Annotated in this window: 220 protein-coding genes, 5 tRNA genes, 1 other RNA gene and 1 pseudogene (2 of these 227 cut by a window edge); 116 read left to right on the top strand and 111 right to left on the bottom strand. The window is 66.2% G+C overall.

Annotated features, from left to right (window positions below):
• Positions 1–1,454 carry the 3' portion of a valine--tRNA ligase gene (locus EG799_RS10450; RefSeq protein ID WP_123880947.1) on the top strand. It extends 1,258 nt beyond the left edge of the window, so the window shows 1,454 of its 2,712 coding nt (coding positions 1,259–2,712); its start codon lies beyond the left edge, outside the window; it ends in the stop codon at positions 1,452–1,454.
• Positions 1,455–1,717: 263 nt separating this feature from the next.
• On the top strand, positions 1,718–2,452 hold the full coding sequence (locus EG799_RS10445; protein ID WP_123880945.1) for a 7-carboxy-7-deazaguanine synthase QueE: 735 nt from the start codon (positions 1,718–1,720) through the stop codon (positions 2,450–2,452).
• A 287-nt stretch (positions 2,453–2,739) separates the two neighbouring features.
• Here the strand turns inward: EG799_RS10445 and EG799_RS10440 are convergent, their stop codons facing one another.
• The 5 genes from EG799_RS10440 to EG799_RS10420 form a co-directional block, all read right to left on the bottom strand.
• Positions 2,740–4,440: an ATP-binding protein gene (locus EG799_RS10440; protein ID WP_181950896.1), complete on the bottom strand. Its 1,701-nt coding sequence runs from the start codon at positions 4,438–4,440 to the stop codon at positions 2,740–2,742.
• Positions 4,441–4,527: 87 nt separating this feature from the next.
• Complete coding sequence (locus tag EG799_RS10435; protein WP_325051113.1) at positions 4,528–5,301, bottom strand: TIGR02186 family protein; 774 nt, start codon at positions 5,299–5,301, stop codon at positions 4,528–4,530.
• Positions 5,298–6,212, bottom strand: coding sequence for a sulfite exporter TauE/SafE family protein (locus EG799_RS10430; RefSeq protein WP_123880943.1), 915 nt, complete (start codon positions 6,210–6,212; stop codon positions 5,298–5,300). Before EG799_RS10430 ends, EG799_RS10435 begins: the two co-directional genes overlap by 4 nt.
• A 54-nt stretch (positions 6,213–6,266) precedes the next feature.
• Positions 6,267–6,980 carry a hypothetical protein gene (locus EG799_RS10425; RefSeq protein ID WP_123880941.1) on the bottom strand — a complete coding sequence of 238 codons (714 nt, stop codon included), beginning with the start codon at positions 6,978–6,980 and terminating at the stop codon, positions 6,267–6,269.
• 422 nt (positions 6,981–7,402) lie between these two features.
• Positions 7,403–8,809 (bottom strand): glycosyl transferase family protein, encoded by a 1,407-nt coding sequence (locus EG799_RS10420; protein ID WP_123880939.1) that lies wholly within the window; start codon positions 8,807–8,809, stop codon positions 7,403–7,405.
• Between the two features lie 138 nt (positions 8,810–8,947).
• Between EG799_RS10420 and nhaA the strand changes: the two genes are divergently transcribed.
• Entirely contained in the window at positions 8,948–10,156 is a 1,209-nt protein-coding gene (nhaA, locus tag EG799_RS10415) for a Na+/H+ antiporter NhaA (RefSeq protein ID WP_123880937.1), read from the top strand.
• 21 nt (positions 10,157–10,177) lie between these two features.
• Here nhaA and EG799_RS10410 read toward each other — a convergent pair whose 3' ends face one another.
• Both EG799_RS10410 and EG799_RS10405 read right to left on the bottom strand, forming a co-directional pair.
• Positions 10,178–10,462, bottom strand: coding sequence for a DUF3297 family protein (locus tag EG799_RS10410; protein WP_123880935.1), 285 nt, complete (start codon positions 10,460–10,462; stop codon positions 10,178–10,180).
• 44 nt (positions 10,463–10,506) lie between these two features.
• The gene (locus EG799_RS10405) at positions 10,507–10,845 is read right to left on the bottom strand and encodes a hypothetical protein (protein ID WP_123880933.1); all 339 of its coding nucleotides are present in this window, start codon (positions 10,843–10,845) and stop codon (positions 10,507–10,509) included.
• Between the two features lie 159 nt (positions 10,846–11,004).
• Here EG799_RS10405 and EG799_RS10400 point away from each other — a divergent pair.
• Both EG799_RS10400 and tig read left to right on the top strand, forming a co-directional pair.
• Positions 11,005–11,089: transfer RNA gene (locus EG799_RS10400), tRNA-Leu, on the top strand.
• 62 nt (positions 11,090–11,151) lie between these two features.
• On the top strand, positions 11,152–12,834 hold the full coding sequence (tig, locus tag EG799_RS10395; RefSeq protein WP_123883046.1) for a trigger factor: 1,683 nt from the start codon (positions 11,152–11,154) through the stop codon (positions 12,832–12,834).
• Between the two features lie 74 nt (positions 12,835–12,908).
• Here the strand turns inward: tig and EG799_RS10390 are convergent, their stop codons facing one another.
• Both EG799_RS10390 and EG799_RS10385 read right to left on the bottom strand, forming a co-directional pair.
• Positions 12,909–14,513, bottom strand: a complete 1,605-nt coding sequence (locus EG799_RS10390; protein WP_123880931.1) for an amidase — start codon at positions 14,511–14,513, stop codon at positions 12,909–12,911.
• Between the two features lie 40 nt (positions 14,514–14,553).
• Positions 14,554–16,611 (bottom strand): TonB-dependent receptor plug domain-containing protein, encoded by a 2,058-nt coding sequence (locus tag EG799_RS10385; protein WP_234029123.1) that lies wholly within the window; start codon positions 16,609–16,611, stop codon positions 14,554–14,556.
• Positions 16,612–16,882: 271 nt separating this feature from the next.
• Between EG799_RS10385 and EG799_RS10380 the strand changes: the two genes are divergently transcribed.
• The 3 genes from EG799_RS10380 (at position 16,883) to EG799_RS10370 (ending at position 19,418) form a co-directional block, all read left to right on the top strand.
• Positions 16,883–17,569: an ATP-dependent Clp protease proteolytic subunit gene (locus EG799_RS10380; RefSeq protein WP_123880926.1), complete on the top strand. Its 687-nt coding sequence runs from the start codon at positions 16,883–16,885 to the stop codon at positions 17,567–17,569.
• A gap of 225 nt (positions 17,570–17,794) precedes the next feature.
• Complete coding sequence (gene clpX, locus EG799_RS10375; RefSeq protein ID WP_123880924.1) at positions 17,795–19,069, top strand: ATP-dependent Clp protease ATP-binding subunit ClpX; 1,275 nt, start codon at positions 17,795–17,797, stop codon at positions 19,067–19,069.
• Positions 19,070–19,217: 148 nt separating this feature from the next.
• Positions 19,218–19,418 carry a hypothetical protein gene (locus EG799_RS10370; RefSeq protein WP_123880922.1) on the top strand — a complete coding sequence of 67 codons (201 nt, stop codon included), beginning with the start codon at positions 19,218–19,220 and terminating at the stop codon, positions 19,416–19,418.
• A 44-nt stretch (positions 19,419–19,462) separates the two neighbouring features.
• Here EG799_RS10370 and EG799_RS10365 read toward each other — a convergent pair whose 3' ends face one another.
• Positions 19,463–19,750, bottom strand: a complete 288-nt coding sequence (locus EG799_RS10365) for a hypothetical protein (protein ID WP_123880920.1) — start codon at positions 19,748–19,750, stop codon at positions 19,463–19,465.
• Between the two features lie 83 nt (positions 19,751–19,833).
• Between EG799_RS10365 and EG799_RS10360 the strand changes: the two genes are divergently transcribed.
• A complete protein-coding gene (locus EG799_RS10360; RefSeq protein ID WP_123880918.1) occupies positions 19,834–20,379 on the top strand; it encodes a DUF2939 domain-containing protein in 546 nt (181 codons plus the stop codon).
• On the opposite strand, the gene EG799_RS10355 is transcribed toward EG799_RS10360, so the two are convergent.
• Together EG799_RS10355 and mtgA are read right to left on the bottom strand one after the other, a co-directional pair.
• Positions 20,376–21,296, bottom strand: a complete 921-nt coding sequence (locus tag EG799_RS10355) for a cation diffusion facilitator family transporter (RefSeq protein ID WP_123880916.1) — start codon at positions 21,294–21,296, stop codon at positions 20,376–20,378. The genes EG799_RS10360 and EG799_RS10355 overlap by 4 nt on opposite strands.
• A 4-nt stretch (positions 21,297–21,300) precedes the next feature.
• Positions 21,301–21,972: a monofunctional biosynthetic peptidoglycan transglycosylase gene (gene mtgA, locus EG799_RS10350; protein ID WP_123880914.1), complete on the bottom strand. Its 672-nt coding sequence runs from the start codon at positions 21,970–21,972 to the stop codon at positions 21,301–21,303.
• Positions 21,973–22,057: 85 nt separating this feature from the next.
• Between mtgA and EG799_RS10345 the strand changes: the two genes are divergently transcribed.
• Positions 22,058–22,777: a hypothetical protein gene (locus EG799_RS10345; RefSeq protein WP_123880912.1), complete on the top strand. Its 720-nt coding sequence runs from the start codon at positions 22,058–22,060 to the stop codon at positions 22,775–22,777.
• Here the strand turns inward: EG799_RS10345 and rpoH are convergent.
• Positions 22,774–23,676 carry an RNA polymerase sigma factor RpoH gene (gene rpoH / locus EG799_RS10340; protein WP_123880910.1) on the bottom strand — a complete coding sequence of 301 codons (903 nt, stop codon included), beginning with the start codon at positions 23,674–23,676 and terminating at the stop codon, positions 22,774–22,776. The two genes, EG799_RS10345 and rpoH, sit on opposite strands and share 4 nt — an antisense overlap.
• Before the next feature lie 121 nt (positions 23,677–23,797).
• Positions 23,798–24,760, bottom strand: coding sequence for an RluA family pseudouridine synthase (locus tag EG799_RS10335; RefSeq protein WP_123880907.1), 963 nt, complete (start codon positions 24,758–24,760; stop codon positions 23,798–23,800).
• A 106-nt stretch (positions 24,761–24,866) separates the two neighbouring features.
• On the opposite strand from EG799_RS10335, the gene EG799_RS10330 reads away from it, so the two are divergent.
• From EG799_RS10330 to rnpB, 4 genes are all read left to right on the top strand, one after another.
• A complete protein-coding gene (locus EG799_RS10330; protein WP_123880906.1) occupies positions 24,867–25,271 on the top strand; it encodes a M67 family metallopeptidase in 405 nt (134 codons plus the stop codon).
• Positions 25,272–25,409: 138 nt separating this feature from the next.
• Positions 25,410–26,063 carry a histidine phosphotransferase family protein gene (locus tag EG799_RS10325; RefSeq protein WP_123880904.1) on the top strand — a complete coding sequence of 218 codons (654 nt, stop codon included), beginning with the start codon at positions 25,410–25,412 and terminating at the stop codon, positions 26,061–26,063.
• Positions 26,064–26,170: 107 nt separating this feature from the next.
• Positions 26,171–26,809 carry an N-acetylmuramoyl-L-alanine amidase gene (locus EG799_RS10320; RefSeq protein ID WP_123883045.1) on the top strand — a complete coding sequence of 213 codons (639 nt, stop codon included), beginning with the start codon at positions 26,171–26,173 and terminating at the stop codon, positions 26,807–26,809.
• Positions 26,810–26,818: 9 nt separating this feature from the next.
• An RNA gene (rnpB, locus tag EG799_RS10315) (RNase P RNA component class A) lies at positions 26,819–27,226 on the top strand.
• A gap of 16 nt (positions 27,227–27,242) precedes the next feature.
• Here rnpB and EG799_RS10310 read toward each other — a convergent pair.
• Positions 27,243–28,076, bottom strand: a complete 834-nt coding sequence (locus EG799_RS10310) for a metallophosphoesterase family protein (RefSeq protein WP_123880902.1) — start codon at positions 28,074–28,076, stop codon at positions 27,243–27,245.
• 284 nt (positions 28,077–28,360) lie between these two features.
• On the opposite strand from EG799_RS10310, the gene EG799_RS10305 reads away from it, so the two are divergent.
• From EG799_RS10305 to EG799_RS10285, 5 genes are all read left to right on the top strand, one after another.
• On the top strand, positions 28,361–29,128 hold the full coding sequence (locus EG799_RS10305; protein ID WP_123880900.1) for a TorF family putative porin: 768 nt from the start codon (positions 28,361–28,363) through the stop codon (positions 29,126–29,128).
• A 112-nt stretch (positions 29,129–29,240) separates the two neighbouring features.
• Entirely contained in the window at positions 29,241–29,681 is a 441-nt protein-coding gene (locus tag EG799_RS10300) for a VOC family protein (RefSeq protein WP_123880898.1), read from the top strand.
• A 65-nt stretch (positions 29,682–29,746) separates the two neighbouring features.
• Positions 29,747–31,141 (top strand): ribosome biogenesis GTPase Der, encoded by a 1,395-nt coding sequence (gene der, locus EG799_RS10295; protein ID WP_123880896.1) that lies wholly within the window; start codon positions 29,747–29,749, stop codon positions 31,139–31,141.
• Between the two features lie 9 nt (positions 31,142–31,150).
• Positions 31,151–31,687, top strand: a complete 537-nt coding sequence (locus tag EG799_RS10290) for a DUF2721 domain-containing protein (RefSeq protein ID WP_123880893.1) — start codon at positions 31,151–31,153, stop codon at positions 31,685–31,687.
• Positions 31,688–31,798: 111 nt separating this feature from the next.
• Positions 31,799–32,014 carry a hypothetical protein gene (locus tag EG799_RS10285; protein ID WP_123880891.1) on the top strand — a complete coding sequence of 72 codons (216 nt, stop codon included), beginning with the start codon at positions 31,799–31,801 and terminating at the stop codon, positions 32,012–32,014.
• Between the two features lie 11 nt (positions 32,015–32,025).
• On the opposite strand, the gene EG799_RS10280 is transcribed toward EG799_RS10285, so the two are convergent.
• Together EG799_RS10280 and EG799_RS10275 are read right to left on the bottom strand one after the other, a co-directional pair.
• Positions 32,026–33,210: a DUF418 domain-containing protein gene (locus EG799_RS10280; protein ID WP_123880889.1), complete on the bottom strand. Its 1,185-nt coding sequence runs from the start codon at positions 33,208–33,210 to the stop codon at positions 32,026–32,028.
• Positions 33,211–33,350: 140 nt separating this feature from the next.
• Entirely contained in the window at positions 33,351–34,514 is a 1,164-nt protein-coding gene (locus EG799_RS10275) for an SPOR domain-containing protein (protein WP_234029121.1), read from the bottom strand.
• 246 nt (positions 34,515–34,760) lie between these two features.
• Here EG799_RS10275 and EG799_RS10270 point away from each other — a divergent pair, with 246 nt between their 5' ends.
• The 3 genes from EG799_RS10270 (at position 34,761) to EG799_RS10260 (ending at position 37,401) form a co-directional block, all read left to right on the top strand.
• The gene (locus tag EG799_RS10270; protein WP_123880886.1) at positions 34,761–35,480 is read left to right on the top strand and encodes a ParA family protein; all 720 of its coding nucleotides are present in this window, start codon (positions 34,761–34,763) and stop codon (positions 35,478–35,480) included.
• An 80-nt stretch (positions 35,481–35,560) separates the two neighbouring features.
• Positions 35,561–35,938, top strand: a complete 378-nt coding sequence (locus EG799_RS10265; protein WP_234029120.1) for a hypothetical protein — start codon at positions 35,561–35,563, stop codon at positions 35,936–35,938.
• 14 nt (positions 35,939–35,952) lie between these two features.
• Positions 35,953–37,401 (top strand): SPOR domain-containing protein, encoded by a 1,449-nt coding sequence (locus tag EG799_RS10260; RefSeq protein ID WP_123880884.1) that lies wholly within the window; start codon positions 35,953–35,955, stop codon positions 37,399–37,401.
• Positions 37,402–37,439: 38 nt separating this feature from the next.
• Here EG799_RS10260 and EG799_RS14235 read toward each other — a convergent pair.
• The 4 genes and pseudogenes from EG799_RS14235 to EG799_RS10245 all read right to left on the bottom strand — a co-directional run.
• A pseudogene (locus EG799_RS14235) lies at positions 37,440–37,877 on the bottom strand (SDR family oxidoreductase); the annotation flags it as partial.
• 18 nt (positions 37,878–37,895) lie between these two features.
• Positions 37,896–38,192 (bottom strand): SDR family oxidoreductase, encoded by a 297-nt coding sequence (locus EG799_RS14230; RefSeq protein WP_234029118.1) that lies wholly within the window; start codon positions 38,190–38,192, stop codon positions 37,896–37,898.
• Positions 38,189–39,430 carry a dihydroorotase gene (locus tag EG799_RS10250; protein ID WP_181950895.1) on the bottom strand — a complete coding sequence of 414 codons (1,242 nt, stop codon included), beginning with the start codon at positions 39,428–39,430 and terminating at the stop codon, positions 38,189–38,191. The genes EG799_RS14230 and EG799_RS10250 overlap by 4 nt, the downstream gene beginning before the upstream one ends.
• Positions 39,421–40,452 carry an aspartate carbamoyltransferase catalytic subunit gene (locus EG799_RS10245; RefSeq protein WP_123880882.1) on the bottom strand — a complete coding sequence of 344 codons (1,032 nt, stop codon included), beginning with the start codon at positions 40,450–40,452 and terminating at the stop codon, positions 39,421–39,423. The genes EG799_RS10250 and EG799_RS10245 overlap by 10 nt, the downstream gene beginning before the upstream one ends.
• Positions 40,453–40,565: 113 nt before the next feature.
• Between EG799_RS10245 and sppA the strand changes: the two genes are divergently transcribed.
• From sppA to EG799_RS10225, 4 genes are all read left to right on the top strand, one after another.
• On the top strand, positions 40,566–42,467 hold the full coding sequence (sppA, locus tag EG799_RS10240; protein WP_123880880.1) for a signal peptide peptidase SppA: 1,902 nt from the start codon (positions 40,566–40,568) through the stop codon (positions 42,465–42,467).
• Positions 42,468–42,557: 90 nt separating this feature from the next.
• Positions 42,558–42,632: transfer RNA gene (locus EG799_RS10235), tRNA-Val, on the top strand.
• 75 nt (positions 42,633–42,707) lie between these two features.
• Complete coding sequence (locus tag EG799_RS10230; RefSeq protein ID WP_123880878.1) at positions 42,708–43,544, top strand: S1/P1 nuclease; 837 nt, start codon at positions 42,708–42,710, stop codon at positions 43,542–43,544.
• A 54-nt stretch (positions 43,545–43,598) separates the two neighbouring features.
• Positions 43,599–45,053 (top strand): AMP nucleosidase, encoded by a 1,455-nt coding sequence (locus EG799_RS10225; RefSeq protein ID WP_123880876.1) that lies wholly within the window; start codon positions 43,599–43,601, stop codon positions 45,051–45,053.
• Here the strand turns inward: EG799_RS10225 and EG799_RS10220 are convergent.
• The 4 genes from EG799_RS10220 to EG799_RS10205 form a co-directional block, all read right to left on the bottom strand.
• A complete protein-coding gene (locus tag EG799_RS10220; RefSeq protein WP_123880874.1) occupies positions 45,050–46,750 on the bottom strand; it encodes a bifunctional metallophosphatase/5'-nucleotidase in 1,701 nt (566 codons plus the stop codon). The two genes, EG799_RS10225 and EG799_RS10220, sit on opposite strands and share 4 nt — an antisense overlap.
• 69 nt (positions 46,751–46,819) lie before the next feature.
• Entirely contained in the window at positions 46,820–49,300 is a 2,481-nt protein-coding gene (locus EG799_RS10215; RefSeq protein ID WP_123880872.1) for a TonB-dependent receptor, read from the bottom strand.
• A 236-nt stretch (positions 49,301–49,536) separates the two neighbouring features.
• Positions 49,537–50,460 carry an isopenicillin N synthase family dioxygenase gene (locus EG799_RS10210; RefSeq protein WP_123880870.1) on the bottom strand — a complete coding sequence of 308 codons (924 nt, stop codon included), beginning with the start codon at positions 50,458–50,460 and terminating at the stop codon, positions 49,537–49,539.
• An 11-nt stretch (positions 50,461–50,471) separates the two neighbouring features.
• Positions 50,472–51,794: a NupC/NupG family nucleoside CNT transporter gene (locus EG799_RS10205; protein ID WP_123880868.1), complete on the bottom strand. Its 1,323-nt coding sequence runs from the start codon at positions 51,792–51,794 to the stop codon at positions 50,472–50,474.
• Positions 51,795–51,925: 131 nt separating this feature from the next.
• Between EG799_RS10205 and EG799_RS14020 the strand changes: the two genes are divergently transcribed.
• Positions 51,926–52,591, top strand: a complete 666-nt coding sequence (locus tag EG799_RS14020) for a queuosine precursor transporter (RefSeq protein ID WP_158611061.1) — start codon at positions 51,926–51,928, stop codon at positions 52,589–52,591.
• A complete protein-coding gene (locus EG799_RS14015) occupies positions 52,588–53,010 on the top strand; it encodes a cytidine deaminase (protein ID WP_158611060.1) in 423 nt (140 codons plus the stop codon). The genes EG799_RS14020 and EG799_RS14015 overlap by 4 nt, the downstream gene beginning before the upstream one ends.
• Here EG799_RS14015 and EG799_RS10195 read toward each other — a convergent pair.
• Positions 53,007–54,299 (bottom strand): sulfotransferase family protein, encoded by a 1,293-nt coding sequence (locus tag EG799_RS10195; RefSeq protein WP_234029117.1) that lies wholly within the window; start codon positions 54,297–54,299, stop codon positions 53,007–53,009. The genes EG799_RS14015 and EG799_RS10195 overlap by 4 nt on opposite strands.
• Positions 54,300–54,413: 114 nt before the next feature.
• Between EG799_RS10195 and serS the strand changes: the two genes are divergently transcribed.
• Genes serS through EG799_RS10180 form a run of 3 tightly spaced genes read left to right on the top strand, consistent with a single transcriptional unit; the run spans position 54,414 to position 57,559 of the window.
• Complete coding sequence (gene serS, locus EG799_RS10190; RefSeq protein ID WP_123880866.1) at positions 54,414–55,697, top strand: serine--tRNA ligase; 1,284 nt, start codon at positions 54,414–54,416, stop codon at positions 55,695–55,697.
• Positions 55,697–56,452 (top strand): 5'/3'-nucleotidase SurE, encoded by a 756-nt coding sequence (gene surE, locus EG799_RS10185; protein ID WP_123880863.1) that lies wholly within the window; start codon positions 55,697–55,699, stop codon positions 56,450–56,452. The genes serS and surE overlap by 1 nt, the downstream gene beginning before the upstream one ends.
• 15 nt (positions 56,453–56,467) lie before the next feature.
• Positions 56,468–57,559 (top strand): potassium channel family protein, encoded by a 1,092-nt coding sequence (locus EG799_RS10180; RefSeq protein ID WP_123880861.1) that lies wholly within the window; start codon positions 56,468–56,470, stop codon positions 57,557–57,559.
• A 15-nt stretch (positions 57,560–57,574) separates the two neighbouring features.
• On the opposite strand, the gene EG799_RS10175 is transcribed toward EG799_RS10180, so the two are convergent.
• Positions 57,575–57,946: a DUF1761 domain-containing protein gene (locus tag EG799_RS10175; protein ID WP_407641226.1), complete on the bottom strand. Its 372-nt coding sequence runs from the start codon at positions 57,944–57,946 to the stop codon at positions 57,575–57,577.
• Positions 57,947–57,996: 50 nt separating this feature from the next.
• Between EG799_RS10175 and rimO the strand changes: the two genes are divergently transcribed.
• The 4 genes from rimO to EG799_RS10155 all read left to right on the top strand — a co-directional run bounded on the left by rimO (position 57,997) and on the right by EG799_RS10155 (position 62,915).
• A complete protein-coding gene (rimO, locus tag EG799_RS10170; protein ID WP_123880857.1) occupies positions 57,997–59,370 on the top strand; it encodes a 30S ribosomal protein S12 methylthiotransferase RimO in 1,374 nt (457 codons plus the stop codon).
• Positions 59,371–60,058: 688 nt separating this feature from the next.
• Complete coding sequence (locus EG799_RS10165) at positions 60,059–61,672, top strand: pilus assembly protein (RefSeq protein ID WP_123880855.1); 1,614 nt, start codon at positions 60,059–60,061, stop codon at positions 61,670–61,672.
• Entirely contained in the window at positions 61,669–62,280 is a 612-nt protein-coding gene (locus EG799_RS10160; protein ID WP_123880853.1) for a TadE/TadG family type IV pilus assembly protein, read from the top strand. Before EG799_RS10165 ends, EG799_RS10160 begins: the two co-directional genes overlap by 4 nt.
• On the top strand, positions 62,277–62,915 hold the full coding sequence (locus EG799_RS10155) for a TadE/TadG family type IV pilus assembly protein (RefSeq protein ID WP_123880851.1): 639 nt from the start codon (positions 62,277–62,279) through the stop codon (positions 62,913–62,915). The genes EG799_RS10160 and EG799_RS10155 overlap by 4 nt, the downstream gene beginning before the upstream one ends.
• 43 nt (positions 62,916–62,958) lie before the next feature.
• Here EG799_RS10155 and EG799_RS10150 read toward each other — a convergent pair whose 3' ends face one another.
• Positions 62,959–63,552: an alpha-ketoglutarate-dependent dioxygenase AlkB gene (locus EG799_RS10150; protein WP_234029116.1), complete on the bottom strand. Its 594-nt coding sequence runs from the start codon at positions 63,550–63,552 to the stop codon at positions 62,959–62,961.
• Between EG799_RS10150 and EG799_RS10145 the strand changes: the two genes are divergently transcribed.
• The 8 genes from EG799_RS10145 to EG799_RS10110 all read left to right on the top strand — a co-directional run bounded on the left by EG799_RS10145 (position 63,551) and on the right by EG799_RS10110 (position 73,378).
• Positions 63,551–63,967 carry a secondary thiamine-phosphate synthase enzyme YjbQ gene (locus EG799_RS10145; protein WP_123880849.1) on the top strand — a complete coding sequence of 139 codons (417 nt, stop codon included), beginning with the start codon at positions 63,551–63,553 and terminating at the stop codon, positions 63,965–63,967. The two genes, EG799_RS10150 and EG799_RS10145, sit on opposite strands and share 2 nt — an antisense overlap.
• A 36-nt stretch (positions 63,968–64,003) precedes the next feature.
• Complete coding sequence (locus tag EG799_RS10140) at positions 64,004–64,804, top strand: transglutaminase-like domain-containing protein (protein ID WP_123880847.1); 801 nt, start codon at positions 64,004–64,006, stop codon at positions 64,802–64,804.
• Between the two features lie 105 nt (positions 64,805–64,909).
• Positions 64,910–66,340: a glucose-6-phosphate dehydrogenase gene (gene zwf / locus EG799_RS10135; RefSeq protein ID WP_123880845.1), complete on the top strand. Its 1,431-nt coding sequence runs from the start codon at positions 64,910–64,912 to the stop codon at positions 66,338–66,340.
• A gap of 27 nt (positions 66,341–66,367) precedes the next feature.
• On the top strand, positions 66,368–68,182 hold the full coding sequence (gene edd, locus EG799_RS10130; protein WP_123880843.1) for a phosphogluconate dehydratase: 1,815 nt from the start codon (positions 66,368–66,370) through the stop codon (positions 68,180–68,182).
• A gap of 16 nt (positions 68,183–68,198) precedes the next feature.
• Positions 68,199–69,188, top strand: a complete 990-nt coding sequence (locus EG799_RS10125) for a glucokinase (protein ID WP_123880841.1) — start codon at positions 68,199–68,201, stop codon at positions 69,186–69,188.
• 5 nt (positions 69,189–69,193) lie between these two features.
• A complete protein-coding gene (gene eda / locus EG799_RS10120) occupies positions 69,194–69,805 on the top strand; it encodes a bifunctional 4-hydroxy-2-oxoglutarate aldolase/2-dehydro-3-deoxy-phosphogluconate aldolase (RefSeq protein ID WP_123880839.1) in 612 nt (203 codons plus the stop codon).
• Positions 69,802–72,576: a phosphoenolpyruvate carboxylase gene (locus tag EG799_RS10115; RefSeq protein ID WP_123880837.1), complete on the top strand. Its 2,775-nt coding sequence runs from the start codon at positions 69,802–69,804 to the stop codon at positions 72,574–72,576. The genes eda and EG799_RS10115 overlap by 4 nt, the downstream gene beginning before the upstream one ends.
• 70 nt (positions 72,577–72,646) lie before the next feature.
• Complete coding sequence (locus tag EG799_RS10110; RefSeq protein WP_234029115.1) at positions 72,647–73,378, top strand: L,D-transpeptidase family protein; 732 nt, start codon at positions 72,647–72,649, stop codon at positions 73,376–73,378.
• On the opposite strand, the gene tilS is transcribed toward EG799_RS10110, so the two are convergent.
• From tilS to EG799_RS10085, 5 genes are all read right to left on the bottom strand, one after another.
• A complete protein-coding gene (gene tilS, locus EG799_RS10105) occupies positions 73,375–74,385 on the bottom strand; it encodes a tRNA lysidine(34) synthetase TilS (RefSeq protein ID WP_234029114.1) in 1,011 nt (336 codons plus the stop codon). The genes EG799_RS10110 and tilS overlap by 4 nt on opposite strands.
• Complete coding sequence (locus EG799_RS10100) at positions 74,360–75,382, bottom strand: tetratricopeptide repeat protein (RefSeq protein WP_234029113.1); 1,023 nt, start codon at positions 75,380–75,382, stop codon at positions 74,360–74,362. The genes tilS and EG799_RS10100 overlap by 26 nt, the downstream gene beginning before the upstream one ends.
• Positions 75,383–75,481: 99 nt before the next feature.
• Entirely contained in the window at positions 75,482–76,405 is a 924-nt protein-coding gene (locus EG799_RS10095) for a helix-turn-helix domain-containing protein (protein ID WP_234029112.1), read from the bottom strand.
• Between the two features lie 104 nt (positions 76,406–76,509).
• Positions 76,510–78,783 (bottom strand): phosphoenolpyruvate--protein phosphotransferase, encoded by a 2,274-nt coding sequence (gene ptsP, locus EG799_RS10090; RefSeq protein ID WP_123880833.1) that lies wholly within the window; start codon positions 78,781–78,783, stop codon positions 76,510–76,512.
• Positions 78,784–78,880: 97 nt separating this feature from the next.
• A complete protein-coding gene (locus tag EG799_RS10085; RefSeq protein WP_123880831.1) occupies positions 78,881–79,036 on the bottom strand; it encodes a YdcH family protein in 156 nt (51 codons plus the stop codon).
• A gap of 175 nt (positions 79,037–79,211) precedes the next feature.
• On the opposite strand from EG799_RS10085, the gene EG799_RS10080 reads away from it, so the two are divergent.
• Positions 79,212–79,409, top strand: a complete 198-nt coding sequence (locus EG799_RS10080) for a YdcH family protein (protein WP_123880829.1) — start codon at positions 79,212–79,214, stop codon at positions 79,407–79,409.
• 128 nt (positions 79,410–79,537) lie between these two features.
• On the top strand, positions 79,538–80,014 hold the full coding sequence (locus EG799_RS10075) for a DUF1465 family protein (protein WP_123880827.1): 477 nt from the start codon (positions 79,538–79,540) through the stop codon (positions 80,012–80,014).
• A 7-nt stretch (positions 80,015–80,021) separates the two neighbouring features.
• Here the strand turns inward: EG799_RS10075 and EG799_RS10070 are convergent, their stop codons facing one another.
• Positions 80,022–81,485 (bottom strand): glycerol kinase, encoded by a 1,464-nt coding sequence (locus tag EG799_RS10070; RefSeq protein WP_123880825.1) that lies wholly within the window; start codon positions 81,483–81,485, stop codon positions 80,022–80,024.
• 59 nt (positions 81,486–81,544) lie between these two features.
• Here EG799_RS10070 and EG799_RS10065 point away from each other — a divergent pair, with 59 nt between their 5' ends.
• On the top strand, positions 81,545–82,429 hold the full coding sequence (locus tag EG799_RS10065; RefSeq protein WP_123880823.1) for an MBL fold metallo-hydrolase: 885 nt from the start codon (positions 81,545–81,547) through the stop codon (positions 82,427–82,429).
• Here EG799_RS10065 and EG799_RS10060 read toward each other — a convergent pair.
• Positions 82,426–83,673 carry an MFS transporter gene (locus EG799_RS10060; RefSeq protein WP_123880821.1) on the bottom strand — a complete coding sequence of 416 codons (1,248 nt, stop codon included), beginning with the start codon at positions 83,671–83,673 and terminating at the stop codon, positions 82,426–82,428. The two genes, EG799_RS10065 and EG799_RS10060, sit on opposite strands and share 4 nt — an antisense overlap.
• Before the next feature lie 227 nt (positions 83,674–83,900).
• Between EG799_RS10060 and EG799_RS10055 the strand changes: the two genes are divergently transcribed.
• From EG799_RS10055 to EG799_RS10040, 4 genes are all read left to right on the top strand, one after another.
• Positions 83,901–84,674, top strand: a complete 774-nt coding sequence (locus tag EG799_RS10055; protein ID WP_123880819.1) for a hypothetical protein — start codon at positions 83,901–83,903, stop codon at positions 84,672–84,674.
• Between the two features lie 77 nt (positions 84,675–84,751).
• On the top strand, positions 84,752–85,738 hold the full coding sequence (gene nadA, locus EG799_RS10050; RefSeq protein WP_123880817.1) for a quinolinate synthase NadA: 987 nt from the start codon (positions 84,752–84,754) through the stop codon (positions 85,736–85,738).
• Between the two features lie 65 nt (positions 85,739–85,803).
• Entirely contained in the window at positions 85,804–87,117 is a 1,314-nt protein-coding gene (locus EG799_RS10045; protein ID WP_158611059.1) for a DUF2254 family protein, read from the top strand.
• Entirely contained in the window at positions 87,114–88,475 is a 1,362-nt protein-coding gene (locus EG799_RS10040) for a DUF2254 domain-containing protein (protein ID WP_123880813.1), read from the top strand. Before EG799_RS10045 ends, EG799_RS10040 begins: the two co-directional genes overlap by 4 nt.
• Here the strand turns inward: EG799_RS10040 and EG799_RS10035 are convergent, their stop codons facing one another.
• Positions 88,476–88,763 carry a hypothetical protein gene (locus EG799_RS10035; RefSeq protein ID WP_123880811.1) on the bottom strand — a complete coding sequence of 96 codons (288 nt, stop codon included), beginning with the start codon at positions 88,761–88,763 and terminating at the stop codon, positions 88,476–88,478.
• Between the two features lie 6 nt (positions 88,764–88,769).
• Positions 88,770–89,429, bottom strand: a complete 660-nt coding sequence (lipB, locus tag EG799_RS10030; RefSeq protein ID WP_123880809.1) for a lipoyl(octanoyl) transferase LipB — start codon at positions 89,427–89,429, stop codon at positions 88,770–88,772.
• Positions 89,430–89,505: 76 nt separating this feature from the next.
• Between lipB and EG799_RS10025 the strand changes: the two genes are divergently transcribed.
• Complete coding sequence (locus EG799_RS10025; RefSeq protein ID WP_158611058.1) at positions 89,506–90,354, top strand: glycerophosphoryl diester phosphodiesterase membrane domain-containing protein; 849 nt, start codon at positions 89,506–89,508, stop codon at positions 90,352–90,354.
• Positions 90,355–90,363: 9 nt separating this feature from the next.
• Here the strand turns inward: EG799_RS10025 and EG799_RS10020 are convergent, their stop codons facing one another.
• Together EG799_RS10020 and arsC are read right to left on the bottom strand one after the other, a co-directional pair.
• The gene (locus tag EG799_RS10020) at positions 90,364–91,002 is read right to left on the bottom strand and encodes a class I SAM-dependent methyltransferase (protein ID WP_123880805.1); all 639 of its coding nucleotides are present in this window, start codon (positions 91,000–91,002) and stop codon (positions 90,364–90,366) included.
• Positions 91,003–91,121: 119 nt separating this feature from the next.
• Positions 91,122–91,466 (bottom strand): arsenate reductase (glutaredoxin), encoded by a 345-nt coding sequence (gene arsC, locus EG799_RS10015; protein ID WP_123880803.1) that lies wholly within the window; start codon positions 91,464–91,466, stop codon positions 91,122–91,124.
• Positions 91,467–91,628: 162 nt separating this feature from the next.
• On the opposite strand from arsC, the gene EG799_RS10010 reads away from it, so the two are divergent.
• Positions 91,629–93,725, top strand: coding sequence for a TonB-dependent receptor (locus EG799_RS10010; RefSeq protein WP_123880801.1), 2,097 nt, complete (start codon positions 91,629–91,631; stop codon positions 93,723–93,725).
• Between the two features lie 22 nt (positions 93,726–93,747).
• Here the strand turns inward: EG799_RS10010 and EG799_RS10005 are convergent, their stop codons facing one another.
• A complete protein-coding gene (locus tag EG799_RS10005; protein ID WP_123880799.1) occupies positions 93,748–94,311 on the bottom strand; it encodes a (2Fe-2S)-binding protein in 564 nt (187 codons plus the stop codon).
• 135 nt (positions 94,312–94,446) lie between these two features.
• On the opposite strand from EG799_RS10005, the gene EG799_RS10000 reads away from it, so the two are divergent.
• Positions 94,447–95,862 (top strand): MATE family efflux transporter, encoded by a 1,416-nt coding sequence (locus tag EG799_RS10000; RefSeq protein WP_123880797.1) that lies wholly within the window; start codon positions 94,447–94,449, stop codon positions 95,860–95,862.
• Positions 95,863–95,868: 6 nt separating this feature from the next.
• Here EG799_RS10000 and EG799_RS09995 read toward each other — a convergent pair whose 3' ends face one another.
• The 3 genes from EG799_RS09995 to EG799_RS09985 form a co-directional block, all read right to left on the bottom strand.
• The gene (locus EG799_RS09995) at positions 95,869–96,663 is read right to left on the bottom strand and encodes a response regulator (RefSeq protein WP_123880794.1); all 795 of its coding nucleotides are present in this window, start codon (positions 96,661–96,663) and stop codon (positions 95,869–95,871) included.
• A 395-nt stretch (positions 96,664–97,058) separates the two neighbouring features.
• Positions 97,059–97,511: a response regulator gene (locus EG799_RS09990; RefSeq protein WP_123880792.1), complete on the bottom strand. Its 453-nt coding sequence runs from the start codon at positions 97,509–97,511 to the stop codon at positions 97,059–97,061.
• A 77-nt stretch (positions 97,512–97,588) separates the two neighbouring features.
• On the bottom strand, positions 97,589–98,743 hold the full coding sequence (locus EG799_RS09985) for a GNAT family N-acetyltransferase (protein WP_123880790.1): 1,155 nt from the start codon (positions 98,741–98,743) through the stop codon (positions 97,589–97,591).
• 110 nt (positions 98,744–98,853) lie between these two features.
• Here EG799_RS09985 and EG799_RS09980 point away from each other — a divergent pair, with 110 nt between their 5' ends.
• Positions 98,854–99,969, top strand: coding sequence for a fatty acid desaturase family protein (locus EG799_RS09980; protein ID WP_407641225.1), 1,116 nt, complete (start codon positions 98,854–98,856; stop codon positions 99,967–99,969).
• A gap of 3 nt (positions 99,970–99,972) precedes the next feature.
• On the opposite strand, the gene lptG is transcribed toward EG799_RS09980, so the two are convergent.
• The 5 genes from lptG to EG799_RS09955 form a co-directional block, all read right to left on the bottom strand.
• On the bottom strand, positions 99,973–101,070 hold the full coding sequence (lptG, locus tag EG799_RS09975; RefSeq protein WP_123880788.1) for an LPS export ABC transporter permease LptG: 1,098 nt from the start codon (positions 101,068–101,070) through the stop codon (positions 99,973–99,975).
• Positions 101,067–102,329, bottom strand: coding sequence for an LptF/LptG family permease (locus EG799_RS09970; protein WP_267900634.1), 1,263 nt, complete (start codon positions 102,327–102,329; stop codon positions 101,067–101,069). The genes lptG and EG799_RS09970 overlap by 4 nt, the downstream gene beginning before the upstream one ends.
• A 94-nt stretch (positions 102,330–102,423) precedes the next feature.
• On the bottom strand, positions 102,424–102,813 hold the full coding sequence (gene clpS / locus EG799_RS09965; protein WP_123880786.1) for an ATP-dependent Clp protease adapter ClpS: 390 nt from the start codon (positions 102,811–102,813) through the stop codon (positions 102,424–102,426).
• 186 nt (positions 102,814–102,999) lie between these two features.
• Positions 103,000–103,869 (bottom strand): phasin family protein, encoded by an 870-nt coding sequence (locus EG799_RS09960; protein WP_123880784.1) that lies wholly within the window; start codon positions 103,867–103,869, stop codon positions 103,000–103,002.
• A gap of 150 nt (positions 103,870–104,019) precedes the next feature.
• Entirely contained in the window at positions 104,020–105,927 is a 1,908-nt protein-coding gene (locus EG799_RS09955; protein WP_234029111.1) for a PHA/PHB synthase family protein, read from the bottom strand.
• A gap of 166 nt (positions 105,928–106,093) precedes the next feature.
• On the opposite strand from EG799_RS09955, the gene EG799_RS09950 reads away from it, so the two are divergent.
• Positions 106,094–107,293, top strand: coding sequence for an LL-diaminopimelate aminotransferase (locus EG799_RS09950; RefSeq protein WP_123880782.1), 1,200 nt, complete (start codon positions 106,094–106,096; stop codon positions 107,291–107,293).
• Positions 107,294–107,346: 53 nt separating this feature from the next.
• Here the strand turns inward: EG799_RS09950 and EG799_RS09945 are convergent, their stop codons facing one another.
• Together EG799_RS09945 and EG799_RS09940 are read right to left on the bottom strand one after the other, a co-directional pair.
• Positions 107,347–107,634 carry a PilZ domain-containing protein gene (locus tag EG799_RS09945; protein WP_123880780.1) on the bottom strand — a complete coding sequence of 96 codons (288 nt, stop codon included), beginning with the start codon at positions 107,632–107,634 and terminating at the stop codon, positions 107,347–107,349.
• 100 nt (positions 107,635–107,734) lie between these two features.
• Entirely contained in the window at positions 107,735–109,435 is a 1,701-nt protein-coding gene (locus EG799_RS09940) for a SulP family inorganic anion transporter (protein ID WP_123880778.1), read from the bottom strand.
• A gap of 200 nt (positions 109,436–109,635) precedes the next feature.
• On the opposite strand from EG799_RS09940, the gene EG799_RS09935 reads away from it, so the two are divergent.
• Together EG799_RS09935 and EG799_RS09930 are read left to right on the top strand one after the other, a co-directional pair.
• Positions 109,636–109,709: transfer RNA gene (locus EG799_RS09935), tRNA-Cys, on the top strand.
• 61 nt (positions 109,710–109,770) lie between these two features.
• Positions 109,771–109,846: transfer RNA gene (locus EG799_RS09930), tRNA-Thr, on the top strand.
• A 12-nt stretch (positions 109,847–109,858) separates the two neighbouring features.
• Here EG799_RS09930 and paoC read toward each other — a convergent pair.
• The 7 genes from paoC to EG799_RS09895 all read right to left on the bottom strand — a co-directional run bounded on the left by paoC (position 109,859) and on the right by EG799_RS09895 (position 117,605).
• Positions 109,859–112,051 (bottom strand): aldehyde oxidoreductase molybdenum-binding subunit PaoC, encoded by a 2,193-nt coding sequence (paoC, locus tag EG799_RS09925; RefSeq protein ID WP_123880776.1) that lies wholly within the window; start codon positions 112,049–112,051, stop codon positions 109,859–109,861.
• A 5-nt stretch (positions 112,052–112,056) separates the two neighbouring features.
• Positions 112,057–113,007, bottom strand: coding sequence for an FAD binding domain-containing protein (locus EG799_RS09920; RefSeq protein WP_123880774.1), 951 nt, complete (start codon positions 113,005–113,007; stop codon positions 112,057–112,059).
• Positions 113,008–113,010: 3 nt separating this feature from the next.
• On the bottom strand, positions 113,011–113,661 hold the full coding sequence (gene paoA / locus EG799_RS09915; protein ID WP_123880772.1) for an aldehyde dehydrogenase iron-sulfur subunit PaoA: 651 nt from the start codon (positions 113,659–113,661) through the stop codon (positions 113,011–113,013).
• A 101-nt stretch (positions 113,662–113,762) separates the two neighbouring features.
• Positions 113,763–114,386: an ATP-binding cassette domain-containing protein gene (locus tag EG799_RS09910; protein ID WP_123880770.1), complete on the bottom strand. Its 624-nt coding sequence runs from the start codon at positions 114,384–114,386 to the stop codon at positions 113,763–113,765.
• Positions 114,376–115,086: a molybdate ABC transporter permease subunit gene (gene modB, locus EG799_RS09905; protein WP_123880768.1), complete on the bottom strand. Its 711-nt coding sequence runs from the start codon at positions 115,084–115,086 to the stop codon at positions 114,376–114,378. The genes EG799_RS09910 and modB overlap by 11 nt, the downstream gene beginning before the upstream one ends.
• Positions 115,087–115,089: 3 nt before the next feature.
• A complete protein-coding gene (modA, locus tag EG799_RS09900; protein ID WP_234029110.1) occupies positions 115,090–115,908 on the bottom strand; it encodes a molybdate ABC transporter substrate-binding protein in 819 nt (272 codons plus the stop codon).
• An 8-nt stretch (positions 115,909–115,916) separates the two neighbouring features.
• Complete coding sequence (locus EG799_RS09895; RefSeq protein WP_234029109.1) at positions 115,917–117,605, bottom strand: CHASE domain-containing protein; 1,689 nt, start codon at positions 117,603–117,605, stop codon at positions 115,917–115,919.
• Between the two features lie 203 nt (positions 117,606–117,808).
• Here EG799_RS09895 and EG799_RS09890 point away from each other — a divergent pair, with 203 nt between their 5' ends.
• The 3 genes from EG799_RS09890 to EG799_RS09880 all read left to right on the top strand — a co-directional run bounded on the left by EG799_RS09890 (position 117,809) and on the right by EG799_RS09880 (position 119,935).
• Positions 117,809–118,030: a NepR family anti-sigma factor gene (locus EG799_RS09890; protein ID WP_234029108.1), complete on the top strand. Its 222-nt coding sequence runs from the start codon at positions 117,809–117,811 to the stop codon at positions 118,028–118,030.
• Positions 118,027–118,659, top strand: a complete 633-nt coding sequence (locus EG799_RS09885; protein ID WP_123880764.1) for a sigma-70 family RNA polymerase sigma factor — start codon at positions 118,027–118,029, stop codon at positions 118,657–118,659. The genes EG799_RS09890 and EG799_RS09885 overlap by 4 nt, the downstream gene beginning before the upstream one ends.
• Positions 118,660–118,720: 61 nt before the next feature.
• Positions 118,721–119,935 carry an AI-2E family transporter gene (locus tag EG799_RS09880; protein WP_234029107.1) on the top strand — a complete coding sequence of 405 codons (1,215 nt, stop codon included), beginning with the start codon at positions 118,721–118,723 and terminating at the stop codon, positions 119,933–119,935.
• A gap of 60 nt (positions 119,936–119,995) precedes the next feature.
• On the opposite strand, the gene EG799_RS09875 is transcribed toward EG799_RS09880, so the two are convergent.
• Positions 119,996–120,607 (bottom strand): superoxide dismutase, encoded by a 612-nt coding sequence (locus EG799_RS09875; RefSeq protein ID WP_123880760.1) that lies wholly within the window; start codon positions 120,605–120,607, stop codon positions 119,996–119,998.
• A 184-nt stretch (positions 120,608–120,791) separates the two neighbouring features.
• On the opposite strand from EG799_RS09875, the gene glmM reads away from it, so the two are divergent.
• The gene (glmM, locus tag EG799_RS09870) at positions 120,792–122,129 is read left to right on the top strand and encodes a phosphoglucosamine mutase (RefSeq protein ID WP_123880758.1); all 1,338 of its coding nucleotides are present in this window, start codon (positions 120,792–120,794) and stop codon (positions 122,127–122,129) included.
• Between the two features lie 18 nt (positions 122,130–122,147).
• Positions 122,148–122,900, top strand: coding sequence for a bifunctional hydroxymethylpyrimidine kinase/phosphomethylpyrimidine kinase (gene thiD / locus EG799_RS09865; protein ID WP_123880756.1), 753 nt, complete (start codon positions 122,148–122,150; stop codon positions 122,898–122,900).
• On the opposite strand, the gene EG799_RS09860 is transcribed toward thiD, so the two are convergent.
• The 6 genes from EG799_RS09860 to EG799_RS09835 form a co-directional block, all read right to left on the bottom strand.
• Positions 122,897–124,051: an AI-2E family transporter gene (locus EG799_RS09860; RefSeq protein ID WP_123880754.1), complete on the bottom strand. Its 1,155-nt coding sequence runs from the start codon at positions 124,049–124,051 to the stop codon at positions 122,897–122,899. The two genes, thiD and EG799_RS09860, sit on opposite strands and share 4 nt — an antisense overlap.
• 77 nt (positions 124,052–124,128) lie before the next feature.
• Complete coding sequence (locus EG799_RS09855; protein ID WP_123880752.1) at positions 124,129–124,983, bottom strand: LOG family protein; 855 nt, start codon at positions 124,981–124,983, stop codon at positions 124,129–124,131.
• Between the two features lie 159 nt (positions 124,984–125,142).
• Positions 125,143–125,216 (bottom strand) — tRNA-Gln (locus tag EG799_RS09850).
• Between the two features lie 49 nt (positions 125,217–125,265).
• Positions 125,266–125,700, bottom strand: coding sequence for a DUF2147 domain-containing protein (locus EG799_RS09845; RefSeq protein WP_123880750.1), 435 nt, complete (start codon positions 125,698–125,700; stop codon positions 125,266–125,268).
• A 37-nt stretch (positions 125,701–125,737) separates the two neighbouring features.
• Positions 125,738–126,730 carry a radical SAM protein gene (locus EG799_RS09840; RefSeq protein WP_123880748.1) on the bottom strand — a complete coding sequence of 331 codons (993 nt, stop codon included), beginning with the start codon at positions 126,728–126,730 and terminating at the stop codon, positions 125,738–125,740.
• Positions 126,730–128,145 carry a dihydrolipoyl dehydrogenase family protein gene (locus EG799_RS09835; RefSeq protein ID WP_123880746.1) on the bottom strand — a complete coding sequence of 472 codons (1,416 nt, stop codon included), beginning with the start codon at positions 128,143–128,145 and terminating at the stop codon, positions 126,730–126,732. The genes EG799_RS09840 and EG799_RS09835 overlap by 1 nt, the downstream gene beginning before the upstream one ends.
• Positions 128,146–128,238: 93 nt before the next feature.
• Here EG799_RS09835 and EG799_RS09830 point away from each other — a divergent pair, with 93 nt between their 5' ends.
• Positions 128,239–129,294 carry a methyltransferase domain-containing protein gene (locus EG799_RS09830; RefSeq protein ID WP_123880744.1) on the top strand — a complete coding sequence of 352 codons (1,056 nt, stop codon included), beginning with the start codon at positions 128,239–128,241 and terminating at the stop codon, positions 129,292–129,294.
• Positions 129,288–130,289 (top strand): SDR family oxidoreductase, encoded by a 1,002-nt coding sequence (locus EG799_RS09825; protein ID WP_123880742.1) that lies wholly within the window; start codon positions 129,288–129,290, stop codon positions 130,287–130,289. The genes EG799_RS09830 and EG799_RS09825 overlap by 7 nt, the downstream gene beginning before the upstream one ends.
• Here EG799_RS09825 and EG799_RS09820 read toward each other — a convergent pair.
• A complete protein-coding gene (locus EG799_RS09820) occupies positions 130,286–131,011 on the bottom strand; it encodes a glycosyltransferase (protein WP_234029106.1) in 726 nt (241 codons plus the stop codon). The two genes, EG799_RS09825 and EG799_RS09820, sit on opposite strands and share 4 nt — an antisense overlap.
• Entirely contained in the window at positions 131,008–131,586 is a 579-nt protein-coding gene (locus EG799_RS09815) for a TIGR04282 family arsenosugar biosynthesis glycosyltransferase (RefSeq protein ID WP_123880740.1), read from the bottom strand. The genes EG799_RS09820 and EG799_RS09815 overlap by 4 nt, the downstream gene beginning before the upstream one ends.
• 54 nt (positions 131,587–131,640) lie before the next feature.
• Here EG799_RS09815 and EG799_RS09810 point away from each other — a divergent pair, with 54 nt between their 5' ends.
• From EG799_RS09810 to EG799_RS09800, 3 genes are all read left to right on the top strand, one after another.
• Entirely contained in the window at positions 131,641–132,435 is a 795-nt protein-coding gene (locus tag EG799_RS09810) for a sterol desaturase family protein (RefSeq protein WP_234029105.1), read from the top strand.
• A gap of 111 nt (positions 132,436–132,546) precedes the next feature.
• Entirely contained in the window at positions 132,547–133,767 is a 1,221-nt protein-coding gene (locus tag EG799_RS09805; RefSeq protein ID WP_123880736.1) for a Ppx/GppA phosphatase family protein, read from the top strand.
• The gene (locus EG799_RS09800; protein WP_123880734.1) at positions 133,767–134,456 is read left to right on the top strand and encodes an RlmE family RNA methyltransferase; all 690 of its coding nucleotides are present in this window, start codon (positions 133,767–133,769) and stop codon (positions 134,454–134,456) included. The genes EG799_RS09805 and EG799_RS09800 overlap by 1 nt, the downstream gene beginning before the upstream one ends.
• A gap of 36 nt (positions 134,457–134,492) precedes the next feature.
• Here the strand turns inward: EG799_RS09800 and EG799_RS09795 are convergent, their stop codons facing one another.
• The gene (locus EG799_RS09795; protein ID WP_234029104.1) at positions 134,493–135,158 is read right to left on the bottom strand and encodes a c-type cytochrome; all 666 of its coding nucleotides are present in this window, start codon (positions 135,156–135,158) and stop codon (positions 134,493–134,495) included.
• 158 nt (positions 135,159–135,316) lie between these two features.
• Here EG799_RS09795 and EG799_RS09790 point away from each other — a divergent pair, with 158 nt between their 5' ends.
• The 10 genes from EG799_RS09790 to EG799_RS09745 all read left to right on the top strand — a co-directional run bounded on the left by EG799_RS09790 (position 135,317) and on the right by EG799_RS09745 (position 145,761).
• A complete protein-coding gene (locus EG799_RS09790) occupies positions 135,317–136,225 on the top strand; it encodes a prephenate dehydratase (protein WP_123880730.1) in 909 nt (302 codons plus the stop codon).
• Positions 136,226–136,271: 46 nt separating this feature from the next.
• Positions 136,272–136,931: a hypothetical protein gene (locus tag EG799_RS09785; protein WP_123880728.1), complete on the top strand. Its 660-nt coding sequence runs from the start codon at positions 136,272–136,274 to the stop codon at positions 136,929–136,931.
• Positions 136,928–138,172 (top strand): DUF4350 domain-containing protein, encoded by a 1,245-nt coding sequence (locus tag EG799_RS09780; RefSeq protein WP_123880726.1) that lies wholly within the window; start codon positions 136,928–136,930, stop codon positions 138,170–138,172. Before EG799_RS09785 ends, EG799_RS09780 begins: the two co-directional genes overlap by 4 nt.
• Complete coding sequence (locus EG799_RS09775; protein WP_123880724.1) at positions 138,169–139,131, top strand: AAA family ATPase; 963 nt, start codon at positions 138,169–138,171, stop codon at positions 139,129–139,131. Before EG799_RS09780 ends, EG799_RS09775 begins: the two co-directional genes overlap by 4 nt.
• Before the next feature lie 34 nt (positions 139,132–139,165).
• Complete coding sequence (locus EG799_RS09770; RefSeq protein ID WP_234029103.1) at positions 139,166–140,515, top strand: DUF58 domain-containing protein; 1,350 nt, start codon at positions 139,166–139,168, stop codon at positions 140,513–140,515.
• Positions 140,512–141,564: a stage II sporulation protein M gene (locus tag EG799_RS09765; RefSeq protein ID WP_123880722.1), complete on the top strand. Its 1,053-nt coding sequence runs from the start codon at positions 140,512–140,514 to the stop codon at positions 141,562–141,564. Before EG799_RS09770 ends, EG799_RS09765 begins: the two co-directional genes overlap by 4 nt.
• Positions 141,561–142,451 carry an RDD family protein gene (locus EG799_RS09760; RefSeq protein WP_123880720.1) on the top strand — a complete coding sequence of 297 codons (891 nt, stop codon included), beginning with the start codon at positions 141,561–141,563 and terminating at the stop codon, positions 142,449–142,451. Before EG799_RS09765 ends, EG799_RS09760 begins: the two co-directional genes overlap by 4 nt.
• 111 nt (positions 142,452–142,562) lie before the next feature.
• Entirely contained in the window at positions 142,563–143,819 is a 1,257-nt protein-coding gene (locus tag EG799_RS09755; RefSeq protein WP_123880718.1) for a mechanosensitive ion channel, read from the top strand.
• 109 nt (positions 143,820–143,928) lie between these two features.
• Positions 143,929–144,447: a GNAT family N-acetyltransferase gene (locus EG799_RS09750; protein ID WP_123880716.1), complete on the top strand. Its 519-nt coding sequence runs from the start codon at positions 143,929–143,931 to the stop codon at positions 144,445–144,447.
• A 60-nt stretch (positions 144,448–144,507) separates the two neighbouring features.
• Positions 144,508–145,761 (top strand): sensor domain-containing phosphodiesterase, encoded by a 1,254-nt coding sequence (locus EG799_RS09745; RefSeq protein ID WP_158611057.1) that lies wholly within the window; start codon positions 144,508–144,510, stop codon positions 145,759–145,761.
• 7 nt (positions 145,762–145,768) lie between these two features.
• On the opposite strand, the gene EG799_RS09740 is transcribed toward EG799_RS09745, so the two are convergent.
• Genes EG799_RS09740 through EG799_RS09730 form a run of 3 tightly spaced genes read right to left on the bottom strand, consistent with a single transcriptional unit; the run spans position 145,769 to position 149,703 of the window.
• On the bottom strand, positions 145,769–147,529 hold the full coding sequence (locus EG799_RS09740) for a cation:proton antiporter domain-containing protein (protein WP_123880712.1): 1,761 nt from the start codon (positions 147,527–147,529) through the stop codon (positions 145,769–145,771).
• A gap of 38 nt (positions 147,530–147,567) precedes the next feature.
• Positions 147,568–148,566 (bottom strand): zinc transporter ZntB, encoded by a 999-nt coding sequence (locus tag EG799_RS09735; RefSeq protein ID WP_123880710.1) that lies wholly within the window; start codon positions 148,564–148,566, stop codon positions 147,568–147,570.
• A gap of 54 nt (positions 148,567–148,620) precedes the next feature.
• The gene (locus EG799_RS09730) at positions 148,621–149,703 is read right to left on the bottom strand and encodes a S41 family peptidase (RefSeq protein ID WP_158611056.1); all 1,083 of its coding nucleotides are present in this window, start codon (positions 149,701–149,703) and stop codon (positions 148,621–148,623) included.
• 158 nt (positions 149,704–149,861) lie between these two features.
• Here EG799_RS09730 and ispG point away from each other — a divergent pair, with 158 nt between their 5' ends.
• From ispG to EG799_RS09700, 6 genes are all read left to right on the top strand, one after another.
• Complete coding sequence (gene ispG / locus EG799_RS09725) at positions 149,862–151,001, top strand: flavodoxin-dependent (E)-4-hydroxy-3-methylbut-2-enyl-diphosphate synthase (protein WP_123883014.1); 1,140 nt, start codon at positions 149,862–149,864, stop codon at positions 150,999–151,001.
• Positions 151,002–151,063: 62 nt separating this feature from the next.
• A complete protein-coding gene (locus EG799_RS09720; RefSeq protein ID WP_123880706.1) occupies positions 151,064–151,609 on the top strand; it encodes an inorganic diphosphatase in 546 nt (181 codons plus the stop codon).
• Between the two features lie 6 nt (positions 151,610–151,615).
• Positions 151,616–152,539 carry a histone deacetylase family protein gene (locus EG799_RS09715; protein WP_123880704.1) on the top strand — a complete coding sequence of 308 codons (924 nt, stop codon included), beginning with the start codon at positions 151,616–151,618 and terminating at the stop codon, positions 152,537–152,539.
• An 11-nt stretch (positions 152,540–152,550) separates the two neighbouring features.
• A complete protein-coding gene (locus EG799_RS09710) occupies positions 152,551–153,090 on the top strand; it encodes a retropepsin-like aspartic protease family protein (protein WP_123880702.1) in 540 nt (179 codons plus the stop codon).
• 11 nt (positions 153,091–153,101) lie between these two features.
• Complete coding sequence (locus tag EG799_RS09705) at positions 153,102–154,025, top strand: hypothetical protein (RefSeq protein ID WP_148085432.1); 924 nt, start codon at positions 153,102–153,104, stop codon at positions 154,023–154,025.
• A complete protein-coding gene (locus tag EG799_RS09700; protein WP_234029102.1) occupies positions 154,022–154,840 on the top strand; it encodes a murein L,D-transpeptidase catalytic domain-containing protein in 819 nt (272 codons plus the stop codon). Before EG799_RS09705 ends, EG799_RS09700 begins: the two co-directional genes overlap by 4 nt.
• Positions 154,841–154,862: 22 nt before the next feature.
• On the opposite strand, the gene EG799_RS14010 is transcribed toward EG799_RS09700, so the two are convergent.
• Together EG799_RS14010 and EG799_RS09695 are read right to left on the bottom strand one after the other, a co-directional pair.
• Positions 154,863–155,006 (bottom strand): hypothetical protein, encoded by a 144-nt coding sequence (locus tag EG799_RS14010; RefSeq protein ID WP_158611055.1) that lies wholly within the window; start codon positions 155,004–155,006, stop codon positions 154,863–154,865.
• A 123-nt stretch (positions 155,007–155,129) separates the two neighbouring features.
• The gene (locus EG799_RS09695) at positions 155,130–156,485 is read right to left on the bottom strand and encodes a L,D-transpeptidase family protein (RefSeq protein ID WP_123880696.1); all 1,356 of its coding nucleotides are present in this window, start codon (positions 156,483–156,485) and stop codon (positions 155,130–155,132) included.
• Between EG799_RS09695 and EG799_RS09690 the strand changes: the two genes are divergently transcribed.
• On the top strand, positions 156,484–157,533 hold the full coding sequence (locus tag EG799_RS09690) for a DMT family transporter (RefSeq protein WP_234029101.1): 1,050 nt from the start codon (positions 156,484–156,486) through the stop codon (positions 157,531–157,533). The genes EG799_RS09695 and EG799_RS09690 overlap by 2 nt on opposite strands.
• On the opposite strand, the gene EG799_RS14005 is transcribed toward EG799_RS09690, so the two are convergent.
• Positions 157,508–157,684 carry a hypothetical protein gene (locus tag EG799_RS14005; RefSeq protein WP_158611054.1) on the bottom strand — a complete coding sequence of 59 codons (177 nt, stop codon included), beginning with the start codon at positions 157,682–157,684 and terminating at the stop codon, positions 157,508–157,510. The two genes, EG799_RS09690 and EG799_RS14005, sit on opposite strands and share 26 nt — an antisense overlap.
• A gap of 186 nt (positions 157,685–157,870) precedes the next feature.
• Between EG799_RS14005 and acnA the strand changes: the two genes are divergently transcribed.
• Positions 157,871–160,543, top strand: coding sequence for an aconitate hydratase AcnA (gene acnA / locus EG799_RS09685; protein WP_123880694.1), 2,673 nt, complete (start codon positions 157,871–157,873; stop codon positions 160,541–160,543).
• Between the two features lie 121 nt (positions 160,544–160,664).
• On the opposite strand, the gene EG799_RS09680 is transcribed toward acnA, so the two are convergent.
• From EG799_RS09680 to ruvA, 4 genes are all read right to left on the bottom strand, one after another.
• On the bottom strand, positions 160,665–161,699 hold the full coding sequence (locus EG799_RS09680; RefSeq protein ID WP_123880692.1) for a PEP-CTERM sorting domain-containing protein: 1,035 nt from the start codon (positions 161,697–161,699) through the stop codon (positions 160,665–160,667).
• 217 nt (positions 161,700–161,916) lie between these two features.
• Positions 161,917–162,954: a Holliday junction branch migration DNA helicase RuvB gene (gene ruvB, locus EG799_RS09675; protein WP_123880690.1), complete on the bottom strand. Its 1,038-nt coding sequence runs from the start codon at positions 162,952–162,954 to the stop codon at positions 161,917–161,919.
• Positions 162,951–163,484, bottom strand: coding sequence for a DsrE family protein (locus tag EG799_RS09670; RefSeq protein WP_123880688.1), 534 nt, complete (start codon positions 163,482–163,484; stop codon positions 162,951–162,953). Before EG799_RS09670 ends, ruvB begins: the two co-directional genes overlap by 4 nt.
• Positions 163,481–164,086, bottom strand: a complete 606-nt coding sequence (ruvA, locus tag EG799_RS09665; protein WP_123880686.1) for a Holliday junction branch migration protein RuvA — start codon at positions 164,084–164,086, stop codon at positions 163,481–163,483. The genes EG799_RS09670 and ruvA overlap by 4 nt, the downstream gene beginning before the upstream one ends.
• A 384-nt stretch (positions 164,087–164,470) precedes the next feature.
• Between ruvA and aroC the strand changes: the two genes are divergently transcribed.
• The 7 genes from aroC to EG799_RS09630 all read left to right on the top strand — a co-directional run bounded on the left by aroC (position 164,471) and on the right by EG799_RS09630 (position 174,908).
• Complete coding sequence (gene aroC, locus EG799_RS09660) at positions 164,471–165,556, top strand: chorismate synthase (protein WP_123880684.1); 1,086 nt, start codon at positions 164,471–164,473, stop codon at positions 165,554–165,556.
• Entirely contained in the window at positions 165,553–166,170 is a 618-nt protein-coding gene (locus EG799_RS09655) for a flavin reductase family protein (RefSeq protein WP_123880682.1), read from the top strand. The genes aroC and EG799_RS09655 overlap by 4 nt, the downstream gene beginning before the upstream one ends.
• Before the next feature lie 169 nt (positions 166,171–166,339).
• On the top strand, positions 166,340–166,906 hold the full coding sequence (ahpC, locus tag EG799_RS09650) for an alkyl hydroperoxide reductase subunit C (RefSeq protein ID WP_123880680.1): 567 nt from the start codon (positions 166,340–166,342) through the stop codon (positions 166,904–166,906).
• 155 nt (positions 166,907–167,061) lie between these two features.
• Complete coding sequence (ahpF, locus tag EG799_RS09645; protein WP_123880678.1) at positions 167,062–168,651, top strand: alkyl hydroperoxide reductase subunit F; 1,590 nt, start codon at positions 167,062–167,064, stop codon at positions 168,649–168,651.
• A gap of 210 nt (positions 168,652–168,861) precedes the next feature.
• Positions 168,862–171,075 carry a catalase/peroxidase HPI gene (katG, locus tag EG799_RS09640; protein WP_123880676.1) on the top strand — a complete coding sequence of 738 codons (2,214 nt, stop codon included), beginning with the start codon at positions 168,862–168,864 and terminating at the stop codon, positions 171,073–171,075.
• A 172-nt stretch (positions 171,076–171,247) separates the two neighbouring features.
• Positions 171,248–173,341: a catalase gene (locus EG799_RS09635; RefSeq protein ID WP_123880674.1), complete on the top strand. Its 2,094-nt coding sequence runs from the start codon at positions 171,248–171,250 to the stop codon at positions 173,339–173,341.
• 88 nt (positions 173,342–173,429) lie between these two features.
• Positions 173,430–174,908 carry an aldehyde dehydrogenase family protein gene (locus EG799_RS09630; RefSeq protein ID WP_123880672.1) on the top strand — a complete coding sequence of 493 codons (1,479 nt, stop codon included), beginning with the start codon at positions 173,430–173,432 and terminating at the stop codon, positions 174,906–174,908.
• Positions 174,909–174,915: 7 nt separating this feature from the next.
• On the opposite strand, the gene EG799_RS09625 is transcribed toward EG799_RS09630, so the two are convergent.
• The 3 genes from EG799_RS09625 to EG799_RS09615 are packed head-to-tail and all read right to left on the bottom strand — an operon-like array spanning position 174,916 to position 177,351.
• Positions 174,916–175,479, bottom strand: coding sequence for a Smr/MutS family protein (locus EG799_RS09625; RefSeq protein ID WP_123880670.1), 564 nt, complete (start codon positions 175,477–175,479; stop codon positions 174,916–174,918).
• Positions 175,476–176,675 carry a murein transglycosylase A gene (mltA, locus tag EG799_RS09620; protein ID WP_234029100.1) on the bottom strand — a complete coding sequence of 400 codons (1,200 nt, stop codon included), beginning with the start codon at positions 176,673–176,675 and terminating at the stop codon, positions 175,476–175,478. The genes EG799_RS09625 and mltA overlap by 4 nt, the downstream gene beginning before the upstream one ends.
• Positions 176,676–176,688: 13 nt before the next feature.
• On the bottom strand, positions 176,689–177,351 hold the full coding sequence (locus tag EG799_RS09615) for a Tim44/TimA family putative adaptor protein (RefSeq protein ID WP_123880666.1): 663 nt from the start codon (positions 177,349–177,351) through the stop codon (positions 176,689–176,691).
• A 295-nt stretch (positions 177,352–177,646) separates the two neighbouring features.
• Here EG799_RS09615 and secB point away from each other — a divergent pair, with 295 nt between their 5' ends.
• From secB to EG799_RS09595, 4 genes are all read left to right on the top strand, one after another.
• The gene (gene secB, locus EG799_RS09610) at positions 177,647–178,219 is read left to right on the top strand and encodes a protein-export chaperone SecB (RefSeq protein WP_123883010.1); all 573 of its coding nucleotides are present in this window, start codon (positions 177,647–177,649) and stop codon (positions 178,217–178,219) included.
• A 65-nt stretch (positions 178,220–178,284) separates the two neighbouring features.
• Positions 178,285–179,868, top strand: a complete 1,584-nt coding sequence (gene murJ, locus EG799_RS09605) for a murein biosynthesis integral membrane protein MurJ (RefSeq protein WP_123880664.1) — start codon at positions 178,285–178,287, stop codon at positions 179,866–179,868.
• A 4-nt stretch (positions 179,869–179,872) separates the two neighbouring features.
• Positions 179,873–180,892, top strand: a complete 1,020-nt coding sequence (gene trpS / locus EG799_RS09600) for a tryptophan--tRNA ligase (RefSeq protein ID WP_123880662.1) — start codon at positions 179,873–179,875, stop codon at positions 180,890–180,892.
• Positions 180,893–181,066: 174 nt separating this feature from the next.
• The gene (locus EG799_RS09595; protein WP_123880660.1) at positions 181,067–181,792 is read left to right on the top strand and encodes a DUF4136 domain-containing protein; all 726 of its coding nucleotides are present in this window, start codon (positions 181,067–181,069) and stop codon (positions 181,790–181,792) included.
• A gap of 131 nt (positions 181,793–181,923) precedes the next feature.
• On the opposite strand, the gene dut is transcribed toward EG799_RS09595, so the two are convergent.
• The 6 genes from dut to EG799_RS09565 form a co-directional block, all read right to left on the bottom strand.
• On the bottom strand, positions 181,924–182,382 hold the full coding sequence (gene dut / locus EG799_RS09590) for a dUTP diphosphatase (RefSeq protein WP_123880658.1): 459 nt from the start codon (positions 182,380–182,382) through the stop codon (positions 181,924–181,926).
• Positions 182,375–184,105, bottom strand: a complete 1,731-nt coding sequence (locus EG799_RS09585) for a bifunctional phosphopantothenoylcysteine decarboxylase/phosphopantothenate synthase (protein ID WP_123883008.1) — start codon at positions 184,103–184,105, stop codon at positions 182,375–182,377. Before EG799_RS09585 ends, dut begins: the two co-directional genes overlap by 8 nt.
• Before the next feature lie 63 nt (positions 184,106–184,168).
• Positions 184,169–185,326 carry a hypothetical protein gene (locus EG799_RS09580; RefSeq protein ID WP_123880656.1) on the bottom strand — a complete coding sequence of 386 codons (1,158 nt, stop codon included), beginning with the start codon at positions 185,324–185,326 and terminating at the stop codon, positions 184,169–184,171.
• Positions 185,286–186,446 (bottom strand): hypothetical protein, encoded by a 1,161-nt coding sequence (locus EG799_RS09575; RefSeq protein WP_123880654.1) that lies wholly within the window; start codon positions 186,444–186,446, stop codon positions 185,286–185,288. Before EG799_RS09575 ends, EG799_RS09580 begins: the two co-directional genes overlap by 41 nt.
• Positions 186,434–187,990: a 2-polyprenylphenol 6-hydroxylase gene (gene ubiB / locus EG799_RS09570; RefSeq protein ID WP_123880652.1), complete on the bottom strand. Its 1,557-nt coding sequence runs from the start codon at positions 187,988–187,990 to the stop codon at positions 186,434–186,436. Before ubiB ends, EG799_RS09575 begins: the two co-directional genes overlap by 13 nt.
• Before the next feature lie 16 nt (positions 187,991–188,006).
• The gene (locus EG799_RS09565) at positions 188,007–188,741 is read right to left on the bottom strand and encodes a class I SAM-dependent methyltransferase (RefSeq protein WP_123880650.1); all 735 of its coding nucleotides are present in this window, start codon (positions 188,739–188,741) and stop codon (positions 188,007–188,009) included.
• 58 nt (positions 188,742–188,799) lie between these two features.
• On the opposite strand from EG799_RS09565, the gene mutM reads away from it, so the two are divergent.
• The 5 genes from mutM to EG799_RS09540 all read left to right on the top strand — a co-directional run bounded on the left by mutM (position 188,800) and on the right by EG799_RS09540 (position 193,291).
• Positions 188,800–189,615 carry a bifunctional DNA-formamidopyrimidine glycosylase/DNA-(apurinic or apyrimidinic site) lyase gene (gene mutM, locus EG799_RS09560; RefSeq protein WP_123880648.1) on the top strand — a complete coding sequence of 272 codons (816 nt, stop codon included), beginning with the start codon at positions 188,800–188,802 and terminating at the stop codon, positions 189,613–189,615.
• A gap of 122 nt (positions 189,616–189,737) precedes the next feature.
• The gene (gene rpsT / locus EG799_RS09555; RefSeq protein WP_123880646.1) at positions 189,738–189,998 is read left to right on the top strand and encodes a 30S ribosomal protein S20; all 261 of its coding nucleotides are present in this window, start codon (positions 189,738–189,740) and stop codon (positions 189,996–189,998) included.
• A gap of 524 nt (positions 189,999–190,522) precedes the next feature.
• Positions 190,523–191,929 (top strand): chromosomal replication initiator protein DnaA, encoded by a 1,407-nt coding sequence (dnaA, locus tag EG799_RS09550; RefSeq protein WP_234029192.1) that lies wholly within the window; start codon positions 190,523–190,525, stop codon positions 191,927–191,929.
• Between the two features lie 80 nt (positions 191,930–192,009).
• Positions 192,010–192,447, top strand: coding sequence for a DUF1330 domain-containing protein (locus EG799_RS09545; protein WP_123880642.1), 438 nt, complete (start codon positions 192,010–192,012; stop codon positions 192,445–192,447).
• A 55-nt stretch (positions 192,448–192,502) separates the two neighbouring features.
• Positions 192,503–193,291: a HesA/MoeB/ThiF family protein gene (locus EG799_RS09540; protein ID WP_123880640.1), complete on the top strand. Its 789-nt coding sequence runs from the start codon at positions 192,503–192,505 to the stop codon at positions 193,289–193,291.
• A gap of 66 nt (positions 193,292–193,357) precedes the next feature.
• On the opposite strand, the gene EG799_RS09535 is transcribed toward EG799_RS09540, so the two are convergent.
• On the bottom strand, positions 193,358–194,206 hold the full coding sequence (locus EG799_RS09535; RefSeq protein ID WP_123880638.1) for a hypothetical protein: 849 nt from the start codon (positions 194,204–194,206) through the stop codon (positions 193,358–193,360).
• Between the two features lie 43 nt (positions 194,207–194,249).
• On the bottom strand, positions 194,250–194,954 hold the full coding sequence (locus tag EG799_RS09530) for an NAD-dependent deacylase (protein WP_123880635.1): 705 nt from the start codon (positions 194,952–194,954) through the stop codon (positions 194,250–194,252).
• Positions 194,955–194,998: 44 nt separating this feature from the next.
• Between EG799_RS09530 and dapB the strand changes: the two genes are divergently transcribed.
• A complete protein-coding gene (gene dapB / locus EG799_RS09525; RefSeq protein WP_123880633.1) occupies positions 194,999–195,745 on the top strand; it encodes a 4-hydroxy-tetrahydrodipicolinate reductase in 747 nt (248 codons plus the stop codon).
• On the top strand, positions 195,742–196,392 hold the full coding sequence (nth, locus tag EG799_RS09520) for an endonuclease III (RefSeq protein WP_123880631.1): 651 nt from the start codon (positions 195,742–195,744) through the stop codon (positions 196,390–196,392). The genes dapB and nth overlap by 4 nt, the downstream gene beginning before the upstream one ends.
• On the opposite strand, the gene EG799_RS09515 is transcribed toward nth, so the two are convergent.
• The 6 genes from EG799_RS09515 to EG799_RS09490 form a co-directional block, all read right to left on the bottom strand.
• Positions 196,389–197,381: a phosphatase PAP2 family protein gene (locus tag EG799_RS09515; RefSeq protein ID WP_123880629.1), complete on the bottom strand. Its 993-nt coding sequence runs from the start codon at positions 197,379–197,381 to the stop codon at positions 196,389–196,391. The two genes, nth and EG799_RS09515, sit on opposite strands and share 4 nt — an antisense overlap.
• Before the next feature lie 66 nt (positions 197,382–197,447).
• On the bottom strand, positions 197,448–197,783 hold the full coding sequence (locus tag EG799_RS09510) for a hypothetical protein (protein ID WP_123880627.1): 336 nt from the start codon (positions 197,781–197,783) through the stop codon (positions 197,448–197,450).
• 81 nt (positions 197,784–197,864) lie between these two features.
• A complete protein-coding gene (locus EG799_RS09505; RefSeq protein WP_123880625.1) occupies positions 197,865–198,101 on the bottom strand; it encodes a hypothetical protein in 237 nt (78 codons plus the stop codon).
• Positions 198,094–199,329 (bottom strand): dicarboxylate/amino acid:cation symporter, encoded by a 1,236-nt coding sequence (locus EG799_RS09500; protein WP_123880623.1) that lies wholly within the window; start codon positions 199,327–199,329, stop codon positions 198,094–198,096. Before EG799_RS09500 ends, EG799_RS09505 begins: the two co-directional genes overlap by 8 nt.
• A gap of 58 nt (positions 199,330–199,387) precedes the next feature.
• A complete protein-coding gene (gene dapE, locus EG799_RS09495; RefSeq protein WP_267900632.1) occupies positions 199,388–200,542 on the bottom strand; it encodes a succinyl-diaminopimelate desuccinylase in 1,155 nt (384 codons plus the stop codon).
• Entirely contained in the window at positions 200,539–201,204 is a 666-nt protein-coding gene (locus tag EG799_RS09490) for a glutathione S-transferase family protein (protein ID WP_123880620.1), read from the bottom strand. The genes dapE and EG799_RS09490 overlap by 4 nt, the downstream gene beginning before the upstream one ends.
• Before the next feature lie 303 nt (positions 201,205–201,507).
• Here EG799_RS09490 and EG799_RS09485 point away from each other — a divergent pair, with 303 nt between their 5' ends.
• A complete protein-coding gene (locus EG799_RS09485) occupies positions 201,508–203,709 on the top strand; it encodes an EAL domain-containing protein (protein WP_158611053.1) in 2,202 nt (733 codons plus the stop codon).
• A gap of 195 nt (positions 203,710–203,904) precedes the next feature.
• Here the strand turns inward: EG799_RS09485 and yihA are convergent, their stop codons facing one another.
• From yihA to EG799_RS09455, 6 genes are all read right to left on the bottom strand, one after another.
• Positions 203,905–204,552 carry a ribosome biogenesis GTP-binding protein YihA/YsxC gene (gene yihA, locus EG799_RS09480; RefSeq protein ID WP_123880616.1) on the bottom strand — a complete coding sequence of 216 codons (648 nt, stop codon included), beginning with the start codon at positions 204,550–204,552 and terminating at the stop codon, positions 203,905–203,907.
• Positions 204,549–206,354 (bottom strand): membrane protein insertase YidC, encoded by a 1,806-nt coding sequence (yidC, locus tag EG799_RS09475; RefSeq protein WP_123880614.1) that lies wholly within the window; start codon positions 206,352–206,354, stop codon positions 204,549–204,551. Before yidC ends, yihA begins: the two co-directional genes overlap by 4 nt.
• 35 nt (positions 206,355–206,389) lie before the next feature.
• A complete protein-coding gene (gene yidD, locus EG799_RS09470) occupies positions 206,390–206,599 on the bottom strand; it encodes a membrane protein insertion efficiency factor YidD (RefSeq protein WP_123880611.1) in 210 nt (69 codons plus the stop codon).
• On the bottom strand, positions 206,596–206,982 hold the full coding sequence (gene rnpA, locus EG799_RS09465; RefSeq protein ID WP_123880609.1) for a ribonuclease P protein component: 387 nt from the start codon (positions 206,980–206,982) through the stop codon (positions 206,596–206,598). The genes yidD and rnpA overlap by 4 nt, the downstream gene beginning before the upstream one ends.
• Positions 206,983–207,139: 157 nt before the next feature.
• Entirely contained in the window at positions 207,140–207,274 is a 135-nt protein-coding gene (gene rpmH, locus EG799_RS09460; protein ID WP_123880607.1) for a 50S ribosomal protein L34, read from the bottom strand.
• Between the two features lie 72 nt (positions 207,275–207,346).
• A complete protein-coding gene (locus EG799_RS09455; RefSeq protein WP_181950894.1) occupies positions 207,347–208,087 on the bottom strand; it encodes an alpha/beta hydrolase in 741 nt (246 codons plus the stop codon).
• Between the two features lie 140 nt (positions 208,088–208,227).
• Between EG799_RS09455 and EG799_RS09450 the strand changes: the two genes are divergently transcribed.
• Positions 208,228–209,724: a YifB family Mg chelatase-like AAA ATPase gene (locus tag EG799_RS09450; protein WP_123880605.1), complete on the top strand. Its 1,497-nt coding sequence runs from the start codon at positions 208,228–208,230 to the stop codon at positions 209,722–209,724.
• Positions 209,725–209,731: 7 nt separating this feature from the next.
• The gene (locus EG799_RS09445; RefSeq protein WP_123880604.1) at positions 209,732–210,613 is read left to right on the top strand and encodes an EamA family transporter; all 882 of its coding nucleotides are present in this window, start codon (positions 209,732–209,734) and stop codon (positions 210,611–210,613) included.
• On the opposite strand, the gene EG799_RS09440 is transcribed toward EG799_RS09445, so the two are convergent.
• The 5 genes from EG799_RS09440 to galE form a co-directional block, all read right to left on the bottom strand.
• Positions 210,610–210,882, bottom strand: coding sequence for a hypothetical protein (locus EG799_RS09440; protein WP_325051112.1), 273 nt, complete (start codon positions 210,880–210,882; stop codon positions 210,610–210,612). The genes EG799_RS09445 and EG799_RS09440 overlap by 4 nt on opposite strands.
• Before the next feature lie 53 nt (positions 210,883–210,935).
• A complete protein-coding gene (locus EG799_RS09435) occupies positions 210,936–211,409 on the bottom strand; it encodes a winged helix-turn-helix transcriptional regulator (protein WP_123880600.1) in 474 nt (157 codons plus the stop codon).
• A 106-nt stretch (positions 211,410–211,515) separates the two neighbouring features.
• Complete coding sequence (locus tag EG799_RS09430) at positions 211,516–212,145, bottom strand: HAD family hydrolase (protein WP_123880598.1); 630 nt, start codon at positions 212,143–212,145, stop codon at positions 211,516–211,518.
• A gap of 71 nt (positions 212,146–212,216) precedes the next feature.
• Entirely contained in the window at positions 212,217–212,342 is a 126-nt protein-coding gene (gene ykgO, locus EG799_RS09425; RefSeq protein WP_011415100.1) for a type B 50S ribosomal protein L36, read from the bottom strand.
• 96 nt (positions 212,343–212,438) lie between these two features.
• Positions 212,439–213,446 (bottom strand): UDP-glucose 4-epimerase GalE, encoded by a 1,008-nt coding sequence (gene galE / locus EG799_RS09420; protein ID WP_123880596.1) that lies wholly within the window; start codon positions 213,444–213,446, stop codon positions 212,439–212,441.
• A 94-nt stretch (positions 213,447–213,540) separates the two neighbouring features.
• Here galE and EG799_RS09415 point away from each other — a divergent pair, with 94 nt between their 5' ends.
• The gene (locus EG799_RS09415) at positions 213,541–214,134 is read left to right on the top strand and encodes a DUF4136 domain-containing protein (protein WP_123880594.1); all 594 of its coding nucleotides are present in this window, start codon (positions 213,541–213,543) and stop codon (positions 214,132–214,134) included.
• The gene (locus EG799_RS09410; RefSeq protein ID WP_123880592.1) at positions 214,131–215,288 is read left to right on the top strand and encodes a M14 family metallopeptidase; all 1,158 of its coding nucleotides are present in this window, start codon (positions 214,131–214,133) and stop codon (positions 215,286–215,288) included. The genes EG799_RS09415 and EG799_RS09410 overlap by 4 nt, the downstream gene beginning before the upstream one ends.
• A gap of 16 nt (positions 215,289–215,304) precedes the next feature.
• On the opposite strand, the gene EG799_RS09405 is transcribed toward EG799_RS09410, so the two are convergent.
• Complete coding sequence (locus EG799_RS09405) at positions 215,305–216,003, bottom strand: glycoside hydrolase family 25 protein (RefSeq protein WP_123880590.1); 699 nt, start codon at positions 216,001–216,003, stop codon at positions 215,305–215,307.
• An 11-nt stretch (positions 216,004–216,014) separates the two neighbouring features.
• Entirely contained in the window at positions 216,015–216,506 is a 492-nt protein-coding gene (locus EG799_RS09400; RefSeq protein WP_123880588.1) for a UPF0262 family protein, read from the bottom strand.
• A 149-nt stretch (positions 216,507–216,655) separates the two neighbouring features.
• Here EG799_RS09400 and EG799_RS09395 point away from each other — a divergent pair, with 149 nt between their 5' ends.
• The gene (locus EG799_RS09395) at positions 216,656–218,191 is read left to right on the top strand and encodes a replicative DNA helicase (RefSeq protein ID WP_123880586.1); all 1,536 of its coding nucleotides are present in this window, start codon (positions 216,656–216,658) and stop codon (positions 218,189–218,191) included.
• Positions 218,192–218,207: 16 nt separating this feature from the next.
• On the opposite strand, the gene EG799_RS09390 is transcribed toward EG799_RS09395, so the two are convergent.
• On the bottom strand, positions 218,208–219,395 hold the full coding sequence (locus EG799_RS09390) for a phospholipase D-like domain-containing protein (RefSeq protein ID WP_158611052.1): 1,188 nt from the start codon (positions 219,393–219,395) through the stop codon (positions 218,208–218,210).
• 115 nt (positions 219,396–219,510) lie between these two features.
• On the opposite strand from EG799_RS09390, the gene rpoZ reads away from it, so the two are divergent.
• Positions 219,511–219,855, top strand: a complete 345-nt coding sequence (rpoZ, locus tag EG799_RS09385; RefSeq protein WP_123880582.1) for a DNA-directed RNA polymerase subunit omega — start codon at positions 219,511–219,513, stop codon at positions 219,853–219,855.
• A 71-nt stretch (positions 219,856–219,926) separates the two neighbouring features.
• Here rpoZ and EG799_RS09380 read toward each other — a convergent pair whose 3' ends face one another.
• Positions 219,927–220,160: a DUF3072 domain-containing protein gene (locus EG799_RS09380; RefSeq protein ID WP_123880580.1), complete on the bottom strand. Its 234-nt coding sequence runs from the start codon at positions 220,158–220,160 to the stop codon at positions 219,927–219,929.
• Between the two features lie 98 nt (positions 220,161–220,258).
• Here EG799_RS09380 and EG799_RS09375 point away from each other — a divergent pair, with 98 nt between their 5' ends.
• Complete coding sequence (locus EG799_RS09375) at positions 220,259–221,026, top strand: DUF3667 domain-containing protein (protein ID WP_325051111.1); 768 nt, start codon at positions 220,259–220,261, stop codon at positions 221,024–221,026.
• Positions 221,027–221,098: 72 nt separating this feature from the next.
• Positions 221,099–221,326: a hypothetical protein gene (locus EG799_RS14330; RefSeq protein WP_325051110.1), complete on the top strand. Its 228-nt coding sequence runs from the start codon at positions 221,099–221,101 to the stop codon at positions 221,324–221,326.
• Positions 221,327–221,350: 24 nt separating this feature from the next.
• On the opposite strand, the gene EG799_RS09370 is transcribed toward EG799_RS14330, so the two are convergent.
• A complete protein-coding gene (locus EG799_RS09370; protein WP_181950893.1) occupies positions 221,351–221,644 on the bottom strand; it encodes a hypothetical protein in 294 nt (97 codons plus the stop codon).
• 35 nt (positions 221,645–221,679) lie between these two features.
• Positions 221,680–223,623, bottom strand: a complete 1,944-nt coding sequence (gene ftsH, locus EG799_RS09365; RefSeq protein WP_123880578.1) for an ATP-dependent zinc metalloprotease FtsH — start codon at positions 223,621–223,623, stop codon at positions 221,680–221,682.
• Positions 223,624–224,037: 414 nt separating this feature from the next.
• On the opposite strand from ftsH, the gene EG799_RS09360 reads away from it, so the two are divergent.
• The 4 genes from EG799_RS09360 to EG799_RS09345 form a co-directional block, all read left to right on the top strand.
• Positions 224,038–224,220 carry a hypothetical protein gene (locus EG799_RS09360; protein WP_123880576.1) on the top strand — a complete coding sequence of 61 codons (183 nt, stop codon included), beginning with the start codon at positions 224,038–224,040 and terminating at the stop codon, positions 224,218–224,220.
• A 2-nt stretch (positions 224,221–224,222) separates the two neighbouring features.
• Entirely contained in the window at positions 224,223–224,807 is a 585-nt protein-coding gene (locus EG799_RS09355) for a hypothetical protein (RefSeq protein ID WP_123880574.1), read from the top strand.
• Positions 224,804–224,995 (top strand): helix-turn-helix transcriptional regulator, encoded by a 192-nt coding sequence (locus tag EG799_RS09350; protein ID WP_123880572.1) that lies wholly within the window; start codon positions 224,804–224,806, stop codon positions 224,993–224,995. The genes EG799_RS09355 and EG799_RS09350 overlap by 4 nt, the downstream gene beginning before the upstream one ends.
• 451 nt (positions 224,996–225,446) lie before the next feature.
• On the top strand, positions 225,447–225,836 hold the beginning of the coding sequence (locus tag EG799_RS09345; protein WP_123883004.1) for a glycosyltransferase family 4 protein. It continues 1,857 nt past the right edge of the window; the window shows 390 of its 2,247 coding nt (coding positions 1–390); its start codon is at positions 225,447–225,449; the stop codon falls past the right edge of the window.

Raw genomic sequence — 225,836 nt, 5'->3', positions numbered from 1 at the left:
AGAACATCCAGCCCTGGTGCGTCAGCCGCCAGCTATGGTGGGGGCACCGTATTCCGGCCTGGTATGACGGGAACGGCAATGTCTATGTCGCCGAGACCGAGGAAGATGCCCGGGCCCAGGCCGGCGAGGGTATCCCGCTCACCCGCGACGAGGACGTCCTCGACACCTGGTTCTCCTCCGCCCTGTGGCCCTTCGCCACGCTCGGCTGGCCCGAGAGCACCGATCTGCTGGAAAAACACTATCCCAACGACCTGCTCGTCTCGGGCTTCGACATCCTGTTCTTCTGGGATGCGCGGATGATGATGATGGGGCAGGCGCTGACGGGCCGGAATCCCTGGCCGCGCCTCTATCTCCACGGCCTCGTGCGCGCGCCCGACGGGGCGAAGATGTCGAAATCCAAGGGAAACGTGGTCGATCCGCTCGGCCTCATCGATCGCTACGGCGCCGATGCGCTGCGCTTCTTCATGGCGGCGATGGAAAGCCAGGGCCGCGACATCAAGATGGATGAAAGCCGGGTGGAAGGGTATCGCAACTTCGCCACCAAGCTGTGGAACGCAGCGCGCTTCTGCCAGGCGAACGGCATCGGCGCGTCCGGCACCATCGCCGCCCCGCCCGCGCGGCTGGCGGCGAACCAGTGGATTGTGGGCGAGGTGATGCAGACGGTCGAGGCGCTGGACGCCGCGCTTGCCGATCTGCGCTTCGACGCGGCGGCGAACACGATCTACCATTTCGTCTGGGACCGGTTCTGCGACTGGTATCTGGAGCTCATCAAGCCCGTCTTCGCAAACGGCGCGGGCGAGGATGCCGCCGCCGAGACGCGCCTCGTGGCCGGCTGGGCGCTCGACCAGATCCTCGTGATGCTGCATCCCTTCATGCCCTTCGTGACCGAGGAATTGTGGCACGCGATGGCGGCCGGGGACGATCCGCGCCCCTACGACCTGATCCTGGCGCGCTGGCCCGAGCCACAGGCGGAAATCAGCCAGCAGGCGGTGGCTGCGATCGACTGGGTGATCGCGCTCACCACCGCGACGCGCGCGGCGCGCAGCGAACTGGGCATCGCGCCGGGGGCGAAGCTGCCCGCCTTCTGCCCCGACCCATCCGACACCGCGCGGCGCGTGGTGGATCGCAGCGCGGCGGCCATAGAACGGCTCGCGCGCCTGACCCCGGTTCAGCTGGGCGAAGCGCCCGGCGGGGCGGCCATGCAGATCGCGGCGGGGGAGGACGTGTTCGTCGTGCCGCTGGAAGGGGTGATCGACCTCGACGCCGAACGCGCCCGCCTGACAAAGGCCCGCGACGCGTCGGAAAAGGAGGCGTTCAATCTCGCCCGCCGGCTCGACAATCCCAACTTCGTGGAAAAGGCCAGGCCCGAAGCGGTCGAGAAGGCGCGCGCCGACCATGCCCACCACGCGGCGGAGGTCGAGCGGCTGGACGCGGCGCTGGCGCGGCTCGGGTAAGTGCGGGCCGCCCCCGGGCGGGGCGGCCCGAAGGCGGCAGGCGGGCCCGCCGGCGATACGGGTTCACGGCCCGATCACGCTTGCCGCTTCCCTACAAGGGCGGCGCTGTGGCAGGGGGCGGGCATGGATCCGATCAACCGTCCCGCATTTCCGTCCGCAGCAGTGTCAACTTCGCTGATCGCGCCTAACTGCCTGGTTTTCAAAGGTTCATTCCGTCAGATCCCGGCTGACACGGTGTCAACTTCGTCAGCTTCGCAAACCGCATGACCCTGGTTCTCGCCACCGACGATACCGGCGGGCCGGAAATCTTCGCCTCTGTCCAGGGAGAGGGGCCGAGCGCGGGAATGCCGGTCGCCTTCCTGCGCCTGTCGCGCTGCAACCTCGCCTGCGTGTGGTGCGATACCGCCTACACCTGGCATTTCGACGGGGACGAGCGACCGCACCGGTCGGGCGCGACGTTCGACCGTCGCGCCAATCAGGTGAGGATGTCGGAGGCCGAGGCCGCGCGGGCGGTGACGGCGACGGGTGCGGAACGGCTCGTCGTCACCGGCGGGGAACCTCTGCTCCAGGCGAGCGCGCTCGCCGCGATGCTGGGTCATCTTCCCGGCGTCGCGGTTGAGGTGGAGACCAACGGCACCATCATGCCGCCGCCCGCGCTCGACGCGCGCGTGGCGCAGTACAATGTCAGTCCCAAGCTTTCCCATTCGGGCAATCCGGCCGAGCTGGCGCTGAAGCCCGCGATGCTCGCGCACTGGGCGGGCGAGGAGCGCGCGTATGTCAAGTTCGTGATCGCCTCGCCGAGCGATGTGGAGGAGGTGCTGGCACTGGTGCGCACGCACGAAATCGCGCCGCGCCGCGTCTTCCTGATGCCCGAAGGGACCGACAGCGCCACCCTGCGCGCCCGCATGGAATGGCTCGTCCCGCTCTGCATCCGCCACTCTTTCCGCCTCAGCGACCGCCTGCACATCCACCTGTTCGGCGACACGCGGGGGACGTGATCAGCGTGTTACGCTCACCCATCCGGGCGAGCATCCCCGGCGCTGTTCCCTTCGCTCCGCTGCGGGGCACCTGGGGGCGCACGGTCGTGCTTGCGGCGCGCTTGCGTCGCGCCCCGAACCATTCCGGGCAGCTCCGGGGTTGCACGAAACCGGTCGGCGACCAGCCGACCGCTAGGGCGACTGCCCGCCCGGACCGGCCCCGCAGCGAAGGCGAAGCCGAGCAAAGGGAACAGCCGGGAGGACGGACCCGCGGATGCGGGTTCTCGAACAAAAAACGCAAGGAAGTGTCAGCTTCCCTGCGCCCGCCAGCGCTGCACGGTGCGGAAGACGACTTCCTCCTCGCCCCCGCTCTGGTTCCACAGGTCGACGAAGCTGGGGTCTTCCGAGGCCGGGCGCTTGGCTTCCTCCAGATTGTCGAACGCCACGCGGATGGGGATCGACACGCCCTCGCCGCAGATGATGCATTCGCGGTTGCGCAGCGCCGGGATCGAATCGAGGAAGCCGCGCGCGCCTTCGGGCATGGCCGCCTTCACGAAGGCCTGGTCCCGGTCGTTGTTGAGGCGCATCGAGATGATCGTGCCGCATTGCGACAGCACGCCCTCGGCAAGGTCCGACGGACGCTGCGTGATGAGGCCCAGGCTGATGCCGTACTTGCGCCCTTCCTTGGCGATGCGCGAGAGGATGGTGCCGACCGAATTGCCGTCCGAATTCTTCTCGTTCGGCACGTAGCGGTGGGCTTCCTCGCACACCAGCAGGATGGGGTTGGTCTTCTCCCCCCGGCCCCAGATGGCGAAATCGAAGGTCAGCCGGCTGAGCACCGCGACAACGGTGGAGGTGATGTCGGAGGGAACGCCCGAGACGTCGACGATGGAAATGGGCTTGCCGGAGCTGGGCATGCGGAAGATCTTGCCGAGAAATTCCGCCATGGTGTCGCCCACCAGCATGCCGGAGAACATGAACTGGTAGCGCGGATCGGCCTTCAGCTCCTCGATCTTGGTCTTGATCCGCATGTAGGGCGCGGTGTTGGTGGCCTTGTCGAGCTTGCCCATCTCGTCCTGGATCAGGTTGGTGAGGTCGGACAGGAGATAGGGGATCGGCGAATCGACGGTGATCTTGCCCATCTGCTGCGCCAGCCGGTTCTTCGCCCGCGCCGCCAGCAGGCACTTGGCGAGGATGTCCCGGTCGTTCTGCAGGTCGTTGCCGGAGGATTTCAGCAGCACCTCGCAGTGCTCCTCGAAATTCATCAGCCAGTACGGCATCTGCAGGTTCGTGACGTCGAAGATCATCCCGGTGTTGCGGAACGCCGCCGAATATTCGCCGTGCGGGTCGATCATCAGGATGTGGCCCTCGGGCGCGGCCTGGCAGATGCGGTGAAGGATCAGCGCCGCGCTGGTCGATTTGCCCGTACCGGTCGAGCCGAGCAGGGCGAAATGCTTGCCCAGCATGGCGTCGATATACATGCCGGCGCGGATGTCCTTGGTCGGATAGACGGTGCCGATCTGGATCGAACTGCGCCCGTCGGACGCATAGATCTGCCGCAGGTCTTCCGTGGTCGACGGGTAGATGAGCGCGCCGGGCACCGGGTAGCGGGTCACGCCGCGGCGGAAGCTGTGGATCTTGCCCGTCAGCTTCTCCTCCATGCCCTCGCCCAGGAAGTCGATATTGGCGACGACCGAATTGCCCTCGCCGCGCCGGTCCTGCTTCTGGTTGCGGACCGAGGCGAGCAGCCAGCCGTCATTGGTCTTGATCTTGATCTGGCTGCCGACCTGCCCGGCCAGCCCGATCGAGGGATCGTCGTGATCCATGCACTCGTTCAGCCGTTGCAGGTCGAGCGCGATCTGCGAGCCCGAGCCGGCGATGTCGAGGACCACGCCGATCGGCTGGCGCGCGCAATCGTCGTCGGCGCCGCATTCCGCCCGCGGGGGCGCCGCCACCGGGCTGTTCGCCGGGTTGGCGGGATCGAAGGTCTGCCTCGGCATGTCGTTCATGGTCGTCGCAAGCTCGCATTGTTCTGGACGCACTGGGATTTACGGCGAACGCGGTTAAGAACGCGTCAATGGCCGGCCGCCGCCGGTTCACACCAGCGAGAACAGGCGGCCGGCCCCCCAGCCCATGAACACCGACAGGCCTACCGCAAACAGGCCGTAGAAGAAGGCGTTGTCGCGCGATTCCTCCTCGACGGTCAGTTCGAAACCTTCCTTGCGCACTGCGATGACCGAAGTCGCCGAGGTGATGACCCGGCCATCGGCGATGGCGAAGGTTTCCGCGACATATTCGCCGGCGATGACGTTGGAGGGGATGAACAGCCGGGCACGATACAGCACGTCCTCGGTCAGGCGAACGCCGTGCTCGTCCTGGGTGTAGAGGTTCTGCCGCCGGCGCAGATCGACCAGCCCGGTGGAAAAGCGCGCCTGCTCTTCGGGATTGATCTGCCCGGTCGGCGAAAGCTGCAGGTAGTCGAGCCCCAGTTCGTAGATCGCCGCGGTCCGCTCGTCGACCATGTCGAGCACCGGCCGCGAACTGGCCATGGCGTAGAAGCTGGGGACCGAACGATATTCGGTGGAATCGGCGTTGACCCAGATGCCGAGCCAGCTCAGCCGCTGCTTCTCGCGAATGCGGATCGGTTCGGTCGGCCCCTTGAGGACGATGACGACGCCGTATTCCGTATCGCTGCGCACCCCGTCGGGGGGCAGGATCGCCCCGAACAGCAGCACGTCGGAACCGGTGAAGCCCTGACGCAGCACGATGGTGTGTTCCGATATGTCGGGCACGAGAATCGGTTCGCGCTGCTGTGCCGCCGCCGGCATCGCGAGCGCTGCGGCGAGGACGAGGAGCAGCCAGCGTATCACAGCGGCACCACCGTATAGACCTCGTCCGGCGTGACGCCGAGGCCGTAGGCCATCCGCAGGGCGACGGCGAGAACGATCATGGCGAGCGCGAGACGCAGGTGCTCGGGCTTCGCGAACCCGGCGATGCGCGTGCCGATCTGCGCCCCGGTGACGGAGCCGACCAGCAGCAGACCGGCCAGCACGATGTCCACCGCGCGGGTGGTGAAGGCATGAACCATCGTCACCAGCATGGTGATGAACAGGATGTTGAACAGGCTCGTCCCGACCACGACCTTGGCGCTCATTCCGAGGATGTAGAGCATGGCGGGAACCATGATGAAGCCCCCGCCCACGCCCATCAGCATGGTCAGCATTCCCACCACCAGGCCCAGGATGAGCGGCGCGATGGGAGAGATGTAGAGGCCCGAGCGATAGAAGCGCCAACGATAGGGCAGCGCCGCGATCATCGGGTGGTGCCGCCGTTTCGCCGCGCGGCCCGTGCCCTGCCCCTCCCTGTCGAACAGCACGGTCAGCGCCTCGCGCCCCATCAGCGTGCCGATCGTTCCCAGCAGCACGACGTAGAGAATGTTGATGACCGTATCGATCTGGCCGAGCGAGCGCAGGAGGGTGAACAGGCCGGCGCCCACCAGCGCGCCCATCATGCCGCCAGCCACGATCACGCCGCCGATCTGGTAGTCGACGCCCTGGTTGCGGCTGTGGGCGAAGACGCCCGAAACGCTCGCGCCCGTCACCTGCGTCGCGGCGGAGGCTGCGGCAACGGTGGGGGGGATACCGTAGAAGATCAGCAGCGGCGTCGTCAGGAAGCCGCCGCCCACGCCGAATACCCCCGACAACATGCCCGTCACCGCGCCCAGCGCCACGATGACCAGTCCGTTGACCGCCAGATTGGCAATGGGGAGGTAGACGTCCATCGCCCGCGCCTAACCCATGCTGGCGGTCGATCAAAGGCGTATGGTGGCGGTCGGCTAAAATCCGGCGGAAAGTGTGAGCGCCGGGCCACTCGCGGGCGTGGCATCGCCCGCAACGCGCAGGCGATAGTCCATTGCGAGGCGAGCCCTTACCTGCCCGATGCTCAGCCGCGCCACCGCCGTTGGACCGATATCGAGGCGCGCGGCATCCTCCTGCGCCCCGCCCCATGCCCCGCCCCCGACTTCGAGCGCGGCGCCCTCGAACGAAACGATCGCACGCGTCACTCGCGCCTGCCCGTCGACAAAGGCGGTGGCGAAATCGCCGCTGACATAGCCTGCCTGCAGATAGGCCTCGCCAACCGCCCCGGCGGGCAGGGCCAGGGGCGCAAGCTCGCTGACCGCATAGAAGGCGGCCCGCGGTCGCAAGCCGCGACCATCGGCCGTTGCACGCATTTCGGCAGCGACGCGCACGGGCACCGTCGCGATCGGGCGCGCCGAAAGACCGAGCGCGACCTCGCTCTCCCGTTCGCCCACCAAGGCTTGCGATCCGCGCAGATGGATCTGCGGCGCGTGCCGACTGGATGGGGAGAGCCGGTAACGCAGCACCGCACCGAGCTGGCTGCCGCCATATCCGGGGGTGCCAGCCGCGAAGGAGCGCGCCTCGCTGCGGCGCAGCAGCGCCCACCCATCCATGCTCCAGCGGCTTCCCGGGGGCGCGGGGGACAGGCGCAGCGCACCGCCGCCGCCCTCGACGCCCACGGGACGAGCCACGCTGGCGAAGGGCGGTTGGCGGGGGCTGGCCGCCACCCGCGGCCGCGCCTCGATTCTTTCCCCGCTGTCCGACCGCATTGTCGGTGGTGTCGGCGCGGCGGAACGGACCGCCCCGGGGGGCAGCGCTTCTTGATGTCGCGCGCCGCGCGGTGAAGCGAAAGGCCAACCGTCGGCGGCGATAACCCTGTTTGACCGCGTTCCCGCCGCGCCGCCGGGCGCCGAGGCGGCAGGCGGCCTCGCTCCGCCGCGCCGCGATGCGTTGGCGGAGGCCGGCGACGGGGAGAGCGATATTATAGGCGCATCCTCGGCGATCGCGAAGGGCGCTTCCCAGACGAGAGTGCGCACCGCGACCCACGCGCCCAGCACGAGAAGCAGCGAGGACAGGGGGCCGCCCCTGTTTGGCAGGAGGCGTTTCGCTCCCGTCATGGTCGCGCGGGCGCGCAAAGCCCTGCGTCCGCGGGATGCAGGTCATGCGCCGTCTTCTCCCATGGCGGGATCTCCCCGCGCAGGCTGCGGACATAGGAGGACAGCGCGCGGCGACCGGCCATGATCGAGATGACGTTGGTCACAGGAATACGCAGGATGGCACGCACGCCTTCCCGCCAACCGAACTCCCGTGCCGCGAAAGCGAAGCGCACGAACGATCGCCAGGCGAAGCTGATAAGGGTGATGACGATCATCGCCCGCACCAGCGGCGACAGTCGCAGCGCAGGTTCGTGTCCGAAGATCTGCCACGCGAAAAGAGCGGTGGAGAGGGCGAGCAGGCTGTATCCTGTCGCCAGCACGACCGCGGCGAGCGGTCCGCGCCGGTCGCGCAGCCGCATCCACCATTCCGCCGGTCCCGCGGTCCAGCCCATGCGGTTCCAGCCCTGGAACGCGATGCCGTGAATCCAGCGCGACTTCTGGCGCACCGCCCCGGCCAGTGTCTCCGGGAAATAGGCACGGGTCGCCACGAGCCTGCCGTCGTTTCCGCGCACCCGCAGGAAACGCGAGCGGCCACCCTCGGCAGACACCCTGAGACCGAGCTCGTAATCCTCCGTCAGCGTATCCGTAGAGAAGGGACCGCCACCGTCAGCATGCCGTTCGAAACGGGCGAGCATGCCGCGCGAGAACGCGCAGCCGACCCCCGCGGCCGGCAGCGCCGCCCCCAGCGCGGCGCGCACCACCATGGTGCGTCCATGCGCATCGCAGAACTCGTCCAGGTAGTGGCTTCCCACCCATTTCGACCGGGCCTGCGGCATGGGCAGGACGGGAATCTGGACGAAATCCGCACCGTCCATCGCACCGTCGATCAGCGCCAGCGCGGCGGCGTCGACCATGTCCTCCGCATCGTGCAGCAGGACCAGACGAAACCGCTTCCCCTCGGACGTCTCGTCCGCCTTCATCTGCCGGTAGAGATGGTTGAGGCAGTCCGCCTTGGTCGTCGGGCCCGGTACATCGAGCCTGACGATCCGCAGACGGTCGTCGCCGCAGGCCCCCGCCCGGGCAGCCTCGCAGGTGTTCGCATCGTTGGCGTAGCAGCCGACATAGATTCTGAGGTCCGGCTGGGGCCAGGCGCGCAGGGCATGGGATACGGTCTGGCCGATCACGCTTGCTTCCTGCCAGGCCGGTATGAACACGGCGGCCGCCCCGGACAGGCGGCAGCTTGCGAGCCGGTTCCTGTCCACGCGGGGCGTCGATGCCTTCCCCGTGATCCTGAGCCATGCCCAGCATAGGTCCACCGCGAACTCGTCGAGAGCGCCCAGCAGAAAGAACGCACCGGCGAAAAGCAGCATTTCGTTTTCCACCAGCGCCAGCCATTGCAGCGCGGTCCAGCCCCCCGAACCCATGATGCGACCCCCGACCCAAGTACTTGACCTTAATCGTTATAGCCTGGGCGGGAAAAGGCAACGCCAATCCAGAACAGCTTCGATGCGGGACGCGCGGCGGGGTTGCATCTTGGGCGCTATTCGCAAATAGGCAGCGCCATGTCCGAACCGATCATCGCCAAGGCCGTTCGCAACTTCAAGACGCTGTTCAAGGCGGATGCCTTTGCCGGCCTGCTGCTGATCTTCGTCGCCGCCATCGCCATGATCGTGGCCAATTCGGCGGTACACGACGCCTATCGCGAACTGTTCTACGGCCCGCTGTGGGACAAGGACGTGTTCTACCTCAACACGCTGCACCTGTGGGTGAACGATGGGTTGATGGTGATTTTCTTCTTCGTCGTCGGGCTGGAGGTGAAGCGCGAGATCATCAGCGGAAACCTGTCCGATCCCAACGCGCGCACCCTGCCGATCATGGCTGCGGCGGCGGGCATGGCGGCCCCTGCGCTGGTCTATCTGCTGGTGTCGAGCGGCGAATCCGGCCTGTCGCACGGATGGGCAATTCCCGCCGCGACCGACATCGCCTTCGCCATGGGGGTCGTCGGCCTGCTGGGAACGCGCGTCCCCTCGTCCCTGCGGCTGCTGCTGCTGACGGTCGCCATCGTCGACGACATCGGCGCGGTCGCCATCATCGCGCTCGCCTACACGGCGTCGATCAAGATGCAGTTCCTGATCGCCGCGGTCGTCGTGCTGGGGGTGATGCTGGCGATGAACCGGATGCGGGTGAAGTCGATGATCCCGTTCGTTCTCGCCACCGCGCTGCTGTGGTACTGCGTGCTGTATTCCGGCGTCCACGCGACCATTGCCGGCGTGCTGGCGGCGCTGACCATCCCGATGCACAGCAGGGACGGCAATTCCATGCTCGAGAAGATGGAGCACGGGCTGGTCGGCTGGAATGCCTATGTCGTGGTGCCGATATTCGGCTTCGCCAATGCCGGGGTCAACCTGTCCGGGCTGGGCCTGTCGAACCTGTTCGACCCGCTGCCGCTCGCCGTTGCCGCCGGTCTCGTCATCGGCAAGCAGCTGGGGATCTTCTCCTGCATCGTGGCGGCGGTGAAGCTGAAGATCGTGCCCAAGCCGCCGGGCTGCACCTGGCCGGAGATCTGGGGCGTATCCATCCTGTGCGGCATCGGGTTCACCATGAGCCTGTTCATCGGCGAACTCGCGTTCAGCAACGAATTGCTGCGCGAGGAAGCGAAGATCGGCATTCTTACCGGCTCGGCGATTTCCGCGGTAATCGGCTATGTCGTTCTGCGGTTGACGACGACGCATCCGGACGAGCAGGACGATCCGAACAGCCCGGTGGTCTGAGGGGCGACGCCCCCCGGTCGGCTAGCCGGCCTTCGCCACCGGCGCGTTCTCGCCCAGATCCTCGAACCAGGCCTCGACCGGGCCGTTCAGCCTGATCGTCAGCGGGCGACCCTTGCGGTCCACCGTCTTGCCCGCCTGCACCCTGACCCAGCCTTCGGGTATCGAGTATTCCTCGATGTCCGTGCGGACGCGATCCTTGAAGCGAATGCCGACGCCGCGTTGCAGCACGTCCGCGTCGAAATGCTCGCTACGCGGGTCGATGGAAAGACGCTCGGGCGGCGTATCCTGGTTATCGTTGTCGCTCATGGCCAAGGGCCCCTAGCGCCGCGCCGGCGAATTGCAATCGCGCATCAATCGGGCGGGGTGGTGATTTCCGGCGGGATCTCGGCGGGAGCGCGGCCGGGATTGTCGATGTCCCCGCCGCGGTCGGGCCGGTCGAGGCCGCCATCCTTCCCAGGCCGGTCGACGTCTCCGCCGCGCCCGGGATGGTCGGTGTCGCCGCCCTTTCCCGGGTGATCGGTATCGCCGCCGCGCTCTATGTCGATTTCCGCCACCTCGGATCTTCCCTCCGCCATGCGCCCGGGGTCGCGGGCATCGCTGGCGGTGAAGGGTTCGTCCGTTCCGGCATCCTGCGCAAGTTCCCCGGCTCGCAGGGGCGTTGCTTGGGGATCGATCTGCACGCTCGTCATGGCGCTTTCCTTTCGTGACATGGAGGGAAAACCATCCACGCCGCGGGCCCGTTCCGGCCCGCCGCATCGCCTTGCCGCACGGCTTGCCCTTTTGGCCCCGCCCCTCTAAGGGCGGCGCTTCGTTTTCGCAGGCATCGCCTGCAAAGGGTTCGTCGGGCCGCGGGCGTGGCGGAATTGGTAGACGCGCCTGGTTTAGGTCCAGGTATCGCAAGATGTGGGGGTTCGAGTCCCTTCGCCCGCACCAGTTTCGCCGCGATGCGAGCGCCGCTCGCGGCGAGCCTTCGTTAGACCATGAAAAGGCTTGAAATGCAGATCGTCGAAAACACCAATGAAGGCCTCAAGCGCGCCTACACGCTGACCATTCCGGCTTCCGACATCGAGGCGAAGATCGACAGCGAGGTGAAGCGCGTTGCGCCGCAGGTCCGCATGCCCGGCTTCCGGCCCGGCAAGGTGCCCGCCAACCTGGTTCGCAAGATGCACGGCGAGGCGCTGCACGCCGACATTCTCAATGCGACGGTACGCGAATCGGTGGACGAGCTGATCCGCGAGAAGAAGCTGCGCCCCGCCCTCCAGCCGCAGGTCGCGATGGGCGAGGGGTACGAGCAGGGCAAGGATGCGAAGGTCGATGTCGAGCTGGAGATCCTGCCCGACATCGAGGCGCCGTCCGTCGAGGGGCTCAAGCTGGAAAAGCTGACCGTTCCCGTATCGGACGAACAGATGGACGAGGCGCTCGGTCGCATCGCCGAGAGCCAGAAGAGCTACAAGGACGCGCCGAAGACGAAGAAGGCCGCCGATGGCGACCAGCTCATCATCGATTTCGTCGGCCGCGTCGACGGCGAGGAGTTCGAGGGCGGCAAGGCCGAGGACGCGCCGCTGGTGCTGGGTTCCGGCCAGTTCATTCCCGGCTTCGAGGACCAGCTCGCGGGCGCGAAAACCGGCGATGAAAAGACCATCACCGTCACCTTTCCCGAAGATTACCCGGCCGAACACCTGGCCGGCAAGCAGGCCGAATTCGACGTCACCGTGAAGCAGGTGAAGGTCGAAGGCGAAACGAAGATCGACGACGAGTTCGCCAAGGGTCTCGGTCTCGAGAGCCTCGACAAGCTCAAGGAACTGATGCGCGGCCAGATCGAGCAGGAATCGGCTGGTCTTACCCGTACGCAGATGAAGCGGCAGCTGCTCGACAAGCTGGCGGCTGATCACGACTTCCCCGTACCCCCCTCGATGGTCGATGCCGAGTTCGAGCAGATCTGGCGGCAGCTGGAGGCCGAAGCGGCGAAGGAAGAGGATTCCGAAGCTGCCCTCAAGGAGATCGAGGGCGAGAAGGACGACTATCGCCGCATCGCCGAACGCCGCGTTCGGCTCGGACTGCTGCTGAGTGAGATCGGTCAGGCGAACGGTGTCGAGATCAGCGCACAGGAAATGCAGATGCTGATCCAGCAGGCGGCCCAGCAGTACCGCCCCGAGGACCGTGAGCGGTTCGTCGAATACGTTCGCAACGAACCCATGGCGCAGGCCCAGCTTCGCGCTCCGCTGTACGAGGACAAGGTCGTCGACTTCCTGTTCGACAAGGCCGAAGTGACCGAGCGCGAAGTCACGCGCGAGGAACTGGAAGCCGCGATCGAGGCGGACGAGGAAGCCGAGGCCGAGGCCGCCAAGAAGGCGCCCGCCAAGAAGAAGGCTCCGGCGAAGAAGAAGCCTGCCGCCGGGACGGCCGGCAAGAAGGCGAATGCCGACGAGGCAAAGGCCGCACCCAAGACGAAGGCTCCCGCCAAGAAGACCGCCGCGAAGCCGGACGAAGCCAAGCCGGACGACGCCAAGCCGGACGAATCCAAGCCGGCGGCGAAGAAGCCCGCGGCGAAGAAAGCGCCGGCGAAGAAGACTGCCGCCAAGGAAGACGGCGAAAAGGCTACGGCCAGGAAAACGGCTGCCAGGAAGCCGGCCGCCAAGAAGGCTCCGGCCAAGAAGTCCGCGGCGAAGAAGGACTGATCATCGGCTGACCGATCGAACGAAAAGGCCGGGCCGTTTGGTCCGGCCTTTTCATATGCGCGGCGCGGTCCGGCCTAGCGGGTCGCGGGTTTCCAGGCTTCGAGGCTGGGCTCGGGCAGTTCCACGCTGCGCGCGCGTTCATAGGCGGCGCCCGCTTCCAGCACCGCGTGATCGTTCCATTTCGCGCCGATGAAGGACAGACCCACCGGCAGTCCTTCAACGTGCCCCATGGGAACGGTCAGGTGCGGATAGCCGGCAATGGCCGCGAGCGATCCCGCGCCCACGCCGCCGGTGATGTGATCTCCCAGCACGAGGTCGGTGGTCCAGGCCGGTCCCTGCGTCGGCGCGATCAGGAAAGCCACGTCGTTTTCGGCCAGCAAACGATCGATGCCTTGGTCGCCGGCCAGGCGCAGGGCGTTCTCCCGAGCGGCGAGATAGGCGTGCTCGTCGGTCGTCTGCATGGCCTGTTCGAAGATGTCCTGTCCGAACCAGCGCAGTTCGCTCAACGCGTGGACGGCGTTGAAGTCGATCAGGTCGGCGAGCGAGCGCACCGGGATGTCCGCGGGCGAACCGGTCAGGTACTCGTCCAGCCCCTCGCGCGTTTCGTAGAGCAGCACGGTGAATTCGTCGCGGTACATCTCCCCTTGCGGATCGTATTCGATATCGACCAGCACCGCGCCCGCTTCCGCCAGATCGACCAGGGCCTGCTCGAAAATCTGTGCGGTTGCGGCCTGGCTGCCGATCTGGTTGCGCAGAACACCGATCCGCACCCCGTCGAGCGATGCGGTATCGAGACCGCTCATGTAGTCGCCCTTGTGCGCATCGGCGTCGGCGGTCGCCGGATCGAGGGGATCGCTGCCGGCAATGGCGGAAAGCAGCAGCGCGGCGTCGGCGACGCTCCTCGCCATCGGTCCCGCGGTATCCTGGCTGACGCTGATCGGAACGACGTGGGTGCGGCTGACGAGGCCGACCGTCGGCTTGAAGCCGACCACACCGTTGACGCTGGCCGGGCAGGTGATCGAACCGTCCGTCTCGGTGCCGATCGCGGCCCACGCGAAGCCCGCCGCAACCGCCGCGCCGCTGCCCGACGACGATCCGCAGGTATTGCGGTCGATCGCGTGCGGATTGCGCGTCTGCCCGCCCACCGCGCTCCATCCGCTGGTGGAGTTCGAGCTGCGGATATTGGCCCATTCGGAAAGGTTTGTCTTGCCCAGCACGACGCCACCATTGGCGCGCAGCCGGGCGATGAGAGGCGCGTCGCGGCCGGTGCGGTTGTCTTCCAGCGCCAGGCTGCCCGCGGTGGTCGGCCATTCGCGCGTCTCGATATTGTCCTTCACCAGCACCGTGCGGCCGGCCAGCAGGGATCCGCCATCGGCCCGGGCGCCGGCCTCGGCGAAGGCGTTGCCGTTCACCGCGATCACGGCGTTGAGCATCGGGCCGGCATCGTCGTAGGCGGCGATCCGGTCGAGCTGCTCCATCGCCTCTGTCATGCGAGCCTGCGCCGCCGGCGAGGCCGACGACGCCGCCACCGCCTCTCTGGAGGTCTGTTCGCGCACCTCGTCGGCGAGGATTTCCGGCGCGGGCACCGGCTCCTCGCCCTGACCGCGTTCCCGCGCGAGCGCGTGACCGGCTAGGGCGAGTTGGGCGGCGGTGAGGATGAGCGCGAGGCGGGTTTTCATGCCCCCCTGATGCCGTCCGCAGGGCACGCTGGCAACCTGTTCAGAAGTCTCCGCTCAACTCGAACATGAAGATCGGCCCGACCGCCTGGTTGCGCACCTCGCGCAGCAGCAGCCCGGTGCGGTCGCGATAGCCGCCGTAGATCAGCCGTTCGGAGCGCGCCCTGCCGTCCGTCAGGTTGAACACGGTCAGCTTGGCGGTCATGCCGAACACGTCCTTGTTCTCGATCGAGGCGAAGGTGTAGGTCGGCCCCTCGTACTCGCGCCCGAATTCGCCGAGCCGGTAATAGGGCAGCGTGTGGTTGTACTGGAAACCTGCGGTCCACGCCCAGTCGCTGCCCGGAATGTCGTGCCGCAAGGTCACGTCCAGCTCGCGGTCCTCGATGCTGCTGAACGCGCGCGGCAGCCCGGTCAGCGGATCGTCGAGCGAGCTTTCCTCCGCCTGGGCGAGAATGTCGAGCTTGGCGCCCGCAAACCCCAGCGGATCGAGGTTGAGCGTCGTGTTCCAGCGCAGGCCGTAAAGCGTAGCCCTGTCGATGTTGCCGCGCGTTTCCAGCCCGCCCTCGACGGGGATCAGTTCGATGTAGTCCTCGATCAACCGGGCATAGAGTCGCAGGTTCGTGCTGCCCCAGCGCCCCAGATCCCGGGCCGCCTCCACCTGGGCCTCCCAGCTCTGCTGCGGCACGAGTTCGACATTGCCCGCATTCTGCTGACCCTGCTGAAGCGAAACGCTGGCGAGGAAATCGCCGAACGACAACTGCCCGACGCGCCGCGCGATCTCCAGCGACAGGTCGAGGCGATCGTTCACCTTCCAGGCAAGGTTGACCGAACCCTTGGGGCGCAGGAAACTGCGAGTGAGGCCCTGCGGCCCCGATTGCGACAGCGTGGAATGTTCGAGACCGGCACCGATCTGGAGGGTGAGGTTGCCTGCCAGCGAGCGGTTGTGGGTGAGGATCGTCTCGTACCGGTCCTCCGTCACGCCGCCCGATGCGCCGGGAAAGGGCACGTCCACATAGTCGCCGCCCGCATCGAGATCGAACAGCTGCGCCTTGCGCGAATAGCGGTTGAAGGCGGCTTCGGCGTCGATCTGCCAGCCGCCGCCGAGCATGTCCCAGCGATATTCCGCGCGTCCGATCCGCTCTCCCGTTTCGGCGCGCGTGACGAAGCGATTGCCGGTATCGGGCGACCCGTCATCGAAATCGAGCGTCGAATCGTTGGTGGAGCGGCCGCGCGTGTAGCGTTCCAGCCCGATCAGCTTGAGCCGACCGCCGGCCAGCGCGAAATCGATGTCGCCGCCCAGTTCGTAACTCCAGGCGCGATAGCGGTTGTGGAACAGGCGCAGCCGGTCGATGCCGGTTACCAGATCGCGGTATTCCTCCTCGGTGAAGTCGGAATATTCCCGGTCGTAACTGGCGTTGGCGTTGATGAGCGTTCCGCCGCCCGTCGTGTATTTCGCCGTCCCGGACACCCGTGGAAAATTGCCCTTGTACAGACTTTCCGGATAGCGCTGCTCCAGCAGGACGCCGTCGCCGTCGTAGAGGAAGGCCTCGCCCCCGCCCGCTCCGCCGGTGCCGGTTCCGTTGCCTGCCGCGACCGTCCATTCGAAACGGTCGTTCGATCCGGTGAGCGAGACCTCGGCGCCGAGGAATGTCGGTTCGCCGTATTCCGGCCGGGCGCTGGCGTGATATTCGAAGCGACCGCTGATATCGCCGGCGCGGGTGATGACGTTGGCGACCTGGCCAGACAGGCCGGGTATGCCGAGGCTCGCCCCGTCGACGATCTCGATCCGCACGACCCGGTCGGTGGGAATGCGCTGCAACTGGGCGAACACGCCGTCGGACTTGCTGGCGATCCGCTCCCCGTCGATGACGACGTTCGCGCTCGCCTGTCCCAGTCCGCGCTGACCGTCCTCGCCGCGCAGCGTGAAGCCCGGCACCCGGTTCAGCATGTCCAGCGCGTTGCGGGGTGCGAAGCGCTCGAAGTCCGCGGGCGTGAAGACGCGGGCGCCGCTCGCCGCCCGCGTCGCTACCGGCGCGGCCTCGTCTGCACCCGGATCGACGGACGCTTCCTGCGCCCGGGCGGGGACGGACATTGCGAACATCAGGGCGAGAGCCGCCGAGCCCGCGAAGAATTGCGATCTCATATTGCGTGGTTCGTCCCTGCGACATCTTATCGGTTCCCGGGCCGGTATCGGCCGAAACCATATTCGTGCGCGCCCCTATCGACCGCAGTTGCCCGTTCGTCGATCCCCATCGACCAACCGCCGTCGCCCACCGACGAACCGCAATCCCCCGGTTCGGGCGTACCGGCCCCTTGAACATGCACCGCCGAGGCGCGACATAGGCGCTCTCATTCAGACGAGAGGACCATCCATGTTCGACCTGTTCGGCGACAGCAAAGACCGTTTTACCACCGACCCCGTCACCGGCGCCCTGGTGCCCGTCGTCGTCGAATCGACCAGCCGCGGAGAGCGCAGCTTCGACATCTTCTCGCGCCTGCTGCGCGAACGGATCGTGTTCGTGACCGGCCAGGTGGAAGACAACATGGCCTCGCTGATCGTCGCCCAGCTGCTGTTTTTGGAAAGCGAGAACTCGCAGGACATCTCGATGTACATCAACTCGCCCGGCGGCGTGGTGACGGCGGGCATGGCGATCCACGACACGATGCAGTACATCAAGCCCAAGGTGCGCACCGTGGTCGTCGGGCAGGCGGCCAGCATGGGCTCTTTCCTGCTGGCGGCGGGCGAGCCGGGCATGCGTGTCGCGCTCCCCAATGCGCGGATCATGGTCCACCAGCCCAGCGGCGGTGCGCGCGGCATGGCCTCCGATATCGAGATTCAGGCCAAGGAAATCCTGCGCATTCGCAAGCGCATGAACGATCTTTATGCCGAATATACCGGACAGAGCCTGACCGACATCGAAAGGGCGATGGATCGCGACACCTTCCTCGAAGCGGAAGAGGCGCAGAAATTCGGCATCGTCGACAAGGTTTTCGCCCATCGCCCCAAGGACGACGAGGCTGGCGAAGCCACCGGTTCTGGCGGAGCGCCCGAGGAATAGGTCGCCATTCGCACCTGCAAGCGGCGGTGCGGAGCCGCCTGGTTCGGCGGCTTCTCCGCTTCACCCTGGCGCAAGGCCCGGACGCTATGGTGCGTTGCGATTGATATTGTCGCCACGATCCTTAGATTGGCGAGACGATTCTGGCGCCAGCGACCACGCCCCTCGCACGCCGCGGGGGGCATCCCGGACAGGGAATTGGCAAGATTTGGCGCCTAGGAAAGGACTATGACGAAGTTGAGCGGATCCGATAGCAAGAGCACCCTGTATTGCAGCTTCTGCGGCAAGAGCCAGCACGAGGTCCGCAAGCTGATCGCCGGTCCCACCGTGTTCATCTGCGACGAATGCGTGGAACTGTGCAACGACATCATCCGGGAAGAAGCCAAGAGCGGTCTTGGCGGACGCAAGGACGGTGGCGTTCCGACGCCGCAGGACATCTGCGGCACGCTCAACGATTACGTGATCGGGCAGGACCGCGCCAAGCGCGTGCTCAGCGTCGCGGTGCACAATCACTACAAGCGGCTGAAGCATTCGGGCAAGTCGGGCGACGTCGAACTGGCGAAGTCCAACATCCTTCTGGTCGGCCCGACCGGCAGCGGCAAGACCCTGCTGGCGCAGACGCTTGCGCGCACCTTCGACGTGCCCTTCACCATGGCCGACGCCACCACGCTGACGGAGGCGGGCTATGTCGGCGAGGACGTCGAGAACATCATCCTCAAGCTGCTGCAATCGTCCGACTACAATGTCGAGAAGGCGCAGCACGGCATCGTCTATATCGACGAGATCGACAAGATCACGCGCAAGGCGGAGAACCCTTCGATCACGCGCGACGTGTCGGGCGAAGGCGTGCAGCAGGCGCTGCTCAAGCTGATGGAAGGCACCACGGCTTCCGTTCCGCCACAGGGCGGGCGCAAGCATCCGCAGCAGGAATTCCTGCAGGTCGACACCACCAATATCCTGTTCATCTGCGGCGGAGCCTTTGCCGGTCTGGACAAGATCATCGGCGACCGCCTGCAGAAGCGTTCCATCGGTTTCGGTGCGAACGTCGCCGATCCGAGCAAGGCCCGCATCGGCGAGATGCTGGAGAAGTGCGAGCCGGAAGACCTCCTGAAGTTCGGGCTGATCCCCGAATTCGTCGGGCGTCTGCCGGTCATCGCGACGCTGCACGATCTCGATGCCGACGCGCTGGTGACGATCCTCAGGGAGCCGCGGAACGCGCTGGTCAAGCAGTATGCCAAGCTGTTCGAGCTAGAGGATGTGGAACTGACCTTCACCGACGATGCGCTCACGGCGATCGCCCGGAAGGCGATCAAGCGCAAGACCGGTGCGCGCGGTCTGCGCTCGATCGTGGAAGGCCTGCTGCTCGACACGATGTTCGATCTGCCGAGCATGGATAACGTCACCGAAGTCGTCGTCGATGCAGACGTGGTGGAGGGTCGCAAGGAACCGATCCGCGTGCTCGCCAACGACAACGGCAAGACCAAGAAGGAAGCGGCGGCGTAATCGCCTGCCGCTCCGCCTTCCCCCCGGCTCCCCATCGTCGGACTTTCATCGTGCCGCGCCAGGCACCCTTTCCGCGCGCCCGTTCCTGACGCCGGCGCGCGTCCATTGTCGCGCGCTGTGCGCACGCGACGTCAACAGGAGAAACCCCATGGCCAGGACCAACGAACTCGCCGCCAAGCTGCTTCGCGACGCGGGCATGTTCTTCCGCAATGTCGGCGAACAGAATCCCGACGTGAAGGACCAGATGGACCAGAACGCGCAGGTTTACGACCAGGTCGCGGGGATGGTCGAATCCGATCCGCTGGCCGAGTTGCCCACGCAGGACGGCGCGGACCAGAACGCGGGCTGAGGACGTTCCCGCACTGCGGCGCAAATGCGGGCGCAGCCTTGCGGCTAGTCGTCGCCGGACGGTGGTAGCGGCTTCGCGGGCGGGTCGGGAAAGTCCGGCGGCTGGATGATCTCGCTCAGATCGCGCCGCCTTTCCCGGCAATCCCCGTCGCCGGCGCGCCCTGCCTTCAGGCACCCTTCGCGCTGCTCGCGCGCGATGGTTTCGCCCAGCGTTTCTGGAAGCGGCGATTGTAGCAGATCGCCCCGCTCCGCCACCCGGTGTTCAGGCGCCGCGCAGGCTGACAGGGCCAGCGCGGCGATGGTCGCCATTGTCGCTGTCGCCGTCTTTCTCATCCGCCCCTCCCGTCATTCCCCACGCCTGCCGCATTGCCAGCGGTCCGCAGGCTTTCTAGGTTGCTAGCACGAGGGGGGTGAGAATGTCGAAAAGGATTGTGCTCGCGGTGATTGCCGTGTCGCTGGCGCTGGTCGCCGGGTGGTACTGGGCCAGTCCCTACTTCGCCCTGCGGGACTTGCGCGACGCGGCGAGAAGCGGCGACGTCGCGGCCCTGGAGGAGCGAGTGGACTTTCCCGCGCTGCGGGAGAACTTCAAGCGGGATTTGCGTGCCCGCATGGCGAGCGAGATGGCCGCGCCCGAGGATGGCGAGGGTCTCGGCGTCTTCGGGGCGGCGCTCGGCATGGCGATGATCGATCCGATGATCGACGGCTTCCTGACATCCGAATTCATCGGACGGGCGATCCGGCGCGGCAAGGTGGAGCGAACCGGCGATGCCGAGCGGCGAGACGACGCGCCCGATCTCGACTGGGACATCGCGCGAAGCGGTCTCGACACCTTCAGTGCGACCCCCGACGACGAGGGTCTGGGCAATCCGCCGTCGCTCGTGTTCGCCCGCGACGGCCTGGGTTGGCGCCTGGTCGCCATTCACATCCCCGGCCCGGACAACGCCTCTGGCCAGTCGCTCTAGGCGCAGGCCTCGCAATCCTCGCGGGTGACTTCCACCTGCACCGTCACGTGACCGATGGCGTGATGGTGTTCCAGCTCTTCCTGCACCTCGCGCAGGAACGCATCGCCGGGATGGCCGCCGGGCATGACCAGATGCGCGGTAAGCGCGGTTTCGGTCGTGCTCATCGGCCAGATATGCAGGTCGTGGACCGCCGCGACGCCGTCCAGACCCTCCAGAAAGCCGCGGACTTCCGCCTCCTCGATGCCTTCGGGAACCGCCAGCAGGCTCATCTTCACGCTATCCTTGAGAAGGCCCCAAGTGCCCCAGGCGATGACGGCCACGATCACGAGGCTGACGACCGGATCGATCAGCAGCGCGCCCGTCATCAGGATGGCGATGCCGGCGATGACGACGCCGACCGAAACCAGCGCGTCCGCCGCCATGTGCAGGAACGCACCGCGAATGTTGATGTCGTTCTTGCGCCCGCGCATGAACAGCAACGCGGTGGCGGTGTTGATGAGAATGCCGATGCCCGCCACCCAGATCATCGTCCAGCCCTCCGGCTGGACCGGCTCGATCAGGCGGTGGATCGTCTCGTAGAGGATCGCTCCGATCGCAACAAGCAACAGCATCGCGTTCGCGAGCGCCGCCAGGATGGTGCTGCTTTTCAGACCATAGGTGAACCGCGCGCTGGCGGGCTTCTTCGCCGCCACGCTGGCGCCCCAGGCGATCAGCAGTCCGAGCACGTCTGACAGATTGTGTCCGGCATCGGCGACCAGCGCCATCGAGCCGGAAATGTAGCCGAACGCCGCCTCCACCGCGACGAAGCCCGTGTTGAGCAGGACGCCGATGGCGAATGCGCCGCCGAAATCGGCGGGCGCATGGTCATGACCGTGCCCCTCGCCGCGTGCCTGAGAATGAGAATGCCCCGCGCCCATCGCCCTACTCGTAGACGCAATCATCCAGTCCGTCACGCCTGACCTGACCGATGCGGGCCTCGATGGTGTTGCCGTAACGGCGCGTGAAGCCGGTCGGGTTTACCGCTTCGCGCGTTTTCGGGCTGGGCAGCACGGCGGCGATGCGACTGGCCTCATCGGGAGAAAGGCGTGCGGCGGAATGGCCGAAATAGCGCTGGGCCCCGGCCTGCGCGCCATAGGTGCCCAGCCCCGTTTCCGCGACGTTGAGATAGACTTCCATGATCCGCCGCTTGGTCCACAAATTCTCGATGAGGAAGGTGAACCACGCTTCCAGTCCCTTGCGAAAGAAGCCGCCCCCCTGCCAAAGAAAGGCGTTCTTGGCGGTCTGCTGGCTGATGGTGGAGGCACCGCGTTCGCGCTTTCCGGCCTGCCGTTCCTCTATCGCCTGCTCGATCGCCTCGCGGTCGAAGCCGTCGTGGGAACAGAACTTGCCGTCCTCCGCCGCGATCACGGCCGATACCATGTTGCGATCGATGCGGCTCAGCGGCTCCCAGTCCTTGACGATGGCGTGTTCGTCCATCGCCATGGTCGCGGTGTAGGGCACCGGCACGAAGCGATAGACGATCACCAGCGCCAGGCTCAGCAGCACGAAGCCGAAGACGACCTGGGCGACGATGTTGATGAGCTTCAGGATCATGGCACCTCGTGCATAGGCAAGGGGCGGCGGGGTCGCAAACGGCTTCGCGATTGGCGATCGGGCGATGGCGGTATAGCATACGGCGATGCGCGCCCCCGCCCTGTTCCTGTCACTCCTGATCGCCACGCCCGCATGGGCGCAAGGGACGCGCGAATACGAGGCGGACGAGGAATTCGTAACGGAGCGCGTCCACGCCGACCTGCCGCTCTACACCTTCGACTGGGAGCAATTGTGGCCGCGCGGCATGACGGGCGAGAATATCATCGCCGGCTGCGAAAGCCGCGTGCGCTTCGGCGACTGGATCATGCAGCCCAACCCCGCCGACGAACATGCCGACGGTCCGGAATGGTATCGCTTCACGAATTACGGAGCCTTCCATTGCAGCGCCGGTATCGTGTTCGCCGATGAGCGGGAAGAGCTGGAAAAGGGGAATGCCTCCACCGGGTTCTTCGCCCTGATCGGAATGACAGCTGACGGATCGCGCGAACTTTGGGCGCTACAAAGAGGCTTTATTCCCGGCAGCGATTACCTGCTGCTGGCCCGCAAACCGGACGCGGATATCGTCACCCGCTTCGATGTCCTGCAACTCCGCTGTCCGCCCGGCCACTGGCGCGCTCTTGCCGACCCGGATGCCCTTGACATAATGCGAACGGGCTATTGCGCGATCAATTCGCAGGACGATCTGTTGGCGCTGGCGCGGGCGATGGCCGCCCTTCCGCCGCTGGGCACGCTGGAATGGCACGCGGGGCCGGAAGACAGCTCTCCCGACCCCGCCGAAATGTCCGGTGATGTCATGTCGGACTAGGCCGCCGCGGGCATCAGCCTTTCGCCGGCGATGCGCTGCATGGCCTTCTGGATCTTCTCGAAGGCGCGCACCTCGATCTGACGGATGCGTTCGCGGCTGACGTCGTAGACCTGGCTGAGTTCCTCCAGCGTCTGCGGGTTTTCCGTCAGACGCCGTTCGGTGAGAATGTGCTTTTCCCGATCATTGAGCGATTCCATCGCCTCCACCAGCATCTCGCGCCGGACTTCGGCCTCTTCCGCGTCGGCGACGATGGTGTCCTGCAACGGGCGGTCGTCGGTCAGCCAGTCGAGCCACTCGCCAGAGCCTTCCTCCCCATTGCGCATCGGCGTGTTGAGCGAACCGTCGCCGCCCATCATCATCCGCCGGTTCATGTTGATCACTTCCTGCTCCGGCACGCCCAGATCGCTGGCGATCTTGGTCACGTCGTCGGGATGCAGGTCGGAATCCTCGTATGCCTCGAGCTGCTTCTTCATCCGGCGAAGGTTGAAGAACAGCTTCTTCTGCGCCGCGGTGGTGCCCATCTTCACCAGGCTCCACGAGCGCAGGATGAATTCCTGCATGCTCGCCTTGATCCACCACATGGCGTAGGTCGCCAGGCGGAAGCCGCGCTCCGGCTCGAACTTCTTGACGCCCTGCATCAGGCCGACATTGCCTTCGGAGATGAGGTCGCTGACCGGCAGGCCGTAGCCGCGATAACCCATGGCGATCTTCGCCACGAGTCGCAGGTGACTTGTCACGAGCTGCGCCGCGGCATCGGCATCGTCATGCTCGCGATAACGGGTCGCCAGCATGTATTCCTGTTCCGGCGTCAGCACGGGAAACTTCTTGATTTCCGACAGATAGCGGTTGAGGCTCTGCTCTCCGCCGAGGGCCGGTACTGTTGGTCTTGAATTGCTCACTTCGGTCCCTAACCTTTCTTCGCGTCGACCGCCGCTTCGGGGCCCCTGATGGGCACCCCGCCTTGTCGGCCACTTCGGGTCTCTTACATATAGGGTCGATTTGTCCGTTCGTGGACGTCTTTCATCGATTGGAATGACCGGTTTCATCGATCAGTTCCCGCATGTCCGCCGGCAACTGGCTGGAAAACGACAGGCGGTTGCCGGTGACGGGATGAATGAAGCCCAGCCGCGCCGCGTGCAGCGCCTGCCGGCTGAAATCCAGCCGTTTGAGCAATGAGCGGAGCGCCGTGGGAGTTCGACCGTAGACAGGATCCCCCAATAGCGCATGACCGATTGACGCGAGGTGAACCCGTACCTGGTGGGTTCGTCCGGTTTCGAGCCGACACTCGACCAGCGCGCATTCATCGAGCGTTTCGATCGTTCGGTAATGCGTGACCGCCCGCTTCCCGCGTTTCGATCCGTCGGGCAGGACGGCCATCTTCTTGCGGTTGCCGTCCGACCGCCCGATCCGCCCCGCGACGGTACCCGCGGCCGGCAGCGGATGTCCGCCGCATACCGCCAGATAGGCCCGTTCGAGCGAGTGGTCCGCGAATTGCCGGCTCAGGCCCTCATGCGCCGTGTCGGACTTGGCGACCACCAGCAGTCCCGACGTATCCTTGTCGATCCGGTGGACGATCCCCGGCCGCGCGACGCCCCCGATTCCCGACAGCGCGCCGGCGCAATGATGCAGCAGCGCATTGACGAGCGTTCCGTCGGGATTGCCCGCCCCGGGGTGGACGACCATGCCGGCCGGCTTGTCCACCACGATCAGGTCGGCATCCTCGAACACCACATCGAGCGGTATCGGTTGTGGACGGGCCTGTGGATCGTCGGGGGGTGGCATGTGGATCGTGAACGGCGTCCCCGCCTCGACCGATGCCTTGGCGCTGCCTGCGATCTTTCCGCCAACGTCGATTTGTCCATCGGCGAGCAGGGCCTGTACCCGGGCGCGCGACAAGCCCGTGGCGTCGGCCAGCGCCTTGTCGAGCCGCCGGGCGGCGGGCAGCGTACCGGCGAGGATGCGCGGGTCGGACATGGCGCCCATCTAGAGCGGTTGCGAGCAAACCGACACCCTTTGCCTTGTCGTCGCTTGCCCGGAACGAAGGCCTCGCGCTAACGCCCGGCACAGGATCGCCGCTAGGGGACCGGGCATGGGACAGACGGGGTTGCATATTGCGCGCAGCGTGCTCGACAAAATCGCGGCGCACGCCGCCCGCGAACATCCGCGCGAATGCTGCGGCATCCTCACCGGCAGCGGCATGGACGTAACGGGCACCCTGCCCGCCGGGAACGTCCATTCCTCGCCCGAGACGCATTTCGAGATCGACCCGCAGGCGCTGATCGACGCTCACCGGGCCACACGCAGCGGCGGTCCGGACGTGCTGGGCTATTACCACTCGCATCCGCATGGCCCCGCGCGCCCGTCGCCTACCGACGCGCGCATGGCGGCCGGCGACGGGCGGATATGGGCGATCGCGACCCGCGGCGAGGTAACGTGCTGGAGAGACGACGAAAGCGGCTTCCTCGCGCTTCCCTACATCGTAACGGGCGCGTAAGGCGGCGCCCATGACGACACGGTTTCTCCCTCCCTTGCCGATCGCTTTTCCCGCAGGTGGTGGCATGGCGGTGTTTTTGTCCTAGGACACTGTCACACCTGTCACACCCTTCCCCTCACCAAGGCCCCTTCCTTCGCAATGACCACCCAACTCGACCTCGCCGCCCTGCTCTGCTCGCGCCTGTGCCACGACATGCTGAGCCCGGTGGGCGCGCTCAATAACGGGCTGGAGCTGCTCGCCGACGAGAAGGACCCGGCCATGCGCCAGCGCTGCATAGAGCTGCTGGAACAGAGCGCGCGGGTCAGCGCGCACAAGCTCAAGTTCTTCCGCCTCGCATACGGCGCCGCGGGCGGCTTCGGCGAACACGTACCCGCCGAGGAACCGCACGAGCTGCTTACCGCGCTGACCAGCGCGGACGAGCGGGTCACGCTGGAATGGGCGGTGAGCGAGGCCACGCTATCGAAGCCAGCCGTCAAGATGCTGCTCAACTTGGCGGCAATGGGTCTCGATTCGCTGGTACGCGGCGGCACGCTGTCCGTGGGTGCAGAGCGCAATGACGGCGCGACCGAGATCGCCATCCGCGCCGCGGGTCCACGCATCGCCTTCGACAAGACCATCGGTCTCGCGCTGACCGGCGATCTGCCGGCGGAGGAGCTTTCCGGGCGTACGGCGCCCGCCCACATGATCCATCTGCTCACCGAGGCGGAAAACGGCGGGGTGCAGTATCATCACGGGGATGACGCGCTGGTTCTGGGCGCGGTCCTTCCCGATGCCGACGGGATGATCGGCTAGTGTCGGATTTCGGCGATATCGGCCGCAAACTGCCGCTCAGCGACGACGAGCTGGTCGACCGCGAAGTCCTCTCGCCCAACTTCGACGAGCGGAGCCTGCCCATCTCGATGGTAGTGATCCACTACACCGAGATGGAGGACAAGGGCTTCGCCATCGAACGCCTCACCGATCCGGAGGCCAAGGTTTCCGCCCACTACATCATCGGCGAACAGGGCGAAGTCGTCCGGCTGGTGCCCGAAGAGAAGCGCGCCTGGCACGCCGGCGTTTCCTACTGGCGCGGACACAGGGACGTGAACTCCGCCAGCATCGGCATCGAACTCGATCATCCGGGACACAAATACGGCTATCGCGACTTCGACGAGGCGCAGTTCGAACGGCTCGTGCCGCTGGTGGCGCGCATGGTGAAGCGCTACGACATCCCCCGCGCCAACGTGGTCGGCCACTCCGACGTCGCCCCCGGTCGCAAGATCGATCCCGGCGAGCTCTTCCCCTGGGACCGTCTTGCCGAATACGGGTTGTGCCTCCCGCGCCCCGACAAGCTCGAACGCGGCGATCCGTTCGCCAACGATGCGGCGTTCTACCTCGCGCTGGAGCGGTTCGGCTACGACATCACCGATGGTCACAGCGCGGTCGAGGCATTCCAGCGCCGATGGCGGCCCGAACGGATTGATGGCGAGATCGACGGAGAGGTGCGCGCGATCCTGTTCCAGTTGCTGCTGGACAGGGACCGGGGGAAGACTAGATAGGCCACCGTGCCGGGGAGCCGGGCAGCCGCGCCGCCGTTACGGGCGTGCGAGGAAAGTCCGGGCTCCACGAAACGAGGGTGGCGGGTAACGCCCGCCCGGCGAGAGCCGAGGGAAAGTGCCACAGAAAGCAGTCCGCCGATGGTCCGCTCGCGGACACAGGCAAGGGTGAAAGGGTGCGGCAAAAGCGCACCGGGGGTCTGGCAACAGACCTCGCACGGCAAACCCCACCCGGAGCAAGACCGCATAGGGGTCTCGCGCCAGCAATGGCAGGAGCGTTTCGCTCCGAGAAGACCCGGGTTGGTCGCTGGAGCGGTCGGAGCGATCCGCCGCGTAAGATGAATGGCTGCCCCCGCGCCGCTGATGCCGAACGGCATATCGATCGCGGGACAGAACCCGGCTTACAGGCTCCCCGGCACGTTACGTCACCGCCATCCTAGGCGATGGCGCATGCGGCGAGGGGCGAGGCATCGGGCGGGGAATAGCGGGTCCGCAGTCGTCCCCCATCGTCCACCGCTTCGAGATAGCAGCGCTTCTCCCCCTCGAGCAAGAGCGCCGTCAGCCGACCGGTGTCGTAAGCGCCGGTGTCGATCCCTATCCGGTTGCCATTGTCCTCAGGCTCATCGCTGATCGTGTGGCCGTGGACGACCACCACACCGTGCGATGAAGTGTGACTTAGAAACGGCTCGCGGATCCAGCGGAGGTTGGCCCGACGCTGGTCTTCCAGAGGCACACCCGGTTCGATTCCGGCATGGACGAACAGGTAGTCGCCAATCCTCACCATGTCCGAGAACCCGGAGATGAAATCTCGATCGGCAACCGGCACGCAGTCCTTCATCATCTGCTGGATCGCGGAAACGGAAGCGGACGTGAATTCGCGTTTGTCGACGCCGTAACTCAGCACCGTATCGCGTCCGCCGTGGCGCAGGAAATGGCGGAGCATGTCGAGGCTGGTGAAACTTTCGAGAAACATTTCCTCGTGATTACCGAGCAGGATGCGCACATCGCGCTGCGCCTGCCATTCGCGCGCAAGGGCGATGACCCGGGCGCTTTCCGGCCCCCGATCGACGAGGTCGCCGAGCAGGATCACGGTTGTCTGCGCCCGCGGGCGGTTGCCGTCGTCCACCTCGATCGCCGCGATCAAAGTCTCGAGAAGGTCCGCACGGCCATGAATGTCGCCAACGGCGTAGACCCGTTCCCCGTCAGGCACCCGCGCGCTCTGCCGCGCGGCAACATCGTCGCCGAATATATTCTTGAATAGCCTGATCATGCCGCTTGTCTAATTGCTGTCCCGCTGGTCTTTCGCAAGTGCGCTCTTGCGCGGATGCGACGATCGAACACCTGCCAAAGCCATGCTGTGCGAACGCTGAATGTGGTGCCGAAAACCCACAGCTCGCTGCCATTACAGGCAATCGCGCAATAAACCTTGTGCATTGCAGCGAAAAACTGCATATTCGTTGTGCATTTGCGAAGAGCGGTCCGCGAAATGAGGTCGTTCGCGCAAAAGCGCAGGTGGGACGAAGCAGAATCCTCCAAGCAATCAAGGAATTGCCCATGCTTACGTCCATCCGCGGCCTTTCGGTCGCTTCCGTTTTTTTCGCAAGCGCGTGTTTCGCTGGTCCGGCGATGGCGCAAACGGTGCTTCCGCCCGAAGAAAGCGAAACCGATTCCGGCATTGGTATCGAACTGTCAGCCAACGCCGCGATCGTCAGCGAGTATCGTTTCCGCGGCGTCGATCTGTCAGGGGGCGACATCGCTATCCAGGGCGGGATCGACGCTGCGCTTCCCGCCGGCTTCTATGTCGGCACGTGGGGCTCCTCGCTGGACGAGGATACGGTCGGCTACGGACACACCGAGCTCGATCTCTATGGCGGCTGGGGTGGTGAGTTCGGCAGTTTCACGACCGACGTGGGCGTCATCATGTACGTTTATCCCAACGCCGGCCCCGGCGATTTCGACTACGTCGAATTCTACGGATCGGTAGGTACGCAGGTCGGTCCGGTCGAAGCGACAGTCGGTGTGGCTTACGCCCCGGATCAGGATTCCCTGGGTGGTACGGACAATTTCTACGTCTACACGGATCTCGGCACCGGGATTCCCGGAACGCCGCTTTCGCTGACCGGGCACCTGGGATATACCGACGGCTTTCTCACCTTCACCGATGACGGCAACGCGTTCGATTGGTCCATCGGCGCCGAAATGGCGGTAGCTGGTCCGGTGTCCGTAGGGGTTGCCTATGTCGGCGCAGATGGCGACTACCTGCCCGGCGATTACAACTTCACCGACGACGCGATCGTCGCGACGCTGTCCGCCAGTTTCTGATCGCACAGCGGTTCGAAGCGGAAGGGTTCGCGGCGAAACCGGCGCGGACCCTTCCGCTTCACCATTCCGAAACCTATCTGACTACCCGAATGAAAATGTTCGGAAGGTTCGGATGGTACAGTATCTGCACACGATGATCCGCGTCGCCGATCCGGAGGCGACGGTCGAGTTCTTCAAGCTCCTCGGTCTGGAGGAAGTGCGCCGCAAGGACAGCGAAGGCGGTCGTTTCACGTTGATCTTCATGGCTGCACCCGGTCAGGAAAGGCAGGCGGAAGTCGAACTCACCTACAACTGGCCGCCCGAGGATGGCAGGAAACCCGAGGAGTACACAGGTGGCCGCAATTTCGGTCACCTCGCCTACGCCGTCGAGAATATCTACGAGACCTGCGAGCGGCTCGCCGATGCCGGCGTCACGATAAACCGCCCACCGCGCGACGGACGGATGGCGTTCGTGAAGACCCCCGATGGTATTTCCGTCGAATTGCTCAACGCCGGGGGCGCCCGCGAACCGCAGGAGCCGTGGGCGAGCATGAAGAACACCGGAAGCTGGTAATGCGCAACTTTCACCTGTCCTAGGCTCTTGCCAACCGGTCCCGTCCAAGCCACCTGAGCGACCTCATGGCGCAACGCAAACTCCCCAAGGTGGTCATCATTGGCCGTCCGAATGTCGGCAAATCGACATTGTTCAACCGACTGGTCGGCAAGCGGCTGGCGCTCGTCGACGATCAGCCCGGCGTGACCCGCGACCGGCGGATGGGCGAAGCCGGCTTGCGAGGACTCGAATTCGAGGCGGTAGATACCGCCGGCTGGGAGAATGAGGACGATGCCTCGCTGCCCGGGCGGATGCGCGCGCAGACGCAGGTTTCGTTGAAGGATGCTGACGCGGCCCTGTTCGTCTATGACAGCCGGGCGGGGCTGACCCCGCTTGACGAGGAAATCGCGCAATGGCTGCGCGAACAGCAGGTGCCGGTCGTTCTCATTGCCAACAAGGCCGAGGGGAATGCGGGGCAAAGCGGCATTCTTGAAGGATACGCGCTCGGGCTCGGCGATCCCGTCCCGATCAGTGCCGAGCATGGCGAGGGCGTCGCCGACATCTACAATGCCCTGTCACCGCATATCGCAGATCGCCAGCCGACGACGGCAAATCTTGCCGATCCGACGGAAGAGGAAGCGGAACACGACGAAACGCGCCCGCTGCAACTCGCCATTGTCGGGCGGCCGAACGCCGGCAAGTCCACGCTGATAAACCGCTTGCTGGGTGAAGACCGGATGCTGACCGGGCCGGAAGCCGGAATCACCCGCGATTCGATCGCGATCGACTGGCGCTGGACTCATCCCGGTGACGGAGACGAACGGACGATCAAGCTGATCGACACGGCCGGGATGCGTAAGCGTGCCAAGGTGACGGACAAGCTGGAGAAATTGTCCGTCGCCGACGGTCTTCGCGCGGTCGATTATGCTGAAGTGGTCGTCCTGCTGCTCGATGCGACGCGCGGTCTGGAGGTGCAGGATCTGAAGATCGCCAACGCCGTGATCGAGGAAGGGCGGGCGCTGATGATCGCGATCAACAAGTGGGACGTCGCGGAGAATGCCAGCGCCCTGTTCAACGGTGTGCGCATGGCCCTGGACGAGGGGCTGGCACAGTTGAAAGGTGTTCCGCTTTTCGCCGTCTCCGCGATGACCGGCAAGGGTCTCGATCCGATGCTCGCTGCTGCGTTCGATCTGCGGGCAGCGTGGTCGCGCCGCGTGCCGACCGCCGCGCTCAACCGGTGGTTCGACGATGCGCTGGCCGCCAATCCGCCGCCCGCGCCCGGCGGAAAGCGGATCAAGCTACGCTACATCACCCAGGTCGGTACCAGACCGCCTCGCTTCGTCGTTTTCGGGACTCGCCTGAGTGATCTGCCGAAAAGCTACGAGCGCTACCTGCTGAACGGCATCCGCCGCGAGCTGGGATTCGGCGCGGTTCCCGTCCGGCTGAACCTCAAGAGCCCGAAAAATCCATACCAGTCCTGAGTGCTGCGGTTGATCGACTATCTTTCCCTCGCCGGCGATCTGATCGAGCGCACTTCGAGCACGCTGCGCGTGCAGAACATCGTCCAGCTCAGCCTCGCACCGGTGTTCCTGCTGGCGGCGATCGGTGCGGTCCTGAACGTCATGAACGCCCGCTTGTCCTGGCTGACCGACCGGATAGAGTTCGTCGAGCGGCGTACCGACAAGGGGCTCGGCGGCCGCGAGGGGGAGGAGATGCCCGCACTTCGCCAACGTCAGCAATATGCCCAATGGGCAGTCAACCTCGTCACCTCGGGTGCGCTGACGATCTGCCTGGTCATCGCGGCACTGTTCATCAGCGCATTCATCCGCCCGCAGATCGGTACCTTTGTCGCCGTGGCGTGGGTGGTGACCATGGCGCAACTCGTCGCAGCACTGGTTCTGTTCCTGCTCGAAACGCGGCTCGCCACCGCCAGTGCGCGAGAGCGTCGGCGTCGCAGTCGCGCCATCCTCGAACGCCGCGGTGAGATGGCGCGGATCGACGACGATCTCGACGACACCGCCTTGTAGCGAACCCGATGCCTCGAGAGATTTGCGAGACGATGACGGGTTAAGCATTAAGCAATTGTTATGCCAAAATGTACGCGGTTCGTGTATGGAGGTATCGGAGAGGAACTCGACATGGGCCGCTATCGCGTCATCAGTATTCCGGGAAACCGCATCGATACCAAAGCTTGGGAACTCGAAGCCCCGTCGATCAATGCGGCCTTGATCGTTGCCGATATCAATCTCGACCATGATCGCCATGATGGCGCGGAAATACTCGAAGGCGATCGGCGGGTGGCAAGCATTCGCCGCTCGCTGGTGGGCAAGGCCGGTCTGTGGGAAGTATGCTGATAGGGCGCTGCTTAATGCGTGCGCCGGATGTCGAAAATCCGCCAGTAAGTCAGGCATCGCCAGAGCCATTCCAGAGGTCCGTACCGGAATCTCGACAGCCAGAACCGCGATACGGTAAGCATGATCGCCCAACCCAGCGCGACGACCGGTAGCAACTCGATGCGGTGAAGCGTGCCGAACAGCCCGCCGGCCCACCCCTGAAATATCAGCATCATCACGAAGGATGTGAGTATGTAATTGGTGAATGCCATGCGCCCCGCCAGTCGCAAACGCTCACCAAGCCAGGTTGCGTCTGAACGATCAGCCCATTGCGTCAGGAGGAGGATACCTCCGAGCAGCAATGGCAGGTTGAACAGCAACGCTAGCGCGAAGTAGGCGAACTGGGTCAGGTAGGGCGGAAAGCCCATCCGCATCAGGGTGATGGCAGTCGCCAGCAGCAGCGCCGCGCCGATGATCGCACCACCCCATGCCCAGCCGCGCCATCGGCGGCGCAGGGCGGGGTCGGTGAACAGGCCAGCTTTGAAAAGACCCATGCCGATCAGCATCTGCGGTATCGTTTCATAGAAGTTCAGCCTTACGGCCAGACCCGCTTCATCCGCTCCGGTCGAGATGCGCTGCGCGACTACATCGAGATAACTGCCCGATGCCAGTACGCGCGCATCGTTCATGATGTCGGCAACCCGGCCCTGCCAGTATGCTTCGAGCGCCGGATACTGATCTGGCGCATGACCGGCCATCGCCTGCAGTTCCATGATCGCGTAGGGCGCGAAGTCCCCAGCTCGCAGCAACGCCGCGACCGCCGCCCAGAGCACTCCGGTAACGAACAATCCGCGCGCACCATACGGCAAGGCGAGTAACGCGAACATGCCCGCAATGGCGTATGTGAACAGGATGTCGCCCCCGAACAGAAGAGCGAAATGAGCGAAGCCGAACAGGGCCAACCAGAAGAGACGCCGCGCCTGCAATTGCGTCGCAACCTCTATCTCTCCGGCCTTCCGGGCGAACAGAACCAGCCCCGCGCCGAAAAGTATCGCGAAGATTCCGCGCATCTTGCCGTCGATCAGCGTGAACTGGACAACCCAGATCCAGTCATCTCCGGCTGTCGCTCCGCCCGGTAGCGCCGGGGGCCAGTAATAGGCGAGCTGGTTGTGCGAAAACGCGGTGATGTTGGCGACGAGAATGCCGAGTATCGCCACGCCGCGGATGAAATCCAGTGCGTGAATTCGCTCACCCTTAACGACCGGCGTTGCCCGCGCGGTCGGCAGGTTGTCGTCCGAAGCCGGATCGTGAGTACTGATGGCGCGTTTCCTCTGCCGGAAAGCTCGCGTTTAGCCGATCAGTCCCGCGTCACAAGGCAGTCGTAACCAGAGCGCCGCAGCGAGTTGCACGCGTCTTGCGCATCGGCGCGGCTCGCATACCCGACCGCCTGCAGCTTCGTTAAGCGCCCGGCGGGTATCAGACGTCGCTCTCGGCCAGCAATTTCGGCACGGTTGGAAAGCCTGTTCCACAATCGCTCGGCATTGCCGTCCACCGAGAAGGCACCCAGTTGGATTCTCCACGGACCGCTTTGTCGGGCAGCGTTGGCAGGAGACACCTCGAGCCGGGACATGCGTTCGGGAGACGTGTTCGCATCAGGGTTCTGGGAAGACACGGGATGGCTCGCTGCCGCCACGGTCGTTGTGGAGGGGGCCGCGCGCCCGCTGTCGCGAAGAGCGTAACTGACCCCGGCATCCGCGGGACTTGCCGTGCCGGTTGCGATGCGCGCCTGCATCACCGCGTCACGTGCAGCCGCGACCGAAGGCGAGGCGTCGGCGCGGGTCGGGGACGGGGAAGGCATGGATACCGGCGCCCCCTGCACCGAAAGGTCGGCAGCCGTCAATTCGACCGAACGCGCATCGACCGCCTCTGATTCGAGCCGGCGCGCTAGGGCCGCGCCGCGCTGGCGCTGGTCCAGCGGAATATAGCGATCCATCTGGGCGATCGCGGTGCTCGCCTGTGGCAATCCGGTGGCATTGGCGAGCGTCAGCAGTGCATAGGCACGTTCCCAGTCCCGTTCGACCAGGTCTCCGTTGAAATGTGCGATGCCAAGGAGATACTGGGCACGCGGGTCGCCCCGCCGCGCGGCGGATTGCACATAGGGCAGCGCCTCGGCGCGTTGTCCGTCCTGGAACATCATCAGGCCGTAGGTATCGGCGGCCTGCGGATGGCCGGCTTCCGCCGCGCGGCGGTAAAGCGACAGTGCGCGACCTTCGTCCCGCGCGACGCCCCGCCCCAGGCGATAAGCCTGCGCGAGATTGAACATCGCGTCGGGATCGCCGGCCGCCGCCGGCCCTTCCCATTCGGCGATGGCCGCAGCGTAGTCCCCCCGGCTCCAGGCGTCGACCCCGGCGCGAACGTCGGCATGGAGCGGGGCGGCAAGCGACATTGAGAATGCCAGTGCGAAACCGGCACCGATCAAACCACCGCGCCGCCGTAGCGGAGTCGAATACGACTGGTCCATCGTGACAAATTCCCCGTTTGCGGACGCCCGCTTGCGGAATGCCATAGTAAACGATGGCTTAGCAAAGTCTTTATGCGGGCAGGAACGATCCTTCCGTCACGGGGACACCTTCACGGCGAGTGGAGATTGCCAGTGCAGGAGATGCCGATCCGAATTAACTCAAAATAAACGGTAGTCTGCGATCTCCCTTCGAGGAAGGCCCGTTCAGCGACGTGTTGCGGGCCATGGACTTTAGGGGGAATCGCCTTGCGCGTATTGGCATTGGCATCGCAGAAGGGTGGATCCGGCAAGACCACCTTGTCGGGGCACCTGGCCGTGCAGGCCCAGCGTGCGGGCGCCGGCCCGGTCGTCCTGATCGATATCGACCCGCAGGGGTCCCTCGCCGATTGGTGGAACGAGCGCGAAGCCGAGTTTCCGGCCTTCGCCCAGACGACGGTCGCCCGGCTTGCAAACGATCTGGCAATCCTGCGCCAGCAGGGGTTCAAACTGGCCGTCATCGACACCCCGCCGGCTATTACCATGGCTATCCAGTCGGTGATTTCGGTCGCCGAACTGATGGTCGTACCGACCCGTCCCTCTCCGCATGACCTTCGCGCCGTGGGCGCTACCGTCGATTTGTGCGAGCGCGCCGGCAAGCCCCTGATCTTCGTGGTCAACGCGGCGACGCCCAAGGCCAAGATAACCTCGGAAGCCGCTGTTGCCCTCTCGCAGCACGGCACCGTGGCGCCCATTACCATTCATCACCGCACCGATTTTGCCGCCTCGATGATCGACGGGCGCACGGTTATGGAAGTCGATCCCGAAGGGCGCAGCGCGCAGGAAGTGACCGCGCTGTGGCACTACGTCGCCGATCGACTGGAGAAAAACTTCCGCCGCACTGTATTCGCGGCGCCGAACAGCAAGGCTGCCGCTGCCGCGGGCGCACATCGCGCTCAGGGCAATTTCGGCCGCCGGGTGGCGCAGTGATGGGCTCCGCGATGAACGGTCCGAGCTTTGCCTCATTGGGTCCGATGCTGCTGGCCCGCAAAGGTACGGCAAAGCCAGCGATGCGTGCCCAGCTGACGCAGAACGACCGTACCGCCGAACTGGGCGACGAGTTCGACGATCTGGCCGACAGCCAGTCCGCGCTCGGCTGGAACGACATGGGCGAGGACGAACAAACCTGCCTCCGACCCGTCGCGAACGATGCCAATGTCACGCCCATCCCGGTTCGGCCACGAAACCGAGCGAAGGACAGCGGTCGCCGCGCGGCCTTCACGCTGCGTCTCGATGCGGAACGCCATCTCAAGCTGCGCCTCGCTGCCACGATCCGCGATTGCAGTGCGCAGACGCTTGTTACCGAGGCGCTCGACAAGCTGCTCGGCGACATACCCGAACTCGATTCGATCGCGGCGCACGTCGCCGGCAAATCCAACAAATCCTGAGGGGGTTTCGCACCATGAGTGGATCGCACACCGTCAACCCGATGCTGCGCCTTGGGCTGGGTACAGCCATGGCCGCCGCCATGCTCAGCGGCTGTGCCGGCCACCCGGCGCCCCGCGCGGACGTCGCCGCCGCAATGGCACAGGACGAATTGCAGGAAGGCCAGACTTCCCGCGCCATCCGGCTTGCCGAAGCCGCCGTACTTGGCGAACCGCGCAACGCGGCGTACCGCTTGGTTCTCGGAAATGCCTATCTTGACGCGGGACGCTTCGCATCGGCGGCCGACGCATTTTCCGACGCCATGACGCTGGGCGACAACAGCCCCCGCGCAGCGCTCAGCCTGGCACTCGCCCTGAACGGCGAAGGCCGCTTCCGGGAAGCCGCCACGCTGCTGAATGATCGGGAGGGAGAGATCGCCGCTTCCGACCTTGGTCTGGCCCTGGCCCTCTCGGGCGAGCCGGAACGTGGCATTCAAATCCTTTCCAACGCCATTCGCGCCGGACAAAATACGGTCAAGATGCGTCAGAACCTGGCCTATGCCTATGCCGTGGCGGGTCGCTGGCGCGAATCGAGGCTGATGGTGGCGCAGGACGTGCCCGCCGATCAGGTCGGTCAGCGCATGGCTGCCTGGGCGCAGCTCACCCATGCCGAAGCCTATCGGGCCCGCGTGGCGCAGCTGCTCGACGTGCCCGCGAACGTGCGTGATAACGGACAACCGGCGCAGCTGGCACTCGGGAATGATCCGGGTCTTGACCATATGGCCGTCAACGCAGACGCCGCGTTCGCTGCCGCAGCGACGATGGCCGAAGCGCCCCGTGACGTAGAGGGCGAACTGCCGGCCGTGACTAATCCCGAGCCCGGCCTCGACACCTACGGCGAACCGCGAGAGCCTTCGCCCGTTACCTTCGCCGCGGCTTTCGTCGGCCAATCATCTGCAAACGGAGCGCTGGACGCTGTCGCTACCGATTCGACACGGTTCGTCGATTCTCCCGTCGTGCAGGATGTTTCCGCCCGCCGCAGCGCGCAATCCGGGCAGAACGCGGTCGAACGCGCCCGAGCGGAACCAGCCGCGCGCTCGTCGGCTCGCCTTGCTTCGGCACACTCCGCAGCGCGCACCGAACCGGCTCGCCCCGTTCGCCGTACAACGACAATCGGTGCGCCTGTCGAGAATGCGACCCATCTCGTGCAGCTTGGAAGCTTTGCCAGCCAGCAAGCTGCGCAGCGCGCTTGGGGTATTTATGTCGGGCGCTATCCCGAACTCGCCAATCGCGAAATGGTGATCACACAGGCCATCGTCAGGGGCAAACGCTACTGGCGCGTGTCAGCCGGTGGCTTCGATAACGCTTCCGCGCGCGCCATGTGCAGCGCCGTATCATCGCGCGAAGGCGACGGTTGCATCTCCTGGGCGGCGGCAAATCCCCTGCCGGGGGCGGTGGACACCGGCGTGCGTCTCGCCCGGCGCTAAGGCTTTGGATGGGGGTCTGCGTCTTCAGGCCCGGGGCACTACAACGTGTATCCGCCATCGCTGACGAGAACCGTACCGGTTATCGTAGCCGCGTCATCGGAAAGCAGAAACGCGATTTGCGCAGCGACTTCCTGCGCCGTCCCGAACCGCCCGAGGGGCGTTGACGCTGCCAACGATGCGAACGCCGCCTGGCGATCGCCCCCGTATTCGGCGACCAGATCGCGAAAGAAAGCCGTTCGCTCCCATATGGGCGTGTCCACACCGCCCGGGGCAATGGCATTGACCCTTATGCCACGGCCCGCCCCCTCCTTCGCGGCAACTTTCGCCAACTGGATCACGCCCGCTTTCGACGCACCGTAAGCGGCAGTACCGGCTTCTGCCTTCAGCCCGCTTGCCGAGGCCGTGCAGACGTTGGCCGCGCCGTCCCGAGCCATTCGCATGACCGAGCGAAGCGAGAGGAACATGCCATCCAGGTTGGCGCGTAGTGTTCCGCGTCAGTCTGCAAAAGACAGGTCAACAATGTGCGAGCCGGTAGAAACGCCCGCGTCGCGCAAAGCATAGTCGAGCGATCCCGCGCCCGAATTCTCCAGTTCGTGCCACAAACCCTGATCAGCTACGTCACCGACAAGCCATTCGACATGGCAATCGGTCGTCAGCGGACCGGGGCTTCCAGATTCCCGATCGACCAGGATAAGCTTTTCGATGCCCCGTTCGGCGAGCAGTCGTGTGCATGCCGCGCCGATGCCCAAAGCGGCGCCTGTAACGATGCAGGTTTTCCCTGAGAAACTCACAGGGCGATTTCCACTCCACCTTTCCAGAGCGCCTTCACCCTGCCCTGAACGGGTTGTCGATCGAACGGTGTATTCCCGGCGGCCGCCTCCATCTTGCGCGAATCGACGACCCAAGGCTCCTCGGGGTCGATCAAGGCAAAGTCGGCCGCGAACCCGCCGCGCAGTTCGCCGGCCTTCACTCCAAGAAGATCCGCGGGATTGCGCGCCAAAAGGTCGAAGGCGCGAGCCATGTCGATCACGCCGTCGCGCACGAGTGTCAACGTCATGGCGAGCAGGGTCTCGGCCCCCGCCATCCCCGGCGCGGCGTCCGCGAAGGGGAGGTTCTTGTCCTCCGGCCCCCGGGGGTCATGGCCCGAGGCGATGACGTCTATCGTCGCATCGGCGATGGCTTCGACCACGGCGCGCCGGTCCTCTTCGGAACGAAGCGGTGGCGAGAGCCGTGCGAAGGTGCGAAAATCCTGCAAGGCGAGGTCAGAAAGCATGAAATGAGCGGGTGTGACACCTGCTGTAATAGCGACCCCTCGCGCCTTCGCTTCGCGCACCAGAGCGAGGCCTCCGCGCGTCGTCACCTGCCTTGCATGAATACGGGCCCCGGTCATTTCGGCCAGCGCGATATCCCGAGCGAGCGCAAGACTTTCCGCCTCGCTCGGCGCACTCGGCAAGCCGAGACGGGTCGCCATTTCTCCCGCAGTAGCGGCCGCCCGGCCCGAAAGGCCTGTATCCTCTGAATGGGTGACCACGACCAGATCGAGCATCGCGGCATATTGCAGCAGCCGCAGCATGACGCCGCTGTCGGCGATCCAATGCCGTCCCGTGGCGACTGCGCGAGCGCCGGCATCCTGCATCAGAGCCAGTTCGGCCAGTTGACGTCCTTCGAGCCCAACGCTGGCCGCCGCGAGTGGATGAACCCAGAGACCCGGCTTGCCGCTTTGTGCTTCGAACCGCACGCGAGCCGGATGATCGAGCGGCGGGGTCATGTCGGGCATCAGGCCAGCACGGGTAATTCCGCCAAAATGAAACGCCGGCTTGTCGATAGCGAACACCCCGAGATCGACGAGACCCGGTGCAAGCAACCGACCGCGCGCGTCGACGATCCTGTCGCCGTCCAGGGGGCCTGTGGAAGCGCCGAAATCCTCGATGCCGTCTCCCGCACAACGGAGCGCCCCCTCGACAATGCCGGCCGGGGTAACGACCTGCGCATTGACAATCGACAGCGTGGGCTCGGCGGTCAAACCCATTCCGCATCGCCCCATCCGGAGATTCCGCGAGCTCGCCGCGTCAGAATGTCGAGGCAGGCCATGCGAACGGCTACGCCCATCTCGACCTGCCGGGTGATGATGGCACGGTCCTCCATGTCGGCCACAGCACTGTCGATCTCGACCCCGCGGTTCATCGGCCCGGGATGCATAACGATCGCCCCAGGCGCAGCAAGCGTCAGACGTTCGGGCGTCAGACCGTAGAGGTGGTGATATTCGCGGGGCGAGGGAATGAATTGCCCGTCCATCCGTTCGTTCTGAAGACGCAGCATCATGACCACGTCCGCACCGCAGAGAGCGTCGTCGAAGCGATGATGGAGTTCGACTTCCATGCGATCGATCCCCGAAGGCATCAGCGAGGGAGGAGCGCACAGCCGAACGCTGGCACCGAGCGCATGCAGACACAGGATATTGGACCGGGCAACACGGCTGTGCAGGATGTCGCCGCAAATCACCACCTTCAGCCCGGTGAAATCGTCTGCCGCGTTCCCCTGCTCCCGCAATCTGGACCGCAGAGCCAGGGCGTCCAGCAACGCCTGCGTCGGATGCTCGTGACTGCCGTCTCCGGCATTGAGAACAGGACAATAGACCTTCCCCGCTATAAGGCCCACCGCCCCGCTGGATCCGTGGCGGATGACGATGGCATCGGCGCGCATGGCGTTGAGCGTCATCGCCGTGTCGATGAGCGTTTCGCCCTTCTTCACGCTGGACTGCGCTGCGTGCATGTTGATCACATCGGCCCCGAGCCTTTTTCCGGCGATCTCGAAACTGAGCAGGGTGCGCGTCGAATTTTCGAAAAAGGCGTTGATGATCGTGAGGCCAGCAAGGCTGTCCGAATGCTTGGCCGCCTGCCGGTTGAAGGCTACATACTGTTCGGCCTCGTCGAGAAGATAGAGGATCTCGTGTCGCTCGAGTTCGCTGATAGCGATGAGGTCGCGGTGCGGAAAGGCACGCTTGCCCGCCGGATAGCGGCCACTCGATGAGGGGTCTTGCGCCGATGTCATTAAAGCCACGCCACTAACGGACCACCGATCATCGCTCAAGCGCTTATCTCTTTCGCTTGAAGCAGCGAGGCCGTAAGCGGGAAACCGCACGGCTACACTCTCGGGATATGAATATGGGTTTCGCTCGCAAGGTCTGGCGTTTGCTGGTCGGCATCAAGGATGCGCTGGCGCTGATACTGCTGTTGCTGTTCTTCACCGCGTTGTTCACGGTGCTGAGCGCGCGTCCCAATCCCGGCATAGTGCGAGAAGGCGCGCTTCTCCTCGACCTCAACGGCACGGTGGTGGAAGAAGTCGCGCCCATCGATCCCCTTTCCGCGATCCTGTCGCAATCGGTGCCGGTGCGCGAGTACGCGGCGCGTGACCTGGTGCATGCCATCGATGCTGGCGCGAGCGACGACCGGATCGGCGCTTTGGCGCTTGACCTGTCGACCTTTCTGGGCGGCGGCGCCGTCCACATGGCGGAAATTGCCGATGCCATCGATCGGTTCCGCGAAACCGGGAAGCCCGTTTATACCTACGGTATAGCCTATAGCGACGATGCCATGGCGCTCGCCGCCCATGCTGACGAGATCTGGATCGATCCGTTCGGCGGGGTCGCCGTTACGGGGCCGGGCGGCGAGAACCTCTATTACAAGGGCGCTCTCGATCGCTTCAACGTGAAGGCCAACGTCTATCGCGTGGGTACGTACAAGAGTGCGGTCGAACCGTTTACCGAGACGAACATGTCCGAACCGGCGCGGGAGAACCTGTCGCAGCTCTACGCGACCCTGTGGCAGGAATGGCGCGCGGGGGTGAACCGCGCGCGTCCCGAAGCGAACATCGATCTCGTGACGAGCGACATCGATAGCTGGCTTTCGGCATCGAACAACGATCTGGCCGAAGCGGCACTGGCCGCTGGTCTTGCGGACCGGATCGGCACGCGTGCCGAATGGGGCGAACGGATCGCACAGGTCGTCGGTGCTGACGAATGGTCGAACGAACCGGGCAGCTTCAATGCCACCGGGTTCGATCCGTGGATTGCCGATATCGACGATGATCTCGAGTTCGGGAAGGAAGGCAAAGTAGGCGTTATCACAGTGGCGGGCGAGATATCGGACGGCGACGACGGTCCGGGATCGGCCGGAGCGGCGCGGATCGAGCGATTGCTGAACGACGCTCTGGACGACGATCTGGACGCTCTTGTCGTTCGGGTCGATTCGCCCGGCGGAACGGTCACGGGTTCAGAAACCATCCGGCGCGCTGTCATGCGACATCGCAAAGCGGGCGTTCCCGTGGCGGTTTCGATGGGCAATTATGCCGCAAGCGGCGGATACTGGGTGTCCACAGCCGGGCAACGCATCTTCGCCGAACCTCAGACGCTTACCGGTTCAATCGGGGTTTTCGCGGTGCTGCCCAGCTTCGAGGGTCTGCTCGCCGATTACGGTATCAACAGTGACGGAGTGCGAACCACCGGTCTTTCGGGCCAGCCCGACCTGCTGGCCGGCTTCACGCCCGAAGTCGATACCGTGCTGCAAGCCGGCGTCACGAGCGTATATGGCAAGTTCCTCGCGCTCGTGGCCCAGTCGCGCAACATTACGCCAGAACGCGCCGACGAGCTTGGCCAGGGCCGCGTGTGGGACGGCGGTGCGGCGCGCCAGCTAGGGCTGGTCGATCAGTTCGGCGATCTTGATGCGGCTATCTCCTGGGCAGCCAAGGAGGCCGAACTCGGCGGGGATAGCTACGACGTAGTCTACCTGGGCGAGGACGCCGAGCCGTTCGGCTCGATCTTCGCTCGTATGCTTGCGGACGATGAGAACGCGAGAGGATCGAGCGACATGACGGGTTTCCTGGCCCGGCGAGAGACTGCACGGCTTAGGCGGGTCGTGGCCGATTTCGACCGATTCATGGCGGTGGAAGGCATGCAGGCGCGCTGCCTTGAATGCGCCGCCTTCCCCGCCGCCTCCTCGCCTGCCGGCGGATCGTCCGGGCCGGTCGGATGGCGGAACCTTTTCGACCTCTTCGCCGCCTTTCGATAAGACAGACGCGACGGCATCTTGTCAGGCGGGGCCACCCGTGGCAAACGCCCGCCCCTGCCAAGAATCGCCCGAGCGGCGAGCATATCCGGCGGGCGCGTAGCTCAGTGGTAGAGCACACCCTTCACACGGGTGGGGTCGCAAGTTCAATCCTTGCCGCGCCCACCATTCTTCCGTCCGACCGGTCGTTGCTCGGATACGCAGGTCACGTTTATGCCATATAACCGGATTACCCGCGCCGCCATGATCAGACCCCTCGCTGTCGCGCTTGTCGCCATTTCCGCTCTCGTCGCCCGGCCCGCCCTTGCCTGGGGGCCGATCGGTCACCGTGTCACGGCAACCATCGCGCAGGACAATATCAACGGAAACACCCGTGCCCAGATCGCCATGATCCTCGGCGAGGAGGGGCTGGCGGAGGCCAGCACGTGGCCCGACGAGGAACGGTCCAATCCCGATCCCTTCTGGCAGGAAACCGCCTCCCCCTATCATTATGTGACCCTGCCGGAAGGGCGTACGGTCGACATGCTCGAGCACCCTCCCGAGGGTGACGCCGTAACCGCTCTCGAACGCTTTACCGCAACGCTGCGCGATCCGGAAGCCAGCAAGCAGGACAAGGCGCGGGCGTTGCGCTTCGTGGTTCACATTGTTTCCGATCTTCACATGCCGCTTCACGCCGGCAACGGAACGGACCGCGGCGGCAACGACTTCATCGTCAGCTGGTTCGACGAGCCGACCAACTTGCACTGGGTATGGGACGAGGGGATGCTTCGTCGGCAACAGCTCTCCTTTTCCGAATACGCGGACCGGCTGGAGCGACACATCTCTCCGGAACAGGCGGTTGCGTGGTGGGACTACGATCCGGCGGACTGGATCGCCGAAAGCGTCGCCCTGCGCGACCGCATCTACCCGATGACAGGTACGGAAGAAGACGTAGGCATGGGGACGCAGGAATCGCCCGCGATTCTCTCCTACCATTATCAGTGGGAATGGGTCGGGACGGCCGAGCAACGCCTCGCGCAATCGGGTATCCGCCTCGCCGCCTATCTCGACCATGTCTTCGCCCAGCCATCCGACAGGTGATTTCGCCGATCCGGCGATGGTAATTCGCCGCGGATTGCGCCAGAGGGCGGGTGCATGACAACGACAGTCGACGATATCGACGGCATCCTCGATGATCTGGAAGCCATATACGACCGCTCTCGCGCGAACCTGGTGGAGGCGCTTGCCGCCTTCGCGGACGATCGCACCCCGCCCGATCCAGACGCGCGCCACTCCGGTGCCTTTGCCTATCCCGCCCTCACCTTGCGCTACGCGGACGAGGCACCTGCTTCGCATCCCCCTCGCTCCTATGCGCGTCTGAACGCACCGGGCACATATCGCAGCTCCTTTGCCGATCCGGCCCTGTTCCGCCCGTACCTGCGGGAGCAACTTGAGCACATCGTACGCGATTACCGGGTCGATGTTCGCGTCGAGCGATCGGCTGACGAGATGCCGTATCAGTACGTGCTGGACGGGTCGGGGATCGCCTTGCAGGAGGTCGGCAGTGCGGAACTGACGCGCCACTTCCCCTCCTCCGACCTGGTCAAGATCGGGGACGAGGTGGCCGACGGCACATGGATCGGCGGGAACGACGATGTCCGTCCGCTGGCGCTGTTCGACGCGCTCCGAACCGATTTCAGCCTTGCCCGTTTACGACATTACACCGGTACGCCAGCACGCCACTTCCAACGCTACGTGCTGTTCACCAACTACATCCGCTATGTCGAGGAATTCGTCGATTTCGCGCTCAATGCGCTCGACGACAGGGATAGCGGCTATGTCGGGCTGTCGGTACCGGGCGCCAAGCTTACGCGAGAGGATCTGGCAGACGCCAAGGCGCAGATCGCCGCAGGAACCTGGCGCAAGCACCAGATGCCCGCCTATCACCTGATGGCCAGGGACGGGACCGGTATCACGCTCGTCAATATTGGCGTCGGTCCATCCAACGCCAAGACAATCTGCGATCATATCGCCGTCCTTCGTCCCGAAGTGTGGCTGATGATCGGACACTGCGGCGGGTTGCGACCCAGCCAGACGATCGGTGACTACGTGCTGGCGCACGCCTATCTGCGTGATGACAACGTTCTCGATTCCGCCATTCCGCCCGAGATACCGATTCCCCCCATTGCCGAAGTACAGACTGCGATGTTCGGGGCGGCCAGAACGGTGACGGGAGACAGCGAGGAGACGCTGAAGGGGCGGTTGCGGACGGGAACGGTCGTGACCACCGACGATCGCAACTGGGAACTGCACTTCACCCGCTCCGCGCTGCGCTTCAACCAGAGCCGGGCGGTCGCCATCGACATGGAGAGCGCGACAGTCGCCGCGCAAGGCTATCGCTTCCGCGTTCCTTACGGCACGCTTCTATGCGTTTCGGACAAACCGTTGCACGGCGAGATCAAGCTGCCGGGTCAGGCCAACAGCTTCTACGAACGCTCGGTCAGCCAACATCTGCGCATCGGAATCGAAACGCTCGCAATGCTCAATCGCGAGGGCGACGACTTCCACAGTCGCAAACTGCGCAGTTTCGACGAGCCGCCGCTGCGCTAGTCGAGCGCAGTCGCGCGTCTAACCCGTCCGCAGACCGGCACCGAGGCCTTTCCCCCAGCGACATAGGCTTCGAGTGCGTCGACGTCGAAGCCGGCGTTGAGCAATTGCTCGGCCTCGCCGAACTTGCCGAAGCCGTCGCCCCCGCCGGTAAGGAAGCTGTTGGTGGCAATGCGGTACGTGCGTGCCGGATCGATAGCTTCCCCGTCCAACGCGATGCTGACGGCCCGCTGCCCTACCGGCGCGTCGAGATCGGCGACGTAACGCATGTTTCCGGACGGTGTCAGTACGGACTGGCAGATCTTCGCCGGTCCGTTATCGCAGAATTGCTGTTCCAGCAGCGCCCTGAGGTTCGTGCCCGTCATCTCGACGACCATGATGGCATTGCCGAACGGAGCCATCGCGGCGATCTCGCCGTAGGTGAGCAAACCATCTTCCGCTCCCGAAAGGTCGGTGCGCACGCCGCCCGAATTGACGAAAGCGACATCGACCGGTTCCTCGCTGGCCGCGCGTGCCGCTGCGAGATAGGCGTCGGCGACGAAATCCTGTGCCGGCTTGTCGATACAGTCCTCGCCGCGCTCGGCGCTGACATCGATCGGGCCCACCGCACGGTCCGCGACGGGTGCTGCGGCGGCGACATAGCGGCGCACGATCGCATCGGCGGCAGCGTTTCGTCCCGCGCTTTCTTCCACCGGGACGTTGCGTGCGTCGAGGGCGATCACGCGGCCCGTGGCCGCATCCACGTCCATCTCGATATCGGTGACGAACGAGCCGTAGCGGCCGGCCGAAGTCAGCAGAACTTGTTCCCCGGCAGCGGTGGGAACGCGGCACACATACGCCTGGTGTGTATGGCCCGATACAACCAGCGCGATTGACGCATCGAGCCGCTCAACGATGGGAACGACGGCCCCCGACAGGCCGGGGCAGCCGGTCAGATTGTAGCGCGGATCGACATCGGCCCCTTCGTGCAGCAGCAGTACGACCGTGTCCGCGCCGGCGCTGCGCAACTCCCGGGCCAGGCGGTTCGCAGTCTCCGCCTCGTCCAGGAAGCGATACCCTTCGGTAGCGGAATCAGCGACGAGATTGGGCGTGCCCTGCAGGGTCAGGCCGATGAAGCCGATCCGCGCGCCGCCTATGTCGCGGATCGCGGTACCGGGAAACACCGTGGTCCCGGCCTCGTCGACGACGTTTCCGGCGAGATAGGTGAAGCCGGCGCCGGCGAAGGGTTCGACCGCGCAAGGCTGGCGCCGCGTATGGGTTTCGCAACCACCGTCCTGCATTCTCCGCAATTCGGCGATGCCCCGGTCGAATTCGTGATTGCCCACCGAGGCAAGGTCGAGTCCGATCTCGGAAAGGACGCGCACGGTCGGTTCGTCGAGAAACAGCGCCGAAGCGAGCGGGCTTGCGCCGATCAGGTCGCCCGCGGCGACCGTGATCGTGTCCTCGCTACGCAGATTGTCCAGCGTCGCGCCGAGCGCGGCCGCCCCGCCGAGGCGCACGCTGCGTTCGGTGCCGTTTTCAAGGAATCGGGTTTCGCCGGAGGGCGTTTCGAGATTGCCGTGAAAATCGTTGATCGCGAGTATCTGCACATGCGTCGACGAGGTCTCGACCGGTAAGGAGGCGCAGGCGGCAAGCGCGGAAGCGATCAGCAGGCAAAGCGCGCTACGAAGTTGGTGAAGCGACACGAGGGTTTCTCTCATCGAACAGAAAAGGGCGGCGGCATCTGACTGATGCCGCCGCCCCTTTCGTTTGGCAATCGCCGCTCTCGATTAGTAGCCGAGAATCAACGAGACGCTGGCGGCACGCGGTGCGCCGATCTGCGCGAACGGGAAGCCGTCCAGCGAACCACCGAAATACCCGATGTAGTATTCATCGAAGATGTTGGTGACGTTGAACTGAACCGCGGCGTTGGTGCCGTTGGCGAGCTCGGCGAGGCCGATGCGCAGGTCGAGGTCGACCAGCGTGTAGGACGGCGCCTTGTCGGTGTTGAGGTCGTTGATGAAGCGCGGTCCGGTCTGCTTCACCTGAACACCGAGCTCGGCCGGGCCGAAGGCAACCTGTCCGCGGCCACCGAAGCTGTATTCCGGCGTACCGGATTCGCGGTTTCCGGCGGTGGCGAGGAAGCCGTCCTCCGTCTCCACGTCGTCCTGGATTTCGGATTCGTTGAGCGACCCGAAAACATAGAGCAGCGTGTTGTTCGTGGGACGGTAGGCGATCGAGCCATCCACGCCATACTTGTCGACGCGGCCGAGGTTACGGAACACGACGGCGCCTTCGCCGTTGCGGGCCGTCGGATCGAAGGCCGAAGCCAGACGGTTGTCGTACTGCGTGTACCAGCCGGTCAGCTGGGCCTGGATACGGCCGTTGGTGTAACGCAGGCCGGCATCGAAGCTGTCGGTCGTCTCCGGAACCGGGCGAGCGCGCTGGTCCTCCGCGATGTAGAGCGAATCGTACAGCGGATCGGTGCCGGGAACCGACAAGCCCTTGGCGTAGTTGCCGAAGGCCGACATCGCGCTACCGAACTCGTAAGTGAAGCCGATGTTGGGAAGCAGCTTGTTGTAGTCGTAGGTCCGCGAAACCGGCGGCACGTAGTCGGGGTTATCCGCTTCGTACTGCGTCAGATCCTGTCCGGGTGCCGGGCAATCGACGTAGCCATTGTCCGACGTGGTGTAGCAATACTGGTTCAGCTCGCGCGTGAAGAACGGCGCGCGCAGACCCAGAACGGTCGTCAGGTTGCCGAAATGGCCGGCATATTCCGCCGAAACCTGGTTGAGGATGGCGTAGGACAGACGATCGCGCTTGTTGACCTCGTTGCCATAGACATCGAGCAGCGGTGCATCGATCGCGAACACGTCCACCGGCTCGCCATTGGCAAGCATCGCGGCAATCTGCCCGGTCTGGCGGTGACGGGCATGATCGAGCGTATAGGCGATACGGGCCCGGTGATCGGCGTTGAAGTCGTAGATCAGGTTCGCGACGATGCCGTACCGATCGGTCGTGGTCTGGCTCGGGTCGTTGCCGGCGATGCGATCCTGCATGTCACCATCGCCGTTCAGGTCACGACCGAAATAGTAGCCGCCGTTGAACGCCCCGGTCAGACCGTCGAAGAAGCCTTCGCGCAGATCGTCGGGTCCGCCGCCATTCGCCTTCACGTACTGATAGGACGGATCGAAGGTGAAGGTGAGGTTGTCGGTGATCGAGAACAGCGACGCCAGGCGGATATTGCCCGTATCGGACGGGTTGTATCGACGGTAGAAGGCCGCGCCGCACCCGTTGTAGTCGTCGTAGCGCTCGGATACGTCCGGATCGCCGCCACCCCCGACGATGGTGCTGGAATCGATGGTGCAGGGGTATTCGCCGCTGCCCTGGTAGAGCGTGAAGCGATCTTCCTTGTTCAGGTCGCCATCGTAGAATGCGAGCAGATCGGACAGGCTTTCGGAACCGGCGAAATTGTTGCGGTTCTTGTTGAAGTGGCCGGTGATGGACACGAAATCGCCGTTCGTGCCGATGTCCTGCCAGACGCGGGCATTGTACTGCGTCTTCCGGATCTGGCCGTACGGGTTGTAGGGCACGCCGTAGGTTGTGTAGCTTACCGCACCGAAGGCCTTCAGGCCGTGACCGGTGATGTCGCCGGTATCGACCATGCCGAACACACGGTAATAGGCGGTGTCCTCGGCCCCGTCGGCCAGGATATCGCCATAGGTTCCGGTCGCGGTGATGGCGGCGAAGTCACTCGGCTCGCGTGTGCGGATGTTGATGGTGCCACCGGCAGCCGAGGCGGTCGGGCTATCGACGTCGGTGCTGCCGAGGTTCACGCTGACCGAGGACAGCACCTCGGGGTCGACCTGCTGGTTGGTGTAGAGCGCGTAGTTGCCGCTATCGTTCAGCGGCAGGCCGTCCAGCGTCTGGGAGACGCGATCGGAGCTGAAGCCGCGCACGGTGAAGCCGCCGCCCGAAGAGCCCCAGGGGTCGTTGTTCTGGAAGCTGACGCCGGGGACCAGGTTGACGATGTCGTTGACCGTCTGACCCGGACGCTGACGTCGGATGATCTCTTCGCCGAGAACCTGCTTGGCCTTCGGCGTTTCAGGAATCTCCACCCCGCCGACGTCACGGTTCAGCGCGCCGGTCACGATGATCGTGCCTTCCTCGAAATCGGTCGAACCGGTCGACTGAGCAAAGGCGGTTGCCGGCATGATGGCAGCTGTCGCAACGGTCGCGAAGCTGGTGGCGAGCAGATAACGGAATTTCATCGCGGAAGTGACCCCTAGGTGAGAAAGTTCGGATGTTCTGAATTGCGCCGTGTTCGGCTACGGCGTCGCGCTAAGACGATTTCTGTGACCGTTGAAAGTCATCGCCGGTCTTTTTTCCTCATGGGGCCCGCAAAAAGGTTCCGCGTCGAAACGAAAATCGCGCGCTGTTGCTGCACTGCAACACAAATGGCACTTTTGTTGGGTTCGGCAGGGTCGTCCCGCCCTCCATGCGCGAATCAGGCGAGACCGATTTCGCGCAGGCGCTGCTGGAGGAAATCGTGCGCCGTGATGGGTTCCGGCGCCTGTTCGCCGGGTCCGACGCATGCATCCAGCGGCTCGATCAGAAAATCGGGTCGGAAGTGCAGGAAGAACGGCATGGAATAACGCGCGTGCCGTGCTCGTTCCCCACCGGGGTTGACGACGCGGTGGGTGGTCGAACGCAGATGCGAGTTGGTCAGCCGGTCGAGCATGTCGCCGATATTGACGGCCAGCGCGCCTTCCGGCGGGGAAATCGGAAGCCAGTTGCCGTTGCGATCCAGCAGTTCGAGACCCGCTTCCTCCGCTCCCAGCAGCAGGGTGATGGTGTTGATGTCGCCATGAGCCGCGGCACGTAGCGCGCCTGCGGGCGCATCATCGGGCAGCGGCGGGTAATGCAGCAGGCGCATGACAGAATTGCCGTCCTTCACGGTCGCATCGAACCAGTCGCGCGAGAGGCCGAGATGAATGGCAATCGCACTCAAGATTCGGCGCCCCGTATCCTCGAAGGCGCCATAGAGTTCGGAGAACGTCTCGCGGAATGCCGGTATTTCGTCTGGCCAGACGTTGGGCGCCATGACCCCGGCCAGTTCGTGACCTTCGGGCAGACTGCGACCGACGTGCCAGAACTCCTTGAGGTCGTGAACCTTGGCATCCTTGGCGATTTCGGTGCCGAACGGCGTGTAGCCCCGCGCCCCGCCGCCGCCCTCGATCCGGTAGGCGCGCTTGGTCGCCTCGGGAAGCGCGAAGAATCGTCTGGCCAACTCTTCCGCGCGATCGATCAGATCCTGCGGAATGGCGTGGTCGCGCACGATGGCGAAGCCGTATTCGGCAAAGCTGCGGCCAAGCTCGTCGGCAATGTCGTTCAGCGGACGGGCGAGCGATATGGAGGCGATGTCGGACATGGCAAGCGCGTCTATACCGGCAACAGCAATCCCGCCAGAGCCGCGCTCATCAGGTTGGAGAGCGATCCGGCCGCCAGCGCCTTCAAACCCAGTCTGGCGATGACGGGGCGCTGATTGGGGGCAAGGCCGCCTGTCACCGCCATCTGAATTGCGATGGAACTGAAATTGGCAAAACCGCACAGCGCGAAGGTAACGATAGCCTGCGCCCGCGGGCTCAACGCGCCCGCGGCGATGTCGCGCAATTCGATGAAGGCCACGAATTCATTGAGAACGATCTTGGTGCCGAACAGTCCGCCCGCGAGACGGGCCTCGTCCCACGGAATGCCGATCAGGTACATGATCGGAGCGAACACCCAGCCAAGCATTCGCTGAAAGGTAAGGTCTTCCGCTCCGACCCAGCTGCCGATCCCGCCCAGTATGCCGTTGGCGAGCGCGATAAGCGCCACGAAGGTCAGCACCATCGCTCCGACCGCCACGGCCAGCTTGAGACCGGTTTGCGCGCCTTGCGCGGCGGCTTCGATGATGTTCGTCGCGCGGCCGGTTTCGTCGAAATGCTGGGCCACCTCCACTTCGTGCGGCGTCTCCGCATTCTCGGTGATCGCCGCCGGCCCTTCCGCGCTGATCCGCGTGCGCGGCAGGACCAGTTCGCCTTCGGCCTCCGGGGAGGGAGCGTCGGTGTCGGGCATGATGATCTTGGCCATCAGAATACCGCCGGGCGCCGACATGAACGCCGCTGCCAGCAGGACGGGAAGATAGCTTTCCCCGAGCAGGCCGGCGTAAGCTGCGAGGATCGTGCCGGCGACACCCGCCATGCCGACGCTCATGAGAGTGAACAGCCGCGAAGGCGCGAGCGCGGCGAGATAGGGACGCACCACCAGCGGGCTTTCGGACTGGCCGACGAAGATATTGGCCGCCGCGCCCAGCGACTCGACCTTGGAGATGCCGGTGATCCAGCCGATGGCGCCGCCCACCCAGCGTACGACGCGCTGCATGATGCCGAGGTGATAGAGAATCGACACCAGCGAGGCAAAGAACACGATCACCGGAAGCGCGCCCAGCGCAAAGGTGTTGGAAAGGGGATTGTCGGCGCTGTTGCCGAACAGGAATTGAGTCCCCTCGTCGGCATAGGAAAGCAACGCGGCAACACCATTGGCCATGGTCTGGATTACGGCAGCACCGCCATCGGTGCGCAGGACGATGGCGGCAATGGCGGCCTGCAGCAGGAACGCCGGACCGACGATGCGCAGGCTGATCTGCCGCTTCGCTCCGGACAGCAGAAAGGCGATCAGCAGGATCGCGGCGATCCCGGCAAGCGAAATGAGTTGTGGCGGCAATGCAGTTTCCCCGTCCTCGCGCGTGACGGGCTGTGTCCTTTGCCCAACGACGCACTTTATACAAACGATTCCGGTGCGTTTCCCCCAGCCGAGCCTTGCGAATCGACCGGCTGCCGCCCTAGCGAGCGTCCATGACAGACCGCACGCTTTCCGCCAGCCCGCTGCCCGTTGCCCGATCGCTGTTCGTGCTCAGCCTGCTATATGGCGGGATGACCGTCATTGCCGGGGTGCTGGCCTACAAGCAATTCGCCATCGGCCCGCTGGTGGTCGAAAGCGGAATACTCGCCTTCCTTCTGCTGGTGGTGATCTCGAGCACCGTATCGCAGCTGCACGGAAAGGCCGCCGCGGACAGGCTGGTGCTCTGGGGGTTCCTACCACTGGCCGTGTCGATTGGTCTGATCTGGCTGGTCCTGGCATTGCCGCCATCGCCCGATATGCCAAGCGAGAACATCGCCGCCTTCAGCCTCGTCCACGGGCAGACCCCGCGCATCATGGCCGCCGGACCGGTTGCCTACGGCGTATCGCTGCTGCTCAACGTGTGGATCTTCGATCGGCTGCGCGGACGCGGCGATGGCGGCGGTTTCTGGCTGATGGCCCGCGGTGCCATCGCTTCGGCCATCAGTCAGGCCGTCGATACGCTGATCTTCATCACGCTCGCCTTCTACGGCGAATTTCCGATCGGCAACCTGCTTGTCGGTCAGGCCATCGCGAAGATCGTGCTGTCCTTCGTGCTGGTGCCCTTCCTGATCGCGGGCGCGGTGGCGCTGGCCCGGCGGATGGACGGGTTGCAGTCATGAGCGCCCCGAACGCCCTGATCGACGCCGCGCGCACGGCGCGCTCAAAAGCGCACGCGCCGTATTCGCACTTCCTGGTCGGTTGCGCGGTCGAAAGCACCGACGGGCAAATCGCGGTAGGCGCGAACATGGAGAACGCCTGCTACCGTCTCGGCATCTGCGCCGAGCAGTCCGCGCTCGCCGCAGCGGCTCAGACGTTCGGCCTCGCCAATGTCAGGCGCATTCTCGTACTCGGCGGTCCGCAGGACGGTGCGGCGGACGGTTCGGCCATCGTCACCCCGTGCGGGGGATGCCGCCAGGCGATCCAGGAAGCAGCCGCGTTGTCGAACCTCGATATCGAGGTCGTGTGCTGCGACCGAAGCGGAAACAACCGGACCGTGACCACGATCGGCGAGTTGCTTCCGGCGGCATTTTCTCTCTAGCCGGTGGCCGCGTTTCGCTCGCGGCTCACGCCATAGGCGGCGATGTAGTCCGCCAGTTCGCTCGTCACCTGCCGTTGTGTCAGCCCGAACTCGGCGAGGCTGTAGCGATGGGGCTTGCGCTTCAGGGCGGCGGCACGCGCCACATAGGTCTCCATCGCTGGCCAAGCCCGCTCTATATCAAGGTCGAGGAAGTCGTAGATGCGACGCATCGCCGCGCGCCAATCCGCATCGACATCCTCGAAATGCACGTCGATACGCCGATCGGCAGGTACGAGTTCGCGCCCCTCGCGCATCCGTTCGACCTGTACGCTTACCTTGCGCAGCCATTCCTTCCCGACCTTGGCCGGATCGGCGTGATCGGAATAGATGCAGGTCTGGTTCCATGCGAGCGACGCGGAACTTGCGACAACCTGCACCGGATCGCGGTGCGTGAAGATGAACCGCGCCTGGGGGAAGACGGTCAGCAACGCGGGCAGGTCCATCATGTGCTGCGGAGTCTTCAGCACCCACGGCTTGAGCGAGCTGGCCTGCTGCGACCAGCCGACGAGTTGCAGCAACCGCGCCATTTGGCGATAGGCGGGTGCCGCGTCCTCCTGCTCGCACCAGCGACCGTATGTGGGCACGTACCACTGCGCCTCGTGCTTCATCCCCCAGAAGGAATTGACGAGCAGGCCCAGCTCCTCTTCCGGCTCCATCGGCCCGGTCGGATGAATCGACAGCGTACGAGGATTGGAGAGATTGGCGACCGTGCGGATGCGCTTCGCCAGATCGACGCGAGGATCGTGGCTGCCGGGTTCGAACCCGGGGCGCGGGACCGGACTGATCGTCTCGAAGCTGCGCATATGGGTGAAGCGTTCGTCCGCCGACAGCAGACGGTGAAGGCGGGTCGTACCCGTTCGCATCGGTCCGACGATGACTACCGGATTGCGCAAGGGCCGTGCCTCTATTTCCGGGTGTGCCGCGAACCATTGTTCGGCCCACAGGCGATCGACCAGCACCTTCTCGATCTGCTTCATCGCCACCAGCGACCCCGCATCGTGCAGGAGGGCTTCGCCCCGCAACGATTCGAGCAACTTGTCCAGCGGCCCCACGAACCACGGATCGCCAAAATCATCGGACCCGGCGATCCGCCTCGCCCGGTCCATGAGGATGTCGCGATCAAGGACCGGTTCGTCCAGCAGCCCTGTCTTCAGACCGGCTTTCGTCAACAGGTTCACCATATCCACGAAGCGGGTCCGCCGGGGAGCCTGCGTGATCGATCGGTCCAGCAATACGAATTCCTCTGACACGGCGGTAGTCACCCTCCAGCGCTCGTCCCTTTCCGATGTTCCCGCCACACCGCGCCACGGCCAGGCTCGTCGCGGGTGGACAAGCACTGGAGCGAGCGGGCATAGGCCGAGCCCATGCACGACCTGCGAACCATCCGCGACGATCCGGAAAAATTCGATGCCGCCCTTGCCGCGCGCGGGGTCGGGCAGGCCGCCAGTCGCCTGCTCGCACTGGACGAGAAACGGCGCGACATCACGACCCGATTGCAACAGGCGCAAGGGCGTCGAAACGAGGCTTCCAAGGCCATCGGCTCCGCCATGCGAGAAGGCGATACCGAGACGGCCGATGCGTTGAAGGCCGAGGTTGCCGACATAAAGGAGGAGATGCCCCAGGTCGAGGCGCGGGAGCGGGAGATCGGCGCTGCCCTCTCGAACGAGCTCGCATCGCTTCCCAACCTGCCCGCGATAGGTGTTCCGCACGGCGAGGACGAAGGTGACAACGAGGAGATCGCACGCTGGGGCAGCCCGCGCGACTTCGCCTTTTCGCCCAGGGAACATGCCGATATCGGTCCTGCGCTTGGCATGGAGTTCGAAACCGGCGCGGCGATGTCGGGCGCGCGTTTCACGTTCTTGCGTGGCGACATGGCTCGGTTGCACCGGGCGCTGGCGCAGTTCATGCTCGATCGGCAGACGCAGGACAACGGTTACACCGAATGCAACCCTCCCCTGTTGGTGCGCGACGAGGCGCTGTTCGGCACCGGTCAGTTGCCGAAATTCGCCGACGATCTGTACCGTGCCGGTGAGGATCACTGGCTGATCCCGACCGCGGAGGTGAGCCTTACGAATTCGGTACGCGATCAGATTGTCAGCGACCTGTCGCAACCGATCAGGCTCACCGCCCTCACCCCCTGCTTCCGCTCCGAGGCGGGTGCGGCCGGACGCGATACGCGCGGCTTCATACGTCAGCACCAATTCGAAAAGGTGGAGCTCGTCAGCATCTGCCGACCCGAGGACGCCGGCGCAGAACACGATCACATGGTCGCCAGCGCCGAAGGAATATTGCAGGCGCTCGATTTGCCCTACCGCAAGGTCCTGCTCTGCACCGGAGACATGGGCTTTACGGCGAAGAAGACATTCGATCTCGAAGTCTGGCTGCCCGGGCAGAACGCCTACCGCGAGATCAGTTCGATAAGCTGGTGCGGCGATTTCCAGGCGCGGCGGATGAATGCCCGATACCGGCCCGAGGACGGCGGAAAGAAGACCGCTTTCGTCCATACCCTGAACGGTTCCGGTCTCGCGGTCGGTCGTACGCTCGTGGCGGTCCTGGAAAACGGCCAGCAGGAAGACGGTTCCGTTGTCGTCCCCCCGGTCCTTTCTTCCTACATGGGCGGCCGCGAAAAGCTGGTGCCGCACGGCTGATGCGCATCCTTCTGACAAACGACGACGGTATTCACGCGCCGGGGATGGCGGTTCTCGAACGGATCGCGGCAGAGCTGGCGGACGAGGTCTGGGTCTGCGCGCCGGCCGAAGAACAGTCGGGCGCCGGCCATGCGCTGACGCTGCACAGCCCGGTACGCCTGCGCGATCATGGCGAACGGCGGTACTCCGTAACCGGCACCCCGACCGACTCCGTCAACCTCGCGTTGCGCAAGTTCTTCGCCGACAGCCGCCCGGACCTGGTGATCTCGGGGGTGAACGCCGGGGAGAACCTGGCCGACGACATTACCTATTCGGGTACGGTTTCCGCCGCGATGGAAGCTGCGCTGGCCGGCATACCGGCGGTAGCCTTGAGCCAGGCGTTTCGCGACAACGGCCGCAGCTTCGATGCGGCTGAGCGCTGGGCGGTCGAGGTACTGCGCCCTCTGCTCGACACGCCCATGGCGAGGCGCACTCTCGTCAACGTCAACTTCCCACCGCTTTCGGGCGAAGACGTGGCCGGCATCCGCATCACGCGCCAGGGCTTTCACGAATATGCGCGCGGCAGTCTGGTCGAGAACACCGACCCGCGCGGGCGGCCCTATTACTGGTTCGGGCTGGAAGAGATGGAGCATACTCTCGACCACGGCACCGATCTGGAAGCAGTCGCCGACGGCTACGTCTCGGTCACGCCGCTCCAGCTCGACCTGACCAACCACGGCGCGATCGGCGCTCTCGCCGAGCGGTACGGCGCGTGAGTAGCGCAGCCTGACATGGCGCGCTCGCACACCCGGACCGAGGCGCGCCGCGTCGGCAAGAAGCGCTTCACTCCGCTGAAACGCGCAGTCAGGCTGCCGGTCTGGGGCGATCTGGGTATCCGGCTGAGCCTGGCGCTGGGTCTGATCTTCCTCGTCGTGATGATACACTGGTGGGACCGCGATGGGCTGGTCGACAACCTCGACGGGCATGTCAGCTTCCTTGACGTGATCTACTTCACCATGATTTCCATTACCACGACCGGTTTCGGCGACATCGCCCCGATCAGCGATAGGGCAAGGCTGGTGGAGGCGGTGATCGTGACGCCGGTGCGGTTCGCCGTGCTGTTCATCTTCGTGGGCACGGCCTACAATTTCATCATCAAGCGCAGTTGGGAGAGATGGCGCATGGCCCGCATACAGGAGCAGCTCACGGATCATGTCGTCGTCCTCGGTTTCGGCGTTTCGGGATCCGAAGCCGTGGGCGAACTGATCGAACGCGGCACCGATCCCAGCTGCATCGTCGTCATGGATGGGAATGCCGAACGGCTCGAACAGGCCGAACTGCTCGGATGCAACGTGATCGAGGCCGACGCGACCCGGGACGAGAACCTCGAGGCTGTCCGCATCGCCCAGGCGCAGACCGTGCTGGTATCGGCAGGGCGCGACGATGCCTCCATCCTGATCGTGCTGACCGTCCGCCATCTCGCGCCCAATGTCCCGATCAGCGTGGTGGTGCGCGCCGCCGACAACGAACTTCTCGCGCGTCAGGCGGGCGCTGACAACGTGATCAATCCCGTGCGCTTCACCGGCCTTCTGCTGGCGGGCAGCGCGCAGGGGGCGCACATTTCCGAATACATGTCCGACCTCGCGTCGGTTTCGGGCCGGGTGCAACTTGTCGAACGCAAGGTAAAGCCAGAGGAGATCGGTCGGCCGCTGAGCGATCTCGCAACCGGGGGGCGGGGGCTGCGCATCTATCGCAACGGTGCGGCCTGCGGTTTCTGGGAGGATGAGGCCCTGTGTCTGCAGGAAGGCGACGTGGTGGTCGAGATCCTGCCGACCGACGAGCGCCCCGAACAGCCCGAAGGGGAAGACGCGCAGATCCTCTGAGGCGGCTCCTGCCTGTCAGCCGAGCGCCCAGAACGCCGCGCCCATGGCCAGGTAGGCGAGAACCCAGAAGCCGTAGTCGGCCCACGCCGCGCCCTGGGGGTATTCCCGCCTCGCGTAGGCGATGAACAGGACCGGTCCGGTGAAGGCCAGCGCCAGCCCGCCGCTCATCATCGGATACAGCCAGGGCTTGGCCGTCAGCGTCGCTTCTCCCACGCGGGCGAACATGTGCCCCATCATCGCCGCGACCAGCAGCAGCAGAGCCGCCGCCGTGGCGTGGCGCAGTGCGCCGCCGCGCACCGGCATGGCGCGTTGCCCATAGAAGGCCACGCCCAGCAGCGCGGCGACGAACCACGCGACAACGACGGCGATCCAGTTCACGGGGCCCATACACGCCCCCTAGCGCAAGCGGCGGGCGAGGTGTAGGGGCGCTCGCCATCATGGCAACGCAGATTCCGCAAGCCCCGCGTGTGGGGATGGTCAGCCTCGGCTGCCCCAAGGCACTCGTCGATTCGGAGCGTATCCTGACGCGCCTGCGCGCCGATGGCTACGCCATGAGCCCGGATTACGCCGGGGCCGACGTGGTGCTGGTGAACACGTGCGGCTTCCTCGATTCCGCCAAGGAGGAGAGCCTGGAAGCCATCGGCGAGGCGATGGCCGAGAACGGGCGCGTCATCGTGACCGGCTGCATGGGGGACGAGGCCGACGCCATTCGCGCCCGTTTCCCGCAGGTGCTCGCCATCACCGGTGCGCAGCAGTACGAGGCGGTGGTCGGTGCGGTGCACCAGGCCGCGCCGCCGGCGCAGGGGCCGTTCGTCGACCTCGTCCCGCAACCGTCGGACCAGATGGTGAAGCTGACGCCGCGTCACTACTCCTACCTCAAGATCAGCGAGGGGTGTAACCACGCCTGCGCCTTCTGCATCATCCCGCAGCTGCGCGGCAGGCTGGCGAGCCGCCGCATCGACGCGGTGCTGCGCGAGGCGGAGAAGCTGGTCGCCGCCGGCACGCGCGAGCTGCTCGTCATCAGCCAGGACACTTCGGCCTATGGCGTGGATACCCGGCACGAGAGCCGCACCTGGCACGGGCGCGAGGTGCGCGCCCACATGACCGACCTGGCGCGCGAGCTGGGCCGGCTCGACACCGGCGGCGGCACCCCGCCCTGGGTCAGGCTGCACTACGTCTATCCCTACCCCCATGTCGACCAGGTCATCCCGTTGATGGCGGAGGGGCTGCTGACCCCCTATCTCGACATCCCGTTCCAGCACGCCAGCCCCGCCGTCCTGAAGCGCATGAAGCGCCCCGCCAACGAGGCGAAGGTGCTGGAGCGGCTGCGGGCGTGGCGCGGCGTGTGCCCCGACATCGCCATCCGTTCCAGCTTCGTGGTCGGCTTCCCGGGGGAGACCGAGGACGACTTCGCCTACCTGCTCGACTGGCTGGAGGAGGCGCAGCTCGACAGGGTCGGGGCCTTCCGCTTCGAGCCGGTCGAGGGCGCCGCCGCCAACGCGCTGCCCGACCCGGTGCCCGAGGCGGTCAAGGAGGAGCGCTTCGCCCGGCTGATGGAGGTCACCGCCCGCATCAGCGCGGCCAGGCTCGCCGCCAAGGTCGGGCGCACCCTGCCCGTCATCGTGGACGAGGTGGGCGAGCCGGACGAGGACGGCGACATCGGCGCTACCGGGCGCAGCCAGGCCGACGCGCCCGAGATCGACGGGCAGGTGTTCCTGCGCGACGTGCCCGCCACGCTGGCGGCGGGCGACATCGTGCAGGCCCGCATCGAGGACGCCGACGAGCACGACCTGTTCGCCGTCCCCGCCTGAGGCCGCGCCCCCCCGCTTCCCCGCCGCTTCCCCGCCCCGCCCCCTGCAAGGTGTGACAGGTGGCACACGGTCCAGGGGCACAATTTCCGCCCCGTTACCCGGCCGCGCCGATCCGTCACGTGGCGGCGGCGAAATCGCAACCCTCGTGGCCCGGGGCGTCACCCTGCCGGCCCGGGGGCGTCACCTGCGTGAAAGGCGCGAGGCGTCACCCGTCCGGGCCTGACCCGTCACCCTTCCGGACGCGAATCGTCACCCGCCGGGAGCGCGCGCATGAGGAGGACCAGCGATGCGAAAGAGCCGATGGCGGCGCTAGGCGGCGGGGGGCGTGTAGGAAAGCCCCGCCCCCGCCCTCGGCGACCGGTTCCGGCTGCGCGGACGGTACGCCCTGCCGCCTGCAGCAATGTCCATCTCTCGTGCCCCGCAAGGTTCATCGCGCCGATTCCCCGCCCCGCGAGCCCAATCACATTATCCGATCCGTCATTCGGCGCGATGGCTAGTTCCCGCGCCCTGCAAGTCACATGCGGGTCAGATTTAATGATATGTCGCTTTCAAGACATGGTTAATTCATAAATACTTGTTCGGTTGACAGTTCTACATGTAGTAACCACTCAAATTGTTGTCATGTTTACTCGCAATTAAGGGTTCTGCCCCACCCTTCACGCTCGCCAGACACGACCTGGAGGAAGCGATGGAACAGCGGGGATTTCTTTCCCGACTACGCGAGGACAAGGCCGGCAACGTGATCGCCATCGCGGCGATCGCGTTCGTGCCGTTCGTTATCCTTATCGGCTCCGCGCTCGATCTGAGCGTCGTGTACATGACGCGGGGCAAGCTCCAGAATGCGTGCGACGCGGCCGTGCTGGCGGCGCGGCAGAAGATGGAGGGCACCGACTTCACCGACGACGTGCGCGACACCGGCGACCGCTTTTTCCGGTTCAACTTCCCCGATGGCGTCGCCGGTTCCTACGACGTGGTCTTCGATCTCGATCAGAACGAGGACGATGGCGGATTGCTGGTCGGATCGGCGAGCGCGACCATTCCGACGGCGCTGGTCAAGATCATCGGGGTGGACGAGATGGACATTGCCGTCCAGTGCGATGCCACGCGCGACATGGGGCACAACGACATCGTCCTGGTGCTCGACGTGACCGGGTCGATGGCGCAATCGCCCAGCAATGGCGGCGGCACGAAGATCGGGCGGCTGCGCGAAGGGGCGATGGGACTGTATCGGGCGCTCGACGTGGATGACGGGTCGATCACCCGCTACGGAATCGTGCCCTATTCGCACACGGTGAACGTCGCCCGCAGCCTGCAGAACCGCGACATTCTGGTGAACCAGTGGCACACCGATGGCGACTGGGACTACAAGTGGTGCGATACCGACGGGCGCTATGTCTGGAACTGCGAGGAACGCAGCAGCGACACCGAGCCGACCCAGGGACTTTACAACGGCAACCGGAAATACCTCTACGACATCCGGTTCCGCTATACCGGGCCGCTCAGCGTCCATATTAGCGATTCCACATGGAACAATGCGAACGGCCTGTATCCGGGCAACCGGCAGGGTTTCCGCACCAGCGGCGATGGCTGTATCGAGGAACGCCCGACCATCGACCCGCTGAACCCGGCGCCGAGCGGCGAATTCGTCATCCGCGACTACGTGACGCGCGCCGATATCGACGACCGCGTTCGCAACGGCAACGACGAGCCGCGCCAGTTCGGGCGCTACGATCCCGGCGTGCAGAAGGGGGAGAGCCAGTCGGGCTGTCCGTCCGAGGCGAGCAGGCTGGCGCAGTACGATTCGGAAAGCGATTTCCAGACCGCCATCAACAGCGCCACCGCCCGCGTGACCGGGGGAACCTATCACGACGTGGGGATGCTGTGGGGCACGCGGTTCGCCTCGCGCACCGGCTTCTTCGCTGGCAACAACTTCAACCAGGGCGACAACGTCACCCAGATCGATGGCATTCCGGTCAACGCCCATATCGTGTTCATGACCGACGGAATGCTGGATACCGGGGGCACGCTGTACTCGGCGCACGGCATCGAATCGCTGCAGGATCGGACCCGCGGCGACGGATCGCTGAACGATCAGCACATTGCCCGCTTCCTGAGTACCTGCGACCTCGCCCGGCAGATGGGCATCACCGTGTGGGTCATCGCCCTCGACGTGACCGATACCGATGACGTCGCGCGCTGTGCCACCAGCGAGGAGCATTTCTATACCAGCGACGGATCTGACCTGGAGGAGGTGTTCACCGCCATCGGTCAGGGCATCGGCAATCTGAGGCTGACGCGATGATCGCCCGCCGCGTCATCGGCGACGAGCGGGGCGTCACTATCGTGGAGTTCGCGATCGTCGCGCCGATTCTGCTGCTGATCCTGATCGCCGGTTTCGACCTTGGCCATCGCAGCTATGTCGGCGCGGTGTTGCAGGGCGCGGTGACGGATGCGGCGCGGCGCGCATCGGTGGAGGCACCGGCGCTGCGCGGCACGGGCGCGCTGGAGGACAGGGTGGAGACGATGATCTGGGCGCAGATCCGCCCTGTTGCCGCCAACGCGGAGCTGACCGTCACGCAATCCAACTTCTACGATTTTTCCGGCATCGGCAATCCGGAGAAGATCACCGTCGATCGCAATGATAACGGCGTTTACGACGAGGAGGAAGGCGACTGCTTTTCCGACCTCAACGAGAACGGCGAATTCGATCTCGACACCGGGCGCGACGGGCGCGGGGGGGCCAACGACGTGGTGTTCTATCAGGCCCGGCTGGAAATGGAATCGCTGTTGCCGATCGCCAGTTTCCTGGGCGGATCGAACCGGTATGCCATCGTCGCCGAAACCGCGATCCGCAACCAGCCTTGGGAAACCCAGCGCACCCCGCCCGTCGTGTGCGGAGTACCCGCATGACCGCTCGCTCGCGCAATGTCCTCTTCCGGCTTCTGCGCGACGAAGACGGTCTCGCCTTCGTCGAGTTCGCTTTCGTTGCGCCGCTGCTTCTGCTGCTGATCCTGGGCGGGCTGGAGCTGGCTTATTACGCTTTGTCGCAGATGCGGGTGAACCAGATCGCCATGACCGTCGCCGACAATGCGGGGCGCGTCGTCACCGGCATCGACGAGGCTAATGTCTACGAGGTGTTCTCCGGCGCAGAGGTGATCGGCGAGCCCATCGATTTCGAGGCCAACGGGCGCATTGTCCTGTCATCCCTTCAACCCAACGGCCAGCGCGGACGGCGCGCCGGACAGATGATCAACTGGCAGCGCTGCTGGGGCGATCTCGACGTCGATCCGGCCTATGGCGGCGAGGATACCGGGCGCAACGACGAGACGCTGGAAGATGGTATGGGATCGGCCGGCAACCGCATTACGTCCGACGAAGGGACGGCGGTGATGGTGGTCGAGGTAACCTACGACTACCAGCCGCTGATCAACGCCGACTTCATGCCGCTCAATCCCGTGATCCGCCACGAAAGCGCCTTCAACGTGCGCGGGCGGCAGAACAACAACATCACCAACAGCCAGGAGCTTTCGCGGCTCACCTGCTGAGGGTGCGCGTTTCGGCTTGCCCGATCGCCCCGGCCCGCAAGCCCTATCGCATCGTCCGGAACGTCACGCTGCGGCGCGTTTGCGCCATCGGTGCGATGGAGTGTTCCCACAGTTCGCGCACCTCGCCCGACAGGCGGTAGAGCGCGCGCGGCTCGAGCGGGACGGCGCGGCGGGCGAAGCCGTCGCCCTGCGCGCGGCGGCGGCGCAGGCGCAGGGTGGCCGGCGCGGTCAGCGACAGGCCGACGACCTCGCCATATTGCGGGCGATCGCGGTGCCAGCCGATGCCCGCGCCCGGATCGTAGCGGATGACCAGCGCCTGCACGAGCGCGTGCGGTTCGAGCCCGGCGAGCGGGGCCAGCCGCTCCCGCAGCGCGGCGAGCCATGCGGGCAGCGGCGGCGCGGGTGTCACCTGTCCGCGCTGGTAATCGTAGGCCGAACCGTAGCTGGCGGTCAGGCGCTTGCCCTCCCACTGGCCGAAGCGGAACGGGGCGAGCGGGGCGGCGTCGATCCGCCGCTCCAGCTCGTGCGCGAGATGGGGGGGCACGGCATTTTCCACCACCGTCAGGCCGGGGATGGCGGGGCCGGGATCGCCGAAGAGGTCGTGCTGGATGGCCATCGCCGCTATATAGGGTGCCATGCGACAGGATCAGGCCCGCTTCGACATCGCCACGAACGGCAAGGCGCTCTACGAATTCACCGACCGCGCGCAGGCGTTCGTCGCGGCCGGCGGGATCGCCACCGGCCTGCTCACCGTGTTCTGCCGGCATACGAGCGCCAGCCTGCTGATCACCGAGAACGCCGCCGACGCGGTGCAGCGCGACCTGCTGTGCTGGCTCGACCGGGCGGTGCCCGAAGGCCCGCAATACGAGCACGATGCCGAGGGGCCGGACGACATGCCCGCGCATATCCGCACCATGCTGACGGGCGCCTCGCTGGCGGTGCCGGTGGCGGGCGGGCGGATGCTGCTAGGCACCTGGCAGGGTCTCTACCTCGCCGAACACCGCGCCCGCCCGCACCGGCGCGAGGTGGTGGCACATTTAATCGGCGAATGACGAAACCATGCGGGGCGTGCGCTCGTTAGGCGCACCATGCCCATAGACATTACCGCGAAATTCGATTTCCACCTCGAAAACCCGACCGACATCCTCCTCCAGTTCGAAGCGGCCGCCATTCCCGAACAGGAGATCGTCGGTTGCGAGACAAAGCTGCCGCGCGCGATGCACACCGCGCGCGTGCCGGCGCACAACAGCATCGGAGAGCGCATCTGGGTGCGCGCGCAGGGCGACTATCACGTCGAATACACCGCGCGCGTCGACGTCAGGCGGATGCTGACGGACCTGTGCGATCTCGACCGGCTCGACCCGCACGACCTGCCGGGGGAGACGGTCGAGTACCTGTTCGATTCGCGCTATTGCCAGGCGGACCGGATGCAGAGCTTCGTGCAGGACGAGTTCGGCCACCTCGCGGGCGGCGAGCAGATCGTCGCCATGCGCGACTGGATCGCGGAGCATTTCGACTACGTGCCAGGCGCCAGCAACGCGACCACCACGGCGCTTGACAGCTTCGTGGAACGGCGCGGGATCTGCCGCGACTATGCCCACGTGATGATCTGCTTCGCGCGCGCGGCGACGATCCCGGCGCGCTTCGTGAGCTGCTATGCCCCCGGCGTGGAACCGCCCGACTTCCACGCGGTCGCCGAGGTGTTCCTCGCCGACAAGACGACGCCGGGCGGCGGGGCGTGGTACATCGTCGACCCGACCGGGATGGCCGATCCCGACACCACCGCGAAGATCGGCATCGGGCGCGACGCCGCCGACGTCAGCTTCCTCACCAGTTTCGGCCTGGCGGAGTTCCGCGACAAGACCGTTAGCGTCACCCGGAGCGGTTGAGACGCAATATTTGCATACGAATGTCGGGTCCGCCCTATTGCGATGCAACACATGCCGTCTAGAACGGGGCCGAACGAGCCCCGCGGGGCGCGACAGGGATATTCGATGACGCAAAAGGCCAAGACCCTCCTGCTGTTCGGCGCGACCGGCGATCTGTCGAAGCGGATGCTGCTGCCGTCGCTGTGCGCGCTCGACGCGGACGACCTGCTGGAGCCGGAGCTGAAGATCATCGGCACGGCGCGTTCCGAGCTCAGCGACGGGGAGTTCCGCAACTTCGCCCGCGACGCGGTGGAGAAGTTCCTCCCCGCCCACCGGCGCGGCGGGATGGCCGATTTCCTCAACCGGCTGAGCTACCAGTCGCTCGACGTCACCACGCCCGAGGGATACCGCGAACTGGCGGCCCGCGTGGGCGAGGACCGGGAGATCGCCATCTTCCTCTCGACCGCTCCGAGCCTGTTCGAACCGACCATCCGCGGGCTGGGCGCGGCGGGGTTGGCGGGCGCACGCTCGCGCATCAGCCTGGAAAAACCGCTCGGGACCGACCTCGCCAGCAGCCGGTCGATCAACGACGCGGTGGCGGCCGCCTTTCCCGAAAGCCGCATCTTCCGCATCGACCATTATCTGGGCAAGGAGACGGTGCAGAACCTCATCGCGCTGCGCTTTGCCAACATCCTGTTCGAACCGCTGTGGAACGCCCAGCATATCGAGCACGTCCAGATCACCGTGGCCGAGACGGTGGGGCTGGAGGACCGCGTCGATTTCTACGACGATGCCGGGGCGCTGCGCGACATGGTGCAGAACCACATGCTGCAACTGCTCTCGCTAGTCGCGATGGAGCCGCCCAGCAGCTTCGATGCGGGGGCGGTGCGCGACGAGAAGGTGAAGGTGCTGCGCGCCCTGCGGCAGGTGCGGGCGGACGAGAGCGTGACCGGTCAGTACAGCGGCGGGGGGGTCGATGGCGAAATCGTGCCCGGCTACGACGAGGAGCTGGGCCGCGACAGCGATACCGAGACCTTCGTGGCGCTGAAGGCCCATATCGACAACTGGCGCTGGCAGGGCGTGCCCTTCTACCTGCGCACCGGCAAGCGCCTGCCCGAACGCGTCACGGAAATCGTGGTGCAGTTTCGCTGCGTTCCCCACTCGATCTTCCCCGGCGCGCGGCTCCGGCAGAACCGGCTGGTGATCGGCATCCAGCCGCAGGAGAACATCACCTTGTCGCTGATGGCCAAGGTGCCGGGCATCGAGCACGAGGGCATGACGCTGCGCGAGGTGCCGCTGGACATCCGCATGCCCGACGCCTTTACCGGCAAGCACAAGCGCATCGCCTACGAACGCCTGCTGCTCGACCTGATCGGCGGCGACCAGACCCTGTTCGTGCGGCGCGACGAGGTGGAGGCGCAGTGGCAGTGGATCGACGCGGTCCGCGAAAGCTGGGCAAGCGAGGGCAAGACGCCCCGCACCTACAGTGCCGGCAGCTGGGGGCCGAGCACCGCGATCGCACTGACCGAACGCGACGGAGTGACATGGCATGAATAGAGGCAACGCAAATCGAGAGGACCGTTCGTGACCACCCTTCACCCCGCCATCGAGCGCGTTACCGACCGGATCATCGAGCGTTCGAAGGACAGCCGGCAGCGCTATCTCGACCTCATCCGACGCGAGGCCGACAACCAGCCCGATCACAAGTCGGTCAGCTGTTCCAACCTCGCCCATGCCTTTGCCGGGGCGCAGGAGGATCAGGAGGCGCTGAAGACCGGACGCGGCCCGAACATCGGCATCGTCACCGCCTATAACGACATGCTTTCCGCGCATCAGCCCTACGGTCGCTACCCCGAACGGCTGAAGGTGTACGCCCGCGCCGTGGGTGCCACCTGCCAGGTGGCCGGCGGCACGCCGGCGATGTGCGACGGGGTGACGCAGGGCGAGATGGGCATGGAGCTTTCGCTGTTCAGTCGCGACACCATCGCGCTGGCCACCGCGGTCGCGCTCAGCCATGCGATGTATGACGGGATGCTCCTGCTGGGCATCTGCGACAAGATCGTGCCCGGCCTGCTGATCGGCGCACTGCGCTTCGGCCATCTTCCGGCCGTGTTCGTGCCCAGCGGGCCGATGCCCACCGGCGTTTCCAACAAGGAAAAGCAGCGTGTCCGCCAGCTTTACGCGGAGGGCAAGGCGACGCGCGCCGAACTGCTCGACAGCGAGCTGGGCAGCTATCACTCGCCCGGAACCTGCACCTTCTTCGGCACCGCCAATTCCAACCAGATGATGATGGAGATGATGGGGCTTCACGTTCCCGGCGCGGCCTTCATCCAGCCCGGCACCAGGCTGCGCCAGGCGTTCGACAGGGCGGCGGTGGAGCGGGTCGTGGCGATGAACCGGGGCGGCAACGACTATCGCCCGCTGGGGCACTGCGTGGACGAGAAGGCGATCGTCAACGCCGCGGTCGGCCTGCTGGCGACGGGCGGATCGACCAATCACGCGATCCACATCCCGGCCTTCGCGCGGGCCGCCGGCATCCGCATCGACTGGACCGACCTTTCCGAACTGAGCCACGCGGTGCCGCTGCTGGCGCGCGTCTATCCCAACGGTTCGGGCGATGTGAACCACTTCCACGATGCGGGCGGGATGGGCTACGTGATCCGCCAGCTGCTCGATGCCGGACTTGCCCATGCCGACGTGATGGGCGTGGCCGAGGAACGGGGGCTCGACGGTCATGGCCGCGAGCCGTGGCTCGACGAGGAAACGCTCGCCTGGCGCGAGGTCGGCGAGAGCGGCGATGCCGAGATGCTGCGCCCCGCCAGCGACCCGTTCCAGCCCGATGGCGGAATGCGGCTGGTGGAGGGCAATCTGGGGCGGGCGTGCTTCAAGTCGAGCGCGGTCGAGCAGAGCCGCTGGACGATCGAGGCGCCGTGCCGGGTGTTCTCCACACAGAAGCAGGTGGCCGACGCCTTCGCCGCCGGCGAACTCGACCGCGACGTGGTGGTGGTCGTGCGTTTCCAAGGGCCGAAGGCGAACGGGATGCCCGAACTGCACAAGCTGACCCCGGCGCTGGGAGTGCTGCAGGATCGCGGATACCGCGTCGCGCTGGTGACGGACGGGCGCATGTCGGGCGCCAGCGGCAAGGTGCCCTGCGCCATCCATTGCAGTCCGGAAGCACTGGGCGGCGGGCCGCTTTCGCTGTTGCGGGACGGCGACGTGGTGCGCGTGTCAGCCGACGACGGCACGCTCACCACCACCGCCGACCTGTTGGGCCGCACGCCCGCACCCGATCCCGAACCGGACATGGGCACGGGCCGCGAACTGTTCGCCATGTTCCGCGCCTTCGCCGACGAGGCCGAGAAGGGCGGCAGCGCGATGCTCGCGACGGCGGGGCTGTGATGCCGGAGGCACCGCGATGACCGATCTCGTCACCGTCGATATCGGCGGCACCCACGCCCGCTTCGCCATCGCCAGCAGCCATTCGGACGGATCGATCACGCTGGACGAGCCGATCACGCTCCATACCGAGGATCACGCCAGCTTCCAGACGGCGTGGGAGGATTACCGCGAACGCAAGGGCGGCTCGCTGCCCCCGCACGTCGCCATGGCCATCGCCGGGCCGGTGGGCACGGTGGACAGGCCCGTGGAAGTCATCCGCTTCACCAACAATCCGTGGATCATCCGCCCCTCGCGCATCGCCGACAAGCTAGGGGTCGATACCTACCGACTGGTCAACGATTTCGAGGCGGTGGCCTATGCCGTCGCACGCGCGCCGGCGGACCAGTTCGTGCATGTCACCGGGCCGGATACCGAGCTGCCCGCCGCCGGAACGCTCAGCGTGCTCGGCCCCGGCACCGGCCTCGGCGTCGCGCATCTGTGGCGTGACGGAAAGGGCTTCGTCCACGTCCAGGCGACCGAGGGCGGGCATGTCGATTTCGCCCCGCTCGACCCGATCGAGGACGCCATCCTCGCGCGGCTGCGCAAGCGGCACAACCGCGTCTCGGCGGAGCGGGTGGTGTCCGGCCCCGCGATTTCCGACATCTACGCGACGCTCGCTGCGCTCGAACATCGCAGCGTGACGGAAAGGGACGACGTGGCGATCTGGACCGCCGGCATGGACGGCACCGACAGCCTCGCCGCCGCTGCGGTCGACCGCTTCTGCCTGTCGCTGGGCGCGGTGGCGGGCGATACCGCGCTGGCGCAGGGCGCGGCGGGCGTGGTGATCGCCGGCGGGCTGGGGGCGCGGCTGCGCGACCACCTGCCGAAATCCGGCTTTGCCGAGCGCTTTACCGCCAAGGGCCGCTTCGCCGGCCTGATGGCGGGGCTGCCGGTCAAGCTCATCACCCATCCGCAGCCCGGCCTGTTCGGCGCGGCGGCTGCCTATTGCGACGAATTCGAAAGGTAATTGCGATGACCCATATCGGCGACCTCATGCGGATGGCGCCGGTCATCCCCGTGCTGGTGATCGACGACCTGGACGAAGCGAAACCGCTGGCCGAGGCGCTGGTGGCGGGCGGCCTCAGGGTGCTCGAGGTGACGCTGCGCACCGAATGCGCGCCCGATGCCATGCGCGCCATGGCCGAGGTCGAGGGCGCCATCGTCGGCGCGGGCACGGTCAACACCGCCGCCGATTTCGAAACGGCGAAGGCGGCGGGCGCGCAGTTCATCGTCTCGCCCGGCCTGACGCCATCGGTCGCGGACGCCGTGACACAGGCGGGCCTGCCCTTCCTTCCCGGCGTCGCCACTGCGGGCGACATCATGCGCGGGCTGGAAATGGGGCTGGATCACTTCAAGTTCTTCCCCGCCGTGGCCGCGGGCGGGGTGCCGGCGCTCAAGGCGCTCGCCGCGCCCTTCGCCGGGTGCCGCTTCTGCCCCACCGGCGGTGTCGGCGCCGACAACGCGCGCGAATGGCTCGCCATCGAACAGGTGCTGTGCGTGGGCGGCAGCTGGGTCGCTCCGCGCGGCGGCGAGCCGGAGTGGATCACCCGGCTGGCCCGGGAAGCGTGCGGGCTGACGGCATGAAGACCGTCGACGAGCTTCTCGCCCGCCTCGCCGACCTGCACGGCCGGACGGCGGAAACGCCGATGTTCAACCCGGTGTTCCAGCTGTCGCTGGATCTGTCGCGCAAGCTGGAAGGCGGCGAGATGACCCTCGACCAGATCGAGGCGCTGATCGCCGAGCTGGAGGTGGACGCGCTGGAGGAACGCGCCGCGCGCCTGGCCCGCATGGTCGAGCCGATGGATGTCGACGCCAATTCCGCCGACCTGGCCGGCGCGTTCGAGGAAGGCGATTTCGCCACCTTCGCGAAACGCTGGCAAAGCCCGCAGCTCCACGCCGTGTTCACCGCGCACCCGACCTTCCTGCTGACGCCCGGACAGTCCGACGCGGTGGCCGAGGCGGCCTCGGGCGACGGCACGATCGACGCTGCCTGCGTGGGGCAGGAACGGCCCGACATCACCCTGCCCTACGAGCACGAGCGGGCCATGCGGGCCATCGGTCATGCCCAGGGCGCGCGCGACGCCATCGTCGGACAGATCCTCGATCACGCCCGGCGGACCTGGCCGGACGAGTGGCACGCACTCGCTCCGCTGCCGTTCCGCTTCGCCACCTGGGTCGGCTACGACATGGACGGGCGAACCGACATCACGTGGTCCGCCTCCATCGGCTTTCGCCTGGCCGAGAAGGCCGAGCGGCTCGCCCGCTACGTCGCGGCTCTGCGCGATATCGACGCCGATCACGCGCTGCTGGGCGAACTCGTGCCCGCCGCCGATTACGCCGCCGAACGGGCGGAGGATTTCGCCGGCGACCTGACCGACCCCGCCGCCCTGTCGGTCGCCGCCAACCGCCTGACCGCCAGCGATCCGCGCAAGCTGCTCTCGCTCGCCCGCTATATCGACGCGCTGGAGGACGAGGCCCGGGGGAGCGAGGACGGCGCGCGCGCCGTGCGGCTCAAGACGCTGGCCGCCGCCATGCGCGCCGACGGCCTTGGCATGGGGTGGATCCATTTCCGCGTGAACGCCAAGCAGCTGCACAACGCCATCCGCCGCCGGCTCGACCCCGAGGGCAATCTCGACCTCGCCAGCAAGGGTGCCGTCGTGCATCTGCGCCGGGCCATCGCCGACGTCACCCCACGCGCCAGCAATTTCGGCGCGCTGGCGATCGAGGCGAGCACCGCCATCCGGCAATTCCTGGCGATGGCGCAGATCCTTCGGCACGTCGACGCCGACGCGCCGATCCGGATGCTGATCGCCGAATGCGAGGAACCCGCGACCGTGCTGGCCGCGCTTTACTTCGCCAAGCTGTTCGGGATCGAGGACAAGGTCGATGTCTCGCCCCTGTTCGAGACGGAAACCGCGCTGGAACACGGCGGCCGCCTGCTCGACGAATTGCTGGCCGAGGAGGTATATCAGGATTACGCGCGGCGGCGCGGCCGCGTGGCGATCCAGACGGGCTTTTCCGACGCCGGGCGTTTCGTCGGGCAGGTGCCCGCCAGCCTCGCCATCGAGCGGTTGCAGGGCCGCCTGGCGGGGGCGATGGCGGCGAACGGCCTGACCGGGGCCGCCGCGCTGATCTTCAACACGCACGGCGAGAGCATGGGGCGCGGCGCGCATCCCACGAATTTCCGCGACCGGCTGGAATGGCCGCTGTCCCCCTGGGCGCGGCGCCGCTTCGCGCGCGCCGGCATCGCGCTCGAACCGGAAGTCAGCTTCCAGGGCGGCGACGGCTATCTGTGGTTCGCCACGCCCGACCTCGCCCGCGCCACGCTGACGCGCATCGCTGCGCTGCGCCCGGCGGAAACCGATCCCGACGCGCCGGTCGATCCGTTCTATCGCCGCACCGATCTCAGCCTGGACTTCTACCGCGCGGTGAAGGAGGAGCAGCGCGATCACCTGGAAAGCCGCACCTACAGCCGGGCGATCACCGCCTTCGGGCTGGGCCTGCTCAATTCCACCGGCAGCCGGGTCAGCCGCCGCCAGTCCGACCTGTCGGCGGACCGCGAGATGTCGCTGCGCCAGATTCGCGCCATTCCGCACAATTCCATCCTCCAGCAACTCGGCTTTCCGGTGAACGTGATATCCGGCATCGGCCACGCGGCAGAGGGCAGTTACGAGGAAATCGGCCAGCTTCTGTCCGAAAGCCCGCGCGGACGGCAGTTGATGCGTCTCGCCCGCTCCGCCAATGCGCTCGCCAGTGTGAAGACGGTCGCCGCCTATGGCGAGCTGTTCAATTCCGCCTACTGGGCGAGCCGCCCCTATCGCGGCACCGAAAGCCACCTCGCCCCGGCGTGCGAGGCGCTGAGCGAATATCTGGTCAAGGACGACCGCGTCGGCACCTTCCGCCGCCTTGCCAGCCGGTTGCGCGTTGACGTGATGAAGTTCCACCGGCTGATGGACTTCGTGCCCGACGACGCGCCCACGCCCGATCGCGAGGACAAGCGACGCATGATCGGCGTGCTCCAGGCGCTGCGGCTAGCCTTGCTGCAAACCATGTTCATCCGCGCCGTCAGCGTGCCGGTGTTCAGCCGCGCCAACGACGTGTCGCGCGACGACGTGCTGGAGATGGTCTTCACCCTGCGGGTGGACGAGGCGCTGGCGCAGTTGCGGCGCGCCTACCCGGTCAGCTTCCCACGCATCGACCGCTTCGATCTGACCGAGCAAACCGACTGGCCCGATGGCGCGGACGAGGGATACGAGGCGATTCATCGCGACTTCATCGGCCCGATCGAGCGCGCCCATGCCCTGTCCCTGAGGATCAGCACGGCCATCGCCAATATCTTTGGCGCGCACGGATAGCGCGTCTCGCAACGGGACGCGGGCGGGCGCGGGGCTGGATTTACGTCGCACGCGCGCGCATCCTCTAAGCATGGATTCGGGCTTCAAGTTGATCGCCGGGCTGACGCTGGGCGTGGTGGCGACTATCGGCACGACGCTGGTCGCCGGGCGCTCGCTGCACGCGCAGGACGTGATGGATGGCTGGCTGACGAGCGAGGACGTGCTCGCCGGCGACAGCGGGGTTACGGCCGGTGACCGCGCAACCGCGACCACCGCCGCTCCGGAGGACGGCGCCGACCCCGTGCCGGCGGAGCAGCGTACCGCGATACAGCCGAAATCCGATTCCGCCCGCGACGATCCCTTCGTCATCAAGCGTATCCTGCCGATCGACGGCCCCATTCGCTACGGCGAATGGCACTGGGACGATGCCGGCGTGCCCGACGGTCCGCTGCGCGTGACGGTGGACCTTGAAGCGCGCACCATCAGCGTCTTTCAGGGTGGCTACGAGATCGGCGCCGCCGCCGCGCTGCTCGGCACGCCCGATCATCCCACGCCCACGGGAGTCTTTCCGATCCTGACCAAGGAACGGCACAATGTCAGCGAGAAGTACAACAACGCGCCGATGCCCTGGACGCTGCGGCTGACCTGGGACGGGGTGGCGATCCACGGCGGATCGACGGTGCAACTGGGATATGCCAGTCACGGCTGCATCGGCGTGCCGGACGCATTCGTCAGCCGGCTCTACGATATCGCCGAGGTGGGCGATGTCGTCATCATCACCGATGGGCAACGCGCCGGCGTGGGATCGTCGCTGGCGAGCTAGGCTCTCCTGCGCGGCGGTTCGGGGGTGAATCGCAGATATGCCCCGCCCGCCCGCTCCACCCGTTCGGCGACGACACCAGCGAGGTTCGCGCGGTTGCCGGCCACGATCGCGGTGTCGAGCTCGGCCACCGCGCCGCCGCGCGCCCGCCCGCCAAATTCGGCCAGCGCCCGAGCAATCAACCGCAACCGTACGAGGCGTGCGGCGTGAAGGCGGACCAGGAGCGCCCCGCCCTCCCGCTCTCCCTGTTCCCCGCCGTCCCCTTCGCCCTCGCGGAAGCTGTGCGATTGCCAGTGCGTTTCGGCCACGAAAGCCAGCGCTTCGTCGGCTTCCGCGAGAAGCTGCGCCGATTTCGCGACGGCCAGCGGATCGAGCCAGGGCGCTGCGGCTAGCGCGCGGCGGATGCGCGCGCGGTCGTAGCGTTCGTCCGCGTTCGATGGGTCGCTCGCCGCTTCCTGCCCGGCCTCGCGCAGGACCGAATGCAGTTCCTCGCGGCGAAAATGCAGGAGGGGTCGGATGAGCAGCACGGCACCGTCGGCGATCGACCGCGCCTCGCGCACCCCCGCCAGACCGGCTACGCCGCTACCGCGACCAAGCCGCATCAGGAGCGTTTCGGCCTGGTCGTCGGCGTGGTGCGCGGTCGCGAGGACAGCAAGATCGCGGCGGATCGCCCATTCGCTCAGCGCCGCATAGCGGGCCTCGCGCGCGCCGGCCTGAACGTTGCCGTCGCCCACGTCGACGCGAAGCACCTCGCATGGCACGCCGCGCCCGGCGCAGGCCCGCACGACCAGTGCGCATTCGTCCGCCGACTCCGGGCGCAGACCGTGATCGACCGTCGCCACCTCGAACATGCCCGGCATCGCCTCGCATGCGAGCAGCAGCATCGCCATGGAATCCGGCCCGCCGCTGACCGCAAGGCCGATGCGCTTCCCCTCCGCGCCGAGCCGGTCGAGAGCGACTCCAAACCGCTCGACCAGCGCCGGATCAGGAGCAGTCGACGCGGCTTCCAAGATTGTCATACATGGTCTGCAGCCGGCCCACGGCCAGCGCCGGGTAGGTGTCGCCGAATTCGGCGAGCGCGATGCAGGCGCGGCGGGTATCGCCCAGCTCGATCATCGATTCGGCCAGGAAAAGCAGGCTGTCGGGCGCGCGGGCTGCGGTCTTGTCGGCCTGGTAATTGTCGAAGAAGTGCGTCGCCGCGGCGCGCGCATCGCCCGCATCGAGGAACGCCCTGCCGAGCAGATTACGCCCGTAGGAGATCATCGGATGGTTCGGATACCGCTCCACGAACAGCGCCAGCTGCTGCTGCGCCTCGGGATAGAAGCCGGCATCCCACAGGCGGAAGCCATAGGTGTATTCGTCCTCCCCGGCATCCCCCGTCGCGGGCTTCGCGATGGCCTGCACGGCGGCGACGCGCTCTGGCGAGGGGCCGGCGGCGGGCGGAGCGGGCGGCGCGGGGTTGGCGGCGGGCAGTTCGCCCCGGCCGCTGCCGCCCTCGCCCGGCACCGGAATCCGGCCCGTAGGCTGGCGCGGCGTGGCGGTGTTGGCGGCAACCCCACCGGCGGCAAGGCCGGCATCGGCGGCCAGCGCTTCCAGCGCATCGAGCCGCGCGGAAATGGTCGAGAGTGCGTTCTCGTTCACCTCGGTCGCCGCGGTCAGGCGGGCAAGCTGCGTCTCGATCGCGTTCAGCCGCTCCAGCACATCGGTCAGCGCGGTGGTGCCGACTTCTGGCGTGGTCGTCTGCTGCGGGCGCTGTTCGGGGCGGATTTCCGGTTCGAAATACCGCTCGTCACCGCCCGGAAACACCGCGCGCTGGAGCGCCTGGATCTGCTGTTCGAGCCGATCGATCCGGCGACTGTCCTGCGCCGCGGCGGGCGCGGCGCCGAGGCCCAGCGCCAGCATGGCGGCCAGCGCGCCGTGCGCGGCCCTGCGCCGCAGGGCGTTGCGGATCGGGGGGAAGAGGGTCTTGCTGTCCATCGCCAGCGGGGTCTCCTTGGGGTTGGTCATGGCTGACGCCATTGCCACAAAGCGCCAAGATAGAGGATTAACCACGCCGCGAAAGCCGGGGCGAGGCATTTATGCACCGCGCCGCGCCCGCGCCGGGGATCAGGTGGCGGGCGTCGGCGAAGCCGCCGGCAAGGCGGGCGCGGAAGGCGCGGGCGCGGCGTTCGGCTCGCCCTGCCCCACGGCTGAACCTGCGCCTGCACCTGCACCGGACCCGCCGCGGGCCAGCAACGCCTCTGCCGTCACCGGCACGTCGGAGACGGTTTCCAGCTCGTTCGAGATCTTGCGCACCTCGCGCCCGCCGATGGTGATGGCAAGCAGATCGGGCCGGCCGGTCAGAAGCTGCGGTCCGTTCGCGTCGCTGGGCACGGTGTAGGTATCGCCCTCGCTCAGCGTCTGCTCGCTCAGCACGCGGCCCTGCGCGTCGTAGAAGCGGACCCAGGCATCGCCCTGCGCGGTGAACACGACATCGCCGGTCGCGTCGACCGGCTCCGCCTGCTGCTGCTCCCGCTCGCGCTGCGCGGCGAGTTGCGCGGCCCGCTCCGCCTCCTCCTGCTCGACCAGCGAGGGCAGGTCGGCGGCGGGTGCGAACAGGACGCGCGCGGCGAAGAAGATGCCCACGGCAAGCAGGATGATCGCGAACAGCGAGAACCACACCAGCCGCCCGCCGGGGGAGCGGTTGGGATCGCCCGGCTCGAACGTGCCCGCGCGGTTGGCGCCATAGCGCTCGGACGGGCGCTCGACGTTCATCTCCTCGCGCACCATGGCGGCGACGTCGGCGGTATCGAGGCCCACGGTCTTGGCGTAGGTCTTGGCGAAGCCGACGGCGTAGGTGCGGCCCGGGAGCGCGTCGAACTCGCCCGCCTCGATATGTTCGAGATGGCGTTCGGAAATACGCGTCTCGGCGGCCACCTGGTCTATCGTGAGGCCGCGACGCTCGCGCGCGGCGCGCAGCTGGGGGCCGACGCCGGCGGCCGCGGTGTCCGGCATCGCTGCGTCGTCTTCGTGAATCGTATCGTCGGTCATTGCCGCTCCGGCTGGGAAGGGATGTCGGTTGCGTGCCCCGTTGCGTTGACGAGGGAAGCCACGCCGCCCCGCGTCTCGTCAAGGCCCTATACCAACATATGCGGTTATTCGACCTCGATTTCGCGAGCTTCGGCCCAGGCCTGCAATTCGGCGCGCAGATCCTCCGGCGGATTGGCGAGCCAGCCCGACATCGCCTCGGTGATCTCGCGCGTGTCGACCTTGCGCACCAGTTCCTTGATCCGGCCCACGCTGGCCGGCGTGATCGAGAGGCGGCGGATGCCGATGCCCAGCAGCGCCAGCGCCTCCAGCCGGCGTCCGCCCATCTCGCCGCAGACGCCCAGATCGATCTTGTACCCCACGCAGGACTGCACCACGCGGCGCAGGAACCGCAGGATCGAGGGGCTGAGCCAGTCGTAGCGTTCGGCGAGCATGGGGTTGGCCCGGTCGGCGGCGAACAGGAACTGGGTCAGGTCGTTGGTGCCGATGGAAACGAAGGACAGGCGCGGCAGCAGCAGGTCCAGCGTTTCCGCCAGCGACGGCACTTCCAGCATCACGCCGTAGCGGATCGCGTTGGGCAGCGGGTGCTTGTGCTGCTTGAGGAAGGCGATCTGGCTGGTGAATACCTCCTTTGCGGCGTCGAACTCCCAGGGTTCGGAAACCATCGGGAACATCACGTTGAGGTCACGCCCCGCCGCGCCTTCCAGCAGCGCGCGCGCCTGCACCTTCATCAGCCCCTCGCGCTCCAGCGCCAGGCGCAGGGCGCGCCAGCCCATCGCCGGGTTCTCGTCCTCCTTGGCGACGTCGCTGCGCAGATAGGGCAGCGACTTGTCGCCGCCGATATCGACGGTGCGGAAGATCACCGTCTTGCGCCCCGCCGTGTCCAGCACGTCGCGATAGAGGCGCGCCTGCCGCTCGCGCTGGGGCAACTGGGCGGAAACGAGGAACTGGAATTCGGTGCGGTAGAGGCCGATTCCGTCCGCGCCCGTCACCTGCAGCATCGCGACATCGTCGCGCAGGCCGGCGTTCATCATCACCTCGATCCGCTCCCCGTCGCGGGTGAACGGCTCGACGTCGCGAAGCCTGGCATAGCTCGCCTCGCGCCGCTTGCTGGCGGTGACGCGCGCCTCGAACGCATCGAGCACGCCGTGACCCGGACGCATCGTCACCGTGCCGGCGTCGCCATCGACGAGCAGAGTGTCCCCGTCGCGCACCAGCCCGCGAAGGTTGCGGATGCGGCCGACCACCGGCACCCCCATCGCCCGCGCCACGATCACGACGTGGGCGGTGAGCGACCCCTGTTCGAGCACCACGCCCTTCAGCCGCCGCTTGTCGTATTCGAGCAGTTCGGCCGGCCCGAGATTCTTGGCGACGAGGATCGTGTCCTTCGTCAGCCCTTTTTGCGCCGCGGTGCCGAGCTGGCCCGACACGATGCGGATGAGCCGGTTGGCGAGATCTTCCAGATCGTGCATCCGGTCCTGCAACAGCGGATCGGAAATCTCGCGCATTCGCATCCTGGTGCGTTGCTGCACCCGCTCGATCGCGGCCTCCGCCGTCAGGCCGGAATCGATCGCCTCGTTGATGCGCCTTGCCCAGCCCTCGTCATAGGCGAACATCTTGTAGGTTTCGAGCACCTGCTCGTGCTCTCCGCCCACGCCGAATTCGGCCTGGTTCGACATCTGGTCGATCTGTTCGCGCATCCGGTCGAAGGCGAGATAGACGCGCTGGCGCTCGGCCTCGGTATCCTCGGCCACGGTCTGTTCGATGGTGACGCGCGGCTGGTGAAACACGGCCTGCCCGATGGCGAGGCCCTTCACCAGTTTCAGGCCGGTGACGACCTCTGTTCCGGTGCGCGCCTCGCTGTCCTCGTCGAGCGCCTCGGCATCGACCATACCGGCATTGTTGATGAGTTCGGCCAGCACCATCGCGACCGTCTGCAGGGCGACGATCTCCACCTCGGCGTAACGGCGCGGTTCGGTGTGCTGCACGGTCAGCACGCCCACCGCGCGTTCGCGCCGGACGATGGGCACGCCGGCGAAGGAGTGGAACTTCTCTTCCCCGGTTTCGGGCCGGTACTGGAATTCGGGATGGGTCGCCGCCTCGTCGAGGTTCAGCGTCTCGATGTTCTGCGCGATGGTGCCGGTCAGCCCCTCGCCCACGCCCAGCCGGGTGACGTGGACGGCGGCCTGGTTCAGCCCGCGCGTGGCGTACAGTTCCAGCATCCCCTCGCGCAGGAGGTAGATCGAGCAGACCTCGCTATCGAGCTCCTCCCCGATGATCTCGACCACCTGGTTGAGCTTGGCCTGCGCATGGGTGCGCGCCGCCATCGTCTCCTGCAGGCGGATGAGGATGGAGCGCGCGGCGGTGGAGGAAACGGCCATGCCGCGGGCCTATAGCACATCGGGAATTTTGCCAATGCGCCGGCACCTGCCCGGCCGCGCCGGGGCGAGGCGGGGCGGGACCGGCGCCGGGGGCGCGTCAACTGCGGGCGATGGCCTCCTTCACCGCCAGCTTCTGCTTCTTGATTGCCTGGATCGTCGCTGCGTCGGGGACCGGTCGGCTCATTTCGTCCTTCAGCCGCCGTTCGAGGCCGCGGTGCTTGGACTGGAGGGCCGATGCATGCGAGGATTCCATATGCGAGTCTCCTTTGCGTAAGGTGCCGGAACGCGATCCGGCTGTTCCCGCGGCGACTCGCCTGTGCGGACGAGCGCCGCGATTGTCATCAAACCATAATATCCCTAATCGACCAAACCCGCAGGCGACGAACCGACGCCAGCGGACGACGGGCACGAAAGCGGGTCGGCGGGACATGACCGAAGAAGAAATGCGCAAGCGTCTGGCCATGCTGAAGGTCGAGCACCGCGATCTCGACATCGCCATCGCCGCGCTCGTCGAAACGGGCGGTCCGGACCAGTTGCAGGTCGCCCGGCTGAAGAAGCGCAAGCTATCGCTGAGGGACCAGATGGCGATCATCGAGGATTACCTGACGCCCGACATCATCGCGTGACGGCGGGCAAGCAAGTGCAAAGCCGGCCGCACGATTATTTCGTGCTGCAACGGGACATCATCCGAAACCGGGGAAAATTAACCATCCGGGGAATGGATCGCCGCCCGTCGGCGGGTTAGCCCCGCCGCATGTCGAAACCCGTCACCATCAGTCCTGCCATCATCGAGACGCTGTACGAGGAAGCGCTGGTGCTGGCCGGTGCGTCACGCGCGGCGTTCCTGCGCGGCGAGGACGATGATGACGGTACGCCCGGAGAAATATCGCCCGCCGCCTGCGACCGGCGCGTCGCCATGAGCTGCGAGGCGCTGCGCACCACGACGCGGATGATGCACGCCATCGCCTGGCTGCTCAACCAGCGAGCCTATCACTCGGGCCAGATCACCGAGTTCCAGCTGCGGCGCCACGGCCGCCTGCCGCCAGCGCAGCCCGAGGGCGATCCGCGGCAACTGGCCATGCTCGATGGCGAGATGCGCGCCCTGGTTGACCGGACGCGCGCGCTCTACGCCCGTGTGGAACGGCTCGACCGGGCGTGGCGCGCCCGCTTCGCGATGCAGCCGAGCGCGGTGCATCGCCTGCGCGACCGGCTGGGAACGGCCTTCGGGTAGAGCGGCGTCAGACCTTCGCCAGCGCCGCTCCCCAATGCCGCAGCCGCTGCGCGCGCACATCCCCTGCCATGCCCGGTTCGAAGCGGCGGCCCGGACCGATCATGGCCGCGGCTGCCTGCTCCAGCGTATCGTGCAAGCCGCAGCCGACCGCCGCGAGCATCGCCGCGCCGAGCGCGGTCGTCTCGACGAAATCGGGGCGCGTCACGGGCAGGTCGAGCAGGTCCGCGATGTCCTGCGCCATCCAGTCGTTCGCGGCCATGCCCCCATCGATCCTGAGCCCTGTCCATGCGCAACTGTCCGCGGCAAAGGCCCCGGCCAGATCGCGTGTCTGGTGCGCCATCGCCTCCAGCGCCGCGCGGGCGATGTGCGCGCGGCCGGTATCGAAGCCCAGCCCGGCGATGATCCCGCGCGCGTCCGGCCGCCAGTGCGGTGCGCCGAGGCCCGTCAGCGCGGGCACGATCACCACTCCGCCATTGTCGGGAACGGAGCGGGCCAGCGCCTCGGTTTCGCCGGCGCTGGCGATCAGGCCGAGGGTGTCGCGCAAATACTGGACGAGGCTGCCGGCCACGAACACCGAGCCTTCCAGCGCGTATCGCCGCGTGCCGTCGCGCTGGGTCAGCACGGTGCCGAGCAGGCGGTTACCGGATGTCGGCGGGGTGTCGCCCTGATTGGTGAGGATGAATGCGCCGGTGCCGTAGGTCGCCTTGGTCTCGCCCGGCGCCAGGCACCCCTGCCCGACGGTCGCTGCCTGTTGATCGCCGAGCATGCCGGTAATGGGGATGGTGCGAGCGAACCACGCATCATCCGCCTCGCCGAGCGACCCGTGCGTATCGACCACCTGAGGCAGGGCGCTTTTCGGAACTCCGAAAAGGTCACACAGACCCTGGTCGAAGACATTACCCCCAAGCGGCAGCAGCGAGGTCCGGCTGGCATTGCTGGCGTCGGTCATGCTCGCACCCGCCGTCAGTTTGAAGGCGAGCCAGCTCTCCACCGTACCCAGCCGCAACGTGCCCCGCTGCGCCGCGCCGCGCACCGCCTCGTCGCGCTCTATCAGCCACGCCATCTTCGTGGCGGAGAAATACGGGTCGAGAACGAGCCCGGTCATGCGCTGGACGCGCGGTTCCTCACCCGCCGCGCGCAACCTGTCGCAAACGTCGGCGGTACGCCGATCCTGCCACACGATCGCGCGCGCCAGTGGCTTATGCGTGTGCACATCCCACGCGACCACCGTCTCGCGCTGGTTGGTGATGCCGATGCACGCGATTCGCCCGGCATCCTCGCCCGCAACCTCGCGTGCGCAAGCCAGTGTCTTGTCCCAGATTTCGCCTGCATCGTGTTCGACCCAGCCGGGGCGCGGATAGTGCTGGGTCAGCTCCGCCTGAGCGATGCGTTCGACCTTGCCGTCGAGGCCGAACAGCATCGCGCGGGTCGAGGTCGTGCCCGCATCCAGCACCAGTATCATATCGTCCATCGCTCGCCCTTCTCCCGCGCGGCGTGACATGCGCCAGCCCGGCCCCCATATGCAACCCCATGGCAGGACCGCCCCTGAAACCCTGGCCCACCGGCACGATAGAGCGTATCGAACCGCTGGTCGCGCGGGTGCTGGCCCCCAACCCCTCGCCCTTCACCTATACCGGGACGCAGACCTATCTCGTGGGGAGCGAGGGCGGAATGGCGGTGATCGATCCCGGCCCCGACGATCCGCGCCATCTCGCCGCGCTAGAGACGGCGATCGGCGACGCATCCGTGACCGCAATCATGTGCACGCACACTCACCGCGACCACTCGCCCGCAGCCGCGCCGCTGGCCGCCGCGACCGGCGCCCCCGTCATCGGCTGCGCGCCGCTCGTGATCGAGAGCGACATGCCACGCGCCGATGCGCCGTTCGACACCGCCTACGCCCCCGACCGCGTGCTCGCCGATGGGGAGGCGGTATCGGGCGAAGGCTGGACGCTGCGCGCCGTCCATACGCCGGGCCACACCTCCAACCATCTGTGCTTCGCGCTGGAGGAAACCGGTGCGCTGTTCACCGGCGATCACGTCATGGGCTGGTCGACCAGCGTGGTGGTGCCGCCCGATGGCGACATGGGCGCCTATCTAACCAGCCTGCAACGCCTGTACGAGCGCGCGCAGGACCGCGTCTACTACCCCGCCCACGGGCCGGCGGTGACGAAGCCGCGCCAGCTGGTGCGCGGAATGCTCGGCCATCGCCGCGCGCGCGAGCGGCAGATCGGCAAGCTGCTGCGCGAGGAGCCGCGCTCCATCGGCGACATGGTGCCGGTGATGTATGCCGGCATCGACACCGCGCTGTGGCCTGCCGCCGGGCAGAGCGTGCTGGCGCATCTCATCGACATGGAGCGGCGCGGAGAGGTCTCGCGCGAGGGCGAAATCTGGGCGATGACCGAGAACGGCTAGCGGCGGGCGCGGCGCACTGGCCGCGCCATGCCTTCCGTGGTCTCGACGATCGCGGCCATCGCAGTGGTGCGCGGCAGGGTGCGGAAGGTCTGCTGGTCCTTGCTCGGCACCGGCTCGCTCGTCGCCATGCGCCAGCCGGCGAAGCCCGCCCCCGCCAGCGCAATGAGGCCGATGGCGGCGAACAGTCCCTGCGGCCCCATCGCGCCCATGCCCGCGGTGCCCCAGAGCGGTCCGGCCGCCGCGCCGACCGAATAGACCAGAACCAGTCCGCTGCTCGCCCCGACGCGTTCGTCCTCTCCCAGATGATCGTTGGTATGCGCCACGCAGAGCGGATAGAGCGCGAAGGCGAACCCGCCGAACAGCGCGCCGAGCGCGAAGATCGCGCCCGGTCTCGCCACCAGCGAAAGCAGCAGGCACACGGCGAAGGCTGCGACGAAGCACGCCGCGATCACCCGCCGCCGGTCGAACCGGTCGGACAGCAATCCCAGCGGATATTGCAGCGCCACGCCGCCGGTGATGACGCAGGAGGCGAACAGTGCCACCTGCGACAGGCCGAAGCCGCTCCTCTGCGCGAAGACCGGGCCGAGCGCGTAGAATGCGCCGAGCATCACCCCCGTCGCCAGCGATCCCACCGCGCCCAGCGGGGAACTGTCGTAGAGGCGCCGCACCGGAAACGGGCGGAACGGATCCAGCACCGGCTGGTCGATGCGGGTTAGCACGACCGGCAGGCTGGCCAGCGAGAGCAGGATGGCCGACGCCATGAAGGGCAGCGCCGGGCCGTTGTCGCCGAGGTTCAGCAGGAACTGCCCGACCGCCTGCCCGGCGTAGAGCGCGACCATGTAGGCGGCCAGCACTGCGCTGCGGTTGCGTGCATTCGCCAGCCGGTTTAGCCAGCTTTCGAGGCATACGAACACGCCCGACATCACGAAGCCATCGATGAAGCGCAGGCCCGTCCAGAGCGCCGGATTGTCGAGGATGGCGTAGGTCAGGCTGGTGGCCGAATAGATCGCCACGAAAGCGGCGAAGGCGCGAATATGGCCGATGCGGGCAATCAGTTGAGGGACCCGCAGTGCGCCCACGGTCAGGCCGGCGAAATAGGCGGTCGCCACCAGACCGATCCAGAACGAACCGGCCCCCGCCTGCTCCAGCCGGATGGCGATCAGCGTGGACAGGAATCCGCTCCCCGCCATCAGCATGAAAATGGCGAGCAGGATCGTGCGTACGGAGCGGAAGGTGGCAAGCATGGCGGGCGCGCCTACACGCGGCGATTCCGATTCGCCAGCGGTGTGTGCGCCCCCGGTCGCAGATGCAGCTCCGCTGGCCGGGAAGGCCCCCGGATCCGCCGAGTCGCAAGCGGCGGCGCAACCCCGGTTCGCGCCAAACCGGCTTTCATTCGAAGCGCTTAGCCGGCGTGATTGCGCGCCCCGTCGCCGCGCGGTAAAATCGACCGAGCTTCCGGGGAGGTTCGGCTATGGCGACTCTGGCATCGGGTACGCGGAGCGTTGCGGGGCAGACCCGCTTCTTTACCATCATGGCATGGGCGATGGCGCTGGTCATCGTCGCGGGCTTCGTCCTCAACCTGGCCGCCGGCCGGTCGAGCTTCCGGGTGCCTGCGGCCTACCATGTCCACGCCGTGATCTTCATGGGCTGGGTCGGCCTCTACGTGGCGCAGGCGACCACCATCTCGGCGGGCGCGATCAGGCTGCACGCGGCGCTCGGCCGGCTCGCCTACGGCTGGGTGCCGGCGATGGTGGCCGCGGGATCGGCGGTGATGATCGTCGTCGCGCGGCGCACGGGCGGGCCGTTCTTCTTCAACCAGAGCGAATTTCTCATCAGCAACCTGGCAACGCTGTGGTGCTTCGGCGGGCTGGCCTTCTGGGCCTTGCGCCGCCAGCGCTACAATGGATGGCACCGGCGCCTGATGCTGTGCGCGATGGCGATCCTGACCGGGCCGGGGATCGGGCGGTTGCTGCCCATGCCGCTGTTGATCCCCAACGCCTGGCTTATCTGCATCGTGCTGACCTGGGCCTTTCCCGCCATAGGCATGATCGCCGACCGGCGGCGCATCGGCCATGTGCACCCCGCCTATCTGTGGGGGCTGGGTATTCAGGTCGCGGTGTTCGCCGCGTCCATGCTGATCGCCTATTCGCCCCTGGGCTATGCCGTGACGCGCTGGGTCGTGGACGGCACGCCGGGGGCTCAGCGGCCGTTGGAAGCCTTCCTGCCACCCGGCTTCGCGATGTAGCGCGGAACCCGCTCGCCAGCGCGCCCGTTGCTCCTATATACGGGATCAACGCACGCTTTTCAGACGGGACCCACATCATGACCGCCGAAACCGCCATGCCGACAGGCACCGACCTGCGCGAGGAGATCGAGCGCCTGCGCAAGGAGCGCAACGCCGTTATCCTGGCGCATTACTACCAGACGCCCGATCTGCAGGACATCGCCGATTTCGTCGGCGATTCCCTCGAACTGAGCCGCAAGGCCGCCGATACCGATGCACAGGTCATCGCCTTTTGCGGGGTCAAGTTCATGGCCGACACCGCCAAGATCCTCAGCCCCGAGAAGATCGTCGTCCTGCCCGACATGGAAGCGGGCTGTTCGCTGGAGGACAGCTGCCCGCCCGACAAGTTCCGGGCGTTCCGCGAAAAGCACCCCGATCACATCGCGCTCACCTACATCAACTGCTCGACAGAGGTGAAGGCGCTGTCCGATGTGATCGTGACCAGTTCCAGCGCCGAGACGATCCTGTCGCAGATACCCGACGACCAGCCGATCATCTTCGGGCCGGACCGGCACCTGGGCGGCTATCTCAACCGCAAGTTCGACCGCGACATGCTGCTGTGGCCGGGTGTGTGCATCGTGCACGAGGCTTTCAGCGAGCGCGAACTCCTGAAGCTGAAGGCGCAGCATCCCGGCGCCCCGATCGCCGCGCATCCCGAATGCCCGCCGACCATCATCGACCATGCCGATCATGTCGGCTCGACCAGTTCGATCCTGCAATTCGCGCAGACGTTCGAAGGCGACACGCTGATCGTCGCGACCGAGCCGCACATCATCCACCAGATGGAAAAGGCGCTGCCCGACAAGACCTTCCTCGGCGCGCCCGGGGCGGACGGCAACTGCAACTGCAATATCTGCCCCTACATGGCGCTCAACACGATGGAAAAGCTCTACGTCGCGCTGCGAGACCTCGAACCGCGCATCGAGATCGAGGAGGAGCTGCGGTTGAAGGCCAGGCGCAGTCTCGACCGGATGCTCGAAATGGCTGCCGGAACGATCGGCAAGGGCGATCTCGGCCGGGTGTGAGGCAACCATAAGCCCGGTGCCCCGTTATTACCCTGCCAATAGCGTTCACCCGGGAAACCATCGCCTTGCCCCAATCCCCTGCGTCGGCCTCGCTATCGCGCGGCGGCTGGCAATTGCACCGCATCGTCGCGAGCTACTGGTCGGTGCCGCTCGTCGCGGTGCTGGCAGCGCTGCCTGCGGCGCTCATCACCATCGACCTCGACCGCGCCGGGCTGACCGCGTGGATCATCGAGCACGATCTGGCTCCCGTCGCCACGGCCGATACCGCGAAGGATCTGACAGCGGTCGCCATCGGCGTGAACGCCGCCTTCATCACCCTGTATTTCTCGATCACCCTGCTCGTCCTGACCGTCGCCAGCAGCACTCTGGCGGTGCGGCTGGTCGATCGCTGGCTCGAAAAGCGGCTGGTGCGCGTTTCGCTGGCCGGGTTGAGCTTCACGCTGGTGTTCTGCCTCGGGGTGATGGCCGCGATCGACGCGGAAGGCGAACTGGCCGAGCAACCGCTGGCCGCCTTTGCCGGCGTGATCTTCTTCCAGGCGCTCAACATCGTGATGCTGACGGTGGCGCTGCACGATCTGGGCCGGACGATCTTCGTCGACCGGTCGATCGAGGCGCTGGGCTCTCAGCTTGCCGACCAGGCGGTCTGCATCGTGCCGGGTGAACCATACCGCGGCGCGTGGGGCGATACCTGCGTGGCGAAGCGCGAAGGTTACGTGCAGGGGATCGCGCTGGAACGGCTGGCGAAGGCGCTGCGCGCTCATCCCGGCCGCATCCGCCTGTGCGCACCGCCGGGCCGCCACGTCCTGCCGGGCGAACCGCTGATCGCCTTCGAGACCGGCGGCGCGCCGACCGACCGGCTCGATGACGCCATCGCCATCGGCGACTATCGCAGCGATGCGCAAGGGGCGGTATTCCAGGTGCGCCTGCTGGTGGAGATCGCGACGCGGGCGATGTCGCCGGCGCTCAACGATTTCTATACCGCGCTCGCGGTCGCGGACCGGCTGGCCGCCGCCATGCCGGGGCAGGCGGCGGGCTGGATCGGCCCGGACAAGGTGCCGGTGTGGCAGGAGGACGAGCGGTTCGAGCTGCCCGGCCAGGATTTTGCCGGCCTGTTCGAAAATCCGCTGAGCGCCCTGCGCCAGTCCGCCGCGGCCTACCCGGCGGTCGCGATTCGCCTGCTCGAGAATTTCGCCCGGCTGGAGGAATGCCGGGGCGGGGTTGCTGCGTTCCTGCGCGACCACGGCGAGACGCTCGCCCGGCAGGCGATCGCCACGGCGCAGGACGAGGAAGACCGCGACGCGCTGACAAAGGCGATGCAGGCCTTGCGCGACGCCGCCGGAACCGACACCACGGTACCGATGATCGGTCCCGACGCATGACCCGGCTCCGCGCCTTCTGGCACGAGGTGAACGCCAGCTACTGGTTCTACCCGGCGCTGTTCTCGATCCTCGCCGTCATGCTCGCCTTCGCGACGATCTGGATGGACCGGCAGGGCTGGGCGGGCTTTCTCGGCGACATACCTTCGCTCATCCCCGCGCGTCCCGACGGGGCCAGCAACATGCTGACCGTGATTGCCGGCTCCATGATCGGCGTCGCCTCGACCGTGTTTTCCATCACCATCGCCGCGGTCGCCTATGCCAGCGGCAATTACGGCCCGCGCCTGCTGACCAATTTCATGGAGGATCGCGGCAACCAGCTGAGCCTGGCCGTGTTCATCGCCACGTTCGTCTACGCGCTGGTGGTGCTGCGCAGCGTGCGTGGCGGCGACGAGGCACCGACGGACCTGACCGAGGCCGTCGCCGACGCGATTCCCGGCTTCGTGCCGCAACTCTCGCTGCTGGTCGCCTTCGCCCTTACGGGCGTGGCGGTGGCGGTGCTGGTCTATTTCCTCAACCATATCCCCGCCTCGATCCGCATTAATACCGTGCTCAAGGGCATCGGCCAGCGCCTGCTCGACCAGATCGATCACCGCTTTCCCGACGAGGCCGACGGCGACGAGCGGCCCGAAAAACCCAAGGGCAAGCCGATTCGATGCGCCGGGACAGGTTACATCCAGCTGATCGACTATGACGCCTTGCAGAGCGTCGCGCACGATCATGGCGGGGATATCGTGATGGATGTGCGCGTGGGCGACTTCGTTCATGCCGCCGTCGCCATCGCCGACTGGTGCCCGCGCGAGGATGGCGACGCGGAGCCGCCCTATGCCGCCATCCGCGACTGCTACGCGATGGGCAGCCGCCGCACGCCGAGCCAGGATCTCAACTTCCTGGTCGACGAACTGGCCGAAATCGCGCTGCGCGCCCTGTCGCCCGGCATCAACGATCCCTTCACCGCGATCACCGCGCTGCACTGGATGGGTGCGGCGGTGGCCGAGCTGGGTCAGCGCGACCTGCGCCACGATCTGCATATCGAGAACGTCGCGCCCGGCGCCTCGCGGGTCTGGCCGCTCAACGACACCTTCCAGGATTACGTCGATCGCGGATTCGGGGCGATCCGCTCCGGCGCCGCGACCAACCGGATCGCGGCCGGCGTGTTTCTCGACGTGCTGGGCGATGCCGCGACGCTGATCGGCGCGCGCGAACGGCGGGCCTGTCTGCTGCGCGAGGCGAACCTGCTGCGCGAGCAGGCGCGCCTGGAATTGCGCGGACCGGAGCTGGAGGAGGTCGAGGCGCGCTACGATCTGGCGCTCAAGATCCTCGCCCGCGAAGGACTCGAAGCAACGCTCGACGGGCTGTGATCAGCCCTCGGCGGCGTCCTGCGCCGTATTCTGCGTGCCGCCGCCTTCCGCCGGAGCGTTGTCATCCTCGCCCGGCGCGTCCTCGCCGGTATCTTCTCTGACGAGCGGCGGTTCGGAGCGCAACCGGTCGACCGGCAGCATGGCGTCGCTGATCGTGCCTTCCAGGATTTCCCCCGATGCCGTCGCGCCGTCGCTGTCTTCCACCGGCGCGGCATCGTCGCCGCAGGCGGCGAGCGCGGCAAGCGGCAGCAAGCCGGCAAGAAACAGGCGGGAAATGCGATGGCTCATGCCCGGTCAGACCTCCGATATGGCGGCGAGGAAATCGCCGGCGCGCTGCTGCAATGCCTCATCCCATTCCTCCGGCGCAACCTGCAATCCCAGCTTCGCCAGGCTGGTCACGCCGTATTCGGCGATGCCGCACGGTACGATACCCCCGAAATGCGACAGGTCGGGCGACAGGTTCACCGCGAAGCCGTGCATCGTCACCCAGCGCCGCATGCGCACCCCTATGGCGCCGATCTTCGCCTCGGCGCCATCGATATCGTGCGTCCAGATACCGACCCGCTCGGGAACCGACCACGCCTTCACTCCGAAGCCCCCGAGCGTGCCGATCACCCAGCCTTCCAGCGCGTGGATGAACTTGCGCACGTCCTTGTCCCGCCGGGCGAGGTCGAGCAGCACGTAGGTTACGCGCTGGCCCGGACCGTGATAGGTATAGCGCCCTCCCCGCCCCGTCTCCACGACCTCGAAGCGCGCATCGACAAGTTCCGCCGGATCGGCGCTAGTGCCGGCGGTATAGACGGGCGGGTGTTCGAGCATCCACACCATCTCCCCCGCCGTCCCCTCGGCGATGGCGCGGTTGCGCGCCTCCTGTTCGGTGAGGGCGGCGCGGTAGTCGACCGCGCCGGCGGAGCGGCGCCATTCGATTTCGCCGGAATGGGTTGTGTCGGACATGCGAGCTTGCAGTTGCGCGAGTATGGCGAGGCGGCTTATCAAGCGCGCGAACAGGGACAAGGAAAATCAACGCATCATGGCCAGAACAGACGATAGGGGAAAGCTCGATCTGGGCCGCGCCTGGAACCAGGCGACCGCCATGCTGGCGGCCAACAGGGACGTGGTGCTGATCGTGGCGGGCGTGTTCGTCTTCCTGCCCAACCTCGTCGTCAGCATCCTGATGCCGCAGGCCGACGCCATGACCGAGCTGGAAGCGCGCGGGCCCGACCTCGCGCCGGAGGAGATGATGAACCTGCTCGGCGCCTTCTACGCCAGTTACTGGTGGGCCTTCATCCTGCTCGGTCTGATCCAGGCTGTGGGCCTGCTCGGTCTGCTGGCCCTGCTCACCGACCGCTCCCGCCCGACGGTCGGTCAGGCGCTCGTCTTCGGGGTGAAGGCGCTGCTGCCCTATTTCGTGGCGCAGTTGCTGGTCTCGCTCATCGTGCTGGCGGTCGCGGTCCTGCTCGTCGCCCTGGGCGCGATCATCAATCCGGCGCTGGCGGTGTTGCTGGGCCTTGTGGCGCTGATCGTCGCCGTCTGGCTGTGGATCAAGTTCTCGCTCGTCTCGCCCGTCATCGCGATTGAGAAGGTCATGAACCCGCTGCGCGCCCTGCAGCGGTCCTGGCACCTGACAAGGGGCAATTCACTGCATCTGCTCGCCTTCTTCTTCCTGCTTGTGGTGGCGATGGTCGTCGTGTCGATCGTCGTCTCGCTGGTGCTGAGCCTGTTCGCGCTGGCCGGCGACGATGTCGGCACGCTTGCCAGCGCCATCGGCGGGGCGCTGGTGACGATGGTCTTCGTCGCGGTGTTCATGGCGGTGCTGGCCGCCCTGCACCGTCAGCTTGCCGGCCCCGGGGACGAGGCCACGGCCGAAACCTTCGACTGATCCGCCCCGCTATTCGGCAGGGTCGATGTCCTTCCAGCCCCAGGCGAGGACGCAGGGCGGGATGTTGCGCCAGACATATCCGGTCTCGACCCGCGGGAACACCCGCGCGGTCAGGTCGCGCGCGACCCCGGCGAACTGGTAGGTGAGGAACGCCCCCCCTTCCCGCAGCACCCGGTGAGTCGCCTTGACGATGGCCGGGCCGACGCCGTCGGGAAGGGTGGAGAAGGGCAGACCCGAAAGGATGTAGTCCGCCTTCTCGTGACCGATTGATCGCACGATGTCCTCTACGTCCGCCGCCGAGCCGAGAACGGCATGGAAGCGGGAATCGCGAATGGTCCGCTTGAGATAGTCGATGAACAGCGGGTTGGTGTCGATCACCAGCAGCTCGCCGTCGCGCGGCAGGCGGTCGAGAACCGGCTGGCAGAAAGTGCCGACGCCAGGCCCGTATTCGACGAACAGCTTGCAGCGGCTCCACTCGACCGGTTCGAGCATGGCGTTGATGGTGACGCGCGAGGACGGGATGATCGATCCGACCATGCGCGGCTCCTCCAGGAAACCGCGGAAGAACACCCCCGCCGGGCCGAGGGCACGTTGCATTCGTGCAAGCAGGCCGGTCTTCTGCGGCTGCGCCAGTTCGTTACCATTCATTGCGTGCGGTGCTTCCCGGGTGGACAGAGTTCAGTCGGCGAACGCCCTCGCAAAAAAAGGCGTAGAATGCAAAGGGCCGGTGGCCGGGGCCGGTTCCGAAAAAGGCGTTTGCGCACCAGCTAGAGAATATCCTCAATGCGCTCTTTCGGGCGGCACAGGCGCACGCCCCTGTCGGTTTCCACCAGCGGCCGGTTGATGAGGATCGGATCGGCAACCATCGCATCGAGGACGGTATCGGCATCGGCGTGAGGCAGGCCGCGCTCCTGCGCGTCGGTGCCGCGCAGGCGCAGCCCCTCGGCCGGCGTCATGCCGGCATCGGCGAAGAGCTGAGCCAGTTTCGCGCGGGTCGGCGGGGTTTTCAGATATTCGACGACGCTGACCTCCACGCCCTCACGATCCTCCAGCAGAGCGAGCGTGCTGCGCGACGTGCCGCATTTCGGATTATGCCAGATCGTGGCCTTCATTCTCGTCTTCGCCTGTGGCCCCTTGCGTGAATGCCCGACCTAGCCCGGCGGAAATCCCACGCCAAGGTCAGATTCCCTGTTGCCAGTGATAATCATTCTCAATAGACGGTGCTTCTGCAAATCAATCGCAATAGCGTCCCACACGATACGAATGAGGCTTTCTTGACGTTTTCCGCTCTCCCCTTCCGTCCCCTTCTTCTTTCCGGTGCCGCGCTCGCCGCGTTTCCCGCAACCGCCCTTGCCGACGATCAGCAAGCGCCGCGCGACTACGCACCGGGCAACATCGTCGTGACGGGGCAGCTGGATGGCTACCAGGCCGATGACGGCAGCACCGCGACCAAGACCGACACGCCGCTGATCGACGTGCCCCAGGCCGTCACCGTGCTAACGCGGGACCAGCTGGAGGATCAGAACGCCCACCAGCTGGGCGAGGCGCTGCGCTACGTTCCCGGCGTCTCGCTCGAAAGCGGAGAGGGGCACCGCGACGCGGTGTTCATCCGCGGCCAATCGACCACCGCCGACTTCTATCTCGACGGCATCCGCGACGATGCGCAATACTACCGCTCGCTCTACAACGTGGAGCGGGTGGAAGTTCTGAAGGGGCCCAACGCGCTGATCTTCGGGCGCGGCGCGGGTGGCGGCGCGATCAACCGGGTCAGCAAGACGGCGAGCACGCGCGACGCGTTCGTAGGCCTGTCCGCCAGCGTCGGCACCTTTGGCGACTTCGCCCTGGCGACCGACGTGAACCAGCCCCTCGGAGACAATGTGGCGGGCCGGCTCAATGCCACCTACGAGGAATTCGACAACGATCGCGATTTTTATGAAGGCCGCTTCATCGGCATCAGTCCTACCGTTACCGCGCGTTTCGGTCCCGATACGACGCTGACCGCGAGCTACACCTATGACGACGACCGCCGCGTGACCGATCGCGGCCTCCCCTCGCTGAACGGCAGGCCGCTGACCGGTTATGACGACGTGTTCTTCGGCGATCCCGACTACAATGACAGCTTCGCCCGCGTGCACATCGCGCGCACCCGCATCGACCACCGCTTCGGCGACGCCGTCAGCGCCAACGCAACGTTGCAATACGCCAATTACGACAAGTTCTACGCCAACATCACGCCCACCAGCGGCACCACCGCGACAACGACGCGCCTGGCTGGCTACGAGAGCGGGACGCAGCGCGAGAACCTGATCGGACAAGCCAATCTGATCGCGGAATTCGCCACCGCCGGCATCGGCCATACGGTCCTGATCGGGGCCGAATTCGCGGAGCAGTCGACCGATGCGAACCGTGGCCAGGTGGTGTTCGACAATGGCGAGACAAGCGTGACGGTCCCGCTGGAAGAGACAATCTTCGTGCCCGCCTTCACCACCGTGCCACAGCGGGCCAGCAAATCGGACCTCGCCACGCAGTCGGTCTATGTCCAGGACCAGGTCGATTTCGGCATTCTCCAGCTCATCGCAGGCCTGCGCTACGACCGTTTCGACCTTGAGACGGTCGACCTCACCGGCGGATTTGCGGGCGATCGTGTGGACGAGGGATGGAGCCCGCGCCTGGGCATGATCGTCAAGCCGTTCGAAACGCTGTCGCTCTACGCCAGCTATTCGGAAAGCTTCCTGCCGCAATCGGGAGACCAGTTCAGCCTGATCGACGAGCTGGAAGAGACGCTCGATCCGGAGGAATTCGAAAACTACGAGATCGGGGTGAAATGGGCGCCGCGCACCAACCTGCTGTTGAGCGCGGCGGCCTTCCGGCTGGAACGGTCGAACACCCGCGCCGCCGATCCGCTCAATCCCGGTTTCACCATCCTCGCCGGCGAATCGCGGGTCGAGGGGTTCGAGGTCAACCTGGCGGGCGAGGTGCTGCCCGCGCTTCAGGTGAACCTCTCCTACACCTATCTCGACGGCAAGATCACGCAAGATACCGAACGCGCGCCCGCCGGCACGCGGCTGCAACAATTGCCCGAAAGCCAGATCGGTGCCTGGGCGCGCTATGACCTGACCGACAGGCTGGGCGTCGGCGCCGGCATCGTCCATCAGTCCGAGCAGTTCGCGAGCCTCGGCAGCAACGTGATCCTGCCCGGTTACACCCGGGTCGACGCGGCGGTGTATCTCGAAGCGACCGACCGGCTCGCTCTCCAGCTGAACGTGGAGAACCTGCTCGACGAGGATTACTACCCGTCAGCCCACGGCACCAACAACATCCAGCCCGGCGAACCGGTAAACGCCAGCATCGGCGCGCGGTTGCGGTTCTGATATCAGGGGTGCGGCGGCGGGATCAGTCGGTTCCGCCGCCGGCGCCGTCTCCGCTCCCCCGCATTCCCGGCACGGCGCGCGCCGCGTCTTCCTGGTCGATTCCGGGCGCGGGCGCGGCGCTGATCCGTTCGCGCCGGCGCGCAACGCGGCCCGCTCGCTGGATCGCACGCACAAGCCGCGGATAGACCCCGCAACGGCACAGGTTCGGGATGGCGGCGTGGATTTCCTCTGCGCCCGGGTCGGGATTGCGGCGGATAAGCGCGGCGGCGGCGAGGGCGATGCCCGGCGTGCAGAAGCCGCACTGGATCGCCTGTTCCGCCACCAGCGCCTGCTGCACCGGGTGGGAGCGGTCGCGGCTCAAGCCTTCGATCGTGGTGATGGAACGCCCCTCCGCCTCGGCCACGGTGACGAGGCAGGAGCGCAGCGCCTCGCCATCGACCAGCACCATGCACGATCCGCAATCGCCGACCCCGCAGCCGTATTTGGTGCCGGTCAGGTTGGCGACGTCGCGCAGCGCCCAGAGCAGGGGCGTGGCCGGGTCCACATCGAAATCGACCGGCCGTTCGTTCACGGTCATGGCTGTCATCTGCGCGCACGCCTCATGGCGTTCGCCTTGCCACACCCTCGCGCGCCGCTCAATCGGCTCGACACGGTTGATCGCCTGCCGCCCCCGCCCTAGGGGCAGCTTGCGGCCGGCCGGTCGCATGGCGACGAAGGGCGCATGGCGGACAATCCGAACAAGCGGGCGAAGCTGGTCCACGGCTCCATCCCCGGGCATCTCGTCCGCCAGACCAGCCCTGCTGTCATCGGCGTGGCTGCGATCATGTCGGTCGGCATCATCGACGCCTATTTCGTGGGTCGCCTGGGCGGACGCGAGCTGGCTGCGATCAGCTTCATCTTTCCCGTCGTCACCGCGCTGCAATCGCTGGGCGTAGGGGTGATGGTGGGCGTCAATTCGGTGGTCAGCCGGGCGCTGGGCGAAGGCAGCGACGAGCGCGCGCTGAGCCGTGCCAATCTCGGCATGATGCTCGGCGTCGGCGCCGGGCTCGCGGTCGGGCTCGCCCTGTTCGCGCTGCGCCAGCCGCTGTTCGCGCTGATGCAGGCCGACGCCGACATCCTGCCGCTGATCGACGAGTACATGCGCCCATACTCGCTCGGATTTCCGCTGTTGATGACGATGATGGGCATCAACGGCGTGCTGCGCGCGCAGGGCGCGGCGAAAAGCAACACGGCGGTGCTGCTGGTCTATTCGGGCGCGAACTGGATACTCGATCCGCTGCTGATCACCGGGGCGTTCGGGATCGGCGGGTTCGGGGTGGCGGGTGCGGCCTATGCGACGGTGCTCGGCTGGGCCATCGCCATCGTCATGGCGCTGTACCTGCTGGCCAGGCACGAGCTTCCGCTGCGCCCCGGATCGGTACGCGGCAAGGATCTGAAGCCCGGGATAGCATCCCTCGCGCGGGTCGCCGGGCCGGCGGCCTTCACCAATTCGATCAACCCTGCGGGCCTCGCCGTCCTGACCGCCCTGCTTGCCCCGCTCGGCGATGCGGCGGTCGCCGGATTCGGAGCTGGCGGGAGAGTGCAGAGCTTCGCGGTCGTGCCGCTGCTGGCGCTGTCCGGATCCATCGGGGCCATCGTCGGCCAGAACTGGGGCGCGGGCGAGCATGACCGGGCGCGCAAGGCGCTGTGGCAGGCGGGGCTGTTCTGCGTGGCCTACGGCCTGGCCGCGGCCCTGGTGCTGTTCACCTCGCGCCGCTGGTTCGCGGGCCTGTTCAGCGGAGAGGCGGACGTGCTGCGCGCGACCACCGAATATCTGGCGATCTCGGTCTGGGGCTATGCCGGATACGGCTTGCTGATCGTCGTCAACGGGGCGCTGAACGCGGTCGACCGGGCATCGAACGCGCTGGCCCTTTCTCTGGCGCGCGTGCTGCTGGTGATGGTTCCGGTCGCGTGGCTGCTGCGCGGCGCGTGGGACACGCAGGCAATCTACGTCGCGGAACTGTCGGCCAACCTGCTTGGCGGACTGGCGGCTGCCGCAATCGCCTGGTGGGTGTTCGTCCATTCCGCCGGCGGCGCTTCGAACGAAAACGCCGCCGAACCCGCAACCGGGTCCGACGGCGTGGAAGCCAATGCCTGAGACAGCCTAGTCGAGCGGGCGGCTCGATCCGAAGAACAGCGCCTGGCTTATCGCCGCGCGTACCGTGTCTTCCTGGAACGGCTTGGTGATGAGATAGGTCGGCTCGGGCCGGTCGCCCGTCAGCAGGCGCTCGGGATAGGCGGTGATGAAGATCACCGGCACCGAATCGATGGCAAGAATATCGTCCACCGCATCGAGCCCCGATGACCCGTCGGCCAGCTGGATATCGGCCAGCACGAGGCCGGGCGTCGCCTTGGCGACCACTTCCTGCGCCTGCGTCCGGGTGGCCGCGGTGCCGCAGATGTCGTGACCGAGCGAGCGTACCAGATCCTCGAGCTGCATGGAGATGAGCGGTTCATCCTCGATGATGAGCACGTTGGTCGTCGTTTCGCGCTCGATCTCGGACACCGCCTCGCGCACCAGCGAATCGACGTCCTCCTCGCTCATGCCCATGATCTCGCCCGCTTCGGCAGAGGTGAAATCCTCCACCGTCGTGAGCAGTAGCGCCTGACGGTTTACAGGGGTGATGCGCTTGAGCTGGTCACGCGCCGCGTTCTCGTGCGCGCTGCCCTCGCCCTCACCGTCCTCGACCTCCATGTAGGCGCTGGACCAGACCTTGTTGAAAGCGCGGTAGAGCGGCACGCGTCCGCCGCGCAGGCTTTCGGCCACGTCGTCATCGGCCAGCGCCGCCTCGAGCGTGGCCTGGACGAAAGCGTCCCCGGTGGATTGCGAACCCGTCAAGGCGCGGGCGTAACGGCGTAGAAACGGAAGATGTGCGGCGACTTCGGCCCCGATCGACATAGATACCCTTCCCGGTCAATTCGTGGCCCCAAACGAACGGCACCCGTGCTGGTTCCGCGCCTGCGACCATTGTCGGTAATGCGAATGCGAGGTCGCAGATGGCTGGTCGCAGCCGGGTTTGCAAACGCCATCGAAAAAAATTTCGAAATTTTCGAAACCGTCGGGAACGCTACTTCCGCTTGGCCATTTAGGGTATGTCACCGCCGAGACCCCCCCTCCCGTCCAAGCGGCAGGTGATACGATCCCGAAAGGCCTTCGCTCAACAAAGAGCGGAGGCCTTTTTTTCGGGCAGGGTCCGGCCTCGCAAGTCAAGCGGGGCAACCCGGCGAGGCAAGGCCGGGCGAAGCGCGGCGTCCGCGCTACCGGTGTATCACGTGTCGGCGGGGGGCGCCTGGCTAGCCGAGCAGGCGAGCGAAGAGGCCGCGCTTGCGGTTGGCTGAGGCGAGAACGTCAACGAGTTGCGCGGGATCGTAGGGCTTTTCGAACACCGGGCCCATCTCGGCGATCTCGGGCGGGATCGATTCGGGCGAACCGGTGGAAAAGGCGATCCGCGGGCGCTTGGGTCCGAGCATCGTCACCAGTTCGGCAAGCGCCCAGCCATCGCTGCGGTCGGCGAGATGCACGTCGAGCACCATCGCATCGAACTGTTCTTCCTTTTCGAGTTCTTCCATCGTCGCCTGCATCGTCTGGCAGATGACGACATCCTCCGCCCCGCCATCGCGCAGCGCATCTTCCAGCGACATGGCGAGCACGGCGTCGTCCTCGACCAGCAGGACGCGGCCGAGGGACACGCGCCTGTCCGCCTTCCCGCTTTCCGCCTTGTCCCGACTGCCCTTCGACGCCTTCATCTGCGATCCCGTCACGCGCGTGTTTTCGTGCGCCCTCAACGCGATGAAGCGCGGCGTTGTTCCCGCCCGGGCGGACCCTAAAGCCGTTTGTCGTAGAGCCGGTATTCCCGGTTAATCTTCGCCTCGATCGCCTCGGCGATGGCGTTCATGCCCTGGTTGTCGTCCAGCACCCAGCCGATTTCGGAGCGCGCCGTGGCGTGGTTGGCGACTGTGTAGCGACGAATATACTCGATCATCATGAAGGCCAGCTGGCTCGCGAGCCGTGTATTCTGGTACTTCTTCACCACGCCCATCAGCGGCACCCGCATCGCCGCCTGCGGGGGATTGCGCAGCCACCACAGGATGCGCGCCCAGTTGAAGGGGAACAATCGCCCGTTCATGTGGATCAGCCGCTGGTTGAGATCGGGCAACGCCAGCATGAACGCCGCCGGTTCGCCCTCCACCTCGGCGATCATGTTCGCCCCTTCCAGGATCAGCGGCTTCAACTTTTTCGCGCCGTATTCCTTCTCCGATTCGGTGAAGGGGACGAAACCCCAATTGTCCGACCAGGCATCGTTGAGGATATCGATGCAGATCGCCGCGTCGCGGTCGAAATGCCCCAGGTCAACGGTTCGCACCTTGATGCGGTCGCTGCGTTCACCCGATTTCACGATCCTCTCCACGATGCCGGGAAAGCCACCGCTGACATCGAGATCATAGGTGTAGAGCGACTTTGCCTTCTCGTAGCCCAGAGCCTCGATCCAGCCCTGATATTCAGGGCTGTTGTGGCCCATCATCACCATGGGCGGGTGGTCGTGCCCCTGCACCAGCAGGCCCGGCTCCTCCCAGATAGACAGGCTGATCGGCGCCAGTACGCGGGTCATGCCCTGCTCGCGCAGCCATTCCTCGGCCCGTTCGATCAGGGCGCGGGCGACCTGCTCGTCCTGCGCCTCGAACATGCCCCAGTTGCCGGTGCCCGGCCCCATGCCCTGCTCGCGCGGCTGGGCGAGTGCGAGCTCGTCGTAATGGGCCGAGATGCGGCCCACCACCCGTCCCCCCCGGCGGGCGAGGAACAGCTGGACCTTCGCATGTTCGAAAAACGGGTTCTTCCCCGGCGTGAGCAGTTCCTTCACCTCTGCACGCAGGGGCGGGACCCAGTTGGGATCGTCGGCGTTCAGGCGGTAGGCGAGGTCTATGAACGCCTGCAGGCCGGCCTTGTCCGAGACCGGTGCAATATCTATCTGGACGGCCATCGCTCCAACCCTTTCGTTCACGGCAGGTTCGCTCTGTCTATGGTTGGGCAGGAGTGTCAAGCGCGGCGCGACCGGCACCGCTGGCAACAGCAACGGGACCAGACAACGACATGGCAACGACGCAGGACATGACGAGGGAAACGGCGGAGCGTACTGCCGCGCCAGCCGGCGCTCGTCGGCGCGTGCATGCCCAGATCCCCGACGACAAGGCGATGATGCGCGCCGCTGCCGAGCTCACGCGCGACATCAACACCGCGCGCGCGGCGATCTACTGGCCGGACATGCTCGGCTCGGCCCTGCTCGGATACGCCGCGCTGGCGGGCGCTATGCTTCTGCAAACCCCCTGGCTGGCCGTTGCCAGCGGTGTCGTCGCGGTGCTGGCGCTCTACCGCGCGTTGCTGTTCATACACGAGATAAGCCATCTGCACCGCGACGCGCTGCCCGGCTTTCGCCTCGCTTGGAACCTGGTCATCGGCATTCCGATGCTGACGCCCAGCTTCATGTACGAAGGTGTTCACACGCTGCACCATGCGCGGACCAAATACGGCACGATCGAGGATCCCGAATACATGCCGCTGGCGCTGATGAAGCCGTGGAGCCTGCCGGTCTTCGTCCTTGTCGCAGCGCTCGCGCCGATCGGCCTCGTCATTCGCTTCGCCGTGCTCACGCCGCTCGGCTGGCTGTTTCCGGCGCTGCGCCGCGCCGCGTGGGAGCGGTTCAGCGCACTGTCGATCAACCCCGCCTTCCGCCGCCGCCCGGCACAGGGCAAGGAGGCCCGCCGCTTCCTGCTGCTGGAGATCAGCGCGACGGCATGGGCGATCTCGCTGGTCGCGCTGGTGATCGGCCTCGGCCTGTGGCGCGAAATCGCCATCGCTGGCGCGGTGTTCGCAGCGGTCGCGGTGTTCAATCAGCTGCGCACGCTGGTCGCGCATCTGTGGGAGAACGAGGGCGAGGCGATGACCGTCACCGCGCAATATCTCGATTCGGTCAATGTGCCGCCGCCGTCTCCGCTGGCGGCGATCTGGGCGCCGGTGGGCCTGCGCTACCATGCGCTGCACCATCTGATCCCGTCCATGCCCTATCACTCGCTGGGCGAGGCGCACCGCCGCATCCGCGACCATCTTGGCGAAGGGTCCACGTTTCACGAGGCGTCTCATCGCGGCATGGTCCCGCTGGTCGGTCGCATCGCCCGATCCACGATGGGTCGCCCCGGACCTGCGGACTAGATCCTATTCTTCGGTGCGGACCAGCACCGTTTCCCCGACAAGCGCGAACAGCACGAACGGCGCCCATGCCGCGAGCAGCGGCGGATAGCCGCCGAAGCTGCCCATAGCCAGCGCGGCGTTGTCGACCACGAAGTAGGCGAAGCCGAGCGCCATGCCGATCACTGCGCGCGCGAAGACATGTCCCGACCGGGCGAGGCCGAACCCCGCCACCGCGCCGAGCAGCGGCATCAGTAACGCGGAGAGCGGCCCGGAAATCTTGTGCCACCATTTCGCGGTAAGCTCGCCGGTGCGCCTGCCCGAGGATTCGAGCGCCTCTATCGACCGTCCCAGTTCGCCGATGTTCTCCGCTTCCGGATCGACCCGGCGCAGGGCGATCTGCCCCAGCGTGACGCCGGGCGCGACGACGACGGTACCGAGACTGGCATCCTGCGCCGTGGAAACGACGAAGCCGGTCGCGTCTTCCAGCCGCCAACCCGGTTCGGCATAGCGCGCTCGCGGCGCCTCTATCTGGCGCGTGATCATCCCGTCATCGTCGCGTTCGTAGAAGGTTACGCCGGAAAGAACGCTCGCCGCCCCGCTCCCGGACAGCATGCGCGCCATCAACACGTCGTTGCCGTCGTTGAAGTAGACATTGGTGCGCTGTTCCCGGCCCGGCGGGACGGGCGCGTAATCCACCGACTGCCAGGCGGTCAGCGTCGCGGTCGCACGAGTCACGATGCGCTCGTTGAAGGCGAAGGAAGCCACGGCGACGAACGCCGCGACGAGCAGCAAAGGGGCGAGGATCTGGTGCGCGGACAGGCCGGCGGCCTTCATCGCGGTCACCTCGGAGTTCTGGTTGAGCCCGGCAAGCGTGATGATCGTCGCCAGCAGCACCGAATAGGGCAGGAAGCGTGCGACGAGCTGGGGTATCCGCAGCGAGGCATATTCCACCAGCTGCGCCTGCCCGTTGCCAGGGGCGGCAAGGATATCGCCCGTTTCGGCCAGCAGATCGAGCATCATCAGCACCAGCACCAGCATGGCGAGCACCGCTGCGATGCGCACGGCGAACATCTTGCCGAGGTAGATGGTCAGCCGGGTAGAGGGAAAGAAATCGAAGATCATGCGGGCAACGCGCTGTCGATTCGCTCGCGCTGCTCGTCTCCGGGATCTTCCTCCTGCCGACCGAGCCTCGCGCGACGCCCGAACAGGCGGCGCACCTGCCGCGCGATCTTCGCGTAGATCGCTTCGAGGAAGCCGATGGCCTGGCCGCCCGGAACATAGGCGACCTGGTAGAACATCCAGAAGATCACGGCTGAAAGCGCCGCGAACGGTCCCCACAGCGCCAGATAGGGATCGACGCGCCCCAGCGCGGCGACATCGGCCCCGTACTGGTTGACCTTGTGATAGGCGACCACGATCACGATGGAGAGGAACACGCCCAGCGCCGAGGTGCTGCGCTTGGGCGGTATCGCGAGCGCCACCGCCAGCAGGGGCAGCAGCAGCATCATCACGACCTCCACCATCCGGTAGTTGAAATTGGCGACGCTGGCGGCGCGGGTATCCTTGGGCACTTCCCTGTTCCAGCCGATCTTGAGCAGTTCGGGCAGGATGTATTCGCGCTCGTCCTCTCCGCGCCCGCGAAAGTTCTCGATTGCCGGGAGGTCGATCGGCAGATCGAGCTGACTGAAACTGAGCACGCGCGGGGTGCCCGTCGGCACCTCGTGCACCTGGGTACCGTCGAGCAGGCGCAGGATGATCGTGTTGCGGTCGTCCTGATTGGCGAGGAAGCGCCCCTCGCGCGCGGTGATGGAAAGGGTCTGCCCGTTATCGTCGGCGACGCGGGCGAAGATGCCCATCAGCTGCCGCCCGTCGTCCCGGCTCTCCTCGATACGCAGGGCCATGCGATCCTCGATCGTGTTGAACTCGCCCACCTTGATTGACGCACCAAGCGCGCCCGAGCGCAGATCGAACTGCATTTCCTCGTAGGCGAAGCGTGATTGCGGCTGGATGTAATAGACGATGGCGAAGTTCAGGCCGACGAGCAGCAGCGTGATGAGGTAGGGTACGCGAAGCAGGCGCAGGTAGCTCCACCCTACCGCGCGCATGACGTCGAGCTCGCTGGAGACTGCCAGCTTGCGAAAGGCGAACAGCACCCCCAGCATCAGGCCGAGCGGAATGGCCAGCCCCGCATATTCGGGCACCAGGTTCAGCATCATCGAAAACACGACGTTGACCGGCCCGCCCTCGGTACTCACGAATTCGAACAGGCGCAGCATCTTTTCCAGCATCAGGAGGCTGGCTGCCAGAACGAACACGCCGATCATCGGCACGATCGTCAGCCGGAGAATGTAGCGGTCGAGAGCGGTGAAGAAGCGGGACAAGTCGCGGGGGTCCGGAGGATGGCGGGGCTTGGTTTGCCGCTCTAGCGCGTAAACGCCATGCCGTCATGCCCCAACGGTCATCGATCGGCGCGGATCAGGCCTTTTCCAGCGTGCATTGCAGGGGGTGCTGGTTCTCGCGGGCGAAATCCATCACCTGATTCACCTTCGTTTCCGCCACCTCGTACGGGAAAATGCCGCATACGCCGACGCCCTTCTGGTGAACGTGCAGCATCACCCGGGTCGCCTGTTCCAAATCCATGCGGAAGAAGCGCTTGAGAACCATGACGACGAATTCCATCGGCGTGTAATCGTCGTTCAGCAGCAGCACCTTGTACTGGCTGGGCTTTTTGGGACGGGTGCGGGTCTTGGTGGCGATGCCGACCTGTCCCTCGCCATCCTTGTCGTCGCCGACCGCCTCGTCATCGTTCCCGCAGCGGAACGGACGGAGGGTAACGGAACTGCGGAGGCTGGGGTAATCTGACATCGTGGGCTGGAATATCGTATCGGATCGGCAGGCTGCAAGGGTGCCGATACCAAATCGCCGCGAGATGGCGCCTCCCGTCGCCGGACGCAAAAAGGCCGGGCAGCCTGCGCTGCCCGGCCCTTAATCGGTCACCTGCGGGAGAGGAGATGAGGTGACCGGAAAAAGCGTCAGTCGCTCGATGTACGATCAGGCGACCTTGGACATCTTTTCGGTGGCGACGTTGATGCGGCCGGTAATCGGCGCCATCGCGTCATTGGCCAGCTTCATCGCCGCGTCGGTGTTCTTCGACGTGGTGGCGACGAGCATGTCGAAATTACGACGCAGGATCTTGCCCTGCAGCTGGAACAACTCGGTCGGGCTCTTGATCGCGGCCATTTCCTTCATGTCCGCGGTCGCCGTCTCGTAGGCGGTCTTCGCCTCGTCGGCATAGGTCTTGGACATGGACTGCATACCCTCGGCCAGGATCTTGCCGCTCTCGACCATCGCCTCGACATTGCCCTTGGCGAAGTCGGTCATCTCGCCCATCGAGGCAGTGCCCTTCTCGTAGGCGGCCTGCGCGCGGGTCTGCATCTCCGTGACGGCCTGCGACATCGTATCGGTCATCTGGGTGCTGTAATCGGTCTGCTTGGTAGCCATGATCTTTTCCTTCAATTCGGTAACGCTGGGGGTTGTGGGGTCTGCCTTCACCGACTTCGCGATCTTGGCGGTCGCGCGCCGGGGTGCAGATTTCTTCGCGGGCTTAGCCTTCGCCTTGCCGGCGGTCGACTTCGCGGAGGAAGGCCTGCGCTCCTTCGCCGCGGTCTTGCCGGTCGAGGTCGAGCGAGCCTCAGCGGGCGCGGTCCCGACCTTCTGTGCCTTTGCGGCGGATTCGGCAGGCGCCTTGCCCGTTGACGTCGTTGCCTCCGCATCCGGCTTGTAAGCCGGCGTGTCGGCAACCTTCGCCGCAGCCGCTTTCGTCGCGGACCCGGCGGACTTCTTCTCGGCAGCCGCGTCGGCGTAAGCCTTCTCGGCAGCCTTGTCGGCGCTGTCTTCCGTCTTCGACTCTGACTGTGCCATACTATCCTCGTGCTACGGTCGCATCGAACGCGACCTTTTGTTGCACTGCACAATATAGGTGTGGCGAAAGAAAGCGTCAAGGAAAATTGTGCACTGCACAATAGAAGATTCAGGAAGTCATCTCAACGCGTTGGCCGGCGGATGACGCGCTCAGCGCTGCGCCACGTAACGTCCGGGCGCATCCTCCAGCGCGGGGTTTTCCTTCCCGCCCGGGCAACGTGCACCGGTCGCCTCGAGCGTATTCCCATCCTGTCCGCGCAGCCAGTCGAGCCAGTCGGGCCACCAGCTTCCCGGATGCTCTTCGGCGCCCTCGACGAACTCCTCCAGCGAGGCGAACTCGCCGTCATTCGTCCAGTACTGGTACTTCCTCGCATCGGGCGGATTGACCACGCCGGCAATATGGCCGCTCCCCGCCAGAACGAAGCGCGTCGGACCATTCAGATGATCGAGCAACCGGAACACGCTTTCGGGCGGCGCGATGTGGTCTTCCCGGCCCGCCTGGATATAGGCCGGCGTCTCGATCAGCGACAGGTCGATCGGTGTCCCCCCCGCACTCAGCGCGTCCGGCTGCACCAGCTTGTTGTCGCGGTACAGATCGCGCAGGTAGCTGTCGTGCCAGCGCGAGGGCAGGTTGGTCACGTCGCCGTTCCAGTAGAGCAGGTCGAAGGCCGGATAGTCCTCCCCCAGCAGGTAATGGTTCACGACCGTGTTCCAGATGAGGTCGCTGCCGCGCAGCATGTTGAACGTTGCCGCCATGTAGCGCCCGTCCAGATAGCCGCCGCGCGCGGCCTGCCTCGCCAGTTCGAGCCGTCCGTTCTCCACGAACAGCTTGAGATCGCCGGCATGTTCGAAATCGACCTGCGCGGTGAAGAAGGTTACGCTGGCGACCTTCTCCGCCTCTTCCCGCCGCGCCATGATCGCCAGCGTCGCGGCGAGCGTGGTGCCGGCGACGCAATAGCCGATCGCATGGACGCGCGCGACGCCCAGCCGCTCGCGCGTAACGTCGATCGCCTCCATCTGCGCGGCGATGTAATCATCCCATTCGATATGGGCGAGGCTCTCGTCCGCCGATTTCCAGCTCACCATCAGTACGGTAATGCCGTTCTCTACCGCCCAGCGCACAAAGCTCTTCTTCGGATTGAGATCGAGAATGTAGAACCGGTTGATCCACGGCGGAAAGATCACCAGCGGCGTTTCCAGCACCGTCCCCGTCGTGGGCGAATACTGGATCAGCTGGAACAGCGGCGTCTCGTGGATGACCTTGCCCGGTGTCGCCGCGACGTTCTCGCCCAGCACGAACTGGCTCGAATCGCTGTGGGTCAGCTGGCCGCGGTCGAGATCGGTCGCCAGCCGCTCCATCCCGCGCACGAGGTTCTCGCCGCCGGTTTCCATCGTGCGTTCCAGCACGACGGGGTTCATCATCGGGAAATTCGCGGGGCTCATCGCATCGAGCACGGCGGTCGTGGCGAACCGCAGATTGTCGCGTTCCGCATCGGTCAGGCCGCGCGCGGTGTCGATGCTCTCGGCCAGCCGCTCGGCAAACAGCAGATAGGTCTGGTGGATAAGCGCAAAGACCGGCTGCGCGCGCCATGCCTTGTCGGCGAAGCGCTTGTCCCGGCGCGGCAGGTCGGGATCGGCCGGCGGCGCCGTCTCGCCGCCGGGGGCGTATTGCGACAGAACATCGCTCCACAACTGCACCCCGTCCGCCCACAGGCGCTGCTGTTCCAGCGGATCGAGCATGGGCATGGCGGCGGTCCATTGCTGCATCGCCTTCATCCAGCCCGCCGGGTCCGCCAGCGGGGCGGGCGGCGCGTCCTGCGGCGCGCCTTCGTCCGGCAGCCAGACGCGAAGCCAGTTGCGTTGCATCTCCAGCATTGCCTGGCCCATCGCCTCGACCGGGCCGGCGACATCCCCCTTCGCCGTGTCTTCGGCCCACGGATCGACCGCATACGCTTCCAGCATCGCGCGCGCCGATTCGCCCTGCATGCGCAGCATCTGCATGAACAGATCTTCGCTCTCGCCCGGCCCCGGGCCGCTATCTCGGTCGTCGTCGGTCATGGCATCCTCTCTCCGGCGATCAGAATGCCGGTCAATCCGCGGCAAGGCAATCGGCAACGGGGCCGCCCGCATTGCGTTGCGTCTGCCCATCGCTTGCGGCAACAAGGTTGCCCGATCGGCGCGACGGGATGCCGCGTCACCAGCTTACCCTGACCCGAAGGATACGATGGACAACGATTTCTACCGCATCAAGCGCCTGCCGCCCTACGTCATCGCCGAAGTGAACGCGATGCGGGCGGCGGCCCGGGCGGAAGGACGCGACATCATCGACCTCGGCATGGGCAATCCCGACCTGCCCCCGCCGCCGCACGTCATCGACAAGCTGTGCGAGGTGGCGAGGAAGCCCGATGCGCACGGCTATTCGCAGTCGAAGGGCATACCCGGCCTGCGTCGAGCGCAGGCGAGCTACTACAAGACCCGCTTCGGTGTCGATCTCGATCCCGACAGCGAGGTGGTCGTCACGCTGGGATCGAAGGAGGGGCTGGCGAGCCTCGCCACCGCGATTACCGCGCCGGGCGATACCATCCTTGCGCCCAACCCCTCCTATCCGATCCATACCTTCGGCTTCATCATCGCCGGTGCCTCGATCCGTTCGGTTCCCACGACGCCGGACGAGACGTACTGGGAGGCGCTGGAAACGGCGATGAACTTCACCGTTCCGCGGCCCACGGTACTGGTGGTCAACTACCCCAGCAACCCCACCGCCGAGGTTGTCGATCTCGAATTCTACCGCAAGCTGGTCGACTGGGCGAAGGCCCACAAGGTCTGGATCCTGTCCGATCTCGCCTATTCCGAACTTTATTACGATGGCCGGCCGACGCCCTCGATTCTTCAGGCGGATGGGGCGATGGACGTGGCGGTGGAGTTCACCAGCCTCTCCAAGACCTATTCGATGGCCGGCTGGCGGATGGGCTTCGCCGTCGGCAACCCGACGCTGATCGCGGCGCTGACGCGGGTCAAAAGCTATATCGACTACGGCGCCTTCACTCCGATTCAGGCCGCCGCCGTCGCCGCGCTGACGGGGCCGCAGGACATCGTCGAGACGAACCGCTCCCTCTACCACAAGCGGCGCGACGTGATGGTGGAGGCGTTCGGCCGCGCCGGGTGGGACATTCCGCCGCCGCCCGCTTCCATGTTCGCCTGGGCGCCGCTGCCCGAACCGTTGCGAGGCATGGGCAGCCTCGAATTTTCCAAGCAGTTGCTGACCAGGGCGCATGTCGCGGTCGCGCCGGGCGTCGGTTACGGAGAGGACGGCGAAGGCTTCGTGCGTATCGCAATGGTCGAGAACGAGCAGCGCCTGCGCCAGGCGGCGCGCAACGTGAAGCGCTATCTGCAGGACATGGACGCGCTCGCCGGCTCCCCCTGAACCCGGCTATTCGCCCTCCGCCCCGCGGGCGGGCGCTGCCAAGCTTTATTTCGTCAGGAACCGACCTGCCGACTGAGATGGGTGAAGACCGCTTCGTGCAGCGGCTGTTCGAAGGCGATGCCGGCGCGGCCGTCCTCCTTCCACACCAGCGTCGCCGGCTGGGCGGCGAGGCCCGGCAGCGTCGCCAGCACGCGTTCGCCTTCCGAGGCGGACCAGCCGCGGCATTCGACCATGCAGCCGCCTTCGGAAATATCGAGCACTTCCAGATCGGCATTCATGCCCGACCGGGCCCGGCACCGTATTCGCAGCGCATCCTCATCCTTCGCTTTCAGCGATTGCATCGCGAATTCGGTCTCCAGCCTTGGAAAGCGCCAGGCTAGCGGGCAAAGGGTAAACGTATCCTTTCGCCGTACCCCCCGCAGGCATCGCGCATCGTGCGCTTCAATCCGGTTGCCGGCATACGCCGCAGCTGTCCACGGCCTGTCCGACGGTACGATGATAGTTGCAGATCGTCTGGTCGAGCGCCCGCAACTTCTCGTGGACCGGCTCGTGCAGGGCCGCGAAATGCAGGGCGATATCCATTCGTTCCAGCCGTTCGCCGAGCCGGCGCAGCATGGCGACGCCGCTGGCATCGACGTCGTTCACCGCGCGCATGTCGAGCACCAGGCATTCCACCCCCTCGTGCTGTGCCATGCGCTTGAAAACCTGGTCCTCCACATGCGCCTCGTTACCGAAAAAGATCGAACGGTCGATACGCACCACCAGCGCCGGCAGCGTTCGCACCTCCACATCCTCTCGGTCGACGCTGCGGTAGGATTGCCCGCCATCGTCGGTCCCCACCCGCGTGACCCGGGGGACGGAGGAGAACCACAGGAAATGCAGGATCGAGACGCCCGCGCCGATGGCGAGTCCCCAGCGCACGCCAAGCGCCAGCGTCGCGAGGAAGCAGATGAGCACAATCAGCCCCTCCAGCACGTCGTGGCGCCAGACGAATCGGATTGCCCGGGGCTTAATGAGGCCGAACACCGCGCTGATGACGAGCGCGGCCAGCGCGGTCTTGGGCAGGAAGGCGAGCAGCGGCGCCAGCAGCAAAAGGGTGAGCACCACGATACCCGAGGCGACGACCGACGCGACGGGCGATCGCGCGCCGCTATCCTCGATCAGCGCCGACCGGCTGAGACTCGCGCCCACGGCATAGCCGCCCGTCAGGGCCGCACCGATATTGGCCGCGCCCAGCGCCACCGCTTCCCGGCTGGTATCGAGACTGGAGCGGTCGCTGCCGGCCAGCGACTTGGCCACCGCGGTCGCCGTCACGAAGATGATGACCGCGACGGCCAACGCGCTCGGCAGCAGCGTGAGCCACAGCGACCAGCCCCCGGCGAGGACGGGCAGGCCTGGAAGACCGGCCGCGACCGGTTCGACGCGCGGCACCGCGGCGGGGGGATAATGGGTCGCGGCCAGCGCGGCGGCAACGATGATCGCGAGCGGCAGCGACTTGGCGATGGCCTGCCGGTAGGGTGGATGAACGCCCAGCTTCCACAGCAAAGGGGGAGCGAGCTTGCCGATCACGATCAGCGCCGTCAGCGCCGCCCCGCCGATGATCGTCGCCGGCCAGCTGAACTGGTTCATGCCGGAAAGCAGATGCGACAATCCGGTCGGCAGATCCCCGGCGCGCGCGACCTCCATGCCCATCAGCGTGGGCAATTGGCTGTCGGCGATCAGGAAGGCGGCGCCTGCGGTAAAGCCGAGCAGAGCGGGTTCCGACACGAAGTTCACCAGTCGTCCCAGGCCGGCCGCGCCGACCGCCAGCAGGATCAGCCCGGCCTCCACCGCGATGATCAGGACCGCCCCGCCCCCGGGCCCGCCATTCGCGGCGATCGCCTCGCCCACGATCAGGGAAACCAAGGCGACCGGCCCCATCGAGACGAAGGCGCTGGTGCCGAACAGCAGGTACAGAACCGGCGGAAGGATGGCCGCGAACAGGCCGGTTTCCGGGGGCAGGCCGGCCAGCTGGGCATAGGCCATAGCCTGCGGGACGAGGAGGATCGACAGGATCAGCCCGGCTATGACATCCCTGACCAGCGCCGAGCCGCCGTAGCGCCCCAGCCAGCCAAAGCGGGGAATCAGCGCTTCTCCGGCCATGCAGTCTCCTTCGGCGATCCGGCGACGGGCGGCGTCCTGTCCGGATAGTCAATGCGCAAGGCGGAGGAATGGGGCCGACAACCTTTGTCATACGGAGCCAACTCCGCGAGCCGCGCACCGGGGCCGAGCCGGCAAGAAACCGTTGCGCGCCGCCCGATCAGTCGCTACCCCGCCGCTTCCCGGTGCGAGAGCCCGGGTCCGGCCCGATGGCGGAGTGGTTACGCAGAGGACTGCAAATCCTTGCACGCCGGTTCGATTCCGGCTCGGGCCTCCACCCCTTTCGTGCGAATTGGCGTTGCGAGCATCGCCCCGGCGCATTAAGGGGCACCGCCGGAGCCGCTTTAGCTCAGTTGGTAGAGCACATCATTCGTAATGATGGGGTCACTGGTTCGAGTCCAGTAAGCGGCACCAGCTCCCCTTCCCTCACACCGCCGGCAACCGGTCGAGATACTTGTCGACCGTGATCGGATAGTCGCGCACCCTGATACCGGTGGCGTTGTAGAAGGCGTTGGCGATGGCGGCGCCCGGCCCGCAGATGCCAAGTTCGCCCACGCCCTTGGCCTTCATCGGCGAGATCACCGGATCGAGCGTATCGAGGAAGACGACCTCCTGGTGCGGAATGTCGGCGTGGACCGGCACTTCGTAACCGGCCAGATCGTGATTGGCGAAGAAGCCGAAGCGCTTGTCGACGTGCAGGTCCTCGGTCAGCGCGGCGCCGGCGGCCATCACCATGCCGCCGATCACCTGGCTGCGCGCGGACAGCGGATTGAGGATGCGGCCCGCGTCGCACACCGCCAGCATCCGCTCGATCTTCACCTGCCCGGTATAGGCGTCGACGCGCACTTCCGCGAAATGACCGGCGTAGGTGCCGACATCGTATCCGCGCTGGAAATCGCCGAAGGTCATCTTGCCATCGGCGGATAGCTCGCCCGCATCGGCGATCGCCCAGCTTTCGCCGCCAAGCGAGGCACTGCCGTCGGCAAAGGTCGCCGCATCGCCGTCGAAGCCCAGCCGCTCCCCGATGGCGCGGCGCAGGTTGACGCAAGCGGCATAGACGCCCGCCGTGCTGCTTGCCGCACCCCACTGCCCGCCCGAACCGGCGGCGGCGGGATAGGCCGAATCGCCGAGCTCGACCGTCACGGAATCGAGCGGAACGCCCATCACCTCGGCGGCGGTCTGGGCGATGATGGTGTAGCTGCCGGTGCCGATATCGGTCATGTCGGTTTCTACCGCGATGCGACCGTCACCGCTCGAACGCACGCGGGCGGCGGATGTCATCGTCGGTGCCGCGCGGTAGCCGGCGGCGACGCCCAGACCTTTCAGCCAGCGTCCCTCCCGCACGGAACCGGGCGTCGCCTCTCGCGCTGCCCAGCCGAAACGGTCCACCCCTTCGCGAAGGGCGCGCACCAGGTTGCGGTCGGAAATCCGCTTGTCCGGCAGGCCGGGCACCGTACCGCTGGCATCGTTGCGGATACGCAGCTCCACCGGGTCCATGCCCAGCTTCTCGGCCAGCTCGTCCATCGCGACTTCGAGCGCCATGTGCCCGGGCGTCTCTCCTGGTGCGCGCATGGCGTTGCCTTCGGGCAGATCGAGCTGCGCGGTGTGGTTGGCGATGACGCGGTTCGCGCCGGTATAGAGCTTGGGCGTCTGCAGCGTGGCGTTCTCGCCATCTGTCCCGGTGATATTACCTGACCAGTTCTCGTGCGAGATAGCGGTGATGCGGCCGTCACTTTCGGCCCCGATGCGCAGGCGTTGCATCGTGGCGTGGCGGTGGGTCGAGTTGTTGAACATCAGCGGGCGCTGCATGGCGATCTTGACCGGTCGGCCCGCTGCCTTCGCGCCCAGCGCCGCCAGCACGGCGTCGGCGCGCACGAACAGCTTGCCGCCGAACCCGCCGCCGATGAAGGGCGAATCGACACGGATGTTGTCGGGCGGCATCTTCAGGATCGAGCCGAGCGCCAGCTTCGACCAGTTGATCATCTGGTTGGAGGTCCACAGCGTCAGCCTGTCGCCGTCCCATGCGGCGATGGTCGCGAAAGGCTCCATCATCGCGTGGGCCTCGTCCGGGGTGGTGTAGCGCGCATCGAGCTTCACCGCCGCCGCGCCGAAAGCCGCTTCGAAATCGCCCAGCGATTGCCGGTTGGGCATCCGCTCGCTTTCGAGCGGGGCGCCGGGCGCCACCTCCGCGAGATCGTAGGCACCGTCCGCCCGGTCGTAATCGGTGCGGATGAGGCCGGCGGCAGCGCGCGCCTGCTCGAACGTCTCGGCCACCACCACGGCCACGGCCTGGTGGTAATGGGCGATGTCCCGCCCGCCGAACAGCGGGGCGTGGTTGAAATCGCTGGTTCCGACCGGCTCGTGTTCGGTAGCGGCCACGATCGCCAGCACGCCGGGAGCGCGGCGCGCATCGTCGAGGGTCATACTCGCGATGCGGCCCTTGGCGATACCCGCGCCCACGATCCAGCCATAGGCCTGGCCGGGGACGACGCCGTGCCGTTCGTAGGCGTAGGGGGCGGTGCCCGTCACCTTCAGGGGGCCATCGATGCGACGAGTGGATGTGCCGACGATTTTCGCGTCGTCGAACAGGTTGGTTCCGGCAGGTGCGGTGAATTCCATGATGCTCAGCTCCTCGCCTCGGCCAGAATGCCCGCCAGCGTGCGTTCGGCCAGCGGGATCTTGAAGCGGTTGTCCTCGGTAGGCCGGGCATCGGCGAAGGCCGCGGCGATGACCGCACTCGCCCCGCCGGGCAACTGCGCGTCGGCTTCCGGGGTGCGCCAGGGCCGGGGGGCCATGCCGCCGAAAGCGACCCGCCCCGTCCCGTCCGGCTGGATGATCGCCGCGACCGAAACCAGTGCGAAGGCGTAGGACCGGCGATCGCGCACCTTGTGGTAGAAATGCCTTCCACCGACGGGCCGGGGCAGGCGGACATGGGTGATCATCTCCCCCGGCTCCAGCGCGGTCTCGATATGCGGCGTATCGCCCCACAGGCGGTGGAAGTCCGCCGCCGCGATGGCGCGCGTGTCGCCACCGGGCCTGACCGTCTCGACCACCGCGTCCAGCACCCGCATGGCGACGGCCATGTCGCCGGGATAGGTGGCGATGCAGCTGTCCGACGTGCCGATCACGCCCAGTTGTCGTGACACGCCGCCGATGGCCGCGCAGCCGCTACCGGGCTTGCGCTTGTTGCACGGCATGTTGGTATCGTAGAAATAAGCGCAGCGCGTGCGCTGAAGCATGTTGCCGCCCGTCGTCGCCTTGTTGCGCAGCTGGCCCGATGCCCCCGCCTGGATGGCCCGGGTAAGCACGGCGTAGTCGCGGCGCACCCTTGGATGGGCCGAAAGCGCGGTATTGCTGACGAGGGTACCGATGCGAAGGCCGCCATCGTCGGTATCCTCGATCTCGCCAAGGGCAAGATCCTGCACGTCGACGAGATGCGCGGGCGTCTCGATCTCCAGCTTCATCAGATCGAGGAGGTTGGTGCCGCCGGCGATGAACTTGGCGTCGGGGTGGCGGGCCACCGATGCCGCGGCCTCGGCCGGCGTTCGCGCGCGTTCGTAGGTGAAGCTTCGCACTGCTCAGCCCCCCTGTCCGTCGGCCGCGGCCACTTGCGCCATGGCATCGGCGATGTTGGAATAGGCGCCGCAGCGGCAGATATTGCCGCTCATGCGCTCGCGCATTTCCATGTTGGTCGCCCGCATCGGCCCGGTCAGGTCTTCGGTGACATGGCTGGGAATGCCCTTGCGGATTTCCGCCAGCGTGGCGACGGCGGAACATATCTGTCCCGGCGTGCAGTACCCGCACTGATATCCGTCATGCTCGACGAAGGCATCCTGCATGGGGTGCAGGTTGCCGGGCTGACCAAGCCCCTCGATTGTCGTGACCTGGTCGCCCTGGTGCATCACCGCGAGGCTGAGGCAACTGTTCACCCGCTCTCCGTTGACCAGCACCGTACAGGCACCGCATTGACCGTGATCGCAGCCCTTCTTGGTTCCGGTCAGTCGCAGATGCTCGCGTAGCGTATCGAGCAGCGTCGTGCGCGTGTCGAGATCGAGCGAGTGGGCCGTCCCGTTCACCGTCAGATCGACATTCATGCGCTCCACGTCTCCAGCCGGGCGCCCATCTTCGGCCTCCTGCGCCAGTGCCACCGATGCCTGGCCAATGGCGACCGAGGCCACACCGCCCGCCAGGACGCCGCGGCGCGACACGTTGAAAATTCCGTCATCCATCCTGCGCGATCCCCGTCAGCGTGCAACCCGGTCAGGCGTTATCGCAGCTTTGCGTTGCAAAGCGCAATGCATGATTTTGCCGCAGGGTGTCGCGCGCTTCCCTAGGCCAGTGTGACGACATGGCCGGCAAGCCGATCGACCTCGTTCGCAGAATGGCTGACGAGCAGGATCGGCAGGTCCAGCTCGTCGCGCAGCCGCTCGATCAGCCGCAGCAGGCGTTCCGCGCGTGCCGGGTCGAGCGAGGCGAGCGGTTCGTCGAGCAGCAGGAAACGGGGTGCGGAAAGCAAAGCGCGTCCGATCGCCACCCGGCGCGTTTCGCCGCCGGACAGCGTCGCGGGCCAGCGATCGAGCAGGTGCCCGATGTCGAGCAGGCGGGCCACGTCCTCGTACGAGATGATGCGCCGCTCGCCGTGCGCGTGGCGCTCTCCATAGGCGAGATTGGCCGCGACGCGGCGATGCGGAAACAGGCGCGTGTCCTGGAACACGTAGCCCGACCGCCGCCTTTCGGGCGGAAGATCGACGCCGCGCGGCGCGTCGAACAGCGTCTCGTGCGCGACGGTGATGTGCCCTGTAGCCGGTCGGCGCAGGCCGGCGATCGCGTCGAGCACGCTCGTCTTGCCGACGCCCGATGGCCCGACCAGCGCCGTCAGCCGGGCATCGGATCGGAACCGCAGGACGATCCGCCGTTCCCCGACGTCCAGGGCAATATCGACGTCAAAGGACATGCGCGCGCCCCTGCGAGGAACGGTGGACCGATCGCCGCACCAGCCATTCGGACGCGAGCAGGGCTCCCAGCGAGAGCACGATCGCCATGACCGCCAGCCGGGCCACGGCCGCCTCCGACCCCGGAACCTGCAGCCCGGTATAGATCGCCAGCGGCAGGGTGCGGGTCTGTCCCGCAATGTTGGAAGCAAAGGTGATGGTCGCCCCGAACTCCCCCAGCGACCGGGCGAAGCCGAGCATCGCGCCTGCCGCGACGCCCGGCACGCTCAGCGGCAGGGTGACGGTCGCGAAGGCACGCCAGGGGGACGCGCCCAGCGTGCGGGCGGCTTCCACCAGCCGCCGGTCGACCGCCTCGATCGAGAGCCGCATCGCGCGCACCATCAGCGGCAAGGCCATCACCCCCGCGGCGATCGCCGCACCTGTCCATTCGAACACGAAGGTGATGCCGAACCGGTCGTACAGCCACGCGCCAATGACGCCGCCGCGCCCCAGCAGCAGGAGCAACAGCCAACCGGTAACGACCGGTGGCAGCACGAGCGGCAGATGGATCGCCGCGTCGAGCAGCATGCGCCCCGGGAAGCGCCGCCGCGCAATGACCCATGCGAGAGCATAGGCGACGGGCATCGTCACCAGCACCGCGACCACGCTCACCTTCAGCGACAGGGCGATGACGGTCCATTCCGCCGGGGTCAGCCAGCCCACGCCTCAGCGCTCCGCAGCGGGTGCGGGGGTGAATCCCTGCGCGGCGAAAGCCGCCTGCCCCCGGGCGCCGAGAAGGAATTCGAGCAGGGCCGGCGCTTCGGCGTGGTCCGACACCCCGGTACGGGCGACGTAATAGACGATGGCATCGTGCGTGGCGGGAGCGAGACGTTGAACGATGCGGACCTTGCGGGAGGCATTGGCGTCGGTCGCATAGACGATGCCCAGCGGCACCTCGCCGCGCTCGACCAGCGCGAGGGCGGCGCGCACGTTCTCCGCCGGCACGATGCGCGATCGGACCAGTTTCCACAGATCCAGGCTTTCGAGCGCCTGCCGGGCGAACTGGCCCGCCGGCACGCTTTCCGGCTCCGCGATAGCCAGCCGCCCGCCGTCCGGATCTGCGGCGAAGGCCGAAAGCGAAGGAGGGGTTCGCGCGCTGGCCGGGGCCACCACGACGAGCGCGTTCGCCACCAGCGGGCGCGGGTTTCCGTCAAGCGCGCCCTGCCCCGCCAGCCAGTCCATCCACTGACTGTCGGAGGTTATCACCAGATCCGCCGGCGCCCCCTCCCCCACCTGCCGGGCGACGGAAGCGCTGGAGGCGAAAGAGAGAACCGGCCGCTCGTGCCCACTCGCGGCCCAGCGGTCGGCCGCGTCTTCCATCGCGTCCTGCATGCTCGATGCGGCAAGCACCACCGGCCCGTCGTCGGCAACAGGCGTACAGGCTGCGAGAAGGCCCGCCAGCAGCGCGTTGGCCATCGTTGTCAGAAGTCTGCCGAGCGGGAGGGCGACCGGACGCCGGACAAGAGCAAGCGCGGGCAATGTCACCCGTGCGCCTACTTGCCGGACGGTGCCGGCCTGGCCGAAGGTTCGGGACGATTGGCGCGGATGAGGAATTCCGTCGCCCGGCGCACGGGTATCAGCAACACGCAGCGCACGCCCTCCTCTTCGAAATCCAGTTCGACCGGGTTCTTTAATTCATGCGCCACGATCCGTTCGATCAGGTCCATGCCGAAGCCGCGCGTGCGCTTGGTCTTGACCGGCGGGCCGCCGCGTTCGAGCCATTCGACGCGCACGAGCGCTTCGCTGACCAGCTTCCAGTGCACCTTGACCTCGCCCCCCGGCGTGCTCAGCGCACCGTATTTCGCGGCGTTGGTCGCCAGTTCATGGGTCGCCAGGCCAAGCGAGAGCGCATCGTTGGGCGCCAGTTCCACGTCCGGCCCGCGCATGTCGACATGGTGTTCGCTATCGTCGGCGTAAGGGAGCAGTTCGGCATCGATCACCGCCCGAACCGGGGTCGATCCCCAGTCCGACTGCGTGAGCAGGTCGTGCGTCGCCGAGAGCGCGCGCACCCGCCCGTCGAGGCCGTTGGCAAATTCCTCGACATTGTCCGCGCGCCGCCGCGTGAGCGCGATGATGGACAGGACGTTGGCGAGCGTGTTCTTGACCCGGTGATTGAGTTCGCGCGTCAGCGAATTGCGGATGGAGGCCTGTTCTTCGAACCAGGCGAGCGAAGCCTCGTCCTCCTGCGCCTGCTGGGTCAGCATCTGCACCAGGAGCATGAGCAGGCTGGCGACCAGCAGGCCGAAGATCAGCGTCGCCATCGACAACCCCGAGAGCCCGCCTGAAGATTTCTTCGAGATGACCAGTTTCGACGGGTTGTTGGCGATCGTCACCGTCTTGATGATGCCCTCGCGGTCGTTCATGTCGCCATCGAACGTGCCCGCCAGCAACTGCCGGCCGTTCTCGCCCTCGTCATAGAGCCGTACGCCATAGGCGCCCGCATCCTCCAGCTCGAGTGCGCTCTGGAGGAAATCCTGCGCGTTGAAGGGGCTGTAGATGAAGCCCTTCAGAACGCGTCCGCCGCCCGCGGGCTCGAACACCGGCATGTAGATGAGAAAGCCCGGCGCCTCGCCAGATCCTTCCTGTTGCAGCACCACGCGCCCGGTCGCCGTCGGGCGCGACGTGCGCTCCGCCTCGATCATGGCCTCCCGGCGGGTTGTTTCGGAATACATGTCGAAGCCGAGCGCACGCCGGTTGCGCTCGGTATCGGGCTGGAGGTACGTCACCGGAACGGCGAAGGGCTGGCTGCCGTCGGGACGTGGATTGAGATGGACGTTGGGTCGCTGCGCTTCCATCATCGCGTCGAATTCGTCGATCTCGCCCGGCAGCACGACCTTCGCCCAGCCTATGCCCTCCGCCCCGCGGTAATCGGCATCCAGGCGCAGTTCCGACACGAAGCGGCGGAAATCGTCCGCCGGAACGGTCTGCATCGTCGACAGCAGTGCCGCGCCGGCACGCAGATAGGCGCTGCTGGCGTTGGCCCTGCGCTCCAGCGCGCCGGCGATGGCCGTCGCGCGCGCGTTGAGCTGCGCTTCCTCGCGCTGTGCCTGCCCCCGCTCGATGGCGTACATCGACAGGAGGGTGATGCCGAAGATCAGCGCGAAGATGCCGAGAGGCATCGCGCGCGGATAGCGCAGGAGCCACCTCCTCGTCCTGCTGCGCCGGCCGGTCTGCTGTTGCAAAACTACTCCTCGGCGGACCGGCTGGCGACCCGCATTTGTCTGGTCCCATGCATCGCCTGTTGCCCTGTTGCAACATACGTTTACATGATGAGCGATCATCCGGGGAACCGGAACCGGGACGTTTCGTTCCGGACCAACACATATCGAACGTCCGCAATGACCGCCCGCCGAAATCGCGAGTCAGATGACGGGAGAACATTTAAGTGACGACGGGAACCTTGAATCTGATGTCATCGTCCGAGCACGAAAAGAAGCTTGCCCCCGCCTCGCACAAGTCCGAAGGTGGCAAGGCCGAGAAGGGCAAGCGGAAGGAACCGGACTGGACCTCCGGCCTCAAGCGGCTGTACGATCAGGTCGTCGACGAACCCCTGCCGGATTCGTTCAACGAACTGTTGTCCAAGCTGGACAAAAACGAGGGTAAATGAGTCAGGCAAAGGAAAAGCGCGAACTGCCCAAGCGCAGTGCGGACGACAAGCGCGCCTTCAAGCGGGAACTGACCGAGGTCGTCCCGCACCTGCGCGCGTTCGCCCGCGGTCTGTGCGGTCGTCCCGACATGGCGGACGATCTGGTGCAGGAGACGCTGCTCAAGGCCTGGGCGGCGCAGGAGCGGTTCGAACCGGGCACGTCCATGCGCGCCTGGACCTTCGTCATCCTTCGCAACGCCTATCTCACCGACATGCGTCGCAACCGCTTCCGCGGCGAATATGACGAGACTGTCGCCGAGCGCATTCTGACCGCGCCCGCCGGGCAGGAGGAACCGCTGCACCTGTCGGATTTGCACCGCGCCTTGCTGACCCTGCCGCCGGAGCGGCGCGAGGCGCTGTTGCTGGTCGGCGCGGGCGGCTTCTCCTACGAGGAAGCGGCCAACATCTGCGGTTGCGCCGTCGGCACGATCAAGAGCCGGGTGGGCCGCGCCCGTGCCGCCCTGTCCAGCATGATCCAGGATGGCGACATCCCCGACCGCAAGATCGACGATCCCACCGCCCACCGCGCCATCCTTGAAGAACTGGACGAGGTGGCCGCCGGCCGGGGCGAAGCCGCGGCGACGAAGTGAACCCGGCGCCAGCGACTCGCCCGGGCGACGGAGGCGAGCCTGCCATTCGCGGAGCGAGCCGGTGATCGGTTCCGACGCCGCCGCCGGCAATGATCGCACCGAAGACCGACCGGCCACGGCATCGGCCGAACCGCCTGCCGGCGCCGGCACACCCGGTCTTCTCCGGCACCGGCGCCTGACCTTCGCGGCGCAGGAGGTGCGGCTCATCTCCTCGCTCGTGGTGCTGATCGCGATCGGCCTGTTTCTTGCCCTGCCCTTCGTCCTGTCCATCGGCTCGGTGGTGTTCCTGCCGCTGGTCGCGGCGCTGATCCTCACGATCATCCTCTCGCCGCTCGCGGACAAGCTGGCCATCTGGGGGGTGCCCAACTACCTGTCCTCGCTGCTGTCGCTGCTGGTGTTCCTCGGTATCGTCGCGCTTGCTCTGACGGCTGTCTTCAGCCCCGCCGCCGTCCTCCTCGATAGGGTTCCGGCCATGGTCGAACAGGTCGGGCGGCACTTCGCCGCCCTCCAGGACAATTTCGACTGGGTCGCCGACATCAACGACCAGATCGTCGACCTGGCCGGCACTGACGAGGGGCAGCAGGTGGTCATCGCCTCGCCCTCGATGCTCGAACAGGTCGCCTTCGCCACGCCGACCGTCCTGCTCGAGACGCTGCTGACCTTCCTCATGGCGTTCTTCATGATCGAGGCCCGCATCCGCCTTCGCCGGCGCCTGCTGCTCGACCGGCAGCAGGTGGGGGCGAGCCTGAAGGCCGCCCGCGCCATTCGCGAGGTGCAGGACCGGGTGGCCGCCTACATCCTCACCGTCGCGCTGATCAATGTCGGTGTCGGCGTGGTGGTGGCCGTCGCGGCATGGGCGATGGGCATGGATGCGCCGATCATGTGGGGCGGCCTTGCCACCCTCTTGAATTTCGTGCCCTATGTCGGCCCCATTGCGATGATCGCGCTGCTCGGCCTGTTCGGGCTGGGTACGTCGGCATCACCCTTTGTCGGCATGATCCCGGCGGCGGCCTATCTGAGCCTGCACACGATCGAGGCGAACGTCATCACGCCGTCCATTCTTGGCGCGCGCTTCACCATGAACCCGGTGCTGATCCTGCTGGCGCTTACCTATTTCGGCTGGATATGGGGGGTGGCCGGCGCGCTGCTGTCGGTCCCGATCCTGCTGACGCTGACCGCGCTGATCGACCATCTCGGTCGTCCCAACCTCATCGGCTTCATCTTCGGCGAACCCCTGTTCGCCAGCGATCCGCTGTCGAGCGAACCCGAACCCTGAGCAGCAAAAGGCCCGCCACGCCGTGCCGGCGGGCGGGCCTTTCGGACAGCTTCGTTCGGTTCAGGAGGGGTACGACCAGGTATTGCCGCGGGCGAGGTTGTCCGCCGCGAATTCCCAGTTGATATGGTCATCGAGCACCGCGTCGAGATAGCTCGGCCGCGCGTTCTGGTGATCGAGGTAGTAGGCGTGCTCCCATAGATCGATGGTGAGCAGCGGGTTGGCGTCTTGGTCCGCCAGCGTATCGCCGTCATGGGTTTCCATGATCGCCAGCTTGCCGTCCTTTTCCGCCAGCCAGACCCAGCCGCTGGCAAAATGGCCCGCGCCCTTCTCCTTCAGCTTGGACTTGAGATCGTCGAGCGAACCGAAGGCCTCGTCGATCTTGCTCGCGAGGTCGCCGCTCGGTCCGTTGGTCTTGGGGGTCAGCGAATGCCAGTAGAAACCGTGGTTCCAGCTCTGCGCCGAGTTATTGAACAATCCCTGGTCGCTGCCCCGGGCAGCGGAAATGACCTCGACCAGCGCCTTGCCTTCGTGATCGGTCCCTTCGATCGCCTTGTTGGTCTTGTCGATATAGGCCTGGTGGTGCTTGCCGTGGTGATAGCTGAACGTCTCGGCGGAGATCGCCGGAGCCAGCGCTTCCTTGTCGAACGGCAGCGGGGTCAGCTTGAATGCCATGTCGGTTTCGTCCTTCCTGTTGATTGGGTGTCACCCAACCAATGCGCGAGATACCCCACAAGTTGCACGATCCGCGTATTTTCGCGGCGAGTCACCACTGTACCGGGTCCACGCGTGACTTTGCCGGTCCGGGCGGGCATTGAGCAGGCCGCAGATCAGACCGGACAGAAGGGCCAATCACGACATGGGACGCACCTATTTCGGCACGGACGGCATTCGCGGCCGCGCCAACGCCGGCAAGCTCAACGCCGATACCGCGATGCGCGTCGGGCAGGCGGCGGGCACGCATTTCCTGCGCGGCGAGCACAAGCATCGGGTCGTCATCGGCAAGGATACGCGCCTGTCCGGCTACATGATGGAAAATGCGCTGGTCGCCGGCTTCACCAGCGTGGGCATGGACGTCATCATGACCGGCCCGCTCCCCACCCCCGCCGTCGCCCTGCTGACGCGCGAGATGCGTGCCGATATCGGGGTCATGATCTCCGCCAGCCACAACGCCTATGCCGACAACGGCATCAAGCTGTTCGGTCCCGACGGCTTCAAGCTGTCCGACGAGGACGAGGAGCGGATCGAGGCGCGGATGGCGCAAAGCCAGAAGCTGGCCGAGGGCGATGCCATCGGCCGCGCCAGGCGGATCGAGGACGCGCGCGGTCGCTACATCCACGCGGTCAAGCAATCGCTACCGCCCGATTGCCGGCTCGACGGACTAAAGATCGTCGTCGATTGCGCACACGGCGCTGCCTACAACGTCACCCCGACCGCGATCTGGGAACTTGGCGCGGAAGTCGTGGCGATGGGCGTCGCGCCGGACGGGCTCAACATCAATGACGGCGTCGGCTCCACCTCGCTCGCCGCCGTGCAGGCCCGCGTGGTCGAGGAAAGCGCCGATCTCGGGATCGCGCTCGACGGAGATGCCGACCGGCTCATCGTCATCGACGAGAAGGGGCGGCCAGTCGACGGCGACCAGATCATGGCCCTGATCGGCAGCCGCTGGGCGAAGGACGGACGGCTGACGGGGGGCGGCGTGGTCGCCACGGTCATGTCCAATCTCGGCCTGGAACGCTTCCTGAAGGGCGAGGGGCTGGACCTCGTGCGAACCAAGGTCGGCGACCGCTACGTGCTCGAAGCAATGAAATCGGGCGGCTACAATGTCGGCGGGGAGCAGTCGGGTCACATGATCCTGCTCGATCACGCGACGACCGGCGATGGCACGGTCGCCGCGTTGCAGGTGCTCGCCGCGCTGGTGCGGACCGGCCGCCCGGCAAGCGAGATGCTGCACCTGTTCGACCCGGTGCCGCAACTGCTCAAGAACGTTCGCTACGACGGGGGCGACCCGCTGGAAACGGACGGCGTGCAGGACGCCATCGCTTCGGCCAAGGGGGAGCTTGGTGCGAACGGTCGCCTGGTCATCCGCAAGTCCGGCACCGAGCCGCTGATCCGTGTCATGGCGGAAGGTGACGACGAGGCCGAGGTGGAGCGCGTGGTCGATCACGTCTGCGACGCGGTGCGGGCGGCGGTCTGAGCGGACAGGGCCAGTGCGATGACGAGCCGCCCGCCCCGCATCCTTGCCATAGCCGGGTCCGATTCATCGGGCGGCGCGGGCGTTCAGGCGGACATCAAGACGATCACCATGCTGGGTGGCTACGCGATGACCGCGATCACCGCCCTGACAGCCCAGAATACGCACGGCGTGCGCGGCGTGGCGCCGTGCTCGCCCGATTTCGTCGCCGCCCAGATCGATGCCTGCGTGGAAGATATCGGCGTCGAGGCCGTGAAGATCGGCATGCTGGGAAGCGCTGATATCGCGGAAGTCGTGGCCGACAGGCTGGAGGATTGCGGCGCTCCGATCGTGTTCGACCCAGTCATGGTCGCCACCAGCGGAGCGGTGCTGGCCGATGCGGCCACCGTGGAGGTGTTCGAATGGCTGATGGAACTCGGCACGCTGACCACGCCCAACGTGCCCGAACTGGCGGCGCTGGGCGGTCCGTCCGCGATGGTTGCGCGCGGCGTTGCCTATCTCGCCAAGGGCGGCGATGCCGACGGACCGATGGTCGAGGACAGACTCGTGCGCCCCGGAATGCCCGACGAGGTGTGGTCCGATGCCCGCATCGTCACGCGCCATACGCATGGCACCGGCTGTACCTTGTCGAGCGCGATTGCCTTCCACCTCGCCCGTGGTCTGCCACTGGACAAGGCCGTCGGCGCGGCGCGGACCTTCGTGCGCGAGGCGATGAAGCGTGCGCCGGGCTTTGGCGGCGGCAACGGGCCGCTCGGCCATCAGGCGGTGCGCTAGGTCGTTTCCGGACCTGGCTCGACCGTCGCGGCTTCCGCTGACGCGCCTTCCTCCGCCGCTTTGAAATCGCCTTCGCGCACGGCTTCGCCGGAGGCGATTCCGCGCATTTCTCCCAGGATCGACACGCTGACGAGGAACAGCGCCGCCACCACCGGGCCTATGACGATTCCCGACAGGCCGAACATGGCGATGCCGCCCAGCGTGGTGACGAGCACGACCCAGTCGGGCAGGCCGGTATCGCGGCCCACCAGAATCGGACGCAGGATGTTGTCGGCCATGCCGATCACCAGAACACCCGAGGCGATGACCACCAGTCCCTGCCATACCGCTCCGCTCAGCAGCAGGTAGGCCGCGGCGGGTATCCAGACGATCGCCGGACCCAGAGCGGGAACCAGCGAGAGGATCGCCATGAGGACGCCGAACAGCGCGACCGACGGCAGGTCGACGATCCAGAAGGTGATCGCGCCAAGAAACCCCTGCACCACGCCCACCACCACCGACCCCTTGATCGTCGCGCGCACGACGGAAAGAAAGCTGTCGCACAGCCGCATCGAGGCGGCGGGGTCGAGTGGCAGCGCATCCCGGATCGCGCGGCCGAGGCGCGGCGCGTCGCGAAGCAGGAAATAGCTGGTGTAAAACCCCACGATGAAGGTCAGCACGAAGGCGAAGACATTACCGCCGATATCGACCGCCCTGCGGGCGATCAGACCCAGCGAATCGCGCAGGAATTCCGATAGGCGCGCCTCGATTACGGCGTAGTCGCCATAGCCCGACCGGTCGAGCGCGACACGCGCCTGTTCGGGCAGGAAGGCGTGCGCGCGGTCGAACCAGCCGGCGGCGTCGATCCCTCCGCCATCGCGCAGCAGCACATAGACCTGCGTCGCCTGCCTCACGACGATGGATCCGATCACGATCGCCGGCACGACCACGGCAAAGGTGATGATGAGGAGCGTGAGCAGGGTCGCGCGGTTCTCTCCGCCCACGACGGGGCGCACCGCATCGACCAGCGGGCGGAACATGATAGCCGCCAGCGCCGCCCAGAACAGCGCCCAGACGAACGGCCATACGGTATAGAGCAGCGCTGCCGAGACGAGCGCGGCGAACAGCAGGAAGCCGCCCCGGTTGATGCGCGCTGAGCCCGACCCGTCCATTCGCTACCCTTCCCGCCTGTCCCGCTCCGCCCTTACCGGCAGGCGGTCCGCTGCGCAAACCGGGTAGCGATCGCGGGTCAGTCGCCGGCCTGCATCTCGCCGTTGCCGTCCTCGATCTCGTAGAAGTCGCGGATCGCCTGCCATCCTTCCTCGGCCGTTTCGCACCAGGTGATGAGATCGAGATCGCGGCGGCTGACCGTGCCTTCCTCGGCCAAAGCCTCGAAATCGATCACACGGTTCCAGAAATCCTTGCCGTAGAGCAGGATGGGAATGGGTTTCATCTTGCCGGTCTGCACCAGGGTCAGCAGTTCGAACAGTTCGTCGAACGTGCCGAACCCGCCCGGGAACGCCGCCACCGCCCGGGCACGCAGCAGGAAGTGCATCTTGCGCAGGGCGAAATAGTGGAAGTTCAGCGACAGATAGGGCGTGACGTAGGTATTGGGTGCCTGTTCGTGGGGCAGGATGATGTTGAGGCCGATGCTTTCGGCACCCGCGTCGCTGGCGCCGCGATTGGCGGCCTCCATGATCGACGGCCCGCCGCCCGAACAGATCACGAATTGCCGCTTGCCGTCCTCCACGATGCTCTTCTCGCTGACCATGCGCGAAAGACGGTAGGCTTCGGCGTAGTACTTGCTCTTGGCGACGAGGTTGCGGACCACCAGCGCCTCGTCCTCGGGTAGCTGCTCGGCCTGCTTGAGCGCTTCCTCCTGCGCTTCGGGCGGGGGGATGCGGGCGGAACCGTACATCACCAGCGTGGACCCGACGCGGGCCTCGTCCAGCACCATTTCGGGCTTCAGCAATTCGAGCTGGAAGCGGACCGGACGCAGTTCCTCGCGCAGCAGGAAATCCTGGTCGCGAAACGCCAGGCGATAGGCCGGATGGCGCGTCTGCGGCGTGCCCGGGTCCGACTTGTCGGCGAACCCTGCCTCCATGTCGGCGTGGTAGAACTTGTGGTCGGTCAGATCCTTGTCCGGCTGGTCCGGTGTGGCGGGATCTTGGTCGGTCTTCGCGCTCAGCGTCTCTCTCCTGTCCGGCGCAGGCAGCCGGTCCCGCGAGCGAAGCGCGCCCGCCGCAAAGCCTGCGATGGATGCTGGATGCCCCGTGAGGATTCGAACCTCAATTGACGGAGTCAGAGTCCGTAGTCTTACCATTAGACGACGGGGCAATGCAGGGCCGCGCCTCTAGACGGCGCGTTCCGGCCGGTCAAGAGGGTGTCAGCGAGCTCGCGGCCAGTCGACCGTGCGGCAGAACAGCGTGACGCAGCCCTTCACCTCCAGCCCGCCATCGTCGCCGGGATTGACGACGGCGCGGTAGGTGCCGCCATCTTCCGGATTATAGACCTGGCCGCGCCAGGCGCCATCGTCCCAGCGCAGGTTCTTCAGCACCTTGATGCCCGTGATCGGGCGGTCCCTGAGCGCCGGATCGTCGTTGTGCCGATCGCGGTTCGTTTCGCCTTCCTTCATGCGGATGATCCGCGCGATCGTGCCGCAGCGGGCGTTGCCGCACGGCGCCACCGTGATCTCGGTATAGCCATCCTGGTCGCGGTAGACGCCGTCTATGCTGGTCTGGGCGAGCGCGGCGGCAGGCGACAGGGCGATGGCCGCCGCGGCGAGAGGAGCGAGAGGGGCGAGCGTTCTGGAAGCAGTCATGCAGGCCAAACGCGCCGGCGAACGCAAAAGGTCCGGCTCATGCCGAACAACTTGCCCCGCCGAGCACGCAGAAGCGCGCGCAGTGCGGATGGTTGAGCGGCACTTCGCGGTCCGCCTCGGCGACGCTGGCTCCCAGATCGAACTGCGGATCGTAGGGCAGAAGCGTGCAGGCGACGACGCGCGGGGCCGGCTCGCCCTTGCGGTGCACGACCATGCGGCTGCTGGAACACATCACCGCGTCCGGCGACTTGCCCAGGATGGACCAGCACTCGGTGGTGATTTCCGGCACGTCGGCATCCGCGTCCATTTCCGGAAACAGGACCAGGCGCGACGGGTCGGCGGCGTCGATCGCGATGCCTTCGCGCGCGAACAGCAGGCCGTAGGCGCGTCGCGCCAGCTCGGCGGTTTCGCCCGCCACGCTGCGCCCTGCAGCGGCGATCGAAAAGCCGTTTGCCGACAACCAGCGCAGCCCGTCCAGCATGATCTCCCACGTTCCCGGTCCGCGCTCCGCCTCATGCACGGCGCGGGTATGGTGATCGATGGAGACGCGCAGGGTCAGCCGGTCGCCGAACCGCCGGCGCAGATCGATCAGCGCGGCCTCGTGACGGCGCATCGGTTTCATCGCGTTGGTGAGAACGAGAACCTCGTATCCGCGCTCCAGCCCTTCCTCCAGCATCGCGACGATGTCGGGATTCATGAACGGCTCGCCGCCGGTGAACCCGATTTCACGCAACGGTCGGCCCTCGGCCTCGATCTCGTCGAGGAAATGCGAGACGTGGCGGCCCTCCATGTAGATCAGCGCGTCGTTGGTCGGGCTGCTTTCGATATAGCAGTTGGCGCAGGCGAGGTTGCACAGCGTGCCGGTGGCGAACCACAGCGTGTCGAGTTTGCGCAGCGAGACGCTGGCGCGCGCCGAACCGTCCGCGGTCACGTCCGGATCGGCGAACTTGGCGCGGCCCAGCCGCTGCCCTTCCACCGCGAAAGGGGAAGCGCCGGCAGGCTTGTTGCGAGCTTTCGATCGGTTTGCCATCAGCGCGCCCGCCGCATTTTCTGCACCAGTCCGGCCCAGCGGCGGGGGCAGGTGCCGAAGACGGTCGGCTCCCATGCGCTGAACGCGGCGGCCTTCAGGATCTCGGCGCGCGTCGGATAGGCGACGACCGCGCTTCCCAGCGCGAACGTGCTGGCCTTGCCGGTGATAAGCTGACCGATGGGCAGCAGCAACTCGCCGGCCCGCTCTCCGCAAATGCTGGCACCGACGACCTTTTTCCCCTTCAGCATCAGCTTGATGTGGCCCCTCGTGCGCCCTTCCGCAATCGCGCGCTCGTTATCGTCGAAGGGTTCGCGCACCACCGTCACCCTGTCGCCATAGCGCTTGCGCGCCTCGCTTTCGGTCAGGCCAACCTGCGCCACCTCGGGAGAGGTGTAGGTGCACCACGGCAGGGCGCGCCAGTCGACCCGGGCAGGAACACCCAGCGCGATCTCGAGCGCGACGTTCGATCCCTCGTACGCCGATACGTGCGTCAGCCGGGGTCCGTCGCGGCAATCGCCGATGGCGTAGATGTGCTTCAGACTGGACCGGCGGCGTGCATCGACCGCAATGCCGTTGTCGCCCATCGCGATCCCGAGCTCCTCCAGCCCGAGCCCGCCGGTCCGCGCCCGGCGACCCGTTGCGACGAGCAGGTGCCTCGCCAGGAGAGTTGTCCCGCCCCCGACTTCCACGGACACGCCGCCGCCCTGGCGCGATACCCGGTTCACCTTGCCCTGCACGAAGGCGACGCCCTCGGCTTTCATCGCTGCGACAAGGACGGCGACCGAATCGCGGTCGTCGCGGCCCATGATGGCGTTCGCCTCGATCACGGTCACGTCGCTGCCCAGCCGGCGAAAGGCCTGCGCCATCTCCATGCCGACATTGCCTCCGCCCAGGATCACGAGGTGTTCGGGCCGTTCGTCCAGGTCGAACAGGGTCTCGTTCGTCAGGTAGGGCACCTGCGCCAGCCCCTCGACCGGCGGCACCGCCGGCTCGCTGCCGGTGGCGACCACGATGCGCGGCGCGCACAGTGTGCGTCCGCCGGCTTCGACCGTCTTCGGCCCGGTCAGGCGCGCATGCTCGCGGATGACCTCGCAGCCCATGTCCTCAAACCGGTCCTGGCTGTCATGCGGGGCGATGTCGGCGATGGCGCGCCGGACGAAGGCGCGCACGCCCCGCCAGTCGATGTCGGGCGCGGCAATGGTGACGCCCGCCCGCTCCTCGACGCGGGCCTCCGCCGCGCGGGCGGCTGCGGCGATCAGGGCCTTGGACGGCACGCAGCCGGTATTGAGGCATTCCCCGCCCATCGCCCCGCTTTCGATCAGCGCCACACGCAGGCCGAACAGCGCGCACCCGCCCGCCGCGGTCAGGCCCGCCGCGCCGCCGCCGATCACGATAACGTCATGGGAATAGTCCATTCGCCAGACGCGATACCGGATCGGGGCTGGGAAACGAACCCGAACCTTGGCATGTATTCCGGGAAACCCCCCATCGAGGATGCGAGACGCCGCATGAACCTGGAAAATTCGCGCCGCTATTACGGCAAGGTGCTGGGCGGATCGGCGGACCTGCGCACCGATGCCTGCTGCACGTTCGAAACGCCGCCCGACGCGGTGCGCAACGCGCTCGCCAACGTGCACGAGGAGGTGAAGGCCCGCTATTACGGCTGCGGCCTGGTGGTGCCGCAACTGCTGGACGGATGCCGCGTGCTCGACCTGGGATCGGGCAGCGGGCAGGATGCCTACCTGCTGGCGCAACTCGTCGGGCCGGACGGTCACGTCACCGGTGTCGACGCCACCCCCGAACAGCTCGCCGTCGCCCGCGCCCATCTCGATTGGCACGCCGACCGCTTCGGCTACGCCAATGTCGATTTCGTCGAAGGCGATATCGAACGGCTGGACGAGCTGGGGCTCGAACCTGCGAGTTTCGATGTCATTGTCTCCAACTGCGTCATCAACCTCGTTGCCGACAAGCCGGCCGTCTTCGCGGCTGCCCATCGGTTGCTGAAGCCGGGCGGGGAACTGTATTTCTCGGACGTCTATGCCGACCGCCGCGTACCCGCGCATCTTCGGGACGATCCGGTGCTGCACGGGGAATGTCTTTCGGGCGCGCTCTACTGGGGCGATTTCGACCGGATCGCCAAGGCTGCCGGCTTCGCCGACCCGCGCCTAGTGACCGACCGGCCGCTCGCTATCGGGGACGCCGACGTGGCGGCGAAGCTTGGCAGTATCGCCTTCGTCTCCGCCACCTACCGGCTGTTCCGGCTCGGCGATCTGGAACCGCAGTGCGAGGATTACGGGCAGGCCGTCGTCTATCGCGGAACCGTCCCCGGCGCGCGGCGCGTGTTCGATCTGGACGCGCACCATTCCATAGAGGCGGGGCGGGTCTTCCCGGTCTGCGGGAATAGCTGGACAATGCTCGCCGACACGCGCTTTGCCCCGCATTTCGACTTCATCGGCGATTTTCAAAACCATTACGGCGTCTTTCCCGGTTGCGGCGCGACTACGCCCTTCGGACAGACGAGGGCGAACACGCAGTCGGGGGCGCCGGGCGCAGCCTGTTGCTGACGATTCTCGTCACCGGGGCAGCCGGTCTGATCGGCGGCGAGGTCTGCGCGCGTCTGGCGAAGCGGGGACACCGGATGATCGGGATGGTGCGCCGAACGCCGGACATTCGCGGCAATGACGGCGCGCCGGTGAACGGCGTTACCGTGGTCGCTGGCGATGTCAGGCAGCCGCTGATGGGGCTCGAGCCCGCGGCGTTCGACCTCGTCATCCATTGCGCCGCCTCGCTCGAATTCGATGCGCCGCAGGAGGAACTGAGCGCGGTCAATGTCGAGGGCACGCGCAACGCCATGGACTTCGCGAAGGCCGCCGAAGCCGGCTTCCTGCATGTCAGCACCGCCTATGTCTGCGGCCAGCGCGACGGACCTATCGCCGAAGGACCGGTGCCCGAGGGCACGCGGTTCACCAATCGCTACGAGGCGAGCAAGGCCGCGGGAGAGCGGGTGATCGAGGAGGGTGGAACCGCCTTCGCCATCGCCCGCCCCTCGATCGTGCTGGGCGACAGCGCGACCGGTCGGATCCGTCAGTTTCCCTCGTTGTGCAATGTCTTCCGCCTGATGGCGCGGGGCAAGGTCACGCGCTTTCCCGCCGCCGGGACCGCCTCGCTCGATCTCGTACCCATCGATCACGTCGCCGCATCCATCGTCGCCCTCGCCGAGCGGTTCGATGCCGCAGCGGGCGGACATTACCATCTCGTCGCCGCCGACCCGCTACCCGCTGCCGAACTCGCCCACGGCGTAGCGCGAGCCGCGCACCTGCCCGATCCGGTGGTCGTGCGGCCGGCGGATTACGACCCCGCCGCGCTGTCCCCGGCGGAACGGCTGCTGGCGGGACGGATGCTGGCCACGTTCGGCCCCTATTTCACCCGCTCGCCCCGCTTCGACGACACCCGCCTTCGCGAGGTGACGGGCCTTTCCTGCCCCGCCACCGATAACGCCTGGCTGGATCGGCTCATCGCGTACGGGGTGGAGCGCGGATACTTGCCCCAACCGGCCTAGCGGATATCGGGATAGTACCGCTCCAGCCGGTTGCGCAGGCCCAGACCCCATAACGCGCCGACCTTGAGGTAAATCCAGTTTGCCTTCAGCGCGCCCCACTCGGCGATCCGCCGGTCCGAGGTAACGATGGTCCGGCGCAGCAGGCGAACCCTGCCGAAACGCGCCAGCCGCACGCACAGGTCGGCTTCCTCCATAACCATGGCCCCGTCCTCGCATCCGCCGCATTCGAGAAACTGGTCGCGGCGGAAGAACATCGCATGGTCGCCGAACAGGAGCCGCACGCCCCGGACGAAGAGGTGCGGGCGAAACAGGAGCGGCGCGTACCAGGTCTTCGCGAAATTGTGCGCCGTGGTTCCCCATCGCGTCTTGTCCCGGCCGCGAATGACGGGCGTGAAACCGGCCAGCGCCACCCTGCCATTCGCCAGCGTGGCATCGATCACGCGCACCATGTCGCGCGGCGGCAGGGTGTCGGCATGCAGCACCACGACATGCTCCGCGCGCGCTGCCGCGACCCCGGCATTGATCTGCCGCCCCCTGCCACGCTCGCACCGCACCACGCGCCAGCCGGCGATCTCGGCCACCAGCACAGAGGCATCCCCGCTGCCGCCATCCACCGCGATCACTTCCAGCGGCGGCGGATCGAGCCGGGAGAGGCGCGCCACGAGGTTCGGCAACGCCGCTTCCTCGTCGAGCATCGGAATGACGACCGAGACTGGTTTCACGCGGTCAGGTCCGGCCAGCGCGCCAGATCCTCCGGCCGGTCGCAGTCGTGGAGGGTTTGCAGGACCGCGCAGGACAGTCCCGCGCCCGATATGGCCTTCATCGTCCCTTTCCTGACCGTCTTCGTGCCCCACGCGATTCCGGTGAAGAGCGCGGGGCATTCTGTCGTAAAACCAAGCAGATAATAGCCGCCATCGGCTGCCGGACCGATGACCGTGTCGTGATCGCGCAATGCCCTCGCCGCTTCGGCGAGATGGCGTTCGGACAGGTCCGGGATATCCGCTCCGAGCAGGATAGCGGGGGCCTCGACGCGCGCCAGCCGTTCCCCGAGATCGCCTTCGCCCTGCTCCGTCAACGGCACGTCCCCGCCAAGCCAGGCGGCGAAATCCCCAGCACTCGCGCCGGTGTAACGGACTGCGAAGGGCAGTCCGCTCGCTCGCACCCTTGCCAATGTCCGCTCCGTCAGACGGCGATGCAGCGCCGCCGCGCCCTCCGGCCCCAGGGCCGGGATCAGCCGCGTCTTCGCCTTTCCCGGCACCGGGAACTTCGCGAACAGATTGACGGTGGGAACGCGCATCCTCCCGGTCCTAGCCTATGGCAATCGCGCTGGCGACGGACCATGTTGTTTCGCGTGACCCTGCGACGAACCGCCCTTTTCGCCTTCGCAACGGCTGCGATCGGCGGACTGCTGCTGGCCGAACGCCTCGCGCCCCTGCGCCGCCGGACCCGCAAGCAGCTACCCCGACTGATCCGCAACGCCGCGATGGGCGCGGCCTGTCAGGCGGCTATCATGGTGAGCGAGGCGCCGCTCTCGAACGCCGTCGCGCAGCGCAATGCACGCAGGCGGCGGGGCCTGCAACATGGGCTGGGGGGCGGCATTCCGGGACGGATCGCGGCCTTTCTGGCGATGGATTACGGCTTCTATCTGTGGCACGTCGCCACGCATAAAGCGCCGTTCCTGTGGCGATTTCACAGGGTTCATCACGTCGACCCCGACCTCGACGCCTCGACCGCGGTGCGCTTCCACTTCCTCGACATGGTTCTCTCGACACCCTGGCGCCTGGTTCAGGTCCGCATCGCCGGAATCGACCGGCCGACGCTGCAATGGTGGCGACGGTTCTTCCTCGCCTCGATCCTGTTCCACCATTCGAACCTGCGCCTGCCGCGCAACATCGACGCGGCCCTGTCGCGTATCGTCACGACCCCGCGCATGCACGGTATTCATCACAGCCAGGTCCGCGCCGAAATGGACAGCAACTGGTCGAGCGGGATTTCGTGGTGGGATTACCTGCATCGCACCTATCGCGCGCGACCGCCGCAGTATGCCATCGCCATCGGCGTCGACGATGCACAGTCAGACCGGGACGTGCCGATTCTGCCGGCGCACCTTGCCCCGTTTCGCATGGCCGGCGATCGCAAAACCTGATCCAGAACCGCACGAATTGGCCATTCGCTTGTAATTTTCCCCCCGTCGGCCTACCTAGAAGGCAGGTTCCGCCGAACTGCCGGCGGTGATGGTTTTTTGGAAAGTCCCAGCATGGCGGAGATACAGCCGCCGGAAGGACGCGACGAAACCGAGCGATCGGCGCCGAATGACAGGGCTCGGCGCCGCCAGACGAAGCCCAGCTCGGCCCGCGCTCCCGGCAACGGCAAGAAGACGGAAACGAAGTCCGTCGGATCGGCAAACGGCGGCAACGGCCACGCTGGCGAGAACCGCAACTGGCGCCGTCCGCCGCATCGCTCCTACCGCCAGTCCTATGCCGCGATCGACCTCGGCACCAACAATTGCCGGCTCCTGATCGCCCGCCCCGCCGACGAGAACTTCGTCGTGATCGACGCCTTCAGCCGCGTCGTCCGCCTCGGCGAAGGCCTGGCCCAAACCGGTCGGCTGTCGGATGAGGCTATGGACCGGGCACTGGGTGCGCTGAAAGTGTGTTCGGACAAGCTCAAGAAGCGCAACGTCCACCTTGCCCGCTCGGTCGCCACGGAAGCGTGTCGCCGGGCGTCGAACGGCGAGACGTTCATAGAGCGGGTGCAGGAAGAAACCGGCATCGTCCTCGACATCATCAGCGCGCAGGAGGAAGCGCGTCTTGCGGTCCTTGGCTGTCATATCCTGCTGGAGGACGGCATCGGCCCGGCTATCATCTTCGATATCGGCGGCGGCTCGACCGAGCTCGTGCTGATCGAGCCGGGCGCCCCGGTCCCGCGCATCATCGACTGGCAAAGCGTACCGTGGGGCGTCGTCTCGTTGACCGAGACCGTCGGCCCGGAGGGCGAAACGCGAGAGGGACGGCTGGCGCGTTATGCCGAGATGAAGCGCCGCGTGACCGACAGCTTCGCCGAATTCGCGGAACGCATCGATCCCTACCGTTCGCCCGATCAGCGCCTTCTCGGCACCAGCGGTACCGTAACGACGCTCGCCTCGGTCCACCTCGGCCTGCCGCAATACGACCGCAAGGCGGTGGACGGCCTGATGGTGCCCATGCAGTCCATGCGCGACATTTCCGCTCGTTTGTCCGCCATGTCACCCGAGGAGCGACGCGAGCTCGATTGCATCGGGCATGAGCGTGCCGATCTGGTGGTGGCCGGATGCGCGATCCTCGAATCCATCCTGGATATCTGGTCCGCCCCGCGTCTGGGCGTCGCCGACCGGGGGATTCGCGAGGGTATCCTGCGTTCGCTGATGTCGGCCGACGCGGAAGGCCAGCAGGCGCAGGCCGCGCTGCGCCGCCTGCGCGATGCGGGGCACGGCGTCTGATGGCACGCTCTGGCCGCGATTCGGACAGGCGGCTGAAGACCGCGAAGAAGCGCAAGGCAAGCAGCCAGCGCTGGCTCGAACGCCAGCTCAACGATCCTTACGTCAAGCGGGCAAAGGACGAGGACTATCGCAGTCGGGCGGCGTTCAAGCTCACCGAGCTGGACGACCGCTTCGGCCTGGTGAAGGGCGCGCGGCGGGTGGTCGACCTCGGCATCGCTCCGGGCGGCTGGGCGCAAGTGGTGCGGAGGCGCGCGCCGAAGGCGGCGATCGTCGGCATCGACATCCTGGAAACCGAGCCGATCGAGGGCGTCGAGATCCTGCAGATGGATTTCATGGACGACGCCGCGCCCGATACCCTGATCTCCGCGCTGGGCGGCGCACCGGATCTCGTCCTGTCGGACATGGCGGCCAACACGGTCGGACACAAGCAGACCGATCACCTGCGCACCATGGCGCTGGTGGAAGCGGCGGCGTGGTTCGCGGTAGAGGTTCTCGAACCCAGGGGCGCATTCGTCGCAAAGGGCTTTGCCGGTGGCACCGACAAGGATCTGCTCGACTTGCTGAAGCGGCACTTCGCCAGCGTGAAGCATGCCAAGCCACCGGCCAGCCGCAAGGGCAGTTCGGAATGGTATGTCGTCGCGCAAGGGTTCAAGGGACGCGAGCCGTCCCGTTACGGGGACGAAGCCTGACGCCATGCAGCAGCGCCGGCGCGAACCGGCGCCGGGTCAGTCGACGCTGCGCTGCTCACCCGTAGTGGGCTGTTCGGCACCCATCGCGCCAACGGCTTCCATCTCGTCGGCTTCCGCACCGTCGGCCGGACCCGGACCTTCGCCGGCGCCGTCCACCTGTTCCGCCCCCTCGGCCGGTTCCTCGGCTTCGGGCTCGGGCAGCGGCGGGCCGCCCCCGTTCGCACGCAGATACAGGGCTACGTTGGCACGGTCCTCGGCGCTCGAAAGACCCGCGAAGCTCATCTTCGTGCCGGAGGCGAAGGCGCGCGGGCTCTTCAGCCAATCGTTGATGTTCTCGTAATCCCAGACACCGCCATGACCCGACAGGTCACTGGAATAGGCGAAACCCGCCGCGTGCTGTCCGATCGGCTTGCCGAGCACGCCCCACAGGTTCGGGCCGATGCCGTTCGAACCGCCCTGCGCGATGGAATGGCAGGCAGTGCATTTCTGGAAAATCGCCTCGCCCGCTTCGGCCGAGCCGCTGGCGAGCAGCGTCGCGAAGGACGGACCGGCATCCGCCTCCCCTTCTTCCGCGGCCTCGATCACATAGCCCGGTTCTTCGGGAGATTCCGGATCGTCGGCATGGAAGACCCGTGAACTGATGGCAGAAAGCCCCCACCCCACGATGAGGCAAGCCAGCACCCAGCCGAAAATGGTATTCATGCGATCGTTCATGACAACAGACGTTCTGCTTTGAAGGGGAAATGGTTCTGGCGACGCGCTCTAATGGCGGTGGCCCTCGCGCGCAAGGGGCCAGTCGCCGCGGTAACGGATGCATCGCGCTTGTCGAGGTAACGACCCGGCGCTAGGCGGCACGAACCATGCAGTCCTTCCCCGAACCCGCCCTGGAAAAGGTCGCGATCATGCGCGACGCGGCCGCCGGCGAACCGATGCGCGCGATCGCCTTTCAGGGCGCTCCGGGCGCGAACTCTCATCGCGCGGCGATGGAATTCGCGCCGGAATGCCTTCCGCTGCCATGTTTCGCGTTCGAGGACGCGCTGGATGCAGTAACAAGCGGCACCGCCGGCGCGGCCATAATTCCAATCGAAAATTCGCAGCATGGCCGCGTCGCCGACATGCACTTCCTGCTTCCGGGCAGCGGCCTGTCCATCGTGGCGGAGCATTTCATGCCCATTCGCCATGCGCTGATGGCGCTGCCCGGTACCGACGGTTCGTTGGGGCCGTTCGCCGCGGCCTACAGCCATCCCCAGGCGCTCGGCCAGAGCCGCGAGTTCCTGCGCCGACGCGGGATCGTGCCCCTCAGCCATGCCGATACGGCTGGTGCCGCGGCGTTCATCGCGCAGAAGGGCGATCCTGCGCTCGCCGCCATCGCTCCGGCGCTCGCCGCTGATCTCTATGGCTTGCAGATCGTCGAGAACAATGTCGAGGACGCAGCCGACAATACCACCCGTTTCGTGGTGCTGGCGCGCGAAGCGCTCGATCCGGCGACACTGGCCGGGCAGGATGCGTTGACGACATTCGTGTTCGAGACGAACAACGTGCCCGCCTCGCTCTACAAGGCGCTGGGCGGGTTCGCCACCAACGGTGTCAACATGACCAAGCTGGAAAGCTACCAGGACGGAGCCAGTTTTGCCGCGACCAAGTTCTACGCCGACATCATCGGCGCTCCCGGCGATCCTGCAGTGGACCGCGCGCTGGCGGAACTGGAATTCCACTGCAAGACCCTGACCATGTTCGGATCATACCCGCTCGCCCGCAAGCGGGGGTGATGCGAGGTCATTGCTTCGTAACCAAGCCCGTGCAAGGCATGACCGGGTGACGAGGGAACAGGGGAACGGCGCGGCGGTCGCAGGCGGGGATGACTTCGCGCGGGCATGGCGGCACATGCGTGCCGATGACAGCCTCCAGTTCGCGCCGGTGGACATGCCCGCCGCGCCTGAACCGCCCGACTGGCTCGTGCGCCTGCAGGACTGGCTTGCCGAGGTGTTCGCTCCGCTCGCCCGGTTCCTCGCCGGGATCTGGCCTGTCTTGTCCTGGGTGCTGCTGGCGCTTGCGATAGCCGCGGCGCTTTTCATCGTGTGGCGACTGTTCGGCCCGGATCTGGGGGCGCGGCGCGCCAGGCCGGAGCAGATGGAGGACTGGGCACCTGAAGAAGGTGTCGCGCTCGCTCTGCTCGAAGAAGCGGACCGGCTGGCGAGAGAGGGGCGCTTCGACGAGGCGACCCACCTTCTGCTGCAACGTTCGGTCGGCCAGATCGCCGAGGCGCGTCCGCACCTCGTCGAACCGTCGAGCACCGCACGTGAAATCGCCGCAGAACCCCGCTTGCCCGCCGCCGCCCGGAATGCCTTTGCCATCATCGCGGGGCGCGTCGAGCGCAGCCTGTTCGCACTGACCCGGCTGACGGCGGAAGACTGGCACGCCGCCCGCGCCGCCTATGCCGATTTCGCCCTGGCGAATGGCCGAGCCTCCGCATGACCGGCCGCCCCGCCAACCCTTTTCGCCCGGGCGCGGTGCTGGCCGTGCTGACGACAGGCGCGCTCGCTTTCCTCCTGCTTCTCTATTCCATCGGGCAAGGCTGGACCGGCAGCGAAGATCGCAACGGGGGCGAACACGCGGCCTCCAACGGCTTGACGGGATTTGCGGGGCTGGTCAGTCTGCTCGAGGGAACCGGGCACGACGTGTCGCTATCGCGCAATCCGGGCGGTTTCGCGGACTACAACCTCACCATCCTTACCCCGCCGCTTTGGAGCGATGGCGAGAAGATCGGCGAAATCATCGCGCATCGCCAATCGGGCAATTGGGGGCCGACGATCTTGGTCCTGCCCAAATGGCAGGCGGGCGCGATACCCGAAGACGCCGGCGTGGAGGCTAAGGATGGCTGGGTGTTCATCGACACCGCCATCAGCCCGGGTTGGTTCGCGCAAACGGAGCTGACCGGCGATGCCCGTCTGGCCACGGGTCCGACGCGCGGCTGGCGAGGCTTCGGTCTTTCGGGAAGCCTCCCCGATCCGGAACAGGCGCAAGCCTTGCTGGAGGGGGGAGCGTCCGGGATCGAACCTCTGGTGAGGGACGGAGAGGGCGATATCCTTGCAGGTATCGTGCGGCCGCACAGCGACGATGCCTGGCCCCTCATCATCGTCTTCGAACCCGACCTCATGAACAATTACGGTCTCGCCGCGCCTACCCGCGCCTGGGTCGCGGTCTCGCTGATCGACGAGGCGATGGACGGGGAAGACATGCCCGTGGTCTTCGACTTGACCCTGGCTGGCCTCGGGGCGAGCGAAAATCTGCTTACGCTCGCGTTCTCACCGCCATTCCTGGCCGCGACCCTTTGCCTGCTTCTGGCAGCGCTGGTGATCGGATGGCGCGCCTTCAACCGCTTCGGCCCGCCGCGCGCGGAACTGCCGGGGATGGCGCGGGGCAAGCGGCAGCTTGCCCGCAACGGCGCAGCGCTGGTCGCGCGGGTGAAGCGCTTTCACTTGCTCGCCGAACCCTACGCAGCGCTGGTCGGAAATCGCATCGCCCGCGATCTCGGCATCCACGCCGCCGACCGCGAGGCACGCGAAGGAGCCATCGACGAGGCCTTGCAGGGCGCAGGACACGATGGCCCCGGTTTTGCAAGAACGGCGCACGATCTGCGCAACGCCCGCCACCCCCGCGAGATCATTCGGTCCGCCGGTGCCCTAAAATCACTCGAAAGGACGGTTCGCAAATGAGCATGACACTCGAACAGACGGCGCGGATGGCCGGCGCGATCCGCGACGAGGTCGGCAAGGCGATCGTCGGCATGGACAATACGATCGATCATTTACTGATCGCGATGGTGGCCGAAGGACATGTGCTTCTGGAAGGGCCGCCGGGAACGGCCAAGACCTTCCTTGCCCAGTGCTTCGCTTGCGCGACCGGGCTCGAGTTCGGCCGCATCCAGTTCACGCCCGACCTGCTGCCGGGCGACATTCTCGGCTCAAACCTGTTCAACTTCCAGACCAGCCAGTTCACGCTCACCCGCGGGCCGATCTTTCGCGAACTGCTGCTGGCGGACGAAATCAACCGCACGCCGCCCAAGACCCAGGCCGCGCTCCTCGAGGCGATGCAGGAACGCAAGGTCACGCTGGACGGCGAAACGCACGCGCTCAGCGACAATTTCATGGTTGTCGCGACGCAGAACCCGATCGAGAACCAGGGCGTCTATCCGCTTCCCGAAGCGCAGCTCGATCGCTTCGCCTTCAAGTTGCTGATTCCATATCCGGATGCCGAGGAGGAAGCGCGTATCGTCGCACGTTTCGGCGAACGCAGCGGGCCGCAGAAACCAGCCGATTTCGGTATCGCGACGGTCGCGAATTCCGATAGCATCGCCGCAGCACGCCAAGCGGTAAAAGGCATCACGCTGTCGGACGAGGTAATAGGCTACATCGTCTCGCTCGTACGCGCCACCCGCGAGAACGCCGACATCGCCAGCGGCGCTTCGTCTCGCGCGGCGGTCTTGCTGGCCAACGCCGCCCGCGCCCGCGCTGCGCTCGACGGGCGCGACTACGTCATTCCCGACGATGTGAAGGCGCTCGCCACCGCCGTCCTTCGTCACCGCCTGCAACTGAGTCCGGCAGCGGAAATCGAGGGGAAACGGATGGAAGACCTCGTGGCCCGCATGATCGAACAGACGCAGGCACCCAGGTGATAATGACCGGCTCCTCACTCGAGCGGGAGACTCCTTGAAGCTTCCACGCATCTCGCTGCCGCCCGCGCCCATCGTGCCGACAGCGCGAACACTCGTGCTGTTGACGCTGCTGGCGCCCGTCGCGGTCGTCATCGCGGCAACCGCGCCTGGTGCGTGGACCGTAGCGCCCGCAGCCACGCTGACAGTGCTGCTGGTTGCGATGATCGACGGATGGCTGGCGGGCGGCCTGTCACGCTTCGATTTTCACGCGCCACCCGATGCAGAGGTCGGGCAGGCCGCCCAGCTGCGCGTCGAGGTGGAACTGGCGGGGGCCGGACCGGCGCATCCGGAAGCGTCCATCGGTTTCGATCCCCGCCTGGGAGAACACGGCAAGCTGACCTTTCCGCTCCTGCCGACCGACGTTCCGGGCCGCTTCGCCGGCAGCGCACCCGCCGTACCGCTGCGGCGCGGAACGGGCGAACTCACCGACCTCTGGTTGCGCTGGCCAGGGCCGCTGCGTCTCGCGGCGCGGCAGAGGCACGTCGCGCTCGACGCGGCCATCCGCGTCTGGCCCGATCTCTCCCCGGTGCGATCTCCGGTTCTCCAGCATTTCCTGCGGGACAGCCAGTTCGGGACCGTCGCCCGGCGTATCCGCGGCGAGGGAACGCAGTTCGAGGCTCTTTCCGAATACGAACCCGGCATGGACCGCCGCCGCATCGACTGGAAGGCGAGTGCGCGGCATACCGCGCTCTACGCCCGCGAGAACGAGGCGGAGCGCGACAACCAGATCGTCTTCGCCTTCGATTGCGGTCAGGCCATGTGCGAACCGGTGGATGGCCTACCCCGTATAGACCGCGCCGTTTCCGCCGCGCTGACCGCCGCCTATGTCGCGCTGAAAGGCGGGGACCGCGTCGCGCTTTTCGGTTTCGCCCAGCAACCACGATTGATGACCCCCTTCGTCACCGATACGCGGGCCTTCCACCGCTTGCAGAGTGCGGCCGCCGACCTCGATTACAGCGTAGGCGAGCCGAACTTCACGCTCGCCTTGGCTACGCTTGCCGCGCGTCTGCAGCGACGGTCGCTGATCGTCCTGTTCTCCGACTTTTCCGATCCGACATCGGCCGAACTCATGGTGGAAAGCGTCGAGCGACTGGTCCGTCATCATCTGGTGATCTTCGTCACCTTCACCGATACCGAACTCGATGAACTCGCGGACGTCGATCCCGATACGATGACCGACATCGCCGTGGCAGTCAGCGCCGACTCCCTCGCCCGGCAGCGATCCATCGTGCTGCAACGGCTGCAACGGTTGGGCGTCGCCGTAATCGAGGCCGCGCATGACCGGATAGGCTACCAGGTGATCGATCGCTATCTGCAAACCAGGGCGGCAGAGGCGATCGGATGATGGGCCTGCCGTTCTTCAGGACGCCCGAGATCGAGACACCGGCGGAGATCGAGGCCGCGTCGCTGCGCTCGGATCGCTTCAGGCTGCAAAGGCAGGTCGACTGGCAACGTCTCGATTCCATCGTCACCGCGCTGGAAAATGGACGGCCCCGGCGCATCAGCGACGAGGATCTGCTTGATCTGCCGGTGCTCTACCGCAAGACCGCGTCCGGTCTCGCCGTGGCTCGCGAGACATCGCTCGACGCCGCCACCCTCGCCTATCTCGAGGCGCTCGTTCAGCGCGCCTGGTTTCAGGTCTACGGCCCCCGGATGGGCTTTACCGGCTGGTTGCGCCGGTTCGTCGGGGGCGGCTGGAGCGCGGCAGTGCGGGCCATCTGGCTCGACATCTGCATCGCCCTCGCCGTCATGGCGGCCGGGACTCTGGTAGGCTGGCTGCTGGTAAGCCGTGAGCCCGACTGGTTCTACGCCCTCGTTCCCGGCGGGATGGCCGGCGGCCGTACACCCGGAGCGGGAGCGGCGGCGCTGCGCGAGAGCCTGGGAACGAAGCCCGGATCGGACGGTCTCTCGATTTTTGCCGCCTCGCTGTTCTCCAACAATACCGGCGTCGCCATTATGGCCTTCGCGCTGGGTTTCGCCTTCGGCGTTCCGACCCTGTTGCTACTGCTCTACAACATGGCGCTTCTGGGGGCGATGCTGTGGGTATTCGCCGATGCCGGCCTCGGGTGGGAATTCGCCGCCTGGCTGAGCGTTCACGGCACGACGGAACTCGGGGCGATCATGCTGGCGGGTGCCGCTGGCCTGCATGTCGGGCGCACCATGGCCTTTCCGGGAGACCGCTCGATCCTTGCCGCGATGCAGGCCGCGGGGGTTCGTGCGGCGCAGGTGATGGCAGGTTGCACGATCATGCTGATCGTCGCCGGTGTGCTCGAAGGCTATGTCCGGCAACTCGTCGGCGACGCAGCCGCACGCGCCGCGATCGGAACGGGAATGCTGCTTTTCTGGCTCGGATATTTCATCCTGTCGCGCCCTCCGCGAGAGCGCGAGACGTGACCGCAGGCGTTCCCGCAAGAAGCCGGGAGAAGACCGGACGCGACCGTCAACTCGTGACGCCGGAGGGGCTCGCCCTTCCGCTGCGCGTAGGCAGTCGCGGGGCGCGGGCCGGAGCGTTGCTTCTCGACCTGACGTTCATAATCGTCGGCACCATCCTGTTCTTCGTGGTTCTCGGCTATCTGGGCATCGGCGTGCTGGGTCTGGGCGACATGGAAGGAGCCGGACCGCTGGTGGAAGCGCTGGTCGTGCTCATCATCCTGCTGCTGTTCCTCGCTCGATACGGCTATTTCCTGTGGTTCGAGCTGGGGCCGCGAGCCGCCACGCCGGGAAAGCGCCTCTTGGGACTGCGCGTCGCGGCGCGCGATGGCGGTCGGCTGACCGCGGAGATGGTGATTGCCCGCAACCTGGTGCGTGATGTCGAGGTGTTCCTGCCGGCCTTTTTCATGTTCGGAGGCGGGGGAAAGGGGCTTGGCATAGCCGGTTTCGCCGCGTTCGTATGGCTCGCTGTATTCGTCCTGTTTCCGTTCTTCAATCGCGATGCCATGCGCGCGGGCGACCTCGTGGCAGGCACCTGGGTGGTCGAGGCGCGTCGGGCAACGCTCGCCGCGGCCATGTCGCTGGCGCCGGACCGGTCGCGCGAATACCGTTTCGGCGAGGCGGAACTCGCCGTTTACGGCGAGCATGAACTGCAGGTTCTCGAGAATGTCCTTCGTCAAGGCGACGACGCGGCCATGAACGATGTTGCCGCTGCCATAGCCCGCAAGATCGGCTGGGAACCGGGATACGATGACCAGCGCGAATTCCTCGAAGCTTTCTATGCCGCCTTGCGTGGACATCTGGAAAGCGGGCTGCGCTTCGGTCGGCGCAAGGTCGACAAGTACTCCTGACCCCGATCAGGAACTTTTACGATTCGGAGCGCATTTGAGGTTTCACGGCTCGTCGTGATACGAGTGCAACAAGTCGCAAGAGACGCAGAGCTAGAAACAGGGAGCTGACCCATGCGGATGGGAAACTGGAGATTCAACGAACAGTTGGCGATGGAAATCCTGGAAAAAATCATCATCGCCGCCGTGATCCTCGTCGTCACCTGGCTGCTGGCGCGCGCCGCCAAATGGGCCTTCGCCAAGCTGGTCGACAAGGTATCCTTCCTCCAGCACAGCACGTCGTCGGGCGATAGCCTCGGGCTGCAACTTGGCAAGATCGTCAGCCTGCTGATCTGGCTGCTCGGCCTGCTGGCCATCCTGCAGGTCTTCAACCTGGGCGGCGTGATGCGGCCGGTGACGACCCTGCTCGACGATATCATGAGCTTCATTCCGAACCTGATCGGCGCCGGGCTCATCTTCTTCATCGGGTTGATGGTGGCCAAGATCGTGCGCGATCTGACCGTCACGGCACTCCAGACGGTCGATTTCGACAAGTGGATCAATCGCGGCGGGGCGGAAACGCTCACCGGCAATTCGCGCCTGTCCAGCACGATCGGCACGATCGTCTACGCGATCATCGTGATCTTCGTCTCTATCCTCGCGCTCGACGCGTTGAGTCTGGAAAGCGTGTCCGAACCCGCGAGCGACATGCTGGCGATGATCCTCAACGCCATTCCGCGAGTGATCGGTGCGGCTATCCTGCTCGGCATCGGCTATCTGGTAGGCCGCTTTGTGGCGCAACTCATCAAGGAGGTGCTTCCCGGCCTTGGCGTCGATCGCGCGATGACCAGCAGCGAACTGCTCCCGAGCACCACCAGCGCATCCTCGATCATCGCGCGCATCGCGCAGGTCGCCATCGTGCTGTTCTTCGCCATCGCGGCAACGCGCCTACTGAACTTCCCGGAACTGACCCGCATCCTGGACGCGGTTCTCGAACTTGGCGGACGCGTAGTGTTCGGCGCGGTCGTCATCGTCGCCGGCTTCTTCGTCGCGCGACTACTCGCCAATCTCATCGGCGGTACGGGCGGCGGCATGGCGGCGTCCATCGTCAAGTGGGCGGCAATCATACTGTTCACCTTCATGGGCCTGGAGTTCATGGAAGTGGGCGACGATATCGTGCAGACAGCGTTCACCGCCCTGGTTATCGGCGGCGCGGTAGCGGCGGCGCTGGCCTTCGGCCTCGGCGGACGCGAATGGGCCGGTCGCAAGCTGGAGCAGGTGGACAACCACCTCGAGAACCGCTCACCGACGACCACCAGCGGGCCGGTTTCCGCGCGGGTCGAGGGTCGCGACGCCAAGGCCGATCCGAAGGATCTGCCGCCAGGCGCCTGATCGACCGGAGACGCGAAGGGGGCGCGGATCAGCCGGATCCGCGCCCCTTTCTCATGTCACCAAACCTGCGCAATTGCCTTGGTGCGCGTGCACACCTAACGAGAGCGCGATGATCCTTCGCCCCGCCACGCCCGACGATGCGGACGCCCTCTCCCGCCTCGGAAAAGAGAGCTTCTGCGCGGCCTTCGAACATCTGTATAGACCCGCAGATCTTCGCGTCTTCCTCCAGGACGTCTACGCGCGGTCGGTCATCGCCGACGAGATCGCCGATCCGGCCATTACCCATCGTCTCGCCGAGGACGCCGTGGGCGACGGTCTCACCGGTTTCGTCAAGGTCCGTCAGCCGAGCTGGTATGCCCATCATTCCGATGCGGCAAGGCCAATGGGGCTGGGTCAGCTCTATACCGATCCGGCACGGACCGGAGAGGGCATCGGCGCGGCGCTGATGGACTGGGCGATCACGTTCGCCCGGCAACACGATCACGACGCCATCCAGTTGTCGGTATGGAGCGAGAATGACGGGGCGCAGCGGTTCTACGCGCGTTATGGTTTTAGCAAGATCGCCGACATCACCTTTCGCGTGGGCGACCAGCTCGACGAAGAATTTCTGCTCGAACTAGAGCTCTGAGGGCAAAAGCCCCGCTGGTTAAGACGACCTTAGCGATTGCCTGCGCATATGCGGAAGCCGATGGGAGAACTCGCACCTCAACTGCCCGATTTCGAGGCGCCCGCCCGACCGCTGGCCGACGAACTCGTGAACGATCCGGGCATCGATCGCATCCTCAACACCGTGCGCGGACATCTTGGCGTCGATATCGCGTTCGTCGCCCGGTATGTCGAAGGCGAGCAGCGCGAGCTGACCCATGTCAGCAGCGATCTCGACCTGCCGATGGGGCCCGGATATCGCAACCCGCGCGAGGAAGGCTATTGCTGGCACATCCTGAATGGGCGCCTGCCCGAACTGATCCAGGATCCCGCCGATCATCCGCTCTGCGCGACCATGGACATCACCGATTTCCTGCCGGTCGGCTGCCATATCAACACCCCTTTGCGACTGGCGGACGGCACGGTCTGGGGAAGCTTCTGTGCACTGGGCCGTAAGCCCGACCGTTCGATGACGCAGCGCGACCTCGACATCCTGCGCAGTTTTGCCGGGCTGGTAGGCGAACGGATTCAGTCGTCTCTCGAAAGGGAAATGACGCACGAACAGGCCCGCTCCCGCGTCGAGGCGATGCTGGACGGGCATGCGGTGACTATTTTCCAGCAACCGATAGTCGCGCTCGACACCGGGCGGCCGAGGGGTGTGGAATGCCTGTCACGCTTCCCCGATGTTACCAAGCGCGGGCCCGACGCGTGGTTCGAGGATGCCGAACTGGTTGGCCTTGGCACCCAGCTGGAAATGACCGCCGTGCGCTGCGCCCTGGAAACCCTGCCGCATATTCCGGAAGGTGTGTATGCCGCCGTCAACGTCTCTCCCGAAACGGTTGCGAGCGGCACGCTGCGCGCCGAACTGGAACAGTGTGAGCCGGCGAACCTTGTCGTCGAAATTACCGAGCACTGCCAGGTCGCCGACTTTGCCGCGCTCCGGCGCGAGATAGAGGCGATCAAGGCCCATGCGAAAATCGCCATCGACGATGTCGGCACAGGCTATTCCGGCCTGCGCCACATCGTCGACCTGCAACCCGATATCCTCAAGATGGACATGGTGCTGACGCGGGACATACACATGGATCCCGCGCGGCGTGCGATGACAGCCGCGATGGTGCAATTCGCCGGCGATATCGGCTGCACGCTGGTGGCGGAAGGTATCGAAACGGCAGAAGAACTGGACGTGATGAAATCGCTCGGGGTCGATTGCGGGCAGGGTTATTATTTCTCGCGCCCGCTGCCCGTGGTGGCGGCACAGCAATATCTGCTCGGCGCCGGTCGTGCCTCCGACTGACGGCGCCTCAAGCCTCGCCCCGGAGCGCGCGTTGCTGCTCGCGCGTCATTTCCTTCGCCGCGTAGATGTCGCCGCCCTCGATTTGTACCTGCATTCGCTTGCGATCGTTTTCCCGGTAGGTCGCCTCGGCCTCGTCCATCTCCTCTTCGCTGACACCGACCTCTTCCAGTGCCATCAATGCCATGCGGATTGCGGATTCGAACACTTCGCGCATGATATAGCGTGCCGGACCGCCAGCAAGGTCGATGACACTCCGCCGATCATAGCCGCGAACGTAGATGGCGGCTTCGGGGAAGGCGTCGTGGACCGACGCGACGAAGTCTGCATCGGGAACGGAATCAAGGCAGAACATGATGAGCTGCGCCTCCGCCCCGCCGGCCTGGCGCAGCATGTCGAGCCTGAGGCCGTCCCCGAAATAGACCTTGCTGCCGAACTCTTCCGCAACGTCGATCTGGCTTGCCTTGTTGTCGATCAGCGTGACCGTCAGTCCGCCTGCCAGCAGCGTCTGCGCTACCGTCTGTCCGAAGCGTCCGAAGCCGACGATGAGCGCACCGGCGGTTTCGCCATCGGGTTCCTCGCGGGCTTCTTCGCTGGACGCGGGCTCGCGGCGGATGCGACGGGTGGCCATCATCAGGAACGGGGTCGAGGCCATCGACAGGGTAACGATGGCGCCGAACAGGCTGGAGGACGCATCTTCGATCAGCAACGCGGATTCCGCCTGGCTGTAGAGGACGAAGGCGAACTCGCCCCCCTGGCTCAGCAGCAGGCCGAGCGCGAGGGCAGAACGCCACGACATCCTCAAGAGCATTCCCAGCCCGGTTATGATCGCCGTCTTCACCACGATGAGCATGGCGGCAAACCCGATCACGAAGTTCGGATTGTCGGCGATGACATTCAGGTCCAGCATCATTCCGACCGAGACGAAGAACAGCCCGAGCAGCACGGCGCGAAACGGTTCGATGTCGGCTTCCAGCTCGTGCCGGTAGGGGGTATCGGCCAGCATCACGCCCGCCACGAAGGCCCCAAGCGCCGCCGAAAGGCCGAGCGCCTGCATGACGAAGGCGCTTGCGGTGACGGTGAACAGCGCCGCCACAATGAACAGTTCACGCTCTCCCAGCCCCCCGATCAGGCGGAACAACGGGCGAATCAGGAGCCGCCCCGCGGCAATCAGCCCGATGATCGCGCCGATCGTCAGCAGGCCGAGAACCCAGCCCGACGGACCTTCCTCCGCCGCCGGATTGCGGCTCATCGCCGAAACGATCGTGAGCAGCGGAATGATCGAGAGATCCTGGAACAGCAGGATGGAAAAGGCGCGTTCGCCGAACGGCGTTCGCAGCCGCCCCGCCGATTGCAGCATGGGCAGGACCTGCGCGGTGGAAGACAGGCCGAGCGGCAGGCCGATGGCAAGCGCGGCCTGCCAGGTGTATCCGGTCAGGGCCAGGACCGTCGCCGTAACCGCCAGCCCGCAGGCTATCACCTGCGTCAGGCCAAGACCGAAGATCGCGCCTTTAAGGCGCCATAGCCGCGCCGGACTGAGTTCGAGGCCGACGATGAACAGCAGCATCACGATACCCAGTTCCGCGACCGCCGCCATTTCCTCCGCATTGCCGACCAGGCCCAGAACATCCGGCCCGAGCAGCGCGCCGGCCACGAGATAGCCGAGCGTCGCGCCCAGTCCGGCACGGCGAAAGGCAAGCACGGCGACCATCGCGAAACCGAGCATCAGCAACCCGTCGCGAAGCACCAGGCCGGCACCGTGTTCTTCCATGTCCGCCCTCTCCTACCGCCGGCGAAGTGCCGCCAGTCTCACAGCCACTTCCACTTCCAGAACAGGGCCAGTTGCACGCACAGGATCGCGCTGCACAGGCCGACGACGATCCAGAACGCATCGCCATCGTTTACGCCAGGCATTCCGCCGACATTGATGCCGAGCAGTCCGGTGATGAAGCCGAGCGGGAGGAAGATGGCGGCAACGATGGTGAGCAGGTAGTTCGTCCGCTCCGCGCGAGAGGCGGCGCGGGCGCGAATATCGTCCTGAATGACCAGCGCGCTTTCCTTGGAGATGTTGATATCCTCCAGATAGCGGCGCAGCCGGTCTATGCTCTCGGCGATCTCGCGCCTGTCGTCCGCCTCGAACCAAGACGGAGCGGTGCGCGAAATCGTCTCCAGCGCCTCGTGCTGCGGTGCCATGTGGCGCTGTAGAGCGAGGCAGTTGCGCCGAATGGAGGCGATGCGGGCGAGCGTCTTTTCCGGATCGCCGTCCTGCGCGCCGGTCTCGTCCATGTCGTCGATCGCTTCGTTCATGTCGACGATGGAAGCGTTCATGCGGTTGATGAGCGCCTCGACCAGTTCGGTGATGATGCGTCCCGCATCGACCGGTCCGTGGCCCTCGTCCAGGCTCGCGAGAACGTCACGCGGGCTTTGCAGACGATGGCGGCGAAGGGTCAGCACGCGCTCGCCGTCGCTCCACACCTGTAGCGCGACCATATCCTCGGGTTCGGCACCGGGGTTGAAATTGATACCGCGCAACGTGGCGACAAGCGCGGTCCCTTCCCGAAAAGCGCGCGGACGGGTGCTGTCGGAGGTGAGCAGTTCGGCGGTGGGTTCGGGAATGTCCTGCTTTTCCAGCCATTCCTCGATGCCCGGCTTGTTGCGACACAGGTGCAGCCACATAACCTCGCCATCTTCAGCGCGCCGCCATGTTCTGGCCTCATCCCAACCGATAGGGCGCGCCCCGCCCCGCCCATCGAGCACGCGCCCGAAAAGCAACGGGCCGTCCAGCTTCACGTCGTCCGTTTGTTCCATCGCACGCGATCATGGCGTGCCGCGGCGGGCTTGCCTAGTGGGGCATTGCTGCTCTCATCCCTCGCGCCGGGTCATGGGCAGCGTTGGCGCGTAGACCCGCGCGAGACGGGCGGATTCGGCAGGTTCGACGCCGAGTTCGATCAAGGCACGGGCCAGCGCGTCGGCAGGGTCGGTCGCAATATCGGGTTGAACGCCATGACCCTCCCAATCCTCCCCGGTCGCCGGATCATAGGTTCGCCCGATGGGGATGAATGCGGCGAGCCCGCCGGGCAGATCCATGCCGCCGCCGAAATGGTTGGCGCCGGCCGTGGCCGAACCTATCAGCGTGGCCCGCCCCGTCGCCTTCATCGCAAGCGCGAAATGCTCCGCTGCCGACGCGGTGCGCGGACCGGTCAGCAGGATGACGCGCGCATCCCAAAGCCGCGAATCGCCGTTCGGCAGTGCCCAGTGCTCGGCTGTAGCCATGTCCGGCGTTTCGATGCGTCGCAGGGTGGCGAGTTCCTCTTCGGGTACACCGTGCTCGTCCGCCACCGATCGCCGCATCTCCATCCGCACCAGCGGGGTCGGTTCGGCGAACAGCCATTCGAGGATGGCGTCCATTTCCTCCAGCCCGCCGCCGTGGTGGGTCCGAAGGTCGAAGATCAATGCCTCGGCATCGGCGTGATCGGCCATGAACCGTGATACCTCTGCGATGGTGGCAGGGTCTCGGGTAAACTCGTTGATACGCAGGTAGCCGATGCCCGGGGCTATCCAGTCACCCTGTTCGAGCAACGGGATGTCGCTGGCGAAATTCCGTGCGCCACCTTCACCCCGCTCGGGGGCGGGCTGGACACGGAGATGACCATCGGGCGCAACGGCCTGCAGGTCCGCGGTCATCCGCCGTGCAGCATCTTCGCTCGCCAACCCGCGATAGCGACCCTCCGCGATTGCGGCGCGTAACATGGCGGCATAGCGTGCCCCTGCTTCCGGAAAGATGAAATCACTTTCGAGAGTTCGCGCCAGCACGCAGGCGGCGCCATCATTGCCATCGACTAGCGCTTCGCAATCAGGTCCGGCTCGCTGAACCTGTTCCTGGGCGGCGGCGTGGACCCCGGCCGTGCTGGCAAGGAGGGCGGCGAGAGCGAGCGGTCTGAACATGAGGCAACTTTCACAGCGGTCCCGATTTCCCCTTTGCATACGACGGAAGCGATCCCGACACTGTTTACCGACCGGCAACGCTCGGGCCTCGATCAACGGCCTTGTCATTGCCCCTTCATCATGCGCGGCCTATATCGAGCGCCATGTCAGCAGACGCGATCACCAGCATCCGCCCCTGGCGCACGATAGAGCGCCGGCCGTCCCGCCAGATCATGGTGGGATCCGTCGCTGTCGGCGGCGATGCGCCGATCAGCGTGCAGACCATGACCAACACGCCGACGCAGGACGTGGGCGCGACAATCGACCAGATCCGTCGCTGCGAGGACGCGGGTGCGGACATCGTGCGCGTCTCCTGTCCGACGGAGGAAGCGACCGCTCGCTTCGACGAGATCACTCGGGCCGCGAACGTGCCGATCGTCGCCGACATCCACTTCCACTACAAGCGCGCGCTCGAGGCAGCGGACAAGGGCGCCGCTTGCCTGCGCATCAATCCGGGCAATATCGGCAACGACAAGCGCGTCGCCGAGGTCGTGCGGGCAGCGAAGGCCAATGGCTGCGCCATTCGCATCGGTGTCAATGCCGGCTCGCTGGAACGCGACCTGCTGGAAAAGTACGGCGAACCTTGCCCGGAGGCGCTGATCGAGAGCGCGCTCGATCACATCAAGCTGCTGCAGGACCACGACTTTCACGAATACAAGGTGGCGGTGAAGGCATCCGACGTGTTCCTCGCTGTCGCCGCCTATCAGGGGCTGGCAGAGGCGGTCGATTGTCCGCTGCATCTCGGCATTACAGAGGCCGGAGGGCTGATCGGCGGCACGGTCAAATCCTCGATCGGCATGGGCAGCCTGCTGTGGGCGGGTATCGGCGATACGATCCGCGTATCGCTGTCCGCGGAGCCGGAAACCGAAGTGCGCGTCGGGTTCGAGATGCTGAAGGCGCTCGGTCTGCGGACCCGGGGGGTTCGCGTCGTGTCGTGCCCCAGCTGTTCGCGCCAGGGTTTCGACGTCATTCGCACGGTCGAGGCTCTTGAGAAGCGGCTCGAACATATCAAGACGCCGATGAGCCTTTCGGTACTCGGTTGCGTGGTCAACGGCCCGGGCGAAGCGCGCGAGACCGATATCGGCATCACTGGAGGCGGCGCGGGCAAGCACATGGTCTACCTTTCGGGCGTCACCGACCATCACGTGCAATCCGACGACATGCTCGACCACATCGTTGCACTGGTGGAAAAGAAGGCCGCCGAGATCGAGGCCGGCACCGCCATTGCCTTCGATCCCCATGCCGAAGCAGCCGAATAGGCGGAACGCCTCCGGTCCGATACCGTAGGTTGTCAGGTCGCCAACAAAAGCGGAACACTGACATGATCGATGCCGAACATCTGGCTGCCCTGCCCGCGCGCGACGATGAAGGACTGCTGCACGCCTTCATCGAATGTCCGAAGGGTAACACGCACAAGATCGATCTCGACAAGAAGCTTGGCATATTTCGATGGGCGATCGAACTGCCCGAGGGTCTGGCCTTCCCGGCCAATTTCGGCTTCGTACCCGCCACGCTGGCAGAGGATGGCGATGCGCTCGACGTGATGGTGCTGACCGGGGGCGCCCTCCCGTCGGGTACGCTGGTATCGGTCCGACCGGTGGCGATCCTGCGGATGGCGCAGGAGGAAGACGGGGAAATGGTCCGCAACGACCGGCTCGTGGGCGTGCCTCCGTTGAGCCAGACATTCGGCGGGGTGAAGCGGCTCGACCAGCTGCGCGACACGATGATGTGGGAGCTGGGCGTGTTCTTCCGTACCTACAACCAGCTCATCGATCGCAGGATCGAAATACTGGAGCCAGGCAACGAGCTCGAGGCCGAGGAACTTGCCGAAAAGGCCATCGCCGCCAAGGCAGACGCCAGCGACTGAGCAGACATGCTGCACGTCGTTCATCACGTGGATTATATGGCGCCGACGCCAGAGCGCGGCACGTTCAGGTTCGACAAGTATCAGCTGGTGATGATCGCACTGCGCGAAAGCGGATATCCTCTGACCGAGCACGCACCCGATCCATGCCCGCGCGAATGGCTCGAGGCGGTTCACGATCCCCGGTACGTCGAGCAGGTTTTCACCGCCAGCGTCCCACGGGAGAAGGAGCGAAGCATCGGTTTCCCTGTCACGCAGCGCATCGCTGCGCGCGTACGGCACACGAACGGCGGAACCTGGCTCGCCGCGCAACTGGCGATGAAGCACGGCTACGCTGCCAATTCCGCTGCCGGAAGTCACCACGCGCTCCACGATACCGGAGCCGGGTACTGCGTGTTCAACGATCTCGCGGTAACCGCCAATCGCCTGATCGCGCAGGGCGATGCGGGCCACGTGCTGATCGTCGATTGCGATGTGCATCAGGGTGACGGCACCGCAAGCCTGTGCGCCGGGCGCGAGGATATCTTCACACTGTCCATCCACGCGGAGAAGAACTTTCCGGCCCGCAAGGCACGCTCGTGCTGCGATATCGCGCTGCCGGACGGGACGGGCGATGCAGATTACCTCGCTGCTCTGCGCGATTATCTTCCCGCAATCATCGACGATTTCGAACCCGACATCGTGCTGTACCAGGCCGGTATCGACGCGCATGAGGGCGACAGGCTGGGTCGCCTGGCGCTGACCTCGCAAGGGCTCGCCGCGCGCGACCGCCTCGTCATCGGAGAAGCGCGGTCGCGAGGTTTGCCTATCGCCAGTGCGCTGGGTGGGGGATACGGTACGGATCAGCGCGAGGTCGCAGACCGCCACGCCGCCTCCATGCTCGCCTGCGCGAAAGCCAACGCCCTTTACCCGGTGGAAAGTCTTGGCCGCTAGATTCGCGGGCGATGGACTATCGCATACCCCTCGCCTGTGTCCTGATTGCGGGCGGCGCGGTTGGTCTCGCCGTGCCGATGTTCGCCCTGGAGGACGGACTTGCCAGCACGACGGTAGAACCTTCGCCCACTGCTTCTCCGGATGCGATGCTTGCCGCGCTCGGGGACGGCCAGGTTCGTTGGAACGAGGAATTCACGCTCCAACGCCAGGTCGACGGTCATTTCTACGCCGAAGTCAGCATAGACGGCGTTCCGAGCCGGATGCTCGTCGATACTGGCGCCTCGATCGTCGCCCTGACCGGAGAGGACGCGTCCGCCGCCGGCATCTACTGGGATGATCACGCCATCGCGCCGGTTGCGCAGGGTGCCAGCGGCCCGGTGTTTGGCGTGCCCGTCATGCTGCCACGCGTTTCGCTGGGCGCGTTCGAGGCTACGGATGTCGACGCCATCGTGGTGCCGGACGGTCTCGCCATATCGCTGCTCGGTCAATCCTTCCTGTCGACGGTAGACAGGGTCGAGATCGCCGACGATCGCATGATTCTCGGCCAGTAGCGATGACGCGGATGAGCTTCCTGCCGCAGCGCTGGCGCACCAAGAAGGACGCCGCACGTCATGCCGACGCCATCGCCGGCATACTCGACACCCCGCCCATCGCCCCGCGCGAGGACGGCCTCGTCCTCTTCTCGATGATCGGAACGGGCGTGCTGCTGCCCTATCTGGTCGCAGTCAAATCGCTCTGGCAGGAGCTGGGTCGCGGTCGCGTCGCGCTGCTCGACGACGGTTCGCTTACCGCGCAGGATCGGGCGGTGCTGGCGCATCACTGCGGCGACCCGCAGATCGTCTCGATCGGCTCCGTCGATACCGGGTCTTTTCCGCGCGGCGGGTGTTGGGAGCGGTTTCTGACCATCCTCGATCACCGCGCAGGCGAGTACTGGATCCAACTCGACAGCGATACGGTGACGCTCGGTTCCGTGCCCGAAGTGATGCAGGCAGTGACGTCGAATCGCAGCTTCACGCTCCTCGGCGGCGCGGATGCAGGCAAGACCCCGCTCCCCCTCGAGGAATTTGCGACAAGCCGCTACCCCCGCGGACCCGAGGACGGGCATGTGCAGACGCGGATGGAAAGCCGGCTCGGCCAGATCGACAGGAGCGATTGGCGCTACGTACGGGGTTGTGCGGGCTTTGCCGGGTTCGCCGCCGGCGGACCGGGGCGAGGCCTTGCCGCCGCCTTCCTCGCCAGAATGTCGGCGCTTGTCGGTGCCGACGGAATCGCAATTTGGGGCACGGAGCAGATCGCGAGCAATTTTCACATCGCCAACGAACCGCAGCCCGTCTTGCTACCGTACGACCGCTACCTGAATTACTGGGCCGAAAAATTGAGCGCGAAAGCCGCCTTCGTGCATTTCGTCGGCACCCATCGCTACGACAACGGCGCCTATACCGAGGCGAGCCGTTCCGCCATCTGCCGGTTGAAGGCGCGGATTTGAGCGACCATACGGGCACCATTCATCCGCCCGACGGTAGAAAGGTTCGCGTGAACCGACGAAACTTCCTGAACCGTACCTGCGTCGCCGGCGCGGCACTGGCCGCCGCCCCGCGCACCGTCTTCGCGCAGGCTGCGCCCGATGTTCGGACGCGGCGCCTGCTGGACGTTGCCCGGCGCGAGGTGGAGCGCAATGCCGCGACGCTCTGGCGGAGCGATATGGTCGGAATCGCCGATTTCGGTCTCCATTCGTCCCTGCCGCGCTTCCATTTCGTCGATCTGGAAGGGGGCCGCGTCGAGAGCGTCCTCGTCGCCCACGGCAGCGGCTCCGATCCGGAGCATGATGGCTGGCTGAACGGCTTTTCTAATCTGCCGAGCAGCTGGGCGACGAGTAAGGGCGCCTACATAACCTGGGAATGGTACGAAGGGCGCTACGGCACCTCGGTACGGCTCGGCGGACTGGACCCTACCAACGACAACGCCTTCCCCCGCGCCATCGTCATGCATCCGGCCGACTACGTCACACCGGCCCACGTCGCCGAATGGGGTCGCTGCGGTCGTTCGAACGGCTGCTTCGCCTTCGGTCCGGAGGTTTTCCCGCAGGCGCTGACCCGTCTGATGGGGGGGCGGCTCCTCTTCGCCGATACGCTCGGGATCGGGCCCGCCGGAGAAGACGTTACGATGCCTCCGCAGGCGCCAGTCAATTTCGAAACCGTCGCAGCCAGGAACGCATCGCGCGAGAACGGCTGGCAGACTTCTCCCGACGCTCAAGAGGTCGCCGACACCTATCGTCAGGCTAATCCGGCGGTCGTTTTCTGATCTGATCCGTGCGCCGCGAAGCCTAGCTGGTCGTGCTGAACGGGAATATGCCCTCGGAAATGACGCCGATATTGGCTTCGACGTTTCCGATGGTGTCGCAATGGATCAGGCGAGGCGCGGTCCAGGCCTTCTTGCTGGACGAGGCAGGGCGGGTAGATGCATGCATTTCTATGATCTTTCGTGGGTTGAACCTTGGGTCGTTTCCTACCCGCATTCGGTTAACATTGACTGAGCAGGGCCATAGCGGCGCCCCGGGGGGCGTTCGCTGCGACCGCGGCGGTGAGCGCATCTACGTGATCGGGCCGAGGTCGTCTACGATCTCGATCACGTCCTCGCTAGTTTCCCGTGCGCGATTGCCGACCCTGGGGGCATCGAGGGCGGCCAGGACCGGGGCGTCACGATCGTAGATGTCGTCGAAGCGGCGCAGCGTGCCGTCGATATCGGTGCCGAAAGTGAAATAGGTGATGTACACCGGCATCGTCCGTTCGACCGGAACGCGGGTATATTCACCGCTGGTGGAAATCTCCACGGCCTCGTCGCGCGTGGCCCCGCCCCCGAGGATCGCGACAGTCATGGCGAGTTCCAGTGCGCGCTCGGTCCGTATGCAACCGTGGCTGAGTGCGCGTTCGTCACGCTGGAACGCGGCCTTCCCGGGCGTGTCATGCAGGAAGATCGCGTGGGGATTGGGCATGTCGAGCTTCATCACGCCCAGGGAATTGCCCGGCCCGGGTTGCTGAACCACGGTTATGGTGCCGTTCTCGGCCCGTGTCGCGGTGTAGCCGTTGCGCCGCGCCCATGCGGGATTGCCAAGCACCCGGTTCCCCAGCCCCTCTCCCTGCACGATGCTTTGCGGAACGGTCCAGGTGGGATTGAAGATCACACCCTGCACCGTCTCGGCCAGTTGCGGAGTGGCGGTGCGCCCTGGCGCGCCGACAATGGTGCGATAGGTGCGGATAATCTGGTCGTTCACGGTCAGGCGAAGCTGGTATTCGGGCACGTTGGTAATGAGATACTGACCGCCGAGGTCTCGCGCCAGCCACCGCCAGCGATCCATGTTGGCTCGAATGATCCGCCGCTTGTCTCGCTGGCTGGCGGGCGTCTCGGCGAGCGCTGCGCGCAGCTTGGCATAATCGGGATGGGTGGGGTTGAGGGCGCGCAGAACGCCCGCCACGTCGCCTGTTTCCAGCGCCTCGACCATGATGTCGTTGGTGGGGAGAAGATCGGGATCGGGGTCGACCACGAACCATTGGCGACGCGCTTCCATCGGCGTGCGCCCGTCGCGCAGGTCCTCCACAAGCCATGCGAATACGCCGCTCGCCCGCCGGTTCAGGGCTTCACCCGGTCCGCGCGCGATCTCCGCGCGCAAAAGGTCGGGCCGGTAATCCGCGGGATCGAGGCCTTCCGAAGCGATTCCCTCGATAACCGCTGCCAGCCTTTCCGCATTGCGCGGCGACCATTCCATGACCTGCGGGATACGCGGATCGTCCTGCACGACCGGCGCGGATTGGAATGCGGTGTCCCCGCTGGTGACGATCGCAGCGTCCTCGTCCTGCAAAGTATCTTCCGCGAAGACCGTTTGCGCGCCTGGCGACGCCGGCGCGAAAAGGACGGTTGCGAGTCCGGTGAAGGTAAGCGCCACGCGCATGAAAATCGTATCCCTGATGACCTGCGGCAATCCCCGGTTCGGGGAATGCCTGCCGCATATATCAAATTCGCGCGCTTTCGCATGGCTGAATATCGTTCGCGAGACTAATGGCGGCCAGGTGTTGCACCGAGGTTCCGTCCTGATTCCGTTGCTAATCACGATCTTCGCGGTCGCCCTGATGAGCCTGATGGACGCGTTCATGAAAGGCGCCTCGCTTGCGGTCGGCGCCTATAGCGCCGCGACCCTGCGCTCGGTGATCGGTGCAGCGGCTTCCGCGCCCTTCTTCCTCGCAAGGGGCGGGCGCTGGCCCGTTCGCGTGGTTCTGCGGGTCCATTGCATTCGCGGAACGGTGGCGGCGTTCATGATGGTCCTGTTCTTCCATTCACTGACCGTCCTGCCGCTTGCCGTAGCCATCGCCTTGTCCTTTGTCGCTCCGATCATTGCCCTGTTCCTCGCAGCGATCCTGCTCGGCGAAAGCATCGGTCGGCGCGCGATCTCTGCGTCACTTCTCGGCCTCGCCGGCACCGGCGTGATTGTCGCCGGCCAGTTGACGCAAGCGCGTCTGACCTTGCAGACCCTTCCGGGACTTCTCGCCTTGTTGGCATCGGCGCTGCTGTATGCCTGGAACCTGGTGCTGCAACGGCAGCAGGCTTTGCTGGCCGGACCGGTAGAAATCGCAACATTCCAGAACATCGTCGTGACGCTCGTCCTCGGCGTCGCCGCGCCTTTCGCCCTTACCGTTCCCGCCTGGCCCGTGCTTGCCGACATCACGATCGCAGCGTTCCTTTCGGTCTGCGCGTTGATGCTGCTCGCCTGGGCCTATGCGCGGGCGGAGGCGCAGGTGCTGGTCCCGCTCGAATACAGCGGCCTCGTCTGGGCTGCGCTGCTGGGCTGGCTGTTTTTCTCGGAAGGCGTCGACCCCGAGACCGTTGCAGGGGCCGCGCTCATCGTGGGGGGATGCTGGATCGGTGCACCGCGCAAGCCACCTGCGCTCGACGCGATCCAGCCGCCGATGCGGCCTATCAGGCGTCGGGCGAATCGACGGTAACGGTCTCGGTTTCCGGCTCGTGCCCGAACCAGTCGCTGTTGAGCCAGAGCATGCCCGCGCCCGCACCGATAGCCGAAGCCAGCGCCAGCGCGATGGCCATTACCCAGACATTGAGTGGAGGCTGTCTCCTGTCAGGATTGCCCAGCGGCATGCCTATTCCTTTCCAAGGCTGTTTGCGGGAATGGAACAAGCGCAGCGTCCGGTCCGTTCCCCTTTCGACCACTTGACCTAACCCCGCCGAACGCGCAGGTCCGCGGCAAAACCGGCCCGCCGCATTCCGATGCGGGCTGGCAGGACGATATCAGGCACAACAGTCAGCAACAGGACGATCACACCCATGACCCAGGTCGGCGCCAACTCGCTCGATACCCGCAAGCATCTCGACGTCAACGGAAAGACATACGCCTATTACTCGCTGGCTGCGGCGGCGGAGAAGATCGGCGATGTTTCCCGTCTGCCCTTCAGCATGAAAGTGCTGCTGGAGAACATGCTGCGCTTCGAGGACGAGGGTTTCACCGTCGGCGAGGAGCACGTGCGCGCGATCGCCGACTGGGCGAAGAACCCGGTGACGGGAAACGAGATTCAATATCGCCCGGCGCGCGTGCTTCTGCAGGATTTCACGGGTGTGCCCTGCGTCGTCGATCTCGCCGCGATGCGCGATGCCATCAAGGCGCTGGGCGGCGACACGCAGAAGATCAATCCGCAGGTTCCCGTCAACCTTGTCATCGACCACTCGGTGATGGTCGACGAATTCGGCACGCCGCAGGCGTTCGAACATAACAAGGCGCTCGAATACCAGCGCAACGCCGAGCGGTACGATTTTCTCAAATGGGGCGCCAAGAGTCTCGAGAACTTCATGGCCGTGCCCCCGGGCACCGGCATCTGCCACCAGGTCAACCTCGAACACATCGCCCGCGGGGTATGGTCCAGCGAGGACCAGAATGGTGAGCTCACCGCCTATCCCGATACCTGCGTGGGCACCGACAGCCATACAACCATGATCAACGGCCTCGGCGTACTGGGCTGGGGCGTCGGCGGGATCGAAGCCGAAGCCGCAATGCTCGGTCAGCCTATCTCCATGCTGATCCCCGAAGTCGTCGGCTTCCGTCTCGACGGCAAGATGGCCGAGGGGGTGACCGCTACCGACCTGGTGCTGACCTGCGTGCAGATGCTGCGCGAACACGGCGTGGTCGGTCGATTCGTCGAATTCTACGGGCCGGGCGTCTCGAACCTCTCGCTCGCCGACCGCGCGACCATCGCCAACATGGCGCCCGAATACGGCGCGACCTGCGGGATATTCGGCATCGACGACAAGACGATGGACTACCTGCGCCTGACCGGGCGCGACGAGGAAAGCATCGCCCTTGTCGAGGCCTATGCGCGCGAACAGGGCATGTGGTTCGATCCCGAGGCCGAGCCGGTCTTTTCCAGCACGCTGCAACTCGACATGGCGCAGGTCGTGCCGAGCCTCGCCGGACCCAAGCGTCCGCAGGACAAGGTCGCCCTGCCCCAGGTCGACGAACTGTTCAATGCGGACCTCAAGCGTCTGTACGACAAGGATGCGCCCGAACGCGCCCCCGTCGCGGGAACCGATCACGACGTGGGCGATGGCGACGTGGTCATCGCCGCCATCACCAGCTGTACCAACACCTCGAACCCGGACGTGCTGATCGCCGCCGGTCTCGTCGCTCGCAAGGCGCGCGAGAAGGGTCTGGCGCCCAAGCCGTGGGTAAAGACCAGCCTCGCCCCCGGCTCGCAGGTCGTCACCGACTATTTGGAAAAGAGCGGGCTGCAGGACGATCTCGACGCCATCGGCTTCGACCTCGTCGGCTACGGCTGCACGACCTGCATCGGCAACTCCGGCCCGCTGGCCCCGCCGATCAGCGACGCGATCAACAGCAACGATCTGGTCGCGGCGTCGGTGTTGTCGGGCAATCGCAATTTCGAGGGGCGCATCTCGCCCGACGTGCGCGCGAACTTCCTCGCCAGCCCGCCGCTGGTGGTCGCCTATGCGCTGAAAGGCACGGTAACGCAGGATATTACCGAAACGCCCATCGGCCAGGACCGTGACGGCCGGGACGTCATGCTCGCCGACCTGTGGCCGTCCAGCGAGGAAATCGCGGACCTGCGGGCCGCCAACATCGATCGGGGGATGTTCGAGGCACGCTATGCCGACGTCTACAAGGGCGACGCCGACTGGCAGGCGATCGACGTGACCGCGTCCGACACGTACAGCTGGAACCCGTCCAGCACCTATATCGCCAACCCGCCCTTCTTCGACGGGATGGGCAACGAACCCGATCCGATCGGCGATATCGTGGGAGCGAAGCCGCTCGCGGTGCTGGGCGATTCGGTCACGACCGACCACATCAGCCCGGCGGGTTCGATCAAGGAGGACAGCCCGGCGGGCCGCTACCTGCTCGATCACCAGGTGCCCCGCAAGGACTTCAACTCCTACGGTTCCCGGCGCGGCAATCACGAGGTGATGATGCGTGGCACCTTCGCCAACATTCGCATCAAGAACGAGATGGTTCCGGGAGTGGAGGGTGGCTACACGACCTACAAGGGCGAGCAGATGGCGATCTACGACGCCGCCATGAAGCACCAGGCCGACGGAACCCCGCTGGTGGTCGTCGCCGGCAAGGAATACGGCACCGGTTCCAGCCGCGACTGGGCGGCGAAGGGCACGATCCTGCTGGGCGTCAAGGCGACCATCGTGGAAAGCTACGAACGCATCCACCGCTCCAATCTCATCGGCATGGGCGTGCTGCCGTTGCAGTTCAGGGATGGCGACACCCGCAAGACGCTGGGACTGTCGGGCGAGGACACGTTCACCATCAAGGGCCTTGGCGACCTCAAGCCGCGGCAGGATGTCGAGGTCGAAGTCACCCGCCCCGACGGTTCGACCGACAGCTTCACCGCGTTGTGCCGGATCGATACCGAGAACGAGATGGAATACTACAAGAACGGCGGGATCCTGCACTACGTGCTGCGCAAGCTCGCCGCCTGACGCAATGCCGGCGGGCGCGTTTCCGCGATCGAGACGCGCCCGCCATTGGCGGCCCCGAACGCAAAGTGGGGCGACCTGCCCCCAGGCCGCCCCTCCCCCCTTGCTCAATCCGGCGGGCCGATCAGGCGGCGGTGGCCGCCCCGCGATCGCCGTTCCGGTCATCCTTGCGCCGGCGCCGCATGAACACGGCTCCCGCGCCCGCGCCGAACAGCAGCAGCATTCCCGGTGCCGGGACCTGTGTACCCGTGCTGCTCGGCGGCATTTCACCCGATGACGAACTGGTGGACGTACTCGTCGACGTCGATGTCGAGGAGCTTGTCGAACTCGACGTGCTCGACGACGTCGAGGTCGTGCTCGTCTGCTGCTGTTGCTGCTGTTGCTGCTGGTTCTGTTCCTGGCTCTGGTCCTGATTCTGGCTCTGCTCGTTCGAGTTGTTGTTCTCGTTCGAGTTGTTGCTGGAATTGTCGTTGCTGTTGTTGTTCGAGTTGTTGCTCGAATTGTCGTTGGTGTTGGTGTTCTCGCTCGAGTTCGAATTGTCGATGTCGACATTTCCCGAACTGGTCGAGGTCGACGATCCGCCGCTGGAGGTCGAGGTAGAGGAACCGCCCGACGAGGTGGATGTCGAGGTCGACGACCCGGTGCTCGAATTGTCGATGTCGATATCGATGACGGTATCGCCGCCGGTACTCGATCCGGAGGACGATCCGCTCGTCGTCGTGGTGGTGCTGAGATCGACCACCGCCGAGGCGCTGCCGCCGCCTCCGCTGCCGCCGAAGAAGCCGCCGAAGAAGCCTCCGCCGAAACCCCCGGAACCCCCGACCACGACAGGCGCCACGCCGCCTCCGCCCCCGCGCACCGGGGCGGCGGGAAGGGGCGGCAACGGCAACGGCATCGGCGCCGCGACCGCGACTTCCTGCTCGCAGCATTCGCGCTCTATCGTGCGGCGCAGGCGGCGTTCGGCACGCGGCCGGGGCGCGATGGTGCGCTGTGCGACCCGCTGCGTCTTGACATCGACCAGCTCGCCGCCCTCGACCTTGTCGCCCTTGTAGCGGACCTGCGCGGATTGCGGTTCGGCGACGTGGACGGCGCCGCCGCCGACGGCGGCCGCTCCCGCCGCGGCGGCGGTCAGTTTGGCGATGGCCGTGCGTACCGACATGCGCTTGTCTCTCTCTTCAACCTTGGCGGAAAAGATTCGCCCGGCAGGTTGCCGGGGGCTTTCCCCGTTCCTGCTAGAGAGACGTCCCGCACGGCAAATCGCAATGCCGTTAACCCTGATTCCGATCGTTCGAGACAAGAAAAATGGCAGATTTTCGGGCCTTTGCCCGGTTCTGTCCCGATATGGAACCGAATCGAGCCGGCATCGGCCTTAACCATCACCCGCCCGCGTCGAACAAGCCCCCCTGACCGCCATGCCCATCGGTAGGCGCCGGCAGGCCGAGATGGCGCCAGCCCGCATCGTTGAGGCACCGGCCGCGCGCCGTGCGGGCGACCAGGCCGAGCTGGATGAGGTAGGGTTCGATCACCTCCTCCACCGTGTCGCGCGGCTCGGCGAGGCCCGCGGCCAGCGTCTCCACGCCGACCGGCCCGCCCCCGTAGGTGTTGGCGATCATCGAGAGGTAGCGACGATCCATCGCGTCGAGACCGAGCGAATCGATTTCCAGCATGGTCAGCGCGCGGTCGGCGATGGCATCGGTCACGCGGGCCTGGCCCTGCACCTGCGCGAAATCGCGCACCCGGCGCAGCAGGCGACCGGCGACCCGCGGGGTTCCCCGGCTGCGACGGGCGATCTCGCGCGCGCCATCGGGCGCGATCTCCATGCCCAGAAGGCGCGCCCCGCGACTGACGACGCACATCAGTTCGTCCTCGGTATAGAACACCAGCCGCACCGGGATACCGAACCGGTCGCGCAGCGGCGTCGTCAGCAGGCCCTGCCGCGTGGTCGCGCCGACCAGCGTGAAGGGCGGCAGGTCGATCCGCACGCTGCGCGCCGACGGTCCCTCGCCGATGATGATGTCGAGCGCGCGGTCCTCCATCGCCGGGTAGAGCACCTCCTCCACCACCGGATTGAGCCGGTGGATCTCGTCGATGAACAACACGTCGTTCGGCTCGAGATTGGTGAGCAGCGCGGCAAGGTCGCCCGCCTTGGCGATTACCGGCCCGCTGGTGGCGCGAAAGCCGACGCCCAGTTCCTTCGCCACGATCTGCGCCAGCGTGGTCTTGCCGAGGCCGGGCGGGCCGAAGAACAGCACGTGGTCCATCGCCTCGCCCCGGCCCTTCGCCGCCTCGACGAAGACGCGCAGATTCTCCCGCGCCGCTTCCTGACCGACGAATTCGGCCAGCGATTTCGGGCGCAGCGCGGCGTCGGGATCGTCCGGCTGGCGGTCGGGGGTATGGAGGGGTTGATCGGTCAAAACGGATTCACCGGATAGCCGCGCTGTTGCAGGAGGGCGTGGGCGGTCATGGCGGACAGGCTGATCTCCACGCCATCCAAGAATTCTTCCCGCGAGAGGCCCGATCCGGCGGCGCTCTGACCGCAGACGATGACACGCACCTCCTCGTCCAGCATCGCGCGGACCATCGGAGCGGACGCGTTCGCCTCCCCGAAATCGTGCGCGGCGTAGGCCTCGTCGGTCAGCAGGTCGCGCAAGGCGGCGCCGTGAACGACGATGGCGACGCGGATGTTGTCGGGGTCGACCCCGTTCGCCACATGCATGTTGATGAAGCGCGCCGCGCTCTCGATACCGCGATTGCGGCTTCCCGCGTCGGCGGGCTGCGAAACGTCGAAATCCACCGCCAGTTCGGTGTCGGCGGGCAGGTCCACCCCCTCGACCGCGGCGTGCGGGCCGAAATCGGCGAAAACCGGGCCGTTGGCGAAATCCTGCGCCCCGGCCGGGAAGGTCAGGAGCAACGCGGTGCAGGCCGCTGCAATGCATCTCATCATCCGCCCGCCTTCCTCAATGCCATGCGGATCAGGTCCGCTTCGCCCGCGCCCTCGCCCAGTTCGGCGGTCGCATGGGCGACCGCGCTCGCCGCGACGGCGGGCTTGAAGCCGAGGCCCTGCAAGGCCGCTACCGCGTCCGCGCTCGCCCCGCCGGCCGGAGCCACGCCCCTGGTGCCGCCGATTGCACCGCCACCGGGAAGCGCGCCGGCCTTTTCCGCCAGTTCGCTAACGATCCGTCCAGCCAGCTTCGGACCGACGCCTTGCGCCCGCGCCACGCTGGCCGCGTCCCTGGCCGCGCAGGCATCGCGCAATTCGCCGGTGGAGAGCGCGGAGAGGATGGCCAGCGCCACCTTCGATCCCACCCCCTGAACGCCCGACAGCATGCGGAACCAGGTGCGCTCGCCCGCCTCGGCGAAGCCCAGCAGACGCATGTCGTTCTCGCTCACCTGCAAGTCGGTGTGAATGGTGCAGGCATCGCCGCGCGATCCCAGCGCATCCAGCGTCCGAACCGAGCAGTGGACGAGATAGCCCACGCCGCGCACGTCGATCACCGCCCAGTCGGCACCGGCTTCGTCGAGCGTCCCGGTCAGTTTCGCGATCATCCCGTTCCTTTCGCACTGCCGTTCTTGCCCGGCGGGGGCGGTTTGTCCCGCAAGCCCCGCGGCTTGGCCTTGAGCGCGTTTTGTTCCCTGCCCGCCCTGGCCGCCGCGCGCCAGTCTTAAGCGGCAGAAAAATGACGAAGTTGACACTGTGTCAGCCAGGTTTTCCGGACATTTCCCCTTTTATCGGAAGAGTTTACTGGCGTTTCGCGAAGTTGACGGTCTGACGATGGCAATTTCCCACCCCCCGAACCGCGATCCGCCATTCGCCCATGGCGCGCGGTCATCGCGTAGGAAAGGGCCGGGCGGCAATCGCAGGGCAACCCGGCCCCGGCCCCGCACGCAAGGCGGCTCGACACGCCAGCCAGCGCGGCTATGAGCGGAGGCATGAGCTGGAACAGTTTCGGGCGGGTCTTCCGCTTCACCACCTGGGGGGAAAGCCACGGGCCGGCACTGGGCGTGGTGGTCGACGGGTGTCCGCCGGGCATCGCCCTGAGCGAAGGCGACATCCAGCCCTTTCTCGACGCGCGGCGCCCGGGCACCAGCCGCTTCACCACGCAGCGACGCGAGGCGGACGAGGTGCGGATCCTCTCCGGCACGTTCGAGGGCCGGACGACCGGTACGCCGATCAGCCTGATGATCGAGAACACCGATCAGCGTTCGAAGGATTATTCGGACATCGCGAAAGCCTATCGGCCCGGCCATGCCGACTATGCCTATGACGCGAAATACGGCCTGCGCGATTATCGCGGCGGCGGCCGCTCCTCGGCGCGGGAGACGGCGGCGCGCGTGGCGGCGGGCGCGGTGGCGCGGCTGATCGTGCCGGAGGTGACGATCACCGGATGGGTCGAGGCCATCGGCACGCACGCCATCGATTACGACCGCTTCGACGGCTCGGCCATCGGCGATAACCCCTTCTTCTGTCCCGATCCGCAGGCTGCGCGGGAGTGGGAAGGCGTCATCGACGAGACGCGCAAGGCCGGCTCCTCGCTCGGAGCGACCGTGGTGGTGGAGGCGACCGGCGTTCCGGCAGGCTGGGGCGCGCCGGTCTATGCCAAGCTCGATGCCGAGCTGGCGAGCGCCATGATGGGCATCAACGCGGTCAAGGGCGTGGAGATCGGCGACGGCTTCGACGCAGCGCGGCTGAGCGGAGAAGCCAATGCCGATCCCATGCGGCCAGGGGTCGCTGGCGAAGGGCCAGACTTCGCGGCGAACCACGCGGGCGGCATCGCGGGGGGCATTTCCACCGGGCAGCCGGTGCGCACCCGCATCGCCTTCAAGCCGACCAGCTCGATCCTCACGCCGGTCGATTCGGTCACGCGCACGGGCGAGGCGGCGCAGGTCCGCACCAAGGGGCGACACGATCCGTGCGTCGGCATTCGCGGCGTGCCGGTGGCCGAGGCGATGATGGCGCTGGTGCTGGCCGACCAGAAGCTGCTTCACCGCGCGCAGTGCGGAAGGGACGAGGCGTGAGCGAATACCATTCCTACGACCCGGGCGAGGGGCACCGGCTGGCGCACGATCCGCTCAACGCCATCGTCGCGCCGCGACCGATCGGCTGGATCTCGACCGTCAGCGCCGACGGCGTGCGCAACCTGGCCCCCTACAGCTTCTTCAACCTCATCAATTACCGCCCCCCGCTGATTGCCTTCGCATCATCGGGGTGGAAGGATTCGGTTGCCAATGTCGAGGCCACGGGCGCGTTCGTGTGGAACCTGGCGACGCGGGCGCAGGCGGAAGCGATGAACGCCACCTCGGCGCAGGTCGCCGCCGGGGTCGACGAATTCGCGCTGGCCGGTCTCGGCGCCCTGCCTTCCGCGCAGGTGACACCCGACCGGGTCGCGGGCAGCCCGGTGCATTTCGAATGCCGGCTGACGCAGCTGATCCGGCTGCAAAGCAAGGAGGGCGATGCGCTCGACCAGTGGCTGGTCATCGGGGAAGCGGTCACGATCCATATCGATACCGCCCTGCTGGAGGACGGCGTGTACCAGACGGCGCGAGCCCGTCCGATCACCCGGGGCGGCGGGCCTGCGGACTATTTCGAGATTACCGAGGATGCGCTGTTCCGAATGCGGCGGCCAGGCTGACCCCCGGGCCCGGTTGCATCGTCGGCAACACCTGTTGCATTTTTCGAAAGTTCCAGATCGGTGATCGATTATTTCGATACCGACAATCGCTTCAAATCGCTTTTGTGCGTTGCAGCACGCCCTATCTCCGGTCCACGCAGTTTTCACTTCTGACATGGAGATATTCAGCATGGGTACCATCGGGACCACCATCAAGCCGTTCAAGGCCACCGCGTTCAAGGCCGGAGAGGACTTCTTCGAGGTCACGGACGAGGACGTGAAGGGCAAGTGGGCCGTGTTCTTCTTCTATCCGGCGGACTTCACCTTCGTCTGTCCGACCGAACTGGAAGATCTCGGCGAACATTACGACCAGCTGCAGAAGCTCGGCGTCGAGGTCTATGGCGTGTCCACCGATACGCATTTCAGCCACAAAGCCTGGCACGACACCAGCGAGCGGATCGGCAAGCTGAAGTTCCCGTTCCTGGGCGACCAGCTCCACACGCTGTCGAAGAACTTCGACGTGCTGCGCGAGGACATGGGTCTGGCCGACCGGGCGACCTTCGTGGTCGATCCCGACGGCGTCATTCAGATCATGGAGCAGACCTGCGAAGGCGTGGGCCGCAACGCCAACGAACTGGTCCGCAAGATCCGCGCCGCCCAGTACGTTCGCGAGAATCCCGGCCAGGTGTGTCCGGCGGCGTGGGAAGAAGGCAGCGAGACGCTGTCGCCCTCGCTCGACCTCGTCGGCAAGATCTGATGCGCGCCTGACATCAGGTTGCGAGCGGGCACCCCCCACCCCCGCCCGTCTCGCACCGCCCGAACCATCCCGTATGGTGGTCGGGTCGCACAAGGGCCCGGCGCATCCCCCGCTCCGGGCCCTTCACCGCTCTTATCCAGACAGGAAATCCGCCCATGCTCGACAAGGCCATGACCGATCAGCTCAAGACCTATCTCGGCAATCTGCGCGAGCCGGTCGAACTCGTCGCCAGCCTCGGCGACGATCAGAAGTCGGCACAGACGCGCGAACTGCTCGAAGAGATTGCCGCGCTGCATCCCGACGTTTCGGCAAGCTTCGACGGCGACGCTGAACGCCGGCCCAGCTTCGTCATCCGGCGCGCGTCCGATCCGGCACGATGGGTGCGCTTCGCGGGGCTGCCGATGGGGCACGAATTCACCAGCCTCGTCCTGGCGCTGCTATGGGCCGGGGGCCACCCGCCCAGGGTCGATGCCGAGATCATCGAGCAGATCGAGCGGCTGGAAGGCGATTTCGCCTTCGAGATGTATTTCTCGCTATCCTGCCACAACTGCCCCGACGTGGTGCAGGCGCTGACGCTGATGGCGCTGGTCAATCCGCGCATTACCGCCACGCTGATCGAGGGCGGCACCTATCAGGACGAGGTCGAGGCGCGCAACGTGATGGCGGTGCCGGCGACGTTCCTCAATGGCGAGCCGTTCTACAACGGCAAGATGAGCCTGGAGGAGGTGCTGGCCAGGGTCGATACCGGGGCGGGCCGGCGCGCGGCGGAAAAGCTGGCGGCGAAAAAGCCGTTCGAGGTGCTGGTGATCGGCGGCGGACCGGCGGGCGTGGCCGCGTCGGTCTATACCGCGCGCAAGGGCATCCGCACCGGCATCGCCGCCGAACGCTTCGGCGGACAGCTGAACGATACGCTCGGCATCGAGAACCTGCCCGGCACCGAATATACCGAGGGGCCGAAGCTGGTCGCCGATCTCGAACGCCAGGTCGCCGCGCACGATGCCATCGACGCGATGAACCTCGCCCAGGCCAGCCGGCTCGTTCCGGCACGCGAGGCTGGCGACTGGCACGAGGTCCACATGGAAAACGGCGCCGTCCTGAAAGCGCGGTCGCTGATCCTTTCGACCGGTGCGCGCTGGCGGGCGCTGGGCGTTCCGGGAGAGCAGGAGCTGCGCAACAAGGGGGTCGCCTATTGTCCGCACTGTGACGGGCCGCTGTTCAAGGGCAAGCGCGTCGCCGTGATCGGCGGCGGCAATTCCGGCGTGGAGGCGGCGATCGACCTCGCCGGTATCGTCGGCCATGTCACGCTGATCGAATATGACGGCCAGCTTCGCGCGGACGAGGTCCTGCAGAAGAAGCTGCGCTCGCTTTCCAACGTGGACATCCTCACCAGCGCGCAGACGACGCGTATCGCGGGCAAGGACAAGGTCTCGGGCCTTACCTGGAAGCACCGCGAAAGCGGCCAGGAGCACGATCTCGAACTGGAGGGCGTGTTCGTGCAGATCGGCCTCGTGCCCAACACCGAATGGCTGAAGGACAGCGGTATCGCCCTGTCCCGGCACGGCGAGATCGAGGTCGATGCGCGCGGCGGCACCAGCGTGCCGGGCGTGTTCGCCGCGGGCGATTGCACCACCACCCCCTACAAACAGATCGTCGTGGCGATGGGTGAGGGGTCGAAGGCGGCACTGTCGGCATTCGACTACCTGATCCGAAACGAATCGGCCGGAAAGGTCGCGCAGGCCGCCTGACCCCGTGAGCCGATACCGCTTGTCGCGGCCCGCTTCCCCGACCGGGAGGCGGGCCGTTTCGCATGCCGTCGCGACGGGGAAACGCATCATCCGAGAAATGGGTTTTTCGATCAAAGACTACCAACTAATCGATTGGACTAATCACCGCGAACCCGTCACGCTCGCCCTCTATTCCACCCTTACCGACCCCTTGGAGAGAGGATACCCGACATGGACGTAGCAACAGGATCGATGCCCGGCGGCGGCTGCCCCTTTACCGGCGACGGCGGCGTGCGCTCGTTGCTCGGCCGTACGAACCGCGACTGGTGGCCCGATGCGCTGCAACTCGAAATCCTCACCCAGAACGGCAAGTCGCCCGATCCGATGGGGGAGGATTATGACTACGCCGAGGCGTTCAACGCGCTCGATTACACGGCGCTCAAGGCCGACATCAAAGCGCTGATGACCGATTCGAAGCCGTGGTGGCCCGCCGATTACGGGCATTACGGGCCGTTCTTCATCCGCATGGCCTGGCACGCCGCGGGCACGTATCGCACGGCCGACGGGCGCGGCGGCGCCGGTAGCGGTCAACAGCGCTTCGCCCCGCTCAACTCGTGGCCGGACAACGCCAATCTCGACAAGGCGCGGCGCCTGCTTTGGCCGATCAAGCAGAAATACGGCAAGCACATCAGCTGGGCCGACCTGTTCGTGCTGACCGGCAACATCGCGATAGAGAGCATGGGCGGGCCGGTATTCGGCTTCGGCGGCGGCCGGGCGGACGTGTTCGCGCCGGAAACCGACGTCTACTGGGGGACCGAGGAAGAGTGGGTGAACACCGGCGCCGAAACGCGCATTCAGCCGGACAAGGAGATGGCGCTGGAGAACCCGCTCGCGGCGATCCAGATGGGCCTCATCTACGTCAATCCCGAAGGTCCGGGCGGCGATCCCGACCCGGCCGCCTCGGCACGCGACATTCGCGAGACCTTCGCCCGCATGGCGATGAACGACGAGGAAACCGTGGCGCTGACCGCCGGCGGGCACACCTTCGGCAAGTGCCACGGCGCGGGCGATGCCAATCTGGTCGGCGCGGACCCCGAAGGGGCCGACATCGCCTTCCAGGGCCTCGGCTGGACGAGCGGCTACGAAAGCGGCGTGGGCGAGCATACGATCACCTCGGGCCTGGAAGGCGCGTGGACGCCCGACCCGACCAGCTGGGACAACGGCTATTTCGAGATGTTGCTCGGCCACGAATACGAGCTGACGACCAGCCCGGCGGGCGCGAAGCAGTGGCATCCGGTCGGCGATCCCGAGGATACGCTCGCACCCGACGCGCACCGCGAGGGCAAGCGCGTGCCGACCATGATGACCACCGCCGACATGGCGATGAAGGTCGATCCGGAATATCGCAAGATCTCCGAACGCTTCCGCGACAATCCGGATCAGTTCGCCGACGCCTTCGCCCGCGCGTGGTTCAAGCTGACCCACCGCGACATGGGGCCAAAGCACCGCTATCTCGGCCCCGACGTGCCGGCAGAAGACCTGATCTGGCAGGATCCCGTTCCCGCCGGCACCGATCCTTCCGACAGCGACGTCTCGAGCTTCAAGTCGAAGATCCTCGATAGCGGCCTGTCCGTGGCCGAGCTGGTCAAGGCCGCCTGGGCGTCTGCCAGCACCTATCGCTGTTCCGACCACCGCGGCGGCGCCAACGGCGCGCGCGTGCGCCTCGCCCCGCAGAAGGGCTGGGCGGCGAACGACCCGGACGAGCTGGCATCGACGCTCGCGAAGATCGACAGCTTGCGCGGTTCGCTGTCGATGGCCGACGCCATCGTGCTCGCCGGCAGCGCGGCGGTGGAAAAGGCGGCGAAGGATGCCGGCTTCGACATTTCGGTGCCTTTCACCGGCGGGCGCGGCGACGCGAGCGAGGAGCAGACCGACGCGGAAAGCTTCGAGCCGATGGAACCGCACGCCGACGGCTTTCGCAACTACCTCAAGACCAAGCATTCGGTGAAGACCGAGGAGATGCTTCTCGACCGGGCGCAGCTGCTCGGCCTGACCATTCCCGAAATGACGGTGCTGGTCGGCGGTCTGCGGGTGCTGGGCGCCAACCATTCGAGCGCCGGCGACGAAGGGCAGTTCACCGATCGGCCGGGCAGACTGACCAACGACTTCTTCGTCAACCTGCTCGACATGAACACGGCCTGGGAAGTGGTCGACGAAAGCGGCGACGAGAAGTTCGTCGGCACCGATCGCGCCACCGAGGAGCACCGGTGGAACGCCACCCGCACGGACCTCATCTTCGGCTCCAACTCGCAGCTTCGCGCCGTCGCCGAAGTCTATGCCGAGAACGGCAATGAAGAGAAGTTCGTCCGCGATTTCGTGGCCGCCTGGACCAAGGTGATGGACGCCGACCGCTTCGACGTGCGCTGCGCGAAGTACCACCGGTAGCATCCCGCCAGGCGCTGTCTCCTCAGGGGCTCTCCGGCAGGCGCCGGGGAGCCCTTGATTTTTGTTCGATCGGGCGGGTTTTCAGCGGCCCGCGGCCCTTCGCGAGGAACAACACGCACCGGCTCACGTAGGCTTACTGATACCCTCCCCTCCCCCCGCAAAGGACGATCAGATGGCCGACGAATTCGAACTGTCGAAAGGTGGCGCAAACCATCAGAAGCCCAAGGGCGACGACGACGTGATGACCACCGCGCAGGGCGCGCCCGTCGCCGACGACCAGAACTGGCTGACCGCCGGCCCCCGCGGCCCGCAGCTGCTGGAAGACCAGATCGCCCGCGAGAAGATCTTTCACTTCGATCACGAGCGCATTCCCGAACGCGTCGTCCACGCCCGCGGCTACGGCGTTCACGGGCATTTCGAGCTGAAGAAGGCGATCCCGGAATATTCGCGCGCCAGCATCTTCAACGAGGTCGGGGTCAAGACGCCCACCTTCACGCGGTTTTCCACGGTGGCCGGCAACAAGGGTTCGCCCGACCTGGCGCGCGACGTGCGCGGTTTCGCGACCAAGTTCTATACCAGGGAGGGCAACTGGGACCTGGTCGGCAACAACATCCCGGTGTTCTTCATCCAGGACGCGATCAAGTTTCCCGACCTGATCCATGCCGCCAAGCCGGCGCCCGACCGCGGCTTCCCGCAGGCGCAGACGGCGCATGACAATTTCTGGGACTTCGTCTCGCTCAGCCCCGAATCGATGAACATGATCATGTGGATCATGTCGGATCGCACGATACCGCGCTCCTTCCGCTTCATGGAAGGTTTCGGCGTGCACACCTTCCGGCTCGTGAACGAGGAGGGAAAGAGCCATTTCGTGAAGTTCCACTGGAAGCCGAAACAGGGCCTCCAGTCGGTCATCTGGAACGAGGCGCTGAAGGTGAACGGGGCCGACCCGGACTTCCACCGCCGCGACATGTGGGACGCCATCGATGCGGGCGACTATCCGCAATGGGATCTGGGCATCCAGGTCTTCGACGAGGACTTCGCCGACAGCTTCGAGTTCGACGTGCTCGACGCGACGAAGATCATTCCCGAGGAACAGGTGCCGGTCGAGATCATCGGGACGCTGACGCTCGATGCCAATGTCGACAATTTCTTCGCCGAGACCGAACAGGTCGCGTTCTGCACGCAGAACATCGTGCCGGGTATCGACCATTCGGACGATCCGCTGCTGCAAGGGCGCAACTTCAGCTATCTCGACACGCAGCTGAAGCGGCTGGGCGGCCCCAACTTCACGCATCTGCCGATCAACGCGCCCAAGTGCCCGGTGCGCCACTTCCAGCAGGACGGGCACATGGCGATGACCAACCCCAAGGGTCGGGTCAATTACGAACCGAACAGCTGGGGCGACGGTGACGGGGCCGAGGAGGATCGCGGCCCGCGCGGCTGCCCGATGCGCGGTTTCGAATCCTACCCCGAGGAAGTGCGCGGCCCGAAAATGCGTGTGCGCAGCGAAACCTTTGCCGACCACTACAGCCAGGCGCGCCAGTTCTACGTCTCGCAAACGCCGGTCGAACAGACGCACATGGCCAACGCGCTGACCTTCGAGCTGTCCAAGGTCGGCCGCATGAGCATCCGCAAGCGCATGGTAGGGCACCTGCGCCACATCGACGAGGATCTCGCGCGCGAAGTCGCGGACGGCATCGGTCTTGCCGACCTGCCCGAGAAGGTGCCGCTCGCTCGCGAACCGATCACCGACCTGCCCGAAAGTCCGGCGCTTTCGATCGTCCTGAACGGACCCGACAGCTTCAAGGGGCGCAAGCTGGGCATCTACATCGCCGAGGGCGCCGATGCGGGCGTGGTCAACGCGCTCAAGACCGCGGCCAAGGATGCCGGCGCGATGGCCGAGATCGTCGCTCCGCACGTCGCCGGCGCGAAGCTTTCGGACGGTTCGATGATGGAAGCCGACGAGAAGATCGATGGCGGGCCGTCGGTCGTCTACGATGCCGTGGCCGTCGTCATGAGCGAGGAATCGGCAAAGCGGTACAACACCGACAAGCCGAGCATCGATTTCGTCAACGACGCCTTCGCCCACGCCAAGTTCGTCGCCTACGTTCCCGCCGTCCGGCCCCTGTTCGAAACGGCCGGCGTATGGGACTGGATGGACGATGGTTTCGTCGATGTCTCGACAGGTGACGACGCGGCGAAGTCCTTTATCGAGAAATGCGCGAAGCTGCGCTTCTGGGATCGCGAGAGCGTCAAGCAGGACTGACCGCGCAACGCACGGGGCGGGAGACGGCGACGTTTCCCGCCCGTGCCGCAACCCCGCCGTATTACAGACGATATCAGGGAGGCCCGCCTTGGCTGCCTACGACAATCTCGATCGCATCTACCTCGCCGGCGAATGGCGCCGCGGGGGCGGCGACACCCTCGCCAATATCTCCCCGTGGGACGAGAGCACGATCTTCGAGATGGCCGGCGCCACTCCGGACGATGTCGACGAAGCCTACCGCGCCAGCGCCGAGGCGCAGAAGCAATGGGCGGGCCTGCCCCCCGCCGCGCGCTCGGCCAGGATGCACGCGATCGCCGATATCCTCGAGGCGCGCACGGACGAGATCGCCGACTGGATCGTGCGCGAGGTCGGCGGCACGAAGCTGAAGGCCGCGCTCGAGATGATGCTGGTGACGCAGGTTGCGCGGCAGGAAGCCGCCGCCCTGCCCTTCATGGTCGAGGGTGCGATCCTGCCCGAGGACATTCCCGGCAAGGAAAGCCGCGCCTACCGCCAGCCGGCGGGCGTGGTGACGCTCATCAGCCCGTGGAACTTCCCCCTGCAACTGACCGCGCGCACGCTGTTCCCCGCGCTCGCGCTCGGCAATGGCGTGGTGGTCAAGCCGGCGAGCGATTCCATCGTCACCGGCGGCACGATCTTCGCGGCCATCGCCGAGGAAGCCGGACTGCCGCCCGGCCTCGTCGCGGTCCTGCCCGGATCGGGAAGCGCCATCGGCGATGCGATGGTGCAGCATCCGGTTCCCTCGGTCGTTTCCTTCACCGGCTCCACGCCCGTCGGGCGCGGGGTAGGCAAGGCGGCGCTCGAATCGGATCGGCTGAAGTCGCTCGAGCTGGAGCTGGGCGGCAATTCGCCCATCGTCGTGCTGGACGATGCCGATATCGACTATGCCGTGGAGGCGAGCGTGTGGGGCAAATTCGTCCACCAGGGCCAGATCTGCATGATCGCCAACCGCCTTGTGGTCGAGGATGCGATCTACGATGACTTCGCCGCGAAATTCGTCGAGCGGGTGAAACGGCTCACGGTCGGCAAGCGCGACGATCCGGCCTGCATGATCGGGCCCATCGTCAATCGCGACCAGTTCGACGGCATCATGGAGATGATCGGCACCGCGAGGGATCAGGGCGCGACCTGCGCGCTGGGCGGCGATCCCGACGGTCTCGTCATCCCGCCCCACGTCTTCACCGATGTGGAGGAGGACAACTGCCTCGTCAGCAACGAGATTTTCGGACCCGTTGCCCCGATCCAGCGCGCGCGCGACGAGGATCATGCGCTGCATCTTGCCAATGCGACGGGCATGGGCCTGTCGAGCGCGGTGTTCAGCCGCGACGAGGGCCGCGCGCTCGCCTTCGCCAGGCAGGTCGAGGCGGGCATGACGCACATCAACGACCAGACGGTGAACGACAGCCCGTTCAGCCCGTTCGGCGGAGCGAAGAATTCGGGGATCGGGCGCTTCAACGGGCGCTGGGCTGTCGACGCCTTTACCACGACGCACTGGATCAGCGTCCAGCACGAGAAGCGGCAATTCCCCTTCAGCGCGGACGACATCTGAAGCGCGCTCAGCGCTGCCGGCGAAGCACCAGATAGAGCGCGCCCTCGCCCCCGTGGCGGCGGGCGGCGGGCTTGACGGCGGCGATGTGGGCCGCGTGCGGACCGGCGGCGAGCCAGTCGAGTATCTTCGCCCGTATCGCGCCACGCCGGCTGCCCCTGTCGGCGGGATCGACCGGGCGCGACTTGCCCGTCACCACCAGCACAACGCGCGCTTCCATCGCCCTGGCCTGGCGCAGCCCGCGGTCGAGCCGCTGCCATGCCTGGTCGAGCGTGTGACCGTGCAGGTCAAGCGTGAAATCCGGTTCCCCGCGTGCGAGCCGGCGGTTCCAGTGCGAATCGAGCTTCGTAGGCGGCGCCGGCACCGGCGCGGGCCTCGGCGGCGGGGGCGGCGGGACGCGGCCCTTCGCCGGCGGTGGGGGCGGCGGGGCCATCGGCGCGCCGGGCGATGGCGCTTTCCCGGCATCGGGCTGGCGTGTCTTCGCGACCGGCACGCGGTCCAGCGGCTTGACCGTTCCGGCAAGGCGCGCCCACGCCGCCGCCTCCGCTTCGGTGAGGCCGCGGGGCGGGTTCACAGGCCCAGCCGTGCCGCCGCGCTCCGTGGCAGGAAGATCAGCGCCTCGCCCCGCCCGCTCATCCCGCCGGCGATGGCGCGCGCTTCGTCGCCTGCGCCCCAGAAGGTGTCGAAGCGGTTGGCCCCCCGGATCGCCCCGCCGGTATCCTGCGCCACCCACAACCCGTCCGCCTCCGTCCGGTCGAGGTCCAGCCAGACCGGCGCGCCGTAGGGGACGAAGGCCGGGTCGACCGCGACGCTGCTCTGCCCGCGTACCGGCACGCCGATACTGCCGAGCGGCCCGTCGCCGGTCAGCTCACGGAAGAAGATCCAGCTCTGGTTTTCGCGCATGATAGCGCGGCCTTGCACGGGATGGTCGCGCAGCCACGCCATGATGCCCTGCATCGAGGTGGCATAGCCCGTATCTGCGCCGATAAGCCCGCGCTCGTGCATCAAGGCGCCGATGCCGGTATAACCGCGCCCGTTCTGCCCGGCATAACCGATGCGGATGACGTCCCCCTCGGGCGTCACCAGGCGGCCCGATCCCTGGATCTGCAGGAAGAAGAACTCGACGGGATCGGCGGCGTAGGCAATCACCGGGGCGACGCCGTCGAGCGCGCCCTCCTCGATCGCGGCGCGATCCCAGTAGGGCACGAAGTCGCCGTTCTCGTCGTAGCGGCCGAGCGGCGCGCGGCCTTCGCGCTGCGACTCCGGCGTGTCGGCGGGCCAGGCGCGCACGAGGTCGGGCGGCATCGCGTAGACGGGCACGTCGGTGGGCGAGCGCCGGGTGCGCGAACCGCGAATCTCCGGCTCGAAATAGCCGGTCGCGAAGGCGTTGCCGCCGGCCACGCGCACCGGCACGAAATAGCGTTCGAAGAAGCCCGCGGCATCGGTCGCGGGCCATGCGCCAACGGCCGCGCACGGCTCACGCCAGTCCTCGGGCCGGGTCAGACCGGAGGCATCGGCCCGGCTGACGGCGACGGGGCAGCTTTCGCGAAAGGCATAGAGGGCCTGCGCCGCGTCGTCCGCTGCCAGCGGAAGCGAGGCGATGGACGGTCCGCGCGCGAGCGAGGAGACGGCAGCGGTCACGCCCTGCGCCCCGGGCGGGGGCGGGGTTTCGGCCAGCGATTCGGGAATGATCCGCCCGCAAGCGCCCAGCAGGACGCAGGCGACGAGGCCCAGCACATTCGGGGCGAGGATGCGGCGCGCCGGATTCACGCGCCCGGCGCTATCACCCGGCGTCGGTCTCGTCGAGCAGCCACTGCGGATCGGTGCTGCGGGTATCGCGCATGAAGGTCCACACGTCGACGCTCTCGATCGCATCGTCGAGCGATCCGCCGATCACGTTGCCATCGGCATCGCGCGTCACGCTGGCGATGTCGGCGACGAAGCGCACGGCGATCCGCGCGGTGCGCCCGTCGAGTTCGGCCCCCTTGATGGTGCTGTCCTCGATGCGGATCAGGCGGTTGTCGAGCGTCTGGCCGGCGGCCTCCCGCTCGTCGATGGCGGAGGCGAAGCTTTCGTAGACGTCGTCGTCGCACATCGCTTTCAGTTCGTCCTTGTCGCCCTTCCAGAACGATTCGAGGACGATCTCGTACGCGCCGCGCGCCCCTTCCATAAAGCCGATCAGATCGAAATGCCGGTCGGCCGCGGCGATATCGCGCAGACCGCGCTCGACGGCGGGGGGAAATCCCGTCAGGGCGCGGTCGTGCGCCGGTGCGTCGGTGGCGGCGGCGGGCTGCTGTTGGCGCGGGGCGTCGGTCTCTTCCGCGCGGTCGAAGCGGCTCGCGGGAATGATCTCCTCCTCCTGCTCGGCCCGGCGGCCCAGCACGGAATAGAGCCGCATGCCCAGGAAGGCTGCGATCATGGCGAGGATGACGATTTCTAAAACCACGAAACTATCCCAATCTGCCCGCGGTATTATCCAGACCGCCCGCGGGTCTTTCGGCTTCTTCATGTAGCAGATAGGCAGCAATATCAAATGAACAAGCTGGACGTAAGTGCCCCCGCCGCAGCGGGCAGCCGTGTCACCCTGCCCCGCGTCGCAACCCGTGCCCTGCGCGCGAGCGGCGTTGCGGCCCCCGGCAACTGGTGATAGGCGCGCCTCCGCGCTTACCGAGCGAACCGTTTGCCGCGGCCGGACCGACAATTCCGGCCGCTCCACACCGAAACGAAAGACGATGACCATCATGGCCGACGAAGGCGACGTCCTGAAGAACCTCGATCCCGCACAAGGCGGCACCGATCCCAACGCGAACCCGATGGGCAACGGCACCGACACCCAGCCGGTCGCCGGAATCGTTTCGCAATACGTGAAGGATCTCTCGGTCGAGAATCCCAAGGCGCCGGACAGCTTCAACTGGCGCGAGCAACCGCAGACGGACGTGCAGTTCAACATTTCCGCGCGCAAGGTCACGGACGAATTGAGCGAGATCGAGCTGAAGGTCATCGCCACCGCCAAGACCCAGCAGGGCACCGCCTATATCGTCGACCTGTCCTATTGCGGCCTGGTGGGGATGCGGAACATGACCGACGAACAGGCCCACGCCTTCACCTATGCCGAGGCGCCGCGCATCCTGTTCCCCTTCGCCCGCCGCGTCGTCGCCGACGCGACGCGCGATGCCGGCTTCGCGCCGCTGATGCTCGATCCCATCGACTTCCAGGGTCTGTATCTCCAGCAGTTGCAGAACCGCCAGGGCGGCACCGAGAGCGGACAGCCCGCCGCCGGGGGCGAAACCCCGCCGCAGGGCGGCATCGCCTGACCGGGAGGGGCGTCCGCCGCGTGATTGCGCGCCGGTCGCCCCGCCAGCGGGCGAGGGGATAGGCGATGAGCCTGCTCAAGCATGTCGGCACGATCGGCTCGCTGACGATGGTCAGCCGCGTCGCCGGCATGGCGCGCGAGATGATCTTCAGCCGCGTGCTGGGCGCCAATACGGTGACCGACGCCTGGTTCCAGGCATTCATCATTCCCAACGTCTTTCGCCGGCTGTTCGCCGAAGGGGCCTTTTCCGCCGCCTTCGTGCCGATGTTCTCCAAGCGGCTTCACGGCGGCGAGACCGAGGCCGACGGGCTGGACCAGGCGCGCAGCTTCAGCAACGATGTGCTGAGCATGTTCCTGCCGGTGCTGATCGCGCTCGCCATCGTGCTGGAACTGGCTATGCCCGGGGTGATCTGGGTGCTGTCGGAAAAGCCGGTGGACCCGGCGCGCTTCGACATGGCGGTCGATTTCGCGCGGATCATGTTCCCTTACATCGTGCTCGTCAGCCTCGTGACGCTGTTTACCGGAATGCTCAATTCGGTGTCGCGCTTCGCGCCGGGTGCGAGCTTCCCCATCATTCTCAACCTGGTGCTGATCGCCGCGCTCCTGATCGGGGAGCGGTGGTCCGATGCCACCGGCGCGGGCGTCGACCAGGTCGCCTACGCGGTCGCCTGGGCCGTCACGTTCGCCGGCGCGGTCCAGCTCGCCTGGCTGATCTACTGGACGCGGGTGGAGGGCTTTCGCCCGAAGATCCTGTGGCCACGCATCACCCCCGAGGTGAAGCGCCTGTCGATCATCGCCCTGCCCGCGGCCATCGGTGGCGGCGCGTATCAGATCAACACGCTGGTGCAGCTCTATTTCCTCAACCAGCTCGACAGCGGCTCGGTCAGCTACATGAATTACGCCGACCGTCTGAACCAGTTGCCGCTCGGCATCATCGGCATCGCGCTGTCGACCGCGATCCTTCCCACCCTGTCGAGGTTCGTGGGGGCGAAGAATGCCGAAGGCGCATCGCGCATCCAGTCCGACGCGATCGAGCTGGCCATGCTCCTGACCATCCCCGCCGCCGTGGCGATGGCGATCTGCGCCACCCCCTTCATCACCATGATCTTTCAGGGCGGACGCTTCGACCTCGCCGATGCCGGCGTGACGGGCGGTGTGCTCGCGGTGCTCGTGCTCGGCCTGCCCGCCTATGTGCTGGTGAAGGTACTGGTGCCCAATTTCTACGCCCGCTCCGACACGCGCACGCCGGTCTATGCCGCCTTCATCTCGCTCGCGGTCTTCGTCGGCTTCAACATCGCCTTCCTCCAGCGCTTCGGCGTGCAGGGGGTCGCGGCGGCCAGCGTGATCGGGGCGTGGATCAATGTGGGCTTCCTCTACGTGGTGCTGCTGCGGCGCGGCTATTACCGGGTTCCGGGCACGCTGCTGCTGCGTATCGCGCGCCAGTTGATAGCAGCGGGCACGATGGGCGCGGCGCTGTGGTATGCGCAGGGCCTGCTGGCGGACTGGTATTCGGCCGGTCTCCTCGCCCGGCTGGCTGCGCTGGCCGTGCTGATCGGTTGCGCCGCCATCGTCTATTTCGCCGTCGCCTTCGCTGTCGGAGCGATCGACCGGCAGCGCATCGTAACCCTTACCAGGAGGTCAACCGCGTAAAGCCATGCGTGTCGTTTCCGGAATCCAGCCCACGGGCAAGCCGCACCTTGGCAATTACCTCGGTGCCATTCGCAACTACGTGAAATTGCAGGACGAGGCGCATGATGCGGGGGGCGACTGCCTGATCTTCCTCGCCGATCTGCACGCGATCTCCATGCCGCACCAACCGGCGGAACTGCACGCCTCGACGCTGGAAATGGTCGCCACGCTGGTCGCCTGCGGGCTCGATCCAGCGCGTAGCGTGCTCTTCAATCAGGCTCAGGTCGCCGCCCATGCGGAACTGCAATGGCTGCTGATGGGTACGGCGCGGATGGGCTGGCTGAACCGGATGACGCAATGGAAGGACAAGGCCGGCAAGAACCGCGAAGGCCAGTCGGTCGCGCTGTTCGGCTACCCCGTGCTCCAGGCCGCCGACGTGCTGCTCTATCAGGCAACGCATGTTCCGGTTGGCGAGGATCAGAAGCAGCATCTGGAACTGGCGCGCGACATCGCGCAGAAGTTCAATTCCGACTTCGCCGCGGAAGATGCGCCGGTCTTCACCCTGCCCGACCCGTTCATCCCCGAGGATGCGGCACGGATCATGTCCTTGCGCGACGGATCGAAGAAGATGAGCAAGTCGGACGCTTCCGACATGAGCCGCATCAACCTGACCGACGATGCCGACACGATGGCGCAGAAGGTGAAGAAGGCGAAGACCGATCCCGAACCGCTGCCGAGCGAACCGGCGGGGCTGGCCGGACGGCCCGAGGCGCTGAACCTGGTGTCGATCTACGCCGCCCTGGACGAAACGACGCCGGAGGCGGTGCTGGCCGAGCATGGCGGGCAGGGCTTCGGGCAATTCAAGCCGGTGCTGGCGGAGCGACTGGTCAGCGTGCTCGAACCCATCCGCGATCGCTTCGTAGAACTCAGGGACGATCGCGAGGCGCTCGACGCCATTCTCGCCCGCGGAGCGGCCCGGGCGCGCGAGATGGGTCGACCGACACTCGATTCGGCCTACCGGGCGCTCGGCCTCGTTCGCGGGTAAGGCTGACGGCGGCTAAGAGCCTCTAATCTCGACTTTTTCGCGGGTTGCCATTAAAGGGTGGTTCAGGCCGCCCTTGATAGTGCACGTCTCACCGTAGGAATTCACCGTGTGCGCCAGCGACCGATCGGGTCTTGAGGGGCAGCGCGCGACCGCTTCGAGAAAGAGAGTACGATCATGTCCATCAGAAAAGCCTTCAAGCGCGGCATGACCCTGGCCGCCGTTCCCGCCCTGGCGCTGGGCCTTGTCGCCTGCGCGACGCCGTTCCGCGCCGATGTCTCCCGCTTCGAGAGCCAGATGCCCGCGCCGCAGGGCGAAAGCTTCTTCGTCGTAGCGGACGATCCGGCGCTGTCGGGTGGTCTCGAATTCAGCATGTATGCCGACGACGTGGCCGAGCAGATGCGCGAACTGGGCTATGCCCAGGCGCCGTCCGCCGAAGCCGCCACGATGCTGGTCCGCCTCGACTACGGCGTCAGCGAGGGGCGCGAGCGCATCCGCTCCACCGGCTTCTACCGCGATCCGTTCTACAACGACTGGTACGGCTATGCCCGCCCGGTCGTGGTGCGCGACCGGAGGGGCAATCGCCGGATCGTCTATCTGCGCGACCGGCGCTGGGGCTACGGATGGAACGATTCCTTCTTCGGACGGGGCGCGTTCGGGCCGGACATCACCAGCTACACCGTCTATACCAGCGGCGTGGACCTGAAGATCGACGACGCCGCTACCGGCCAGCGCCTTTTCGAAGGCCAGGCGGAAGCCGCCTCGACCTCCAACCGGCTGCAATATCTCGTGCCCAACCTGGTAGAGGCGCTGTTCACCGACTTCCCCGGCAATTCGGGCGAGACGGTGCGCATCTCCATCGCCCCGGAGGATCAGCCGGTCCGCCGCGGCGAGCGCCGCTGACGCGGAAACGATACGAATATCACCAGGGGGCGGGTCGCAGCGATGCGGCCCGCCTTTTCGCAAGACCGGCAGACCTTCCGCCCCATATGGCGCGTGTTCCGCCGGGTGCGGCGTAGCGGGCCGTGCGAAGGTTACAGCCCCGCGTGTCCTCCGGTGGAGCCGAAGCCCCCTTCTCCGCGCGCGGTTTCGTCGAGGTCGGCCACTTCCTGCCATCGCGCCATCGTCACCGGCGCCAGAACGAGCTGCGCGATGCGGTCGCCGCGCGCGATGGCAAAGTCCTTGTCCCCCAGATTGAGCGTGATGATCTTCAACTCGCCGCGGTAGTCGCTGTCGATGGTGCCCGGCGTGTTGGGAAGCGTGATGCCGTGCTTCAGCGCGAGGCCGGAGCGCGGGCGGACCTGCACCTCGAACCCCTCGGGAATAGCCAGCGCGAAACCGGTGGCGATGGCGTGGCGCGCGCCCGGCGCCAGCGTCACGTCCTCCGCCGCCAGCACGTCCATTCCCGCCGCACCGCCAGTGGCATAGGCCGGCAAGGCCAGTCCCGCCCCGTGCGGCAGGCGGCGAATGCGGACAGCGACGGGTTCAGGCATCGACGGAGAGCTTTTCGCCGACCTTCTCGATCAGGCGGGTGGCGACGTCCTGCTTGGTCATCTGCTCCCAGTGCTCCACCATGCCTTCGAGCACCAGGTGGACCTCGTTGTCGGAACCGCCCATGACCTCTCCGGAAACGTCGTTGGCGACGATCCAGTCGACGCCCTTGTTCTTGCGCTTCTTGCGCGCATTGTCGACGACATCGCCGGTTTCGGCGGCGAAACCGATCAGCAGTTCGGGTCGGTTGGCGCTCGCCGCGACGCTGGCGAGGATGTCGGGATTTTCGGTCAGCACGAGGGCCGGCGGCGCGCTCCCGCGTTTCTTGATCTTTTCGCCCTTGTAGTCGCGCGTGCGCCAGTCCGCGACGGCGGCGACCATGATGGCGACATCGGCGGGCAGCGCCTCGCGCACGGCGGTGGCCATGTCCTGCGCGCTTTCGACGTCGATCCGCTCCACCCCCAGCGGGGTCCGCAGATGGACGGGGCCGGAGACCAGCGTGACCTTCGCACCGGCGGCGGCGGCGGCGGCGGCGATGGCGAAGCCCTGCTTGCCGCTGGAGCGATTGGCGAGATAGCGCACCGGATCGATCGGCTCGTGCGTCGGGCCGGCCGTGACGAGGACGTGCTTGCCGTAGAGCGGGCGATGTTCGACCGGCACGTCGAAATCGGGCTGTCCGGCAAGGGGATCGAACTCGTCCAGCGGCGGTCCGACATGCAGCTCGCTGGGTGCGTCGAGCGGGTTGACGGGCGCGGCGGCCTCCTCACCCTCGAACGGCTCGGGCGCTTCCTGCCGGGCGTTGACCTCGTGATTGATCGCCTCGCGGTCGGTCGGCGGGGCGGCCTTGGCAAGACCCTTGGTGGCGAGCAGGCCCGACAGTTTCGACAGGTCCGGTCCGGGCGCGTCGCCTTCGGGCATATCGCTCTCGGCCATCTCGCCCTCGGGCAGATCGCCGTCCTCGTAATCCTCTCCGAGATCGTAATGAACCTCGTCCTCGTCTATGCGGCGCGGGGTGGAGCGGGGAATGATGTTGGCGAGCATGCCAGCGAGGCCGCCGGGCCTGTCGCCGCCGATGTCGTAATCGTCTTCCTCGCCTTCTTCCGCCGGATCGTATTCGAGTCCGCGCAGATATTCCTCGACCTCCGCACCGACCGCACCGGGATCGAGGCCGAGCGCGTCGGCGATTTCCAACCACACCATTTCCGGTTCGGGCAGGCGGCCGGGACCGAATTCGCCGCAGGCCATCGGCCCTTCCTCGGGCTGCATCACCCGTACCCCGGCATCGCGAAGCGACGCGACGTTGCGCTGCGTGGCGTCGTGTTCCCACATCTTCACGTTCATCGCCGGCACCGCGAGCACCGGCTTGTCGGTGGCGAGGATCAGCGTGGTGGCGAGATCGTCGGCGATGCCCGCGGCCATCTTCGCCATCAGGTCGGCGGTGGCGGGGCACACGACGACGAGGTCCGCTTCGCGCGACAGCTGGATATGACCGATCTCGGCCTCGTTCTTCAGATCCCACAGCGAGGTGAAGACCTGGTTGCCCGACAGGGCGGCCAGCGCCATCGGCGTGACGAACTGCGCGCCGCCGTCGGTCAGCACGCAGGATACCTCGCCCCCGCCCTTGCGGATCAGCCGGACGAGTTCGCACGATTTGTAGGCGGCGATGCCTCCGCCCACGACAAGCAGGATACGTGGATTGGTCGCGTCGCCCTCCGATAACTCCATGCGCTGTTCGAGCACAGCCTCGTCCCCGCTCATAGTCCAAGCGCGCTGCATGGCAAAGGATGGTTAAGGATGGCTTGAGGCCGGTCCACGCGCGGCGGAAAGCAGATCGGCCGCCGCTCTCGGCACGAAGGCGAAACCGGCGCAGTAGGCGGGCAGGATCAGCTGCGCCCAGTAGAAGTTCTCCGGCCGGGCGAACAGCGACATGGCGGCCAGGAACCCGGCAGACCACGTGAACGCGAAGTATCCCGCCCGCCCGCCCAGCCCGAGCCAGCCGAGCAGCGGCAGGACGACGAGCGGCGCGGCCAGCCAGGGCGGCAACACCAGCAGTGCGGTCAGGCGGGAAAGCGCCATGATCGGCAGCTCCGGCCCCGCCGTCGCGTTCCAGCCGGGCGACGGCCGGTCGCCGGGCAGCGCATGCGCCGCGACGCCGAGGTGATGCAGCCAGAGGGCGATGGCGAACAGCGCCAGCAGTCCGGCCACCGCCGCCGCCTCCCGCCAGTCGCGCCGGATGACCGCGAAGGCGAACCACAGCATGACGAAGGGCGCGGCCAGTTCCCGCACCGCCAGGGCCAGGGCCGCGGGTATGAGAGCGGGCCACCAACGCCGAGGCCGGTACACGGCGAAGGCGAGCGACAGCATGACCCCCGCCGCGACTTCGTGGATCAGCGCGGCATCGGGGATGACCGCGGCTACCCCGCCCAGCAGCATGGCGGCCCCCGCTCCGAACCGCTCGGCCGGAGCGGTCAGGGTTTCGAGGCGCGCCATCAGCAGCAGGATCGCGGCCGGCAAGGCGAGCGCGATCGCGAGGCGCACACCTGGCTGCCCGACCCAGCGATGCAGCCATGCGAGCGTCGGCAGGCGCACGGTCACGAAGGGGCGCGTCGGATAGTCGGCGGCGCGCTGTTCCTCCATCGCGGCGGCGTAGTAGTTCTCCCCCGCCGCCACCCGTTCCGATATCCGGGCGTAGAGCGCCAGGTCGCCGCCATCGCCATCCGTCACCGCGGCGGCATCGGCGGGAGCGACCGGTGGGGCCGAAACCGCCGCGAGCGCGCTCCAGGCCATTGCCATGATCGTGAAGGCGAGCACCGCCCATGCCATCCAGCGTGGCAGGAGGCGCAAGGGGCGCGATACATCGAGCCAGCCGGCCCTGGTGGCGTTCCCGGAACTCACCCCGATACCGTCACCGCCCGAGCGCGGTGAGAACCAGGCTGCGAACCGCACGGGGAACGAAGGCATAGCCCACGAACCACACCGGCATGACGACCAGTGCCCAGTAGAAATTGTTGTCGCGCCCGGCGATCATGAACGCCAGGAAATACCCCGCGCAAAGCAGGAAGCCGGTCAGACCGAAGGCGCTGCGCCATGCCAGCCAGCCAAGCAGCGGCAGCAGCGCGAGAGGGGCGGCGATCCAGCCGGGCAGCAGGTGCAGCGGGCTCGACAGCACGATGTTGGAAACCGCTCCCGAAAATCCGCGCAGGGCGAACCAGCTCGGCGAAAGGGGATCGGCGGGTTCGGTATATTGCGCGACATGCGCGATGTGGGCGAGCAGGGCGGCGATGAAGGTCAGCGTAAGCAGGCCCCAGGCGAGCGCTTCCCCCCGCTGCCCACGGGCGAGCGCCATGGCGCCCATCAGCAGGACGTAGGGCAGGGCCAGTTCGCGCACCGCCAGGGCCAGTGCCGCGACCCCGACCGCGCCGAGCCAGCGGGCACCGAGGGGTTCTCCCGGAGAAAACGGCTCGGCCCGGTCAGGTTCGGGCCGGTGCAGGCCCAGCGACAAGGCGATCAGCATCCCCGCCCAGACCTCGTGCAGCGCCAGGTAATCGGGCTTGAACCCGGCGGCCGCGCCGATCGTCAGAAGCAGCAGGACGTATTTCGAATAGCCTGCGCCCAGCGGCGTCTCGCGCACGCGTACCCACCAGGCGAACAGGGTGAGAATGGCAAGAACGATGGCGAGCGTGCCCATCCCCGCCGGGCCCAGCAATCCGCCGAGCACGGCCAGCGTGGGCAATCTGACGGCGAGGCCGGGCCGTACCGGGAAATCGCGGGCCCGCTGCTCCTCCACCGCCACCCTGTAGTAATTCTCGCCCTCGCCAACCCGTTCGGCGATGCGGTCGTAGAGGCGCAGATCGGTGTCGCGCGGGGCATCGGCGGCGGGCCGGGCGGTTCCGGTCGCGGCCGGCGCACGCACCGGCTCGTCGGCGGTCCCGGGCGCGCCGAGCGCGGCGGCAAGCAGCAGCGCCAGCGCGACGACAAGCGTCAGCAGCGCCGCACCGGGCGGCCAGCCGGCGAAGCGATCCCAGCCCCCGTCGCGGTAGAGCGCCCTGCCCCTTACCCGAGCCAACCCGCGATGCTCCCCAGCCAGACCAGCGCGCCGCCCCCCAGTGCCGCGACGAGATAGCCGAGCAAGCCGTTGCCCTTGCGCTCCCGCCTTTCCCAGACGAGTTCGATATCCGGGAGCGGCGGCGGTTCGGGAGCGCCGCCCTTGGCCGGGTAGCGTTCCTCTATCCGGCGCACGAGGTCGGGCAGGCGCAGCAAGGTTTCCACATCGGTGCGGATGCGATCGGCCAGTGCCGCCTCCGGGCCGAGTTCGTCGCGAATCCAGCTGCGCACGAAGGGTGCGGACACGTCCCACATGTTGATCGTCGGATCGAGCTGGGTGGCGATCCCCTCCACCATCACCATCGTCTTTTGCAGCAGCAGCAGATGCGGCTGGGTCTGCATGTCGAAATCACGGGTGATGGCGAACAGCCCGTCGAGCATCTGGCCGACCGAAAGTTCGCTGACCGGCTTGCCGCGCATCGGTTCGCCCACCGCGCGCAGCGCCGTCGCGAATTCCTCGACCGAATGATAGCTCGGCACGTATCGCGCTTCGAAATGGATCTCGGCGACGCGGCGATAGTCGCCGGTGATGAGGCCGTAGAGGATTTCGGCCAGCCATTGCCGGGCGCGCCGGTCGATGCGGCCCATGATGCCAAAATCGATGGCGGCGATGGTGCCGTCCGCCTTCACGAACAGGTTGCCCTGGTGCATGTCGGCGTGGAAGAAGCCGGCGCTGATCGCCTGCGTCAGGAAAGCGATGACGAGCCGGCGGGCGATGTCGGGCAGGTCGTGCCCCGCCGCGATCAGCGCCTCCCGGTCGGAAATCTTGATGCCGTCGATCCATTCGATCGTCATCACCCGGCCATTGGTGCGATCCCAGTCGATGTCGGGGATGCAGTATTTCTCCACCCCGCGCATGGACGCGGCCAGTTCGGACGCGCTCGCCGCCTCGCGCCGCAGGTCCAGCTCGCTATTCGTCCAGCGCTTGAAATTGGCGATCGTCAGGCGCGGCCGCAGACGCTGCGCCTCCCCGCCCAGCGCCTCCAGATGGGCGGCGGCCCATTCGTAGGTGGCGATGTCGCGTTCGAACTTCTCGCGAATGCCGGGACGCAGCACCTTGATCGCCACGGTACGCCCCTCCGTCGTGACACCCCTGTGGACCTGCGCGATGCTGGCCGCGCCGACAGGCTCCGGGTCGACATGGGCGAAGACGTCTTCGAGCGGCTGTTCGAAACCGCGCTCGATCTGCTCGCGGATCGCGGCGAAGGGGACGGGCGGCAGGGAATCCTGCAAGGAGAGGAGATTCCTCGCCGCGTCCTCCCCGACCAGATCGGGCCTGGTGGCGAGCGTCTGGCCCAGCTTGATGGCGGCGGGGCCGATGGCGCGGAAGGCGCCCGCATAGTCCGGCTCGCGCGGCTGGATGGTGCCGAGCCGCGCCCAGCGCACCAGCCGCTGCACCGGGCCGGGCGTGTTGGGATCGCGCTCGATCCCGCGCAGCGCGCCGTGCCGGGCGAGCGTGCGCCCCCAGGCGAGCAGGCGCCAGATATGCGTGGCGGGTTGCGTCATTCGCTGGCGCCGGGCGTCACACCTTCCACCCGGAATGGATGGCGACCAGGCCGCCCAGGATCGGCTCCACCCTGGTGCGCGCGAAACCCGCGGCGCGGATCATCCCTTCGAATTCGGGCATGGGCGGGAAGCGGCGGATGCTTTCCACCAGGTAGCGATAGCTCGCCTCGTCACCCGCCACCGCCTTGCCGATCCGCGGCACCATCCGGTGCGAATAGGCGTCGTAGACGTCCTTGAAGCCTGGCCAGGTGGTGGTCGAGAATTCCAGGCAGAAGAACCGGCCGCCGTATCTGAGCACGCGGTGCGCCTCGGCCAGCGCGCGGTCCATGCGGGTGACGTTACGGATGCCGAAGGCGATCGTGTAGGCATCGAACTGCCGGTCGGTGAAGCTCAGCTCCTCGGCGTTCTGGCGGCTCCAGACGAGACCGTCGATACCCCGCTTCATCGCCCGCTCGATCCCGACGTCGAGCATGTCCTGGTTGATGTCGGCGACCACCACGTCCGCCCCCGCATCCGCCAGGCGGAAGGCGATGTCGCCGGTGCCGCCCGCCATATCAAGGACCTGTTCGCCGGGCTGGGGTTTCACCGCCCGCACGAAGCGGTCCTTCCACACCCGGTGCAGCCCGCCCGACATGGCATCGTTCATGATGTCGTACTTCGCCGCCACGCCCGAAAAGACGGAGCCGACGCGCGCGGTCTTTTCCGCCGGATCGACATCCTCGTAACCGAAGGAGACTGTGTCGTTCGTCATGCCCCCTCCCCTAGGGGCGAATTGCGCGACGCGCAAAGGGTGTTAGAGCGCGCGCGACATGCCTGAACTTCCCGAAGTCGAAACCACCGTGCGCGGCCTCGCGCGCGTACTCGAGGGCGAGCGGATAGACCGCGTGCGGCTCGGGCGGCCCGACATGCGCTTCCCCTTTCCCGAGGGCCTGGTGCAGTCGCTGACGGGTGCGCGCGTCACGGCCCTCGGGCGGCGGGCGAAATACGGCCTGCTGCATACCGACAGGGACACGACGATGATCTTCCATCTCGGCATGAGCGGGCGCTGGCGCATCGACCCGGAGGTGCCCGACCGGCACGATCACCTGCTCCTGGAAGCGGGCGGACATCGTCTCGCGCTCAACGACCCGCGCCGCTTCGGCTATGTCGATCTCGTCGATACCGCGCGGCTGGAGGAATGGCCCGCCTTCGCCGTCATGGGCCCGGAACCGCTGGGCGACATGCTGAGCGTGGACCGGTTGCGCACCGCGATCCGCGGGCGGCGGCGGGCGATAAAGCTGCTGCTGCTCGATCAGCGGGTGGTGGCCGGTCTTGGCAATATCTACGTGTGCGAGGCGCTGCACCGCGCCCGCATCGATCCGCGCAAGGCCGGGGGGCGGGTCTACCGGCCGGCCCTTGCCCGGCTAGTGCCGGCCATCCGCGAGGTGTTGCGGCAATCCATCGAGGACGGCGGTTCGACCCTGCGCGACTATGCCCGCCCCGATGGCGAGCTGGGCTATTTCGCCACGCGCTTCGCTGTCTACGGGCGCGAGGGCGAGGCCTGCCGGCGCAGCGATGGCGGAATCGTGCGGCGGATCGTGCAGGGCGGGCGCAGCACGTGGTTCTGTCCCGTTTGCCAGAAATAGTTGACCTTCGCGCCTCTGCCCCCTATGTCGCGCGCTTTCCGGCGGGTCGTACCGTCGATTCTCGCTACAGACCCCGATGAACGATACCGGGCGGCCTCGCTGCCCGAGAGACAAGGACAGACATGGCCAATTCGCCGCAAGCCAAGAAGCGCATCCGCCGCAACGCCAACCGGGCCGAGATCAACGGCGCGCGTACCAGCCGCATCCGCAACTTCATCAAGAAGGTGGAAACCGCCGTCAACGAAGGCGACCGCAAGGCGGCCGAGGAAGCGATGAAGAACGCCAAGCCGGAAATCGACCGGGGCGTGGCCAAGGGCGTGCTGCACAAGAACACCGCCGCGCGCAAGAAGAGCCGGCTGAGCAAGCGAATCGCAGCGATGTGATCGTTCGCCGCGCGCGACGCGATTCGGTCTGGCGGATCGCGGGCGGCGCGGAACGAAATCGGAACATCCGAACACGGGGCCGGCGCGCGAAGCGTCGGCCTTTTTTACATCCGGCAGCAGCCTCGCCACCGCCCCGCGACAAGCGAAGCAAATCCCGCGATTCGCATTACCGTCATCAAAAAATCCCCGGAATTGAGCGGTTTCGACGCACGCCTGCGGGGCGGCGACGAGTCAATGCACATTTTTTAAGTTTTTTTGACAGGCCGCTCTTGCCCGCCGGCTTCAGTTCTTCATAAACGATCCCCGGAACGCCGATGCGGACAAGTCGGCGCTTCTCACGGGACGAGTATCAACCGTCAGGACAGGCCGGGTATCGCGTCGCGATTCCCGGAACGGGGAAGTCATGTTCCGGATCGGCGCGAGGGCGCCGGGCCCGGGGCGGCAACGGGGTGTGTCGTATGATGCGGATAGGATCGACCGGCGTTCGCCCGGTCAGCAACAGGGCAGAGGATTTCGGGCAGGACATGGAAGATCAGGAGGCAATCGATCTCGCGGCGGACTGGGCTGACATCAGCCAGGGACTTCGCAAGGATCTTGGCCACCAGCTTCACACGCAATGGATCCGGCCCATCCAGCTCGGCAAGTTCTGCCGCGATTCGGGTACGCTGGAGCTGTTCCTGCCGACCGAGTTTTCCGCCAACTGGGTGATGGATCGCTATCACGATCGGCTTTCGCTCGCCTGGAAGATCGCCGAGAACGGCGTTCGCAACATCAAGATCGCCGTCCACCCGGGCCGCCGCAAGATCGCCGATCTCGATCTGCGAGGCGGCGATGACGGGTTCGGCCACCGCGCGGCCAACGATTCCAAGCTGGCGATGGAATCGATCGGCGACGATGGCTTCACCTCCAGCGTCGGGCTCGACCCGTCGCAGACCTTCGCCGCCTTCGTGACGGGTACGACCAACGTGCTGGCGAAGAACGCGGCCGAGCGCATGAGCCGGACCGAGCAGCCGCAGTTCAGCCCGCTCTATCTCAAGGCCGCGACCGGCCAGGGCAAGACCCACCTGCTCCACGCGATCGGCCATTCCTACCTCCAGGCCCATCCGCGCGCGCGCATCTTCTACTGCAGCGCGGAGCGGTTCATGGTCGAGTTCGTGCAGGCCCTGAAGTCGAACGAGATGATCGAGTTCAAGGCGCGGCTGCGCGGGTTCGACCTGCTGCTGGTGGACGATATCCAGTTCATCATCGGCAAGGCTTCGGCGCAGGAAGAGCTGCTCTACACGATCGACGCGCTGCTGGCCGAGGGCAAGCGGCTGGTCTTCGCCGCCGACCGCGCGCCGCAGGCGCTCGACGGGGTGGAGCCGCGCCTTCTTTCCCGCCTGTCGATGGGGCTGGTCGCCGATATCCAGGCCGCCGATATCGAGCTGCGCAAGGAAATCCTCGAATCCAAGCTCACCCGCTTCGCGCCGCTGGAAGTGCCGGCCGATGTGATCGAATTCCTCGCCCGGACCATCAACCGGAACGTGCGCGAACTGGTTGGCGGCCTCAACAAGCTGATCGCCTACGCGCAACTGACGGGGCAGGAGGTGTCGCTGCAACTGGCCGAGGAACAGCTTACCGACATCCTCTCTGCCAACCGCCGGCGCATCACGATCGACGAGATCCAGCGCACGGTCTGCCAGTTCTACCGGATCGACCGCTCCGAGATGAGCAGCAAGCGCCGGGCGCGCGCCGTGGTTCGTCCGCGGCAGGTGGCCATGTATCTGGCGAAGGTCCTGACGCCGCGTTCCTATCCCGAGATCGGGCGCAAGTTCGGCGGGCGCGATCACTCGACGGTTATCCACGCGGTGCGGCTGATCGAGGATCTGCGGCAACGCGATGCCGACATGGACGGCGATGTGCGCAGCCTGTTGAGACAACTGGAAAGCTGATCCACGCATTCTGGCATCTCCACAGGCCGCGAGTGGGCGGTCCACAGGTCCGTGCACAGGGTTGAGCGGGGAGAGCAGGATTGAGCGGATATACCGAAATCACGCCCGAAGTGGCACGAACGCTGCGCGAAGGCGCGCATGCCGGCCCCGTCACCATGCTCAACCTGCTGCGCTTTCGCGAAGAGGCCGACTATTCCCATGCGCCCCATCTCGCGCCCGACGGGCCGATCAGCGGGCGCGAGGCCTATGCGCGCTACATGAAGGCGACCCAGCCGATGATCGCGCGGGCCGGAGCGCGGCTGGTGTTCAGGGGGAATCCCGCCGGCTACCTGATCGGACCGCGGGACGAGCAATGGGATCTGATGCTGCTAGTAGAATACGACGATCTGGAATCCTTTTTCGCCCATACCGGGAAAGAGGATACGCGCGAGACGCTGCACCATCGGCAGGCGGCGCTGGCCGATTCCCGCCTGCTGCCGGTCTTCGGCTCCGCCTCCCCGGCCACGCGAGGAAGCTGAGCGACCGCTCGCCGCCCGCTTTGACACCGGCCGCCGCTCGCCTATGGGCGCACCCATGACCGACCGCCCGGCCCCGTTATCCGAAGATCGCCTCGACCGTTTCGCGCGCCATATCGTCCTGCCCGAGGTCGGCGGTGCGGGGCAGCTTGCCCTGGCGCAGGCGCGGGTGGTTCTGGTCGGCCTCGGCGGGATCGGTTCGCCTGCCCTGCAATATCTCGCCGCCGCCGGGATCGGTCGGCTCACGCTGCTTGACGACGGCGATGTGGAGGCGAGCAATTTGCAACGCCAGACGATCTACACCACGCGCGACATCGGTCACGGCAAGGCGGTCGCCGCACGGCGCTGGCTGGCCAATTTCGACGATGCGCTGGCGGTTTCCATCCATGACACCCGCGTGACCGCGGACAATGCCGGCCGGTATCTGGCGGGCGCCGACCTGGTGCTCGACGGGACCGACAATTTCGCCACCCGCCTCGCCGTGGCGGATGCCTGCGTGGCGGCGGGCGTGCCGCTGCTATCCGCAGCGATCGGGCGGTTTCAGGGGCAGGTCGGGGCGTTTGCCGGGCACCTTGCCGAGCAGGCCTGCTATCGTTGCTATGTCGGCGATGCCTTCGATGCGGAAGATTGCGATACCTGCGCCGAGGACGGAGTGCTGGGCGCGATGGTGGGCTGGGTTGGGACTTTCGCCGCGTTGCAGGCGATCCGTCTGCTGCTGGACGGCCTGAGGCCCGGCGACGATGCCCAGTTCGGACAGCTGCACCTGATGGACGGCCTGAAGCCTGCCATGCGCACCATACGGATCGCCAAGGATCCGGAATGCCGGACATGCGGCCCGGGGCACTAGTCTTTCCGTTCGCCTGACGGCTTCGGCTCGCCGTCGGGGAACCGCCCGTAGGCTGGCGAGGCTAGGTCAGCCGCCCGCAGGACAGCGCACGACCTGCCGCACCGGTTCGCCGTCACCGGGGCGATAGCGCGCCGTCCCCTCGCCGGTAAGGGCGAGATAGATGTCGCGCAACGTCTCGGTGTCGCCGATGCGTTCGCGCAGGGTGATGGCGATGTGCTCGCCTTCCACGTCGACGTTCGTTACCGGCCCGCCCGTCTCGAAGAAGCTTACCTCATCCGCGCCGATGCGAACACGCTGGAAAGCGGGCTGGTATGTGTAATCCTCGGCGCAGGCGCGCGCGTCCGGTGCGTAAAGACCCCTGAAGCGAACGGGTACGGTGGTCGCGCCCTGCGCGGTCTGCTGGCGCGAAACCGTACCGCAGCGCCGGTAGATTTCGCTATCGCCATCGCCCCTTCGCACGCGCAGCCGCCCGTCGCCCTGGCGGGCGAAATAGACGACGCGCCGCTCTGTTTCGCCGGCGGGGTTTTCGAAGGGATACGTCACCGCGAGCGCATCTCCGTCGCTCCGGATGTCGCTGGCGATGCCGCCGTCTTCGAAGAAACTGATCCGGTCTCCCGACACGGATAGACGATTGAAATTGCGTCCGTCGCAATCGTCCGCGGACTTCGCCCAGGTTCCCCGGAAGGGCGCGGGGATGCGGCGCAGGGCGTTCGCCTCCACCGCCCCGCCCCCGCCGCTGTCCGCCGAGGCCAGTTCTTCCATCGCGGCTTCGCTATCGCCCGTAAGGGCCGTATCTGCCACAGCGGGGACACGGTTGGTTCCGGCACCGTTCGCACCGTCGCCGCCGGCGTCCCCTCCCCCGGAACAGGCGGCGAGGGTGAGAACGAGGGCGACCGCGCTGAGATGATGGTTCATGCCTCGCGGAATGAATGGACCTGTTGCCGGTTCCCCCCGGCGCTCAGGCGCGCAGCACCTCGTCGACCCAGCGCGGCACCAGTTCGCTCGCCGTGCCGAGCCGCGTCTCGTCGAACAGGTGCGAGCCTTGACTGCGTTTGAGGTTGAGTTCCAGCGTCCGCGCGCCCGCGCGACCAGCTTCCTGCACGAACCCCGCCGCCGGATAGACCGCTCCGCTCGTTCCGATGGAGACGAACAGGTCCGCACGGGCCAGCGCAGAGAAGATGCGCTCCATCCGGTAGGGCATTTCGCCGAACCAGACGATGTCGGGCCGCAGGGCCGCCGAACCGCAAGCCGGGCAGGCCGGTCCATCGCCCAGCCCTTCGTCCCACCGGTGGCGCGCATCGCATGCCGTGCACCACGCGCTCAGCGCTTCGCCGTGCATGTGCAGCACACGCCGCGCCCCGCCGCGTTCGTGGAGGTCGTCGATATTCTGCGTGACGATCAGCAGATCGCCTTCCCATTCGCGGTCGAGCCGGCCCAGCGCCTCATGCGCAAGATTGGGTTGCGCGTTACGTATCTGCGCCCGCCGCTCGTCGTAGAAGCGATGCACCAGCGCCGGATCGGCGGCGAAGCCTTCGGGCGTGGCGACCTGTTCGACGGGGTGGTTCTCCCACAATCCGTCTTCCGCGCGAAATGTCTTCAGGCCGGATTCCGCGCTGATCCCGGCGCCCGTCAGGATGACGATGGTCTGGATGTTCTCTCTCATGCCGCCTACCTATCCCCTCGCTCAGGACGGACAAGGGGGCAGGCATGGCGCGGATCGGCATCATCGGCAGCGGGGGGCGCATGGGGAGGGCCATCGCGGACGTTCTCGCCGCGAGCGACGAGCACGCTTGCGCCGGAGGGGTGGACCGCGACACCGTTCTGACGGACCTGGCAGGCCATGCGGATGCGCTGGCCGATTTCTCGGCCCCTGATGCGCTGGTCGCAAACCTTGCCGCCGCGCGCGAGGCCAGAACGCCGATCCTGATCGGCACGACGGGCCTGACCGGGGAGCACCACGCCGCGATCGAGGAAGCGGCCGCCGTCATCCCCGTCATCCAGACCGGCAACACGTCGCTCGGCGTCACCCTGCTGGCGCACCTGGTCGGGGAGGCGGCGGCGCGCCTCGGGCCGGACTGGGATGTCGAGATCCTCGAGATGCATCACCGGATGAAGGTCGATGCGCCTTCGGGCACCGCGCTGCTGCTGGGCGAAGCGGCGGCGCGGGGGCGCGGCGTCGAGCTGGGCGACAAGCGCGAGAGCGGGCGCGACGGGCATACCGGCAGGCGGGGGGAAGGCGCGATCGGCTTCGCCGCGCTGCGCGGCGGCACGGTGGCGGGCGAGCACTCGGTAATCTTTGCCGGAGAGCAGGAACGGCTGGTCCTGTCCCACTGTGCCGAAAGCCGCGCGATCTTCGCCCGCGGCGCGGTACGCGGAACGGCCTGGCTGATCGGCAAGCCGCCCGGGCGTTACACGATGGAAGACGTGCTGGGTCTCCCCTCCTTGCGCGCATGACGAAGGACCAGATCTTCGAGTTCTTCCGACGCCTGGCGGAGGCGAACCCGGCGCCGGAGACGGAGCTGGAATACGGCAACGCCTACCAGCTCGTCGTAGCCGTGGCGCTTTCGGCGCAGGCTACCGATGTCGGCGTCAACAAGGCGACGCGCGCCCTGTTCGCCGAGGTCGAGACGCCGCAGCAGATGCTGGCACTGGGCGAAGACGGACTGAAGGACCACATAAAGACCATCGGCCTGTTCAATTCGAAGGCGAAGAACGTGATCGCGCTCAGCCAGCTTCTTGTGCACGAATATGGCGGGGAGGTGCCTGACAATCGCGACGATCTCGTCCGCCTACCCGGCGTCGGGCGCAAGACCGCCAATGTCGTGCTCAATTGCTGGTTCGGGCAGGAAACCTTCGCGGTCGATACCCACATCCTGCGCGTCGGCAACCGCGCTGGCCTCGCCAGGGGCAAGACACCCCAGCAGGTGGAGGCGAAGCTGGAAAAGCGCGTGCCGCAGCCCTTCCGGCTAGGCGCGCATCACTGGCTGATCCTGCACGGCCGCTACGTCTGCAAGGCGCGGACGCCCGAGTGCTGGCGCTGCCCGGTGATCGACCTGTGCGCCTTCCGCAAGAAGGTGCTCGAGAAGCCGAAGGGGCGCTAGGCCGGCAGCGGACTGCGTGCCGATGGCCGCCGCACGGGCGGGTGCGCCTGCACGATCCATCCCGCGCCCAGCCACACCGGCATCACCAGCACGGCGGCGACGATCCCGTCTAGCGCGTAATGCCAGCCGAGGTGGACTGAGGCGACGAACACCACCGCCTCGAACGCGACGGCGAGCCACAAGCGCCAGCCCATGCCGAAGCGATGGTGCGTCATGACGATCAGCAGCAAGTAGAGCGCGTTGTGCATCGACGGCATAGCGCTGATGCCCTTGCCGAAGCCCGGCTGACCGAAATTAGCGAGGAGGTAAGCCTGCGTCTGCACCGCGGTAAGATCGGCGGGCAGGGCATCCCCCAGCGCGGCGAAGCGCGGATCGCCATAAAAGTGCGCGGCATAGACCGGCCCGGCTGACGACAGAACGAGTGCCGCCCAGTTGCCAATCAGGAACCACGACGCCATGATGGCGAGCACGGCGCGGCGGCTGAACGCCCGATCGGCGGCGAAGCACGCCCACACCGTCATCCCCAGCGTCACCACCAAGCATGGCAGGACGTAGAACCAGTCGAGGAACCGCGTCGCCGCGTCGCCGAACATCGCATGGGTAATCAGCCACGGGTCGCGTCCGAACAAGGCGGCGTCCATATCCGCCAGCAGCGGATCGGCCCAGAACGGGACGAAGCGCGGGATGGCAACCTTCAGCATCATGTAGGCCTGCATCATCAGAGCAAGCGCGAGCAGGAAGGCTGTGCCCTCAATATAGCGGTGCCGCCGCGCCCACAGCGTGTCGCGCATCAACCGCAACGGGCTGGCGGGCCGCTGCCGCGCGACCTCCACGCCTAGCCAGGCGAACGCGCCGAGCGCGAGGAAAGTGAGGATCACGAGGTTGGCTCGTAGCGCCTCGGTAAGCACGACGGGGTCCGGCCGCACAAGCACCATGCCCAGCAGCAGGTGCGCCGCCAGAAGCCAGCCGATGACGAGCCGCGCGATCATGGTGAAGCGTTACCCGGTCATGCTTGATTTAGGGTTAAGACGAGGACGGTGGCGGAACGCGCGAAGTTAAATGCAAGCGCCGAAGGCCCAGCACTCGAAGGCGAGGACGAAGACGATATGCGCGAGGACGGCGAGCGGCGCGTAAAGGGTCGCGATCGCAATCCTGGCGAGCGGGGGGATGGGCAACCGGTCGACGCCGACAGCGCCAACGGCGAGCACGATTGCCAGCGCGCCGTAGCCATTGAGCGGCAATCGCCATTCCGCCAGCTCGCCAATGGTGAGGATCGCCGCTGACAGTGCGAAGGGCGCGATCAGTGCCAGGAACCCACCGAGGAGCCAGCTCCGTCCGGAATGCGTGCTGTCCTTGCCCTCGCCGCCCTCGTAATCGCCGTATCGGGTCATCACGTCAGATGACGCAACGCGCGGCGGAGGCCGTGACGACGGTCAGCGCTTCCGGATCGTTCCATTCGCGCACGTGGCGAATCAGCCGGCCGACGGTGAGCGCCCCCCTTCGTCCTTTACCGCGTCGGCGAAGTCGGAGATGCCCTTGATCTGGCTCACCGAGAGATCGTCCGCCCAGATTTCCGACATGCAATTGGCCATGCCCGAAGGCAGGCCCGCGTCGACAAGCGCCGTCTCCACGCGGTTCTTGATGATAGTCTCGCAGCCACCGAGAAGCAGAGCGAACAACGCGGCGAGCCGAGAGAAGCGCCTAGACATCGTCCGCCGACACCATCTCCGCGCGGTCGATCTCGCCCGTCATCACCGCTACGGTGGTGGCGACGGCGGCGTCGCCCGAGACGTTGGTGGTGGTGCGCATCATGTCCATGATCCGGTCCACGCCGGCAACGAAGGCGATCGTTTCCAGCGGCACGCCGACCGCGCCGAACACCAGCGCCATCATAATCAGCCCCGCGCCCGGTATCCCTGCGGCTCCCACCGCGCCCAGCGTCGCGAGGATCGAGATGAGGAAATACTGCCCCCAGGTCAGGTCCACCCCGAAGATCTGCGCGCCGAACAGCGTGGCGAGCCCGAGATACATGGCGGTGCCGTTCATGTTGATGGTGGCGCCCAGCGCGATGACGAAGCTCGCCACGGAATTGGAAACGCCGAGGTTCCGCTCCGCGCAGCGCAGCGTGACGGGCAACGTCGCGTTGGAACTGGCGGTGGAATAGCTGACCGCCATCGCGTCGATGATCCCGCGGAAGAAGTCGCCCACCGGCAGCTTCGCCATGAACTTGATCATCGCCGAATACATGACGAAGATGATCAGAAGGCAACCCGCGTAATTGAGCGCGACCAGCTTCGACAGGGCGATGAGCGCATCGAAGCCGAGCGTGCCCGCCACCCACGCCATGAGCGCGAAGACGCCGAACGGGGTCAGCTCCATGACGAGGATCGTCACCTGCTGCATGACGACGGAGCCGGAATCGAAGATCTTCTGGACCGGGCCGCCGTCTTCCCTGGCCATCAGGATGCCGACCCCCAGCAGCACGGAAAAGACGATCAGCGGCAGGACATTGACGTCCGCCATGACCTGAACCGGGCTTTGCGGCACGATCTCCAGGATCATCTGCCGCCACGTCGTCTCGTTGGGTTCCGGCACCGCGCCCAGCTCGATCGCGCTGGTGTCCACGCCGCTTCCCGGCTTGACGAGAGTGCCGAGCGCCAAGCCCAGCCAGACGGCAATCTGGCCGGTAATCACGAACAGCAGCAGCGCCCTCCCGCCGACCGCGCCCAGCTTGCGCAGATCGCCGATGGCGGCGACGCCCGATACCAGGCTGAAGAAGATCAGGGGCACCACCAGCATCTTGATCGCGGCGATGAAGACATCGCCGACGATCTTGATGCTTTCCGCGTCCGGTCCCCACAAGCGGCCCACGATGATGCCGAGCACCAGCGCCGCGATCACGCGCTGCCACAGCGGAGTGGCGAACCAGGTCTTCATCGATGCAACCCCTTACTCCCTTTGCCCCTCGCTACCTGCGCGGACGGCAAATGGGAAGTCAGGCGTGAAGGCCGGCGAGTGCGACGCGGCGATAGATGCGCGCGAGGGTTCGCAGATCCTCGAGCGCGACGGCCTCGTCGGTCTTGTGCATCGTCGCATTGACCAGACCGAACTCGATCACCGGGCACAGATCCTTCAGGAAGCGGGCGTCGGACGTCCCGCCGCTGGTGGAGGCTTCGGGCTCTATCCCGGTTTCCGCCTCGACGGCGCGCGCGACCAGACCGGAAAATTCGCCCGGCGGGGTGAGGAAGCTCTCGCCCGATATTACCGGATGCGCGGTGCCGCCATGCCGCTCCGCGATGGCGCGGACGCGTTCGGCCAGCCCCTTGCCCGAATGCCGATCGTTGAAGCGGATGGAAATGCGCGCCCGCGCCTTGCCGGGAATGACGTTGTGCGCACGGTTCGGCACGTCGAACTCGGTGATTTCGAGATTGCTCGGCTGAAACCAGTCGGTTCCGTCATCCAGGTGCAGGGCATCCAGTTCGGCCAGCATGGCGACCATACGCGGTATGGGATTGTTGGCGAGGTGCGGATAGGCGACGTGACCCTGCGTGCCGGCAACTTCCAGCCAGATGTTGATACTGCCGCGCCGCCCGATCTTCATCATGTCGCCCAGCCGGTTGACGCTGGTCGGCTCTCCGACGAGGCAGAGGTCGGGAACCGCGTCGTCAGCGGCGCGGATATGATCGATGATCGCCCGCGTGCCGTGGAGCGCCGGGCCTTCCTCGTCGCCGGTAACGATGAAGCTGATCGTGCCGGCTTCGCGGGGGATGTCCGCCACCGCCGCCGCCATGCAGCCGATCGCTCCCTTCATGTCGACCGCGCCCCGCCCGTAGAGCAGATCGCCCCTGACCTCCGGCACGAAGGCCTCGCTTGTCCAGCCATCTCCGGGCGGCACCACGTCGAGATGGCCGGCGAAGGCGAAATGCCGGCTGCCTGTCGATCCGCGGCGGATGGCGAAGAGATTTTCGACCGGCTCCTCGTCGCTGCCTTCCGGCCCCTCTCCGCGGACGAAGCGGTGAATGTCGAAGCCGAGGGGCGCGAGCATACCCGCAAGGCCATCGAACACCCCGCCCCGCGCCGGGGTGACGCTCTCGCACGCCATCAGGCGGCGCGCGCAATCGACCGGATCGAGGGCGGCGCTCTCGCTCACGCGGTTTCGCCGACCTCGAATTGCGAGATCGTCCAGGCCTCGTCCTGTGCGGCGCCGATCCAGCTCTGCATCCAGTCGTGCTCCCACACCGCCTGCATGTAAGCCTGCGCGAAGCCGGGCACGCCGATACCGTAGGTGAGGAAGCGGCTGACCACCGGGGCGTAGAAGATGTCCGCCGCGCCGAACGTGCCGAACAGGAACGGCCCGCCCTTGCCGAAGCGCGCCCTAGCTTCCGCCCACAGGCCGAGGATGCGCACGATGTCGGCCTTGACCTCGTTGCTCAGCCCGACCCGGTGCTGGGCGCGGATGTTCATCGGGCAGGCCCGTCGCAGCGGCAGGTAGGACGAGTGCATTTCCGCCACCATCGCCCGCGCCATGCCGCGCGCATCGTCGGACTTGGGCCAGAACCGGTCGCGTCCGACCTTGTCGGCCAGATATTCGAGAATGGCGATCGAATCCCATACTACGGTGTCACCGTCCCACAACACCGGCACCTTGCCGGCGGAGGGCTGGAACTCGCCGTCCTGCTGCTTCATCGCTTCCCAGTCGTCACCATCGATGTGAACGGTCAGCTCCTCGAACGAAAGGCCGCTCTGCTTTGCCGCCAGCCAGCCGCGCAGCGACCAGCTGGAATAGTTCTTGTTGCCGATGATGAGCTTCATGCGCCTGCTTCCCTGTTCGCTCAGCGAGGTAGGGCCTGGGATCGGCGGTGTCGAGGCTGAACGGGAGGAAAGCCCGCTGTTGCCGCGCGGCCACTCGGGCGAACATGCCGGCGATGCTCGTGAATTGTTAACCATCATATGCGACCCGCTGGATGGAACCGGTGTCAGGCCGGACGAAACCGAAGGCAGGGCGTGAGTCAGAAACGATCCGAAGTGAAGGCGAAAAGCCCGCGCGCCGAGCGGGTCATGCAGGTCCTGTGGGCGGGCGCGATCGCGCTCGGCCTCTACGCCCTGACGCTGCTCATGCCGGTCGACCAGTTCATCTGGACGCTGCAGTCGCGGCTGGCCGAACACAGGGCATCGGGCGACATCGTCTTCGTAGGAGCGGAACGCGAACTCGCCGACGCGGACTTCCCGGAAAGGCGGACAGAACTTGCGAACATCCTCGACAAGTTACGCAAAGCCGGCGTGGGTGACGTTTACGTCGACGTCGTGTTCGATCGCCCCGGAACGCCTGCAGATGACGCTCGTTTGCGACGCGCGCTCGAAAACCTCGGATCGCGTGCGCATCTAACCAAGGCTTTCACGACCGATTTCGACGGGCGGATGGTAGCTCGGAAATCGATTCCGAAAATTGGTAAAGGTATTTCGGAGGTCGGTAGCTACACCTGGATGAACGTCCTAGGATACGCATGGTACATGCCGTACCGCGTTCCGGAAATTTCTGAGGACCTACCTACCCTTCCCGCTGCGATCGCGGGAGATAGCGGGGATAGCAGCCGGGATTTCCCCATCAGCTATGCGTTCTCCCTAGACTCCATCCCGTCGTATCGAATTGAAGACTTAGAAGGTGCAAACGAGTTTGCGTCCTTCGCCGGCAAGTCGGTCGTCATTGGACAAATGCGAAGCGGCGACATGCATCCGCTTAACATTCCCGGCCACGTGGGCATTCCCACTTCTTATGCTTCCATCTTTGCGGCGGAAACACTCAAGGCAAGCCAGACCGTTATGATCGACGCTATTGTTCCGATCATTACGGTGTTCCTGCTTTTGCTTTCGGGTGTTATCGTTCGCTCTGTATGGCTGCGCTATACAGCATATGGCGTTTCCGTCCTTTTAGTTCCGGCTTTCCTCGCCATCACGGCGGAAATGGCAATCAGGGCAAACACTGCCGACGCGGTCGCTCTCTTAGCAATCTTTGCTGCCTTTCGGATTCGCGCGCGCTGGAAACGCAATTTGCGCCTCGTCGATGGGGAGACCGGCCTGCCCACCTTTCTCGCCCTCGAAACCGACAAGGACGTGGCCGAACACGTTCCCGCCATCATCGTCGCGCGCATTCAACGCTTCCAGGAGGTGCGCCGCACCCTGCCGACCGAACTGCACATAGAATATCTGCTGAGCATCGTCAGCCGGCTGCGAGCCGCGACCCAGGACGCGGAAATCTATCTGGGGGAGGGGCACCTGATCGCCTGGACGATGGCGGAGAAGGATCCAACTCTCCTGCGCGAACATCTCGAGGGCCTTCGCGCGCTGTTCTCTTCGCCGCTTGTCGTGGGCGACGAACAGGTTGACGTGGGCATCACCTTCGGGATCGATCTCACCCCCAGCCCGGCGGTGTCGCGACGCTTGTCTGCCGCGGTGGCGGCGGCGGAAAAGACCACCGAAACGTTCGAACCGATCGCCATCGTCGATGCCGCCTCGCAGGAAGACCTGCTCTGGAACATCTCCCTCCAGGCGCGGATCGACCAGGCCCTGGCAAGCGGCGAGATATACCTCGCCTTCCAGCCCAAGATACTCGTCCAGACGGGCGAGATCATCGGCGTCGAGGCGCTCGTGCGGTGGAGCGATCCGGTCCGCGGGCAGATTCCGCCCGACCACTTCATCCGCCAGTGCGAAACAGCGGGACGGATGGGCCATCTGACGCGCTACGTCCTCGAACAGGCCTGCATGGCCGGTAACGCGTTCGAGGATAACGGGCTCAACATTCCCGTGGCGGTCAACATCTCGGCAACGCTCCTCCACGAGCGCGAGATCGTCTCGATGGTACGCGAGGCGCTCGACAAGACGGGCTTCGAACCGCGACGTCTGACGCTCGAGATCACCGAGACCTTCCGCATCTCCAATCTCGACGTCGCCAATGAAATCCTGGCTGAACTGGGCTCGCTCGGCACCAAGATTTCCATGGATGATTTCGGGGTCGGAGCGGCAAGTCTCGAGGCGCTGCTGCGTCTGCCCTTCGACGAACTCAAGATCGATCGCATGTTTACCGCCCGGATCTGCGACGACCCGAAGGCCCTGGGAATAGTCAGGAGCGTTCTCCAGCTGGGGCGCGATCTGCGAATCATCGTCGTGGCGGAGGGCGTGGAAGATGCCGAAACGTTAACCAAACTGCGCGAAAATGGCTGCTTGGTGGCCCAGGGTTTCGGCATTTTCCGCCCCGATCGGATCGAGAAAATCATTGAATCGCAAGGGCTTGAACAAGAACCGTTGCGAAACATGGTTTAGAATTTGCAAACATTTGTGGTTAACGCTAGACCTGTCTCCGAAGGCAACAAGGAGACAGATCATGGGCCGTGGTTTTTGGGACTGGCTTTTCGGCGGACGCGTCGGCTGAACTAGCCATGTAATACACGTGAAAAAGGCGCCCGCTCGGCGCCTTTTTTATTGTCTGGATCCCATGTCCGCGGTGCAGGCCAGGTCCTATTGCCGAACGTCAGAGAGGATTGCCGCGCGCAGCTCGTCCACGCCTGCGCCCTTTTCGGCGCTCGTCACGTGAATTTGCGGATAGGCAGCGACATGCTTGCGCGCTTCGGTCGCCGTCCGCTCACATGTTGCCGCCAGTTCGCTCGCCTTGATCTTGTCGGCCTTGGTCAGGACCACGCGGTACCCCACGGCAGCCTCGTCCAGCATCGTCATCATGTCGCGATCGCTATCCTTGAGCCCGTGCCGGGCATCGACCAGCACCAGCGTGCGTTTCAGCACCGCACGCCCGCGCAGATAGGTTCGCACCAGACTGCGCCACCGTTCGACGACTTTAAGGGGCGCCTTGGCGAACCCGTAGCCGGGCATGTCGACCAGCCGGAAGCGCGTCGGTTCTCCGACCTCGAAGAAGTTGAGTTCCTGCGTGCGGCCCGGCGTCACCGAGGTGCGCGCGATGGCCTTGCGTCCGGTTACAGCGTTGATGAGCGAGCTCTTCCCCACGTTTGATCGTCCGCAGAACGCGACTTCGGGATAGTCGCCTGCCGGCAGGAATTTGAGTTGCGGCGCGCTGAGCAGGAATTCGACCCGCCCCGAGAACAGGCGGCGAGCTTCCTCAGCCAGCGCCTCCTCGCTCCCGTTCTCGATCATCGTCCTTCGGCCCTGGCCGCCTTTTCCCGCTCGGCCTTGCGCGCCTTTTCCTCTCGGTCCTTCGCCATCTGCGCCCGCAGTTGCGGGTTCTTCGCATACAGATAGCGCTGCTGCGCCAGGGTCAGCAGGTTGGAGGTTATCCAGTAGATCAGCAGTCCGGCGGCGAACGGCGCCATCACGAACATCAGCACCCATGGCATGATCATGAAGATCTGCTGCTGCATCGGGTCTGTCGCCGCCGGGTTGAGGCGGAACTGCAGGAACATGGTGCATCCCAGCAGCACCGCAAGCACGCCGATTCCGAGAAAACCGGGAGGCGTGAAATCGAGCAGGCCGAACAGGTTGAGAATATGCGCGGGATCGGGCGCCGACAGATCCCTTATCCAGCCGAAGAAGGGCTGGTGACGCATCTCGATTGCCAGCAACAGCGTCTTGTACAGCGCGAAGAAGATCGGGATCTGAAGGAATATCGGCAGGCAGCCGGCGAGCGGATTGACCTTCTCGTCCTTGTAGAGCTTCGCCATCTCCTGCTGGAGCTTCGGCTTGTCGTCCTTGTAGCGTTCCTGCAACGCCTTCATCTTGGGCTGCACTGCGCGCATCTGCGCCATCGAGGCGAACTGCTTTTGCGCGATCGGGAACAGGATCGCCCGGATGATGACGGTCAGACAGATGATCGCTACGCCGAAATTGCCCACGAGCCCGAACAGGAAGATCAGCACCTGCCACATCGGCCAGGCGATGAAGCCGAACCAGCCCCAGTCGATGGCGTTGCCGAATTGGGTGATGCCTGCATCCTGGTATGCGCTCAGCAGGCCGCTTTCCTTTGCCCCCGCGAACAGACGCGTGGTGCGCGTCACGCTTCCGCCGGCGGGGACCGTAACGGGTTCGTAATAGAGGTCGGCGCGGTAGTCGGAATTGCCCAGCGAACGAAACGCGCTGGTCGCCCCGACCGCATCGTCGGGGATGAGTGCGCTCATCCAGTAAATATCGGTGAAACCGACCCACTCGGTCTCGCCGGGATTGTCGACGACGCCCTGTTCTTCGACGTCATCGTAATTCCATTCGAAATCGATCGCGCCATCGAGCGCGGCGAGCGGCCCGGAATGGACGTTCCAGGTGCTGCGGCTGGCTGTTTCGCTGGTGCGCGCGACGAAGGCATAGGGGCGCAGGGCGACCGCCCCGCTGCCGGTGTTGCGAACCATCTGCGTGACGGTGAACATGTAGTGCTCGTCCACCGCGAAGCGCAGCAGGAATTGCTGCCCCTGCCCGTTGTCCCAGGCTAGCGTCACCGGCGTTTCGTGCGTCAGCCGGTCGCCGTCGACGACCTGCCAGCGCGTCTGTGCGGTCGGCGTCGCGATGCCGTCGCCGACCCAGCCGAACTGCGCATATTGTTCGATGTCGGTTCCCGCCGGCGCGAACAGGCGGATCGGGCCGCTGTCCGGCTCGACCGTTTGGCGGTGAGTCTTCAGAAGGATGTCGTCGACCCGCGCCCCTACGGGATTGATGGTGCCGGCGACTTCCGGCGCGTCTATCGTCACGCGGCCTTCGCTGGCGAGCTCGGTTTCGACGTCACGCACGACGGATTGATCCACCGCGTCGCCGCCGACGCTTATGCGGCCCGCAGCCAGGTTGTCGCCTTCACGCTCGAGCGCGCGCTCCGCCGGAATGTCGTCGCGGCTCGCCATGTTGGCGGGAACGTCGTCGGCCGGATCGGGATAGAACGTGCGCATGGCGAAGTCCCACCCGAACAACAGGACCGCGCTCAGCACGACGGCGAGGATGAGATTACGCTGATTGTCCAAGATTACATATCCGTCGGCAGTGAATGGCGGGCGCCTCAGGGCACCGGATCGTATCCGTGACCCCCCCACGGATGGCAGCGCATTATACGCTTGATCGCCAGCCATCCACCCCGAATCGCCCCATGGGTCTGGAGAGCTTCGATGGCGTAGGCACTGCAACTCGGCTGAAAGCGACAGGTCGGCGGCAGGATGCGGCTCGGGCCAAGCTGCCAACCGCGCGCGAGGAGGACCAGCAGGTGCTTCATGACCGCGGTTGCCGCCGGTTGCGCGGGCGCGGACGACGGGGCGGATCGCCCTTGCCGGCGGCGGCCCGTTCGAGAGCCTTGCCCAGTTCCGCCCCCATCTGCGCGAAATCGCGCTCGACCCCGCCCTCCCGGCCGATCAGGACGTGATCGTGATCGGGCAGGCCCGCTGTCGGCAACGCAGCGCGCAGAAGTTCGCGCAAGCGCCGCTTCATGCGATTCCGCACCACGGCATTGCCGATCTTCTTCGTTACGGTGATGCCGTACCGCACCCCCTTGCCGCCATTGGGCCTAGCGAGAAGAACGAAGCCGGGGCGCGCCACCCGCACCGCCGAACGATTCGCGCTCAGGAAATCGGCGCGCCGCGTCAGAACAGTCGGCTTCATGCCGGCAGGATAGGTATTGCGATGGTGCCAGTCACCCGCGACGCACACGAAAACGGGCTCCCGAGGGAGCCCGCATGGTCCGCGACGGTCGAGGACAGGGGTGTATCGCCGTGCCGCCCGAACACGGATGACCGCGCACGGGTTCTACCGGCAAGGATCAGGCGCAGAGCTTCTTGCGACCGCGACGACGGCGGTTGCGAAGAACCTTGCGGCCACCGGGGGTCGCCTTGCGCGCGAAGAAGCCGTGGCGGCGGGCACGCACGAGATTGCTCGGCTGGAAAGTGCGCTTCATGATGCGTATCCTCGAAAATCGAAAAGAAAAGGGCCACCGACCAAGCCGGCGGCCTCTGATATGGAGGCGCGCTTACTGAAGTGTGGGCGCCAAGTCAAGATAGGCGAGTCGGGGCTGGGCCTGTTCGACAGCCTGCGTTCCCCCGCTTCCGTCCATCCAGTCACGCATCTGCGCACCTGTCAGCCAGCGGGCGTCCTCGAACGGCACCGAATTGGTCATCGCGTAGAACGCCCGCGCCTGTTCGGCGTCCATGCCCATCTCGGCGTAGTAGTCGAGGTAGCGACGGTGTTCCGCGGCGCCTTCCGGGTAATCCTGCGCGCCGCGCCCCTGGTCGTCGAGCCATCCGTGAACGGCGAATTCGCTGCCGGGCGCGATCTCGCGCGTGATACCTGCAAGGAACAGCTCGACGGCACCGGAGCGCACCGAGCCGCCGTCGCGAACCCGCGTTGCCAGACCGTGCGCGCGTATCATGCGGCCAAGGGCGAGATTGGCGCGGTCGTCATGCGTTCCCGGCGCTTCGACGAATTCCAGCGTGGCGATGCCGGGAAACGCATCGAGCATGGCGGAAAACTGCGCCGGGGATCGGTCGTCGGTAATGCCGACAAGCGCTACCGTGCGATCGTCCAGAACGCGAAACGGCCCGAACGCCGCAACCGCCACCTGTTCGGCATGGGCCTGCTGGGGGGAGACGTACCGCATGGCTGCCGGCGAAACCTCGACCCATTCCTCCTCCGCCACGCTCGTCGTGTGCGCAAGTGCTGCTGTGGGCGAAACGGTCACGGCGAGAAGGATGAGGCGGCCAAGAGCGGACATGGCGGCAACCTGCCCCGCCCCCGTTTCGCAAACCGCCAACGAATGCGGTTGCAACCGGGTTAACGTCGTCCGTTCCGGCGACGGTTCCCCTCGACACGCGGGCGGGCGGCGCTATCAGACCGAAGGCAAAGGGGGTTCGCGTGGTAGCTCTGGTATCGACTGTCGCCTATCTCGGGCTGGAAGCGCGCGCCGTGGAGGTGCAATGCCAGCTCGCTGCCGGCATGCCACGCTTCTCGGTTGTCGGACTTGCCGACAAGGCGGTCGCCGAAAGCCGGGAGCGGGTGCAGTCCGCGCTCGCCGCTATGGGTCTGGCCTTGCCGCCCAAACGCATCACCGTGAACCTCTCGCCCGCCGATCTGCCCAAGGAAGGGTCGCATTACGACCTCCCCATCGCCCTGGCGCTGCTTGGCGCGATGGGCGTCGTCGATGCCGAGGAACTGAGCGAATGGGTGGTTGTAGGCGAATTGTCGCTCGACGGACGCATCGCCTCCTCCCCCGGCGTCCTGCTTGCCGCCCTTCACGCCAGCGAGACGCAAAAGGGTCTGATCTGCCCCCGCGCGCAGGGGCCGGAAGCGCGCTGGGCGAGCGGGGTGCGGGTATGCGCCGCGCCCGACCTCGCCAGCCTGCTCAACCATCTCAAAGGCGAGCGTGCGCTGCCCGAACCCGAGCCGGGAGAGGTGGAAGATGCCGCACCCGGACCGGACCTGAAACGCGTCAAGGGCCAGGAAACCGCCAAGCGCGCGCTGGAGATCGCCGCGGCGGGCGGCCATAACCTGCTGATGAACGGCCCCCCGGGCGCGGGCAAGAGCCTGCTCGCTTCCTGCCTGCCCGGAATATTGCCGCCGCTGTCGCCGTCGGAAGCGCTGGAGGTCAGCATGGTGCAATCGGTCGCCGGAACGCTGGAAGGCGGGCGTATCAGCCGCAACCGACCGTTCCGCGCCCCGCACCATTCGGCCAGCATGGCGGCGCTGACCGGCGGGGGCCTGCGCGTGCGGCCCGGCGAGGTAAGCCTCGCGCATCTGGGCGTGCTGTTCCTGGACGAGCTGCCGGAATTCCAGCGCGCCGTGCTCGACTCGCTGCGCCAGCCGTTGGAGACGGGAAAAGTCGATGTGGCGCGGGCCAACGCGCATGTCGCCTACCCGGCGCGGGTGCAATTGGTGGCGGCGATGAATCCCTGCCGTTGCGGTCATCTGGGCGATCCGGCGCTCGCATGCAGCCGCGCCCCAAGATGCGCGGCCGATTACCAGTCCAGGGTCAGCGGGCCGATGCTCGACCGCATCGACCTGCATGTGGAGGTCGATCCGGTCAGTGCCGCCGACCTTGCACTCCCCCCGCCCGCCGAGGGGAGCGCGGAGGTTGCCGCGCGGGTCGCAGCGGCGCGTGCGGTGCAGGCCGGGCGCGGAGTTCGCTCGAACGCCGAACTCGATGGAGACGCGCTCGAAGATCACGCGACCCCGGACGAGGCGGGGCGGCAATTGCTCATGCAGGCGGCCGACGCCATGCGGTTGTCCGCACGCGGCTACACCCGGATGCTCCGCGTCGCGCGCACGATCGCCGACCTTGCCGGGTCCGAGCGGGTCGGGCGCGTTCACGTGGCCGAAGCGCTCAGCTATCGCAGACAGGCGCCCCGCGCCTGATTGTGCGATGCCCGAGCGGACCGACCTGCCGCTGGCCGTTTCCGCCATGTTGCTCGCACAACTGTCCATCAATGGCGGTGCGGCGCTCGGCAAGAGCCTGTTTCCGCTGGTCGGACCAGAAGGCGTCGCGGCCCTGCGGACCGGGATCGCGGGCCTGATCCTCCTGGGGCTCGCGCGGCCGTGGCGCGCCTGGCCATCGGTAGGCCAGATGCGGTGGCTCGTGCCGTACGGACTGGCGCTGGGCGGAATGAACCTGCTGATCTACTGGGCGTTCGCGCGCATTCCGATCGGCATCGCCGTCGCCATAGAGATTACCGGCCCGCTCTCAGTCGTGCTCGCCATGTCGCGCAACGGGCGCGACCTGTTGTGGTTCGCGCTGGCGGCAACCGGTGTAGCGCTGCTCGTGCCCTGGCCGGGCCGGTCATCCGCGCTCGATCCGCTCGGTGTCGCTTTCGCGCTTGGGGCGGCGGCCTGCTGGGCCTGCTACATACTGTTCGGCAAACGGGCCGCGCAGGTGCCGAGCCTGACGGCGGTTTCCGTCGGAATGATGTTCGGATGCCTGCTGACGGTGCCGCTGGGCGTGGCCGAGGAAGGCGCGCGACTGCTCGATCCGGATATCCTGATGCTCGGCCTGACCGTGGCGCTCCTGTCGAGCGCTTTGCCCTACGCACTGGAAATGCGCGCGCTTGCCGGGTTGGACAGCCGCCTGTTCGGCACGATCAGCAGCGCCGCACCGGCGACCGCCGTGCTGGCCGGCTGGGTCTTCCTGGGCGAAGCCCTGCGACCCGTCAGCATTCTGGGCATAGGGTGCGTCATCGCGGCCTGTGCCGGGGCATCCCTCACCAGCGGAGCGCCGCTCGCTCGCCCGCGGGAGAACCTGGCGAGCTAGGAGTTCGTGCCGAGGTGTCGAAACCAGTCTGCATAAGGGGTGTTCTCCGCCATGTGCCGGTTCAGGTCCGGCGAGCCGTCGTCCCACCAGACCGGCCCGCGTTCGCCCAGCTCCCGCTTGGCGGCATCGACCCGCCGGCGCGCGGCTCGCAGCGCGTCTTCGTCCTCGGTCTGCGTCGCCTCCCGCACCGCGCGCCGCGCGGCCATGAGATCATCAACGAGACGCTGCCGCCTGTCTTCTGGCAGATCGGGGTTGCTTGCGCGCCACAAGCGTCCGCGCACGACGATGTAACGACCGTCGGGCGTTTTGGGCGGCCCCTCGCTCAGGATCCTGCCTCGTCCAGGGAAAGCTCGGCGGTCTCCGCCCAGTCGAGATCTTCCCAGGCGAGATCGCGCCCGTCATGCGCGCGGACCGTGATGCGTTCAACCGGCTGCCGGTCGCGGCTGTCGACCAGGGTCAGGTGAGGCGCGATGTTGACGCCGTATTTCTCGCCCCACTGGCGCAGGGCCAGCATGGCCGGCAGAAGGTCGCGCCCCTTCGCGGTCAGACGATATTCGACCTTGCGACGATCATCCTCGCACTGCTCGCGCAGCATGACACCGTGCTCAACCAGCTTGGCGAGGCGATTGGAAAGAATGTTTCGCGCGATACCCAGTTCGCAGGAGAACTCCTCGAAGTGGATGATCCCGGCGAAGGCCGCGCGCAGGATCATGAAGGACCACCGCTCCCCCATCACATCCAGCGCATGCGGCAGCCCGCATTTGGTCAGGTCGCGCAATGATTGTCGTGTCGCCATGCGATGCGTGCCTTATGCCTTGCAGGCCGCGTGATACATCGAAACGCAACAAATCCAAACCGGTAGCAGTCAGGGCGTTCGGAACAGGACAGGTTTTCGTGCTCGCTCACGGAAGCAGTCCGGCGTTGCGAAGGGCCACTTCGAGAGTGCGCGAATCGGTAAAGAGATGACCGTGCCAGCCGCGCGCCTTTGCGGCGGCGATGTTGTCGGCCCGGTCGTCGATGAAGAACAGTTCGCCCGGCGGGTGGCCGAACCGGCGTTCCGCGATGGCATAGATTTCGGGATCGGGCTTCGCCACCTTCTCGCGTCCGGAGACGACGATATCGCGGAAGCCGTCGAAGATATCCTGGCCGGGGCGAAAGCCGTCCCAGAACTCCGCGCCGAAATTGGTAAGGCCGTAAACCGGCACGCCAGCGCCGGTCAGGCGGCGAACTATGGCATGGGTGCCCTCGACCGGGCCGGGAATCGTCTCGTTGAAACGGGTTCTGTAGGCCTCGATGACGTGCGCATGGTCGGGATGGCGCGCCTGCAGTTCGGGGACCATTTCATCCAGCGGTCGGCCGGCGTCGTGCTGAAAATGCCATTCGGGCGTGACGACGTTGGCGCAGAACCAGTCCAGTTCCGACTCGTCTTCGATCAATTGACCGAACAGCAACCGCAGATCCCAGCGGTAGAGGACCATGCCGACATCGAACACGACGGCGGCCGGCACCGCGGAGGCGTCAACGCCGGACATGCAAAAGGCCCCCGGTCGCCCGGAGGCCCCGCCTCGACCGGCTGCCGCGAGCGAAGTCGCGGCCCGGCACTTCAGCCCTGGCGAGCCTTGAAGCGGCGGTTGGTCTTGTTGATGACGTAGGTACGTCCGCGACGACGGATCACCCGGCAATCGCGATGGCGGTTCTTCAGCGACTTCAGGCTGTTGCGGACTTTCATGACTGTTCTATCCCGTCGAAATAACAAGCGGCACCGGAGATGGGTCTCCGATGCCGGAAAATCAAGGCGCGCGGATAGTCCGGTGCCGGGTGAAGGTCAACCCTCCTGGCGAATGTCAGCCAGCCGGCGCTCCCAGGCGAGCGCATGGGCGACGATCGTCTCCAGATCGTCGTAAGCCGGTCGCCACGGCAGCGCCGCCTTGATGCGGGACGGATCGGAAATGAGCGAATCGGGATCGCCCGCCCGGCGGGGCGCGAAGTCCCGCTCGATCCGCATGTTCGTTACCCGGTCCACAGCGTCGAGTACTTCGAGCACCGAGAACCCGCGACCATATCCGCAGTTCATGGTCATCGAGGTTTCCGGGTTCGCCATCAGTTCCTCGAGCGCCAGCACGTGAGCTGCCGCGAGATCGCTGACATGGATGTAGTCGCGCACGCCGGTACCGTCGGGCGTATCGTAATCGCTGCCGAACACCGCCACCTTGTCGCGCTTGCCCAAAGCTGCCTCGACCGCAACCTTGATGAGATGCGTGGCGCCCGCGGTCGACTGCCCGCTGCGCGCCTGCGGATCGGCGCCAGCGACGTTGAAATAGCGCAACGCGCAGTAATTCATGGGATGCGCCGCGGCGGTATCGGCCAGCATCTGCTCCGTCATCAGCTTCGACCAGCCATAGGGATTGATCGGCCGCTTCGCGCTGTCTTCGCCAACCGGGGACGTGTCGGGAATGCCGTAGGTCGCTGCGGTCGAGCTGAAGATGAAATGCGGTATGCCCGCCCGCACCGCTGCCTCGATCAGCGCGCGGCTCTTCGCCGTGTTGTTGCGATAGTATTTGAGCGGATTGTCCACGCTTTCCGGCACGATGATGGAGCCTGCGAAATGCATGATCGCGCGGGTTGCGTGCTCGGCGAAGATGCGTGCCAGCAGATCCGCGTCCTCGATATCACCCACGTGAAGCGGAACGTCGTCAGGCACCGCGAAACGAAAACCCGTCGTGAGATTGTCGATGACCGCGACCGGCCAGCCGCGATCCCTCAGCGCGAGAACGGCGTGGCTTCCGATATAGCCGGCACCGCCGGTCACGAGAACGGGGATGGGTTCGCTCATGCCGCGGTGCCTAGCAGGTTAAGACTAACCGGCAATTACCGTCCACCGGATGCGGGGCCAGGCACCGGCGCGGCGTTCGTGCGTTTAGCGGCACATGAGAAGATCCGCCCTGACCGCCCTTGTCGTTCCGCTGCTCGCAGCCGGATGCGCCGCACCCGCCTACGTTTCCCCGGTCGAGGTGACGCGCTTCGTCGGCCCGTCCCCGGCCTATCTCGGCCAGGGAACGATCGAACTGGTCGCCGGTCCCGGCGAAGCTGCCGACAGCCTCGAATATTCCGTCTATCGGGATGCCGTCCGGCGCGAACTGGAAATGCTCGGATACCGCGTGGTCGCGCAGAACGCGCAACAGGTGGCGAGCGTGCAGTTCGAGGATTATGTCGGCGACGAGATACGTCGGCGCGGACCGGTCAATGTCGGGGTGGGCGGATCGACGGGCAGCTACGGCTCCGGCGTGGGCGTCGGCGTAGGGCTCGACCTGACGCCGCGCCCCGCCGAGCGTATCCTGCGCGAGATATCCGTCGCCATCCGGCCCGCCGGGGGTGGCACCAATCTATGGGAGGGCCGCGCCAGCATGACCGCCACCGTCAATAGCGACATGGCCGACGACCGCGCGGCCGCCGCGCGAATCGCCGATGCGCTGTTCGCGGGATTTCCCGGCAATTCCGGTGAGACTATCGAGGTAGAATGACAGACACGAACGATACCGACATCATCATCGATTCCGCATTCGACAGCGGCAATATCGAAGTCCTTTCCATCGACGGCGCCAAAGCGAGGCTGCGCATTCCGCGCGATCGCAACAGCGAATTCGCGCAGTGGTTTCATTTTCGCGTCGGCAATGCGGCCGGGCGCGAGGTCACGCTGGTCATCGATCAGTTGAAGGAAAGCGCCTATCCCGAGGGCTGGCCCAATTACCGCGCCTGCGTCAGCGAGGACCGCGCCTTCTGGGGCCGCGCGGACACGACATACGACAAGGATACCGGGGGCGGAACGCTGACCGTTACCTACACCCCGGTATCCGACATGGCCTATTTCGCCTATTTCGCCCCCTATCCCTACGACCGGCACCTCGATCTGATCGCCGAGGCGGCAAGCAGCGAGGGAGTGCGCCAGCGCCGTATCGGCAAGACTCTCGACGGGCGGCCGCTCGACATGCTGGAACTGGGCGAAGGCGAGACCCAGGTCTGGTTCTACGCACGCCAGCATCCCGGCGAAAGCATGGCCGAGTGGTGGATGGAGGGAGCGCTGGAAATGCTGACCGATCCCGCCGACCCCGTCGCCCGCACGCTGCGACGGCGATGCCGGTTGCATATCGTCCCCAATTGCAACCCCGACGGCTCGTTCCGCGGGCATTTGCGGACCAACGCCCACGGGGTGAACCTCAACCGCGAATGGGACGCGCCCAGCCCCGAAAAATCGCCGGAAGTGCTCGCCATCCGCAATGCGATGGATAAAAGCGGCGTCGATTTCGCGATGGATGTGCACGGCGACGAAGCCATTGCCGCGGTCTTTCTCGCCGGGTTCGAGGGCATTCCTTCCTGGACCGACGAACAGGGGGAACGGATGTATCGCTACCAGCGCATCCTCGCGCGCCGGACCCCGGACTTCCAGACCGCGAAGGGCTATCCCAAGTCGGCGGCCGGCAAGGCCAATCTCGCCATCAGCACCAATCAGGTCGCGGAGCGTTTCGGCGCCTGCGCGATGACGCTCGAAATGCCTTTCAAGGACAACGACGAACTGCCCGACGCGGCTCAGGGCTGGAGTCCGGAGCGCTGCAAGCTGCTGGGCCGCGAGTGTCTCGCGGCACTGGCCGAATGGCTCGGCGAGGAGGACACCGACTAGCCGATCCCACGGCCGGCTAGGGCTGGACCACCACCCAGCGCAGACCGGTCAGATTCCCTTCCCCCATCAGGCGAGTGTTGGCCGTCCATAACGTCCACGGGCGTCCTGCGTAATCAGGCTGGACGAAGTCACGCTCCAGCCAGAGATTGCGCTCGATGCGCGTGGCGATGCCGTACCGCGCCTCGAACGTGGGCGCGATCTTGAGCACGACGGGTTGACCAACATGATTTTCGACCTGGTTGATGAAGGTCGTCAATTCGCTTTCCACCGCCGCCTCGATCACCGGATCGCCGCATTCGCTGGCCAGCTTGTCGAGCGCGATAACAGGTGGCAGCGTCGTCGCGTCGCGCGGAACGATGGTGACGAAATTCGCCGTCTGCCTCTCGGCCGGAACGCAGGGGTCGTAGGCGTGGACCACGCCGTGCGGCAGTCCGATGGCGCCTACCGCATCGAGATTGCGCGGGAAATCCGCGTCGCGTCCGCTCGCTCCGCGGCTCGCCTCCAGATAGGCGAAATCGGCACCGGTGGCGCGCAGGGCGGTGAAATCGACGTCCCCATCGGCCTCTCCGACGAGAACGCCCTGAACCGGGTACTCGGAGCGCGGCGGCTGCCAGTGCAGCGCGCGCCATCCCCCCCATACCGCGCCGACCAGGGCGATGAGGAGCACCAGGCCGGCGATACGCCAGCGCCAGGTTTTCCTGCGTGTCCTGCCCATGCGCGCCCGCCTCAGGCCTTGATGTGAAGAACGCAGATCAGCGTGAACAACCGCCTGGCGGTTTCGAAATCGGTTTCGACCTTGCCTTCGAGCGATTCGAGCAGATGCCGCGTCCCGCGATCGTGAATGCCGCGTCGCGCCATGTCGATCGTCTCGATCTCCTGCGCCGAAGCACGCCGAAGCGCCTTGTAATAGCTGTCGCAGATGGCGAAGTAGTCGCGCACCACGCGGCGCAGCCGGGCCAGTCCCAAGCCGATCGTGCCCGCATCCTCGCCATCGCGATCCTTCAGATGCCAGGCCAGCATTCCGTCGACGACCGACAGGTGCACGCGCCATGGCCCCCGATGCCCGTTACCCGTCGCACGAATCGGACGGAAGCTGTTTTCCTCGACGAGATCGCGCAGGGCGACTTCCCGCTCCTTCTCGATCTGCTCGTTGCGCGCAAGAACCGTTGCCTCGTCGAGCGAGATCGTGTCGATCCGGTTGTCCTGCGCGTCGGTCATCGGGCGGCCCTTCTGGCCCAGGGGAGGGTGATGTTGCAATCGCGAATGATCGGCCGGGAAATTTCGTCCCCGCTATCCACATCCCCGCACTCGCGATTTTCGATGGCACCGTATTGCCGGCGGGCCGGCGCTCTTGCACAAGGGCGATCATGCCCGATCAAGACCTCCTGACCCGTTCCGACAGGGGCGGCATCTCGCCCGCGCCCACCGACAGGGGAGAGGGCCGCACCCTGCCCGCCAATCTGGAGGCGGAAGCCGCCTTCCTGGGTGCGGTACTGATCGACAACCGGGTTCTGGAAGAACTGATGGTCGCCCTTCGGCCCGACCATTTCTACGCCCCGGTGCACGCCCGCGTGTTCGAGCGTATCCTGGTCCTGATCGACCGCCAGATGGTCGTGACGCCGGTCACGCTAAAACCCTATTTCGAGGCTGACGAGGCGCTGGCCGAACTCGGCGGAACCGCTTACCTCGCGCAGTTGACTGCCGACGGGCAGGGGTTGCTCAATCCGCGCGAGCTGGCCCAGCAGATCTACGACCTCGCCCTGCTCCGGGAACTGGTCGCGGTCGGCCGCGACCTGGTCGAGAACGCGCTCGATACGTCGGAAGACGTCGAACCCATGCGCCAGATCGAGCAGGCCGAGGCTCGCCTGTTCGAAGTGGCAGAGGGCGCGACCGGCACGTCCGAGGCGGAAAGTTTCCGCGGCGCGACGGGCAAGGCGCTCGAACTGATCGAGACCGCCATCAATTCGGGTGGTCACGTCTCGGGCAAGACGACCGGGCTGTCCTCCGTCAACGAAAAGGTCGGGGGGCTGCACGATTCGGACCTCATCATCCTTGCCGGCCGGCCCGGCATGGGGAAGAGCTCGCTCGCCACCAACATCGCCTTCAACTGTGCCGACCGCTACATGCGAGACAAGGCGGACGGGATCGAGAAATCGGTTGGCGCCGGGGTCGCCCTCTTCAGCCTCGAGATGTCCAGCGATCAGCTCGCCACGCGCATTCTGGCGGAGCAGGCGGGCCTTTCCTCGGAAGCGCTGCGCATGGGCAAGATCAGTCGCGACGACTTTCAGAAGCTGTCCTATGCGAGCCAGCGCCTTACCGAATTGCCGTTGTATATCGACGACACCCCGGCGCTCACCATCGGCGCCCTGCGCACGCGGGCCCGGCGGCTCAAGCGGCGGCACGACATTGGCCTCATCGTGATCGACTACCTGCAACTCCTTCAGGGATCGGGCCGAGCGCAGGACAACCGCGTGAACGAGATTTCGGAGATCAGTCGCGGGCTCAAGACGCTGGCCAAGGAATTGCAGGTTCCGGTCATCGCGCTCTCGCAGCTCAGCCGCGCGGTCGAGCAGCGCGAGGACAAGCGCCCGATGCTGTCGGACCTCAGGGAATCGGGGTCGATCGAGCAGGACGCGGACATGGTCTGGTTCATCTTTCGCGAGGATTACTACATCGCCGCGCGCGAACCCAAACGCCCGGTCGAAAGCGACGACCCCAAGATTCACGACGCGCACAATGCGTGGGCGGCGGAGATGGAGGGCGTCTTCGGCCTGGCGGAGCTGATCGTTGCCAAGCAGCGCCACGGCGCGACCGGCAAGGTCCGCCTGAAATTCGAACCGAAGATCACCCGTTTCTCCGACCTTGCGGAGGACGATTACCGCAACGGCAACGATTTCGACTGACAGCGGAACGCTTCGCCTACAGTCCCAGATTGAGTTTCCGGCTGACGTTGTAATCGACCACCGTCACCAGGAACCAGCTCGCCCACCACTTCGCGCGGGTAAGGATGTCTCCGCGCCGCTCGTCGAGTTCGCGCGTGATCCGCTGACACGCCGGAAACTTGTCGTGAATGAAGCCGCGCATCCGTTCGGCGAGAGCCGCATCCTCGATCCGTACGACGATCTCCAGGTTCACGTACAGGCTGCGCATGTCGAAATTGGCGCTGCCCATGTACACCGCGTCGTCCAGCACGATCAGCTTGGTGTGAAGCTTGCACGGCATGAATTCGTAGACGTTCGCCCCCGCCGCGAGCAGCTTTCGGTACAGTGCGCGCGCCGCCCCGATGGTCGCGGCGTTGTCGCTCTTGCCCGCGAGTACGAGATTGGTGCGGCCTTTCCCGGCAATCTTGCGAATGCATTTGCGCAGCGCGCGGTTGGGCGAGAAATAGGCCATCATCATGTCCAGTTTCTCGCCCTCGTCGAGATCCTTGCTGACGCATTTCGCCCAGCTTGACAGGCCCTTGGTCGGCCCGCCGATCAGAAGTTGCACGGGCGGTCTGCCGCCGTCCCATTTGCGCACGCGCCGACGGATATCGCGAAACTGGGCCTTGTCGTCGCTCGTCCAGGCGACGAGTTCGTCGAACCATTCGGAAACCTGCCCGACCAGTTCGCCGCCCTCGATGAAAAACGCCAGGTCGTTCCAGCCATTGGCTTCGGGCGGCGCGAAATAGTCGTCCTCCACGTTGAAGCCGCCAAGCATCGCGCGCTCGTCGTCGGCGATCACGATCTTCTGATGGTTGCGGATCAGAGCGCGGCGCGACCATTTCGGAAGAAAGCAGCAGAACTGCCCTCCCGCGGCGGTGAGTTCGCGGAAGAAGTCCTCATCCGCTTCCGCCCCGAAGCCATCGACGATCAGCGATACGTCGACACCGCGCTTCGCCGCCGCCACAAGGGCGTCGCGGATGGTGGTGCCCGACGCATCCTTGGCGAAGATGTAGAAGGCGACCTGCAACGATTGCCGCGCGCCCTCAATCAGCTCCACAAGAGCGCGCATTCGGTCCTTCCCGGCGGGGTAGAAGACAAGATCGACCCCGTGTGCGCTGCCCCGGAAAGGGGGCGGGTCGGTGTAGCTGGCAGGGTCGGCCGGGTCTGCGTTCGTTCGCGTCATTGCGCCCCCCTTAGCACGCCTCGCCGTGGGCGACAGGGCCCCGATTTCCTTGACCTTGGTGCGGCCGCCGGCTAGACGCCGCCCTTTCATCCATCCCAGTTTCATCGGAGTGCCCATGGCGCGCGTTACAGTTGAAGATTGCGTCGACAAGATCCCCAACCGTTTCGATCTCGTTCTTCTGTCCGCCCAGCGGGCGCGGGAAATTTCCGGTGGCGCGGAACTGACCGTCGATCGCGACCGGGACAAGAACCCGGTCGTCGCCCTTCGCGAGATCGCGGAACAGACCGTGAAGCCCAAGCATCTGACCGAATCGGTCGTGCAGTCGCTCCAGCGTGTCCTGCCCGACGAAGAGGACGAAGCGGACGAGATCGGTTCGCTGAGCCAGTCGGCAGAAGCCATGCGCCTGTCGGCCGCCGCGCCGACCCGTTCGACCTCGATCGGCAGCGATTACGACGGTTGAGGGCCGTTATTGGCGAATAAAGGGGCCGCGCCGGCAACGGCGCGGCCCTTTTTCTTTCGTCTTCATGCCCGTCAGGCGCCCCGCCCCGTCCTGTCCTGCAAGGCGTCGATGCGCTTCGAAGCTTCCGCCTTCGACAGTGTCTCGTCGTAGGAGTCCGGCTCGCCGGCTTCCTCGCACAAGGTCTTGAGATAGCTAGCCTGCGCCCCGGTCATGGCTTCGTCTCCGGTGGTCCAGTTGTCGGGATCCTTTTGGGCATTGGTAACCGGATCGGACTTCGGGTGGTCGGATGGTATGGTACTGCTCATGGGCCTTGCTCCTTTTCCGTTCAACCGCTTCGATCACCTTTTGTTCCGTCTCGACATAAGCCCGTCGTGCGGTAGATTGCGCCCGGCGGAGGGGCGGCATGAGCGATCTGTTCGACGGTATCGGAACGGCAGCACAAGGTGGTTTGCTGGCCCGCGCGCTCGATCCCGATTCCGGTGCCAAGCGCCCGCATCCCCACCAACCGGAAGCCTGCCTCAACTGCGGGACGGAGCTGACCGGAGCCTATTGCCGGGCCTGCGGGCAGCAGGGCCATGTCCATCGCACCATCGGCGCGTTCATGCACGATCTGCTGCACGGCGCCCTTCATTTCGAGGGCAAGCTGTGGCGCACGCTCCCCATGCTGGCGCTGAAGCCCGGTTCCCTCACCCGCCGCTACATAGACGGGGAACGGGCGCGCTTCGTCTCGCCGATGGCGCTGTTCCTTTTCGCGGTATTCCTGATGTTCGCGATCTTTCAGATGGCCGGCCTGACTGCGCCCACCGACCTCGAAGGCAGGATAAGCCCGGAAGCGGGCCTCGCCAGCGTCGAGCGGCAGCTCGAGGCGCGCCGCGATGCGGCACAGGCGCAACTTGACGAGATGCCCGCCGACGATCCGCAGCGCGCCGCGACGGAGGCTGCGATCGAGCAGGTCGAAGACGATCTCGACGGTCTGTGGCAGAACCGGCGCTACGTGGTCGATGACGAACGTTCCTTCATCAATTTCGGCACTGACGGGACTGGGATTCCCCTGATCGACAAGCTGGCCAAGAAGTGGAACGACAATCCGGGGCTGATGCTCTACAAGTTCCAGGCGAACAGCTACAAGTTCAGCTGGCTGCTCATCCCGATCTCCATTCCCTTCGTCTAGCTGCTGTTCGCATGGCGGCGCCAGTCCAAGGCGTATGACCACGCGATTTTCGTCACCTACTCGCTGAGCTTCATGACGATGCTGTTCATCGTCATATCGCTGATCGGCGTGGCCGGTTTCGGAACGCTGGCGCTATGTCTCGCGCTCGTCGTGCCGCCGATCCATGTCTACAGGCAACTGCGCGGGGCCTACGGCCTTTCGCGACGTTCGACGATCTGGCGGCTCCTGATCCTGAGCGCGTTCATCTGGATCGCGGTCGCGCTGTTCGTGAACATCCTGTTCCTGCTCGGCGCGATGTAGGAAAGCCCCTCGACGGAGCGAGCCTCAGTCCGTGTTCGGCTCGCGGTCCGCGGGATCGGTCACGGTCTTCTCGTTGGCGTCGTAATCGGCCTCGTCCTCGGCCATGTCGTCGCGCAGGTCGGCCGCCCCTTCGCTGAGCTTGTCGGCGGCGACGATGGCTCCTTCGCGGATACGTTCGCCGGCAACCTTGGCGTTCGCCTCGGTATCGGCGGCGGCGCCCTGGGCTGCCTTCTGAGCGGAATCCTGCGTCGATTCCGAACAGGCGGAGACGCCGGCGACGAGGGCGAGCAAGACGACTGGCGAAACGAAGGTCTTCATGGTCGAGGCACTCCTGTCGATGACCGGGCCGGGTTTCAGGCCCCCTGCGGCGCTTCGCCGCCGCCGAAACGCTTGCCCGCGCGCGGAACGGCGGATCCGTGGCTCGGCTGCACGGCCACCGGGCCACTCGGCGTGTCGGGACGGTCGATCTTGCCGTTTTCGAGCAGCGTCTTGATCTCCTCGCCCGTCAGCGTCTCGTATTCGAGCATGGCCTGCGCCAGCAGGTGCAACTGGTCCTCGTGCTCGGTCAGCACCTCGGTCGCGCGGCGGTGCGAGCTTTCGACCAGATCCTTGATCTCGGCGTCGATGAGCTTGTTCGTCTCCGCGCCCGCCATCGTGCGCTGGGTCTGCCCCATGCCGAGATAGCCTTCCTGACTCTGCTCGTACATCAGCGGGCCGAGCTTGTCGGACATGCCCCACTTGGTGACCATGTTCTTGGCCAGATCGGTGGCGTACTGGATGTCGGAAGAAGCGCCGGACGAAACCTTGTCATGTCCGAAGATGATCTCCTCCGCCACGCGCCCGCCCATGCTGACGGCAAGGTTGGCGTGCATCTTGTCGCGGTGATAGGAGTAGTTGTCGCGTTCGGGCAGGCGCATGACCATGCCCAGCGCGCGGCCGCGCGGGATGATCGTCGCCTTGTGAATGGGATCCGACGCGGGCTCGTGGACGGCGACGATGGCGTGGCCGGCCTCGTGATAGGCGGTCATCTTCTTCTCGTCGTCGGTCATCACCATGGATTTCCTCTCGGAACCCATCATGACCTTGTCCTTCGCGTCCTCGAATTCCTGCATGGCGACCAGGCGCTTGTTGCGGCGGGCGGCGAGCAGCGCCGCCTCGTTCACCAGATTGGCGAGGTCCGCGCCGGAGAAGCCCGGCGTGCCGCGCGCGATGGTGCGGGCGTTCACGTCCGGCGCCAGCGGCACCTTCTTCATGTGGACGGCAAGGATCTTCTCGCGCCCGTCGATATCGGGGATCGGGACGACGACCTGGCGGTCGAAGCGACCCGGACGCAGCAGCGCGGGATCGAGCACGTCGGGGCGGTTGGTGGCGGCGATGATAATGATGCCTTCGTTCGCCTCGAAACCGTCCATTTCGACGAGCAGCTGGTTCAGCGTCTGCTCGCGCTCGTCGTTGGAATTGCCGATGCCGTTGCCACGGTGCCGGCCGACCGCGTCGATCTCGTCGATGAAGACGATGCACGGAGCATTCTTCTTCGCCTGTTCGAACATGTCGCGCACACGGCTGGCGCCCACGCCCACGAACATTTCCACGAAGTCGGAGCCGGAAATGGTGAAGAACGGCACGCGCGCCTCACCCGCGATGGCACGGGCGAGCAGGGTCTTGCCGGTACCGGGCGAACCGACCAGCAACGCGCCCTTGGGAATCTGGCCGCCGAGCTTGGAGAAACGCGAGGGATCCTTGAGGAACTCGACGATCTCCTGCAATTCCTCGCGCGCCTCGTCGATGCCGGCGACATCGTCGAATGTGACGCGGCCCTGCTTTTCCGTCAGCAGCTTGGCCTTGGACTTGCCGAAGCCCATCGCGCCCGAGCCACCGCCCTTCTGAACCTGGCGCAGCGCGAAGAAGGCGATGCCGAGAATCAGCAGGAACGGCAACGTGTTGACGAGAATCGCCGCCCACAGATTGCCCTGATCGGCGGGCTTGCCCGAATATTCGACATTGGCCTGGTCGAGCATGTCGGTCAGCCCCGGATCGCTGCCGACGGGCACGGTCGAGAAGGTGCCGTTGTTCTTCAGCGTGCCGGTGATGAGATCGGGCGCGATCGTGACTTCCTGCACGCTGCCCTCGGCCACGCGGTCGCGGAAGTCGGAATAGCTGATCTGCGTTCCGGCCGTTTCCCGCGATCCGCCGAACATCGAGACGACCAGCAGCAGGGCGAGGAATATCCCGCCCCATACCACCAGGCTCTTCATCCAGGGGTTGGGCGTGTTGTCGGGTTCCTGATTGTCGCTCATCTGAGGCACGATCCTTTCACCCGACAATGTAGGCGCGCGCGGGTGAATGGCAAGATAACGCGGGCGACGTGCTTCGGCGTTTCGGACGGCTGGACGGGTCCGGGTGATCCGGTTGACGAAGTTGACACGACCTCACGTCAGATTGCCAGATATTATTGTGATATTTCAGTATCGTGCGCCCTGAATCCAAAGTTGACAGATTGCCCGACCGATTTTCGGAAGATGTCGAGTGGCGGCGGGGGAGGCAGGGCGGGGGCACGGACTGCATCCCTGCATCCTCACGCTGCCGTAGGAAAGGCCCGGGGCGGACCGAACCGCAAGCCACGTCAAGGACGCCAATCCAATTGACAAGTTAGCTTGACAACATCGCCTCGCATGTCTAGCGTCCTTTACATCAAAGCAAGGGAGCTTGACATGACCACAATCCGCAAGGCCCTCCCCTGGGCCGCCGCCATGATCCTGCTGGCACTGGGCGTCCGCGCGGGAATCGTTGACCGCGACGCGGCGCGGACGATGTTCGTCATCCTGCCCGCACTGGCATGGATTTCGATTTCGGGCCGCTCGTGTCGCCCGTCGTTCAGGCGCGCGGGAGAATGACCGTGGCCAGAACAGACAACCGCCCCGCCATCTGGGCGGCGACCGCCCTCGCCGCGATCGCGACCGTATCGGGTCTGAAGCTGAGCGGCGCGATCGATTCCACCAGCGGCTTCATCCTGCTGGCCCTGGCCTTCGTGCCGGCCGGATTGTTCGTACGCGCGATGGACAAGGCGAAGCGCTCGGCCAACCTGGCCGTGCTGCGCTACAATCGCCGGATGATGATCGCCGGGCTCGGCTACGTGCTCGGCCTGGGCGCGGCGATCTCTATCTTCGACCGGTACAACGTGGGTGAAGCGGCAACGATGGTGCTGGCCCTGCTGCCGGTCGTGCCGATCCTGGCGATGATCTGGGCGATGGCGCGCTATCTCATCGAGGAGCGGGACGAATATCTGCGCTACCGTTCCGCGGTGTCCTCGCTGGTGGGACTGGCGCTCCTGCTGGGGGTCGCCTGCTTCTGGGGTTTTCTCGAAACCTTCGAACTCGTGCCCCATGCGCCGGGCTGGTACGCTTTTCCGCTCTGGGCGATCGGGATGGGACTGGCGCAAGGTTGGCAAGCCCTCGCCAACCGCGCGGGGGCGGACGAATGAACAACCGCCTGCGCGTCCTGCGCGCCGAACGCAGATGGAGCCAGCAGGAACTGGCCGACCGGCTGCAGGTCTCCCGCCAGAGCGTGAACGCCATCGAAACCGGCAAGTACGATCCGTCGCTGCCCCTCGCCTTCAGCATCGCAGACCTGTTCGGCCTGGCGATAGAGGACATATTCCTGCGCGAGTGAGGCGCAGGTCGCTGCGGCAAGTCGCCGGTTCGACGAACCGGTCGCGCGGAGGGCACGGTTAACCTTCATGACGTCGCCGGCGGGAACGTATTGTTCGCACGTGCGATTGAACGGGTAAGCCGTGCGGCGATGCGGCGAAATTATGGAAATGTGTAATTTCATTGCTTTCTCATGCCGAATAACCGGTGACCGCATCAAATATCTTGCACTGCACAACAGAACGTGATGCAGTGCAGCATTAACATACCCGCGAGCTGAGGGGATCGCGGACGACAGGACTGGACGAGACCCCTTGAGCAAATCCGTTTCGCAACCCCGACCCGCTCCCGCCAGCCGCGATGCCGGTGCGGCGAAGCCGGTCTTCCCGTTCGGCAAGACCGCCGCCCGCCCCGCTCGTTCCGATACCCGTCCGTTCGCGCCCGCGCCCGTCGCCCGCCCCCGTCCGCGACGTATCGCCCTGATTGGCACCTTCGCCCCGCGCAAGTGCGGCATTGCCACGTTCAGCGCCGATATCGTCGAACAGCTCGCCCGCTTTCAAAGCCATGTTGAGGTGGACGTGTACGCGCTCGACAATCCCGACCAGCCGATCCGCTACGAAGGCGTGGCGGGGGTAATCGACGAACGCGACCGCGAAAGCTTTTTCGAAACGGCGCGCATCATCAACGAAAGCGGCGTCGATGCGGTCTGGTTGCAGCACGAATACGGGATTTTCGGCGGCGATGACGGCCAGTTCGTCTGCGACCTCGTGGATCGGCTGGCGGCCCCGCTGATCCTCACCCCGCATACCGTGCTGGGGGAACCGAGCGAGCGGCAGGAAGCGATCCTCTCCCATCTGGTGAAC

This window comes from Aurantiacibacter spongiae, from assembly GCF_003815535.1.
GTDB lineage: Bacteria > Pseudomonadota > Alphaproteobacteria > Sphingomonadales > Sphingomonadaceae > Alteraurantiacibacter > Alteraurantiacibacter spongiae.
This window is presented reverse-complemented; position numbering and strand designations above follow the sequence as displayed.

Excerpts from the sequence above, each read along its gene's own strand:
- EG799_RS09705 (WP_148085432.1), top strand. The coding sequence starts at position 153,102 with ATGAGCTTCCTGCCGCAGCGCTGGCGCACCAAGAAGGACGCCGCACGT.
- EG799_RS10305 (WP_123880900.1), top strand. The coding sequence starts at position 28,361 with ATGCTTACGTCCATCCGCGGCCTTTCGGTCGCTTCCGTTTTTTTCGCA.
- EG799_RS09415 (WP_123880594.1), top strand. The coding sequence starts at position 213,541 with ATGAGAAGATCCGCCCTGACCGCCCTTGTCGTTCCGCTGCTCGCAGCC.
- EG799_RS10160 (WP_123880853.1), top strand. The coding sequence starts at position 61,669 with ATGATCGCCCGCCGCGTCATCGGCGACGAGCGGGGCGTCACTATCGTG.
- EG799_RS09955 (WP_234029111.1), bottom strand. The coding sequence starts at position 105,927 with ATGACCGACGACGACCGAGATAGCGGCCCGGGGCCGGGCGAGAGCGAA.
- ptsP (WP_123880833.1), bottom strand. The coding sequence starts at position 78,783 with ATGGCCGTTTCCTCCACCGCCGCGCGCTCCATCCTCATCCGCCTGCAG.
- yihA (WP_123880616.1), bottom strand. The coding sequence starts at position 204,552 with ATGATCGAGAACGGGAGCGAGGAGGCGCTGGCTGAGGAAGCTCGCCGC.
- EG799_RS14005 (WP_158611054.1), bottom strand. The coding sequence starts at position 157,684 with ATGCCGCTGGGCAATCCTGACAGGAGACAGCCTCCACTCAATGTCTGG.
- EG799_RS09515 (WP_123880629.1), bottom strand. The coding sequence starts at position 197,381 with ATGATCGCGCGGCTCGTCATCGGCTGGCTTCTGGCGGCGCACCTGCTG.
- EG799_RS10085 (WP_123880831.1), bottom strand. The coding sequence starts at position 79,036 with ATGGAATCCTCGCATGCATCGGCCCTCCAGTCCAAGCACCGCGGCCTC.
- nhaA (WP_123880937.1), top strand. The coding sequence starts at position 8,948 with ATGTCCGAACCGATCATCGCCAAGGCCGTTCGCAACTTCAAGACGCTG.
- lipB (WP_123880809.1), bottom strand. The coding sequence starts at position 89,429 with ATGTCCGACACAACCCATTCCGGCGAAATCGAATGGCGCCGCTCCGCC.
- EG799_RS10055 (WP_123880819.1), top strand. The coding sequence starts at position 83,901 with ATGGCGACTCTGGCATCGGGTACGCGGAGCGTTGCGGGGCAGACCCGC.
- EG799_RS14330 (WP_325051110.1), top strand. The coding sequence starts at position 221,099 with ATGACGATGCTGTTCATCGTCATATCGCTGATCGGCGTGGCCGGTTTC.
- EG799_RS09745 (WP_158611057.1), top strand. The coding sequence starts at position 144,508 with ATGGGAGAACTCGCACCTCAACTGCCCGATTTCGAGGCGCCCGCCCGA.
- EG799_RS09765 (WP_123880722.1), top strand. The coding sequence starts at position 140,512 with ATGATGGGCCTGCCGTTCTTCAGGACGCCCGAGATCGAGACACCGGCG.
- EG799_RS10230 (WP_123880878.1), top strand. The coding sequence starts at position 42,708 with ATGATCAGACCCCTCGCTGTCGCGCTTGTCGCCATTTCCGCTCTCGTC.
- EG799_RS10155 (WP_123880851.1), top strand. The coding sequence starts at position 62,277 with ATGACCGCTCGCTCGCGCAATGTCCTCTTCCGGCTTCTGCGCGACGAA.
- EG799_RS09780 (WP_123880726.1), top strand. The coding sequence starts at position 136,928 with ATGACCGGCCGCCCCGCCAACCCTTTTCGCCCGGGCGCGGTGCTGGCC.
- EG799_RS10345 (WP_123880912.1), top strand. The coding sequence starts at position 22,058 with ATGCGCGCCCCCGCCCTGTTCCTGTCACTCCTGATCGCCACGCCCGCA.
- arsC (WP_123880803.1), bottom strand. The coding sequence starts at position 91,466 with ATGAAGGCCACGATCTGGCATAATCCGAAATGCGGCACGTCGCGCAGC.
- EG799_RS09370 (WP_181950893.1), bottom strand. The coding sequence starts at position 221,644 with ATGAAGACCTTCGTTTCGCCAGTCGTCTTGCTCGCCCTCGTCGCCGGC.
- murJ (WP_123880664.1), top strand. The coding sequence starts at position 178,285 with ATGAGCCTGCTCAAGCATGTCGGCACGATCGGCTCGCTGACGATGGTC.
- EG799_RS09500 (WP_123880623.1), bottom strand. The coding sequence starts at position 199,329 with ATGAAGACCTGGTTCGCCACTCCGCTGTGGCAGCGCGTGATCGCGGCG.
- EG799_RS09840 (WP_123880748.1), bottom strand. The coding sequence starts at position 126,730 with ATGGCAAACCGATCGAAAGCTCGCAACAAGCCTGCCGGCGCTTCCCCT.
- EG799_RS09910 (WP_123880770.1), bottom strand. The coding sequence starts at position 114,386 with ATGTCCTTTGACGTCGATATTGCCCTGGACGTCGGGGAACGGCGGATC.
- EG799_RS10320 (WP_123883045.1), top strand. The coding sequence starts at position 26,171 with ATGGTAGTGATCCACTACACCGAGATGGAGGACAAGGGCTTCGCCATC.
- EG799_RS09350 (WP_123880572.1), top strand. The coding sequence starts at position 224,804 with ATGAACAACCGCCTGCGCGTCCTGCGCGCCGAACGCAGATGGAGCCAG.
- EG799_RS10225 (WP_123880876.1), top strand. The coding sequence starts at position 43,599 with ATGACAACGACAGTCGACGATATCGACGGCATCCTCGATGATCTGGAA.
- EG799_RS09445 (WP_123880604.1), top strand. The coding sequence starts at position 209,732 with ATGCCCGAGCGGACCGACCTGCCGCTGGCCGTTTCCGCCATGTTGCTC.
- EG799_RS10420 (WP_123880939.1), bottom strand. The coding sequence starts at position 8,809 with ATGGGTTCGGGGGGCTGGACCGCGCTGCAATGGCTGGCGCTGGTGGAA.
- EG799_RS09540 (WP_123880640.1), top strand. The coding sequence starts at position 192,503 with ATGACCGACCGCCCGGCCCCGTTATCCGAAGATCGCCTCGACCGTTTC.
- EG799_RS09720 (WP_123880706.1), top strand. The coding sequence starts at position 151,064 with ATGATCGATGCCGAACATCTGGCTGCCCTGCCCGCGCGCGACGATGAA.
- glmM (WP_123880758.1), top strand. The coding sequence starts at position 120,792 with ATGGGACGCACCTATTTCGGCACGGACGGCATTCGCGGCCGCGCCAAC.
- EG799_RS10405 (WP_123880933.1), bottom strand. The coding sequence starts at position 10,845 with ATGACGAGCGTGCAGATCGATCCCCAAGCAACGCCCCTGCGAGCCGGG.
- EG799_RS09750 (WP_123880716.1), top strand. The coding sequence starts at position 143,929 with ATGATCCTTCGCCCCGCCACGCCCGACGATGCGGACGCCCTCTCCCGC.
- EG799_RS09985 (WP_123880790.1), bottom strand. The coding sequence starts at position 98,743 with ATGGCCGTCCAGATAGATATTGCACCGGTCTCGGACAAGGCCGGCCTG.
- EG799_RS09795 (WP_234029104.1), bottom strand. The coding sequence starts at position 135,158 with ATGAATACCATTTTCGGCTGGGTGCTGGCTTGCCTCATCGTGGGGTGG.
- galE (WP_123880596.1), bottom strand. The coding sequence starts at position 213,446 with ATGAGCGAACCCATCCCCGTTCTCGTGACCGGCGGTGCCGGCTATATC.
- EG799_RS10145 (WP_123880849.1), top strand. The coding sequence starts at position 63,551 with ATGCGACAGGATCAGGCCCGCTTCGACATCGCCACGAACGGCAAGGCG.
- EG799_RS09410 (WP_123880592.1), top strand. The coding sequence starts at position 214,131 with ATGACAGACACGAACGATACCGACATCATCATCGATTCCGCATTCGAC.
- paoC (WP_123880776.1), bottom strand. The coding sequence starts at position 112,051 with ATGGAATTCACCGCACCTGCCGGAACCAACCTGTTCGACGACGCGAAA.
- EG799_RS09845 (WP_123880750.1), bottom strand. The coding sequence starts at position 125,700 with ATGACTGCTTCCAGAACGCTCGCCCCTCTCGCTCCTCTCGCCGCGGCG.
- EG799_RS09815 (WP_123880740.1), bottom strand. The coding sequence starts at position 131,586 with ATGCGCGTTCCCACCGTCAATCTGTTCGCGAAGTTCCCGGTGCCGGGA.
- EG799_RS10335 (WP_123880907.1), bottom strand. The coding sequence starts at position 24,760 with ATGGGCGCCATGTCCGACCCGCGCATCCTCGCCGGTACGCTGCCCGCC.
- EG799_RS09695 (WP_123880696.1), bottom strand. The coding sequence starts at position 156,485 with ATGCGCGTGGCGCTTACCTTCACCGGACTCGCAACCGTCCTTTTCGCG.
- EG799_RS09805 (WP_123880736.1), top strand. The coding sequence starts at position 132,547 with ATGGCGGAGATACAGCCGCCGGAAGGACGCGACGAAACCGAGCGATCG.
- EG799_RS14010 (WP_158611055.1), bottom strand. The coding sequence starts at position 155,006 with ATGCATGCATCTACCCGCCCTGCCTCGTCCAGCAAGAAGGCCTGGACC.
- EG799_RS09405 (WP_123880590.1), bottom strand. The coding sequence starts at position 216,003 with ATGGGCAGGACACGCAGGAAAACCTGGCGCTGGCGTATCGCCGGCCTG.
- EG799_RS09960 (WP_123880784.1), bottom strand. The coding sequence starts at position 103,869 with ATGGCACAGTCAGAGTCGAAGACGGAAGACAGCGCCGACAAGGCTGCC.
- EG799_RS10390 (WP_123880931.1), bottom strand. The coding sequence starts at position 14,513 with ATGAAAACCCGCCTCGCGCTCATCCTCACCGCCGCCCAACTCGCCCTA.
- EG799_RS10020 (WP_123880805.1), bottom strand. The coding sequence starts at position 91,002 with ATGAATGGTAACGAACTGGCGCAGCCGCAGAAGACCGGCCTGCTTGCA.
- EG799_RS09885 (WP_123880764.1), top strand. The coding sequence starts at position 118,027 with ATGAGTCAGGCAAAGGAAAAGCGCGAACTGCCCAAGCGCAGTGCGGAC.
- yidD (WP_123880611.1), bottom strand. The coding sequence starts at position 206,599 with ATGAAGCACCTGCTGGTCCTCCTCGCGCGCGGTTGGCAGCTTGGCCCG.
- EG799_RS09430 (WP_123880598.1), bottom strand. The coding sequence starts at position 212,145 with ATGTCCGGCGTTGACGCCTCCGCGGTGCCGGCCGCCGTCGTGTTCGAT.
- EG799_RS10035 (WP_123880811.1), bottom strand. The coding sequence starts at position 88,763 with ATGAGCCATCGCATTTCCCGCCTGTTTCTTGCCGGCTTGCTGCCGCTT.
- EG799_RS09995 (WP_123880794.1), bottom strand. The coding sequence starts at position 96,663 with ATGTCGATCGGGGCCGAAGTCGCCGCACATCTTCCGTTTCTACGCCGT.
- nadA (WP_123880817.1), top strand. The coding sequence starts at position 84,752 with ATGACCGCCGAAACCGCCATGCCGACAGGCACCGACCTGCGCGAGGAG.
- EG799_RS10005 (WP_123880799.1), bottom strand. The coding sequence starts at position 94,311 with ATGACAGCCATGACCGTGAACGAACGGCCGGTCGATTTCGATGTGGAC.
- EG799_RS09710 (WP_123880702.1), top strand. The coding sequence starts at position 152,551 with ATGGACTATCGCATACCCCTCGCCTGTGTCCTGATTGCGGGCGGCGCG.
- EG799_RS10115 (WP_123880837.1), top strand. The coding sequence starts at position 69,802 with ATGAAGACCGTCGACGAGCTTCTCGCCCGCCTCGCCGACCTGCACGGC.
- EG799_RS09455 (WP_181950894.1), bottom strand. The coding sequence starts at position 208,087 with ATGTCCGCTCTTGGCCGCCTCATCCTTCTCGCCGTGACCGTTTCGCCC.
- EG799_RS09945 (WP_123880780.1), bottom strand. The coding sequence starts at position 107,634 with ATGCAATCGCTGAAAGCGAAGGATGAGGATGCGCTGCGAATACGGTGC.
- EG799_RS09790 (WP_123880730.1), top strand. The coding sequence starts at position 135,317 with ATGCAGTCCTTCCCCGAACCCGCCCTGGAAAAGGTCGCGATCATGCGC.
- ykgO (WP_011415100.1), bottom strand. The coding sequence starts at position 212,342 with ATGAAAGTCCGCAACAGCCTGAAGTCGCTGAAGAACCGCCATCGCGAT.
- EG799_RS10325 (WP_123880904.1), top strand. The coding sequence starts at position 25,410 with ATGACCACCCAACTCGACCTCGCCGCCCTGCTCTGCTCGCGCCTGTGC.
- EG799_RS09875 (WP_123880760.1), bottom strand. The coding sequence starts at position 120,607 with ATGGCATTCAAGCTGACCCCGCTGCCGTTCGACAAGGAAGCGCTGGCT.
- EG799_RS10260 (WP_123880884.1), top strand. The coding sequence starts at position 35,953 with ATGAGTGGATCGCACACCGTCAACCCGATGCTGCGCCTTGGGCTGGGT.
- clpS (WP_123880786.1), bottom strand. The coding sequence starts at position 102,813 with ATGTCAGATTACCCCAGCCTCCGCAGTTCCGTTACCCTCCGTCCGTTC.
- EG799_RS10245 (WP_123880882.1), bottom strand. The coding sequence starts at position 40,452 with ATGACATCGGCGCAAGACCCCTCATCGAGTGGCCGCTATCCGGCGGGC.
- paoA (WP_123880772.1), bottom strand. The coding sequence starts at position 113,661 with ATGGATGACGGAATTTTCAACGTGTCGCGCCGCGGCGTCCTGGCGGGC.
- EG799_RS10360 (WP_123880918.1), top strand. The coding sequence starts at position 19,834 with ATGTCGAAAAGGATTGTGCTCGCGGTGATTGCCGTGTCGCTGGCGCTG.
- EG799_RS09435 (WP_123880600.1), bottom strand. The coding sequence starts at position 211,409 with ATGGCGACACGACAATCATTGCGCGACCTGACCAAATGCGGGCTGCCG.
- EG799_RS10215 (WP_123880872.1), bottom strand. The coding sequence starts at position 49,300 with ATGAAATTCCGTTATCTGCTCGCCACCAGCTTCGCGACCGTTGCGACA.
- EG799_RS10210 (WP_123880870.1), bottom strand. The coding sequence starts at position 50,460 with ATGTCCGACATCGCCTCCATATCGCTCGCCCGTCCGCTGAACGACATT.
- EG799_RS10365 (WP_123880920.1), bottom strand. The coding sequence starts at position 19,750 with ATGAGAAAGACGGCGACAGCGACAATGGCGACCATCGCCGCGCTGGCC.
- EG799_RS10445 (WP_123880945.1), top strand. The coding sequence starts at position 1,718 with ATGACCCTGGTTCTCGCCACCGACGATACCGGCGGGCCGGAAATCTTC.
- EG799_RS10370 (WP_123880922.1), top strand. The coding sequence starts at position 19,218 with ATGGCCAGGACCAACGAACTCGCCGCCAAGCTGCTTCGCGACGCGGGC.
- EG799_RS09680 (WP_123880692.1), bottom strand. The coding sequence starts at position 161,699 with ATGTCGGTACGCACGGCCATCGCCAAACTGACCGCCGCCGCGGCGGGA.
- EG799_RS09400 (WP_123880588.1), bottom strand. The coding sequence starts at position 216,506 with ATGACCGACGCGCAGGACAACCGGATCGACACGATCTCGCTCGACGAG.
- EG799_RS09855 (WP_123880752.1), bottom strand. The coding sequence starts at position 124,983 with ATGGAGGCAGGGTTCGCCGACAAGTCGGACCCGGGCACGCCGCAGACG.
- EG799_RS10065 (WP_123880823.1), top strand. The coding sequence starts at position 81,545 with ATGGCAGGACCGCCCCTGAAACCCTGGCCCACCGGCACGATAGAGCGT.
- aroC (WP_123880684.1), top strand. The coding sequence starts at position 164,471 with ATGAGCTGGAACAGTTTCGGGCGGGTCTTCCGCTTCACCACCTGGGGG.
- EG799_RS09390 (WP_158611052.1), bottom strand. The coding sequence starts at position 219,395 with ATGACGCGAACGAACGCAGACCCGGCCGACCCTGCCAGCTACACCGAC.
- rnpA (WP_123880609.1), bottom strand. The coding sequence starts at position 206,982 with ATGAAGCCGACTGTTCTGACGCGGCGCGCCGATTTCCTGAGCGCGAAT.
- EG799_RS10250 (WP_181950895.1), bottom strand. The coding sequence starts at position 39,430 with ATGGGTTTGACCGCCGAGCCCACGCTGTCGATTGTCAATGCGCAGGTC.
- mtgA (WP_123880914.1), bottom strand. The coding sequence starts at position 21,972 with ATGATCCTGAAGCTCATCAACATCGTCGCCCAGGTCGTCTTCGGCTTC.
- EG799_RS10410 (WP_123880935.1), bottom strand. The coding sequence starts at position 10,462 with ATGAGCGACAACGATAACCAGGATACGCCGCCCGAGCGTCTTTCCATC.
- secB (WP_123883010.1), top strand. The coding sequence starts at position 177,647 with ATGGCCGACGAAGGCGACGTCCTGAAGAACCTCGATCCCGCACAAGGC.
- EG799_RS09980 (WP_407641225.1), top strand. The coding sequence starts at position 98,854 with ATGGCAACGACGCAGGACATGACGAGGGAAACGGCGGAGCGTACTGCC.
- rpmH (WP_123880607.1), bottom strand. The coding sequence starts at position 207,274 with ATGAAGCGCACTTTCCAGCCGAGCAATCTCGTGCGTGCCCGCCGCCAC.
- serS (WP_123880866.1), top strand. The coding sequence starts at position 54,414 with ATGCACGACCTGCGAACCATCCGCGACGATCCGGAAAAATTCGATGCC.
- EG799_RS09830 (WP_123880744.1), top strand. The coding sequence starts at position 128,239 with ATGAACCTGGAAAATTCGCGCCGCTATTACGGCAAGGTGCTGGGCGGA.
- EG799_RS09715 (WP_123880704.1), top strand. The coding sequence starts at position 151,616 with ATGCTGCACGTCGTTCATCACGTGGATTATATGGCGCCGACGCCAGAG.
- EG799_RS10300 (WP_123880898.1), top strand. The coding sequence starts at position 29,241 with ATGGTACAGTATCTGCACACGATGATCCGCGTCGCCGATCCGGAGGCG.
- EG799_RS10000 (WP_123880797.1), top strand. The coding sequence starts at position 94,447 with ATGGCGGACAATCCGAACAAGCGGGCGAAGCTGGTCCACGGCTCCATC.
- EG799_RS10175 (WP_407641226.1), bottom strand. The coding sequence starts at position 57,946 with ATGGGCCCCGTGAACTGGATCGCCGTCGTTGTCGCGTGGTTCGTCGCC.
- rimO (WP_123880857.1), top strand. The coding sequence starts at position 57,997 with ATGGCAACGCAGATTCCGCAAGCCCCGCGTGTGGGGATGGTCAGCCTC.
- zwf (WP_123880845.1), top strand. The coding sequence starts at position 64,910 with ATGACGCAAAAGGCCAAGACCCTCCTGCTGTTCGGCGCGACCGGCGAT.
- EG799_RS10100 (WP_234029113.1), bottom strand. The coding sequence starts at position 75,382 with ATGACCAACCCCAAGGAGACCCCGCTGGCGATGGACAGCAAGACCCTC.
- thiD (WP_123880756.1), top strand. The coding sequence starts at position 122,148 with ATGACGAGCCGCCCGCCCCGCATCCTTGCCATAGCCGGGTCCGATTCA.
- EG799_RS10095 (WP_234029112.1), bottom strand. The coding sequence starts at position 76,405 with ATGACCGACGATACGATTCACGAAGACGACGCAGCGATGCCGGACACC.
- surE (WP_123880863.1), top strand. The coding sequence starts at position 55,697 with ATGCGCATCCTTCTGACAAACGACGACGGTATTCACGCGCCGGGGATG.
- EG799_RS09490 (WP_123880620.1), bottom strand. The coding sequence starts at position 201,204 with ATGAAGCTCATCATCGGCAACAAGAACTATTCCAGCTGGTCGCTGCGC.
- EG799_RS10380 (WP_123880926.1), top strand. The coding sequence starts at position 16,883 with ATGTTCGACCTGTTCGGCGACAGCAAAGACCGTTTTACCACCGACCCC.
- ahpC (WP_123880680.1), top strand. The coding sequence starts at position 166,340 with ATGGGTACCATCGGGACCACCATCAAGCCGTTCAAGGCCACCGCGTTC.
- EG799_RS09380 (WP_123880580.1), bottom strand. The coding sequence starts at position 220,160 with ATGAGCAGTACCATACCATCCGACCACCCGAAGTCCGATCCGGTTACC.
- katG (WP_123880676.1), top strand. The coding sequence starts at position 168,862 with ATGGACGTAGCAACAGGATCGATGCCCGGCGGCGGCTGCCCCTTTACC.
- EG799_RS09505 (WP_123880625.1), bottom strand. The coding sequence starts at position 198,101 with ATGTCTAGGCGCTTCTCTCGGCTCGCCGCGTTGTTCGCTCTGCTTCTC.
- nth (WP_123880631.1), top strand. The coding sequence starts at position 195,742 with ATGACGAAGGACCAGATCTTCGAGTTCTTCCGACGCCTGGCGGAGGCG.
- EG799_RS09940 (WP_123880778.1), bottom strand. The coding sequence starts at position 109,435 with ATGGCCGGAGAAGCGCTGATTCCCCGCTTTGGCTGGCTGGGGCGCTAC.
- EG799_RS14015 (WP_158611060.1), top strand. The coding sequence starts at position 52,588 with ATGAGCGCCCCGAACGCCCTGATCGACGCCGCGCGCACGGCGCGCTCA.
- EG799_RS10265 (WP_234029120.1), top strand. The coding sequence starts at position 35,561 with ATGCGTGCCCAGCTGACGCAGAACGACCGTACCGCCGAACTGGGCGAC.
- EG799_RS10330 (WP_123880906.1), top strand. The coding sequence starts at position 24,867 with ATGGGACAGACGGGGTTGCATATTGCGCGCAGCGTGCTCGACAAAATC.
- EG799_RS09485 (WP_158611053.1), top strand. The coding sequence starts at position 201,508 with ATGCCGGTCGACCAGTTCATCTGGACGCTGCAGTCGCGGCTGGCCGAA.
- EG799_RS09800 (WP_123880734.1), top strand. The coding sequence starts at position 133,767 with ATGGCACGCTCTGGCCGCGATTCGGACAGGCGGCTGAAGACCGCGAAG.
- EG799_RS09595 (WP_123880660.1), top strand. The coding sequence starts at position 181,067 with ATGTCCATCAGAAAAGCCTTCAAGCGCGGCATGACCCTGGCCGCCGTT.
- EG799_RS09510 (WP_123880627.1), bottom strand. The coding sequence starts at position 197,783 with ATGACCCGATACGGCGATTACGAGGGCGGCGAGGGCAAGGACAGCACG.
- EG799_RS10430 (WP_123880943.1), bottom strand. The coding sequence starts at position 6,212 with ATGGACGTCTACCTCCCCATTGCCAATCTGGCGGTCAACGGACTGGTC.
- EG799_RS10220 (WP_123880874.1), bottom strand. The coding sequence starts at position 46,750 with ATGAGAGAAACCCTCGTGTCGCTTCACCAACTTCGTAGCGCGCTTTGC.
- EG799_RS10025 (WP_158611058.1), top strand. The coding sequence starts at position 89,506 with ATGGCCAGAACAGACGATAGGGGAAAGCTCGATCTGGGCCGCGCCTGG.
- tig (WP_123883046.1), top strand. The coding sequence starts at position 11,152 with ATGCAGATCGTCGAAAACACCAATGAAGGCCTCAAGCGCGCCTACACG.
- mutM (WP_123880648.1), top strand. The coding sequence starts at position 188,800 with ATGCCTGAACTTCCCGAAGTCGAAACCACCGTGCGCGGCCTCGCGCGC.
- rpsT (WP_123880646.1), top strand. The coding sequence starts at position 189,738 with ATGGCCAATTCGCCGCAAGCCAAGAAGCGCATCCGCCGCAACGCCAAC.
- EG799_RS09730 (WP_158611056.1), bottom strand. The coding sequence starts at position 149,703 with ATGTTCAGACCGCTCGCTCTCGCCGCCCTCCTTGCCAGCACGGCCGGG.
- EG799_RS10040 (WP_123880813.1), top strand. The coding sequence starts at position 87,114 with ATGACCCGGCTCCGCGCCTTCTGGCACGAGGTGAACGCCAGCTACTGG.
- EG799_RS09990 (WP_123880792.1), bottom strand. The coding sequence starts at position 97,511 with ATGAAGGCGTCGAAGGGCAGTCGGGACAAGGCGGAAAGCGGGAAGGCG.
- EG799_RS10275 (WP_234029121.1), bottom strand. The coding sequence starts at position 34,514 with ATGGACCAGTCGTATTCGACTCCGCTACGGCGGCGCGGTGGTTTGATC.
- ahpF (WP_123880678.1), top strand. The coding sequence starts at position 167,062 with ATGCTCGACAAGGCCATGACCGATCAGCTCAAGACCTATCTCGGCAAT.
- EG799_RS09635 (WP_123880674.1), top strand. The coding sequence starts at position 171,248 with ATGGCCGACGAATTCGAACTGTCGAAAGGTGGCGCAAACCATCAGAAG.
- EG799_RS09835 (WP_123880746.1), bottom strand. The coding sequence starts at position 128,145 with ATGGACTATTCCCATGACGTTATCGTGATCGGCGGCGGCGCGGCGGGC.
- EG799_RS09775 (WP_123880724.1), top strand. The coding sequence starts at position 138,169 with ATGAGCATGACACTCGAACAGACGGCGCGGATGGCCGGCGCGATCCGC.
- EG799_RS10125 (WP_123880841.1), top strand. The coding sequence starts at position 68,199 with ATGACCGATCTCGTCACCGTCGATATCGGCGGCACCCACGCCCGCTTC.
- EG799_RS09735 (WP_123880710.1), bottom strand. The coding sequence starts at position 148,566 with ATGGAACAAACGGACGACGTGAAGCTGGACGGCCCGTTGCTTTTCGGG.
- lptG (WP_123880788.1), bottom strand. The coding sequence starts at position 101,070 with ATGATCTTCGATTTCTTTCCCTCTACCCGGCTGACCATCTACCTCGGC.
- EG799_RS10070 (WP_123880825.1), bottom strand. The coding sequence starts at position 81,485 with ATGGACGATATGATACTGGTGCTGGATGCGGGCACGACCTCGACCCGC.
- EG799_RS10285 (WP_123880891.1), top strand. The coding sequence starts at position 31,799 with ATGGGCCGCTATCGCGTCATCAGTATTCCGGGAAACCGCATCGATACC.
- EG799_RS10310 (WP_123880902.1), bottom strand. The coding sequence starts at position 28,076 with ATGATCAGGCTATTCAAGAATATATTCGGCGACGATGTTGCCGCGCGG.
- EG799_RS09755 (WP_123880718.1), top strand. The coding sequence starts at position 142,563 with ATGCGGATGGGAAACTGGAGATTCAACGAACAGTTGGCGATGGAAATC.
- EG799_RS10355 (WP_123880916.1), bottom strand. The coding sequence starts at position 21,296 with ATGGGCGCGGGGCATTCTCATTCTCAGGCACGCGGCGAGGGGCACGGT.
- trpS (WP_123880662.1), top strand. The coding sequence starts at position 179,873 with ATGCGTGTCGTTTCCGGAATCCAGCCCACGGGCAAGCCGCACCTTGGC.
- sppA (WP_123880880.1), top strand. The coding sequence starts at position 40,566 with ATGGGTTTCGCTCGCAAGGTCTGGCGTTTGCTGGTCGGCATCAAGGAT.
- EG799_RS09565 (WP_123880650.1), bottom strand. The coding sequence starts at position 188,741 with ATGACGAACGACACAGTCTCCTTCGGTTACGAGGATGTCGATCCGGCG.
- EG799_RS09690 (WP_234029101.1), top strand. The coding sequence starts at position 156,484 with ATGAAAATCGTATCCCTGATGACCTGCGGCAATCCCCGGTTCGGGGAA.
- EG799_RS10180 (WP_123880861.1), top strand. The coding sequence starts at position 56,468 with ATGGCGCGCTCGCACACCCGGACCGAGGCGCGCCGCGTCGGCAAGAAG.
- eda (WP_123880839.1), top strand. The coding sequence starts at position 69,194 with ATGACCCATATCGGCGACCTCATGCGGATGGCGCCGGTCATCCCCGTG.
- EG799_RS10080 (WP_123880829.1), top strand. The coding sequence starts at position 79,212 with ATGACCGAAGAAGAAATGCGCAAGCGTCTGGCCATGCTGAAGGTCGAG.
- der (WP_123880896.1), top strand. The coding sequence starts at position 29,747 with ATGGCGCAACGCAAACTCCCCAAGGTGGTCATCATTGGCCGTCCGAAT.
- EG799_RS09360 (WP_123880576.1), top strand. The coding sequence starts at position 224,038 with ATGACCACAATCCGCAAGGCCCTCCCCTGGGCCGCCGCCATGATCCTG.
- ftsH (WP_123880578.1), bottom strand. The coding sequence starts at position 223,623 with ATGAGCGACAATCAGGAACCCGACAACACGCCCAACCCCTGGATGAAG.
- EG799_RS09530 (WP_123880635.1), bottom strand. The coding sequence starts at position 194,954 with ATGAGAGAGAACATCCAGACCATCGTCATCCTGACGGGCGCCGGGATC.
- dut (WP_123880658.1), bottom strand. The coding sequence starts at position 182,382 with ATGCCTGAACCCGTCGCTGTCCGCATTCGCCGCCTGCCGCACGGGGCG.
- EG799_RS10385 (WP_234029123.1), bottom strand. The coding sequence starts at position 16,611 with ATGTTCGCAATGTCCGTCCCCGCCCGGGCGCAGGAAGCGTCCGTCGAT.
- EG799_RS10150 (WP_234029116.1), bottom strand. The coding sequence starts at position 63,552 with ATGGCACCCTATATAGCGGCGATGGCCATCCAGCACGACCTCTTCGGC.
- dapB (WP_123880633.1), top strand. The coding sequence starts at position 194,999 with ATGGCGCGGATCGGCATCATCGGCAGCGGGGGGCGCATGGGGAGGGCC.
- dnaA (WP_234029192.1), top strand. The coding sequence starts at position 190,523 with ATGGAAGATCAGGAGGCAATCGATCTCGCGGCGGACTGGGCTGACATC.
- EG799_RS10440 (WP_181950896.1), bottom strand. The coding sequence starts at position 4,440 with ATGAACGACATGCCGAGGCAGACCTTCGATCCCGCCAACCCGGCGAAC.
- EG799_RS10060 (WP_123880821.1), bottom strand. The coding sequence starts at position 83,673 with ATGCTTGCCACCTTCCGCTCCGTACGCACGATCCTGCTCGCCATTTTC.
- EG799_RS09585 (WP_123883008.1), bottom strand. The coding sequence starts at position 184,105 with ATGGAGTTATCGGAGGGCGACGCGACCAATCCACGTATCCTGCTTGTC.
- EG799_RS09375 (WP_325051111.1), top strand. The coding sequence starts at position 220,259 with ATGAGCGATCTGTTCGACGGTATCGGAACGGCAGCACAAGGTGGTTTG.
- clpX (WP_123880924.1), top strand. The coding sequence starts at position 17,795 with ATGACGAAGTTGAGCGGATCCGATAGCAAGAGCACCCTGTATTGCAGC.
- acnA (WP_123880694.1), top strand. The coding sequence starts at position 157,871 with ATGACCCAGGTCGGCGCCAACTCGCTCGATACCCGCAAGCATCTCGAC.
- EG799_RS09535 (WP_123880638.1), bottom strand. The coding sequence starts at position 194,206 with ATGAACCATCATCTCAGCGCGGTCGCCCTCGTTCTCACCCTCGCCGCC.
- EG799_RS09395 (WP_123880586.1), top strand. The coding sequence starts at position 216,656 with ATGCCCGATCAAGACCTCCTGACCCGTTCCGACAGGGGCGGCATCTCG.
- EG799_RS09740 (WP_123880712.1), bottom strand. The coding sequence starts at position 147,529 with ATGGAAGAACACGGTGCCGGCCTGGTGCTTCGCGACGGGTTGCTGATG.
- EG799_RS09670 (WP_123880688.1), bottom strand. The coding sequence starts at position 163,484 with ATGATGAGATGCATTGCAGCGGCCTGCACCGCGTTGCTCCTGACCTTC.
- EG799_RS09950 (WP_123880782.1), top strand. The coding sequence starts at position 106,094 with ATGGACAACGATTTCTACCGCATCAAGCGCCTGCCGCCCTACGTCATC.
- ruvA (WP_123880686.1), bottom strand. The coding sequence starts at position 164,086 with ATGATCGCGAAACTGACCGGGACGCTCGACGAAGCCGGTGCCGACTGG.
- ubiB (WP_123880652.1), bottom strand. The coding sequence starts at position 187,990 with ATGACGCAACCCGCCACGCATATCTGGCGCCTGCTCGCCTGGGGGCGC.
- EG799_RS10075 (WP_123880827.1), top strand. The coding sequence starts at position 79,538 with ATGTCGAAACCCGTCACCATCAGTCCTGCCATCATCGAGACGCTGTAC.
- rpoZ (WP_123880582.1), top strand. The coding sequence starts at position 219,511 with ATGGCGCGCGTTACAGTTGAAGATTGCGTCGACAAGATCCCCAACCGT.
- EG799_RS10110 (WP_234029115.1), top strand. The coding sequence starts at position 72,647 with ATGGATTCGGGCTTCAAGTTGATCGCCGGGCTGACGCTGGGCGTGGTG.
- EG799_RS10165 (WP_123880855.1), top strand. The coding sequence starts at position 60,059 with ATGGAACAGCGGGGATTTCTTTCCCGACTACGCGAGGACAAGGCCGGC.
- EG799_RS14020 (WP_158611061.1), top strand. The coding sequence starts at position 51,926 with ATGACAGACCGCACGCTTTCCGCCAGCCCGCTGCCCGTTGCCCGATCG.
- EG799_RS09860 (WP_123880754.1), bottom strand. The coding sequence starts at position 124,051 with ATGGACGGGTCGGGCTCAGCGCGCATCAACCGGGGCGGCTTCCTGCTG.
- EG799_RS10140 (WP_123880847.1), top strand. The coding sequence starts at position 64,004 with ATGCCCATAGACATTACCGCGAAATTCGATTTCCACCTCGAAAACCCG.